The organism is Saccharothrix sp. DSM 118769 (genome assembly GCF_052936295.1).
Genome location: NZ_CP193627.1, coordinates 675,858 through 902,366 on the forward strand (window position 1 = coordinate 675,858; position 226,509 = coordinate 902,366).

The 226,509-nt window shown below is 73.5% G+C and carries 212 protein-coding genes, 2 tRNA genes and 3 pseudogenes (2 of these 217 running past the window's edge); 130 read left to right on the forward strand and 87 right to left on the reverse strand.

Going from position 1 to position 226,509, the window contains the following annotated elements:
- Positions 1 to 493: the 3' portion of an ATP-binding cassette domain-containing protein gene (locus tag ACRAKJ_RS03310; protein ID WP_438921179.1), read on the forward strand. 1,280 nt of this gene lie to the left of the window's left edge; only the last 493 of its 1,773 coding nucleotides appear in the window; the start codon falls outside the window, past its left edge; the stop codon is at positions 491 to 493.
- An 82-nt stretch (positions 494 to 575) separates the two neighbouring features.
- Here ACRAKJ_RS03310 and ACRAKJ_RS03315 read toward each other — a convergent pair whose 3' ends face one another.
- Entirely contained in the window at positions 576 to 1,958 is a 1,383-nt protein-coding gene (locus ACRAKJ_RS03315; protein ID WP_438921180.1) for a DivIVA domain-containing protein, read from the reverse strand.
- 105 nt (positions 1,959 to 2,063) lie between these two features.
- Between ACRAKJ_RS03315 and ACRAKJ_RS03320 the strand changes: the two genes are divergently transcribed.
- Positions 2,064 to 3,713, forward strand: a complete 1,650-nt coding sequence (locus tag ACRAKJ_RS03320) for a fatty acyl-AMP ligase (protein WP_438921181.1) — start codon at positions 2,064 to 2,066, stop codon at positions 3,711 to 3,713.
- Positions 3,714 to 3,769: 56 nt separating this feature from the next.
- On the forward strand, positions 3,770 to 4,609 hold the full coding sequence (locus ACRAKJ_RS03325) for a DUF3626 domain-containing protein (RefSeq protein ID WP_438921182.1): 840 nt from the start codon (positions 3,770 to 3,772) through the stop codon (positions 4,607 to 4,609).
- Positions 4,610 to 4,906: 297 nt separating this feature from the next.
- On the opposite strand, the gene pth is transcribed toward ACRAKJ_RS03325, so the two are convergent.
- From pth to ACRAKJ_RS03365, 8 genes are all read right to left on the reverse strand, one after another.
- Entirely contained in the window at positions 4,907 to 5,476 is a 570-nt protein-coding gene (gene pth, locus ACRAKJ_RS03330; protein ID WP_438921183.1) for an aminoacyl-tRNA hydrolase, read from the reverse strand.
- The gene (locus tag ACRAKJ_RS03335) at positions 5,466 to 5,981 is read right to left on the reverse strand and encodes a DivIVA domain-containing protein (RefSeq protein ID WP_438921184.1); all 516 of its coding nucleotides are present in this window, start codon (positions 5,979 to 5,981) and stop codon (positions 5,466 to 5,468) included. The genes pth and ACRAKJ_RS03335 overlap by 11 nt, the downstream gene beginning before the upstream one ends.
- Before the next feature lie 58 nt (positions 5,982 to 6,039).
- Complete coding sequence (locus tag ACRAKJ_RS03340) at positions 6,040 to 6,645, reverse strand: 50S ribosomal protein L25/general stress protein Ctc (protein ID WP_438921185.1); 606 nt, start codon at positions 6,643 to 6,645, stop codon at positions 6,040 to 6,042.
- A 398-nt stretch (positions 6,646 to 7,043) separates the two neighbouring features.
- Positions 7,044 to 8,015, reverse strand: coding sequence for a ribose-phosphate diphosphokinase (locus ACRAKJ_RS03345; protein ID WP_438921186.1), 972 nt, complete (start codon positions 8,013 to 8,015; stop codon positions 7,044 to 7,046).
- A gap of 13 nt (positions 8,016 to 8,028) precedes the next feature.
- Positions 8,029 to 9,510 (reverse strand): bifunctional UDP-N-acetylglucosamine diphosphorylase/glucosamine-1-phosphate N-acetyltransferase GlmU, encoded by a 1,482-nt coding sequence (gene glmU, locus ACRAKJ_RS03350; RefSeq protein ID WP_438921187.1) that lies wholly within the window; start codon positions 9,508 to 9,510, stop codon positions 8,029 to 8,031.
- Between the two features lie 68 nt (positions 9,511 to 9,578).
- Positions 9,579 to 11,216, reverse strand: a complete 1,638-nt coding sequence (locus tag ACRAKJ_RS03355; protein ID WP_447008868.1) for a GGDEF domain-containing protein — start codon at positions 11,214 to 11,216, stop codon at positions 9,579 to 9,581.
- Positions 11,217 to 11,318: 102 nt separating this feature from the next.
- Positions 11,319 to 11,389, reverse strand: a tRNA-Gln gene (locus tag ACRAKJ_RS03360).
- A gap of 258 nt (positions 11,390 to 11,647) precedes the next feature.
- On the reverse strand, positions 11,648 to 12,796 hold the full coding sequence (locus ACRAKJ_RS03365; protein ID WP_438921188.1) for an alpha/beta fold hydrolase: 1,149 nt from the start codon (positions 12,794 to 12,796) through the stop codon (positions 11,648 to 11,650).
- A gap of 152 nt (positions 12,797 to 12,948) precedes the next feature.
- On the opposite strand from ACRAKJ_RS03365, the gene ACRAKJ_RS03370 reads away from it, so the two are divergent.
- Positions 12,949 to 13,905: a fatty acid desaturase gene (locus ACRAKJ_RS03370; protein ID WP_438921189.1), complete on the forward strand. Its 957-nt coding sequence runs from the start codon at positions 12,949 to 12,951 to the stop codon at positions 13,903 to 13,905.
- Between the two features lie 117 nt (positions 13,906 to 14,022).
- On the forward strand, positions 14,023 to 14,616 hold the full coding sequence (locus tag ACRAKJ_RS03375) for a TetR/AcrR family transcriptional regulator (RefSeq protein ID WP_033441238.1): 594 nt from the start codon (positions 14,023 to 14,025) through the stop codon (positions 14,614 to 14,616).
- 195 nt (positions 14,617 to 14,811) lie between these two features.
- On the opposite strand, the gene ACRAKJ_RS03380 is transcribed toward ACRAKJ_RS03375, so the two are convergent.
- A complete protein-coding gene (locus ACRAKJ_RS03380) occupies positions 14,812 to 15,945 on the reverse strand; it encodes a PQQ-dependent sugar dehydrogenase (protein WP_438921190.1) in 1,134 nt (377 codons plus the stop codon).
- Positions 15,946 to 16,015: 70 nt separating this feature from the next.
- The gene (locus ACRAKJ_RS03385) at positions 16,016 to 16,540 is read right to left on the reverse strand and encodes a DUF4291 domain-containing protein (RefSeq protein ID WP_438921191.1); all 525 of its coding nucleotides are present in this window, start codon (positions 16,538 to 16,540) and stop codon (positions 16,016 to 16,018) included.
- Positions 16,541 to 16,685: 145 nt separating this feature from the next.
- On the opposite strand from ACRAKJ_RS03385, the gene mfd reads away from it, so the two are divergent.
- Genes mfd through ACRAKJ_RS03400 form a run of 3 tightly spaced genes read left to right on the forward strand, consistent with a single transcriptional unit; the run spans position 16,686 to position 22,118 of the window.
- Positions 16,686 to 20,240 (forward strand): transcription-repair coupling factor, encoded by a 3,555-nt coding sequence (gene mfd / locus ACRAKJ_RS03390; RefSeq protein WP_438921192.1) that lies wholly within the window; start codon positions 16,686 to 16,688, stop codon positions 20,238 to 20,240.
- A gap of 25 nt (positions 20,241 to 20,265) precedes the next feature.
- Positions 20,266 to 21,204, forward strand: coding sequence for a hypothetical protein (locus ACRAKJ_RS03395; RefSeq protein ID WP_438921193.1), 939 nt, complete (start codon positions 20,266 to 20,268; stop codon positions 21,202 to 21,204).
- Positions 21,201 to 22,118 carry a MazG family protein gene (locus ACRAKJ_RS03400; protein ID WP_447008869.1) on the forward strand — a complete coding sequence of 306 codons (918 nt, stop codon included), beginning with the start codon at positions 21,201 to 21,203 and terminating at the stop codon, positions 22,116 to 22,118. Before ACRAKJ_RS03395 ends, ACRAKJ_RS03400 begins: the two co-directional genes overlap by 4 nt.
- 41 nt (positions 22,119 to 22,159) lie before the next feature.
- Here ACRAKJ_RS03400 and ACRAKJ_RS03405 read toward each other — a convergent pair whose 3' ends face one another.
- Entirely contained in the window at positions 22,160 to 22,720 is a 561-nt protein-coding gene (locus tag ACRAKJ_RS03405) for a hypothetical protein (RefSeq protein ID WP_438924835.1), read from the reverse strand.
- A gap of 143 nt (positions 22,721 to 22,863) precedes the next feature.
- Here ACRAKJ_RS03405 and ACRAKJ_RS03410 point away from each other — a divergent pair, with 143 nt between their 5' ends.
- The 4 genes from ACRAKJ_RS03410 (at position 22,864) to ACRAKJ_RS03425 (ending at position 28,903) form a co-directional block, all read left to right on the forward strand.
- Positions 22,864 to 26,034 carry a PDZ domain-containing protein gene (locus tag ACRAKJ_RS03410; protein ID WP_438924836.1) on the forward strand — a complete coding sequence of 1,057 codons (3,171 nt, stop codon included), beginning with the start codon at positions 22,864 to 22,866 and terminating at the stop codon, positions 26,032 to 26,034.
- Between the two features lie 93 nt (positions 26,035 to 26,127).
- A complete protein-coding gene (locus ACRAKJ_RS03415) occupies positions 26,128 to 26,829 on the forward strand; it encodes a hypothetical protein (protein ID WP_438924837.1) in 702 nt (233 codons plus the stop codon).
- 13 nt (positions 26,830 to 26,842) lie between these two features.
- Entirely contained in the window at positions 26,843 to 27,739 is an 897-nt protein-coding gene (locus ACRAKJ_RS03420; protein WP_438924838.1) for a LysR family transcriptional regulator, read from the forward strand.
- A 309-nt stretch (positions 27,740 to 28,048) separates the two neighbouring features.
- Positions 28,049 to 28,903: a lytic murein transglycosylase gene (locus ACRAKJ_RS03425; protein ID WP_438924839.1), complete on the forward strand. Its 855-nt coding sequence runs from the start codon at positions 28,049 to 28,051 to the stop codon at positions 28,901 to 28,903.
- Between the two features lie 36 nt (positions 28,904 to 28,939).
- On the opposite strand, the gene ACRAKJ_RS03430 is transcribed toward ACRAKJ_RS03425, so the two are convergent.
- Both ACRAKJ_RS03430 and ACRAKJ_RS03435 read right to left on the reverse strand, forming a co-directional pair.
- Positions 28,940 to 29,317 (reverse strand): tetratricopeptide repeat protein, encoded by a 378-nt coding sequence (locus ACRAKJ_RS03430; RefSeq protein ID WP_438924840.1) that lies wholly within the window; start codon positions 29,315 to 29,317, stop codon positions 28,940 to 28,942.
- Positions 29,318 to 29,385: 68 nt separating this feature from the next.
- Positions 29,386 to 30,099, reverse strand: a complete 714-nt coding sequence (locus ACRAKJ_RS03435) for an alpha/beta fold hydrolase (protein WP_438924841.1) — start codon at positions 30,097 to 30,099, stop codon at positions 29,386 to 29,388.
- A 109-nt stretch (positions 30,100 to 30,208) separates the two neighbouring features.
- On the opposite strand from ACRAKJ_RS03435, the gene eno reads away from it, so the two are divergent.
- The 10 genes from eno to ACRAKJ_RS03485 all read left to right on the forward strand — a co-directional run bounded on the left by eno (position 30,209) and on the right by ACRAKJ_RS03485 (position 41,061).
- Complete coding sequence (gene eno / locus ACRAKJ_RS03440; RefSeq protein ID WP_438924842.1) at positions 30,209 to 31,495, forward strand: phosphopyruvate hydratase; 1,287 nt, start codon at positions 30,209 to 30,211, stop codon at positions 31,493 to 31,495.
- The gene (locus ACRAKJ_RS03445; protein WP_447008870.1) at positions 31,495 to 32,205 is read left to right on the forward strand and encodes an FtsB family cell division protein; all 711 of its coding nucleotides are present in this window, start codon (positions 31,495 to 31,497) and stop codon (positions 32,203 to 32,205) included. The genes eno and ACRAKJ_RS03445 overlap by 1 nt, the downstream gene beginning before the upstream one ends.
- Positions 32,202 to 32,699: a DUF501 domain-containing protein gene (locus ACRAKJ_RS03450; RefSeq protein ID WP_438924860.1), complete on the forward strand. Its 498-nt coding sequence runs from the start codon at positions 32,202 to 32,204 to the stop codon at positions 32,697 to 32,699. The genes ACRAKJ_RS03445 and ACRAKJ_RS03450 overlap by 4 nt, the downstream gene beginning before the upstream one ends.
- Before the next feature lie 205 nt (positions 32,700 to 32,904).
- Entirely contained in the window at positions 32,905 to 34,194 is a 1,290-nt protein-coding gene (locus tag ACRAKJ_RS03455; protein ID WP_438924845.1) for a lytic murein transglycosylase, read from the forward strand.
- Positions 34,195 to 34,294: 100 nt separating this feature from the next.
- Positions 34,295 to 35,245, forward strand: coding sequence for a Ppx/GppA phosphatase family protein (locus ACRAKJ_RS03460; RefSeq protein ID WP_438924846.1), 951 nt, complete (start codon positions 34,295 to 34,297; stop codon positions 35,243 to 35,245).
- 324 nt (positions 35,246 to 35,569) lie between these two features.
- Positions 35,570 to 37,195, forward strand: coding sequence for an ABC transporter substrate-binding protein (locus ACRAKJ_RS03465; protein WP_438924847.1), 1,626 nt, complete (start codon positions 35,570 to 35,572; stop codon positions 37,193 to 37,195).
- Between the two features lie 79 nt (positions 37,196 to 37,274).
- Complete coding sequence (locus ACRAKJ_RS03470; protein WP_438924848.1) at positions 37,275 to 38,198, forward strand: ABC transporter permease subunit; 924 nt, start codon at positions 37,275 to 37,277, stop codon at positions 38,196 to 38,198.
- Complete coding sequence (locus tag ACRAKJ_RS03475) at positions 38,191 to 39,090, forward strand: ABC transporter permease subunit (RefSeq protein WP_438924849.1); 900 nt, start codon at positions 38,191 to 38,193, stop codon at positions 39,088 to 39,090. Before ACRAKJ_RS03470 ends, ACRAKJ_RS03475 begins: the two co-directional genes overlap by 8 nt.
- An 8-nt stretch (positions 39,091 to 39,098) precedes the next feature.
- Positions 39,099 to 40,073 (forward strand): oligopeptide/dipeptide ABC transporter ATP-binding protein, encoded by a 975-nt coding sequence (locus tag ACRAKJ_RS03480; RefSeq protein WP_438924850.1) that lies wholly within the window; start codon positions 39,099 to 39,101, stop codon positions 40,071 to 40,073.
- Entirely contained in the window at positions 40,066 to 41,061 is a 996-nt protein-coding gene (locus tag ACRAKJ_RS03485) for a dipeptide ABC transporter ATP-binding protein (protein WP_438924851.1), read from the forward strand. Before ACRAKJ_RS03480 ends, ACRAKJ_RS03485 begins: the two co-directional genes overlap by 8 nt.
- 113 nt (positions 41,062 to 41,174) lie before the next feature.
- Here ACRAKJ_RS03485 and ACRAKJ_RS03490 read toward each other — a convergent pair whose 3' ends face one another.
- Positions 41,175 to 42,659: a S10 family serine carboxypeptidase-like protein gene (locus ACRAKJ_RS03490; RefSeq protein WP_438924852.1), complete on the reverse strand. Its 1,485-nt coding sequence runs from the start codon at positions 42,657 to 42,659 to the stop codon at positions 41,175 to 41,177.
- A 117-nt stretch (positions 42,660 to 42,776) separates the two neighbouring features.
- Between ACRAKJ_RS03490 and ACRAKJ_RS03495 the strand changes: the two genes are divergently transcribed.
- From ACRAKJ_RS03495 to ACRAKJ_RS03535, 9 genes are all read left to right on the forward strand, one after another.
- A complete protein-coding gene (locus tag ACRAKJ_RS03495; protein WP_438924853.1) occupies positions 42,777 to 43,439 on the forward strand; it encodes a DUF4129 domain-containing protein in 663 nt (220 codons plus the stop codon).
- Entirely contained in the window at positions 43,436 to 43,900 is a 465-nt protein-coding gene (locus tag ACRAKJ_RS03500; RefSeq protein WP_438924854.1) for a hypothetical protein, read from the forward strand. Before ACRAKJ_RS03495 ends, ACRAKJ_RS03500 begins: the two co-directional genes overlap by 4 nt.
- The gene (locus tag ACRAKJ_RS03505; RefSeq protein WP_438924855.1) at positions 43,897 to 44,874 is read left to right on the forward strand and encodes an AAA family ATPase; all 978 of its coding nucleotides are present in this window, start codon (positions 43,897 to 43,899) and stop codon (positions 44,872 to 44,874) included. The genes ACRAKJ_RS03500 and ACRAKJ_RS03505 overlap by 4 nt, the downstream gene beginning before the upstream one ends.
- Positions 44,871 to 46,232: a DUF58 domain-containing protein gene (locus tag ACRAKJ_RS03510; RefSeq protein ID WP_438924856.1), complete on the forward strand. Its 1,362-nt coding sequence runs from the start codon at positions 44,871 to 44,873 to the stop codon at positions 46,230 to 46,232. The genes ACRAKJ_RS03505 and ACRAKJ_RS03510 overlap by 4 nt, the downstream gene beginning before the upstream one ends.
- Positions 46,229 to 46,822, forward strand: a complete 594-nt coding sequence (locus tag ACRAKJ_RS03515; RefSeq protein WP_438924857.1) for a hypothetical protein — start codon at positions 46,229 to 46,231, stop codon at positions 46,820 to 46,822. The genes ACRAKJ_RS03510 and ACRAKJ_RS03515 overlap by 4 nt, the downstream gene beginning before the upstream one ends.
- Positions 46,823 to 46,992: 170 nt before the next feature.
- On the forward strand, positions 46,993 to 48,318 hold the full coding sequence (locus ACRAKJ_RS03520; protein WP_438924858.1) for an FAD-dependent oxidoreductase: 1,326 nt from the start codon (positions 46,993 to 46,995) through the stop codon (positions 48,316 to 48,318).
- A gap of 195 nt (positions 48,319 to 48,513) precedes the next feature.
- Positions 48,514 to 48,636, forward strand: a complete 123-nt coding sequence (locus tag ACRAKJ_RS03525; protein WP_438924859.1) for a hypothetical protein — start codon at positions 48,514 to 48,516, stop codon at positions 48,634 to 48,636.
- A gap of 2 nt (positions 48,637 to 48,638) precedes the next feature.
- On the forward strand, positions 48,639 to 49,766 hold the full coding sequence (locus ACRAKJ_RS03530) for an ATP-grasp domain-containing protein (protein ID WP_447008871.1): 1,128 nt from the start codon (positions 48,639 to 48,641) through the stop codon (positions 49,764 to 49,766).
- A gap of 441 nt (positions 49,767 to 50,207) precedes the next feature.
- A tRNA-Leu gene (locus ACRAKJ_RS03535) sits at positions 50,208 to 50,281 on the forward strand.
- Positions 50,282 to 50,418: 137 nt separating this feature from the next.
- Here the strand turns inward: ACRAKJ_RS03535 and ACRAKJ_RS03540 are convergent.
- From ACRAKJ_RS03540 to ACRAKJ_RS03565, 6 genes are all read right to left on the reverse strand, one after another.
- A complete protein-coding gene (locus ACRAKJ_RS03540; RefSeq protein WP_438924704.1) occupies positions 50,419 to 52,050 on the reverse strand; it encodes a DUF885 domain-containing protein in 1,632 nt (543 codons plus the stop codon).
- Positions 52,051 to 52,121: 71 nt separating this feature from the next.
- Entirely contained in the window at positions 52,122 to 52,769 is a 648-nt protein-coding gene (locus tag ACRAKJ_RS03545; RefSeq protein WP_438924705.1) for a LuxR C-terminal-related transcriptional regulator, read from the reverse strand.
- Positions 52,721 to 54,001 (reverse strand): sensor domain-containing protein, encoded by a 1,281-nt coding sequence (locus ACRAKJ_RS03550; protein WP_438924706.1) that lies wholly within the window; start codon positions 53,999 to 54,001, stop codon positions 52,721 to 52,723. The genes ACRAKJ_RS03545 and ACRAKJ_RS03550 overlap by 49 nt, the downstream gene beginning before the upstream one ends.
- A 76-nt stretch (positions 54,002 to 54,077) precedes the next feature.
- Positions 54,078 to 55,244, reverse strand: a complete 1,167-nt coding sequence (locus tag ACRAKJ_RS03555; RefSeq protein WP_438924707.1) for a polysaccharide deacetylase — start codon at positions 55,242 to 55,244, stop codon at positions 54,078 to 54,080.
- A 46-nt stretch (positions 55,245 to 55,290) separates the two neighbouring features.
- Positions 55,291 to 56,016 (reverse strand): sortase domain-containing protein, encoded by a 726-nt coding sequence (locus ACRAKJ_RS03560; protein ID WP_438924708.1) that lies wholly within the window; start codon positions 56,014 to 56,016, stop codon positions 55,291 to 55,293.
- 19 nt (positions 56,017 to 56,035) lie between these two features.
- Complete coding sequence (locus ACRAKJ_RS03565; RefSeq protein WP_438924709.1) at positions 56,036 to 57,463, reverse strand: SpaA isopeptide-forming pilin-related protein; 1,428 nt, start codon at positions 57,461 to 57,463, stop codon at positions 56,036 to 56,038.
- A gap of 231 nt (positions 57,464 to 57,694) precedes the next feature.
- On the opposite strand from ACRAKJ_RS03565, the gene ACRAKJ_RS03570 reads away from it, so the two are divergent.
- A complete protein-coding gene (locus tag ACRAKJ_RS03570; protein ID WP_438924710.1) occupies positions 57,695 to 58,519 on the forward strand; it encodes a Bax inhibitor-1/YccA family membrane protein in 825 nt (274 codons plus the stop codon).
- A gap of 196 nt (positions 58,520 to 58,715) precedes the next feature.
- Here ACRAKJ_RS03570 and ACRAKJ_RS03575 read toward each other — a convergent pair whose 3' ends face one another.
- On the reverse strand, positions 58,716 to 59,936 hold the full coding sequence (locus tag ACRAKJ_RS03575) for an acetyl-CoA C-acetyltransferase (protein WP_438924711.1): 1,221 nt from the start codon (positions 59,934 to 59,936) through the stop codon (positions 58,716 to 58,718).
- Between the two features lie 164 nt (positions 59,937 to 60,100).
- Here ACRAKJ_RS03575 and ACRAKJ_RS03580 point away from each other — a divergent pair, with 164 nt between their 5' ends.
- The 3 genes from ACRAKJ_RS03580 (at position 60,101) to ACRAKJ_RS03590 (ending at position 64,022) form a co-directional block, all read left to right on the forward strand.
- Positions 60,101 to 61,471, forward strand: coding sequence for a cystathionine beta-synthase (locus tag ACRAKJ_RS03580; protein ID WP_438924712.1), 1,371 nt, complete (start codon positions 60,101 to 60,103; stop codon positions 61,469 to 61,471).
- A 116-nt stretch (positions 61,472 to 61,587) separates the two neighbouring features.
- The gene (locus tag ACRAKJ_RS03585) at positions 61,588 to 62,790 is read left to right on the forward strand and encodes an RDD family protein (RefSeq protein WP_438924713.1); all 1,203 of its coding nucleotides are present in this window, start codon (positions 61,588 to 61,590) and stop codon (positions 62,788 to 62,790) included.
- Between the two features lie 80 nt (positions 62,791 to 62,870).
- Positions 62,871 to 64,022: a cystathionine gamma-synthase gene (locus tag ACRAKJ_RS03590; protein WP_438924714.1), complete on the forward strand. Its 1,152-nt coding sequence runs from the start codon at positions 62,871 to 62,873 to the stop codon at positions 64,020 to 64,022.
- Positions 64,023 to 64,273: 251 nt separating this feature from the next.
- On the opposite strand, the gene ACRAKJ_RS03595 is transcribed toward ACRAKJ_RS03590, so the two are convergent.
- From ACRAKJ_RS03595 to hppD, 3 genes are all read right to left on the reverse strand, one after another.
- Entirely contained in the window at positions 64,274 to 64,546 is a 273-nt protein-coding gene (locus ACRAKJ_RS03595) for a DUF2277 domain-containing protein (RefSeq protein WP_438924715.1), read from the reverse strand.
- 529 nt (positions 64,547 to 65,075) lie between these two features.
- Positions 65,076 to 65,309 (reverse strand): hypothetical protein, encoded by a 234-nt coding sequence (locus ACRAKJ_RS03600; RefSeq protein ID WP_438924716.1) that lies wholly within the window; start codon positions 65,307 to 65,309, stop codon positions 65,076 to 65,078.
- Between the two features lie 168 nt (positions 65,310 to 65,477).
- On the reverse strand, positions 65,478 to 66,659 hold the full coding sequence (gene hppD / locus ACRAKJ_RS03605) for a 4-hydroxyphenylpyruvate dioxygenase (RefSeq protein ID WP_438924717.1): 1,182 nt from the start codon (positions 66,657 to 66,659) through the stop codon (positions 65,478 to 65,480).
- A 74-nt stretch (positions 66,660 to 66,733) separates the two neighbouring features.
- Between hppD and ACRAKJ_RS03610 the strand changes: the two genes are divergently transcribed.
- Positions 66,734 to 67,228, forward strand: coding sequence for an Lrp/AsnC ligand binding domain-containing protein (locus ACRAKJ_RS03610; protein WP_438924718.1), 495 nt, complete (start codon positions 66,734 to 66,736; stop codon positions 67,226 to 67,228).
- 115 nt (positions 67,229 to 67,343) lie between these two features.
- On the opposite strand, the gene greA is transcribed toward ACRAKJ_RS03610, so the two are convergent.
- Positions 67,344 to 67,838 (reverse strand): transcription elongation factor GreA, encoded by a 495-nt coding sequence (greA, locus tag ACRAKJ_RS03615; protein WP_438924719.1) that lies wholly within the window; start codon positions 67,836 to 67,838, stop codon positions 67,344 to 67,346.
- A 185-nt stretch (positions 67,839 to 68,023) separates the two neighbouring features.
- On the reverse strand, positions 68,024 to 68,434 hold the full coding sequence (locus ACRAKJ_RS03620) for a DUF4307 domain-containing protein (protein WP_438924720.1): 411 nt from the start codon (positions 68,432 to 68,434) through the stop codon (positions 68,024 to 68,026).
- 127 nt (positions 68,435 to 68,561) lie between these two features.
- On the opposite strand from ACRAKJ_RS03620, the gene mca reads away from it, so the two are divergent.
- Complete coding sequence (mca, locus tag ACRAKJ_RS03625; RefSeq protein WP_438924721.1) at positions 68,562 to 69,443, forward strand: mycothiol conjugate amidase Mca; 882 nt, start codon at positions 68,562 to 68,564, stop codon at positions 69,441 to 69,443.
- Complete coding sequence (locus ACRAKJ_RS03630) at positions 69,440 to 69,748, forward strand: hypothetical protein (protein ID WP_438924722.1); 309 nt, start codon at positions 69,440 to 69,442, stop codon at positions 69,746 to 69,748. Before mca ends, ACRAKJ_RS03630 begins: the two co-directional genes overlap by 4 nt.
- 10 nt (positions 69,749 to 69,758) lie before the next feature.
- Here the strand turns inward: ACRAKJ_RS03630 and ACRAKJ_RS03635 are convergent.
- Positions 69,759 to 70,511, reverse strand: a pseudogene (locus ACRAKJ_RS03635) (metallophosphoesterase); the annotation flags it as partial.
- Positions 70,512 to 70,564: 53 nt separating this feature from the next.
- On the opposite strand from ACRAKJ_RS03635, the gene ACRAKJ_RS03640 reads away from it, so the two are divergent.
- The 4 genes from ACRAKJ_RS03640 to ACRAKJ_RS03655 all read left to right on the forward strand — a co-directional run bounded on the left by ACRAKJ_RS03640 (position 70,565) and on the right by ACRAKJ_RS03655 (position 75,319).
- Positions 70,565 to 72,529 carry a thioredoxin domain-containing protein gene (locus ACRAKJ_RS03640; RefSeq protein ID WP_438924723.1) on the forward strand — a complete coding sequence of 655 codons (1,965 nt, stop codon included), beginning with the start codon at positions 70,565 to 70,567 and terminating at the stop codon, positions 72,527 to 72,529.
- A 147-nt stretch (positions 72,530 to 72,676) separates the two neighbouring features.
- Positions 72,677 to 73,234: a hypothetical protein gene (locus tag ACRAKJ_RS03645; protein ID WP_438924724.1), complete on the forward strand. Its 558-nt coding sequence runs from the start codon at positions 72,677 to 72,679 to the stop codon at positions 73,232 to 73,234.
- 46 nt (positions 73,235 to 73,280) lie between these two features.
- Positions 73,281 to 74,327 (forward strand): M1 family aminopeptidase, encoded by a 1,047-nt coding sequence (locus ACRAKJ_RS03650; RefSeq protein ID WP_438924725.1) that lies wholly within the window; start codon positions 73,281 to 73,283, stop codon positions 74,325 to 74,327.
- A complete protein-coding gene (locus tag ACRAKJ_RS03655; RefSeq protein WP_438924726.1) occupies positions 74,324 to 75,319 on the forward strand; it encodes a hypothetical protein in 996 nt (331 codons plus the stop codon). Before ACRAKJ_RS03650 ends, ACRAKJ_RS03655 begins: the two co-directional genes overlap by 4 nt.
- Here ACRAKJ_RS03655 and ACRAKJ_RS03660 read toward each other — a convergent pair.
- Together ACRAKJ_RS03660 and trhA are read right to left on the reverse strand one after the other, a co-directional pair.
- A complete protein-coding gene (locus tag ACRAKJ_RS03660; RefSeq protein ID WP_438924727.1) occupies positions 75,297 to 75,593 on the reverse strand; it encodes a hypothetical protein in 297 nt (98 codons plus the stop codon). The two genes, ACRAKJ_RS03655 and ACRAKJ_RS03660, sit on opposite strands and share 23 nt — an antisense overlap.
- Positions 75,594 to 75,641: 48 nt before the next feature.
- Positions 75,642 to 76,319 (reverse strand): PAQR family membrane homeostasis protein TrhA, encoded by a 678-nt coding sequence (gene trhA / locus ACRAKJ_RS03665; protein ID WP_438924728.1) that lies wholly within the window; start codon positions 76,317 to 76,319, stop codon positions 75,642 to 75,644.
- A gap of 81 nt (positions 76,320 to 76,400) precedes the next feature.
- Here trhA and ACRAKJ_RS03670 point away from each other — a divergent pair, with 81 nt between their 5' ends.
- On the forward strand, positions 76,401 to 77,183 hold the full coding sequence (locus ACRAKJ_RS03670) for an isoprenyl transferase (protein WP_438924729.1): 783 nt from the start codon (positions 76,401 to 76,403) through the stop codon (positions 77,181 to 77,183).
- Positions 77,184 to 77,266: 83 nt separating this feature from the next.
- Here ACRAKJ_RS03670 and ACRAKJ_RS03675 read toward each other — a convergent pair whose 3' ends face one another.
- Positions 77,267 to 77,605 (reverse strand): hypothetical protein, encoded by a 339-nt coding sequence (locus tag ACRAKJ_RS03675; RefSeq protein WP_438926990.1) that lies wholly within the window; start codon positions 77,603 to 77,605, stop codon positions 77,267 to 77,269.
- Between the two features lie 558 nt (positions 77,606 to 78,163).
- Positions 78,164 to 78,517, reverse strand: a complete 354-nt coding sequence (locus ACRAKJ_RS03680) for a hypothetical protein (protein WP_438926989.1) — start codon at positions 78,515 to 78,517, stop codon at positions 78,164 to 78,166.
- A 231-nt stretch (positions 78,518 to 78,748) separates the two neighbouring features.
- On the opposite strand from ACRAKJ_RS03680, the gene ACRAKJ_RS03685 reads away from it, so the two are divergent.
- Positions 78,749 to 79,987, forward strand: a complete 1,239-nt coding sequence (locus ACRAKJ_RS03685; protein WP_438926988.1) for a DUF885 domain-containing protein — start codon at positions 78,749 to 78,751, stop codon at positions 79,985 to 79,987.
- 459 nt (positions 79,988 to 80,446) lie between these two features.
- The gene (locus ACRAKJ_RS03690; RefSeq protein WP_447008872.1) at positions 80,447 to 81,751 is read left to right on the forward strand and encodes a PhoH family protein; all 1,305 of its coding nucleotides are present in this window, start codon (positions 80,447 to 80,449) and stop codon (positions 81,749 to 81,751) included.
- 170 nt (positions 81,752 to 81,921) lie between these two features.
- On the opposite strand, the gene ACRAKJ_RS03695 is transcribed toward ACRAKJ_RS03690, so the two are convergent.
- The 3 genes from ACRAKJ_RS03695 to ACRAKJ_RS03705 form a co-directional block, all read right to left on the reverse strand.
- A complete protein-coding gene (locus ACRAKJ_RS03695; protein WP_438925116.1) occupies positions 81,922 to 83,361 on the reverse strand; it encodes a GuaB1 family IMP dehydrogenase-related protein in 1,440 nt (479 codons plus the stop codon).
- Between the two features lie 103 nt (positions 83,362 to 83,464).
- Positions 83,465 to 84,988, reverse strand: coding sequence for an ATP-dependent DNA ligase (locus ACRAKJ_RS03700; protein WP_438925115.1), 1,524 nt, complete (start codon positions 84,986 to 84,988; stop codon positions 83,465 to 83,467).
- Positions 84,989 to 85,214: 226 nt separating this feature from the next.
- Entirely contained in the window at positions 85,215 to 86,609 is a 1,395-nt protein-coding gene (locus tag ACRAKJ_RS03705; protein WP_438925114.1) for an aspartate ammonia-lyase, read from the reverse strand.
- A 65-nt stretch (positions 86,610 to 86,674) separates the two neighbouring features.
- Here ACRAKJ_RS03705 and ACRAKJ_RS03710 point away from each other — a divergent pair, with 65 nt between their 5' ends.
- Positions 86,675 to 87,643: an FAD-dependent oxidoreductase gene (locus tag ACRAKJ_RS03710; protein ID WP_438925113.1), complete on the forward strand. Its 969-nt coding sequence runs from the start codon at positions 86,675 to 86,677 to the stop codon at positions 87,641 to 87,643.
- Positions 87,644 to 87,694: 51 nt separating this feature from the next.
- On the opposite strand, the gene ACRAKJ_RS03715 is transcribed toward ACRAKJ_RS03710, so the two are convergent.
- The 8 genes from ACRAKJ_RS03715 to ACRAKJ_RS03750 all read right to left on the reverse strand — a co-directional run bounded on the left by ACRAKJ_RS03715 (position 87,695) and on the right by ACRAKJ_RS03750 (position 93,414).
- Positions 87,695 to 88,126 (reverse strand): L,D-transpeptidase family protein, encoded by a 432-nt coding sequence (locus tag ACRAKJ_RS03715; protein ID WP_438925112.1) that lies wholly within the window; start codon positions 88,124 to 88,126, stop codon positions 87,695 to 87,697.
- Between the two features lie 67 nt (positions 88,127 to 88,193).
- Positions 88,194 to 88,760 (reverse strand): L,D-transpeptidase, encoded by a 567-nt coding sequence (locus tag ACRAKJ_RS03720; RefSeq protein ID WP_447008873.1) that lies wholly within the window; start codon positions 88,758 to 88,760, stop codon positions 88,194 to 88,196.
- Between the two features lie 189 nt (positions 88,761 to 88,949).
- Positions 88,950 to 89,717: a trypsin-like serine protease gene (locus ACRAKJ_RS03725; RefSeq protein WP_438925109.1), complete on the reverse strand. Its 768-nt coding sequence runs from the start codon at positions 89,715 to 89,717 to the stop codon at positions 88,950 to 88,952.
- A 133-nt stretch (positions 89,718 to 89,850) separates the two neighbouring features.
- Positions 89,851 to 90,900 (reverse strand): class II fructose-bisphosphatase, encoded by a 1,050-nt coding sequence (gene glpX, locus ACRAKJ_RS03730; protein WP_438925108.1) that lies wholly within the window; start codon positions 90,898 to 90,900, stop codon positions 89,851 to 89,853.
- A 73-nt stretch (positions 90,901 to 90,973) separates the two neighbouring features.
- On the reverse strand, positions 90,974 to 91,183 hold the full coding sequence (locus tag ACRAKJ_RS03735) for an exodeoxyribonuclease VII small subunit (RefSeq protein ID WP_438925107.1): 210 nt from the start codon (positions 91,181 to 91,183) through the stop codon (positions 90,974 to 90,976).
- A complete protein-coding gene (locus tag ACRAKJ_RS03740) occupies positions 91,180 to 91,587 on the reverse strand; it encodes a sugar ABC transporter substrate-binding protein (protein ID WP_438925106.1) in 408 nt (135 codons plus the stop codon). Before ACRAKJ_RS03740 ends, ACRAKJ_RS03735 begins: the two co-directional genes overlap by 4 nt.
- Positions 91,568 to 92,881, reverse strand: coding sequence for an exodeoxyribonuclease VII large subunit (gene xseA, locus ACRAKJ_RS03745; RefSeq protein ID WP_438925105.1), 1,314 nt, complete (start codon positions 92,879 to 92,881; stop codon positions 91,568 to 91,570). Before xseA ends, ACRAKJ_RS03740 begins: the two co-directional genes overlap by 20 nt.
- Entirely contained in the window at positions 92,878 to 93,414 is a 537-nt protein-coding gene (locus tag ACRAKJ_RS03750; protein WP_438925104.1) for a lipid droplet-associated protein, read from the reverse strand. The genes xseA and ACRAKJ_RS03750 overlap by 4 nt, the downstream gene beginning before the upstream one ends.
- 64 nt (positions 93,415 to 93,478) lie before the next feature.
- Here ACRAKJ_RS03750 and ACRAKJ_RS03755 point away from each other — a divergent pair, with 64 nt between their 5' ends.
- Positions 93,479 to 94,423 carry a 4-hydroxy-3-methylbut-2-enyl diphosphate reductase gene (locus tag ACRAKJ_RS03755; protein ID WP_438925103.1) on the forward strand — a complete coding sequence of 315 codons (945 nt, stop codon included), beginning with the start codon at positions 93,479 to 93,481 and terminating at the stop codon, positions 94,421 to 94,423.
- Between the two features lie 33 nt (positions 94,424 to 94,456).
- Here ACRAKJ_RS03755 and ACRAKJ_RS03760 read toward each other — a convergent pair whose 3' ends face one another.
- A complete protein-coding gene (locus ACRAKJ_RS03760) occupies positions 94,457 to 95,023 on the reverse strand; it encodes a DUF1062 domain-containing protein (RefSeq protein ID WP_438925102.1) in 567 nt (188 codons plus the stop codon).
- 422 nt (positions 95,024 to 95,445) lie between these two features.
- Here ACRAKJ_RS03760 and ACRAKJ_RS03765 point away from each other — a divergent pair, with 422 nt between their 5' ends.
- Positions 95,446 to 97,368, forward strand: coding sequence for an ATP-binding cassette domain-containing protein (locus tag ACRAKJ_RS03765; protein WP_438925101.1), 1,923 nt, complete (start codon positions 95,446 to 95,448; stop codon positions 97,366 to 97,368).
- 40 nt (positions 97,369 to 97,408) lie between these two features.
- On the opposite strand, the gene ACRAKJ_RS03770 is transcribed toward ACRAKJ_RS03765, so the two are convergent.
- From ACRAKJ_RS03770 to ACRAKJ_RS03785, 4 genes are all read right to left on the reverse strand, one after another.
- Complete coding sequence (locus tag ACRAKJ_RS03770) at positions 97,409 to 97,807, reverse strand: glyoxalase superfamily protein (protein ID WP_438925100.1); 399 nt, start codon at positions 97,805 to 97,807, stop codon at positions 97,409 to 97,411.
- Positions 97,808 to 97,820: 13 nt separating this feature from the next.
- Entirely contained in the window at positions 97,821 to 98,084 is a 264-nt protein-coding gene (locus tag ACRAKJ_RS03775) for a hypothetical protein (protein WP_438925099.1), read from the reverse strand.
- Positions 98,085 to 98,245: 161 nt separating this feature from the next.
- On the reverse strand, positions 98,246 to 101,122 hold the full coding sequence (locus ACRAKJ_RS03780) for an AAA family ATPase (RefSeq protein ID WP_438925098.1): 2,877 nt from the start codon (positions 101,120 to 101,122) through the stop codon (positions 98,246 to 98,248).
- Positions 101,123 to 102,265: an exonuclease SbcCD subunit D C-terminal domain-containing protein gene (locus ACRAKJ_RS03785; protein WP_438925097.1), complete on the reverse strand. Its 1,143-nt coding sequence runs from the start codon at positions 102,263 to 102,265 to the stop codon at positions 101,123 to 101,125.
- A gap of 97 nt (positions 102,266 to 102,362) precedes the next feature.
- Here ACRAKJ_RS03785 and ACRAKJ_RS03790 point away from each other — a divergent pair, with 97 nt between their 5' ends.
- Both ACRAKJ_RS03790 and ACRAKJ_RS03795 read left to right on the forward strand, forming a co-directional pair.
- On the forward strand, positions 102,363 to 103,298 hold the full coding sequence (locus ACRAKJ_RS03790; protein WP_438925096.1) for a DNA recombination protein RmuC: 936 nt from the start codon (positions 102,363 to 102,365) through the stop codon (positions 103,296 to 103,298).
- 38 nt (positions 103,299 to 103,336) lie between these two features.
- Entirely contained in the window at positions 103,337 to 104,191 is an 855-nt protein-coding gene (locus tag ACRAKJ_RS03795; protein WP_438925095.1) for a DUF6542 domain-containing protein, read from the forward strand.
- Positions 104,192 to 104,202: 11 nt separating this feature from the next.
- Here the strand turns inward: ACRAKJ_RS03795 and ACRAKJ_RS03800 are convergent, their stop codons facing one another.
- Positions 104,203 to 104,709, reverse strand: a complete 507-nt coding sequence (locus tag ACRAKJ_RS03800; RefSeq protein WP_438925094.1) for a methylated-DNA--[protein]-cysteine S-methyltransferase — start codon at positions 104,707 to 104,709, stop codon at positions 104,203 to 104,205.
- Positions 104,706 to 105,974, reverse strand: a complete 1,269-nt coding sequence (locus ACRAKJ_RS03805; RefSeq protein ID WP_438925093.1) for a DNA-3-methyladenine glycosylase 2 family protein — start codon at positions 105,972 to 105,974, stop codon at positions 104,706 to 104,708. Before ACRAKJ_RS03805 ends, ACRAKJ_RS03800 begins: the two co-directional genes overlap by 4 nt.
- 79 nt (positions 105,975 to 106,053) lie before the next feature.
- Here ACRAKJ_RS03805 and ychF point away from each other — a divergent pair, with 79 nt between their 5' ends.
- Positions 106,054 to 107,133, forward strand: coding sequence for a redox-regulated ATPase YchF (ychF, locus tag ACRAKJ_RS03810; RefSeq protein WP_438925092.1), 1,080 nt, complete (start codon positions 106,054 to 106,056; stop codon positions 107,131 to 107,133).
- A gap of 41 nt (positions 107,134 to 107,174) precedes the next feature.
- On the opposite strand, the gene ACRAKJ_RS03815 is transcribed toward ychF, so the two are convergent.
- Complete coding sequence (locus tag ACRAKJ_RS03815) at positions 107,175 to 107,741, reverse strand: Uma2 family endonuclease (protein ID WP_447008874.1); 567 nt, start codon at positions 107,739 to 107,741, stop codon at positions 107,175 to 107,177.
- Positions 107,742 to 108,039: 298 nt separating this feature from the next.
- On the opposite strand from ACRAKJ_RS03815, the gene ACRAKJ_RS03820 reads away from it, so the two are divergent.
- The 3 genes from ACRAKJ_RS03820 (at position 108,040) to ACRAKJ_RS03830 (ending at position 110,081) form a co-directional block, all read left to right on the forward strand.
- On the forward strand, positions 108,040 to 108,321 hold the full coding sequence (locus tag ACRAKJ_RS03820) for a type II toxin-antitoxin system Phd/YefM family antitoxin (RefSeq protein WP_447008875.1): 282 nt from the start codon (positions 108,040 to 108,042) through the stop codon (positions 108,319 to 108,321).
- Positions 108,318 to 108,572, forward strand: coding sequence for a Txe/YoeB family addiction module toxin (locus ACRAKJ_RS03825; protein ID WP_438926034.1), 255 nt, complete (start codon positions 108,318 to 108,320; stop codon positions 108,570 to 108,572). The genes ACRAKJ_RS03820 and ACRAKJ_RS03825 overlap by 4 nt, the downstream gene beginning before the upstream one ends.
- Positions 108,573 to 108,878: 306 nt before the next feature.
- Entirely contained in the window at positions 108,879 to 110,081 is a 1,203-nt protein-coding gene (locus ACRAKJ_RS03830; RefSeq protein WP_438926033.1) for a mannosyltransferase, read from the forward strand.
- Here ACRAKJ_RS03830 and ACRAKJ_RS03835 read toward each other — a convergent pair.
- Positions 110,037 to 110,330 (reverse strand): 4a-hydroxytetrahydrobiopterin dehydratase, encoded by a 294-nt coding sequence (locus tag ACRAKJ_RS03835; protein ID WP_438926032.1) that lies wholly within the window; start codon positions 110,328 to 110,330, stop codon positions 110,037 to 110,039. The two genes, ACRAKJ_RS03830 and ACRAKJ_RS03835, sit on opposite strands and share 45 nt — an antisense overlap.
- Before the next feature lie 137 nt (positions 110,331 to 110,467).
- On the opposite strand from ACRAKJ_RS03835, the gene ACRAKJ_RS03840 reads away from it, so the two are divergent.
- The 3 genes from ACRAKJ_RS03840 (at position 110,468) to ACRAKJ_RS03850 (ending at position 114,125) form a co-directional block, all read left to right on the forward strand.
- Complete coding sequence (locus ACRAKJ_RS03840; RefSeq protein ID WP_438926031.1) at positions 110,468 to 111,502, forward strand: thiamine ABC transporter substrate-binding protein; 1,035 nt, start codon at positions 110,468 to 110,470, stop codon at positions 111,500 to 111,502.
- 104 nt (positions 111,503 to 111,606) lie between these two features.
- Entirely contained in the window at positions 111,607 to 113,154 is a 1,548-nt protein-coding gene (locus ACRAKJ_RS03845) for an ABC transporter permease subunit (protein WP_438926035.1), read from the forward strand.
- Complete coding sequence (locus ACRAKJ_RS03850) at positions 113,154 to 114,125, forward strand: ATP-binding cassette domain-containing protein (RefSeq protein ID WP_438926030.1); 972 nt, start codon at positions 113,154 to 113,156, stop codon at positions 114,123 to 114,125. Before ACRAKJ_RS03845 ends, ACRAKJ_RS03850 begins: the two co-directional genes overlap by 1 nt.
- Here ACRAKJ_RS03850 and ACRAKJ_RS03855 read toward each other — a convergent pair.
- Genes ACRAKJ_RS03855 through ACRAKJ_RS03870 form a run of 4 tightly spaced genes read right to left on the reverse strand, consistent with a single transcriptional unit; the run spans position 114,115 to position 117,580 of the window.
- Positions 114,115 to 114,609, reverse strand: a complete 495-nt coding sequence (locus ACRAKJ_RS03855) for a GNAT family N-acetyltransferase (RefSeq protein WP_438926029.1) — start codon at positions 114,607 to 114,609, stop codon at positions 114,115 to 114,117. The two genes, ACRAKJ_RS03850 and ACRAKJ_RS03855, sit on opposite strands and share 11 nt — an antisense overlap.
- A 15-nt stretch (positions 114,610 to 114,624) precedes the next feature.
- Positions 114,625 to 115,458 carry an ABC transporter permease gene (locus ACRAKJ_RS03860; RefSeq protein ID WP_438926028.1) on the reverse strand — a complete coding sequence of 278 codons (834 nt, stop codon included), beginning with the start codon at positions 115,456 to 115,458 and terminating at the stop codon, positions 114,625 to 114,627.
- Positions 115,455 to 116,468: an ATP-binding cassette domain-containing protein gene (locus ACRAKJ_RS03865; protein ID WP_438926027.1), complete on the reverse strand. Its 1,014-nt coding sequence runs from the start codon at positions 116,466 to 116,468 to the stop codon at positions 115,455 to 115,457. The genes ACRAKJ_RS03860 and ACRAKJ_RS03865 overlap by 4 nt, the downstream gene beginning before the upstream one ends.
- Positions 116,465 to 117,580 carry a LolA family protein gene (locus ACRAKJ_RS03870; RefSeq protein ID WP_438926026.1) on the reverse strand — a complete coding sequence of 372 codons (1,116 nt, stop codon included), beginning with the start codon at positions 117,578 to 117,580 and terminating at the stop codon, positions 116,465 to 116,467. The genes ACRAKJ_RS03865 and ACRAKJ_RS03870 overlap by 4 nt, the downstream gene beginning before the upstream one ends.
- Before the next feature lie 141 nt (positions 117,581 to 117,721).
- Between ACRAKJ_RS03870 and ACRAKJ_RS03875 the strand changes: the two genes are divergently transcribed.
- The 3 genes from ACRAKJ_RS03875 to ACRAKJ_RS03885 are packed head-to-tail and all read left to right on the forward strand — an operon-like array spanning position 117,722 to position 120,565.
- Complete coding sequence (locus ACRAKJ_RS03875) at positions 117,722 to 118,444, forward strand: response regulator (RefSeq protein WP_438926025.1); 723 nt, start codon at positions 117,722 to 117,724, stop codon at positions 118,442 to 118,444.
- Complete coding sequence (locus ACRAKJ_RS03880; protein WP_438926024.1) at positions 118,441 to 119,724, forward strand: ATP-binding protein; 1,284 nt, start codon at positions 118,441 to 118,443, stop codon at positions 119,722 to 119,724. Before ACRAKJ_RS03875 ends, ACRAKJ_RS03880 begins: the two co-directional genes overlap by 4 nt.
- Positions 119,725 to 119,740: 16 nt before the next feature.
- Positions 119,741 to 120,565, forward strand: a complete 825-nt coding sequence (locus ACRAKJ_RS03885; RefSeq protein ID WP_438926023.1) for an NUDIX domain-containing protein — start codon at positions 119,741 to 119,743, stop codon at positions 120,563 to 120,565.
- A gap of 128 nt (positions 120,566 to 120,693) precedes the next feature.
- Here the strand turns inward: ACRAKJ_RS03885 and trpS are convergent, their stop codons facing one another.
- Entirely contained in the window at positions 120,694 to 121,659 is a 966-nt protein-coding gene (gene trpS / locus ACRAKJ_RS03890) for a tryptophan--tRNA ligase (RefSeq protein WP_438926022.1), read from the reverse strand.
- Between the two features lie 193 nt (positions 121,660 to 121,852).
- On the opposite strand from trpS, the gene ACRAKJ_RS03895 reads away from it, so the two are divergent.
- From ACRAKJ_RS03895 to ACRAKJ_RS03945, 11 genes are all read left to right on the forward strand, one after another.
- Entirely contained in the window at positions 121,853 to 122,146 is a 294-nt protein-coding gene (locus ACRAKJ_RS03895) for a YciI family protein (protein ID WP_438926021.1), read from the forward strand.
- Positions 122,147 to 122,483: 337 nt separating this feature from the next.
- Positions 122,484 to 124,385: a translational GTPase TypA gene (typA, locus tag ACRAKJ_RS03900; RefSeq protein ID WP_438926020.1), complete on the forward strand. Its 1,902-nt coding sequence runs from the start codon at positions 122,484 to 122,486 to the stop codon at positions 124,383 to 124,385.
- Between the two features lie 329 nt (positions 124,386 to 124,714).
- Positions 124,715 to 126,382: an ABC transporter substrate-binding protein gene (locus tag ACRAKJ_RS03905; protein WP_438927016.1), complete on the forward strand. Its 1,668-nt coding sequence runs from the start codon at positions 124,715 to 124,717 to the stop codon at positions 126,380 to 126,382.
- Between the two features lie 291 nt (positions 126,383 to 126,673).
- Positions 126,674 to 128,497 carry an ABC transporter substrate-binding protein gene (locus tag ACRAKJ_RS03910; RefSeq protein ID WP_438927015.1) on the forward strand — a complete coding sequence of 608 codons (1,824 nt, stop codon included), beginning with the start codon at positions 126,674 to 126,676 and terminating at the stop codon, positions 128,495 to 128,497.
- Positions 128,498 to 128,663: 166 nt separating this feature from the next.
- The gene (locus ACRAKJ_RS03915) at positions 128,664 to 129,662 is read left to right on the forward strand and encodes an ABC transporter permease subunit (protein ID WP_438921468.1); all 999 of its coding nucleotides are present in this window, start codon (positions 128,664 to 128,666) and stop codon (positions 129,660 to 129,662) included.
- A 1-nt stretch (position 129,663) separates the two neighbouring features.
- Entirely contained in the window at positions 129,664 to 130,608 is a 945-nt protein-coding gene (locus ACRAKJ_RS03920) for an ABC transporter permease subunit (RefSeq protein WP_438921529.1), read from the forward strand.
- Positions 130,605 to 131,789: an oligopeptide/dipeptide ABC transporter ATP-binding protein gene (locus ACRAKJ_RS03925; RefSeq protein ID WP_438921469.1), complete on the forward strand. Its 1,185-nt coding sequence runs from the start codon at positions 130,605 to 130,607 to the stop codon at positions 131,787 to 131,789. Before ACRAKJ_RS03920 ends, ACRAKJ_RS03925 begins: the two co-directional genes overlap by 4 nt.
- The gene (locus ACRAKJ_RS03930; RefSeq protein WP_438921470.1) at positions 131,786 to 132,853 is read left to right on the forward strand and encodes an oligopeptide/dipeptide ABC transporter ATP-binding protein; all 1,068 of its coding nucleotides are present in this window, start codon (positions 131,786 to 131,788) and stop codon (positions 132,851 to 132,853) included. Before ACRAKJ_RS03925 ends, ACRAKJ_RS03930 begins: the two co-directional genes overlap by 4 nt.
- A gap of 81 nt (positions 132,854 to 132,934) precedes the next feature.
- A complete protein-coding gene (gene mshB / locus ACRAKJ_RS03935) occupies positions 132,935 to 133,774 on the forward strand; it encodes an N-acetyl-1-D-myo-inositol-2-amino-2-deoxy-alpha-D-glucopyranoside deacetylase (protein WP_438921471.1) in 840 nt (279 codons plus the stop codon).
- Entirely contained in the window at positions 133,771 to 134,166 is a 396-nt protein-coding gene (locus ACRAKJ_RS03940; protein WP_438921472.1) for a hypothetical protein, read from the forward strand. The genes mshB and ACRAKJ_RS03940 overlap by 4 nt, the downstream gene beginning before the upstream one ends.
- A complete protein-coding gene (locus ACRAKJ_RS03945; RefSeq protein ID WP_438921473.1) occupies positions 134,144 to 134,908 on the forward strand; it encodes a hypothetical protein in 765 nt (254 codons plus the stop codon). Before ACRAKJ_RS03940 ends, ACRAKJ_RS03945 begins: the two co-directional genes overlap by 23 nt.
- Here the strand turns inward: ACRAKJ_RS03945 and ACRAKJ_RS03950 are convergent.
- The gene (locus ACRAKJ_RS03950; protein ID WP_438921474.1) at positions 134,878 to 135,633 is read right to left on the reverse strand and encodes a GNAT family N-acetyltransferase; all 756 of its coding nucleotides are present in this window, start codon (positions 135,631 to 135,633) and stop codon (positions 134,878 to 134,880) included. The genes ACRAKJ_RS03945 and ACRAKJ_RS03950 overlap by 31 nt on opposite strands.
- Before the next feature lie 156 nt (positions 135,634 to 135,789).
- Here ACRAKJ_RS03950 and fdxA point away from each other — a divergent pair, with 156 nt between their 5' ends.
- The 4 genes from fdxA (at position 135,790) to ACRAKJ_RS03970 (ending at position 139,732) form a co-directional block, all read left to right on the forward strand.
- The gene (gene fdxA, locus ACRAKJ_RS03955; protein ID WP_033430540.1) at positions 135,790 to 136,116 is read left to right on the forward strand and encodes a ferredoxin; all 327 of its coding nucleotides are present in this window, start codon (positions 135,790 to 135,792) and stop codon (positions 136,114 to 136,116) included.
- Positions 136,113 to 137,204, forward strand: coding sequence for a succinyldiaminopimelate transaminase (dapC, locus tag ACRAKJ_RS03960; protein WP_438921475.1), 1,092 nt, complete (start codon positions 136,113 to 136,115; stop codon positions 137,202 to 137,204). Before fdxA ends, dapC begins: the two co-directional genes overlap by 4 nt.
- Before the next feature lie 235 nt (positions 137,205 to 137,439).
- Positions 137,440 to 138,543: a hypothetical protein gene (locus tag ACRAKJ_RS03965; protein ID WP_438921476.1), complete on the forward strand. Its 1,104-nt coding sequence runs from the start codon at positions 137,440 to 137,442 to the stop codon at positions 138,541 to 138,543.
- Between the two features lie 19 nt (positions 138,544 to 138,562).
- Positions 138,563 to 139,732 (forward strand): hypothetical protein, encoded by a 1,170-nt coding sequence (locus tag ACRAKJ_RS03970; RefSeq protein WP_438921477.1) that lies wholly within the window; start codon positions 138,563 to 138,565, stop codon positions 139,730 to 139,732.
- 42 nt (positions 139,733 to 139,774) lie between these two features.
- Here ACRAKJ_RS03970 and dapD read toward each other — a convergent pair whose 3' ends face one another.
- Entirely contained in the window at positions 139,775 to 140,752 is a 978-nt protein-coding gene (gene dapD, locus ACRAKJ_RS03975) for a 2,3,4,5-tetrahydropyridine-2,6-dicarboxylate N-succinyltransferase (RefSeq protein ID WP_438921478.1), read from the reverse strand.
- 25 nt (positions 140,753 to 140,777) lie between these two features.
- Here dapD and dapE point away from each other — a divergent pair, with 25 nt between their 5' ends.
- From dapE to ACRAKJ_RS03990, 3 genes are read left to right on the forward strand one after another with little or no spacing between them, the layout of a single operon-like run.
- A complete protein-coding gene (dapE, locus tag ACRAKJ_RS03980) occupies positions 140,778 to 141,839 on the forward strand; it encodes a succinyl-diaminopimelate desuccinylase (RefSeq protein ID WP_438921479.1) in 1,062 nt (353 codons plus the stop codon).
- Positions 141,840 to 141,866: 27 nt separating this feature from the next.
- Positions 141,867 to 142,634, forward strand: coding sequence for a TIGR00730 family Rossman fold protein (locus tag ACRAKJ_RS03985; RefSeq protein WP_438921480.1), 768 nt, complete (start codon positions 141,867 to 141,869; stop codon positions 142,632 to 142,634).
- The gene (locus ACRAKJ_RS03990; protein WP_438921481.1) at positions 142,631 to 143,167 is read left to right on the forward strand and encodes a TIGR00730 family Rossman fold protein; all 537 of its coding nucleotides are present in this window, start codon (positions 142,631 to 142,633) and stop codon (positions 143,165 to 143,167) included. Before ACRAKJ_RS03985 ends, ACRAKJ_RS03990 begins: the two co-directional genes overlap by 4 nt.
- A 201-nt stretch (positions 143,168 to 143,368) precedes the next feature.
- Here ACRAKJ_RS03990 and ACRAKJ_RS03995 read toward each other — a convergent pair whose 3' ends face one another.
- Positions 143,369 to 144,430, reverse strand: a complete 1,062-nt coding sequence (locus tag ACRAKJ_RS03995; protein WP_438921482.1) for a DNA glycosylase AlkZ-like family protein — start codon at positions 144,428 to 144,430, stop codon at positions 143,369 to 143,371.
- A 183-nt stretch (positions 144,431 to 144,613) separates the two neighbouring features.
- Complete coding sequence (locus ACRAKJ_RS04000) at positions 144,614 to 146,104, reverse strand: CocE/NonD family hydrolase (RefSeq protein ID WP_438921483.1); 1,491 nt, start codon at positions 146,102 to 146,104, stop codon at positions 144,614 to 144,616.
- Positions 146,105 to 146,230: 126 nt separating this feature from the next.
- Between ACRAKJ_RS04000 and folP the strand changes: the two genes are divergently transcribed.
- From folP to ACRAKJ_RS04030, 6 genes and pseudogenes are all read left to right on the forward strand, one after another.
- The gene (folP, locus tag ACRAKJ_RS04005) at positions 146,231 to 147,094 is read left to right on the forward strand and encodes a dihydropteroate synthase (protein WP_438921484.1); all 864 of its coding nucleotides are present in this window, start codon (positions 146,231 to 146,233) and stop codon (positions 147,092 to 147,094) included.
- Between the two features lie 48 nt (positions 147,095 to 147,142).
- Positions 147,143 to 147,481, forward strand: coding sequence for a helix-turn-helix transcriptional regulator (locus tag ACRAKJ_RS04010; RefSeq protein WP_438921485.1), 339 nt, complete (start codon positions 147,143 to 147,145; stop codon positions 147,479 to 147,481).
- Positions 147,463 to 148,140 carry a permease prefix domain 1-containing protein gene (locus tag ACRAKJ_RS04015; RefSeq protein ID WP_438921486.1) on the forward strand — a complete coding sequence of 226 codons (678 nt, stop codon included), beginning with the start codon at positions 147,463 to 147,465 and terminating at the stop codon, positions 148,138 to 148,140. The genes ACRAKJ_RS04010 and ACRAKJ_RS04015 overlap by 19 nt, the downstream gene beginning before the upstream one ends.
- A 27-nt stretch (positions 148,141 to 148,167) precedes the next feature.
- Positions 148,168 to 148,452: pseudogene (locus tag ACRAKJ_RS04020) on the forward strand (DivIVA domain-containing protein); the annotation flags it as partial.
- A gap of 100 nt (positions 148,453 to 148,552) precedes the next feature.
- Complete coding sequence (locus ACRAKJ_RS04025) at positions 148,553 to 148,963, forward strand: SRPBCC family protein (protein WP_438921487.1); 411 nt, start codon at positions 148,553 to 148,555, stop codon at positions 148,961 to 148,963.
- Positions 148,960 to 149,556 carry a DNA-3-methyladenine glycosylase I gene (locus ACRAKJ_RS04030; RefSeq protein ID WP_438921488.1) on the forward strand — a complete coding sequence of 199 codons (597 nt, stop codon included), beginning with the start codon at positions 148,960 to 148,962 and terminating at the stop codon, positions 149,554 to 149,556. The genes ACRAKJ_RS04025 and ACRAKJ_RS04030 overlap by 4 nt, the downstream gene beginning before the upstream one ends.
- On the opposite strand, the gene ACRAKJ_RS04035 is transcribed toward ACRAKJ_RS04030, so the two are convergent.
- Together ACRAKJ_RS04035 and ACRAKJ_RS04040 are read right to left on the reverse strand one after the other, a co-directional pair.
- Positions 149,543 to 150,322: an enoyl-CoA hydratase-related protein gene (locus tag ACRAKJ_RS04035; protein ID WP_438921489.1), complete on the reverse strand. Its 780-nt coding sequence runs from the start codon at positions 150,320 to 150,322 to the stop codon at positions 149,543 to 149,545. The genes ACRAKJ_RS04030 and ACRAKJ_RS04035 overlap by 14 nt on opposite strands.
- Before the next feature lie 90 nt (positions 150,323 to 150,412).
- Positions 150,413 to 151,192 carry a PaaX family transcriptional regulator C-terminal domain-containing protein gene (locus ACRAKJ_RS04040; protein WP_438921490.1) on the reverse strand — a complete coding sequence of 260 codons (780 nt, stop codon included), beginning with the start codon at positions 151,190 to 151,192 and terminating at the stop codon, positions 150,413 to 150,415.
- A gap of 261 nt (positions 151,193 to 151,453) precedes the next feature.
- Here ACRAKJ_RS04040 and ACRAKJ_RS04045 point away from each other — a divergent pair, with 261 nt between their 5' ends.
- Positions 151,454 to 151,621, forward strand: coding sequence for a DUF3117 domain-containing protein (locus tag ACRAKJ_RS04045; protein ID WP_012783412.1), 168 nt, complete (start codon positions 151,454 to 151,456; stop codon positions 151,619 to 151,621).
- 133 nt (positions 151,622 to 151,754) lie between these two features.
- Positions 151,755 to 153,197: a leucyl aminopeptidase family protein gene (locus ACRAKJ_RS04050; protein ID WP_438921491.1), complete on the forward strand. Its 1,443-nt coding sequence runs from the start codon at positions 151,755 to 151,757 to the stop codon at positions 153,195 to 153,197.
- Positions 153,198 to 153,970: 773 nt separating this feature from the next.
- Here the strand turns inward: ACRAKJ_RS04050 and ACRAKJ_RS04055 are convergent.
- Both ACRAKJ_RS04055 and glgA read right to left on the reverse strand, forming a co-directional pair.
- Positions 153,971 to 155,323 carry a hypothetical protein gene (locus tag ACRAKJ_RS04055; protein WP_438921492.1) on the reverse strand — a complete coding sequence of 451 codons (1,353 nt, stop codon included), beginning with the start codon at positions 155,321 to 155,323 and terminating at the stop codon, positions 153,971 to 153,973.
- Between the two features lie 110 nt (positions 155,324 to 155,433).
- Positions 155,434 to 156,597: a glycogen synthase gene (gene glgA / locus ACRAKJ_RS04060; protein ID WP_438921493.1), complete on the reverse strand. Its 1,164-nt coding sequence runs from the start codon at positions 156,595 to 156,597 to the stop codon at positions 155,434 to 155,436.
- Positions 156,598 to 156,721: 124 nt separating this feature from the next.
- On the opposite strand from glgA, the gene glgC reads away from it, so the two are divergent.
- On the forward strand, positions 156,722 to 157,948 hold the full coding sequence (glgC, locus tag ACRAKJ_RS04065) for a glucose-1-phosphate adenylyltransferase (protein WP_438921494.1): 1,227 nt from the start codon (positions 156,722 to 156,724) through the stop codon (positions 157,946 to 157,948).
- A gap of 341 nt (positions 157,949 to 158,289) precedes the next feature.
- On the opposite strand, the gene ACRAKJ_RS04070 is transcribed toward glgC, so the two are convergent.
- Entirely contained in the window at positions 158,290 to 158,916 is a 627-nt protein-coding gene (locus ACRAKJ_RS04070; protein ID WP_438921495.1) for a class I SAM-dependent methyltransferase, read from the reverse strand.
- Between the two features lie 209 nt (positions 158,917 to 159,125).
- On the opposite strand from ACRAKJ_RS04070, the gene sigE reads away from it, so the two are divergent.
- The 4 genes from sigE to ACRAKJ_RS04090 all read left to right on the forward strand — a co-directional run bounded on the left by sigE (position 159,126) and on the right by ACRAKJ_RS04090 (position 162,395).
- Complete coding sequence (sigE, locus tag ACRAKJ_RS04075) at positions 159,126 to 159,704, forward strand: RNA polymerase sigma factor SigE (RefSeq protein WP_438921496.1); 579 nt, start codon at positions 159,126 to 159,128, stop codon at positions 159,702 to 159,704.
- The gene (locus tag ACRAKJ_RS04080) at positions 159,701 to 160,333 is read left to right on the forward strand and encodes an anti-sigma factor family protein (protein WP_438921497.1); all 633 of its coding nucleotides are present in this window, start codon (positions 159,701 to 159,703) and stop codon (positions 160,331 to 160,333) included. The genes sigE and ACRAKJ_RS04080 overlap by 4 nt, the downstream gene beginning before the upstream one ends.
- A 90-nt stretch (positions 160,334 to 160,423) precedes the next feature.
- A complete protein-coding gene (locus ACRAKJ_RS04085; RefSeq protein ID WP_438921498.1) occupies positions 160,424 to 161,953 on the forward strand; it encodes a trypsin-like peptidase domain-containing protein in 1,530 nt (509 codons plus the stop codon).
- Between the two features lie 58 nt (positions 161,954 to 162,011).
- The gene (locus tag ACRAKJ_RS04090; protein ID WP_438921499.1) at positions 162,012 to 162,395 is read left to right on the forward strand and encodes a sec-independent translocase; all 384 of its coding nucleotides are present in this window, start codon (positions 162,012 to 162,014) and stop codon (positions 162,393 to 162,395) included.
- Positions 162,396 to 162,461: 66 nt separating this feature from the next.
- On the opposite strand, the gene ACRAKJ_RS04095 is transcribed toward ACRAKJ_RS04090, so the two are convergent.
- Together ACRAKJ_RS04095 and ACRAKJ_RS04100 are read right to left on the reverse strand one after the other, a co-directional pair.
- The gene (locus ACRAKJ_RS04095; protein WP_438921500.1) at positions 162,462 to 166,121 is read right to left on the reverse strand and encodes a CARDB domain-containing protein; all 3,660 of its coding nucleotides are present in this window, start codon (positions 166,119 to 166,121) and stop codon (positions 162,462 to 162,464) included.
- Positions 166,122 to 166,362: 241 nt separating this feature from the next.
- Positions 166,363 to 167,496 (reverse strand): P-loop NTPase, encoded by a 1,134-nt coding sequence (locus tag ACRAKJ_RS04100; protein WP_438921501.1) that lies wholly within the window; start codon positions 167,494 to 167,496, stop codon positions 166,363 to 166,365.
- A gap of 111 nt (positions 167,497 to 167,607) precedes the next feature.
- Here ACRAKJ_RS04100 and ACRAKJ_RS04105 point away from each other — a divergent pair, with 111 nt between their 5' ends.
- Positions 167,608 to 168,093, forward strand: coding sequence for a MarR family transcriptional regulator (locus ACRAKJ_RS04105; protein WP_438921502.1), 486 nt, complete (start codon positions 167,608 to 167,610; stop codon positions 168,091 to 168,093).
- Positions 168,094 to 168,323: 230 nt separating this feature from the next.
- Here the strand turns inward: ACRAKJ_RS04105 and ACRAKJ_RS04110 are convergent.
- The 4 genes and pseudogenes from ACRAKJ_RS04110 to ACRAKJ_RS04125 all read right to left on the reverse strand — a co-directional run.
- Positions 168,324 to 168,770: pseudogene (locus ACRAKJ_RS04110) on the reverse strand (DUF1003 domain-containing protein); the annotation flags it as partial.
- On the reverse strand, positions 168,763 to 170,007 hold the full coding sequence (locus ACRAKJ_RS04115) for a magnesium transporter MgtE N-terminal domain-containing protein (RefSeq protein ID WP_438921503.1): 1,245 nt from the start codon (positions 170,005 to 170,007) through the stop codon (positions 168,763 to 168,765). The gene ACRAKJ_RS04115 and the pseudogene ACRAKJ_RS04110, both read right to left, overlap by 8 nt.
- Before the next feature lie 4 nt (positions 170,008 to 170,011).
- Entirely contained in the window at positions 170,012 to 170,908 is an 897-nt protein-coding gene (locus tag ACRAKJ_RS04120; RefSeq protein ID WP_438921504.1) for an aminoglycoside phosphotransferase family protein, read from the reverse strand.
- Positions 170,905 to 171,240: a hypothetical protein gene (locus ACRAKJ_RS04125; RefSeq protein ID WP_438921505.1), complete on the reverse strand. Its 336-nt coding sequence runs from the start codon at positions 171,238 to 171,240 to the stop codon at positions 170,905 to 170,907. Before ACRAKJ_RS04125 ends, ACRAKJ_RS04120 begins: the two co-directional genes overlap by 4 nt.
- A gap of 112 nt (positions 171,241 to 171,352) precedes the next feature.
- Here ACRAKJ_RS04125 and ACRAKJ_RS04130 point away from each other — a divergent pair, with 112 nt between their 5' ends.
- From ACRAKJ_RS04130 to ACRAKJ_RS04175, 10 genes are all read left to right on the forward strand, one after another.
- The gene (locus ACRAKJ_RS04130) at positions 171,353 to 172,312 is read left to right on the forward strand and encodes an aldolase/citrate lyase family protein (protein WP_438921506.1); all 960 of its coding nucleotides are present in this window, start codon (positions 171,353 to 171,355) and stop codon (positions 172,310 to 172,312) included.
- Positions 172,313 to 172,435: 123 nt separating this feature from the next.
- Complete coding sequence (locus tag ACRAKJ_RS04135) at positions 172,436 to 172,597, forward strand: hypothetical protein (RefSeq protein ID WP_438921507.1); 162 nt, start codon at positions 172,436 to 172,438, stop codon at positions 172,595 to 172,597.
- A gap of 129 nt (positions 172,598 to 172,726) precedes the next feature.
- Positions 172,727 to 173,923 carry an acyl-CoA dehydrogenase family protein gene (locus tag ACRAKJ_RS04140; protein WP_438921508.1) on the forward strand — a complete coding sequence of 399 codons (1,197 nt, stop codon included), beginning with the start codon at positions 172,727 to 172,729 and terminating at the stop codon, positions 173,921 to 173,923.
- Positions 173,924 to 174,061: 138 nt separating this feature from the next.
- Positions 174,062 to 174,598 (forward strand): general stress protein, encoded by a 537-nt coding sequence (locus ACRAKJ_RS04145; protein ID WP_438921530.1) that lies wholly within the window; start codon positions 174,062 to 174,064, stop codon positions 174,596 to 174,598.
- A 171-nt stretch (positions 174,599 to 174,769) separates the two neighbouring features.
- On the forward strand, positions 174,770 to 176,017 hold the full coding sequence (locus tag ACRAKJ_RS04150) for an ABC transporter substrate-binding protein (RefSeq protein ID WP_438921509.1): 1,248 nt from the start codon (positions 174,770 to 174,772) through the stop codon (positions 176,015 to 176,017).
- A gap of 8 nt (positions 176,018 to 176,025) precedes the next feature.
- On the forward strand, positions 176,026 to 176,976 hold the full coding sequence (locus ACRAKJ_RS04155) for an ABC transporter permease subunit (RefSeq protein ID WP_438921531.1): 951 nt from the start codon (positions 176,026 to 176,028) through the stop codon (positions 176,974 to 176,976).
- Positions 176,976 to 177,821 carry an ABC transporter permease subunit gene (locus ACRAKJ_RS04160; RefSeq protein ID WP_438921510.1) on the forward strand — a complete coding sequence of 282 codons (846 nt, stop codon included), beginning with the start codon at positions 176,976 to 176,978 and terminating at the stop codon, positions 177,819 to 177,821. The genes ACRAKJ_RS04155 and ACRAKJ_RS04160 overlap by 1 nt, the downstream gene beginning before the upstream one ends.
- A 4-nt stretch (positions 177,822 to 177,825) precedes the next feature.
- Complete coding sequence (locus ACRAKJ_RS04165) at positions 177,826 to 179,007, forward strand: sn-glycerol-3-phosphate ABC transporter ATP-binding protein UgpC (RefSeq protein WP_438921511.1); 1,182 nt, start codon at positions 177,826 to 177,828, stop codon at positions 179,005 to 179,007.
- A 265-nt stretch (positions 179,008 to 179,272) separates the two neighbouring features.
- The gene (locus ACRAKJ_RS04170) at positions 179,273 to 180,160 is read left to right on the forward strand and encodes an SDR family NAD(P)-dependent oxidoreductase (RefSeq protein ID WP_438921512.1); all 888 of its coding nucleotides are present in this window, start codon (positions 179,273 to 179,275) and stop codon (positions 180,158 to 180,160) included.
- A gap of 78 nt (positions 180,161 to 180,238) precedes the next feature.
- Complete coding sequence (locus ACRAKJ_RS04175) at positions 180,239 to 181,219, forward strand: hypothetical protein (RefSeq protein WP_438921513.1); 981 nt, start codon at positions 180,239 to 180,241, stop codon at positions 181,217 to 181,219.
- Positions 181,220 to 181,628: 409 nt separating this feature from the next.
- On the opposite strand, the gene ACRAKJ_RS04180 is transcribed toward ACRAKJ_RS04175, so the two are convergent.
- Positions 181,629 to 182,468, reverse strand: coding sequence for a chromosome partitioning protein ParB (locus ACRAKJ_RS04180; protein WP_438921514.1), 840 nt, complete (start codon positions 182,466 to 182,468; stop codon positions 181,629 to 181,631).
- On the reverse strand, positions 182,458 to 183,135 hold the full coding sequence (locus tag ACRAKJ_RS04185; RefSeq protein WP_438921515.1) for a metallophosphoesterase: 678 nt from the start codon (positions 183,133 to 183,135) through the stop codon (positions 182,458 to 182,460). The genes ACRAKJ_RS04180 and ACRAKJ_RS04185 overlap by 11 nt, the downstream gene beginning before the upstream one ends.
- 99 nt (positions 183,136 to 183,234) lie before the next feature.
- Between ACRAKJ_RS04185 and ACRAKJ_RS04190 the strand changes: the two genes are divergently transcribed.
- A complete protein-coding gene (locus tag ACRAKJ_RS04190; RefSeq protein ID WP_447008876.1) occupies positions 183,235 to 184,329 on the forward strand; it encodes a DUF2332 domain-containing protein in 1,095 nt (364 codons plus the stop codon).
- 229 nt (positions 184,330 to 184,558) lie between these two features.
- Here ACRAKJ_RS04190 and corA read toward each other — a convergent pair whose 3' ends face one another.
- A complete protein-coding gene (gene corA, locus ACRAKJ_RS04195) occupies positions 184,559 to 185,635 on the reverse strand; it encodes a magnesium/cobalt transporter CorA (protein ID WP_438921517.1) in 1,077 nt (358 codons plus the stop codon).
- Positions 185,636 to 185,931: 296 nt separating this feature from the next.
- Between corA and ACRAKJ_RS04200 the strand changes: the two genes are divergently transcribed.
- Together ACRAKJ_RS04200 and ACRAKJ_RS04205 are read left to right on the forward strand one after the other, a co-directional pair.
- Positions 185,932 to 186,435 (forward strand): MaoC/PaaZ C-terminal domain-containing protein, encoded by a 504-nt coding sequence (locus ACRAKJ_RS04200; protein ID WP_438921518.1) that lies wholly within the window; start codon positions 185,932 to 185,934, stop codon positions 186,433 to 186,435.
- A 14-nt stretch (positions 186,436 to 186,449) separates the two neighbouring features.
- On the forward strand, positions 186,450 to 187,535 hold the full coding sequence (locus ACRAKJ_RS04205) for a DUF2332 domain-containing protein (RefSeq protein ID WP_438921519.1): 1,086 nt from the start codon (positions 186,450 to 186,452) through the stop codon (positions 187,533 to 187,535).
- Positions 187,536 to 187,549: 14 nt separating this feature from the next.
- Here ACRAKJ_RS04205 and ACRAKJ_RS04210 read toward each other — a convergent pair whose 3' ends face one another.
- A complete protein-coding gene (locus tag ACRAKJ_RS04210; RefSeq protein ID WP_438921520.1) occupies positions 187,550 to 187,963 on the reverse strand; it encodes an NUDIX domain-containing protein in 414 nt (137 codons plus the stop codon).
- Positions 187,964 to 188,106: 143 nt separating this feature from the next.
- Between ACRAKJ_RS04210 and ACRAKJ_RS04215 the strand changes: the two genes are divergently transcribed.
- From ACRAKJ_RS04215 to ACRAKJ_RS04235, 5 genes are read left to right on the forward strand one after another with little or no spacing between them, the layout of a single operon-like run.
- The gene (locus ACRAKJ_RS04215; RefSeq protein WP_170185132.1) at positions 188,107 to 188,265 is read left to right on the forward strand and encodes a hypothetical protein; all 159 of its coding nucleotides are present in this window, start codon (positions 188,107 to 188,109) and stop codon (positions 188,263 to 188,265) included.
- Between the two features lie 40 nt (positions 188,266 to 188,305).
- Positions 188,306 to 188,866, forward strand: coding sequence for a PH domain-containing protein (locus ACRAKJ_RS04220; protein WP_438921521.1), 561 nt, complete (start codon positions 188,306 to 188,308; stop codon positions 188,864 to 188,866).
- Between the two features lie 14 nt (positions 188,867 to 188,880).
- On the forward strand, positions 188,881 to 189,738 hold the full coding sequence (locus tag ACRAKJ_RS04225) for a PHP domain-containing protein (protein ID WP_438921522.1): 858 nt from the start codon (positions 188,881 to 188,883) through the stop codon (positions 189,736 to 189,738).
- A 46-nt stretch (positions 189,739 to 189,784) separates the two neighbouring features.
- Positions 189,785 to 190,624: a PD-(D/E)XK nuclease family protein gene (locus ACRAKJ_RS04230; protein WP_438921523.1), complete on the forward strand. Its 840-nt coding sequence runs from the start codon at positions 189,785 to 189,787 to the stop codon at positions 190,622 to 190,624.
- A 10-nt stretch (positions 190,625 to 190,634) separates the two neighbouring features.
- Positions 190,635 to 190,937, forward strand: coding sequence for a hypothetical protein (locus ACRAKJ_RS04235; RefSeq protein WP_438921524.1), 303 nt, complete (start codon positions 190,635 to 190,637; stop codon positions 190,935 to 190,937).
- A gap of 66 nt (positions 190,938 to 191,003) precedes the next feature.
- Here the strand turns inward: ACRAKJ_RS04235 and ACRAKJ_RS04240 are convergent, their stop codons facing one another.
- The 4 genes from ACRAKJ_RS04240 to ACRAKJ_RS04255 all read right to left on the reverse strand — a co-directional run bounded on the left by ACRAKJ_RS04240 (position 191,004) and on the right by ACRAKJ_RS04255 (position 196,734).
- Positions 191,004 to 191,477, reverse strand: coding sequence for a ricin-type beta-trefoil lectin domain protein (locus ACRAKJ_RS04240; protein ID WP_438921525.1), 474 nt, complete (start codon positions 191,475 to 191,477; stop codon positions 191,004 to 191,006).
- Between the two features lie 234 nt (positions 191,478 to 191,711).
- Positions 191,712 to 192,584 (reverse strand): alpha/beta fold hydrolase, encoded by an 873-nt coding sequence (locus tag ACRAKJ_RS04245; RefSeq protein ID WP_438921526.1) that lies wholly within the window; start codon positions 192,582 to 192,584, stop codon positions 191,712 to 191,714.
- Positions 192,585 to 192,674: 90 nt separating this feature from the next.
- A complete protein-coding gene (locus ACRAKJ_RS04250; RefSeq protein ID WP_438921527.1) occupies positions 192,675 to 194,042 on the reverse strand; it encodes an Rv3212 family protein in 1,368 nt (455 codons plus the stop codon).
- Positions 194,043 to 195,060: 1,018 nt separating this feature from the next.
- Complete coding sequence (locus ACRAKJ_RS04255; RefSeq protein ID WP_438921532.1) at positions 195,061 to 196,734, reverse strand: DEAD/DEAH box helicase; 1,674 nt, start codon at positions 196,732 to 196,734, stop codon at positions 195,061 to 195,063.
- 350 nt (positions 196,735 to 197,084) lie between these two features.
- Here ACRAKJ_RS04255 and ACRAKJ_RS04260 point away from each other — a divergent pair, with 350 nt between their 5' ends.
- A complete protein-coding gene (locus tag ACRAKJ_RS04260) occupies positions 197,085 to 197,762 on the forward strand; it encodes a ferritin-like fold-containing protein (protein ID WP_438921528.1) in 678 nt (225 codons plus the stop codon).
- Positions 197,763 to 197,805: 43 nt separating this feature from the next.
- A complete protein-coding gene (locus tag ACRAKJ_RS04265; RefSeq protein ID WP_184927778.1) occupies positions 197,806 to 198,036 on the forward strand; it encodes a DUF3107 domain-containing protein in 231 nt (76 codons plus the stop codon).
- 85 nt (positions 198,037 to 198,121) lie between these two features.
- Here ACRAKJ_RS04265 and ACRAKJ_RS04270 read toward each other — a convergent pair whose 3' ends face one another.
- Together ACRAKJ_RS04270 and ACRAKJ_RS04275 are read right to left on the reverse strand one after the other, a co-directional pair.
- Positions 198,122 to 198,466, reverse strand: coding sequence for a DUF4873 domain-containing protein (locus tag ACRAKJ_RS04270; protein ID WP_447008877.1), 345 nt, complete (start codon positions 198,464 to 198,466; stop codon positions 198,122 to 198,124).
- The gene (locus ACRAKJ_RS04275) at positions 198,466 to 199,188 is read right to left on the reverse strand and encodes a TetR family transcriptional regulator (protein WP_438927060.1); all 723 of its coding nucleotides are present in this window, start codon (positions 199,186 to 199,188) and stop codon (positions 198,466 to 198,468) included. Before ACRAKJ_RS04275 ends, ACRAKJ_RS04270 begins: the two co-directional genes overlap by 1 nt.
- Before the next feature lie 75 nt (positions 199,189 to 199,263).
- Between ACRAKJ_RS04275 and ACRAKJ_RS04280 the strand changes: the two genes are divergently transcribed.
- Entirely contained in the window at positions 199,264 to 200,163 is a 900-nt protein-coding gene (locus tag ACRAKJ_RS04280; RefSeq protein WP_438927059.1) for a diiron oxygenase, read from the forward strand.
- Positions 200,160 to 201,014 carry an alpha/beta fold hydrolase gene (locus ACRAKJ_RS04285; protein WP_447008878.1) on the forward strand — a complete coding sequence of 285 codons (855 nt, stop codon included), beginning with the start codon at positions 200,160 to 200,162 and terminating at the stop codon, positions 201,012 to 201,014. The genes ACRAKJ_RS04280 and ACRAKJ_RS04285 overlap by 4 nt, the downstream gene beginning before the upstream one ends.
- 66 nt (positions 201,015 to 201,080) lie before the next feature.
- Here ACRAKJ_RS04285 and ACRAKJ_RS04290 read toward each other — a convergent pair whose 3' ends face one another.
- The gene (locus ACRAKJ_RS04290; protein ID WP_447008879.1) at positions 201,081 to 201,728 is read right to left on the reverse strand and encodes a TetR/AcrR family transcriptional regulator; all 648 of its coding nucleotides are present in this window, start codon (positions 201,726 to 201,728) and stop codon (positions 201,081 to 201,083) included.
- A gap of 137 nt (positions 201,729 to 201,865) precedes the next feature.
- Between ACRAKJ_RS04290 and ACRAKJ_RS04295 the strand changes: the two genes are divergently transcribed.
- The 11 genes from ACRAKJ_RS04295 (at position 201,866) to ACRAKJ_RS04345 (ending at position 216,071) form a co-directional block, all read left to right on the forward strand.
- Positions 201,866 to 202,849 (forward strand): alpha/beta fold hydrolase, encoded by a 984-nt coding sequence (locus ACRAKJ_RS04295; RefSeq protein ID WP_447008880.1) that lies wholly within the window; start codon positions 201,866 to 201,868, stop codon positions 202,847 to 202,849.
- A 70-nt stretch (positions 202,850 to 202,919) separates the two neighbouring features.
- Positions 202,920 to 203,945 (forward strand): DUF3152 domain-containing protein, encoded by a 1,026-nt coding sequence (locus ACRAKJ_RS04300; protein WP_447008881.1) that lies wholly within the window; start codon positions 202,920 to 202,922, stop codon positions 203,943 to 203,945.
- A gap of 116 nt (positions 203,946 to 204,061) precedes the next feature.
- Positions 204,062 to 205,234, forward strand: coding sequence for an adenylyltransferase/sulfurtransferase MoeZ (moeZ, locus tag ACRAKJ_RS04305; protein ID WP_438920238.1), 1,173 nt, complete (start codon positions 204,062 to 204,064; stop codon positions 205,232 to 205,234).
- Positions 205,235 to 205,461: 227 nt separating this feature from the next.
- Complete coding sequence (locus ACRAKJ_RS04310; protein WP_438920239.1) at positions 205,462 to 206,265, forward strand: TIGR02569 family protein; 804 nt, start codon at positions 205,462 to 205,464, stop codon at positions 206,263 to 206,265.
- Positions 206,266 to 206,502: 237 nt separating this feature from the next.
- A complete protein-coding gene (locus ACRAKJ_RS04315; RefSeq protein ID WP_438920308.1) occupies positions 206,503 to 208,476 on the forward strand; it encodes a molybdopterin-dependent oxidoreductase in 1,974 nt (657 codons plus the stop codon).
- Positions 208,473 to 209,918: an FAD-dependent oxidoreductase gene (locus ACRAKJ_RS04320; protein WP_438920240.1), complete on the forward strand. Its 1,446-nt coding sequence runs from the start codon at positions 208,473 to 208,475 to the stop codon at positions 209,916 to 209,918. Before ACRAKJ_RS04315 ends, ACRAKJ_RS04320 begins: the two co-directional genes overlap by 4 nt.
- Before the next feature lie 100 nt (positions 209,919 to 210,018).
- Positions 210,019 to 211,371 (forward strand): MFS transporter, encoded by a 1,353-nt coding sequence (locus ACRAKJ_RS04325; RefSeq protein WP_438920241.1) that lies wholly within the window; start codon positions 210,019 to 210,021, stop codon positions 211,369 to 211,371.
- A gap of 116 nt (positions 211,372 to 211,487) precedes the next feature.
- A complete protein-coding gene (gene nirB / locus ACRAKJ_RS04330) occupies positions 211,488 to 213,980 on the forward strand; it encodes a nitrite reductase large subunit NirB (protein ID WP_438920242.1) in 2,493 nt (830 codons plus the stop codon).
- Positions 213,977 to 214,297 (forward strand): nitrite reductase small subunit NirD, encoded by a 321-nt coding sequence (nirD, locus tag ACRAKJ_RS04335; RefSeq protein ID WP_438920243.1) that lies wholly within the window; start codon positions 213,977 to 213,979, stop codon positions 214,295 to 214,297. The genes nirB and nirD overlap by 4 nt, the downstream gene beginning before the upstream one ends.
- On the forward strand, positions 214,294 to 215,409 hold the full coding sequence (locus tag ACRAKJ_RS04340; protein ID WP_438920244.1) for a uroporphyrinogen-III synthase: 1,116 nt from the start codon (positions 214,294 to 214,296) through the stop codon (positions 215,407 to 215,409). Before nirD ends, ACRAKJ_RS04340 begins: the two co-directional genes overlap by 4 nt.
- Positions 215,406 to 216,071 carry a CbiX/SirB N-terminal domain-containing protein gene (locus ACRAKJ_RS04345; protein ID WP_438920245.1) on the forward strand — a complete coding sequence of 222 codons (666 nt, stop codon included), beginning with the start codon at positions 215,406 to 215,408 and terminating at the stop codon, positions 216,069 to 216,071. Before ACRAKJ_RS04340 ends, ACRAKJ_RS04345 begins: the two co-directional genes overlap by 4 nt.
- 54 nt (positions 216,072 to 216,125) lie before the next feature.
- Here the strand turns inward: ACRAKJ_RS04345 and ACRAKJ_RS04350 are convergent, their stop codons facing one another.
- Entirely contained in the window at positions 216,126 to 216,659 is a 534-nt protein-coding gene (locus ACRAKJ_RS04350) for an HAAS signaling domain-containing protein (RefSeq protein ID WP_438920246.1), read from the reverse strand.
- A gap of 173 nt (positions 216,660 to 216,832) precedes the next feature.
- Here ACRAKJ_RS04350 and ACRAKJ_RS04355 point away from each other — a divergent pair, with 173 nt between their 5' ends.
- Positions 216,833 to 217,804, forward strand: a complete 972-nt coding sequence (locus tag ACRAKJ_RS04355) for a pirin family protein (RefSeq protein WP_438920247.1) — start codon at positions 216,833 to 216,835, stop codon at positions 217,802 to 217,804.
- Positions 217,801 to 218,157 (forward strand): tetratricopeptide repeat protein, encoded by a 357-nt coding sequence (locus ACRAKJ_RS04360; RefSeq protein WP_438920248.1) that lies wholly within the window; start codon positions 217,801 to 217,803, stop codon positions 218,155 to 218,157. The genes ACRAKJ_RS04355 and ACRAKJ_RS04360 overlap by 4 nt, the downstream gene beginning before the upstream one ends.
- A gap of 1 nt (position 218,158) precedes the next feature.
- Here ACRAKJ_RS04360 and ACRAKJ_RS04365 read toward each other — a convergent pair whose 3' ends face one another.
- Positions 218,159 to 218,488: an MGMT family protein gene (locus ACRAKJ_RS04365; protein ID WP_438920249.1), complete on the reverse strand. Its 330-nt coding sequence runs from the start codon at positions 218,486 to 218,488 to the stop codon at positions 218,159 to 218,161.
- Positions 218,489 to 218,559: 71 nt separating this feature from the next.
- Here ACRAKJ_RS04365 and ACRAKJ_RS04370 point away from each other — a divergent pair, with 71 nt between their 5' ends.
- Positions 218,560 to 221,775 (forward strand): PD-(D/E)XK nuclease family protein, encoded by a 3,216-nt coding sequence (locus ACRAKJ_RS04370; protein ID WP_438920250.1) that lies wholly within the window; start codon positions 218,560 to 218,562, stop codon positions 221,773 to 221,775.
- A 79-nt stretch (positions 221,776 to 221,854) separates the two neighbouring features.
- Positions 221,855 to 225,430 carry a UvrD-helicase domain-containing protein gene (locus ACRAKJ_RS04375; RefSeq protein WP_438920309.1) on the forward strand — a complete coding sequence of 1,192 codons (3,576 nt, stop codon included), beginning with the start codon at positions 221,855 to 221,857 and terminating at the stop codon, positions 225,428 to 225,430.
- Here ACRAKJ_RS04375 and ACRAKJ_RS04380 read toward each other — a convergent pair whose 3' ends face one another.
- Complete coding sequence (locus tag ACRAKJ_RS04380; RefSeq protein WP_438920251.1) at positions 225,431 to 225,967, reverse strand: hypothetical protein; 537 nt, start codon at positions 225,965 to 225,967, stop codon at positions 225,431 to 225,433.
- Between the two features lie 79 nt (positions 225,968 to 226,046).
- The gene (locus tag ACRAKJ_RS04385) at positions 226,047 to 226,427 is read right to left on the reverse strand and encodes a DoxX family protein (protein ID WP_438920252.1); all 381 of its coding nucleotides are present in this window, start codon (positions 226,425 to 226,427) and stop codon (positions 226,047 to 226,049) included.
- 59 nt (positions 226,428 to 226,486) lie between these two features.
- Between ACRAKJ_RS04385 and ACRAKJ_RS04390 the strand changes: the two genes are divergently transcribed.
- Positions 226,487 to 226,509, forward strand: the 5' end (the start) of a protein-coding gene (locus tag ACRAKJ_RS04390) for a M20/M25/M40 family metallo-hydrolase (RefSeq protein ID WP_438920253.1). 1,390 nt of this gene lie beyond the right edge of the window; only the first 23 of its 1,413 coding nucleotides appear in the window; it begins with the start codon at positions 226,487 to 226,489; its stop codon lies beyond the right edge, outside the window.

Here is a 226,509-nt window from a genome sequence, read left to right on the forward strand (position 1 = left end):
GAACGTGCTGCTGCTCGACGAGCCCACCAACGACCTGGACATCGACACCCTCCAGCAGCTGGAGGACCTGCTCGACTCGTGGCCGGGCACGCTCGTGGTCATCTCCCACGACCGGTACCTCGTGGAGCGCGTGTGCGACCACGTGGTGGCCCTGTTCGGCGACGGCGGGCTGACCGACCTGCCGGGCGGCATCGAGGAGTACCTGAAGCGGCGCGACCGGCAGAAGGAGGCGGCGGCCCCGGTCGCGGCGCCGAAGGCCGCGTCGACGTCGAACGCGGCCGACCAGCGCGCGGCGCGCAAGGAGCTGGCCCGGCTGGAGCGGCGGCTGGAGGTGCTCCAGAAGAAGGAGGCCGAGCTGCACGCGAAGCTCGCCGAGGCCGCCACCGACCCGGAGCGGCTGCTGGCCCTGGACGCCGAGCTGCGCGCCGTGCTGGCGGAGGCGGGGGACGTCGAGGCGCAGTGGCTGGAGGCCGCCGAGAGCGCCGAGGGCTGACCGGGGCCCGCCCGGCGGCGGGCGGGTCCCGCGTCCCGCGTCCCGGGCCCGGGGTCCCTGGTCGCGGGTCCGGGGTCCGGGGTCAGACGCCCCGGCGGCGGAGTTCGGCGACCAGCAGCGGCATCAGCTCGTCGACGAACGCGGTGTCGTAGCCCTGGCCCGCCATGATCGACTGGGTGAACCTGGTCTTCGCGATCTCGGCCGAGGTCGCGCCGACCATGCCGTCCAGCGCGATGCCGACCTCCTCCAGCACCCGGTCCACTTGGGACGTGCGGTAACCGCGCGCGGCGGGACCGGCCAGGGGGATCTTCAGCCTGCGCAGCTGCTTCCACGACGTGATCGGGGGCAGCGCGTCGGGCGGCAGCGGGCCGTCGCCGAGCTGCTTCTCCACCCGCGTCAGGAAGGCGTCGACCTCGGTCTCGTCGTAGCCGCGCCGGCCGAACATGGGCCGGCTGAAGCGGACCTCGCGGACCTCGCGGGCGGTCAGGTCGTCCTGGCCGAGGAGGGTGTTCTCGATGCGGTCCAGGAACCGGTCCACCTGCGACTCCTGGTAGCCGCGCCGGCCGCGGGGCGGTTTGCCGAACGCGGCGGTGCGCACGTCGCGCGCGGTGAGCGGGCGGGTGCCGGGGCCCTGGCGGGGGCGGGCGGGCAGCGGGGGCGGCGGGGTGGTCGCCGTGGTCGGGCTCGTCGGCGGCGGGACGAGCGGCGCGGCGAGCGACGGGGTGGTCGGCGGGGTGGTCGGGGGGACGACCGGTCGTGAGGCGGGCGGCGGGATGCGGCCCGAGGGGGTGCGGTCCGAGGGGGTGCGGGGCGGGGTGCCGCGCGGCGGGGTCGTGCGGCCCGGCTGGGGCGGGGTGCGCTCCAGGGTGACGACGACCAGGTCCAGGAACGTGTCCACGTCGTCCTCGTCGTACCCGACCTGGCCGGGCGGGGCGTAGCGGAACTCCTGCTCCTGCACCTCCAGCGCGGTCAGCGTGTCGCGGCCCGCCAGGGTGTTCTCGATCCGGTCGAGGAACGCGTCGATCTGGCCCTCGTGGTAGCCGCGGTTGCCCGGTCTGGGCTTGTGGAACCGCACGCCGCGCACGTCCTGAGGGGTCAGCCGCGGTGCCGCCGGGCGCATCCCCGTCGACGTGGCGTGCGCGCCCTGCGCGGGCGCGGTGGCCTGCCGCCGCTGCGGGGTCGAGCCGAGGGTGTCCGCGACGAGGTCCATGAACGCGTCGACCTCGGCCGCGTGGTAACCCGGCCGCGCGGGTCTGAACCTCGCTCTCCGCACGTCGTCCTCGGTCACGTCGTCCCGGCCCAGCAGCGTGTGCTCGACGCGGTCGAGGAAGGCGTCCACCTGGGCCTCGTCGTACCCCGGTTGGCCGGGGGGCGGGCGGTGGAAGGCGACCTGCCGCAGATCCTGCGCGTTCAACAGCGGCGCCGGATGTGCCGGCATGTGCTGGCGCGCGTCGAACCCGGCCACCCATTACCTCCTTCGTGCGGTGTACCGGGGAGTATCGCCGGATGGTGGCGTCGTTGTTTCGCCCTATCGGCTCAATGCTGGGCGGATCGCTCTACTCTGGCCCCCATGAGCCGGTTCGTGGACACGATGGTGGCAACCGCTGCGGGTGCCGGGGGACGGTCGCGGGGAATGACCACGGGGGAGCCGGGCGCGCCGGTCCGCCGGACGTGGGCCGAGGTGCACGAGCGGGCGACGCGGGTGGCCGGCGCCCTGGTGGCCGGCGGTGTCCGCCCCGGCGCGTCCGTCGCCGTCCTCGCGGGCGACCCTGCGTCCATCGCCCCCGCCGTGCAGGCGGTGTGGCTGGCGGGCGGCAGCACGACGATGCTGCACCAGCCGACGCCCCGCACCGACCTCGCCGAGTGGGCCGACGACACCCTGCGCGTGCTCCGCATGATCGACGCCGAGCTGGTGCTGCTCGGCGCGCCGTTCGACGCCCTGGCCCCGGTGCTCGACCAGCACGGCGTGACCCACCGCCGGCTCGACGACCTGGACGGCGAGCCCCTGGCCGCGCCCGTCGAGGTCGACGAGGGCATGACCGCCCTGCTCCAGCTCACCAGCGGCTCCACCGCCGACCCGAAGGCCGTCCGGATCACCCACGCGAACCTGTGGTCGAACGCCGAGGGGATGCGGGTCGCCGCAGCCCTCGACCCGGGCCGCGACGTCATGGTGTCGTGGCTGCCGCTGTTCCACGACATGGGGATGGTCGGCTTCCTGACCGTGCCGATGCTGCTCGGCATCGAGCTGGTCAAGGTCACCCCGGCCGACTTCCTCGCCCGGCCCACGCTGTGGCCGGACCTGATCTCCCGCCACGGCGGCACCATCACCGCCGCGCCGAACTTCGCCTACGCCATCGTCGCCCGCCGCATGAAGGGCGTGGACGACGGCGCGTTCGACCTGTCCACGCTGCGCCTCGCGCTCAACGGCGCCGAACCGATCGACCCGGCCGCGGTGAAGGCGTTCACCGACGCGGGCGAGCGGTTCGGGATGCCCCCCGAGTGCGTGCTGTGCGCGTACGGCATGGCGGAGACGACGCTGGGCGTGGCGTTCGCGCCGCTGTTCTCCGGCCTCTCCGTCGACTGGGTGGACCCCGAGGAGCTGGAGGCCGGCAAGCGGGCCGTGCCGGTCCCCCCGGACACCCCGAACGCGCGGGCGTTCCCGCTGAACGGCCCGCCGCTGCCGGGCCTGGAGGTGCGGGTCGTCGACGAGTCGGGCGCGGTGCGCGGCGAGCGCGAGGTCGGGCAGCTGCGGGTGCGCGGCGAGGCGGTGACGCCCGGCTACCTGACCGTGGACGGACCGCTGGCCACCCAGGACGCCGACGGCTGGCTCGACACCGGCGACGAGGGGTACCTGGTGGACGGCCAGGTCGTCGTGTGCGGGCGGCGCAAGGACGTGATCATCATGGGCGGCCGCAACATCTACCCCACCGACATCGAGCGGGCCGCGCTGTCCGTGGACGGGGTGCGCGCGGGCAACGCGATCGCCGTGCGGCTGGACGCGGGCACCCGGCGCGAGCGGTTCGCCGTGGTCGTCGAGTCGGCGCTGGCCGGTGAGGACGAGGCGGTGAAGGCCCTGACCAAGGAGATCAGCGCGCGGGTGGTGGACGCGGTCGGGCTGCGGCCGTTCTCGGTGGTCGTGCTGAAGCCCGGCAGCCTGCCCAAGACGCCGTCCGGCAAGCTGCGCCGCTCCTCGGCGGCCTCGCTGGTGCCGCTGCCCTGATGCCCGCCGGGGCGGCGTCGGGCGGGGCGGCGGGTACTGGGCCGCCGCCTGCCGGGGTGGCGCCTGCCGGGGTGGTGTCGGGCGGGGTGGTGTCGGGCGGGGCGGTGGCCCGCGCGCTGGCCTTCGTGGCGGCGCGGTCCGGCGGTCCGCCGCTCGACCGCGCGCTGCGCGTCACCCTGAACTTCCACCCCGAACGAGTGGTTCCCGCGCTGGCGGACGGCGACGCGTACCTGTCGCAGTTCGTCACCGGGACCGGCAACGGCGGCCTGACCGCGTTCGAGGGCGGCGCCCGGTGGCGCTGGGAGAGCCGCATGTTCGGCGGCGCGTACAACTCGGCCCCGCCCCGCGACCGGCCGGTGTACGGCGGGCTGGACCTCCGGCGCGACCCGTACGGCGCGTCACCGCGCTTCGGCTCGTCACACCTGCGGCTGAAACCGCACGTCCTGCCGCGCACCACGTTCTGCTACCCGGACAGCGTGCTGGAGCCGGAGCACTTCGGCGTCGCCGACCGGGTGGGGCTGGTGGTCGCGGCCCTGGCCGACGCACGGGACCCGCTGGACGACTACGTCGAGGCGCACGTGCACGGCGGGGTGTCCGTCGCGGCCGACGCGGAGGCCCTCGTGCTCGACCCGAGCTACCGCGGCACGCCCGTCGAGGAGGCCGCGTCGCGCCTGCCCTGCGCGGTCGAGTGGCACCCCGGTTTTCACCTGCACGTGGACGAACTGCGCCGCCACCCGGACTTCCGCGGGCCGCGGTCCACGGCGCTGGGGGAGGAGATCGCCGTGGACGGCGTGCTGACGCCGGCGGTCGTCGGCGGCACCGCGGGCCGCCACGACCCGCAGGACCTCAAGAAGGTGTGGCACCTGCTGGCCCGCTTCGGCCGCCGCGACCGCTGACCCGGGCACGATGGTCGGGTGACGACCGAGATCCGCCCCGCCCGCCCCGAGGACCTGCCGATCGTGGCCGAGCTGCGCTCCCGGTGGGAGCACGAGAGCCGGGTCCGCGCCCCCGGAGGGGTTCGCGGCCCGCTTCACGGCGTGGGCCCGCGAGCACGCGGCCACCCACCGGTGCGCGGTCGCCGTCGTGGACGGCCGGGTCGTCGGCATGGCGTGGCTCGCGGTCCGGCCCAGGGTGCCCGGCAGCGCCGCGTTCCACTCGTGCTCAGCGGAACCCGTGCTCAGTGGAACTTGTGCTCAGTGAAACTTGTTCTGGGCCGCTTCCAGCCCCAGTTCCAGCAGGGCCTCCACGGCGTCCGCCGCCCGGTCCAGCTCGAAGGCCAGCTCCTTGCGCTCCGCCGGCGAGAAGTCCCGCAGCACGTAGTCGGCCGGGTCCATCCGGCCCGGCGGGCGGTCCACGCCGAAGCGCACCCGGTGGTAGTCCTTGGTGCCCAGCGACTTCGTGATCGAGCGCAGGCCGTTGTGGCCGTTCTCGCCGCCGCCCAGCTTCAGCCGCACGGTGGCGAACGGCAGGTCCAGCTCGTCGTGCACGACGACGATCGACGCGGGCGGCACCTTGTAGAAGTTCGCCGTGCCCGCCACCGGGCCACCCGAGAGGTTCATGTAGCCGCGCGGCTTCGCCAGCACGACGCGGCGGCCGGCCAGGCGGCCCTCCAGCACCTCGGCGCCACCCTTGTGCGCCTTGAACTTCCCACCAACGCGTGAAGCCAGCTCGTCGAGGACCAGGAAACCGACGTTGTGCCGGTTGCCCTCGTACTTGGGGCCGGGGTTGCCCAGCCCGACGACCAGGGCCACGTCATCGACCACGGAACCGCAACTCCTGCTCCAGCTCGTCCAACAGGGTGTCCACCGCCCGCACCTGGTAGCCGCGCCGCAGACCCGACGTGGTGCTGAACCTGGTGTGGCGGACCTCGCCCGCGGTCATCCGCCCCCGGCCGTCCAGCGCGGCGGCGGCGCGCCCGAGGAACGCGTCGACCTCGCCGCGATCGTAGCCGCTGGACGCCTTCGGCAGCTTCACCGCCAGCAGCGCGTCACCGGTCTGGAGGGTCGTCGGCGGCACGTGGCCGGAGCGCAGCTGGTGCTCCGCGGCGGCCAGGAACTCGTCCACGGCGCGCTGCTCGTAGCCGCCCGCGATCTCGGTGAACGCGATCGACCGCACCTGCTCGGGCCGCAGCGCGAACCGCCCGGCGAGGGCGTCGGCGATCTGCCGCGCGAACGCGTCGACCTGCGCCGGGTCGTACCCCTTGCCGTTCTTGCGGCGCGGGAACCGCAGCGCCCTCACCTGTGCCGGGCTCAGGTACGGGAACGGCACGCCACCCCAGCCGTGAGGCGGGGGAGGCGTGCCGTTCGAGTCGCCCGACGTGATGGGCTCAGCCTTCTTCGTTGGCCTCGGGCTCGGTGCCCTCGCCCGTGTCGCCCTCCATGGCGGCGGCGCTCGGGGCCTCGTTCACCGCGAGCACCATCGCCTCGGCGTCGGTGATCAGGGTGGAACCCGAGGGCAGCGACAGGTCGGAGGCGTGCACCTGGGTGCCGGCCGCCAGGCCCTCGATGGAGAACTCGATCTGCTCCGGGAGGCTCAGGGCGTCGGCCTCGATCTGGACCGTGGTGAGGTCCTGGGTGAGCAGGGTCCCCGAGGCGGTCTCGCCGGTGAGGACGATGGGCACCTCGACGGTGACCTTCTCGCCCCGCTGCACGAGCAGCAGGTCGACGTGCTCGATGTAGTTCTTGATGGGGTGGGTGGTGACGGTCTTGGTCAGCGCAAGCTCGCTGGACGAGTCGATGTCCAGGGCGATGACAGCGTTGTGACCGTGCTCGCGGACAACACGGGCGAACTCGAGCGCCGGCAGGGCCAGGTGCTTCGGGTCGGAACCGTGGCCGTAGAGCACCGCGGGGATCTTGCCGGCGCGGCGGGTGCGGCGGGCGGCGCCCTTGCCGAACTCGGTGCGCTGCTCTGCGGCGAGACGGACCTCGGACACGGTGGGGCTCTCCTAACGGTCTGGCCTGGTACGTCGGGCGGGGCGTAAGCGGGGTGGTGAGCCTGCGGCGGCCGGGCGGCGCGGAAGGTGAACACGCGCGGCATCACAACCGCCGCGTCGATCACGCCGAGCGTGATGCTCGCCCTCGCCGAGGCAACCCGACCAGTGTAGGCCGACTGACGGGAAGGGGCCTAATCGGGGGTTCGTTCCCCGCCCCACCCCGCCCGAAACCCGAGAGTCCAACGCCCAGGTCCCGAGAGTCCAACGCCCAGGTCGGGTGAGTTCTACGCCCGGGACCCCTGAGTTCCGCGCCTGAACGCAGAACTCAGGGGTCCCGGGCGTTGGACTCTCGAGTCCTGAGCGTTGGACTCTCGGGGCTGGGCGTTGGACTCCCGGGGTCAGGCGTTGCCGTCGAACAGGGAGGTCACCGAGCCGTCCTCGAAGACCTCCTGGATGACGCGGGCCAGCAGGGGGGCGATCGGCAGCACGGTCATCGCCTCGAAGCGCTTCTCGGCCGGGATCGGGAGGGTGTCGGTGAACACGACCTCGCGGGCGCCGCAGTCGCGCAGGCGCTCCACGGCCGGGCCGGACAGGACCGGGTGGGTGGCGGCGATGACGACGTCCGACGCGCCCTCGGCCAGGAGCTGCTCCACGGCCTTGGTGATGGTGCCGCCGGTGTCGATCATGTCGTCGATGACCACGCACAGGCGGCCCTGGACCTGGCCGACCACCCGGTTGGCGACGACCTCGTTCGGGCGCAGCGGGTCGCGCGTCTTGTGGATGAACGCGATGGGCGTGCCGCCCAGCGTGTCGGCCCACTTCTCGGCCAGCTTGGTGCGGCCCGCGTCCGGGGACACGACGGTGATGTCGTGGCCCGCGTACTTGTCGCGGATGTGCTCCGCGAGCAGCGGCATGGCCCACAGGTGGTCCACCGGGCCGTCGAAGAAGCCCTGGATCTGGGCGGTGTGCAGGTCGACCGCGACGAGGCGGTCGGCCCCGGCGGTCTTGAACAGGTCGGCGACCAGGCGCGCGGAGATCGGCTCGCGGCCCCGGTGCTTCTTGTCCTGCCGGGCGTACGGGTAGAACGGCATGATCACGGTGATGCGCTTGGCCGAGGCCCGCTTGAGCGCGTCGACCATGATCAGCTGCTCCATCAGCCACTGGTTGATGGGCGCGCAGTGCGACTGCACGACGAACGCGTCGCAGCCGCGCACGCTCTCCTCGAACCGCACGAAGATCTCGCCGTTGGCGAAGTCGTAGGCGGACTGCGGCGTGACGGACACGTTCAGGTGCTTGGCGACCTGCTCGGTCAGCTCCGGGTAGGCGCGACCGCCGAAGAGCATCAGGTTCTTCTTGGGTGTCCCGGCCATCGTGGGGTTCACGTCAGCGCCCTTCATCGGTTGTGCCATTCCCATTCTCGGACGCGCGCGCCCGCTCCGCCGCCTGTGCGGACGCCGTGCCGGCGCGGCGGGACAGGACCCAGCCGTCCAGGTTGCGCTGCGGCCCGCCGGACACGGCCAGCGCCCCCGGCGGGACGTCGCGCCGCACCACGGTCCCGGCACCGGTGTAGGCGCCGTCACCGACGGTTACCGGCGCCACGAACATGTTGTCCGAACCGGTGCGGCAGTAGGACCCGATCGTGGTCCGGTGCTTGTTCACGCCGTCGTAGTTGACCGTGACGCTCGCCGCGCCGATGTTCGAGTGCTCCCCGACCGTGGTGTCGCCGAGGTAGCTCAGGTGGGGGACCTTCGAACCGGTGCCGATGTCGGAGTTCTTGACCTCGACGAACGTGCCGATCTTGCCGTTCTCGCCGAGGCGCGTGCCCGGCCGCAGGTAGGCGAACGGGCCGACGGACGCGCCCTCGCCGATCTCCGCGCCGCTGCCGTGCGTGCGCACCACCGACGCGCCCGCGCCGACCGTGCAGCCGCTCAGCGTGGTGTCCGGTCCCACGACCGCCCCCTCGCCGACGACCGTCCCGGCGCGCAGCTGCACGCCCGGCTCGATCAGCGCGTCCCGCCCGAGCCGCACGTCCGCGTCCAGCCACGTGGTGGCCGGGTCGACCACGGTCACGCCCGAGCGCATGGCTCGTTCAACGATCCGACGATTCAACTCCGCGCCCAGCCGGGCCAGCTGCACGCGGTCGTTCACGCCCTCCACGAGCCAGGCGTCGGAGGTCACCAGCGCGCCCACGCGCCGGCCGTCCGACCGCGCGATGGTGAGCACGTCGGTCAGGTACAGCTCGCCCTGCGCGTTGTCCGTGGACAGCCGCGAGAGCCCGTCGCGCAGCACCGCCGCGTCGAACGCGTACACACCCGAGTTGATCTCGGTGATGGCGCGCTGCTCCGCGGAGGCGTCCTTTTGTTCAACGATCCCCTCGACCTCGCCCGAGGCCGAGCGCACGATCCGCCCGTACCCGGTGGGGTCGTCCACCACCGACGTCAGCACGGTCACCGCGTTGCCCCGGGCGCCGTGCTCGACCAGCAGCGCGCGCAGGGTGTCGGCGTCCAGCAGGGGCACGTCGCCGTAGGTCACCACGACCGTGCCGCCCAGGTCCGCGGGCAGTTCGGCGAGGCCGCAGCCCACCGCGTGCCCGGTGCCCTTCTGCTCGTCCTGCACCGCCACGGTGACCTTGCGGTCCAGCGCGGTCGACAGGCCGTCGAGGTGTTCGGCGACCGCCGCGCGGCCGTGGCCGACCACGACGGCCAGGTGGTCCGGATCGGTCCCCGCGGCCGCGCGCACCGCGTGCTCCACGAGGGAACGGCCGGCGATGCGGTGCAGGACCTTGGGGGTGGCGGAGCGCATGCGGGTGCCTTCACCCGCTGCGAGGACGATCGTGCTGACTGGGGTGGGGACACCCTCGAGCATCAGCGCTCTCCCTAGCTCGGTGCGTGCCTTGCAGCGGGAGGGGCCTGGCTTCCCGCCAGGTGCTGATACTAAGCCTCCGGACCGGGCTCGACCTCCACCGCGGCAACCTGGCAGCCACCTCTGCGCTTCGCCACGTACATCGCCGAGTCGGCTCGCGAGAGGGCCGCGTGGGAGGTCTCGCGGGGCCGCACGGAGATCACCCCGACGGACAGCGTGACCCCGCGCGAGAGGTCGGAAGGCAAGGCGGCGACGGCATCCACGGCCCGCGCGAGCGCCGCCTCGGCCGCGTGCAGCGGCGCGCCCGGCAGCAGCACCACGAACTCGTCGCCGCCGTACCGGGCCACCAGGTCGTCACCGCGCAGGGCCTGCCGCAGTGTGCTGGCAATCACGCGCAGGACGTCGTCGCCCTCGGCGTGCGAGTGCTTGTCGTTGACCACCTTGAACCCGTCCAGGTCCACCAGCGCGATGGACATGGGGTGGACCTGGGCGTTGATCAGCGCGCCCAGTCGGTCGTCGAGCGCGCGGCGGTTCGGCAGGCCCGTCAGCGGGTCCTGCAACGCCTGCTGCGCGATGGCGCCGTGCGCGCGGGTCAGCCGTTCGTGGTCGCGGCGGGTGAGCAGGGTCGCGGTGCGGGCCTCCTGCATCAGCCACAGCTCGGTCTCCAGCGCCGTGGCGTACGTCTCCAGCGCGCTGATCGTGCGCTCGTGCTTCGGGCCGGACAGGCGGGCGAACTCGCGCGTCAGGCACAGCATCAGGGTCGGCTCGGACGTGTCGCGCTCCAGCCGCTCGCGGGCGTCGTGCAGCACCTGGAGCGCCTGCTGCGGCAGCTCCTCCATCTCCAGGCACCGGGCCAGCGCGATCGACACGATGATCAGCTCCCGGGCGTACATGGACAGCTCGCGCAGCGACCACAGCCGCGAGATGTGCTCCGCGCCCGGCTTGGCCAGCGCGTGCGCGGCCCCTATCACCGGCACCTGCTCGGCGGCGGTGCGGTCGCGCCGGCCGGGGTGCAGGGACTCGCGGAACGCGCCCTCGACGGCGGTGGCGATGGCGGAGGCGGTGGCGAACCGCTCGGCGGCCTCCTCGAAGTTGTCCACCCGCTCCAGCCGCAGGCCCCAGCCGATGAGCATCCGGGCCCGGTTCACCAGGTGCACGTAGATCAGGTGCGGGTTGGCGCTCTCCCGGATCGCGTTGTGCGCGCGGGCCAGCACCTCGTCCGCCATCTCGTAGACGCCCAGCTGGGTGAGCACGAGCCCGGTCGACTGGAGCGCGGACGCCAGCAGGCGGTCCCACGTGCGCTTGTCGAGCATCGGGTCCGGGGCGAGGTCCTCCTCCAGCATCGCCAGGCCGCTCGCGACCTCGGTCAGCGCCTTGTCCTCGAACCCGCCGAGCAGGTAGCGGCGGCCCCGCAGCGCGTGCGCCTCGGCCTCCAGCACCAGCAGGCCGTGCCGCCGGCAGTGGACGAGCATCTCGTCGAGCACGGAGTCGGAGAGGTCGACCAGGCCGGGGGTGACGATCCGCACCACGGCGGCGGCGCGCAGCAGCTGGCCGACGATCCGCGGCTCACCGCGGCCCTGGGCCTCGGCGAGGATCAGGTCGACCTCGTCCGCCGCGTCGAGCTGCGCGGACAGGTGGCTGCTCTGCGCGATGGCCACGAGTTCGCTCGCGCGGCCGACCAGCCACGCGTCCGACATCTCGGGGGGCACCGGCGCCACGTTGCCCTGCTCGTCGACCGCTTCCTCGCGCAGCGACTCACACCCCCATGCGGACGCAGGGCGACCGGGCCCCGGACGGGCCCGACCAGCTCGCTCCGCCACCAGGATTCGAACCTGGACCATCGGAACCAAAATCCGAGGTGCTGCCTTTACACCATGGCGGAACGGTCGGGGTTCGCCCCGACCGCGCGAACACATGTTGTCACGACTGCCCCCCGAAGGTCAGCACCACCACTCAAGTGGCGGCAACCCGTCGGTAACCCGATCATGACCCACCGTGTTGTGGCTGGTCAGCACGGGGTCACGGCCGAGGTGCGCGAGGCGCCCGACGTGTCGCCGGGTCCCGAAGACAATCATGTAAAAAACTACCGTCGGTAGTTAATCCGGTACGGCGGGCCCGTCGCCGGGGCGTCGTCGGGCCGTCACCGCGCGGTCCCCACCGAGTCCAGGAACCCGACCAACGCCTCCTCGTACGCGTCCGGGTCGACGTTCCACGACGCGGTGTGCTCGGCGGCGGGCACCTCGACGTAGCGCACCGGCCAGTCCAGCCGGGGCGCCGCGGTGGCCAGCTCGCGCGACGACCCCACGGGCACGGTGCCGTCCGCGCCGCCGTGGAACAGCAGCGTCGGCGGCCGGTGCGCGGGCGGGTGGTCGGCCAGGTCGAAGCGGTCGAAGTCCAGGTCGGCGCGCCAGTCCGAGACCAGCTCCGCGACCGGCACGAGCTGCTCGGGCACGCCCCGGTTGCGCGACTGGAGCTCCAGGGTGTCCGTCCAGCTCACCACGGGCGCGTCCAGCACGACCGCCGCGACCAGCGGCGCGTCCGCCGACCGGGTCAGGAACTGGCCGACGATCGCCCCGCCCATCGACCACCCGTAGAGCACGACGTCGCGCGCGCCCCGGTCCCGGGCGAACCGCACGGCCGCCTCCACGTCGCGCCACTCCGTGTCGCCCAGGTGGTACAGCCCGTCGGGCGAACGGGGGGCTCCCTCGTCGTTGCGGTAGGTCACGGCCAGAACGGGTAGCCCCAGGTCGTGCAGAGCCGGCACGACCCGCAACGCCTCCGCCCGGGTGCCGCCCCGGCCGTGCACCGCGATCACCCACGTGGACGACGTCGCGGGCACGAGCCAGGCCGGCGCGTCACCCAGCTCGGTGGGCACGCGCACGTCCTCGTGCTCCAGGTCGAGCGCGGTGCGCGGGTCCGTCGTCCACACCGACGTCTCCAGCCGCACGCGCGTGCCGTCCGGGGGCGCCTGGCCGGTCAGCAGCTCGCGCACCACCGAGCCCTGCGACCGCCGCGTCACCGGGCCGACCTCGGCCCCGCCACCCGGCCACACCAGGCCCCACCGGCCGGGCAGGGCGCTCACCCGGGACTCCGCCAGCGTGACGGTCCCCACCGCCGACGAGGTGACGGTGTCGCGGTAGCCGGGACGGGAGTTCTCCGGCTCCAGCAGCTGCCCGCTGTAGTACCAGCCGAAGCCGGTCAGACCGGCGGTGAGCAGCACGAACACCGTGATGAGGGCGATGAGCGCGGTGCGCGGGCGACGCCTGCCGCGAACGTTCGGGGACGACACCTCCGAATGATGCACCGGCGGTGATCGACACGCCCGGCTTCCTGAGAACACGCCGTGATTTGCGCCGTGACCCTGGCGGCGCCGAGCGGGCTAACCTACGGTGTCGTAAGTTACGGTTCCGTAGGTAGTCCCCTAGCAACGAGGTATTACGTATGACCAGCACCCTGGAGAGCAGGTCCACGCCGCAAGGTCCCGACAAGGGACCGAAGCCGATCATCGAGGGGCGGCGCGGCCACGTCGAGCAGCTCGGCGTGTACGTGTTCGTCATCGTGCCGTTCCTGGCTCTGCTCGCGGCCGTTCCGCTCGCCTGGGGATGGGGTCTCGGCTGGGTCGACGTCGCGCTGTTCGTCGCCTTCTACTACCTGGCCGGCATGGGCGTGACCGTCGGCTACCACCGGTACTTCACGCACGGCTCGTTCAAGGCGAACCGGGCGCTCAAGATCGGCCTCGCCATCGCCGGCAGCATGGCGCTGCAGGGCCCGGTCATCGTGTGGGTCGCCGACCACCGGCGCCACCACGCGTTCTCCGACCGCGAGGGCGACCCGCACTCGCCGTGGCTGTTCGGCTCCGGCCCCGTCGCCCTGGCCAAGGGCTTCTGGCACGCCCACATGGGCTGGCTGTTCGAGCGCGACCAGACCAACGCGCAGCGCTTCGCCCCCGACCTGCTCGCCGACAAGGACCTCGTCCGGGTCGACAAGCTGTTCCCGCTGTGGACGGCCATCAGCCTGCTCGCCCCGGCCCTGCTCGGCGGCCTGATCACCATGTCGTGGTCCGGCGCGCTCAGCGCGTTCTTCTGGGCGGGCCTCGTGCGGGTGGCGTTCCTGCACCACGTGACCTGGTCGGTCAACTCGATCTGCCACATGGTCGGCGACCGCCCGTTCGCCGCCCGCGACCGCTCCGCCAACGTGTGGGCGCTCGCGATCCTCAGCTTCGGCGAGTCGTGGCACAACCTGCACCACGCCGACCCGACGTGCGCGCGGCACGGCGTGAAGCGCGGCCAGATCGACACCTCCGCGCGGATGATCTGGCTGTTCGAGAAGTTCGGCTGGGCGACCAACGTGCGCTGGCCGAACGAGCAGCGCCTCGCCAGGATCAGCGCCAAGAAGTGACCTGATGGTGACCTGCCCACCCGCCCCCCTCGCAGCTCGCGAGGGGGGCGGGTGTTTAGGGTGGCTGGGATGGCGGGGAGACGGCGCGACGACGAGACACCGGTGCCGCGCGTGCGGATGACGGGCAAGGAGCGGCGCGAGCAGCTGCTCGACGTGGCCAGGGCGCTGTTCGCCGAGAAGGGCTTCGAGGTCACCTCGGTCGAGGAGATCGCGCACCGGGCGGGCGTGTCGAAGCCGGTGGTCTACGAGCACTTCGGCGGCAAGGAAGGCATCTACGCGGTCGTGGTGGACCGCGAGATGCAGTACCTGATGGACCACATCGTCAACGCGCTGTCCGGCGGGCACCCGCGTGAGCTGCTCGAACAGGCCGCGTGCGCGTTGCTCGACTACATCGAGGGCTCGACCGACGGGTTCCGCATCCTGGTGCGCGACTCGCCCGTGGCGTCGTCGACCGGCACGTTCTCGTCGTTGTTGAACGACATAGCGTCCCAGGTGGAGTCGATCCTGGGGCTGCACTTCTCGCGGCAGGGCTACGACCGGAAGCTGGCGGCGCTGTACTCGCAGGCCCTGGTCGGCATGGTCGCGTTGACCGGCCAGTGGTGGCTGGAGGTGCGCAAGCCGAAGAAGGACGAGGTGGCCGCGCACCTGGTCAACCTGGCCTGGAAGGGCCTGTCCCACATGGACCACAAACCCCGCCTCCGCACCCGCTGACCCGCGAGAGTCCAACGCTCAGGCCCCGAGAGTCCAACCTCCGGGTCGCGAGAGTCCAACGCCCAGGACCTCTGAGTTCTGCATTCGTGCCGACCGGTCGGTATGCCTGAATGTAGAACTCACGGGTCCTGAGCGTTGGACTCTCGGGTCCTGAGCGTTGGACTCTCGGGGCCTGGAGGTTGGACTCTCGCGGGGTCAGGTGTTGCGGGTGATTTTGAGGACCTTGTCGTCCTCGCCGTTCGACGTCGTCACGTAGAGGGCGTTGTCGGGGCCCAGCTCGGCGCCGCGCAGGCGGCCGTGGGTGCTGTCCAGCTCGACCGGGATCGAGACCGAGTGCACGCCGCCCTCCGGGGTGATGGTGAACAGCAGCACCTTGGCGCCCTTGAGCGCGGTCACCGCGAGCACGCCCTCCATGCCGCCCCACTGCTCGCCGGACAGGAACGCGGCGTCGCAGATCGCCTCGGTCGGGTCGCCGGAGGACCACACGGCCTCGACGGCGTCCGGGAACCGCTCCAGGTCCGTCATCGGCACGCCCTCGTCGTAGCCGCCGACCGAACCGCCCTGCGACGGGTCCCAGCCGTAGTTGCCGCCGGGCCGGAGCAGGTTGACCTCGTCGTCCACGTCCGGCCCGTGCTCGGCGCTGAACACCAGCCCGTCCCGCCGCACGGCGAGGCCCTGCACGTTGCGGTGCCCGTAGGTGTAGACCCGGTCGCCGAACGGGTTGCCCCCGACGCCCTCGCCGGTCGCCAGGTCGACGCGCAGCACCTTGCCGCCGAGGCTCGCCCGGTCCTGCGGCACGGTGCCCACCGCCGTGTCACCGGTGCCGACGAGCAGGTGGCCGTCGCCGTCGAGCGCCATCCGGCACCCCGAGTGCCGCCCGCTGGGGTTGTTCGGCAGCCCGGCCAGCAGCGGGTCCTTCACCCGGGTCGCCCGGGTCCCCTCCAGCCGCCACGTGACGAGCCGCACGTCCTCGGCGGTGTTGGAGCAGGTCGTGAACAGGTTCGACGACTCGAAGTCCGGGTGCACGACCAGGCTCATCAGCCCGCCCTCGCCGCGCACGGCCACGTCACCGAGGTCGGCCTCCACGTCGGTGGCCTTCCCGTCCTCGACCAGCGCGATCCTCCCGGGCCGCTGCGGCACGAGCATCCGCCCGTCGGGCAGGAACCCCACGTCCCACGGGTGGCTCAGCCCGCCGACCACGACCTCGACCTTCAGCCCGTCGGGCTCCGTGGTCGTGGGCGCGTTGCCGCCCGGCTCGGCGGACGAGCACCCCGCCACCGAACTCCCGGCCAGCAGGGCAACGGCGGCAAACCCGGCGATCCGACGCATACCGCTCAGCATCCCAAGCGGGGTGTGTGGTCGGGATCAACCCCCCCGGGTCAGATGGGGGCAGACCGGGTCAGGCCGGGTCGTACGGGCGCTCGACGGGCAGCAGGGCGCGGGCGGCGTCCAGGTCGCCGGCGCCGACCAGGGCGTGCACCTCGTGCGCGAGCGGCGTCACGTCGGTGATCGACGCGGTCCACTCCTCGACGTAGCGGCGCGACGCCTCGCCCGCCAGGCCGAGCTGGAGCGAGCGGTGCGGGAGGGCCTCCAGGTGCAGGCCGCGCTCCGGGTCCCACTGGACGCGGACGTCCGGCTTCGAGCCGATGCCGGCGTCGCTGGGGACGGCGCGCCCCAGGGCCCAGTCGAATCCCGATCGGGTGATCCTGATGGCGAGGACGCGCTCCTGGTCCGGCTTCGTGGCCCACCCGGAGCGGTACATCATCCACAGGAACGAGGGCTTGACCCACGTCATCCGGCCGGGTCTGAACGGCGGCACGAACCGGCCGGCGGCCAGCGCCGGGCGCGCGACGGCGGGTGAGTACGCCTGGTACACCGTGACGTGCCGATCGTCGTAGTCGGCCCTGATCTGCCTGTGCTCCACCCCTGAAGGGTGATCCACCGGTCAACCGGAATCCGCGCGCGGCCCCCGTCCGCTGCACGTAGGCTTGACGGTGAGAACCCCTCCCGAGGCCGTTCCGAGGTCCCGGGCAGGGGTCTGTCCTCGTCTCTCCCCGGGAGCCATCGCAATGCCCCAGTCCGGCCCGCTCTCCGGCCTGCTCACCGCAGTCCTGCCCGACAAGGCGCTGCGCGCCCTCGTGGACTCCGTCGGCGTCCCCGACCTGGAGCTGGAGGGCCCGCCCGCCGCCCGGCCGCTGGTGGCCGCGGCCCTGGCGAGCAGCGCGCCCGTGCTGGCGGTGACGGCCACCGGGCGCGAGGCGGACGACCTCAAGAACGTGCTGTGCGACCTCATCGGGCACGGCTCGGTGGCGATCTTCCCGTCCTGGGAGACGCTGCCGCACGAGCGCCTGTCGCCGCGCGCGGACACCGTGGGCGCCCGCCTACAGGTGCTGCGCCGCCTCGCCCACCCCGGCGACGACCCGCTCAAGGTGGTCGTCACCACGGTCCGCAGCCTGATCCAGCCGATGGCCCCCGGCCTGGGCGACCTGAAGCCGGTCGACCTGGCGGTCGGCTCCGAGCACGACTTCGAGCAGCTGCCGGTCGACCTCACCGGCCTGGCGTACACGCGCGTCGACATGGTGGAGAAGCGCGGCGAGTTCGCCGTGCGCGGCGGCATCCTGGACGTGTTCCCGCCGACCGCGGAGCACCCGCTGCGCGTCGAGTTCTGGGGCGACGAGGTCACCGAGATCCGCCCGTTCTCGGTCGCCGACCAGCGGTCGCTGCCCGACCAGGTGACCGCGTTCACCGCGACGCCGTGCCGGGAGCTGCTGCTCACCGACGACGTGCGCGGGCGCGCCGCGGCGCTGGCCGCCGAGCACGAGGCCGACGCCCAGCTGCACGAGATGCTGGAGAAGCTCGCCAACGGCATCCCGTCCGAGGGCATGGAGGCGCTGATCCCGGCGCTGTGCGAGGGGCGGCTCCAGCTCCTCACCGACGTCGTCCCGGCCGGCACGCACGTCGTGCTCAACGACCCGGAGAAGATCCGCGCCCGCGCCCACGACCTCGTGCGCACCGGCCAGGAGTTCCTGGAGGCGTCCTGGATGGCCGCCGCGGGCGGCGGGAAGGCCCCGATCGACCTGGGCGCGAGCGCCTACCGCAACCTCGGCGACGTGGCCGACGCCGCGCGCGCCGCGGGCCGGCCGTGGTGGACGCTCAGCCAGCTCACCACCGAGGGCGCGGACGTCCTGCGGCTGGAGCTCAAGCACGTCGAGGCGTACGGCGGCGACGTCGAGCGCGCGTTCGCCGACCTGCGCGCGCACACCGCGTCCGGCGGCACGGCCGTGCTCGTCGTGCCGGGCGCGGGCACGGCGCAGCGCGCCACCGAGCAGCTGCGCGACGCCGGCGTGGGCGCGACCTGCGCGGACGCGTTGACCGACAAGCCCGAGCCTGGTCTCGTCACGGTCGTGCGCGGCGCCTTGGAGGACGGGTTCGCGCTGCCCGGCCTGGCGCTGGTCGTGCTCACCGAGACCGACCTGACCGGCGGCCGGCACGGCACGTCCACCAAGGACATGCGCCGGATGCCGAGCAAGCGGCGCAACGCCGTCGACCCGCTCGCGCTGCGGCCCGGCGACTTCGTCGTGCACGAGCAGCACGGCATCGGCAAGTACGTGGAGATGGTGCAGCGCACGGTGGCGGGCGCGACCCGCGAGTACCTGGTGCTGGAGTACGGCTCGTCCAAGCGCGGCCAGCCCGGCGACCGGCTGTTCGTGCCGACCGACCAGCTCGACGAGGTGTCCCGCTACGTCGGCGGCGAGCTGCCCACGCTCAACAAGCTCGGCGGCAGCGACTGGAAGAACACCAAGGCGAAGGCGAAGAAGGCGGTCAAGCAGATCGCCGCCGAGCTGGTGCAGCTCTACGCCGCCCGCCAGTCCGCGCCCGGCCACGCGTTCGCGCCCGACAGCCCGTGGCAGCGGGAGCTGGAGGACGCGTTCCCGTTCACCGAGACCGTCGACCAGATGGCCGCGATCGACGAGGTCAAGGCCGACATGGAGCGCACCGTCCCGATGGACCGCGTGATCTGCGGCGACGTCGGCTACGGCAAGACCGAGATCGCGGTGCGCGCGGCGTTCAAGGCGGTGCAGGACGGCAAGCAGGTCGTGGTGCTGGTGCCGACGACGCTGCTCGCCCAGCAGCACCTGAACACGTTCGTCGGGCGGATGCGCGCGTTCCCGGTGAACGTCAAGGGCCTGTCCCGGTTCACCGACCCGCAGGAGGCCGAGCAGACGATCGCGGGCCTCGCCGACGGCGAGGTGGACATCGTCATCGGCACGCACCGCCTGCTCCAGAAGGGCCTGCGCTACAAGGACCTCGGCCTGGTCATCGTGGACGAGGAGCAGCGGTTCGGCGTCGAGCACAAGGAGCACATCAAGGCGCTGCGCACGAACGTCGACGTGCTCACGATGTCCGCGACGCCGATCCCGCGCACCCTGGAGATGTCGCTGGCGGGCATCCGCGAGATGTCCACCATCCTCACCCCGCCCGAGGAGCGGCACCCGATCCTCACCTACGTCGGCGCGTACGACGACAAGCAGGTCGCCGCCGCCATCCGCCGCGAGCTGCTGCGCGACGGCCAGGTGTTCTACGTGCACAACCGCGTGTCCACCATCGAGAAGTCGGCGCGGCGCATCCGCGAGCTGGTCCCCGAGGCCCGCGTGGTCACCGCGCACGGCCAGATGAACGAGGACAAGCTGGAGAAGATCATCCAGGGCTTCTGGGAGAACGAGTACGACGTGCTCGTCTGCACGACGATCGTGGAGACCGGCCTGGACATCTCCAACGCCAACACCCTCGTCGTGGAGCGCGGCGACCTGCTCGGCCTGTCCCAGCTGCACCAGCTGCGCGGGCGCGTCGGCCGCGGCCGGGACCGGGGCTACGCCTACTTCCTGTACCCGCCGGAGTCGCCGCTGACCGAGCTGGCGCACGACCGGCTGGCGACCATCGCGCAGAACACCGAGCTGGGCGCGGGCATGGCGGTGGCCATGAAGGACCTGGAGATCCGCGGCGCGGGCAACATCCTGGGCGCGGAGCAGTCCGGCCACATCGCGGGCGTCGGCTTCGACCTGTACCTGCGGCTGGTCGGCGAGGCCGTGGACGCGTTCCGCCGGCACGCGGGCGCGGAGGTCGACGGGGACGAGGAGCTGGCCGAGGTCCGGGTCGACCTGCCGGTCGACGCGCACATCCCGCACGACTACGTGCCGGGCGAGCGGCTGCGCCTGGAGGCGTACCGCAAGATCGCGGCGGCCGGCGACGAGGAGGCGCTCCAGTCCGTGCTGGACGAGCTGAAGGACCGCTACGGCACGCCGCCGCTGCCCGTGGAGCGGCTGCTGGCGGTGGCCCGGTTCCGGCAGAGGTGCCGCGCGCACGGCGTGACCGAGGTCGTGGTGATGGGGCAGGCGATCCGGTTCGCGCCGCTGGACCTGAAGGACAGCCAGTTGGTGCGGCTGAAGCGGCTGTTCCCCAAGGCGGTCCACAAGCCCGCGACCAACTCGGTGAGCGTGCCTCGCCCGACCGAGGGCGCGGCCGGCGGCCGGATGGGCGCACCCCAGTTGCGCGACCAGGAGCTGCTCGACTGGTGCGCCCACTTCCTGGAGACCCTGTCCGTGAGCCCCGTCACCCGCGGCTGACGCGGCTCGTGAGAAGGTACCGTTCGTGAGGACTGTGCAGAGGCGTTCCACCCTGATCGTCGCGGCCGTCGCACTGCTGGTCGCGGGCTGCGGGACCGGCCCCGCCAAGGTCGGCTCGGCCGCGATCGTCGGCGACACCGTGCTGCCGCTGGAGACGGTGCAGCAGCGGCTGGAGATCGTGCTCGACAAGGAGCCCGAGGCTCGGAAGCTGCACGACCAGCGCAAGCTCGACCAGGTCGCCCGCCAGCTGGTGACGCTCGGCGTGCAGCACGAGCTGATCGGGCTGGCCGCGCAGCGCGAGGGCATCACGGTGTCCGAGGAGGACGTCGCCGAGTCCGTCGAGCAGGCGGGCGGCGCCGACGTGGCCTCGCAGAACACCGTGTACGACGCGACCACGTTCCGGGAGCGCGCCAAGGACCAGCTGCTGCTGGTGGAGCTGGCGCGCAAGTACGTCGACCGGATGGAAGTCACGTTCGACTACTTCTTCACCAAGGACAACGCCGACGCGATCGAGAAGGCCGAGCAGGTCGCGGCCGACCCGTCGAAGATGGCGGAGTTCATCGCCGCCGCGCCGCGCAGCGAGCAGGGCCAGTCCCTCGGCCGCGAGGGCCAGGTCGTGCGCTCGGCCGAGTCGCCGCAGTCGGCCCAGTCGCCGCTGTTCGGCGTCGAGCCCGGCACGGTCGTGGCGTTCCCGCCGGACCCGGGCAGCGCCCAGTGGATCGTCGCGCACGTCAAGGAGCGGCGCACCGACGTGCGGCCGTCGTCCGAGGAGTCGTCGACCGAGCAGCTCACGCCGCAGCTGCTGGAGCAGATCGGCCTGCGCCTCGTGCAGTCGCTGGCCGGCGACCCGTCGATCCAGGTCAACCCGCGCTACGGCGTGTGGGACACGACCGCGATCTCGCTCGCCCCGAGCGAGGGGGAGCTGACGGGCTACCAGGCCACCGCCCGCCGGACCGCCCCGTGACGGTCGTCCACCTCGGTCCGGACCCGGTCCTGCCCGCCGCCGCGCTGCCCGCCCTGCGGAGCGCGGCGGCGGTGTACGCGGGGGTCGGCGTGGACGCCGAGCTGTGGGGCGCGGTGCCGGTGCCCGAGGTCCTGAAGCCCGGTGCCGTGCTGCTGACCACAGACCCGTCCGAACCGGCCGCGCTGTGGATGACGACCACGGGGTCGCGGGTGATCGGCCCCCCGCCGTCGTCGCCGCTGCGGGACGCGGTCGCGGTGATGGACCGGCTGCGCTCGCCCGGCGGGTGCCCGTGGGACGCCGAGCAGGACCACAAGTCGTTGCGCCAGTACCTCGTGGAGGAGACCTACGAGCTGCTGGAGGCCATCGAGGACGGTGACCGGGCGGCGCTGCGCGAGGAGCTGGGCGACGTGCTGCTCCAGGTCCTCTTCCACGCCCGGATCGCGGCCGAGGACCCGGCCGAGCCGTTCGGCATCGACGAGGTGGCCGGCGACCTGGTGGCCAAGCTCGTCGGACGTCACCCGCACGTGTTCTCCGGCGGTGACCCGGCGGTGACCGACGCGTCCTCCCAGCAGCACCGGTGGGAGGAGCTGAAGCAGGTCGAGAAGCAGCGGACGTCCAGCCTGGACGGCGTGGCGACCGGTCAGCCCGCGGTGGCGCTGGCCGGGAAGCTGGCGCAGCGGGTGGCGCGGGCCGGGTTCCCGGTGGACCTGCTGCCCGAGGGCGACGACACCGGGACGACGCTGTTCGCGGTGGCGGCCCTGGCCAAGCTGGCCGGCGAGGACCCGGAGACGGAGCTGCGCGCGGTGGCGCGGCGGTTCGCGGCGTCGGTGCGGGCGGCCGAGGGGTCGGCGCGCGCGGCGGGCGTGACGGGGACCCTGACGGCCGAGGACTGGCGCGCCCACTGGCCCGGGTGAGCCGGCCCGACCCGCCCGACCCGCCCGACCCGCTCGGCCGGCTACCTGAGGACGAGGCCGAAGCGCTCGTGCAGGGCCCGGGCCTGCTCGGGCGTGGCGAGGGCGATGACGGTCTCGTAGACGCGGTTCGGGTCGCGTTCGAAGCCGACCTCGTGGAACCGGCGCGGGTCGTCGGGGGAGAGGTGGCCGATCGCCTCGCCGGCCGCCAGGTGGTCGAGGTACTCGTCCGAGAAGTGCTCGGCGTGGACGGTCACGACTTCGCCGTCGCGCTTGAACTCCAGCACGTCGTCGCGCCCGTCGTCGTCGGGCTCGCCCTGGTGCAGCCGGACGTCGGTGACGGTGACCGCGCCGCCGGTCAGCCCGGCCGCCTGCACCAGCAGGTGCTCGTAGGACTCCTCCAGGAAGTCGACGTCGTCGGCGTGGACGGTGACCGCCAGGTCGAACGACTGGAGGGCCGCCGCGACGCCGTACCGGTCCAGCGGGTCCCGCGCGTAGTCGGCGAACTGGTCCAGGACGGCCCGCGCCTTGTCCGCGGAGATCATGCCGATCTCCAGCAGGGCGGCTGCCACGTCCTCGTAGGTGAACGGGGGATTGTTCAACACGGGGACGATCCTGTCAGGCCGGCGGGGCGCGGTGGTGCTGTTCGGGAAAGCCCCGGTTCGGCGGGCGGTCCCCGGCGGAGGCCGATCGGCGGGCTTCGTGGGCTGGATCGAGGGGACGGGGTCGGCGCGCTAACGTCGGGGGGGTGACCGAACCGGCCTACCTCCGCTTCCCGCACCTGCACGGCGACCTCGTCACGTTCGTGGCCGAGGACGACGTGTGGCTGGCACCCCTCGCCGGGGGCCGGGCCTGGCGGGTGACCGCCGACCAGGTCCCGGTGTCCTCCCCGCGCTTCGACCCGACCGGCACGCACCTGGCCTGGGCCAGCCGCCGCGACGGCGCGCCCGAGGTGCACCTGGCCCCGGTCGAGGGCGGCGCGGCGACGCGCCTGACCCACTGGGGCGACTACTCGACCGGCGTGCGCGGGTGGACCCCGGACGGCGAGGTCGTCGCCGTCACGTCCGCCGGCCAGGCGTCGGGCAACCGGAAGTGGGCGCACGCCCTGCCGACCGACGGCGGGCCGGGCCGGCGGCTGCCGTTCGGGTGGGTGGGCGACGTGTCGTTCGGCCCGGCCGGGCAGGTGGTGGTGACCTCCGTCTACGGCCATGACCCCGCGTGGTGGAAGCGGTACCGGGGCGGGGCGGCGGGCAAGCTGTGGGTCGACGCGGACGGCGACGGCGGGTTCCGCCGCATCCTGCCCGAGCTGACGTCGTCGCTCACCTCGCCCGCGTGGGTCGGGGACCGCATCGCGTTCCTGTCCGACCACGAGGGCGTGGGCAGCCTGTACTCGGTGCTGCCGGACGGCTCCGACCTGCGCCGGCACACCGAGCAGGAGTTCTACGCGCGCCTCGCGACGAGCGACGGCCGCCGGGTCGTGTGGCAGCACGCGGGCGAGCTGTGGCTCCTCGACGGCCTGGACGCCGAGCCCCGCCGGATCGACATCGCCCTGGGCGGCCCCCGCACCGCGCGCAGGCCCCGGCCGGTCGGCTCGCGCCCCGACGACTTCGACGCGGACCGGACGGGCCGGGCGAGCGTCGTCGAGGTGCGCGGCACCGTGCACTGGGTGACGCACAAGGACGGCCCGGTGCGGGCGCTGGCCGAGCAGCCGGGCGTGCGGGCGCGCCTGCCCCGGGTGGTCGGCGACGCCGTGGTGTGGGTGACCGACGCGGACGGCGAGGAGGGCCTGGAGTTCTCGCCGGTCGGCGGCGTCGAGCCGGGCAACGAGCCGCGCCGGCTCGCGGTCGGCCGGTTGGGCCGGGTGCTGGAGCTGGTCGCCTCGCCGGACGGCCGGCGGCTCGCGGTGGCCACGCACGACGGCCGGCTGCTGCTCGTGGACGTCGAGTCGGGCGAGGTCCGCGAGGTGCTGGCCGGGGCGAACCCGCACGTCGACGACCTGGCGTTCTCGCCGGACTCGAACTGGCTGGCCTGGTCGCACCCCGGCCCGCGCCCGCTCCAGCACATCCGGATGACGAACACCACCGACCTGTCCGTGGTGGACGTGACGCCGCTGCGGTTCTCCGACTACTCGCCGACGTTCACCGAGGACGGCCGCTACCTGGCGTTCCTGTCGGTGCGCAGCTTCGACCCGGTGTACGACGCGCACGTGTTCGACCTGTCGTTCCCCACCGGCTGCCGCCCGTACCTGGTGCCGCTGGCGGCGACCACGCCCTCGCCGTTCGACCCGATGCGGCTGGGCCGGCCGGTCGGCGACGACCCGTCCGACAAGGACGACAAGGACAAGGACGAGAACCCGATCACCGTCGTCGACCTGGAGGGCCTGGCCGACCGGGTGGTCCCGGTGCCGGTCGGCGCGGCCGGCTACGCGGGGCTGACCGCCGCGAAGGGCGGCCTGCTGTGGCTGCGCTCGTCGCTGCGCGGCGTCCTCGGCGACAACCTGCCGAGCGGCGCCCGCCCGCCCCGGGCGGTGCTGGAGCGGTTCGACCTGGCCAAGTCGCGCGCCGAGGTGCTGGTGGACGGCCTGGACGCGTTCGACGTGACCGGTGACGGGCAGCGGGTGGTCGTGCAGGACGGCGGCGACCTGCGGGTGGTGCCCGCCGACCGCAAGGTCGACCCGGACGACGGCGACTCCGTCGAGGTGGACCTGTCCCGGGTGCGGGTCGTGGTGGACCGGGCCGCCGAGTGGCGGCAGGCGTACGCCGAGGCGGGCCGGTTGATGCGCGACCACTTCTGGCGCACCGACATGGGCGGCGTGGACTGGGCGGGCGTGCTGGAGCGCTACCGGCCCCTGGTGGACCGGCTGGGCAGCTACGGCGACCTGGTGGACCTGCTGTGGGAGGTGCAGGGCGAGCTGGGCACGTCGCACGCCTACGTGATCCCGGCGCACGGCGCGCGGGGCCGCGCGGTGGGGCTGCTCGGCGCGGACCTGGAGCGCGACGAGTCGGGCGCGTGGCGGGTGACCAGGGTGATCCCGGGGGAGACCTCGGACCCGGCGGCCCGGTCGCCGCTCGCCGCGCCCGGTGTCGCGGTGCGGGCCGGTGACGCGGTCGTCGCCGTGGACGGGCGGCAGGTGGACCCGAGGACCGGTCCCGCGCCGCTGCTCGTGGGCACGGCGGGCAAGCCGGTGGAGCTGACCGTGCGGCCCGGTGGCGGCGGCGAGCCGCGCCGGGTCGTGGTGGTGCCGCTGGAGGACGAGGAGCCGCTGCGCTACCACGCGTGGGTCGCCGACCGGCGGGCCCGCGTGCGGGAGCTGTCCGACGGGCGCGTGGGCTACCTGCACGTGCCGGACATGACGGGCGCGGGCTGGGCGCAGCTGCACCGCGACCTGCGGGTCGAGCTGGCGCGCGAGGCCGTGGTGCTCGACGTGCGGGAGAACGGCGGCGGGCACACGTCCGAGCTGGTCGTGGAGAAGCTCGGGCGCAGGATCATCGGCTGGTCGGTGGCGCGCGGCTACACCACGGCCGACAGCTACCCCGGCGACGCGCCGCGCGGGCCGGTGGTGGCCATCGCGGACGAGTTCGCCGGGTCCGACGGCGACATCGTCAACGTGGCCATCAAGGAGATGGGCATCGGCCCGGTCGTCGGCACCCGCACGTGGGGCGGCGTGATCGGCATCGACATGCGGTACCACCTGGTCGACGGGACGCTGGTGACGCAGCCGCGCTACGCCACCTGGTTCGCCGGGCCCGGCTGGGGCGTGGAGAACCACGGCGTGGACCCGGACGTGGAGGTCGTGATCACGCCGCAGGACCGGGTGGCCGGCCGCGACCCGCAGCTCGACACGGCCGTGCGGCTGGCGCTGGAGGCGCTGGAGACCCGGCCGGCGGCCACTCCGCCGCAGCTCCCGCCCCTCACCTGATCGGGACCACCCGGGCGCGTGACCCCGTGGTGGTTGCGGCCGGTGGTCCCGAACCGACCAATGGACAGCACGAGAGTTCGGGTCGGGGGTCGGGTGAGTCATCGGTTGTTGCCGCGCTCGGGGCGCGGGTGCTTCTCGGCGGTGGTGCTGCTGCCGCTGGCGGCGGCGGGCGGGTTGGCGGCGCTGCTGCTGGCCGTCGACCGGCCCGCGCCGCCGCCGGGCGCGGTCGGGTCGGTGTGGGTGTCCGGGCGGCAGGCGCCGGCGAGCGCGCGGGCCGGCGTGCCGGCGCCTCAGGTCGCGACCACCGGCACGACCGCGTCCACCGGGCGGCGGGAGGTGCAGCGGGGCGGCCTGGAGCCGACGTCCGCGCGGCGCGGCCCCGGCGTGCCGGTGCGCACGGACGTGCCGCGGCCGGGTCGGCCGCCGGACCGGTCGGGACCGTGGACGGTGGTGCTGCCGCCGTTCCCGCCGTTCCCGTCGTCGCCGGACCCGGTCACCGGCACGACCACCGCGCCGGTGCCGCCGAGGACGCCGACGTCGGAGCCGGGCCTGTCGCCGGACCACCCGACGAGCGCGCCGGCGACCACCGCGCCCCCGGCGACGACCCCGCCGGCGACGACCCCGCCCGCCACCACCCCGCCGGCGACCACGCCCCCGGCCACCACGCCACCCGCGACCGCGCCGCCGGGCACGAGCGCGCCGGGCACGGGGTCGCCGACCCCCGAACCGGGCCCGGCGGACCCCGGCACGACGGACCCCGCGGTCCCGCCGGGCGCCGGGAGGCGGGTCGGGTGACGCGGCCGACCCGGTGACCGCGCTCGGCGACCTGGACCTGAACCTGCTGGTGGCGCTGCACGCCCTGCTGGAGGAGCGGCACGTCACCCGCGCCGCCCGGCGGCTGGGGCTCAGCCAACCCGCCACCAGCGCGTGCCTGGCCCGGCTGCGCCGGCACTTCGACGACCCGCTGCTGACCAGGGTCGGCGGCGGCTACGAGCTGACGCCGCTGGCGTCGTCGCTGGTCGCGCCCACGGCGGCGGCCGTCGGCGCGGTGCGGCGGGTGTTCTCCGGGCAGCCCGACTTCGACCCGGCGCGCACCGACCGCGAGTTCACCCTGGTCCTGTCGGACTACGCGCTCGCCGTGGTCGGCGGCGAGCTGGTCCGGGCGGCGCGGGACCGCGCGCCGGGTGCGCGGTTCCGGTTCACCCAGGTCGCGCCCGCCGTGCTGGACGACGTCGGGGGCACCCTGCGCCGCGTCGACGGGCTGCTCATGCCGCGCGGCCTCGTGCGCGGCCACCACCCGTCGGTCGACCTGTTCGAGGACCGCTGGGTGCTGATCGCCGCCGAGGGCGGCGCGGCGACCCGGCAGCCGGTCACGACCGAGCTGCTGGCCTCGCTGCCGTGGGTCGTCGCCTACCGGGGCGCGAACCAGCACCCGCTCCCACCCGGCGTCGAGCCGGAGGTGGCGGTGGAGAACTTCCAGTCGCTGCCGCTGCTGGTCGCCGGCACCGACCGGGTCGCGATGATCCAGCGGCGGCTCGCCCGGCTCCTGCGCGGCGTCGCCGACCTGCGCGTGCTCGACCACCCGTGGCCCGCGCCGCCGTTCGTCCAGTCGTTCTGGTTCCACCCGCGGCACGTCGACGACGCCGGCCACCGGTGGCTGCGCGGGCTCCTGACCGAGGTGGGCCGGGGGCTGCCGGAGCGGTGACGAAGGCCACGGTGGGCGGCGGGGCGCCGCCGGCGAACGCCGCCCGCCGCCCGGACGTCCTGATCAGGGGCGGGCGGGACCGACCGCCGCCCCGGACACGACCGGCAGCAGGAAGGCCACCAGGATGCCCACGACCACAGCCGCCCCCGGTCCCCCGCGGCGGGACGACGCCGATCTCCCCGGCTTAGCCGGGCCCGCGCCGTCCCGACCGCCGGGTGAACGGGCCCTGACCAGGGTTTCCGGTCATTCCCCGCAGACCGCCGCGTGATGTTCCCCGAAGAGGGCGAACGAGCACGTAGCCTGGGTGGCGTGGTCGTCCCGCCGCCGTCGAAGCCGAAGCCCGAGCCGCGCCCGCGCGGCCACGTCGGCAACCTCGTCGGGCGCCTGTCCCTCGTGCTCCTGCTGATCGCCGTCGTGGCGGGCGGCGCGTGGGCGCTGGGCACGCTCAACCGCTCCGCGCCCCGAGCCGCCGACCCGCCGTTCCCCGTGCCGTTCCTGGAGGTGCGGCCCGGTGAGGCCGCGCCGGGGTCGGGCGGCCCGGTGCCCGAGGGCGGCGCCACCGGTCAGGCGTCGCCCGCCGTGACCGGCACCGCCGAACCGCTCGCCGCGTGGGCGTCGTCGCTGTCGGACAAGATCGACGTCCCGGCCCGCGCCCTGCGCGCCTACGCCGTCGCCGACCTGCTGATGCGCGCCCAGGACCCGTCGTGCCGCGTCTCGTGGGCGACCCTGGCGGGCATCGGCCGCATCGAGTCCCACCACGGCACCATCGGCGGTCTGAAGCTGGGTGAGGACGGCCGGCCGTCCGAGCCGATCATCGGCATCCCCCTCGACGGCTCGCCGGGCCTCAAGGCCATCGCGGACTCCGACGGCGGGGCGCTCGACGGCGACACCAGGTGGGACCGCGCGGTCGGCCCGATGCAGTTCATCCCCACCACGTGGGCCCGCTACGCGGTGCGGGCGAACGGCGACGGCGCCCGGCCCGACCCGCAGGACATCGACGACGCCGCCCTCGCCGCCGCCCGCTACCTGTGCTCCGGGGGCCGCGACCTGGGCACGGGGTCGGGCTGGTGGGCGGCCGTGCTGGACTACAACAACTCGACCGAGTACGGGCAGAACGTGTTCAGCGGGGCCGAGGCGTACGCCCGGGCCAGCACCGGGGCCTGAACCGGCCCCGGGGCCTGAACCGGCACGGGGCCGGCGTCAGCGGTCGCGCTCGACGGCCAGGCGGGCGCTGACCTCGCCCAGCGCCTCCTGGTACTCCGGCGTCGGGTTCATCGCCGCCGCGATGCGCAGCTGCGTCAGCGCCTCCGGCAGGCGGCTCTGGCGTTGCAGGGTGCGGCCCAGGGCGAAGCGGGCGAAGTGGTCGCTCGGGTCCATCTCGACGACCTTGCGGAACGCCTCCTCGGCGCGCTTGAGCTGGGCCGACCCGAGGTAGGCCCGCCCCGCGAGCAGTTGCACGCCCGCCTGGTCCGGTGCTGCTTCGAGCACGATGCGGAGCTCGCGCAGCGCTTCCAGCGGTCGGCGCTCCGCGAGCAGCGCCTCGGCTCGGCGGAACGCCTCGAAGGTGCTGTCCGTCATGGTCCGATCAACGCTACCCGCGCATCCGGTCGCAGTACGACAGCCGACCGGATGACGGGACGGGCGTGTCACGTGAGCAGAGCGTCGTGCAGCCACGAGAGCACCGGGGTGATCGACGCGGGTTGCTCCACGTGGGCGTTGTGCCCGACGCCGGGCAGCACCACCCCGCCCGGCTGGGCCGCGCGCAGGTGCTCCGGCGGGCACATCGGGTCGTCCTCGCCGGCCGCCAGCAGCACCGGGCAGCGGGCCGCGGCGAGCAGGCCGTCGACGTCCGGCGCACCCACCCCGAACGCGGCCGGGTCCAGCGCCGCGCGCCACCCGCCGGGCACCTCCGCGACCCCGTCGTCCAGCGGCACGCCCGCGAGCCTCGCCGCCCAGCCGGCCGCCTCCTCGCGGGTGGGGAGCACGCGCGGCGGCTTCGCGGCCAGGGCGGCGGCGCGGGCCAGCTCGTCGTCGGTCCAGCGGAGCTTGACCCCGAGCCCGGCGGCGGCCCGCACGTCCACCCCGAACCACCCGCTGGCCAGCGCCAGCGCCACCACCCCGCCGAGCGAGTGGCCCAGCACGGCGACCGGGCCGGCCGGGACGGCGGACGCCACCGCCGCGGCGAACGAGCCGAACGAGCACCGCTCCAGCGGCTCCGACCGGCCGTGGCCCGGCAGGTCCACCGCCAGCCACGACCCCGGCCACCTTTCCGCAGCTGAGCGCCACACCGACCCCGTCGCGCCCAGGCCGTGCAGCAGCACCAGCAGCGGTCCTGAACCGCCCCGCGAAAGGTGAACCAAGACGTAACCTCCCGTGAACGCGAACGCCACGGCGGAGCCGGCGTTCTCCCACACCTTGCACCAACTAGGCTCGGCACCGATACAGAGATGGTCTGACGAGGGAGCGCACGTGGCGGTCATCGAGCAGGTCGGCGCCCGCGAGATCCTGGACTCGCGAGGCAACCCGACCGTCGAGGTAGAGGTGGCGCTGGACGACGGCACGCTGGAGCGCGCCGCGGTTCCGTCCGGCGCGTCGACCGGCGAGCACGAGGCGGTCGAGCTGAGGGACGGCGACGCCAAGCGCTACCTGGGCAAGGGCGTCGAGCGCGCGGTCACCGCGGTGCTCGACGAGATCGGCCCCGAGCTGGTCGGCATCGAGGCCGTGGAGCAGCGCGTGGTCGACCAGAAGCTGGTCGACCTGGACGGCACGCCGGACAAGTCCCGCCTGGGCGCGAACGCCATCCTGGGCGTGTCGCTGGCCGTGGCGAAGGCGGCGGCGGCGTCGAGCGGCCTGGAGCTGTTCCGCTACGTCGGCGGCCCGAACGCGCACGTCCTGCCGGTGCCGATGCTGAACATCCTCAACGGTGGCGCGCACGCCGACACCGACGTGGACATCCAGGAGTTCATGATCGCGCCGATCGGCGCGGAGAGCTTCCGCGAGGCCCTGCGCTGGGGCGCGGAGACCTACCACGCGCTCAAGTCGGTGCTGAAGTCCAAGGGCCTCGGCACGGGCCTGGGCGACGAGGGCGGCTTCGCGCCGTCCCTGTCCAGCAACCGCGACGCGCTGGACCTGATCCTGGTCGCGATCGAGAAGGCCGGGTTCACCCCGGGCCGCGACATCGCGCTGGCCCTCGACGTGGCCGCCACCGAGTTCTACTCCGACGGCGCCTACACGTTCGAGAAGACCAAGCGCAGCGCCGAGCAGATGACCGGCTACTACACCGAGCTGGTCAACGCCTACCCGATGGTGTCGATCGAGGACCCGCTGTCCGAGGACGACTGGGACGGCTGGGTGCAGATGACCGCCGAGCTGGGCGAGCGCGTCCAGATCGTCGGCGACGACCTGTTCGTCACCAACCCGGAGCGGCTGGAGGAGGGCATCTCCCGCCGCGCGGCCAACGCGCTGCTGGTGAAGGTCAACCAGATCGGCACGCTGTCCGAGACGCTGGACGCGGTCGCGCTGGCCACGTCGTACGGCTACAAGTCGATGATGTCCCACCGGTCGGGCGAGACCGAGGACACCACGATCGCGGACCTCGCGGTGGCCGTCGGCGCGGGCCAGATCAAGACCGGCGCCCCGGCGCGCGGTGAGCGCACCGCGAAGTACAACCAGCTCCTGCGCATCGAGGAGGCGCTGGGCGACGCCGCGCGCTACGCCGGTGACCTGGCCTTCCCGCGGTACACGCCGGAGGGCTGATGTCGGCACGGGAGCGCGACCCCCGACGCGGCCGTGACGCCGCGCGGGGGGCGCGCCCTGCCCGCGGCCGCCGCGCGACGGACGGCAAGGGCGCGTCCGGCAAGGGCACGGGCGGCGCGTCCGGCAAGGCCGCGACCGGCAAGAACGGGTCCGGCAAGGGTTCGACGGGCAAGGGTTTGACGGGCAAGGGGTCGACGGGCAAGGCCGCGAGCGGCGCGTCCGGCGGGAACGCCGGACGGGCGGGCGCACCGCGCGCCCGCGCCGCCGAGGGCAGGCCGTCGGCCCGCCGCCCGCAGTCGAGGGCGCGCAGCCGGGCGGGCGCGGGCACCGGTGGCGCGTTCGGCATGACCGGCACCCGCCGGGCCGCCCTGCTCGCCATGGTGGTGTGCGCGCTCGCGCTGAGCATCGCGGTGCCCCTGCGCACCTACCTGGCCCAGCGCGAGGAGCTGCGCGAGGTCACCGCCTCGCACGAGACCCTGCGCGCCGAGGTGGCCGAGCTGGAGCGGCGCAAGCAGGAGCTGGCCGACCCCGCGCACGTGGAGGCGGAGGCGCGGCGGCGGCTGCACTACGTGCGACCGGGGGAGACGCCCTACGTCGTGCAGCTCCCCGGTGACGCGGAGCGCGAGAGGGAAGAACGGCGCCCGGCGACCGAGCCGGCCGAGGACAAGGCGTGGTACGAGCAGTTGTGGGATTCGGCGGCGGCACGATGACGGTGAGCGACGAGGACCGGGAAGCGGTCGCGGCCCAGCTGGGGCGCGCCCCGCGCGGCATGAGGGAGATCGCCGCGCGCTGCCCGAGCGGGCACCCGGCGGTCGTGCAGACCAGCCCGCGGCTGGAGGACGGCACGCCGTTCCCCACGCTGTACTACCTGACCTGCTCCCGGTTGAACTCCTACGTCAGCAGGCTCGAAGGGGCCGGCCTGATGAAGGAGATGACCGACCGGCTGGCGGAGGACGCGGAGCTGGCGGCGCGCTACCGCCGGGCGCACGAGCTGTACCTGGCCGAGCGCGACGCCATCGAGCCGCTGGGCACGACCGTCACGGCGGGCGGGATGCCGGACCGCGTGAAGTGCCTGCACGTGCACGTCGCGCACGCGCTGGCCGCCGGACCGGGCGTCAACCCGTTCGGCGACGAGGCGCTGGAGCGGCTGGCCGAGTGGTGGCCGAGCGGGGAATGCTCGTCAACGGTGAAAAACTGTCCCTAAGGGCAGTTCTCCGGACACAAAGCACGTGCTCGGCCGTGACACCGCCGTTCGGATCAGGCAGTCTGGGTCGTGAGCCGGGTGACGAGGCGATGGGGAGTTCGTGGTTGTGCCGAAGTCGAAGCGACGCGCGCGAAAGCGGACGAAGGTCCACCAGGGCACGCTGACGCCACGTCAGTGGGGCTTCGCTTCGGCAGCGGTGGGGGCGATGCTCGTGCCCACGCTGCTGCACGGGATGAACCCGGTGGACTGGGTGACCCTGTCCGGCAGGTCCGACATCGAGGCCGTCCCGCCCGGCGCGGGTGACGTGCTGGGCACGCTCGCCCTGGACCGGGGGTCGCTGGGCGCCGGCGGACGCCTGCCGGAGGCCGACGAGCTGTCCGCGTCGCTGCTCGCCGACGCCGACGACCCGTCCGGGTTCGAGGACGACCTGCCCCCGCTGGAGGGCGGTTTCCTCCGCGAGGGCCAGCACGGCATCCCGGGCGTCGTGCTCGACGCGTACATGCGCGCCGCCGACCGCGTCGCCGAGACCACGCCGAACTGCAACCTGGACTGGCCGCTGCTGGCGAGCATCGGCCGCATCGAGTCGGGCCACGCCCGCGGCGGCCGGGTGAACGAGAACGGCGACACGGTCAACCCGATCCTCGGCCCCGTGCTCAACGGCGGCCCCGGCATGGCGGCGATCCGCGACACCGACGGCGGCAGGTTCGACGGCGACCGCACGTGGGACCGGGCCGTCGGCCCGATGCAGTTCATCCCGTCCACGTGGGCGGGGTACGCCGCCGACGGCAACGAGGACGGCGAGAGCAACCCGAACAACATCTACGACGCCACCATCGGTGCGGGCAACTACCTGTGCGCGAACGGCGCGGACGTGGCCGACCCGGAGCAGCGGGCCCGGTCCGTGTTCCGCTACAACCACTCCAACGAGTACGTCGCCACGGTGCTGTACTGGGCGGACCTGTACGCGAACGGCGTGACCCCGCTGCCCGACCTGGTCGGGTCGGACGAGGACTTCGTCGACGACAACGACGGCAGCTCCTCCACCAGCCCCGGCGGCGGCTCGACCCCGCCCCCCGGCACGTCGAACCCGCCGGCCACCTCCACGACCGCGCCGGGCACGACCACGGGCAACCCGGGCACCACGATCACGCTGACCCCGACGGCGCCGTCGAGCACGACCACGACGCCGACCTGCCCGACCGCGCCGACCAGCACCACCACCGGCACGACGACGTCGACCACCCCGACCACGACCACCACGGTCCCGCCGGGCTGCGAGCCGACGACGACGACCACCACGACGACGACGACCACCACCGCCGGGAGCACGCAGGGCACCACCCCGGCGGCCACGACCGGTCCGGCCGCCACGTCGGACTCGCCGGCGGGGTCCTCGCCGGCCGGTTCCTCCTCGGCGGGGTCGTCCTCGGCGGGCTCCTCGTCGGTCGGCTCGAACTCCGCGCCGTCGGTGACCTCGTCGATGAAGCCCGCCTGACGGGTTCCCCGCACCGCCGCGACCCCCGAGGGGTCGCGCACCGGGACGGGGCGCGCACTAGGCTTGTCGGCCGAGCACCCAGTGCGTGGAGGTAACCGGCATGGCGCGTGTGGCCGCGATCGACTGCGGGACGAACTCGATCCGGCTGCTGGTGGCCGACGTGACCGCCTCGGGCGGTGGCGGGTGGTCGTTGCGGGACGTGCACCGGGAGATGCGGGTCGTCCGGCTCGGCCAGGGGGTCGACGCCACCGGCGAGCTGCACCCGGACGCGGTCGAGCGCACCAGGGCCGCGCTGGTGGAGTACACGAACGTGTTGCGCCGCAAGGGGACCGAGCGGGTCCGGATGGTGGCCACGTCCGCGACCCGGGACGCGCGCAACCGCGACGCGTTCTTCGACATGGTGCGCGCGGTGCTGGGCGCCGAGGCCGAGGTCATCACCGGTGACGAGGAGGCGCGGCTGTCGTTCACCGGCGCCGTGTCCGACCTCGACCCCGACGAGGGGCCGTTCCTCGTCTCCGACGTCGGCGGCGGCTCGACGGAGCTGGTGCTCGGCACGTGGGACGGGGTGCGCGGCACGGTCGCGGCGGCCCGGTCGGTCGACATCGGGTGCGTCCGGCTCACCGAGCGGTGCCTGCGCGACGACCCGCCCACCGAGCGGCAGGTCGAGGAGGCCGTGCGGGTGGCGCGGGACGTGCTGGGCGAGGCGTTCGACGCCGTGCCCACCGGGGAGGCCCGCACGTGGATCGGCGTCGCGGGCACCGTCACCACGCTCGTGGCGCTCGCCCGGGGGCTGCCCGAGTACGACTCCGACGCGATCCACCTGGCCCGCCTCGGCGTCGACCAGATCCGGGAGACGACGGCCCGGCTGCTCGCCATGCGGCACGACGAGCGCGCCGCGCTCGGGCCGGTGCACCCCGGCCGGGTGGACGTCATCTGCGGCGGCGCGCTGATCGTGCGGGCGCTCGCCGACCACCTCGCGGAGCGCGGCGTGACCGAGCTGGTGGCGAGCGAGCACGACATCCTCGACGGCATCGCCTTCTCGCTGGCGTGACCCGGCTCACCCCCGGCACTTCGGCCGGCGGCGTTGTCCGGCGGCCCGCGACCGGTGCCCGACGTTGTCCGGGGTCGGCGCGGCCCGCTGGACGGTGACGGTGTCCGCCCTGGTCACGGGCTCGCCGGGCACGTCGGTCCGGCCGGCCGGAGGGCTCCGCTGATCGACTTCGGGGCCGCGGTGGGCAACTGTCAACTGGGATCAGTCGTGACCAGGTCGTAATGGCCGCATCCGTGTGGCCCCGCCCACACCACGAATACCGTCCCTCCCACGCTGCGGAAGCGGTCGACTCTGCTCGGTCACACCGAACAGGTGGGAGGACCCATGTCACGTGCACGCTTAGTCCCGGCAGCACTCGCGGTCGTCGTCGTGGCGGCCGGGTGCGGCTCCGCCGAGGACACCTCGACGGGCTCGGACACCGAGGCTGCCATCACCATCTTCAACACCGAGCCGGAGAACCCGCTCGTGCCCGGCAACACCACCGAGGTGGGCGGCAGCCGGGTGCTGGACCCGCTGTTCACCGGCCTCGTCGAGTACCGCTCCGAGGACGCGCAGCCCGCCAACGCGATGGCCGAGTCCATCGAGACCACCGATTCCAGGGTCTTCACCGTGAAGATCAAGCAGGGGTGGACCTTCCACGACGGGACGCCGGTCACCGCCAAGAGCTTCGTGGACGCCTGGAACTGGACGGCCTACGGCCCCAACGCCACCCAGGGCGCCAGCTTCTTCTCCCAGGTCGAGGGCTACGCCGAGGTCCACCCGAAGGACCCGGACGGCGCCGACGGGCCGCAGGAGGCCCCCACCCCCGCCGTCAAGGAGATGTCCGGCCTCAAGGTCGACGGCGACCACCAGTTCACGATCACCCTGTCCGAGCCGTTCGCCGTCTTCCCGGTGACCATCGGCTACGAGGTGTTCGCGCCGCTGCCCGAGGCGTTCTTCAAGGACCAGAAGGCGTTCGAGGCCAACCCGATCGGCAACGGCCCGTTCAAGTTCGTCTCGCGCGCGGTCGGCACCGACATCAAGCTGACCCGCAACGACGACTACAAGGGCGACGACAGGCCGAAGTTCAAGGACCTGACGCTGAAGGTCTACCAGAGCCGCGAGTCGGCCTACGCGGACCTCGTGTCGAACAACCTGGACTTCATGGAGGAACTGCCGCCGAACGCCCTGGCGGGCAAGAAGTACGAGACGGACCTCGGCGACCGGGTCGTGCAGCGCGAGACGCTGAACATGCAGACCATCGCCTTCCCGTTCTACCTGCCGCCCTACGACAACGCGGACCTGCGGCGCGCGATCTCCATGGCCATCAACCGCGAGGAGATCACGCAGCGGATCTTCGAGGGCACCCGCAAGCCGGCCGACGGCTGGGTGCACCCGTTGATGAAGGGTTACAAGCCCGGCCAGTGCGGCGACTACTGCACGTTCGACCCGGAGAAGGCGAAGGAGGCGTTCGCCAAGTCCGGCTACACCGGCGAGATCGTCCTGCTGTCCAACACGGACGGCGGCCACCAGGAGTGGGCCGAGGCCGTGGCGAACAGCATCAAGAACACCCTCGGCGTCGAGGCGCGGTTCGTGCCGTCGACGAGCTTCGGCGAGTTCCGGCAGAAGGTCAACGCGCACGAGATGACCGGCATGTACCGGGCGGGCTGGATCGCCGACTACCCGTCGATCGAGAACTGGCTGACGCCGCTGTACCGCACCGGCTCGTCCTCCAACGACGGGCTCTACAGCAACCCGGCGTTCGACGCGAAGCTCGCCGAGGCCGACAAGGCGACCAGCGAGGACGAGGCCATCGACCTCTACCTGGAGGCCGAGCGGATCATGGCGCCCGACGTGCCGACCGTGCCGCTGTGGACGCAGTTCACCGTCGGCGGCAAGTCCGACCGGCTCAAGGTCGCGAACCTCGACCCGTTCCGCACCCTCGACCTGTACTCCGTGGAAGTGGCATAGCGCTCTGGGGTGACGGGTCGGTCCGGGTCCGCCCCCGCCGGGGCGGGACCGGGCCGACCCCCGGCGGTGGGAGGCTCCGTTGGGGCGTTACGTGCTGCGCAGGCTGTTGCAGATGGTCCCGGTGTTCCTCGGGACGACGTTCCTGATCTACGTGATGGTGTGGGCCGTCCCCGGCGACCCGTTCGAGGGCAAGTGCGGCGAGCGCGACTGCCCCGCGTCGTACGTGTCGGCGATGCGGGACCGGTTCAACCTCGACGACCCGCTGCTCGTGCAGTACGGCAAGTACCTGCTGAACCTGCTCCAGGGGGACTTCGGGCTGACCTCGTCGGGGCTCCAGGTCGCCGACCGGATCGCGGCGACGTTCCCCGTCACGCTCAAGCTCGCCCTGGTGGCGCTGGTCGTCGAGGCGGTCATCGGCATCACCGCCGGCGTGGTGTCCGGCCTGCGCAACCGCGGGTTCCTGGACAGCCTGGTGCTGGTGTCGACGCTGTTCCTGATCTCCATCCCGGTGTTCGTCACCGGGTACGTGGTGCAGCTCGTGTTCGGGCTCCAGCTCGGCTGGATACCGCCGACCGTGACGTCGCCGACCATCGGCAACCTGGTCGTGCCCGGATTCGTGCTGGCGTCGCTGTCCATGGCGTACGTGGCGCGGCTGTCGCGGGCGAGCATCTCGGAGAACCGGCGCGCGGACTACGTGCGCACCGCGCTGGCCAAGGGCCTGCCGCCGCGCCGGGTGGTGGGCGTGCACCTGCTGCGCAACTCGCTCATCCCGGTGATCACGTTCCTGGGCACGGACCTGGGCGCGTTCCTCGGCGGCGCGATCGTCACCGAGGGCATCTTCAACGTGCCCGGCGTCGGCGGCCTGGTGTTCCGGTCGATCCTCACCAAGGACGGCGCGATGGTGACCGGCGTGGTCACCGTCCTGGTGCTCGTGTACCTGCTGATGACGCTGCTGGTGGACCTCCTCTACGCCGTCCTGGACCCGAGGATTCGCTATGACTGAGCAGATCGCCTCCCTGGTCGAGGAACGCCCCCGCGGCCTGTTCGGCGACGCCTGGCACACCCTGCGCCGCCGCACCCTGTTCTGGGTGGCCGTGTCGCTGATCCTGCTGGTCGTGCTGATGGCGGCGTTCCCGGGGCTGTTCGCGCCCGGCGACCCGAACCTCGCGCAGCTGTCCCGCTCGCGCGGCGCGCCGTCGTCCGAGGCGTGGTTCGGCTACGACAACCAGGGCTACGACATCTACACCCGGGTCGTGCACGGCGCGCGGGCGTCCATCGTGGTCGGCCTGCTGTCCACGGTGGGCGTGGTGCTCCTCGGCGCGTCGGTCGGGATGCTGGCCGGGTTCTACGGCGGGTGGCCGGACGCGCTGGTGTCGCGGGTCGCCGACGTGTTCGTGGGCGTGCCGTTCGTGCTCGGCGCGATCGTCATCCTCACCACGCTGAACGCGGGCGGCGGCGCCGGGCCGGTGCGGATCGTCGCCCAGGTCGTGCTGTCCATCACGGTGCTGTCCTGGCCGGTGGCCATGCGGATCATGCGGTCCACCGCCGTCGCGGCCAAGCAGCAGGACTACGTGAAGGCGGCGCGGGCGCTCGGCGCGCCGGCGTCGCGGATCATCGGCAAGCACATGCTGCCCAACTGCGTGGCGCCCGTGCTCGTGTACTCGACCATCGCGCTCGGCGCGTTCATCGGGGCCGAGGCGACCCTGTCCTACCTGGGCATCGGGCTGCGCCCGCCGGTCGTGTCGTGGGGCGTGATGATCAGCGGCGCCAAGGACTACCTGCGGGTGGCGCCGCACGCCCTGCTGTTCCCGGCGGGGTTCCTGACCGCCACCGTGCTGGCGTTCGTGATGCTGGGCGACGCCGTGCGCGAAGCCCTCGACCCCAAGTTGCGGTGAGGTGGGCTGTGCTGGAAGTCGAAGACCTGCACGTCGAGTTCCGCACCCGCGACGGCGTGGCGCGGGTGCTCAACGGCGTGACCTACCGCGTGGACGCGGGGGAGACGCTGGCCGTGCTCGGCGAGTCCGGGTCGGGCAAGAGCGTCACCGCGCAGGCCGTCATGGGCATCCTGGACACGCCGCCCGCGTTCGTCACCCGCGGTTCCGTGCGGTTCCGCGGCGAGGAGCTGCTGACCGCCTCACCGGAACGGCGTCGCGCGGTGCGGGCGTCCGGCGTGGCGATGATCTTCCAGGACGCGCTGTCCGCGCTGAACCCCGTGTTCACGGTCGGGTTCCAGATCGAGGAGCAGCTGCGGCTGCGGCGCGGGATGAGCCGGTCCCAGGCGCGGGCGCGGGCGATCGAGCTGCTCGACCTGGTGCGCATCCCGTCGGCGGCGCAGCGGGTGCGCGAGTACCCGCACCAGTTCTCCGGCGGCATGCGGCAGCGGGCGATGATCGCGATGGCGCTGGCGCTGGACCCGGAGGTGCTGATCGCCGACGAGCCCACGACGGCGCTCGACGTGACCGTGCAGGCGCAGGTCATGGACCTGCTCAAGGAGATCCAGCGCGAGCGGTCCATGGGGCTGGTGCTGATCACGCACGACCTGGGCGTGGTCGCCGAGGTCGCCGACCGGATCGCGGTGATGTACGCGGGGCGGATCGTGGAGGAGGCCGACGCGCTGTCGCTGTTCCGCTCGCCCGGCCACCCGTACACGGCGGCGCTGATGCGGTCGCTGCCGCGGCTGGACTCGTCGAAGCACTCGGCGCTGGAGACCATCCGGGGGCTGCCGCCGAGCCTGCTGCGCATCCCGCCGGGGTGCCCGTTCCACCCGCGGTGCCCGCGCGCCGAGGCCGTGTGCGCGGTGGACGTGCCCGCGTTCGTGCCGCTGGGTGCGGGGCGGGGCAGTGCGTGCCACTTCGCGGAGGAGGTCGTCCGTGGCTGAGCTGCTGGAGGTCCGGGGGCTGGTCAAGCACTTCCCGGTGACGCGCGGGGTGCTGTTCCGGCGCACGATCGGGCAAGTGCGCGCCGTCGACGACGTGTCGTTCTCGCTGCGCGCGGGGGAGACCCTGGGCGTGGTGGGCGAGTCGGGCTGCGGCAAGTCCACGCTCGCGCAGGTGCTGATGCGCCTGGAACCGCCCACGGCCGGGACGGCGCTGTTCGAGGGCGCGCCGATGTTCTCGCTGCGCGGGGCCGCGCTGAAGGCGTGGCGGCGCGACATGCAGATCGTGCTCCAGGACCCGTACACCTCGCTGAACCCGCGGATGACCGTGGGCGACATCATCGGCGAGCCGTTCGACATCCACCCCGAGGTCGCGCCGCGCGGGTCGCGGGCCGGGCGGGTGCGCGAGCTGCTCGACGTGGTCGGGTTGAACCCGGAGCACGTCAACCGCTACCCGCACCAGTTCTCCGGCGGGCAGCGGCAGCGGGTCGGCATCGCGCGGGCGCTGGCGCTGCGGCCGAAGGTGATCGTGTGCGACGAGCCGGTGTCCGCGCTGGACGTGTCCATCCAGGCGCAGGTGATGAACCTGCTGGCGTCGTTGCAGTCGGGGTTCGGGCTGTCGTACGTGTTCATCGCGCACGACCTGTCCGTGGTGCGGCACCTGTCCGACCGGGTGGCCGTGATGTACCTCGGGAAGATCGTGGAGATCGGCACCGAGCGGGAGATCTACGAGCACCCCACGCACCCGTACACGCAGGCCCTGCTGTCGGCCGTGCCGGTGCCCGACCCGTCGTTGCGCGGGCGGCGGGACGTGATCCGGCTGACCGGCGACGTGCCGTCCCCGATCGACCCGCCGTCGGGCTGCCGCTTCCGCACCCGGTGCTGGAAGGCGCAGGACGTCTGCGCCGTCGAGGAACCCGCCCTGGTCACCCGCGTGGGCGACCACCCGAGCGCCTGCCACTTCGCCGAAGAACGCCACGTCGTCCCGTGAGCGCATGACACGAGGGTCGTGAGCGCATGACACGCCGGCTGTGAGCGCATGACACGCGGTGTGCTCGGCGTGTCATGCGCTCACGACCTGTGTGTCATGCGCTCATGACCGGGTCAGCGGTTGGAGGCTGACTGGACGAAGGCGGCCAGGTCCTTCGACTGCTGCACGCGGGACGGCTCGTGGACGTACATCATGTGGCCCGCGGGGTAGTAGGCGTGCTCGATGTTGGCGTGCAGCTCGGCCGGGACGCGCAGGTGCGCCACCACGTGCTCGGCCGCGTAGTACGGGGTCGCCCCGTCCAGGTGGCCGTACGCGACGTGCACCTTCAGGTGCGGGTTGGCGCGCATCGCCGCCGCCAGCCGGTCGGCCACCGTCACGTGCACCCCCTCGAACTCCTTGTACGACCACGGCCGCACGTTGCCGGTCAGGATCTCGTACGGCAGGTCGTTCTCGTAGCCCAGCTCGGCGCGCACGTAGTGGTTCAGCGCCGCCGTGTACGGCCCGAGGATCGCCGAGTACGACGGGTCCTGGCTGAAGTGCTCCCGCCCGTGGTCGACCTCCGGGCCGGTGAAGCGCGAGTCCAGCCGGCCGACGACGAGCCGCCGGTCGCGCAGCAGCTCGGTGAAGAACCGGACGTGCTCGATCCTCAGGTCCACCCGGTCCACGTAGTCGGTGGACAGGCCGGTCAGCCCCGCGAGGCGGGTCACGGCGGCCTCGCGCTCCTCGGCGGTCAGCCGGTTGCCGCGCGCCAGCGCCCACGGGTAGTCGCGGGAGGCGAAGTCCTCGGCGTCGGCCAGCACGTCCTCCAACGACCGGTCGCCGTGCAGGCCGTGGTAGTGCGCGATCGCCGCGTACGTGGGCAGGAACAGGGTGTGCGGCAGGTCGTTGCCCTCGCTGAAGTCCAGCGTGGCGAAGTCCAGGACGGACGAGATGAGCATCAGCCCGTTGAGGTACATGCCGTAGCGGGTCTGGAGGTGGTCGGCGAGGCCGGCCGCGCGGGTCGTGCCGTACGACTCGCCCGCGAGGAACTTCGGCGACATCCACCGGCCGTTGCGGGACGTCCACAGCCGGACGACCTCGCCGACGGACTCCAGGTCGCCCTGGAACCCGTGGTACTGGCCGGGCTTCTCGCCCTTCACGGCCCGCGAGTACCCGGTGGACACGGGGTCGATGAACACCAGGTCGCTGTGCGCGAGCAGCGTCTCGGCGTTGTCGACCAGGTCGTACGGCGGCGGCGCCAGGTCGCCCACGTCGCCGGAGACCACGCGGCGCGGCCCGAGCAGCCCCAGGTGCAGCCACACGCTGGAGGAGCCCGGACCGCCGTTGAACGCGAACGTCACCGGCCGCCGGGCCGGGTCCGCGCCGTCCAGGGTGTAGGCGGTGACGAAGACCTCGGCCTTCGGCTGGTGCCCGTCGAACTTGCCGTCGGTCAGCACCTCCTGGCGCAGCACCACCCGACCGGTGGTCGTGGTGTAGTTCAGCTTGCGCCGCTTGACGGTGATGCTGTGCTGGGTGGTGACCAGGTCGTCGGTCGGGAGGTCCTCCGCGGTGCCCTTCCCGGCGTCCTCGGGCTGTTCTTCGGTGGTCTTGTCCGTCATGGTCGAACTCTACGATCGGAGTCGCGGTCCGTGCTCGTGCCGACGGGTCCGGTCGGCGGCGCGCCCGCTTCCGCCGAAGCCCGGCGGGGTCGCGGGACCGCAGGGCATCCTGGTGCCATGAAGCCCCGGCTCGCGCTCGTCCTCCTCACGGGGTCCGCGCTCGTCCTGGTGGCGTTCGCCGCGCGCGGCGCGTCGCCGGTGGTGTACGCGCCGCGGGCCGCGGGCGACGAGGACGCGCCCACGACGACGGTCACCGCCGCCACCGAGGTGCTGGACACCGGTGTGGGCGGGTCGGTGGTGGGCGGGTCGTTCGCCGCGCTGCTGATCGTGCTGGTCGCGGTGGCGCTGATCGTGGTGGTGGGGCTGCTCGTCGCGCTCGGCGCGCACCGCCGCCGCCGTCGCCGGGGGAGGGGCGGCGCGGTCGACGCGCCGGTGCTCGACCCGGGCCACGCGGACGCGCCCGCGATCCTGCTGCGCCGCGCCACCGAGGCGCTGGCCGAGCTGCGGGCCGACCGGGGCGGGCCGCCGGGTGACGCGGTCGTCGCCGCCTGGCTCGCGCTCGAACGCGCCGCCGAGGACAGCGGCGTGCCGCGGCGGGGGCACCAGACGCCCACCGAGTTCACCGGCGACCTGCTCGCCCGCCACCGGGTCGACGAGGAGGCCACCGGCGCGCTGCGCCGCGCCTACCAGCGGGCGCGGTTCGGGGTCGCCGAGGTGACCGAGGAGGACGCCCGCACGGCCGCCGAGGCCCTGGAGCGCGTCGTGCGGGACCTGCGGTGACGCCGCTCGCCGGGATGGGCCGGGCCGTGGCGCTGGCCGTCGTGGCCGCGGTGGTCACCGCGTTCCTGCTGGTCAGGTACGGCGCGCCGGTGCACTGGGCGGTGCTGTGCGCGCTGCCCGCGGCCGGGTTGGCGCTGCTCGTGGCACGCCTGCCGCGCGCCACCGACGTCGTCTGGGCGCCGCCGCCCGCGCACGTCGCCGGGGCCACCAGCACGCAGGCCGACGCGCTCGCCGGGCGGCTCGCCGAGGCCGCGGTCGACCAGGACCGCTTCAGGACCCGCGTCCAACCGCGCCTGCGCCGCCTCGCCGACGCCCGGCTGCGGCAGCGGCACGGCATCCCCGACGTGCACGACCCGAGGGCGCGCGACGTCCTCGGGCCCGAGCTGCACCGCCTGCTCACCGACCCGACCGCGCCGCTGCCCGAGCCCGCGAGGCTCGTCGACCTCCTGGAGAAGCTGTGACCACCCCGCCCCCGCCACCCCCGCCCAGCGCCGTCGCGACCGAGGCCAAGGCCGTGCTGGCCGCCGTCGGCACCGTCGTCGTGGGCCGGGAGCGGTCGTTGAGGCTCGCGCTCGCGGCCGTCCTCGCCGGCGGGCACGTGCTGCTGGAGGACGTGCCCGGCCTGGGCAAGACGCTGATGGCGCGCAGCCTCGCGCAGGCGCTCCGGCTGGAGTTCACCCGCCTCCAGTGCACGCCCGACCTGCTGCCCGCCGACGTCACCGGCTCGTTCCTCTACAACCCGGCCGACCAGGGCTTCACCTTCCGCGAGGGCCCGCTGTTCACCGGCCTGCTGCTGGCCGACGAGATCAACCGCACGCCGCCCAAGACGCAGTCCGCGCTGCTGGAGGCCATGCAGGAGCGGCAGGTCACGGTCGAGGGCCGCACGTTCCCGCTGCCGCGCCCCTTCCACGTGCTGGCCACCGCGAACCCGGTCGAGTACGAGGGCACCTACCCGCTGCCCGAGGCCCAGCTCGACCGGTTCCTGCTGCGCCTGGACATCGGCTACCCGCCGCCCGCCGAGGAGGTCGAGGTGCTGCGCCGCAGGCTGGCCCGGCGGCGCGAGGAGACCGAGGTCGAACCGGTGCTCGACACCGAGCGGCTGCGGCTGCTCCAGTGGGGCGTCGAGCAGGTCGCGGTGGACGACGACGTGCTGCGCTACTGCGTGGACCTGGCCGCCGCGACCCGCGCGCACCCCGCCGTCGAGGTCGGCGCGTCGCCGCGCGGCGCGCAGGCGCTGGTGCTCGTGGCCCGCGCGCTGGCCGTGCTGGACGGCCGGGACTTCGTGCTGCCCGAGGACGTGAAGGAGTGCGCGGTGCCCGCGCTGGCGCACCGCCTGACCCTGCGCCCGGAGACGTGGACGTCCGGCACCACGGGCGTGGAGGTCGTCACCGAGCTGCTGGGCCGGGTCGCGGGCCCCGCGAGCAGCCGGTCGTGAGCGCCGACGCGCCGGACGGCCGGGCGCGGCGGCTGCGGGAGGCGCTCACCGGCGGCCGGGGCGCGCACTGGCACCCCACCGACGCGCTGGTGCGCGGCCTCGCGCTGGGCGTGGGCCCGGTCGTGCTCGGCGTGCTGCTGCACCGGGTCGAGCTGGTGCTGATCGGCGCGCCCCTGCTGGTGTCGACGCTGCTCGCGCTCACCGCGCCGGTCGGCGGCACCCCGGCGGTGCGGGTCCGCGACCTGCCCCGCACGGGCGAGGTCGGCGCGGCGACGTCCGCGGTCGACGTCGACCCGGGCCGGGGCGCGGAGCTGCTGGCGGTCCGGCTGCCCGCCGGGGACGGGGGCGTCGGCCCGGTGCACCTGCTGCCCGCCACCTCCCGGCGGATCGAGGTGGTGCTGCGCCGCGACGCGTGGGGCGAGGGCGTCGACCTGCGGCCCGACCACCTGGTGGCCGGGCCGGACGCGCTGCTCGTGCACGGCCCCGTCACGGCCGGCGAGCGCGGCCGGGTGATCCTGCCGCCGGTCGAGCCGCTGCCCGCCGGCCTGCTGCCCGCGCGGGCGGTGGGCCTGGTCGGCGCGCACCGGTCGCGGCGGCCGGGCGACTCGGTGGAGCTGCGCGACATCCGGGCGTTCCAGCCGGGGGACCGGCTGCGCCGCGTCGACTGGCGGGTGTCGCTGCGCAGCGGCGCGATGGCCGGGTCGCCGGCGGGGACGAGCCTGCACGTGCGCGAGCACCACGCGGAGGCCGACGCGGACGTCGTGCTCGCCCTGGACACCCGCCTGGACGTGGGCGCGGACCTGGGGGAGTGGTCGGCGGCGGTGCGCGACGCCACGGTGCGGCCCGGCGGCAGCCTCGACCTCGCGGTGCGGGCGGCGGCGTCGCTGGCCGCCGGCTACCTGCGGCAGGGCGACCGGGTGGCCCTGGTGGACCTGGCCCGGCCGCGGCTCGGCGTGCGGCCGGGCGCGGGACGGCGGCAGCTGCTGCGGCTGCGCACCCAGCTCGTGGTGTGCGCGCGGTCCGCGGGGTGGGCGCAGCGGCCCGTGCTGCGGCCCGAGCAGGTGCCGCACGGCGCGCTGGTGGTCGTGCTGTCGACGTTCCTCGACGCGGACGTGGTGGAGCTGGCCGTGCACGCCGCGCGGCGCGGCAACGTCGTGCTGGCGGTGGACGTGCTGCCCTCGCCGCTGAGCGCCGACCGGGACGCGCCGTGGGGCGAGGTCGCGGCGGCGGTGATCCGGGCGGAGCACGACGTGCGGCTGGAGGCGATGCGGCGGCACGGCGTGGCCGTCGTCGGGTGGGGCGAGCCGATCGCGGGCGTGCTGCGCCGGGCGCGCGGTGGACGGGGGGTGACGCGGTGAGCACCGGGGACGGCACGGGCGCGCGGCGGGCGTCGGGCGATTCGGGGAGTGACCCGGCGGGCACGGGGGACGGCACGGGCGCGGCGGGCGCGCGGCTGGGCCGGGGGCTGCCCGGCTGGACGCTGCGGGCGGCCATCGCGGCGGACTGCGCGGCGGTGGCCGCGGTGCTCGCCCTCAACGGCGTGGAGGGGCTCGCACTCGCCCTCTACCTGGTGCTGGCCGCCGCCGCGGCGGCGATCCCGGCGTCCGCGGCGGTCGCGCTGCTCATCGGCTACCCGGCGGCGGCGATCGTGCTCGCGTCCGGCGGACCGCGCTGGCCGGCCGTCTTCGCGCTGGTCGTGCTGCTGCACCTGCTGCACGTGCTGGCCGCCTACGCGGCCCTCGTCCCGGTCCGCTCCCGCATTCACCCGGAGGTGTTAAGGGCACCGGCGAGGAGGTTCGCCGGTGTTCAACTGGGCGTGTTCGCGCTCGGCGGGCTCGTCATCCTGTTGCCGGACGGCCGAACGGACGCACCGGTGGAGGTCGTGGCCCTGCTGTGCGCCCTCGGGCTGGCCGTCGCGGCGGTCCTCCTGCTGCGCCGGCGGGGCTGAGGGAACGGGCCCCGCGGCTCAGCGCGAGCTGAACATCTGGATCGTTCCTCTCAGCGGCTTCACCCCCCGTTGCTGGTCAGCGGCCGAGTGTCGACCGTCACCCGGCGACAGTGGTCACAACGGGCCCCGTCGATGCGCGCTAATGCCCTCCTCGGTGCGACCATGTGTGTATGGCTGCTGTGAAGTCGCAACCCACACGGATCGTGATCGTCGGCGGTGGGTACGTCGGCATGTACACCGCGCTGGGCTTGCAGAAGAAGCTGCGTTCCGGCGAGGCGTCCGTCACGGTGATCGACCCCCAGCCGCACATGACCTACCAGCCGTTCCTCCCCGAGGCGGCGGCCGGTTCCATCGAGCCGCGCCACGTCGTGGTGCCGCTGCGCAAGGTGCTCAACCGCTGCCACGTCGTCACGGGCCGCGCCACGAAGATCGAGCACTCGCGCAAGACCGTCACGGTCTCGCTCGCCGACGGCCACGTCGAGGAGTTCGAGTACGACGTGCTGGTCTCGGCGCTGGGCGCCATCTCGCGCACCCTGCCGATCCCCGGCCTGCCCGAGGTCGGCATCGGCATGAAGACCATCGGCGAGGCCATCTACCTGCGCAACCACGTGCTGTCGCGGCTGGACCAGGCGGCCAGCACGAACGACCCGGAGCTGCGCAAGCGCCTGCTGAGCTTCGTCGTCATCGGCGGCGGCTTCGCCGGCATCGAGACGCTGGCGGAGCTGGAGGACATGGCCCGCTACGCCCTGCGCTACTACGAGGGCCTCACGGCGGCGGACATGCACTGGGTGCTGGTCGAGGCGACCAACCGGATCATGCCCGAGGTGAGCGCCCGGCTCGGCGTCTACACGGTCGAGCAGCTGGAGAAGCGCGGCATCACGTGCTACCTCGACACCCGCGTGAAGACGATGGAGGGCGGCCACGTCGTCCTCGACGACGGCACCGAGTTCGACTCGGACACCATCATCTGGACGGCCGGCATGAAGGCCAACCCGATGCTGCGCGACACCGACCTGCCGCTGGACCCGCGCGGTCGCGTGCAGTGCACGGCCGCCATGCAGGTCGTGGGCCTGCCGGGCGTGTGGGCGGCGGGCGACTGCTCGGCGGTGCCGGACCTGTCGCGCACCGAGGAGGACCCGACGGCGACCTGCGTGCCCAACGCGCAGCACGCCATCCGCCAGTCGAAGCTGCTCGCGAAGAACATCGTGGCGAGCCTGCGCGGCGGCAAGCCGAAGGACTACCATCACAAGTACGTGGGCTCGGTGGCCGGCCTCGGCCTCTACAAGGGCGTCGCGGACGTGTACGGCATCCGCCTCAAGGGCGTCCTCGCCTGGTTCATGCACCGCAGCTACCACGTGATGTTCATGCCCACGGTCAACCGGAAGTTCCGGGTTTTCGTGGACTGGACGCAGGCGCTGTTCTCGGGCCGCGAGGTCGTGGCCCTCGGGCAGATCCACGAGCCGAAGGCCGAGTTCGACCGGGCGACCAGGAGCTGAAACGCGAACGGCCCTCGTGACGCACCGCCGTTCAGGCGTGGTCGAGCGGGGGCCGTCTGGCTCAGTGTCTCAACTTGATCCCCCAATCGGACCAACGTTCACGCAGTTGCCTTGACATTGCGTAACGTGAACCCGAGAATACGGCTGGTGTATCGCCTGAATGCGTGATGCATCAGTGGGAGAGAGGTGACCGCGATGTCTCTCGAGGAGCTGGCCGCACAGCTTCGCCGCGGTGAGATCGAGGATCGCGCGCTGGCAGAGTACTCCGCCGAGTACGCCACCGCGGAAAAGCGTTACAACAGCAAGAAAGACGACTGAGCATGACCGCTGCCGGCCGGGGGGACGAACTCGTCCCCCCGGCCGACGCCGTGAGAGCCGTCCCGCCGGTCCCGCCCACCCCGCTGCTGCTGCAAGGCCAGGACTACCTCTTCCGCTCCCAGCCGAAGAACCTGGACTTCCAGGAGCAGGTGCACAAGCTCGGGATGGTCGACGAGGGCGACGGCAGCCCGGTGCCGTGCGTGCTGGTCCTGGCCCGCGCGGCCGACATGGAGATGAACGAGCTCTCCATCGCGCTCGCCGAGCGGGGCATCCGGATGGCCCGCATCGACGCCGACCGCTCGACGGACCTCCCCCTCACCGTCTACACCGACCAGCCCCTGCTGGAGCTGGACCGCTGGCTGCTGCGCCCGCTGCTGGTGTGGCGCAGGCACTTCGAGCTGGCGTCCATCCCGGTCGAGCCCGGCACGCTCGCCGGCGCCTACGCCGTGGACCAGTGGGGCGCGGTGGCGAACTGGCTGTCCAGCCGCGGCGACTGGGCGCACGTCAACCCCAGCCGCGCGACTGCCCACCTCGACCGGCTCACCCAGCTGTCCGACGCCGCCGCGTTCGGCCTGCGGGTGCCGCGCACCGCGGTGACCACCCGGCCCGGCCGCACCCGCCCCGGCGGCGCGCGGTGCATCGTCAAGACCTCCGGCCGCCACCTGCTCGAACCCCGCCCGGGGATGCAGCACGGCCTGTTCCCGCGCCCGCTGGAGACCAGCCGCGCCGGTGACGTGCCCGAGTCCGCGCCGGTGATCGTGCAGGAGTACGTGCCGTCCGAGACCGAGCTGCGGGTGTTCGTGGTCGGCGAGGAGTGCCTGGCCTTCCAGGTGGACAAGCTGGACCCGGCGCAGCTGTGGGTGGACCCCGGCGCGGTCCGGGTGAGCCCGGTCGACGTGCCGCGCGGGCTGACCGACCGGCTGCTGGCGCTGGCGCGGCACTGGCGGCTCCAGGTGGCCGCGTTCGACCTGCTCGTCTCGGGCGGCGACCACGTGTTCCTGGAGGTCAACGTCAACTGCGACTGGCGCTGGTTCGAGCACCGGGCGGGGGACGACCAGGTGTCCCGCGCGGTGCACGGGTGGGTGGCGGCGCGCTTCAAGGAGCTCCTGGGTGCGGGCAGAGGTCGCTGAGCGCGCGACGCCGTCCCACCGGGGCGGCGCCGCGGTCCGGGGCGACCACCCCCACCACCGCCGGTCCGCGCTCCGCGGGACCGCGGAGCCGCCGGCCCTCTCGTGCACCGGTGTCCCCGAACGGACGAGGTGGCGCCGCGACACGCCGTGCGCGCAGCGCGTTGTCCGAATGCGTGCGACCCGCGTGGATGCGGGTCACTTGTCGCGCACCGCATATCTGGTTGCTCCGACTCCCCGTTTTGGTATCGGCTTCTCCGCACCATTGCGGTATGGATCGGCAGAACGCACTCTTGGCTGTGACGCTTATCACGAAGTCGTACTTGGGATGAGCGCGCCGGGTCCATTACCCGAATGAGCGCATAGCGGAACGCATTGAGCCGTGCGGGCGACTTGTTGTGAACCTGCCCCACGAACGCTGGGTAACGGCTTAAGCTCCCCGCTGCCCCCGTAGCCCAATAGGTAGAGGCAGGCTCCTTAAAAGAGTCACAGTACGGGTTCGAATCCCGTCGGGGGCACGTCGCGCTTCAGGTCGGGTTCACCCTTCTGCCGGGTGATCGGTCACCGCATCGAGACGCGGGGACTCCGTCGCCGGAGTCCCCCGTCACCCGTTCGGAGCAATTCAGGTATCACTCCCGCGTATCACGGCGGGGTATCAGCCCTGGGCGCGCACCCATTCCGCGACGACCTCGTCGAGCACGGACAGCGGCAGCGCGCCGCCGCCCAGCACCACGTCGTGGAACGCCCGCACGTCGAACCGGTCGCCCAGCGCCCGCTCGGCACCGTCGCGGACCCGGAGGATCTCCAGCCGGCCCACCATGTACGCCAGCGCCTGGCCGGGCGCGGCGAGGTAGCGGTCGACCTCGTTCTCGATCTCGACGAGCGCCAGCGGCGTGTTCTCCCGCAGGTAGTCCACGCCCCGCTGCCGGCTCCAGCCGTGCGCGTGCAGGCCGGTGTCCACGACCAGCCGCCCGGCGCGCATCGAGTCGAGCGCCAGCATCCCCAGCCGCGCCACGTCCGACGAGTACAGGCCCATCTCGTCGGCCAGCCGCTCGGTGTAGAGGCCCCAGCCCTCCGCGTAGGCGGTGAAGCCGGTGACCCGGCGCAGCAGCGGCAGGTCGGCGAGCCGCTGGGCGAGCGCGATCTGGAAGTGGTGCCCCGGCACGGCCTCGTGGAACGCGATGGCCTCGGCCTGGTAGCGGAACCGCTCGGTCACGCGGTGGGTGTTCGCGAAGTAGGTGCCCTGCCGCGTCCCGTCCAGCGACGGCGGCATGTAGTAGGCGGTGGGCGCGCCCGGCGCGTCGGCGGCGGGCACCGCCTCGACCAGGCACCGCGTCTGCGGCAGCCGGCCGAACCAGCGCGGCGCGGCCTCCTCCGCCCTGGTCACGGCCTCGCGGGCGGCGTCGAGCAGCTCGTCCTCGGACGTCCAGCGCAGCTCCGGGTCGGTGCGCATCCGCTCGAACACCTCGGCCGGGTCGGTCGTGCCGAACACCCGCCCGCCCAGCTCGGCGTACTCGTCGCGGAGCTTCGCCATCAGGTCCAGGCCGGTGCGGTGCAGCTCCTCCGGCGTGCGGTCGGTCGTGGTCTGCACGCGGGCCAGCGCCGCGTACGTCGCGTCGCCGCCGGGCAGCCAGGTCAGGCCCGCCCGGTCCTCGGGCCGGCCCTCGATGCCCGCGATCGCGTCGCGGTAGGCGGCGAACGCGGGCCGCACGACCTCGGCCAGCAGGCGGTCCCGCTCGGCGCTGAACGCCTCGCCGCCCCGGGGGCGGGCCAGCGGGTCCTCGTCGGCGGCCAGGTAGCGGTCCAGGTGCGCCACGGCCGCCTCGACCAGGTGCCGCACGGGCGTGCGGCCGGCCGCCGCGCCGTCCAGGTGCCGCCGCGCCACCCGGCGCAGGAACTCCGGCAGCGCGGCCAGCCGGTCCAGGTAGGCCCGCTCGGCCTCCTCGTCCGGCAGCGCGGTCGTCGGCATCACCGCCAGCACCTCGCCGGCGGGCGCGAAGAACGAGTCGGTGATCGTGTACTCGACGCCGCGCGCGTCGACCAGGTCGACCACCGCCTCGGCCTGCCGCACGACGACCGAGCGGGTCACCGGGTCGTCGTCGGCGGGCAGCGCGCGGGCCCGCGCGACGATGTCCAGGGCGCGTGCCCGGACCGCCTGCTCGGTGTCCGCGCGGTGGTCGGGCAGGAGGTGGTCGTACCCCGGCACGCCGTTCGCCGTCGCGCCCAGCGGCGACTGCGACAAGACCAGGTCGAGCAGTTCGCCGGCCAACTCCGCGGTGGTGCCCATGTGCTCCCCTTGTCCGTGGTGGAACCTTGTCCGTGGTGGGAACCGGAATGGTACTTAGCCTAAGAAACGATTTAGACGCGGTCCAAATACGCGAGGACCGCGAGCACCCGCCGGTTGTCGTCCCCGGACATCGGCAGCCCGAGCTTCCCGAAGATGTTCGTGATGTGTTTGCCCACCGCTTTCTCCGTCACGAACAGCCGGGACGCGATCGCGCCGTTGGAACGGCCCTCCGCCATCAGCGAGAGCACTTCCCGCTCGCGCGGCGTCAACGTCGTCAGCGGTCGGTCGCGCGCACCCCGCGCGAGCAGTTGCGTGACGACTTCCGGGTCCATCGCGGTACCGCCCGCGGCGACCCGGCGGATCGCGTCGACGAACTGCCGCACGTCCGACACCCGGTCCTTGAGCAGGTAGCCGACCGCGCCGCCCCGGTCGGAGAGCAGTTCCCGCGCGTACAGCTGCTCGACGTACTGGGAGAGCACCAGCACGGGCAGGCCGGGCACCCGCTTGCGCGCCTCGATCGCCGCGCGCAGCCCCTCGTCGGTGAACGTCGGCGGCAGGCGCACGTCGACCACCGCCACGTCCGGGCGGTGGTCGAGGAGGGCGTCGAGGAGCGCGGGACCGGAGTCGACCGCCTCGACGACGTCGAAGTCGTACGCCCGGAGCAGCCGGATCAGGCCGTCCCGGAGGAGGACGAGGTCTTCACCGAGGACAACCCGCACGGCAGCTCCATGGTCACGACGGTCGGCCCGCCCACCGGGCTCGCGATCCCGAGTCTGCCGTCGAACGCGGCCAGCCGTCGCTCGATCCCCCGCAACCCGCCGCCCTCGGCGGGCTCCGCGCCGCCGCGCCCGTTGTCGCCGATCACCAGGACCAGCCGGCCGCCCTCGTGCCGGACGCGGACCCACGCGCCGGTCGCGCCGCTGTGCTTGGCCGAGTTCGTCAGGGTCTCCGCGACCGCGAAGTAGGCGGCCGACTCGACCGGGGCCTCGGGGCGGCCGTCCAGCTCCAGGTCCACCTCCACCGGCAGCGGGTGCGCCAGGGCCAGGGCGCGCAGCGCGCCGTCGAGGCCGCGGTCGGCGAGCACCGGCGGGTGGATGCCGCGCACGAGGCCGCGCAGCTCGGCCAGCGCCTGCGACGACGACTGCCGGGCCTCGGCGAGCAGCCCGCGGGCCGCGTCCGGGTCGCGGGCCAGCAGCTCCTCCGCCATGCCCAGGCTCATGCCGAGCGCCACCAGCCGGGCCTGCGCGCCGTCGTGCAGGTCGCGCTCGATGCGGCGCAGCTCGGCGGCCTGGGCGTCGACCGTGTCGGCGCGCGAGTCGGCCAGGACCCGGACCCGGTCGGTGAGCGCGGCCGTCGCGCCGGGCGCGAGCAGCCACCGGGTGACGCGGGCGTGCAGCAGGGCGGCGCGCGGGGTGGCCCACCAGGCCGCCGCCAGGTAGCCGGCGCCCATCAGCGGGGCCAGCACGAAACCCCCCGGCGTGCGGCCGTCGACGAGGCTGAAGTCCACCTGCTCCTCGCCGAGCAGCCACAGCACGGGTGTCAGCACGCCGAGCGGCCCGCCCAGCCACAGCACCGCCGGCAGCACGCCGCAGAGCACGCCGAGGACCGCGTTCACCGGCAGGAACGCCAGGTCGCGCCACGTCGCCGGGTCGGTGGCGACCGTGCGGACCCGGGTCATCGGCCCCCGGTTCGCGGGCCGCCGGTAGGGCGACGGGACCTCCTCCCCGAGCACGCCCCCGGCCCAGCGGCGGGCGTGCCCCGCGTAGCCGCGGGCCGCGGCGGTCGCCAGCAGCAGCAGCGGCACGCCGACGGTCACCAGGATCAGCGGGTAGGTGACGAGCTGGAGCGGCACGAGCAGCAGCCCGACCAGGCACAGCGGCGTCCGCGCGAGCCCCCGCGCGGCCTGGGTCAGCCGGGCGCGGGCGCCGCGCACGAGGTCGTGGTCCGTCATGGCCGGGATTCTCCCGGCCGGCCCGCGCGGACGCGGTGGGGCTAACCCCCCGATCCCGGCGCGGCCCCGCCGGGCGTCAGTTGCGCGCGGCCGGGTTGCGGCGCAGCTGGTCCAGCACCACCGGGTCCTGCAACTGCATCCACTGCACGACCTCGGTGTAGGTGGCGCACACCGTCTCCGGCTTCGCGCACACCTCGCCCAGGAACCCCTCCACCGCGCCGCTGAACGCGCCGCCCGCCCACTCGTTGAAGTGGTTGCCGATCACGACCGGCGCGCGGTTGCCGTTGAACGCCTCCTGGTACACCGAGCGGTAGGTGTCCAGCACGATCCGCGTGAAGTCCGCGGCCCGGTGCGGCTCCTCCCGCGCGCCGTTGAGCGCGTACCAGAGGTTGTAGTCCATCATCACGACCTGCTTGCCCAGGGCGGGCACGCGGACCTCGGGCATCGGGAACTCCCACACGCCGTCCCGCACGAAGGGCCACACCACGCCCAGGCTCACGTGGCTGGTGTCGTAGACCAGGCCGTGCTGCCGCATCGCCGGGAACGCCTCGTCCCAGTTCCCCTCCAGGCACGGGGTGCGCCCGCCGCGCACGGTCGCCGGGTCGAGCGCGAAGCCCTGCCGCCGGGCCTTCTCCACGATGGCGAAGAACTGGTCCAGCTCGCGGTTCCACTGCTCGGTGTTCCAGCTCCCCACGTTCGGCTTGTCCGCCTCGCAGTAGTGGCCGTTGTAGTGGGTGCCGATCTCGTGGCCGGCGGCGATCGCGGCGTTGAGGTAGTCGATCCGCAGCGCCACGTCGGCGGGCGACCCGCCGAAGCCGATCGACGAGTAGCCCGGCTCGTGGCCGGGGCCGGTGTAGGTCCCGGCGTCCTGGTCCGCGACCAGGTACACGCCGGACAGCAGACCGGTGACGTGCGCGTCCACGCTCGCGGCCAGCGGCATGATCCGGTCCCAGTGCTCCTTCGACGCCGCGCCGTCGAAGGAGAACAGCACGAACTGGGGCGGCCTCTCGCCGGGCTGCATCCGCCGCATCCAGGACGGCGGGGCGGCGGGCATCGGCACCGTCGGCGGGGCGGCCGAGGGGGTGGTGCCGCCGGTGGCGCGCGGCGCCATCGGCAGCGGGGCGGCGAGGTCGCCGACGTCGGTGGTCGGTCCCGGCTCGCGGGCGCCCAGCACGGCGAGCACCACGAGCGTGAGCGCCAGCGCGACGCCCGTCGAGACCCAGCCCCATCGCTTCACAACCACAGGACGACGTGGAGTGGCCGCAGGTTGCCTCCGCGTCACGACGCGGTCACGCCGGGGTCGCGACCACCACGCGGTTCTCCTCGTAGCCGGTGCCGCCGCCGACCCACCGGCCGCCGCACGTGACGAGCACCAGCCGGTGCGGCCCGCGCGGCCCGAACAGCTCGACCGCCCGGTTCGGCAGGTCGTCCTTGCGCACCGCCTCGACCTGCGTGACGGTGAAGGTGTAGGACTTCCCGGCGGTGTCGACGACGGTGACCCGCTGGCCCGCGGCCGAGCGCCACAGCTCGTCGAACGGGCCGGTCATGCCCTTCCAGTTCACGTGCCCGGCCAGGACGGTGGCGCCCTCGGCCGCGCCGAGGTCCACGCCCCACCACGTCGCCTCGCCCACGCCCTCGGGCACCGGCAGGACGCCGTCGGCGGTGACCTCCTCGCGGACCAGCGTCGCCAGGCCGCCCTGCGGGAGCCGGACCGTGCCCGGCCGCTGGGCGGCCGGCTGTTGTTGCTGTTGTTGCGGCGGCTGGTCGGGCTGCGGCGCGGCCGTGGGCGTCCGGTCCGGGGCCGGGGGCGGCGAGGCGGGCGCGTTCGCCCCGACGGGCATCCCGGCCAGGTCCACGCCCCGGCCGGAGCGGGAGCTGTCACCCAGCGGGTGCGGCACGACGGCGTCCGCCGGGGCGGGCGCGCCCAGGAGCACGACGTCGCCGGAACGGGTGGCGACGAGCGCGGCGGAGGCGACCAGGGCCGCCACCGCCACGCCGGTCAGCAGTGCCTTCACGCGGTGTCCCGGTTCCCGCTCAGGACCGCCGCGCGATCCGCCGCCGGGCCAGCAGGCCCACCAGCGCGACACCGAGCAGCAGCACGCCGCCGGAGCCGACCAGGGCGCCGGTGCGGACCTCGGTGGTGAACGACGCCGTGGCCACGACCCCGGAGCCGTCCGCGCCGGCCGGGATGGTGATGGGCACGATGGGCTTGTCGGGCTTGTTCTTCATGGACACGGCCAGGGTCTGCCCGGGTTCCACCCGCCCGCACGCCTTCGGCGGCGCGTTCGGGTCGAAGTGCTCCTGGTAGCCCTTGGCCGCCGCGACCTCGATCACGCAGATCTCCTGCGGGGTGCGCAGGTCCGGCACGGTCGCCAGGCCGTCCGCGCCCGTCTGGAGCACGACCGGCTGGCCCTCGGGACCGGTCAGGTCGGTGTCGTCCTGCCGCTTCGCCGGGGACCTGCCGTCGGCGGCGGTGATCTTCAGCGCCGTGCCCGCGACGGCCTTGCCGGTCTCCTCGTCGGTCTTGGCGACCTGCACCGCGCCGGGCGCGGTCTTCGCCGTGGTCGTCGCGTTCGCGGCCAGCGGCTGCTCGCCGCCCGTCGTGACGATCCGCTGCATCGAGACGTTGTTCGCGGGCACCCGCACGCGCGGCCGCTCGGCCGGGCCGTTGAGCGAGACGCTGAACGACGGGTTCGGGCCGGTCGGCACGACCTTCACGGCGAGCGCCTTGCCGTCGGTCGGCGTGGTGAGCTGCCCGGAGGCCGAGCCGTCCTCCAGCGTGGCGTCCGTCAGCTGCACGGTCACCGGCAGGCCGGTGACGTGACCGCCCGCGGTCTTGGTGATGTCCACCACCCACGTGTCGGGGCTGCCGATGACCTGCTCGCCCTCGGGGGCGCTCACCCTGGCCGCCCACGGCCCGCGGTTGGCCTCGGCGTCGGCGCGCAGCCGGTCCACGGCCGCCTGCGCCTGCCCGAACGCGGGCTTGCCCAGCTCGTCGTAGTGGAACCGCTCGTTGTAGGCGATGTGCCGGAAGTCGCTGTTCCCGTCGAGCGAGATGCCCCGGGCGGGGTCCTCGAACGCGGTCCACGAGTGCAGCAGGTGCGCCAGCGCGGCGGCCTCGTCGTACGACTCGGTGTTCGCGTACCGGAGCAGCAGGTAGGAGATGTTCGCGGCGACCTCGGGGGACAGCGGCGCGCCGCCCTTGGACAGGAGTTCGTCGCCGTCCTTGTACTCGACGTCGCTGTCGGGTGCGAGCAGCGAGTACTGCACGCACCAGACGCGCTGCCCGTTCCACTCGTAGGAACCGAGCCAGTCGCCCTCGCCTGCGGGCTTGCCGTTGTAGCCCTGAGCGGCGACCTCGTACCCGATGCCCTCCTCGGGGGCGGCGTTCGCGGCGGCGGGCAGGGTGAGCAGGGCCACGCCGGCGGCCAACGCGGCACCGGCGAGTCGTCTCCGCCTCATGATCGTCAATTACCCCTCGGGCGCGTCGTAAGAGCTGCCGCAGGCAGCCTTACGGGTGGGTGATCGCCAGGACAAGCCTCCAGCGGGGTGGAACGCCGACTACGCTCCGCCACGCGGGGTGTGGATGAGAGATCGACAGCCCGAGTAAAGTCACTTTTACCCGACGGGAACGAATCGACTCGTGTGGTCGTTGGACCCCGTGACGGCGTAAGAACGCCACAGGAGGACGAGGTGCGCACCACCAGCAACCCCGCGTTCCGCAACCTGCCGACAGGCGGCGGACAGCAGGCAGCAGGATTCGGCCAGCCCTACGGACAGCCGTACGGCCAGCAGTACGGCACCGAGCAGTACGGCGGCTACCAGGGCGCGCCGCCGGTCGCCGGCGAGCGCCCGATCACCATCGACGACGTGGTGACCAAGACCGCGATGACGCTCGCGGTCACCCTGGTCACCGGCTTCATCTCGGCGTGGCTGGTGCTGTCCGGCCAGGTCGCGCCGTTCGCGCTGATGCTGCCGGGTCTCATCATCGGCCTGGTCGTGTCGCTGGTCATCATCTTCAAGCGGAAGCCGAGCGCTCCGCTGGTGCTGACCTACGCGGCGGCCGAGGGCGTGTTCCTCGGTGGCATCACCGGCGTGTTCGAGAGCTTCTTCCCGGGCATCGCCCTGCAGGCCATCCTCGGCACGTTCGGCGTCTTCGGCGCGATGCTCGTGGTCTACAAGACCGGTGCGATCCGCGTCACGCCGCGCCTGACCAAGTGGATCATCGGCGCGGTCGTGGGCGTCGCCGTGCTGATGCTCGGCAACCTGGTGCTCAGCCTGTTCGGCGTGAACTCGGGCCTGCGCGACGGCAGCCCGCTCGCCATCGGCTTCTCGCTCCTGGTGATCGGCATCGCCGCGTTCAGCTTCCTGCTCGACTTCGAGTCGGCGAACGAGATGATCCGCTCGGGCGTGCCGGCCAAGTGGGCGTGGTGGGCGGCGTTCGGCCTGATGACCACCCTCGTGTGGCTCTACCTGGAGATCCTGCGCCTGCTGTCCTACCTCCAGAGCAGCGACTGACCTCCCGCTCCTGAACGACCGAGGGCGCCCCGGCCACCAGCCGGGGCGCCCTCCGCTTTCCCGAGAGTCCAACGCCCAGACCCCGAGAGTCCTACGCCCAGACCCCGAGAGTCCTACGCTCGCGACCCGAGAGTCCTACGCTCGCGACCCGAGAGTCCAACGCTCAGGACCCCTGAGTTCTGCGTTCGTGACCAGGTCAGCTGAGGCGCTCGATGACCATGGCCATGCCCTGCCCGCCGCCGACGCACATGGTCTCCAGGCCGAACTGCTTGTCGTGGAACCGCAGCGAGTTGATCAACGTCGTGGTGATCCGCGCGCCGGTCATGCCGAACGGGTGGCCCACCGCGATCGCGCCGCCGTTGACGTTCAGCCGGTCCAGGTCGATGCCCAGGTCCCGGTACGACGGGATGACCTGCGCGGCGAACGCCTCGTTGATCTCGACCAGGTCGATGTCGCCGATGGTGAGCCCGGCGAGCGCGAGCGCCCGCTTGGACGCCTCCACCGGCCCCAGGCCCATGATCTCCGGCGACAGCCCCGACACGCCGGTGGACACGATCCGCGCCAGCGGCGTGATGCCCAGCTCCTTCGCCCTGGTGTCGCTCATGATCACCAACGCCGCCGCGCCGTCGTTGAGCGGGCAGCAGTTGCCCGCGGTGACCCGGCCGTCGGGGCGGAACACCGGCTTGAGCCCGGACACGCCCTCCAGGGTGACGCCGGCGCGGGGGCCGTCGTCGGCGGACACCGTGCTGCCGTCGGGCAGGGTGACGGGGGTGATCTCGCGGGCCCAGAAGCCGTTGGCGATGGCCTTCTCGGCGAGGTTCTGCGAGCGGACGCCGAACTCGTCCATCTCCTCGCGGGACACGCCCTTGACGCGGGCGAGGTTCTCCGCGGTCTGGCCCATGGCGATGTAGACGTCGGGCAGCGAGCCGTTCGCGCGCGGGTCGACCCACTCGTCCGCGCCGGTCTGCGCGGTGGCGGCGGTGCGGCCCTCGGCCTCGGCGAACAGCGGGTTGTGCGTGTCCGGCCACGAGTCCGAGGAGCCGCGGGCGAAGCTGGAGACGGTCTCGACGCCCGCGCTGACGAACACGTCGCCCTCGCCGGCCTTGATGGCGTGCAGCGCCATGCGGGTCGTCTGCACGCTGGACGCGCAGTAGCGGGTGACGGTGGTGCCGGGCAGGGTGTCGTACCCGGCGAGCACGGCGACGACGCGGGCCATGTTGAAGCCCTGCTCACCGCCGGGCAGGCCGCAGCCGAGCATGAGGTCGTCGATGTCGGCGGGGTCCAGCTCCGGGACCTTCGCCAGCGCGGCCTTGAGGACCTGCACGGTGAGGTCGTCGGCGCGCACATCCTTGAGCGATCCCTTGCCCGCGCGCCCGATGGGCGACCGGGCGGCGGAGACGATCACGGCTTCCGGCATTACGGAACTCCTTTGTTTCGCCGCGGCGTGTGACGTGCAGCCTAGTTAACGCTTGTTCAGCGCGGCCACCACTCGTGACGAACGACGCCGCGCCGCTGCACCGGCCGTCCACCGCCTCCGCGATATACGCTCAGCACGTCATCTCAAGAAGTGGAAGGGCCGTCGTGGAGTACGTCGAGAGCGTCGTCGACCTGGTCGGCAACACCCCGCTGGTGAAGCTGAACGCGGTGGCCGAGGGGCTCCGGCCGCTCGTCCTGGCCAAGATCGAGTACCTCAACCCCGGTGGCAGCGTGAAGGACCGCATCGCGCTGCGCATGGTCGAGGCCGCCGAGCGCAGCGGCGAGCTGAAGCCCGGCGGCACGATCGTCGAGCCCACCTCGGGCAACACCGGCGTCGGCCTGGCGCTCGTGGCCCAGCAGAAGGGCTACAAGTGCGTCTTCGTCTGCCCCGACAAGGTGTCGGTGGACAAGCGCAACGTGCTCAAGGCGTACGGCGCCGAGGTCGTCGTGTGCCCCACGGCCGTCCCGCCCGAGCACCCCGACTCCTACTACAACGTCTCCGACCGGCTCGTCGCCGAGATCCCCGGCGCCTGGAAGCCCAACCAGTACGCCAACCCGGAGAACCCCGCCAGCCACTACCACGGCACCGGACCCGAGCTGTGGCGGCAGACCGAGGGCCGCATCACCCACTTCGTCGCGGGCGTCGGCACCGGCGGCACCATCTCCGGCACCGGCCGCTACCTCAAGGAAGCCTCCGGCGGCCGGGTCAAGGTCATCGGCGCCGACCCCGAGGGCTCCGTCTACTCCGGCGGCACCGGCCGCCCCTACCTCGTCGAGGGCGTCGGCGAGGACTTCTGGCCCGACGCCTACGACCGCACCGTGTGCGACGACATCGTCGCCGTGTCCGACGCCGACTCCTTCGAGCTGACCCGCCGCCTCGCCCGCGAGGAGGGCCTCCTCGTCGGCGGCTCCTGCGGCATGGCCGTCGCCGCCGCCCTGCGCGTCGCCGAGGACGCCGGCCCCGACGACGTCATCGTCGTCCTGCTGCCCGACGGCGGCCGCGGCTACCTGTCGAGCGTCTTCAACGACAAGTGGATGGCCCAGTACGGCTTCCTGTCGCCCGACACCTCCGGCGCCACCGTCGGCGACGTGCTGCGCCGCAAGGACGGCACCGTGCCCGACCTCGTGCACGGCCACCCCAACGAGACGGTCGCCGAGGCCGTCGCGATCATGCGCGAGTACGGCGTGTCCCAGATGCCCGTCGTCAACGCCGAACCGCCCGTCATGGCCGCCGAGGTCGCGGGCGCCGTCAACGAGCGCGACCTCCTCGACGCGCTGTTCACCGGCAAGGCGCAGCTGACCGACCGGCTCGACCGGCACATGTCGCCCAAGCTGCCCACCCTCGGCGCGGGCGAGCCGATCAGCTCCGCGATGACCGCACTGTCCTCAGCGGACGGTGCCCTCGTGCTGGAGGACGGCAAGCCCGCCGGCGTCGTCACCCGGCAGGACATCCTGGGTTTCCTCGCAGGTCGCTGAACCGCCGCGGTGCGGACGCGTTGCCCGGTTGCCCGTGGCACGGGCAGCGCGATCCGCTAGCGTTGGGCACCGACTCACTACACCTACGGCCCGTGCCAAGGGGGTTGGAAACTCCGATGAACGCTCCGCAGCCGCCGGGGAACCAGCAGTTCGGCGGTCACAACCAGCAGGAGCAGGGGCAGGGTGCCCAGCCCTCGAACGCCGACGCGACCCAGGTCGTGCCGAGCGGCGGGCAGCCCCCTGCGTTCCCGCCCCCGGAGGCCACCCAGGTGGTCCCCACCACCGGCCAGCAGCCCGCGGGCAACGCCGACACCACGCAGGTCGTGTCGTCCGGTGCCCAGCAGCCGCCCACCCCCGGCTTCGGCCAGCAGCAGCAGCCCGGCTCCGGCGGCTTCCCGGCGCAGCCCGCGTCGGCGTCCGGCGGCTTCCCCGCGCAGCAGCCGCCCCCCTACGGCCAGCCGCCCGCCCAGTACGGCCAGCAGCCCTACGGCCAGCAGCCCGCGCAGTACGGTCAGCAGCAGCCTTACGGCCAGCAGCCCGCGCAGTACGGCCAGCAGCCCGGGTACGGCCAGCAGCAGCAGTGGGGCGCGCAGCCCGGCTACGGCCAGCCCGCCGGGTACGGCCAGCCCGCCGGCTACCCGGCGCCCGCCGGCGGCTACGCCGAGTGGGGTTCCCGCGTCATGGGCTTCCTCGTCGACGGCCTGGCGCCCGGTGTCGTCGTCGCCGCCCTGGTCCTCATCACCCTCGCCGTCGGCGACCCGACGCTGACGCTGATCGTCGGCGGCATCGGGTACCTGGCGGTCATCGCCTTCGTCATCTACAACACGCTGTACCTCCAGGGCACCACCGGCCAGTCGTACGGCAAGAAGATCGCGAAGATCAAGCTGGTCAGCGAGGAGACCGGCCAGCCCGTCGGCTTCGGCAACGTGTTCGTGCGCCAGCTCTGCCACATCGTCGACGGCATCCCCTGCTACGCGGGCTACTTCGCGCCGCTGTGGGAGCCGAAGAAGCAGACGTGGGCCGACAAGATCATGAAGACGGTCGTGGTGAACGCGCCGGAGTCGGCGTCGGCGTCGGCGTCGCCCGGCGGTTACGGCCAACCGGGCCAGCCGGGTCAGCAGCAGGGGCAGCAGCCGCAGCAGTCCGGGCAGTACGGCCAGTACGGCCAGCCGGGCCAGCAGCCCGGTCAGCCCGGCCAGCAGGCGTACGGCCAGCAGCCCTACGGCCAGCCGGGGCAGTACGGCCAGCAGCAGCCGGGCCAGTACGGCCAGCCGGGGCAGCAGCCCGGTCAGTACGGCCAGCAGCCGCCGCAGTGGTGAGCTGATCGCCCTTTCACCCAACCGCCCGTCGGCCACCAGCCGACGGGCGGTTGCTTTTCGCGCGGCCGTACCCTAAGTGCATGACGGACACCGGTCACCACGGTTTCGCGACCAGGGCCATCCACGCCGGGCAGGCACCTGACCCGACGACGGGCTCGGTCATCGTGCCGATCCACGCCACCTCGACCTACGCGCAGGACGGCGTCGGCGGGCTGCGCGGCGGCTTCGAGTACTCCCGCACGGGCAACCCCACGCGGGCCGCCCTGGAGGAGTGCCTGGCCGCGCTGGAGGGTGGGCGGCACGGCCGCGCGTTCGCCTCCGGCATGGGCGCGACCGACACGGCGCTGCGCGCCCTGTGCCGGCCCGGTGACCACGTCGTCATCCCCAACGACGCCTACGGCGGCACGTTCCGGCTCATCGACAAGGTGCTGTCCCAGTGGGGCGTCGAGCACACGCCCGTCGCGCTGTCCGACGTCGACGCCGTGCGCGCCGCCGTGCGGCCCAACACCAAGGTCATCTGGGTCGAGACCCCCACCAACCCGCTGCTCAACATCGCCGACATCGCCGTGCTGGCGCAGGTCGCGCACTCGGCGGACGCGAAGCTCGTGGTCGACAACACGTTCGCCTCGCCGTACCTCCAGAGCCCGCTCGCGCTCGGCGCGGACGTCGTGCTGCACTCCACGACCAAGTACGTGGGCGGGCACTCCGACGTGGTCGGCGGTGCGCTCGTGACGTCGGACGACGAGCTGGACGCGGCGTTCGGCTTCCTCCAGAACGGGGCCGGTGCGGTGCCCGGGCCGTTCGACGCGTGGCTGACGCTGCGCGGCATCAAGACGCTCGAAGTGCGCATGGAGAAGCACTCGGACAACGCCGAGAAGGTCGCCGAGGCGCTCCTGCGGCACCCGAAGGTGACCCGCGTCCTCTACCCGGGCCTGCCCGAGCACCCCGGTCACGAGGTGGCGGCGAAGCAGATGCGCCGGTTCGGCGGCATGATCTCGTTCACCGTCGAGGGCGGCGAGGAGGCGGCGCTGCGCGTGTGCTCGCGCACGAAGCTCTTCACGCTCGCCGAATCACTCGGAGGTGTCGAGTCCCTGATCGAGCACCCGGGCCGGATGACCCACGCCAGCACCGCCGGCTCGCTGCTCCAGGTACCCGCCGACCTGATCCGCATCTCGGTCGGCATCGAGTCGGCCGACGACCTGGTGGCCGACCTGGTCACCGCCCTCGACTGACCCGCACCACCACCCGCGCCTGAACCACCCGCGCCTGAACCACCCGCGCCTGAACCACCCGCGCCTGAACCACCCGCGCCTGAACCACCCGCGCCTGAACCACCCGCGCCCGAACCACCCGCGCCACGGCCGACCGGGCCAAGCCCCATGCCCGGTCGGCCGTCGCACGCCGTCCTGCTGCTCACCGCCGCCCTACCGCCTGTTGCCCACCGCTCATCGCCCAGCCAGCTGCCGCCCAGCCGGCTGCCGCCTCACCGCGATCCGTAGCGAACCGCGGCGCGCTCCTTGGCCTTCGCCGCCTCCACCTCGCGATCACGCGGCGGGGCCTTCGTCACCAGCGACGCCAACAACGCGCGAGTGGCCTCCGCGACCGCCTCGACGGCCGCGTCGAACGCCTCCTGGTTGACCGCCGACGGGTGCGTCGACCCGCTGACCTTGCGCACGTACTGCACCGCCGCCGCGTGGACCTCGTCATCCGTGGCGGGCGGCTCGAAGTTGTGGAGCACCCTGATGTTGCGACACATGCCCCCACTATCGCCCAAATCCCCCCGGCACACGCCCAACCGCCGACATCCCCACGCGCCGCCCCGCCCTCGCCTGCCGACCGCGCCGCGCCGACCTCGACTCCACCCGTTGCCGGCTCGCCGCACCGATCGCGCGGGCCGAGGGCAGACGGCGGGCAGCGGGCGGCGGGCGGTGATCCGCGCGGGCGGCGCGAGGCGCGTGCGTGCGGCGCGGGTGGCGCGGGTGGGCGGCGCGAGGCGTGCGCGGGTGGGCGGCGCGGCGGCAGGTGCGTGAGGCGAGTGGGTGGGCGGCGGGGGTGGTGCGGGTTGCCGCCGTCAGGGCCGGGGCCGGGACCGCCGTCACGGCCGGGACCGCCGTCACGGCCGGGGTCGGGGCACGGGCCGGGGTCGGGGGCGGCGTGGGGGTGGGTTCGGGTCGGGTGGTGGTGCCGGGTTCCTCATGTCTTCACCGAGTGGCGTAACGGCGTTTCCGTACATGTTCGGCCCCATGATCACCCGATCGTGCAGCCCGAAAACGCATAACCCCAGGTCACGGCTGGACGGGGTACCGCGCGTTCTCCACCCTGGGCGGCACGGCGGGCAGGTCCTCGCCGTCCACGCAACCACCGACGAACTCGACCACGCCCCCGCGGTCCACGAACCGCCCCGTGTCCGCGCACCCCGCGTGGGCCACGGAGAAGAAGGCCGCACCGGTCAGCGCCGCGGCCGTGGCGACCGCTCCGACGAGCGGGAGCACCGCGGTGACCCGAGCCGCGAGCGCCATGCCACCCTCCAGGTGAATGCTGTGTGAGATACACCGAGGGTACCGGTCCCGGGGCACCCGTCAGGGCATCGTCAGCTTTCCGACAGGAAGGGCCGGCCCGGGGGTGCCCGGACCGGCCCGTTGCCGACCACAACGTCGGAAACCCCCGCGGAGTTCCTGGACTGCGCGTCAGAGGTTGCCGCGGCGCTCCTGCTCGCGCTCGATCGCCTCGAACAGCGCCTTGAAGTTGCCCTTGCCGAAGCCCAGCGACCCGTGCCGCTCGATCAGCTCGTAGAACACGGTCGGCCGGTCGCCGATCGGCTTGGTGAAGATCTGGAGCAGGTACCCGTCCTCGTCCCGGTCGACCAGGATGCGGTGCTCCTTGAGCACCTCGATCGGCACCCGCACCTCACCGATGCGCGCCCGCAGCTCCGGGTCGTCGTAGTACGAGTCGGGCGTCTCCAGGAACTCCACGCCCGCCGCGCGCATGGCCTTCAGCGTCGTCACGATGTCGTTCGTGGCGAGCGCGATGTGCTGCACGCCGGCGCCCTCGTAGAACTCCAGGTACTCGTCAATCTGCGACTTCTTCTGCGCGACCGCGGGCTCGTTGAGCGGGAACTTGACCCGGTGGTTGCCGTTCGACACGACCTTCGACATCAGCGCCGAGTAGTCCGTCGCGATGTCGTCGCCGATGAACTCCGCCATGTTCACGAAGCCCATGACGCGGTTGTACCACTCGACCCAGTAGTCCATCCGGCCCAGCTCGACGTTGCCCACGCAGTGGTCGACCGCCTGGAACAACCGCTTCGGCGCGCCCTCGGGCCGGACGACCGTGCTCTCCCTCGCCACATATCCGGGCAGGTACGGGCCGGTGTACTCGGACCGGTCGACGAGGGTGTGCCGGGTCTCGCCGTACGTCGCGATGGACGCCACCCGCACGGTGCCGTGCTCGTCGGACAGGTCGTGCGGCTCCACGAGCACGGTGGCGCCCTGCGACCGCGCGTGCTCGACGCACCGGTCGACGTCGGCGACCTCCAGGGCGAGGTCGACGACGCCGTCGCCGTGCCGCCGGTGGTGGTCGAGCAGCGGGCTGTCGGGCGAGACGCCACCGTTGATCACGAACCGCGCGGACCCGGACTTGAGCACGAAGGACTTGTGGTCCCGCTGCCCGGTCTCGGGGCCGGCGTAGGCGACGAGCTGCATCCCGAAGGCCACCTGGTAGAACCACGCGGTCTGGGTCGCGTTGCCGACCACGAAGACCACGGCGTCCATGGAGCGGACGGGGAACGGGTCCCGCGTCCCGTCGTAGTCGACCAGGCCCACGAGTTGGCGGAGCTGGTCGTAGCTCACGTCGTCAAGCTGCTGCGTCATGCACCCAGGATGTGCGCGCCTGGTCAGGGTGAGCAACAGTTGGTTGTTTCGCTGGTCGATTTGTACAGTGAGCCATGCCCGAACCCCAGCAGGTTGAACACTCTGACCAGGTCGTGGACGCGCTCGACGCGCGGCTGTTGCTGCTGCTCACCGACGAGCCGCGGCTGGGCGTGCTGGAGTGCTCGCGGCGGCTGGGGGTGGCGCGCGGCACGGTGCAGGCGCGGCTGGACCGGCTGGTGGCGCGGGGCGTGCTGACCGGCTTCCCGCCGGCGCTCGACCTGGCCGCGATGGGCTACGGCCTCACCGCGTTCGCCGTGCTGGAGATCGCCCAGGGCAGGCGGCAGGAGGTGTGCGACGGCCTGGCCGCCATCAACGAGGTGTGCGAGGTGCACGCGACCACCGGCCAGGGCGACCTGTTCGCGCGCCTGGTGGCCCGCTCGAACGCCGACCTGCAACGGGTGATCGACTCGATCGTCGACGTGCCGGGCGTGCAGCGGCTCTCGACCTCGATCGCCCTGTCCACGCCCGTCCCGCCGCGCGTGCGCCCCCTGCTGGAGCGCATCCGCTGAACACCTGCCCGACGAGCAGCCCGGCAAGCAGCCCGGCGACCCTCGGCAAGCAGCCCGACAAGCAGGAGGGGCGGCCACCTCCGCGTGGTGGCCGCCCCTCCCGGTGTCTGTGGGGCTAGCCCGCGTAGGGCACCGCCTTGATGAGCGTCACCTTCATCGTGCTGCCGTTGGGCAGTTCGTACTGCCGGGTCTCGCCGTCCTTCGCGCCGAGCAACGCCTTGCCCAGGGGGGACGAGGGGGAGTAGACCTCCAGCGCGCCGTGCGCGCCCTCCTCACGGGTGGCGAGCAGGAACTCCTCGGTCTCGTCGTCCCCGGCGTAACGCACCGTGAGCACCATGCCGGGTGCGGCGATGCCCGCGACCGTCGGCGCCTCGCCGACCTTCGCGACCCGCAGCAGCTCCTGCAACTGGCGGATGCGGGCCTCCTGCTTGCCCTGCTCCTCACGGGCGGCGTGGTAACCGCCGTTCTCGCGGAGGTCACCCTCTTCCCGACGCGCGTTGATCTCCGCGGCGATGACCGGGCGGTTCTCGATCATCTCGTCCAGCTCTCCCTTGAGCCGGTCGTAGGCCTCCTGGGTCAACCAGGTCACCTCAGTGTCGCTCACGGTCACCAACTCCTCGTCTTGCGCCGGCCCACGGCGTGGGCTGGCTGTTCCCGGGCGCACCAACCCGGAACGGAAAAACACGGCCCGCGTCGGGGCCGTGCTGAAAGGCCAGAGTAACACGCGCACAACGTTCGGCGACGGCGTTTTGTTCCCGGATCGGCCGCTGAAAGCGCAGATCACCCGCTTGGCCGCTACCTCGTGGACAGGTAAGCCGGTACCTGGTACGAGCAGCCGAAAACCTCTCCGGTAACAGGCGGTTTCGACGTCTTCAGCACGGTCGTCTGCCGGACCGTGCCGGGCCCCGGCGGCACGAGCACCTCGCGGCGCCCGCTCTCGTCGCCGTCCTCGGAACGCGCGCGCACGATGCACACGACGGCGTCCTCGGGCGTCTCCCGGACGACCTCGAAGGTGACCTCCACCGTGCTGTCGTCCCGGACGGTGAACGCGGTCTGCTTCGCCTCCACGGGCATGGTGCCGAGGTTGCGGTAGCCCACCCAGGCGATAACCCCGCCGATGAGCACCGCGATCACGGGGAGTGACCAACGGGCCCACTTCGGGAGGGGGCGGCGTCGGGTGCCGTACCGACCTTCGGGCAGTGCCACCTGCGAACGCCCTCCTGCCCGTGGGGAACAATGACCGCCAGCGATCGGTTGAGTGTCGCAGGGGGCCGTTCGGCCCCGTCCGCCAGGCCCCCGCGGGGCCGGGTACCGGAGGAGGAGCACCACCGTCATGGTTGAGAAGCTGCGCCTGATGGCGGTGCACGCGCACCCCGACGACGAGTCGAGCAAGGGCGCCGCCACGATGGCCCGCTACGTCGCCGAGGGCCACGAGGTCATGGTCGTCACCTGCACCGGCGGCGAGGCGGGCAGCATCCTGAACCCCGCCATGGACCGCCCCGAGGTGCTCGCCGACATGGCCGGCATCCGCCGCGCCGAGATGGCGCGCGCCGCCGAGATCCTCGGCGTGCAGCACCGCTGGCTGGGTTTCGTCGACTCGGGCCTGCCCGAGGGCGACCCGCTGCCGCCGCTGCCCGAGGGCTGCTTCGCCCTCGTGCCGCTGGAGGAGTCCACCCCGCCGCTGGTGGAGGTCATCCGCGAGTTCCGCCCGCACGTGATCGTCACCTACGACGAGAACGGCGGCTACCCGCACCCCGACCACATCCGCTGCCACGAGGTGTCCGTCGCCGCGTTCGACGCCGCGGGCGACCCGGACCGCTACCCCGAGCTGGGCGAGCCGTGGCAGCCGCTGAAGCTCTACTACAGCCACGGCTTCTCGCGCGCGAAGCTGATGGCGTTCCACGAGGCCCTGCTCGCGGCCGGCCAGGAGTCGCCGTACGCCGAGTGGCTGGCCGGGTGGGGCGAGGACCGGCCCGACGTCATGGAGCGGGTCACCACGCAGGTCGAGTGCGCGGACTGGTTCCCGGTCCGCGACGAGGCGCTGAAGGCCCACGCCACCCAGATCGACCCGACGAGCCGCTGGTTCGCCGTGCCGCTGGAGACGCAGCGCGAGGTGTGGCCGACCGAGGAGTACGAGCTGGCGAGGTCGCTGGTCGACAGCACCGTGCCGGAGGACGACCTGTTCGCGGGCGTCCGGGAGAAGGTGACCGCGTGACGGCGCTCCCGACCCCGGTCCCGCTGGAGCTGACCACGGCGGTGGTGCTCGCGCAGCAGCCGTCGACCGACAAGGACCCCGGTGGCCAGCAGGAGGACTTCGGCAAGTCCTCCCCGCTGGGCCTGCTGCTCCTGGTGCTGTTCTTCATCGCGGTGTTCTTCCTGGTGCGGTCGATGAACAAGCACCTGAAGAAGCTGCCCGCGTCCTTCGACGAGCCCGCCGGGACCGACGGCGAGCCCGCGAAGACCGGCACCGCGAAGACAGGCAAGACCGCGAAGGCCGACGGGGCCGTCGAGGAGGGCTAGGGGCCGCCTAGGGCCGCGCCTGCTCGTACCAGGCGCGGCGGGCGGGCACGGAGACGATCTCGCGCTCCGGGTAGCGCAGCGCGGTCAGCCGGCCGCCGAACACGCAGCCGGTGTCCAGGCACAGCGTCCCGTTCACCCACTCCGGCGCCTCGACGGGCGTGTGCCCGTAGAGGACCGTCGCCGCGCCCGAGTACTCGTCCGCCCACGGGTGGCGGACGGGGAAGCCGCGCTCGTCGTGCCGGCCCGTGGACTGCCCCCACAGGGCCAGGGCGCGCATCTTCGGCGACTGCACGCCGTGGTAGCGCTCGGGCAGGCCCGCGTGGGCGATGACGAGCCGGCCGCCGTCGAGGACGTAGTGCGGCACCAGGGAGTCGCAGAACTCCAGCGCGCGGGCCCGGAACCCCGGCGTCTCGCGCGCGAGCTGGTCGAGCGACTCGCGCAGGCCGTGCGCCACCTGCACGGCGCGGCCCCGCAGGGCGCGCACCAGCTTCTCCTCGTGGTTGCCGCGCACCGCGATGGCGTTGCCCGCCGCCACCATGCCCATGGCCAGCCGCAGCACGCCCGGCGTGTCCGGGCCGCGGTCGACGAGGTCGCCGAGGAACGCGACCGTGCGGCCCTCGGGGTGCTCGCCGTCGGGGGAGTAGCCCAGCTCGCGCAGCAGGTGGTCCAGCTCGACGCGGCAGCCGTGCACGTCGCCGACCACGTCGAACGGTCCGGTCAGGTGGCTCAGGTCGTGCGGCTGGCGCGCCGGTTCGTCGATCACCGGCACATTCTCGCCGAGCGGTCCGGTCGGCGGCGGGGATTTACCGTGGGGCCATGACGAACCGGCTCGCGTCCTCGACCAGCCCGTACCTGCTCCAGCACGCGGAGAACCCGGTCGACTGGTGGGAGTGGTCGCCCGCGGCGTTCGCCGAGGCGCGCGAGCGGGGCGTGCCGGTGCTGCTCAGCGTCGGCTACGCGGCCTGCCACTGGTGCCACGTGATGGCGCACGAGTCGTTCGAGGACGACGCGACGGCCGCGTACATGAACGAGCACTTCGTCAACGTCAAGGTCGACCGCGAGGAGCGGCCGGACGTGGACGCCGTCTACATGGCCGTCACGCAGGCGCTGAGCGGGCACGGCGGGTGGCCCATGACGGTCTTCCTCACGCCCGGCGGCGAGCCGTTCTACGCGGGCACCTACTACCCGCCGTCGCCCCGGCCGGGGACGCCGTCGTTCGGGCAGGTGCTGGAGGCCATCGCGCACGCGTGGCGCGAGCAGGGCGACGAGGTGCGCGAGTCCGCCGCCGGGATCGCCTCCCAGCTGGCGTTCACCCCGCTGCCCCGGTCCACTGTGGACGAAGACGTGCTGGCGGGCGCGGTGGTGTCGCTGCTCGGGCACTTCGACCGGGCCAACGCCGGGTTCGGCGGCGCGCCCAAGTTCCCGCCGTCGACGGTGCTGGAGTTCCTGCTGCGCCACCACGAGCGCACCGGGTCGGTCGAGGCGCTGTCGATGGCCCGCGCCACGTGCGCCGCGATGGCGTCCGGCGGCATCCACGACCAGCTCGCCGGCGGGTTCGCGCGCTACTCCGTGGACGCCGCGTGGGTCGTGCCGCACTTCGAGAAGATGCTCTACGACAACGCCCTGCTGCTGCGCGCCTACGCGCACCTGGCCCGCCGCGACGACGACCCGGCGCACGCGCGGGTGGCGCGGGCGACCGCCGAGTTCCTGCTCCGCGACCTGGGCACGCCCGAGGGCGGGTTCGCCGCGTCGCTGGACGCCGACACGGACGGGGTCGAGGGCGCCACCTACGTGTGGACGCCCGCGCAGCTCGTCGAGGTGCTCGGCCTCGCCGGGGGTTCCCGCGCCGCGGCCCTGTACGGCGTCACCGACGAGGGCACGTTCGAGCACGGCACGTCCACGCTGCGGCTGCTCGGCGACGCCGACCCGGACCTGGCCGCCAGGCTGCTGGAGGCGCGTTCGCGCAGGCCGCAGCCGGGGCGCGACGACAAGGTCGTGACCGCGTGGAACGGCCTGGCCGTCGCGGCCCTCGCCGAGGCGGGCGCGGTGCTCGGCGAACCCCGCTGGGTGGCGGCGGCCGTGCGCGCCGCCGAACTCCTCCTGGGCACCCACGTCGTCGACGGGCGGCTGCGCCGCACCTCCCGCCACGGCGTCGCGGGCACGGCTGCGGGTGTGCTGGAGGACCACGGCTGCCTCGCCGACGGCCTGCTCGCGCTGCACCAGGCGACCGGCGACGCGCGGTGGTTCACCGAGGCGTGCGGCCTGCTCGACACCGCGCTGGCGCGGTTCGCGGGGGAGGAGCCGGGCGTCTACTACGACACCGCCGACGACGCCGAGGCGCTCGTGCAGCGGCCGTCGGACCCGTCGGACAACGCCACGCCGTCCGGCGCGTCGTCGCTGGCGTCCGCGCTGGTCACGGCCTCGGCACTGGGCGGTCCGGCGCGCTACCGCGAGGCCGCGGAGGCCGCCCTGGAGCGGGCCGGGCTGCTCGTCGCGCGGGAACCGCGCTTCGCCGGGCACTGGCTCGGCGTCGCCGAGGCGCTCGCCCTGGGACCGGTGCAGGTGGCCGTCGTCGGCGGTGACGACGACCTCGTCCGGGCGGCGTGGGCCGGGGTGCACGGCGGCGGCGTGGTGGTCTCCGGCGACCCCGGCGGCGCGCCGCTGCTGGAGGACCGCCCGCTGGTCGACGGCCGCGCGGCGGCCTACGTGTGCCGCGGCTACGTGTGCGACCGGCCCGTCACCACGACCGCCGAGCTGACCGAGGCCCTGGCCGCCCGCTGACCTGGCCGCTGACCTGGCCGCCCCGGACCTGGCTGCCCGCTGACCTGGCCGCCCCGGACCTGTCCACCGTCAGCGAACCCCCTGGACCTCACCCGGTGCGCGCGTAGCGTCGGTTACGACGTAATCGTGTAATCGAGGTGGTGCGAGATGCGACGCGGATGGGGAAGCAGGGGCGGGTGGCCGCAGGCCGAGCAGCCCCCGGCCGACGACGCGGGGGCCTGGTTCGCGGGCCGCCTGCCCGACGGGTGGTTCGCCGAGGCGCCCTCGGTGAGCGTCGACCGCGAGGAGATCGTGGTGGTGGGCGTCCTGCCGCCGCTGGAGGGCGCGTTCGCCGACGACGCCGAGCGGGCCGCCGCCGAGTCCGGCCGGATCAGCCGGTTCCGGGAGCAGACCCGCGACGAGCGGATCGAGATCGCCCGCCAGGCCGAGCACCGCTACCGGCGCAAGGTCGCCTGGGGCGCCCGGCTCGGCGGCACCGAGGAGCTGTTCACCACGCTGTCCGCGCCCGTGATGACGCGGTTGCGGCAGCCCGAGCGCAAGGTGCTGGACACCCTCGTCGCGGCCGGCGTCGCCCGGTCCCGCTCCGAGGCGCTGGCCTGGGCCGTGCGCCTGGTCGGCGAGCACGCCGACACGTGGCTCGCCGAGCTGCGCGACGCCATGACCAAGGTCGACGACCTGCGGCGCCAAGGGCCCGACCTCGCGTGACGGGACCCCCGTTCCCCGACTAGCCTCGGAGGACGGGGGGATCACCGTGTTCTCAGTAGACTCCTACGCGCTCACCTGGCACCTCGACCCGGTCGAACCGGAGGTGCGGGGCCGCACCGCGGTCCGCTTCCGCGGCGGTCGCGACTACGTCGACCTGGCCGCCGCCGAGGTGCTCAGCGCCACGCTGAACGGGCGCCCGATCAGGTGCGAGGCCCCGCTGACCGACCTCGGCCCGGTCAACCTGCTGGAGGTCGACGCGCTGTTCGCGTTCTCCGACCGCGGGTTCCGCCGCGTCACCGACCCCGTCGACGGGCACGTCTACCTCTACGCCACCAACTACCCCAACGCCGCGCCGCGCACCATGTGCTGCTTCGACGACCAGCGGCTGCGCGCGCCCGTGACGCTGACCGTCACCGCGCCGCCGTCGTGGACGTGCCTGGCCAACGCCCCGCTGCGCGCCCGCTCCGGCGGGGTGCGGGAGTTCGCGCCGACGCACCCCATCCCGCCGATCGTGGTCGCCGCGGCGGCCGGCCCGTTCGCCGCCGTCACGCCCTCCGTGCACGTGCCCGCCTCGCGCTCGGCGGTCGACGGCGGCGTCGTCGCCGAACTGCTGACCAGGTCCGTCCTGTTCTTCGAGGACCTGCTCGGGCCCTACCCGTACCCGAAGTGCGAGGCCGTGTTCGTGCACGAGTTCCCGTCGCTGGCGCTGTCCTCGCCGGGACTGGTGCTGTTCGACCAGGTCGTGCTCGACCGGCTCGGCGCGCCGCGCTACGCGATGACCGTGATCAGCCACGAGGTCGCGCACGCCTGGGTCGGCAACCTGGTGAGCACCGCGTCCTGGCTGGTCGAGGGCCTCGCGGTGTACCTGAGCAGGTTGTTCGTCGAGCGGTTCCTGCCCGGCGGGCGACCGTGGGACGACCTGCCCGGCGACCCGCTGCCCGACCGCCCCTACGCACCGCACCTGGCCCGCGTGCTGGAGGTCGAGGCGCGCGTCGGCCGCCCCGCCCTGCTGCGCGGCCTGAAATCCCTGCTGGGCGAGTTCGCGCACGGCCACGCCACGGTGGCGGACTTCGGGGCACGCTGGGCGGCGTGACGGCGCTGCTGGTGCGGTGGCACGGGTTCACCGCCTACTGGTTCCCGCCCGCCGGGCGGTACGCCCTGGACGACGACCTCCACGCCGCCCTGGGCGCGCCCCCGGTCGCCGGGGTCGAGCTCGCCGCCGACCCGGCCGAGGTCGAGGCGTGGAACGCGGCGGCCCACCGGTTCCTCACCGAGGTCGTCGAGGCGCTGGAGCGGCGCGACCGCTCGTTCCGGGTCGCCGCCCGCCTCCGCCGCGCCGCCGCCGAGCGCGAGTTCGCCGCCCGGGTCGCCGCCGCCGACGCCCGCTACGCCCCCGTCCGCGCCGAGGTCGAGGCCCGCGCGGCCCGCGCGGAGGCGGAACGCGCGGCGGCCCGCGCCCGCGCGGAAGAAGGGGCCCGACGCGTGCAGCGGGAGGCCGAGGAGCGCTTCGCCGCCTGGCGGCGCGCCCACGCCGCCGCCCTCGCCGACCCGGGCAGCCCGGTCGCGCGCGCCACCGCCCTCAACCGGCGCGCCCTGGCCGAGGGCGTCGCGCAGGTGCTGGCCGCCGTCCGCGGCACCACCGCCGCCCTCGACGCCGCCGGGCGCCCCGGCCTCGCCTGGGTCACCGCATCACCACCGGACCCGCTGCCCGGCTGGTGGGTGGTGTTCGACTGGCGCGACCTGCCCGGCACCGGTGGCCTGCGCCGCCCGCCCGCCGTCCCGGTCGCGCACCTCTGGACGGGCGAGTGGGACCACGACCTGACCCCGCCGGGCGCCGCCCTGCTCACCCCGCGCCGGGACGACCACGCCGTCGCGGTCCCCGGCCCCCGCTGGTGGGTGCGCGACGTCGCGGACTTCGCCGAGTCCCTCTTCCCGACCCGACTCACCCACCGGGGCCGCCACCGCGACGACAACCGGCTCACCCTGCCGCTGGTGGAGCACGCCGACCCGGCCCACTACGAGCCCCACGTGCGGGCCGCGGCGACCCGCGCGGCGGCCGCGTTCACCGCCCTGCGGCCTCGTTGACCTGGTCGACGTCCACCAGGAACTCGGTCCGCCCGTCGACCGCCTCGATCCCCAGCGGGAGCCGCGTCGACACCGTCACCACCTCCGTGCCGTCCGCCAGGCTGCCGCGCCCGACCACCTCGCACGCCACCTCGACCTCGACGGGGTACGCGGTGTTGCCCCGCAGCCGCCCCTCGTCGTCGAACGCGGTGGGCTTGTCGAACAGGCTCCACTCCACCCCGTGCGCGTCGGTGAGCCGCACCTCGACCCACCCGGGGAAGGGCTCGTCGCTCACCCACCGCACCGCACGACCGGTCACGAACGCCACGGCAGACAGCCCCCGTCAGGAGTAGATCGCGAACCAGATGGCGATGTAGTGGCAGATCGCCGCCAGCACCGTGGCCGCGTGGAAGAACTCGTGGTAGCCGAAGACCTGCGGCCAGGGGTTGGGCCAGCGGGTGGCGTAGAAGATCGCGCCCACCGTGTAGAGGAGGCCGCCCGCGATGATGAGCGCCAGGGCCGCCACGCCCGCGTGGTGCAGGAGGTCGGGCAGGACGAACACCGCCACCCAGCCCAGGGCGATGTAGATGGGCACGCCGAGCCAGCGCGGGGCGTGCGGCCAGGCCAGCTTCAGCGCCACGCCGGCCAGGGCGCCGATCCACACCACGGCCAGCACGACGTTGCCCGTGGCCGGCGGCATGGCCAGCAGCGCGAACGGGGTGTAGGTGCCCGCGATGAACACGAAGATCATCGAGTGGTCCAGGCGCTTCATCCAGGTGCGCGCCCGCACGCTCACCCAGTTGACCCGGTGGTAGAGGGCGCTCACCCCGAACAGGCCGAGCACCGTCACCCCGTACACGGACGTGGCGAGGGCGGCCTTGGCGGACACGGTGGCGGCGGCCAGCGCGATCAGCACGGCCCCCGTCGCCACCGAGACGACGAACGACCAGAGGTGCAGCCAGCCGCGCAAGCGGGGCCGCAGGGAGGGCGCCGGGAGGTGGGACTGCGTCGACGTGGTCACCCGCCCGAGGTTACGGGACCGTAGGTGCGCCGGCAGCACGTGTCGCGGTGACCAGCCCCACGCGGCGTACGCTCTGCCAGCGTGGGTCTTCGCGAGCGCATCAAGGACCGGTTCCTCCTCCCGATCTACGAGTACCGGCTCACCCGGTGGCTGGACGGCAGGCAACGGCCGCGCCACGTCGGCGTCGTGCTCGACGGCAACCGCCGCTGGGCCAAGGAGGCCGGCTTCACCGACGTCGCGCACGGCCACCGCGCGGGTGCCCGCAAGATCCTGGAGCTGCTGACCTGGTGCCGCGAGTCCGGCGTCGAGGTGGTGACCCTGTGGATGCTGTCCACGGACAACCTCAACCGCCCGGACGACGAGCTGGGGCCGCTGCTCGACATCATCGCCGACATCGTCGACGAGCTGGCCGAACCCGGTAACCCGTGGCGCGTGCGGCACGTCGGCGCGCTCGACATGCTGCCCACCGAGACCGCGGCCCGGCTGTCCGCCGCGTCCCTGCGCACGCGCTCCCGCACCGGCCTGGAGGTCAACGTCGCGGTCGGCTACGGCGGCCGGCAGGAGATCGCCGACGCCGTGCGCAAGCTGCTCCAGAAGCACGCCGAGAGCGGCGGCACGATCGAGGAGCTGGCCGAGGTCCTCGACGTCGACCACATCGCCGAGCACCTTTACACCTCCGGCCAGCCCGACCCCGACCTGCTGATCCGCACCTCGGGCGAGCAGCGGCTGTCCGGGTTCATGCTGTGGCAGTCGGCGCACTCGGAGTTCTGGTTCTGCGAGGCGTACTGGCCGGAGTTCCGCCGCACCGACTTCCTGCGCGCCCTGCGCGACTACGCCATCCGGCACCGCCGCTTCGGGTCCTGACGCCCCTCGGGAACGCCGAGGGGCGGCACTCCCGGTGGGAGTGCCGCCCCTCGCGACCTCAACGCGGTTCGGTGCCCGTCGGCTCACTCGCCGTCGTGCGCGACCTCGGTGTCGTTGTCGTCGTTGTCGGTGTTGATGCACAGGTTCTCGTCGTTGTGCGAGAGGATCGGCACCGCGATGACGTTGACCTCGGTGTTGCAGACGTTGAGGTTGCTCAGCAGGTCGGAGTCGTTGCCGAAGTTGACGAGGCCGATCTGGTCAACCTCGTCGCCCTCCTCGCCCTCCTCGTAGTAGGCCTCGACCTCGCCGATGGCGTAGTTGCCGCCCCAGTGGTCCTCGTGGCCCGGCGACGCGAAGGCCGGGGAGCCCAGCATCACGAGACCCGCAGCGGCCATGGCGACGACGCCTGCCTTCTTCAACATGTGGAACACACTCCTCTGATGAGAATTTGTGATGACCCCCGCGTCCCCGTTCAAGCATTCGGTCCGGGGGAATCCGGCGGCTCAGGCGGTGATGCCCTCGGAGCGATAATTTACCGCCTGACAGCGGCGGAGTCAGCTCTCTGACACTATCGTGTGAATTATTTTTCTGTTCGTTTGTGGGCTATGTCGCACTGGGTATCGATCATGCCTTCCGGCACGCTTCGCCCTTCGGTATTTAATCCGACTGGGACTTTCTCGGCGGCGTTACCACGGAAGAGTGATGGAGTGCATTCCCGGCACTCTCCGTGGTGAACGTGTGGAGTGCCCGGTGCATTTCCCCTGGTGCCCGGAATTCGTTCACCGGGAAGTGTGGGACCGGTGTTTTCCGCGGGGCGGATTCGCGCGCGTCAGCCGCTCGCGCGAGGCGGCCGGTATCGCCGGGCCGGTATCGCCGGGTCCGTGCCGCCGGGCCGGTCACGCGGTCCGCGAACGCGAAGAGCGGTGGTCCGCGCTGTGCGGACCACCGCTCCGGGGGCGGTGACGTCGGGTTCGACCGACTTACTCGCCGGCGACCACGGTGTCGTTGTCGTCGTCGTCGGTGTTGACGCACAGGTTCGGGTGGTCGTTGTGCGACAGCACCGGCACGGCGATGACGTTGACCTCGGTGTTGCAGACGTTGAGCTGGCTCAGCAGGTCCGAGTCGTTGCCGAAGTTGATGGCGCCGAACTGGTCGGAAACGTCGCCGTTCTCGCCCTCCAGGTACGCGAGGTCCGCCTCGCCGATCGCGAAGTTGCCGCCGTCGACCGGGTGGAAGCCGTGCTCGTCCGGCTCGCCGCTCAGGGCGAACGCGGGGGAGCCGAGCATCATGAGCCCGGCCACGACTGCGGCAACGGTGCTTGCCTTCTTCAGCACTTGCACTCTCCTCTTCATGGGTTTCCCCGTTTTGTCAGCGCTGTGAGAAGCCCGCAAGCGGGTTCGTCGCGGGCAAACTACCGAACCCGGACCCCCGCTCGAAGGCTGATAACCCTATTGTGTGACGCCGGGCGGTCTGTCATCCCACGAAAAGGTGTTCTTCTTCGGGTGATTCGCGGTGCCCGTGGCCCTGTGGTAAATCGCGCGGTCCTCTCGTATCGTCTCCGACCTGTGGACGGCGACGGGATCGTGCGGGAGTACCAGGTGCTCGGGCTGGGGCTCGGGAAACTGGTGCCTGGACTGGTCGACTCGTTCACCGGGGACCGGGCGCTGCTCCGGGCCGTGGACGACGCGCCCCGCCCGCACCCCGCCACGCTCGCCGAGCGCGCCGCCCTGCTGCGCCGCGAGCTGCCGGGCACCGACCTGGAACCGGAGCGCAAGCGGTTCCTGGAGGCGCACCTGGTGGCCGCCGAGACCACCGCGCGCCGGCTCGCGGGCGTGCGCGTGCCGTTCGTGGAGGAGGTCCGGTCGTACTTCCAGGTCGACGTGCGCCCCGGCCACCCCGACACCTACCGCCGCGCCCACGTCGAGCTGGACGCCCTGCTGCCCGGCGGCGGGTCGCTGGCCGAGCGGCTCGCCGACCACCGCGCCCTGGACGAGGTGCCGCCGCGCAAGCTCGGGCCCGTCGTGCACGCCCTGTCCAGCGCGCTGCGCGACCGCGTCCGGCAGCGCTACGAGCTGCCCGCGCACGAGGTCGTCGAGTACGAGGTGGTCACCGACAAGCCGTGGAGCGGGTTCAACTACTACCTGGGCGGCTTCCGCTCGCGGGTCGCGATCAACGCCGACCTGGGCCACCGCACGTCCAACCTGCCGCACCTGGTCGCGCACGAGTCCTACCCCGGCCACCACACCGAGCACTGCCGCAAGGAGGTCGGCCTGGTCGGCAAGCGCGGCCACGCCGAGCAGTCGATCTTCCTGATCAACTCGCCGCAGTGCCTGATGGCCGAGGGCATGGCCGAGCTGGGCCTGCACGCCGTGGTCGGCGCGGGCTGGGGCCGCTGGACCGAGGACGTCGTCGGCGACCTGGGCCTGCGGATGGACGGCGAGCTGGCCGAGCGCGTCGAGGGGGCGCTGTCCGGGCTGCTCACCGTGCGCCAGGACGCCGCGCTGATGCTGCACGACCGGCGCGCCCACCCCGACGAGGTGGTCGAGTTCCTGCGCCGCTGGCTGCTCGTGCCCGAGCGGCGGGCCCGGCACATGCTGCGCTTCCTCGCCGACCCGCTGTGGCGGGCCTACACCACCACCTACGTCGAGGGCGTGCGGCTGCTGCGGGCGTGGCTCGACCTCCGCGCCCCGGCGGACACCCTCGGTGACCGCTATTTGAGACTCCTCGACGAGCCGCTGGTGCCGCGGACCCTCCGGCAGGAGATCGACGAGGGCGTGCCCTGGCTGCCCCGCGACCCTGGGTGACCGGATCACCGGGACGGCCGTCAGGCCGCTGAGCTGCGCGGACGAGGGCGCGTTGCGCCGGTGTGACGGCCGGTGGCGCCGCGCAAGCACCCGTTGTGGCCATCTTTCCCGCGTTTTGCGACCAGGTGACGAATTGACGAATCACCTGTGTGGCTGCCTGCATAAGAGGGACTGCGGAGGTAACTTCCGGTTGGCGGGACGCGTCCACTGCGGACCGCGCAGGGAGGCCCTGATCGTGGCGGTGAGCACGAGGGGGCCGGCACCCGGCCCTCGTGGTCGGTGCGCCAGAGCGTGACGGCGTACCGGTCGATCGGGGTGGTGCCTGGCCCAGCGAGGAGCGGACGCGGGTGCCGCGTTCGTGAGGGAGTTGCCGTGAACGCACGACGACCCGCGAGCCGTTCCTCAGGCTCATCGCGCAGCACTTCTCGGCGCCGTGGCGCGCCCACGACCAACACGTACGTGGTGGACACGTCCGTGCTGCTCTCCGACCCGATGGCCACCACGCGGTTCGCGGAGCACGAGGTCGTGCTGCCGCTCGTGGTGATCAGCGAGCTGGAGGGCAAGCGGCACCACCCCGAGCTGGGCTGGTTCGCGCGGGAGGCGCTGAGGCTGCTCGACGACCTGCGGCTGAAGCACGGCCGCCTGGACAACCCGGTGCCGATCGGCGAGCACGGGGGCGTCCTGCGCGTCGAGCTCAACCACTCCGACCCGGAGGTGCTGCCCGCGGGTTTCCGCACGGACTCCAACGACGCCCGCATCCTGGCCTGCGCGCTCAACCTCGCGGCCGAGGGCAACGCCGTCACGCTGGTCACGAAGGACATGCCCCTGCGCGTCAAGGCCGGTGCCGTCGGCCTCGCCGCGGAGGAGTACCGGGCGCACGACGTCACCCTGTCGGGCTTCTCGGGGATGTCCGACGTGGACGTCGACCAGTCCGTCGTGGACGCCCTGTACCGGGACGGCGTGATCGACCCGGCGACGTTCGACCCCGGCGCGCCCGACCTCGCCCGCGTGGCCGAGCTGCCGTGCCACAGCGGCCTGCGGCTGCTCGCGGGCACGTCGAGCGCCCTGGGCCGGGTCACCGCGGACAAGCAGGTCAGGCTGGTGCGCGGCGACCGCGAGGCGTTCGGCGTGCACGGCCGGTCCGCGGAGCAGCGCGTGGCGCTGGACCTGCTGCTCGACACCGAGGTCGGCATCGTCTCGCTGGGCGGGCGGGCCGGCACCGGCAAGTCGGCGCTCGCGCTGTGCGCGGGCCTGGAGGCGGTCATGGAGCGCCGCCAGCACCGCAAGGTCGTCGTGTTCCGCCCGCTGTACGCGGTGGGCGGGCAGGAGCTGGGCTACCTGCCGGGCTCCGAGAGCGAGAAGATGCAGCCGTGGGCGCAGGCGGTGTTCGACACCCTCGGCGCGCTGGTCAGCCAGGACGTGGTCGAGGAGGTCATGGACCGCGGCATGCTGGAGGTGCTGCCGCTGACCCACATCCGGGGCCGGTCGCTGCACGACTCGTTCGTCATCGTCGACGAGGCGCAGTCGCTGGAGCGCAACGTCCTGCTCACCGTGCTGTCGCGGCTGGGCACCAACTCGCGGGTCGTGCTCACGCACGACGTGGCGCAGCGCGACAACCTGCGCGTCGGGCGGCACGACGGCGTGGCGGCGGTCATCGAGAAGCTGAAGGGCCACCCGCTGTTCGCGCACGTCACCCTGACCCGGTCGGAGCGCTCGCCGATCGCGGCGCTGGTGACCGAGATGCTGGAGGACTACGCGTCCTGACGGCCGGGGCCCGCTCCCGCCGGGGGCGGGCCCCGCCGCGGCACGCCCGCCGGAGCGGCGTGCCGGTGGCCGTGCCGACGGTCGGCCCGGTGGTCGGCCCGGTGGTCGGGCCGGTCCGGCGAGCCCGGTGCTCGGGCCCGCCGGTCGTCCGCCGGTCGTCCGGCGGGTTCCTACCAGCCGGCGGGCAGCGGCCGTCCCTCGGCGAAGCCCGCGGCGCTCTGGACACCCAGCACGGCCCGCTCGTGGAACTCCTCCACGGTCTGCGCGCCCGCGTACGTGCAGGCCGAGCGGACACCCGCGGTGATCGAGTCCAGCAGGTCCTCCACACCGGGGCGGAGCGGGTCGAGCCGCATCCGCGACGTGGAGATGCCCTCCTCGAACAGGCCCTTCTTCGCCCGGTCGAACGCGCCGTCCGTGCGGGTCCGTGCGCTGACGGCGCGCTTCGACGCCATGCCGAACGACTCCTTGTAGAGCCGGCCCTGCTCGTCGCGCTGGAGGTCGCCGGGCGACTCGTAGGTGCCCGCGAACCAGGACCCGACCATGACGCTCGCCGCGCCCGCCGCCAGCGCGAGGGCCACGTCCCGGGGGTGCCGCACGCCGCCGTCGGCCCACACGTGCCTGCCGAGCCGGCGCGCCTCGGCCGCGCACTCCGCGACCGCCGAGAACTGCGGCCGGCCCACGCCGGTCATCATCCGCGTCGTGCACATCGCGCCCGGCCCGACACCGACCTTCACGATGTCCGCGCCCGCCTCGACCAGGTCGCGCACGCCCTCCGCGGTCACCACGTTGCCCGCCACCACCGGCACCTCGGGCCCGGCCTCGCGGACCGCCTTCAGCGCGGCGACCATCTTCTCCTGGTGGCCGTGCGCGGTGTCGACGACCAGCACGTCCACGCCCGCCGCCAGCAGCCGCTCGGCCTTGGCCGTCACGTCGCCGTTCACGCCGACCGCCGCGGCCACCCGCAGCCTGCCGCCCGCGTCCAGCGCCGGCGCGTACACCTCGGCGCGCAGCGCGCCCAGGCCCGTCATGACGCCCGCCAGCCGGCCGTCGCCGTCCACGCCGAGCGCGACGCGCTGCGTGCCGCCGTCGAGCCGGGCGAAGACCTCGCGCGGCGGGGTGTCCAGCGGCAGGGTGACGACCCGCTCGTCGGCCACGTCCCGCAGCCGGGTGAACCGGTCGACGCCGGCGCAGCCCGCCTCGTCCACGACGCCCACCGGCCGCCCGTCGCCGTCCACGACGACCACCGCGCCGTGGGCGCGCTTGTGCAGCAGGTTGACCGCGTCGGCGACGGAGTCGTCGGGGCCGAGCGTGAGCGGCGTGTCCCACACCGCGTGCCGCTCCTTGACCCACCCGACGATCTCGGCGACCGCCTGCGGCTCCACGTCCTGCGGGAGCACGACCAGACCGCCGCGCCGGGCGACCGTCTCCGCCATCCGCCGTCCCGCCACCGCGGTCATGTTCGCGACCACGATCGGGATGGTCGCCCCCGTGCCGTCGGGGGTCGACAGGTCGACGCCGAACCTGGAGTCCACGGCCGATCGGCCGGGCACGAGGAAGACGTCGTCGTAGGTCAGGTCGTAGCTGGGCCGATGCCCTTCGATGAATCGCACGAGAGCTTGACGATACCCGTCGCGGGGCGAATCCGCCCTGGTGACGAGCACGAGCCGGGCACCGGCTTCGGGGCTCCGACCCGCGCCCCCCGGCGGGTCCGCACTACTGCGGCGGCCCGGCGGCCGGTGCCGCGCCGGGGAGCAGCGCGCGCACCGCGTCGATCGTGTCGGCCTCGCCCGCGTCCTTGTCCGGCCGGTAGCGCAGCACGCGGGCGAACCGCAGCGCCACGCCGCCCGGGTAGCGGGGGCTGACCTGCACGCCGTCCAGCTCGATCTCGACGACCAGGTCCGGCCGGACGGTGACGACCCACTCGTCCCGGTCGACCGCCCGGTCGAGCAGCTCCCGCGTCTGCCAGGCCAGCAGCTCGTCGGTGAGGCCCTTGAACGTCTTGCCGACCATGACCGGCGGGCCGCCGTCGGGGTCCCGCGCGCCCAGGTGCAGGTTGGACAGGAAGCCCTTGCGCCGGCCGCTGCCCCACTCGACGCCGACGACCACCAGGTCGAGCGTGTGCACCGGCTTGACCTTCTGCCACGCCCGGCCCCGGCGGCCGGCGGCGTAGGGCGAGTCGAGGGACTTGACCACGACGCCCTCGTGCCCGGCGGCCAGCGCCCGCTCCTGCACCTCGGCGGCGGCGGCCTCGTCCGGTTCGACCGCGCCGGGGACGACGTGGGCGCCCGCGACCCGCGCCAGCGCCTCCCGCCGGTCGCGCAGCGGGCGGTCGAGCAGGTCGACGCCGTCGAGGTGCAGGCAGTCGAAGAAGAACGGGCTGAGGAGCAGCTCGCGCACGTCCTGGGCCCCGAACCGGCTCATCGTCTCCTGGAACGGGCGGGGCTTGCCCTCGTCGGTCAGGGCCAGCGTCTCGCCGTCGAGCACGACCGACGAGCAGGGCAGGCCGCGGACCAGCTCGACCAGCTCCGGCACCGTGCGGGTGATCTCGCGCAGGGTGCGGGTGAAGACCCGCACGTCGTCGCCGTCGCGGTGCACCTGGATGCGCGCGCCGTCGAGCTTGTGCTCGACCGCGCACGCGCCCAGCTCGGCCAGCGCGGCGGGCAGCGACTCGGCGGGGGAGGCGAGCATCGGGCGGACCGGGCGGCCCACCTCCAGCCGGAACGCGGTCAGCGCCTCCTCGCCGGTCAGCGCCGCCACCGCCGTCTCCGGCAGCCGGCCGGACAGCATGAACGCGCGCCGCACCACCTCGCCCGGCACCCCGGCGGCCTTGGCGATGGCGTCCAGCATCACGCCCTCCAGCGCGCCCTGCCGCAGCTCGCCCGTCAGCAGCCGCTTGAGGAAGTCCTGCTCGGCGGCCGTGGCGCGGGCGAACAGCGAGCGCAGCGCCTCGACCCGCCGTGCCGCCGCCCCCTTGCCCGCGACGGCCGCGTAGGCGCCCAGCGCGTCGTCCACGTCGGGCACCGTGAGCACCGGCGCGTCGGCCGGCGGCACGTCGAGGTCGAGCACCGTGCGCCAGCCCGCGCCGATGCGGCCCTGGCTGGGCACCCCGACGAGGAACGACACGACGGCGGGCGTGGTCATCCGGCGCACCAGCCCGGCCAGGGCCTCGACCTTGGCCAACCGCGACCGCGTGGCCCCGACGGCGGCGGACGTCTCGACGACTTCGCTGAACAACACCCCCACATGGTGCCCCGCCCCACCCACCCCAACCACCGAGAGTCCAACCCCCAGACCCCGAGAGTCCAACGCTCAGGTCCCGAGAGTCCAACCTCCAGGCCCCCTGAGTTTCGCGTTTCGGCCTAACGCCGTGAGGCGCGAATGAAGAACTCAGAGGGCCTGAGCGTTGGACTCTCGGGACCCGGAGGTTGGACTCTCGGGGCCTGGAGGTTGGACTCTCGCGGGGTCAGGGGGTGGGGTTGGCCATGCGGAGGACGTCCAGGGCCTCGTCGAGTTGGGGCTCGGTCAGCTTGGTGGGGACGTGGCCGCGTTCCAGGACCACCTCGCGGATGGTCTTGCGCTCCTTCAGCGACTGCTTCGCGATCGACGCCGCCTCCTCGTAGCCCAGGTAGCGGTTGAGCGGCGTCACGATGGAGGGCGACGACTCGGCGTACTCGCGCATCCGGTCCACCTGCGGCTCGGTGCCCACCAGGACCTTGTCGGCCAGCAGGCGGGCCACGGCGGCCAGCAGGCGGGACGACTCCAGGACGTTGCGCGCGATCACCGGCAGCATCACGTTGAGCTGGAAGTTGCCCTGCGACCCGGCGAACGCCACCGCCGCGTCGTTGCCGATGACCTGGGCCACCGCCATCATCGTGGCCTCGGGGATCACCGGGTTGACCTTGCCGGGCATGATCGACGACCCGGGCTGGAGGTCGGGCAGCGCCAGCTCGCCGAGGCCGGTGCGGGGGCCGGAACCCAGCCAGCGCAGGTCGTTCGCGATCTTGAACAGGCCCACGGCGGTGGCGCGGAGCTGGCCGGAGATCTCCACGACGCCGTCCTGCGTCGCCTGCGCCTCGAAGTGGTCGCGCGCCTCGGTCAGCGGCAGCCCGGTCACGGCCGCCAGCTCCGCCGACACGGCCGCGCCGAAGCCCGCGGGCGCGTTCAGGCCGCTGCCCACGGCCGTGCCGCCGATCGGCAGCTCCGCCAGGCGGGGGAGCGACGAGTTCAGGCGCTCGACGCCGTTGCGGACCTGCGTCGCCCACGCGCCGACCTCCTGGCCGAGCGTCACGGGCACCGCGTCCATCAGGTGCGTGCGACCGGACTTGACCAGCGACGTCCAGTCCGCCGCCCGCGCCTCCAGCACGCCCGCCAGGTGTTCGAGCGCCGGGACCACGTCGGTCGCCACGGCCTCGGTCGCCGCCACGCGCAACGTCGTCGGGAACGTGTCGTTGGACGACTGCGAGGCGTTGACGTGGTCGTTCGGGTGCACGTCGCGCCCCAGCGCCCGGCTGGCCAGGGTGGCGATCACCTCGTTGGCGTTCATGTTCGACGACGTGCCGGACCCGGTCTGGAACACGTCCACCGGGAAGTGCTCGTCGTGCTCGCCCGCGGCCACCGAGTCGGCGGCCGTCGCGATGGCCGCGGCGACTTCGGGTTCCAGCACCCCCAACCGCTCGTTGACCCGCGCCGCGGCGGCCTTCAGCAGGCCCAGCGCGCGGATCTGCGCGCGCTCCAGGCCGCGCCCGGAGATCGGGAAGTTCTCCACCGCGCGCTGCGTCTGCGCACGCCACAGCGCGTCGACCGGCACCCGGACCTCGCCCATCGTGTCGTGCTCGACGCGGTACTCCTGTTCACCCATACCACCGAGTTTGGACCGCCTTACCTTCCTGGGCACGGTGGCGCGGAACACCTATGGTCGAGGTCATGGACCTTGAGGTCGACCTGCTCATCGTCGGTGCGGGCCCCACGGGGTTGTTCGCCGCCTACTACGCGGGGTTCCGGGACCTGTCGGTGGCGCTGGTGGACGCGCTGCCGGAGGCGGGCGGTCAGATCACCGCCATGTACCCGGAAAAGATGATCTTCGACGTGGCCGGCTTCCCGGCGGTGCGCGGGCGGGAGCTGGTGACCGCGCTGGTGCAGCAGGCCGACCAGTGGAAACCGACCTACCTGCTGGGCCGCCAGGCCCGCACGCTGTCCACTGTGGACGAACGCCTGCGCGTGGGCCTCGCGGACGGCGCGGTGGTCAGCGCGGGCGCCGTGCTCATCACGGCCGGCATGGGCGAGTTCAGGCCCCGCCCGCTGCCCGCCGGCGACGGCTGGCTCGGCCGGGGCGTGGTGCACTTCGTGCCCGCGCTCGCCGCGCACACCGGCCAGGACGTCGTGGTCGTCGGCGGCGGCGACTCGGCGTTCGACTGGGCCCTCGCGCTGGCCCCGCTCGCCTCCAGCGTCACGGTCGTGCACCGCCGGGCGACCTTCCGCGCCCACCCGCCGACCGTGCGGCAGGTCCGCGACCTCGGCGTGCCGATCATCACCGACGCCGAGGTGCTGGAGCTGCGCGGCGACCCGGACCTGGCCGAGGTCGAGCTGGGGCTCAAGGGCGGCGACCGCGAGGTGCTGCCCGCGCAGGCCGTCGTGGCCGCCCTGGGCTTCACCGCCGACCTCGGGCCGATCGAGTCGTGGGGCCTGCGGCTGGACCACCGGGCGGTGCTCGTGGACACCACCATGCGCACCGCGCGGGACCGGGTCTACGCGGCGGGCGACGTCGCCCAGTACCCCGGCAAGGTCAAGCTGATCGCCACCGGCTTCGGCGAGGCCGCCACCGCGGTCAACAACATCGCCGTCCTGCTGAACCCGGACGCGCACCTGTTCCCCGGGCACTCCAGCAACGCGTGACGGCCGGGGCCCCCGCCGCCCGGGTCCGGGAGGGGGCCCCGTCGGGCCGGGTCACGCCACCACCTGCACCTGCTCGCCCGGGAACAGGTTGTCGTAGAACACCAGGGAATCCTGTGCGCCCAGCCGGACGCAGCCGTGCGACTGGGTGTTCGTGTCGCCCTGGTGGAACGCGACGCCGGTCGTGGTGAAGTACACCGAGTTCGGCATCGGTCCGTTGTAGGGGACGCTCCAGTCGTCCTTCACCTTGCGCAGCACGGGGAAGGTGCCCACCGGGGTCTCGTATCCGGGCATCCCCTGGGAGACCCGGACGGGACCGTAGCTGGCGTTCCCGTCGTAGACCAACCACGCCTGGTTGGTGGAGAGCTGCACGCACGCGCCGTTCCGCACGGAGCACGGGGTGCCGGTCGCCGCGGAAGCGGGACTCGCGAGGCCGAAGGTCAGGGCCGCCGCGGCTATCGCCGTCGTGCCTATCGTCTTCTTCATCTCGAATCACTCCTCGTGGTTCGGCTACCCGGCCCCGCGCCGGCTCAACCGCCCCGGGCTCGACCGCTCAGGCGGTGACCTGCACCCGGTCGCCGACCGCGAGGGTCTCGAAGTACCTCGCCGCGGCCTCGCGCGACAGGTGGACGCAGCCGTGCGACGGGTCGGTCAGGCTGCCCTCGTGGAACGCGATTCCGTTGCCCACGAAGTAGGTCGAGAACGGCATGGCCGCGTTGTAGGGGCGGCTCCAGTCGTCGCGGACCTTCCACAGCACGGAGTGCGTGCCCACGGGCGTCTCGTACCCGGGTCGGCCGGAGGTGATCGGCACCGGGCCGTAGCTCACCTGACCGCCGCTGATCAGCCACGACTCGTTCGTGGACAGCCGCACGCACGCGCCGTCGGAGATGTCGCACGGCGTGCCGGGCACGGTCACCGGCGGGGCGGGCGCGGGCTGCGGCTCCGGCGACGCGGACGCCGGGGAGGACGGGGAAGCCGCGGAGGACGAAGAAGTCGGGGACGCCGACGCGGCCGGCGTGGAGGTGTCCGAAGTGGACGGGGACGTGGAGTCCCGGGCCGCGGACGAGGTGGGCGACGGCCCCGAGGCCGCCGGACCGGACGTGCCGCAGGCGGTCGTCACCGCGGCCAGGAAAGCGATTGCCGTTGCTGCCAGAGTCTTCGCGCGCATCGCGCACCCCCCATGTGTCACTGCTGGTTCTGCCCTGATGACGCCCCTCTCGGGTGGTTCGTTGCAGCCCGTTCGGTAACGAATCGGCGAGGGCCGCCCCACCGTGCGGCGGGACGGCCCTCGGACACCGGTGCTAGCGGGTCACACCGCGCCCGCGTACTGGCCGATCCACGAGCGGAACGCCGGCACGTCCACGTAGATCGACGGTGCGGTGGCGCACGTGGAGCTGTTGTTGCCGGCGCGGCTGGTGGCGCCGATCAGCTGCCAGGTGCCGCCCACGGACTTGATCTGCGGACCGCCCGAGTCGCCGTAGCAGGCGCCCGCGCGACCACCGGGGTTGTTCGTGCAGATCTCGTAGGCGCCGTAGATGCCCAGGCAGTTGCCGTCCGCCACGATGGACGTGTTCAGCTCCTGGAGCGTCACCGGCGCGCCGCAGCCGCCGGCGGGGGCGCAGGTCTGGCCCCAGCCGATGATGCGGGTGGCGGTGCCCGTGGCGCCCGAGGTGGACGCCACCGAGATCGGCGCCTGGCCCACCGAGGTGGCCAGGCGCACCAGCGCGATGTCGTAGCTCGGGTGGTTCACGATCTGGGCGCCCGAGGCGACGGTGCCGCCGCTGGTGCGGTTGGTCGTGCCGACGCGGGCCCGGATCGAGGACGCCGAACGGCCCTGGACGCAGTGCTTGGCCGTGACGACCCAGTTGGCCTTGATCAGCGAACCGCCGCAGAAGTGGCTGCCCGAGGTGCTCTGCAGGGAGACCATGAACGAGTAGGTCTGCGTGGCGTTGCCGCCGCCGACGATGAACGGGGTGACCTCGCCGTCCGGAGCCGGGGCCGCCGCCGCCCCGGCCGCACTGGCGAGAGCCGCGCCGATCGCCACCGCGAACGCGGTGAACAGGGTGCGAACCTTCATCACTTCCTCTCCGTCCCCGGCGCAGGGTGCTCGGGGACGAATCGGAAACTAGGGATGCACGGCGTGTGATCACCACAGCCGATCGGCCGGTACCGGTTGGTTGACCGTTGACATCCCGTTCATGAAAGGTCACTCAGGGCAGCGGCGGGAGCGCGTTCTCGCCCGTGCGGGGGAGGTCGAAGTCCACCGAGGCGTACTCGCGCAGCTTCTCCAACCGGTGGAAGCCGTCGATCATCCGGACCGTGCCCGACTTCGACCGCATCACGATCGACTGGGTCGTGCAGCCGCCCGCCCGGTAGTGCACGCCGCGCACCAGGTCGCCGTCGGTGACGCCGGTCGCGCAGAAGAACACGTTGTCGCCGCGCACCAGGTCGTCCGTGGTCAGCACCCGGTCCAGGTCGTGCCCCGCGTCCAGCGCGCGCTGCCGCTCCGCGTCGTCCTTCGGCCACAGCTTCGCCTGGATCGCGCCGCCCATGCACTTGAGCGCCGCCGCCGCGATGATGCCCTCCGGCGTGCCGCCGATGCCCACCAGCAGGTCGATACCGGTGTTCGGCCGGGCCGCCGAGATCGCGCCCGCCACGTCGCCGTCGGAGATGAAGTGGATGCGCGCGCCCGCCTCCCGCACCTCCCGCACGATCCGGTCGTGCCGCGGCCGGTCCAGGATGCACACCACCACGTCGGACACGTCGACGTGCTTGGCCTTCGCCACCCGCCGGACGTTCTCCGCGATCGGCGCGCTGATGTCGAGGACGTCCGCCGCCTCCGGCCCGGTCGCCAGCTTCTCCATGTAGAACACCGCGGACGGGTCGAACATCGCGCCGCGCTCGGCCACCGCCAGCACCGCCAGCGCGTTCGGCATGCCCTTGGCCATCAGCGTCGTGCCGTCGATCGGGTCCACGGCCACGTCGCAGTCGGGACCGTCGCCGTTGCCGACCTCCTCGCCGTTGAACAGCATGGGCGCCTCGTCCTTCTCGCCCTCGCCGATCACCACGACGCCCCGCATCGACACGGTGCCGATCAGCTTGCGCATCGCGTCCACCGCCGCGCCGTCGCCGGCGTTCTTGTCACCGCGGCCCACCCAGCGCCCGGCCGCCATGGCCGCCGCCTCGGTGACCCGGACGAGCTCCATCGCGAGGTTCCGGTCCGGTGCTTCGCGGCGGCGCTCGGTCGGGCTGCTGCTCATGGGGCACTCCCTCGTGCGGTCGATCGTGGGCTACCGGTCGGTAGACCAATCCTCGCACGTGGCGGGGGCCGCGTCAGGGCCGAGCGACGTCCTCCTCGGTCACACCCAGCGCTTGATCGATCCGCTCGCGGGCGCCCGCCAACCGCTGTTCGCAGGTCTTCGCCAGGGCCTCGCCGCGTTCCCACAGCGCCAGCGACTCCTCCAGCGACAGGCCGCCCGCCTCCAACCGGCGGACCACCTCCACCAGCTCGTCCCTGGCCTGCTCGTAGCCCTGCTCGCTCACGTGACTGACTTCCCCAATCGGTTCCGGACGTGCACCACGACGGTGGCCACGGCCTGGTCGTAGCCGACGAACGCCTCGGCGAACTCCGCGCCGTCGCCCTCGCGCACCGCGTCGTCGATGCGGTGCTCCGCGTCGGACACGCGCCGGCGGTGCACCGAGCCGTGCCCGAGCCACCAGCGCATCCCCGCGTAGCCGCAGGTCGCCTCGGACAGGTCGTGCAGCCGGGTGATCAGCGCCTGGCGACCCGACGTGCAGCCGGCCACCAGCGACAGCCAGCAGTCGGCGGCGGCCCGGTCGGCCGACTCCGCCCGGTCCCGGACCTCCCGGGCGCCCTCGTCGCCGGGCTCGCCCGCGGCGGCCATCGTCAAGGGCAGGAACGTGGGCTCACGTGCCGGGTTCGGCACCGCCGCCTCCTTCCTCCGCCTGACCGCCGGCCGCCGACCGGCCGTCCTCGCCGGTCGCCGACCGGTCACCGCCCCCGTCGGGGGTCACCACCGCGTGCACGGCCCCGTCCGCGACCCGCACCCGCAGGTGCGTCCCGACCGGCGCCTGGCCCGTCGAGCGGAGCACCCCGTCCACGCCCGCGGGCGTGACGAGCTGCACCACCGCGTAGCCCCGCGCCAGCGTGGCGGCAGGTCCGAGGGCCGTCAAGCGCGCCGCGGTCGCCACCAGGCCCGCGGCCTCCGAGTCGAGGCGGTTCCGGATGGCCCGGCGGGCCCGCTCGCGCAGCTGGTCCACCTCCTGGGCGCGCCGGTCCAGCGGCCCGTGCGGGTCCGACAGCGCGGGCCGGGTGCGCAGCGCGGCCAGCAGCTTGCGCTCCCGGTCCACCCACCCGTGCAGGGCGCGGCGGCTGCGGTCGCGCATCTGCCGGACGCGCTCCGCCTCCTCCGCGACGTCCGGCACGACCCGCTTGCCCGCGTCGGTCGGCGTCGAGCAGCGCACGTCCGCCACGTGGTCCACCAGCGGCGTGTCCGGCTCGTGCCCGATCGCCGACAGCACCGGCGTGCGGCACTGCGACACCGCCCGGCACAGCGCCTCGTCGGAGAACGGCAGCAGGTCCTCCACGCTGCCGCCGCCGCGCGCCAGCACCACCACGTCCACCTCGGGGTCGCGGTCCAGCGTCGCCAGCGCGGTCAGGATCTCCGGCACCGCCGACGCGCCCTGCACCGCCACGTTCACCACCCGGAACCGGGCGCCCGGCCAGCGCGCGTGCGCGTTCGTCAGCACGTCCCGCTCGGCCGCCGACGCCCTGCCGGTGATCAGCCCGATCCTGTTCGGCAGGAACGGCGGCCTGCGCTTGCGCCGCGGGTCGAACAGGCCCTCCGCGGCCAGCAGCTTGCGCAGCCGCTCGACGCGGGCCAGCAGCTCGCCGACGCCGACCTGCCTGATCTCGTCCACGCGCAGGCTCAGCGTGCCCCGGTTGGGGAAGAAGTTGGGCTTGCCGTGCACCACCACCCGGCTGCCCTCGGTCAGCCCCAGCTCCCTGACCAGCCCCACCTGCGCGGTGAGCTGCATCGACATGTCCACCGACGGGTCGCGCAGGGTCAGGAACGCGGTCGCCGTGCCCGGCCGCGCGCTCAGCTGCGTGACCTGGCCCTCCACCCACACGTCGCCGAGCCGGTTGATCCAGTCGAAGATCTTGCGCGCGACCGTCCGCACCGGCCACGGGTTCTCGGGACTGGACTTCTCCTCGCTCACCGGTCCTTCAGGTTCGCGAGGCGCCGGGTCAGCATCCCGGTGAACTCCGGCCGCGCCGCGTGCGTCCGCTCGTGCTCCAGCAGCTGCTCCAGGTCCTCGGCGGACAGCGGGCGCAGCTTCGCCCGCAGCTGCGGCAGCGTCAGCCCGTCGTAGTCCGGCAGCGCCGCGGGCGGCTCGGCGGCCAGCGCCCGCTCCTCCTGCGACCACGGGTCGCCGGCGTCGTAGCCGGCGTCGTCGTCCCCGGCGTCGACGTCGAAGGCGGTCGCGGCGGCCGGGCGGGGCACGTCCGGCTCGTCCTCGTCGAACGTCGCCCACTCCGGCTCGGTCTCCGCAGGTCGCAGCAGGGACAGGGCGTCGTCGCCCTTGATTGCGAGTTCCGTCACCGTCTGCTGGACCCGCATGGACAGCTGGAGCGCCTCGCTGACCACGGTGACCGGCAGCCCCACGAGTTGCTGCGGCAGCTTCCTGGCCTGCTCGACGGCGGTGACCGCCAGTCCCGCGGCGAGGCGGACGGGCAACGGCAGTGGCTTCATGCCGTACAGCCTGCCGCAGTCGGGCGGCGGATGCCCACATCCGGCACGCCGTACCCTGGAGGTCATGGACAAGCGAGTGCTCCTGGCCAAGCCGCGCGGCTACTGCGCCGGCGTGGACCGCGCCGTCGTGACCGTCGAGAAGGCGCTGGAGCAGTACGGCGCCCCGGTCTACGTGCGCAAGGAGATCGTCCACAACAAGCACGTCGTGGAGACGCTCTCCGCGCGCGGCGCGGTCTTCGTCGACGAGACCGACCAGGTGCCCGAGGGCGCCCTGGTGGTGTTCTCCGCGCACGGCGTGTCGCCGGCCGTGCACGAGGAGGCGGCCGAGCGCTCGCTGCGCACCATCGACGCCACGTGCCCGCTGGTCACGAAGGTCCACAACGAGGCCAAGCGGTTCGCGCGCGAGGACTACGACATCCTCCTCATCGGCCACGAGGGCCACGAGGAGGTCGAGGGCACCTACGGCGAGGCGCCGTCCCACATCCAGCTCGTCGACACGGCCGAGGACGTCGACAAGGTCGTGGTGCGCGACCCGTCCAAGGTGGTCTGGCTGTCCCAGACCACCCTGTCCGTCGACGAGACCATGGTGCGCGTGCGGCAGCTCCAGGACCGGTTCCCGGACCTCCAGGAGCCCCCGTCGGACGACATCTGCTACGCCACGTCCAACCGGCAGACCGCGGTCAAGACGATGGCGCCCGAGTGCGACCTGGTGCTGGTGGTCGGCTCGAAGAACTCGTCCAACTCGGTCCGCCTGGTCGAGGTCGCGCTCCAGGCGGGCGCGAAGGCGTCCTACCTGGTCGACTACGCCCGCGAGGTCGACCCGGCGTGGCTGGAGGGCGTGACCACGGTGGGCGTGACCTCGGGGGCGTCCGTGCCGGACATCCTGGTCATGGACGTGCTCAAGTTCCTCGCCGAGCACGGCTACGGCGAGGTCGAGGAGATCACGACGGCGAACGAGAAGATCGCCTTCGCCCTTCCCCGGGAGCTGCGCAAGGACATGGTGCGCTGACGTCGGGCCGCGTGTTCACGTCGGGCCGGGCGTTCACGTCGGCCGGGCGCCGACGGCGAAGGTGAAGTCGTCGCGGACCTTCGCGCCGAGGGCCACCGGCAGGGTGACGCGCCCGGAGTCGACCATGTCCCGCACGGCCGGACGGCTCAGGCCGAACCCGGCCGTGAGCAGCCTCTCCACTCGGATGGGCGCGGGCAGCTCGAACCGGACCACCACGACGAACGGGGTCGGGTCCGCCGGGTCGCGGAACGGCGCGTCGGTCTCCAGCCGCCACGTGCCGGTCCAGTCGAGCCGGTAGCCGGACCGGCCCGCCAGGGCCGCGTCCACGGCCAGCCGCCGCACCAGCGCCGGGTCGTTGCGCTCGAACCGCACCAGCCGGTCGTGGTCGAGCGCGTTCACGTGCACGCGCTCGTGGACGGGGACCTTCGACGTGCGACCGCACCGGTCGCAGCCGACCAGCAACCAGACGTCGAGCAGCTTGCCGCTCGCGTTGACCCGGAACTTGCCGGTGGGGTGGTGGCGCCCGGACCCGCACGACGGGCAGGCGCGGACCACGGCCGGGAGGGCCAGCTCCCGGACGACCCACAGCGTTTTCACCATCAGGTGGACTCCATGACGTGCGGAGGCGCGGGGCGGCGCTTCCGCGCGCCCCGGACCGCCTCTCGGGCTCGGTGGTGTGGGCCGGCCGCCCTCGGGCGCGCCGGCCTGCGCGACGGCGCGGGGCGCGTCGCGGTGGGGAACCCCGCGCCGGTCGGGGGCGCGGGGCTCGGGAAGGCGCGCCGGAGGGGAGGGGAGCGACTCCGCCCGTCCTCGTCCGCGCACGTGCCACCGGGGTCACAGGTCCATGCGCGTCATGGTGTTCACCGGCGGACCGCCGGGCAACGGGTTTTCCGGTGTCGTGGTCGCGGAATCCCCCGCCCAGGCTCCCAGACCGGTCCGACAGTCCCGGGCCCCGAAGCCGGTGAGCTGCGCCGACGGCGAAAGCGTTTGGCGGACGGCCCGGGATCGCGTTCCCTGGTGGGATGGGTCCTGCTGGGTCGAACACCGCTCCGGGCACCACGCTGATCGGCGTGGAGAACGTCGCCACGCCCCGGTGGGCGCGCCGCCGCTCCGGTGAGACGTCCGTGAGCCTCGGCAAGGCGCTGCGCAGCCTGCCCGCGGCGGTGGCGATGGTGTCGCGCGTCGCGTGGCGCACCTCCCCCCGGCTCACGGTGCTCGCGGCCGTCGTGCACGTCCTGTCCGGCTGCGTGACCGCGTTCGGGCTGCTCGCCACGGCCGACGTGTTCTCCGCCCTGCTGCGCGACGGACCCACCCCCGACCGGCTGGTGCAGGCGCTGCCCGCGCTCGCCGTCGTGGTCGGGTCGTTCGTGGTGCGCGCCCTGCTGGACACCGCCGTGTCCGCGGTCGAGAGCAGCCTGCGGCCGAGGGTGACGCGCTCCGCGAACGACGAGGTCACCGCGGTCCTCGTGCGGGCGGAGCTGCTGGCGTTCGAGGACGCCGACTTCCGCGAGCTGGCCCGCCAGGGCGGGCGCCGGGGCGTGCGGTCGCTGGAGAGCAGCCTCCGCTACCTGGCCGCGCTGCTGTCCGGCTGCATCTCGCTGGTCGCCGCCGTGGTGACGGTCGCGGTGCTCGACCCGTGGCTGGCGCCCGCGCTGCTGCTCGCCGCGGTCGCGAACGCCTGGGCCGCGGCGCGCGCGTCGAAGCTGCGCTACGAGCACTTCCTCGACTCGGTCACCCGCAACACCCGCAAGGGCGTCGTCGAGGAGGTCGCCACCGACCGGGACTTCGCGCTCGAACGGCACGCGCTGACCCTCCAGGACCAGCTGCTGGCCGAGCACCGGCGGATCTCCGACAGCCTCGTCGTGGACGAGATCCGGATGGCGCACCGCACGAACCTCGTCGGCCTCACCGGGCGGGCGCTGGCGGGCGTCGGCACGGGCGCCGCGTACGCCGTGCTGGGCCTGCTGCTGCACACCGGGCAGCTCGACCTGGCCCTCGCCGGCACGGCGGTGCTGGCGATGCGCACCGGCTTCTCGTCGCTGGCCAGCACGACGCGTGCGGTGAACAGCCTGTACGAGGACTCGTTCTACATCGACTTCTACAACAAGCTGCTGGTCGAGGGCGCGGAGCGGGCGCAGGGCAGCAGGCCGGTCCACGCGCCGCCCGACCCGGCCGAGATCACCCTCGACAAGGTCTCGTTCACCTACCCGGGGGCGGCGAAGCCCGCGCTGCGGGACGTGGACCTGACCGTGGCGCGCGGCGAGGTCGTCGCGCTGGTCGGCGAGAACGGGTCCGGCAAGACGACCCTCGGCAAGGTGCTGACCGGCCTGTACCCGGCGACGTCGGGCGCGGTGCGGTGGGACGGCGTCGACCTCGCGGTGGCCGACCCGACGTCCGTGCACTCGTCGATCGCGGTGATCGCGCAGGACCCGGCGCAGTGGCCGATGACCGCGCGGAACAACGTGACCGTCGGGCGGCTCGGGCGCGACGACGAGCGCGCCTACGAGGAGGCCGTGGTCAAGTCCGGGGCCGACGAGGTGCTCGCCACCCTGCCCGCCGGGCCGGACACCGTCCTGTCGCGGCAGTTCAACGAGGGCCAGGACCTGTCCGGCGGCCAGTGGCAGCGCATGGGCATCGCCCGGGGCATGTTCCGCGACGCCGCCGTGCTGGTGGCCGACGAACCCACGGCCGCCCTGGACGCCAAGGCCGAGTCCCGCGTCTTCGAGGGCCTGCGGGAGGCGACGGCGAGCCGCACGACGATCCTCGTCACCCACCGCCTGGCGAACATCCGCAACGCCGACCGCATCGTCGTCCTCGACCAGGGCCGCGTGGTCGAGCAGGGCACGCACGACGAGCTGATGGCCCTGCGCGGCCAGTACCACGAGCTGTTCGAGCTCCAGGCCGCCGCGTACCGGGGCGGCCTGCTGGCCCCGGCGGCCGACTGACCCCGCCGGTGGGCGCCCGACCCCGACCGGGCCGGGCCGGTCAGCCCGGTTCGGTCGCCAGCATCACCGGGTTGCCGTCCGGGTCCGCCACGAACGCCACCCGCTCGCCCCACGGCGTGTCGGCCGGCTCCTGGAGCACCCGGTACCCGAGGCGGGCCAGGTCCTCCACGGCCGCGTCCACGTCGTCGTGGTAGACGCACATCTCGAACGAGTGCCCGCTCGCGGGCCGCTGCGCGCCGCCGTGCGCGCCCCGGCCGTCCGGGGCGACCTCGCCGAGCCCGATCCGCGACCCGTCCGGCAGTTCCACGGTCACGAACGCGGGCGGGCCGTCCTCGGGGAACCGGTAGGTCATCGTGAAACCCAGGGCGTCGACGTAGAACGCGAGCGCCGCGGCCAGGTCGCCGCACACCAGCATCGGGAACGCGGACCGGTAACCCATTCCCCGAGCGTAGTCAGGACGCGGCGAAGTCCGAGCCGAACCCGGCCACGAAGGCGACGAACGCGAACGCAGCCGCACGACGACCCGCGGCGGCGTCGTGGGGTACCCCGGCCTCGACGCCCCCGTCAGGGAGGACACCCCCCGCGAACAGCGGGGCGGACAGGACCGGCCCCGGCGCCGTGAAGAAGTTCTCCCGGGTGTCCGGGGCGCCCCGACCCGCGCCGCTCGGCTCCTCCCACCGCGCGGGGCCGAGCCGGTCCCGCGGGAACTCCGCCACCGCGGCGCGCGTTCCCGGCGGTCGTGCCACCACGCGCCGGCCGGCCGACCCGGCGACCCGGTGCCCGGCGACCCGGTGCCCGGCGACAGCGCGACCACCGCGGCGAGGACGGGGGCCCGCACCACCGGCCGGCGGAGCCGCGTTCCCGCGTCAGGCCCGGCTCACGCGGTCAGTTCGAGCGTCGACCCCGCACGCGCCTTGCGCACGCGCAGCCGGGTCGGGATGCGTTGCCGCAGCTCCTCCACGTGCGACACCAGCCCGACCACGCGACCGCCCGCGCGCAGCTCGTCCAGCGTCGCCATGACCAGCTCCAGGGTCTCCGCGTCGAGCGTGCCGAAGCCCTCGTCGATGAACAGCGTGTCGAGCACCGCACCCGCCGCCACCACGTCCGACAGGCCCAGCGCCAGCGCCAGCGACGCCAGGAACGACTCGCCGCCGGACAGGGTCTTGGCCGGTCGGCGCTGCCCCGAGTAGTCGTCCAGCACGTCGAGGCCCAGCCCGCCGCGGGTGCCGCGCGGCCCCGCCTCCACCGAGTGCACGAACCGGTAGCGGCCCTGGCTCATGCGCTCCAGGCGGGTGCTCGCGGCCGCCGCGACCTCCTCCAGCCGCGCCGCCAGCACGTAGGTGCGCAACGTCATGCTCCGCGAGTTCTGGCCCCGGCCGTTGATCACGTCGGTCAGCGCGTCCAGCTCGTCGTACTCGGCCCGCACCGGCTCCAGCCGCGCCCACGCCGCGCGCAGCTGCCCGGCCAGCTCCTCGGCCCGCGCCGCGCGCCGCCGCGCCTCCTCCCACGCGCCCGACGCCCGCGTCGCCACGTCGGTGACCTCGCGGAACCGCCGCTCCGCGCCCGCCACGTCCACCTCGGCGGAGGCGTCGACGTCCGGCAGCTCGGCCAGCGTGCCCTCGGCCGCCGCACGGGTCCTCTCCGCGTCGCGGACCCTCGCCTCCAGCGCGGCCACCACGTCGTCCGGGCGGGCCGCCGCCAGCGCCTCGGCGACGTCGGCGAACCCGGCGGACGCCGCCAGCCGCGACACCTCGACCCGCTGCTCGGCCAGGCGCTCCGCGTGCTCGGCCACGGCCACGCGCCGCTCGTGCAGGTGGGTGAGGGCGTCGGCCAAGTCGCCGAGGTGCGCCTGGCGGGCCACCACGTCCGGGAAGTCGCCGCGCGCCTCCTCCAGCCGCTGCTCGCGCTCCTCGACCGCCGCGACCAGCTCCTCGCGCTGCGCCCGGTCCCGCTCGCGGTCGCGCTCCAGCCGGTTGCGCCGGTCCTGCGCGCCCTCGACCTGCCGCTCCAGCGCGGCCAGCTCCGCGCCCCGCTCCTCGACCGCCCCGGCCAGCGCCGACACGGCCCGGTGCTCGCGCTCCAGCTCGTCGGGGGAGCGGTCGCCGAGCTGCTCGCGCAGGTACGTCACCCGCGCGCCCAGCTCCTGCGCGTCCCGCTCGGCCCGCGCCCGCCGCTCGGCGGCCCGCTGCTCCACGCCGGCCGCCGCGTCCTCGTCCGCCGCCGTCACCGTGCCCGGCACGAGCCGCGCCGGCGCCGGGTGCTCGGCCGACCCGCACACCGGGCACGCCTCGCCGGACCGCAGCCCGTCCGCCAGCTCGACGGCCATGCCCTCCAGCCGCTCCTGCCGCACCCGCAGCAGCGCGTCCCGGGCCCGCTGGTGCTCGTCCACGGCGGCCCGCCGCGCCTCGTCCGCCCGGCGGAACGACGCCTCGACGCCCGGCAGCTCCCCGGCCGCCGCGGCGAGGCCCGCGACCTGGGTGAGCCGCGCCGCCGCCTCCTTCGCCGCGTCGAGCGCCGACCGCTTCGCGGCCAGCCGGGCCGGCACCTCGTCGAGCTGCGCCAGCAGGTCCGCCAGCTCGCGGGAGGTGGCCGCGATCGACTGGTCGAGGTGCGCGACGCGCCGCCGGTCGTCCTCCTGCCGGCGCGCCTCGGCGGCCAGGCCGGTCAGCGCCCCGGACTCCTCGCGGTGCCGCTCGGCGTCGCCGCGCAGGTCGTCACCGGCGTAGCCGAGCGCGGCCACCGCGTCCGCCGCCGCCCGCTCCTGCGCCTCGGCGGCGTCCAGCGCGCGCCCCAACCGCTCCGCGGCGGCCTGCGCGGGCACCACGACGGCCGCCTGCCGCGCCGCGTCGCGCTCCGCCGCCCACGCCCGCAGGCTCGGCTCCACCTCGGCGTACCGGTCGAGGGACCGCCGCGCCTCGCGCACCCGCCGGACCCGCTCGTCCAGGGCCCGCGCGTCCTGCCACACCCGTTCGGCCGCGTCCCGGTCCGCCAGCGCCGCGGCGGCCCGCTGCCCGGCCTCCCGGGCGTCCTCGCCCAGCCGCTTGAGCAGCGAGCTGAGCCACTCCGGGTCGCCCTCCTCGGGCGGCTCCTCGGCGGCGGCCTCCGCGACGCGCTGCACGAGGCCCCGGTTGAGCCCGCCCAGCCGCTCGACCTCCTGGCCCGCCTCCCGCCGCCGCTCCCGGAACCACCGCTCCACGTCCAGGAACCGCTCCGTGCCGAACAGCTTCTCCAGCAGCTTCTCCCGCTCGGCGGTCTCGGCCCGCAGGAACCGCGCGAACTCGCCCTGCGGCAGCAGCACCACCTGGAAGAACTGCTCGGCGGTCATCCCGAGCAGGCCGTCGACCTCGCGGGCCACGTCGTCGATGCGGGTGTGGCCCTCGCCCTCCCACCCGCTGACCCACGTCAGCGACACCTGCGCCTGCTGGCGCGTCACGCCGCCGCCGCGCTTCTTGGGCCGGTCGTACTCGGGGGCGCGCCGCAGCCGCAGCCGCCGGCCGCGCACGGTCAGCTCCAGCTCCACGAACGTCGCCGTGTCGGCGTGCGCGTAGTCGCAGCGCAGCCGCTTCACCTCGCCGCGGGCCCCCGGCACCTTCCCGAACAGCGCGAACGCCACCGCGTCGAGCAGCGTCGTCTTGCCCGCGCCGGTGTCGCCGTGCAGCAGGAACAGCCCGTCGCCGCCGAGCCGGTCGAAGTCGACCTCCTCCTGCCCGGCGTACGGCCCGAACCCGCTGACCAGCAGCCGGTGCAGCTTCACCTACGCCTCCTCACGGGCCGCCGCGGCGAACGCCTCGCGCAGCAGCAGCAGTTCCCGGTCGCCGGGCCGGTCGCCGCGCACGTCCTCCAGGAAGCAGCACGCGACCTCCTCGTCGGTGCGGCCCCGCACGCGCTCGGCGAACCGCAGCTCGCCGGTCCGCCCGCCCTCCGGCCGCCACTCCACGTGCACCGCGTGCGGGAACCGCGCCTGCAACCGCCGCAGCGCGTCCAGCGGGCGCACCCGGTCGGTCAGGGTCACCGACAGGAAGTGGTCGGCGACCGCCTCGTGCGCGGCGTCCACCAGCAGGTCCTCCAGCTCGCCGCCGAGCAGCGACAGCTCCCGGGGCACCGGCAGCACCAGCTCCTGCACGCCCGCCAGGCCCTCGGGCCCCAGCTCGGCCAGCCACACCTGCTTGGTGTGCCGGGCCTCGGAGAACGAGTACGCCACCGGGCTGCCCGAGTAGCGCAGGTGGTCGGCCAGGGTCTGCCGCCCGTGCAGGTGGCCCAGCGCCGCGTAGTCGACCCCGGCGAACACCGAGCCCGGCACGTCCTGCACGCCGCCGACCGCGATGGTCCGCTCCGACTCGCACGGCTCGCCGCCCGTGACGAAGGCGTGCGCCAGCACCACCGACCGCGTGCCCGGCCGGTCCGCGAGGTCCTCGCGGACCCGCCGCATGGCCTCGGTCAGCACGCCGCCGTGGCCCTTCGCGTCCGGCACGCCCAGCGCGTGCCGCGCCGTCTCCGGCTCCAGGAACGGGATGCCGTACACCGCGACCGGGCCGTGCTCGTCGGCGAGCAGCACCGGCTCGGCCAGGTCCACGATCCGCGTCCGCAGGTGCAGGCCGCCCGCCTCGGCGAACGCGCCGAGGAAGCCCAGCCGGGCCGCCGAGTCGTGGTTGCCGGGCGTGACGACGATCCGCGCCCCCGCGTTCCTGATCCGCTTGAGGACGCGCGAGCACACCGCGACCGCCTCGGCGTTCGGCACCGCCCGGTCGAACAGGTCACCGGAGACCACGACCAGGTCGACCCGCTCGTCCGACACCGCGTCCGCCAGCCCCCCGAGCACCGATTCCTGCTCTTTCAGCAGGTCACGGCCGTGGAAGGTGCGCCCCACGTGCCAGTCGGACGTGTGCAGGATCTTCACGCCGGCCACGGTAGGCGCGCGCGGGCGACACGCCCGGAACCCGACTCGGCGTGTCGCTCGAACGTGTGATCGGACACGGGTGCGCGATGATCGTGGGGTGACAGCGGTCCTCAGCACGGCGGCGGTGGTCGTGGCGCTCCTGCTCGCCGGCGCCCTCCTGTTCCTCTACCGGCTCTACCAGGACAGCGTGCGGCGCACCGACGCCGCGCTCGCCGCGGTGGCCGCCGAACGCGAGCGCGGCGACGCCCAGTGGGCGGCCCTCCAGCGCTACGAGGTGGCGTTCTCGTCCGTCAGCGGGCGCGGCGAGCTGGGCGAGCAGGTCCTCGTGGAGACGGCGCGGGCGCTCGGCCTGCGCGAGGGCGTCCACTTCAGCGTGCAGGTCGACGTGGCCGGCGGCGGCTCGGTGCGGCCCGACCTCGTGCTCGACGTCGGCGGCGGCCGGCGGGTGCCGGTGGACGCGAAGATGAGCATGGCCACCTGGGCCGAGGCGGTGGAGACCGACGACCCGCGCGAACGCGCCGACGCGCTGCGCGTGCACGTGCGCAACATCCGGTCGCGGGCCGCCGAGCTGGCCGGCAAGGGCTACCAGCGGTGGGCCGACGCGATCTACGGGACGATCATGTTCGTGCCCAACGACGGCGCGGTCGTCGCCGCCCTGGACACCGACCCGGAGCTGCTGCGCTGGCTGCTGGACCGGCGCGTGTTCCTGTGCGGGCCGACCGGGTTCGCGGTCATCGCGTCGGCGGCGATGTTCGCGGTGACCGACCGCGCGCTGGCCGACGACGTGGAGCGGGTGCGGGAGGCGGCCGGGCGCGCGCACCGGGCGGCCGACGGCGCGATCGACGCCGTCAACCTGTCGAGCACGCACCTCCAGCGGTTCCTGTCGGCGCGGCGGCGCGAGCTGGAGGCCCTGGAGGGCTTCCGGGCGGCGGTGGAGCCGCTGAGCAACGCGTCGTCGGACGTCACCCCGCTGCCGCTCGTGCGCAGGAACGACGAGTCCCTCGGTGCACCCTTGGACGCCCGCGAGGCGTAATAGAGTGTGTCGGGGGTTCCGCCGGACGAGGAGTGTTGGTGACCGCTGCAACGCGCGACGACTCGCGCAGCGATCCGGAGGACGACGACTTCGAGGACGTCGTCCGCTGGAACGACCGCGCCATGTTCGGCAGCTTCCGGGGCCTGCCCTGGTGGGCGGCGGTGGCGATCGCGTTCGTGGTCGCGATCATCGGGGCGTACGTGGACCTGAGCTCGTCGGCGGGGACCGTCGGCTGGGCGTTCGCGGGCGCGTTCTTCGCGGGCTGCGTCGGCGCGGTGGTGTTCGTGGAGCGCCGGTCGATGTTCGGCCCGGTCGTGCAGCCGCCGCTGGTCCTGGCGATCGTGGTGCCGCTCCTGGTCGTGTTCACCTCGGGCCTGCCGTCCGGCGGCCTGGCCTCGGTGGGCCTCGGCCTGGGCAAACCGCTGATCGACGGGTTCCCGGCGATGGCGGTGACCACGGCGGTGACCGTGCTGCTCGGCATCTACCGGGTGTCCACCCAGAAGGACCCGAACCGGCTCACGAAGGACGAGAAGCGCGAGGCCAGGCGCTCGCCGTCCGTCGCCGCCGACAAGCCGGCCCGGGAGAAGCCCGCCCGCGAGAAGCCGGTGCGCGAGAAGCCCGTGCGCGAGAAGCCGGTCCGGGAGAAGGCCGCCCGCGAGAAGCCGGCCCCCGAGGACCGCCCCAAGCGCCCCCGCCCCTCCGACGACTCCCCGGCGCCCCGCCGCCGACCGGCCGCCGGGTCGTCCGCCGCTTCCGCCTCCGCCTCCGACGAGGACCGGCCGAAGCGCCCCCGTCCCCGCGACGGCGCCGCCCCCGCCGACCGCCCGCGCCGCCCGGCGTCCCGCGAGGGCCGCCCGCCGCAGCGCAAGCCCCGCCCGCGCGACGAGGACTGAGCGGCCGGTCCTCAGGCCGCGCGCGCCTCGTGCGCGAGCAGCCACGCCTTGACCACCGGCCCCCAGCGGAAGCCGCCCGGGCCGTTCGCCGCCACCACCCGGTGGCAGGGGACGAACAGGGTCGCCGGGTTCTTCGCGCACGCCCCCGCCGCCGCCCGCACCGCCGACGGGCGCCCCGCGAGCAGGGCGAAGTCGGTGTAGGTGATCGGCTTGCCCGCCGGGACGCCGCGCAGCGCCCGCCACGCCGCCGCCGTGAACGCGCCGCCCTCCTGGCGGACCGGGACGTCGTCGATGGCCGCCGGGTCGCCGTCGTGGTAGGCGCGCACGGCCCTGGTGACCCCGCCCAGGTCGGTGCGCGCGACGAGCGCCGCGGGCCGCAGGCGCGGGGCGACCCTGGCCAGCAGGTCGGCCACGTCGGTGGTCCAGCCGCTCGCCAGGACCTCGCCGTCCGGGGTGACGACGGTGGTGAACGGGCCGATCGGCGTGTCGGTCGTGCCGGTGTGCGCGGTGGTGGTCACGCGGTCCTCCTCAGGTGCATCGCCGCGTACGAGCGCCACGGGCGCAACGCGGGGTCTTCGCCGGTCAAGGGGATGTCGGGGGCGCCGAGGACGCGCATCACGACGTACGAGGCGATCTCCGGCCCGACGCCGGGGAACGCGGACAGCTCGGCGTGCAGCTCGTCGGCGTCCCGGCCCACGTCGACGCGCAGCGCGCCGTCGGCGAGGGCCCGCGCCACGGGGGAGTCGACGTCCTCCGGCCTCGGGTACAGGTGGGTCACCGGGCCCTCGGGGTGCTCCAGCGGTTCGCCCGGCGCGGTGTGGCCGAGCGCCCTGAGCAGGGTCTCCGCGCCGTCGACGCTGCCCGGCACGCGGATGCCCGGCCTCGACAGCACGCGCGGGCGCAGCGCCGGGTCGCCCGCCAGGACGCCGTCCACGGCCACCGGGTCGGCGTCCAGGTCCAGCAGCCGCCGTACCCGGCTGACCGCGCTGCCCAGGTCGCGCAGGTCGGTCAGCCCCAGCGTGCACGCCACGTGCCCGTCCGCCGGTTCCAGCAGCACGGTCGCGACCCCGTGCGGGAGCCTCAGCGAACGTGCGTAGGCGTCTTCCGTGACGTGCTCCACGCCCGCTACGGCGGATGCCGCGAAGTACGCGAGCAGCCCGGCGGCGTCGAACGGCGACCGGTAGGGCAGGCGCAGCGTGATGCGGCCCGCGTTGCCGGTCGGCCCGCGCCGGGCGCGCATCGCGGACGGGGTGGCGGCGAACACGGCGCGGATCGTGTCGTTGAACTGGCGCACGGACGCGAACCCCGACGCGAACGCGACGTCGGCGAACGACAGGTCCGTCGTCTCGATCAGCAGCCGCGCCGAGTGCGCGCGGTGCGCGCGGGCCAGGGCCAGCGGACCGGCCCCCAGCTCGGCGGTGAGCACCCGGGTCAGGTGCCGCTCCGAGTACCCCAGCCGGGCGGCCAGGCCGGGCACGCCCTCGCGCTCCACCAGCCCGTCGGAGATCAACCGCACCGCGCGGGCCGCGAGGTCGGCGCGCAGGTCCCACTCCGGCGAGCCGGGCACGGCGTCGGGCAGGCACCGGCGGCACGCCCGGTAGCCGGCGGACTGGGCGGCGGCGGCGGTCGGGTAGAACTCGGCGTTGCGGCGCTTGGGCGTCACCGCGGGGCAGGAGGGCCGGCAGTAGATGCGGGTCGTGCGCACCGCGAGGATGAAGCAGCCGTCGAACCGGGCGTCGCGGGCGGTGACCGCCCGGTAGGCGCGTTCGTCGTCGAGGAGCATGTGGCCCACCCTGCCAGCGCTTTCCCGTTCGGTCTCGCGGGAATCGGACACGGCCCTGGTGCGCGTAGACTCACCCCCCGTGAGTTTGACCCTCGGTATCGTCGGCCTGCCCAACGTCGGCAAGTCCACCCTGTTCAACGCCCTCACGCGCAACGACGTGCTGGCGGCGAACTACCCGTTCGCGACCATCGAGCCGAACGTCGGCGTGGTGCCGCTGCCGGACGCCCGCCTCGGCAGGCTCGCCGAGATCTTCGGGTCCGAGCGCGAGGTGCCCGCCGTGGTGTCGTTCGTCGACATCGCCGGCATCGTGAAGGGCGCGTCGGAGGGCGCCGGGCTCGGCAACAAGTTCCTCGCGAACATCCGCGAGGCCAACGCGATCTGCCAGGTCATCCGCGTGTTCGACGACTCGGACGTGATCCACGTCGACGGCCGCGTCGACCCGGGCGCCGACATCGAGACGATCAACACCGAGCTGATCCTCGCCGACCTCCAGACCCTGGAGAAGGCCGTCCCGCGCCTGGAGAAGGAAGCGCGGATGCAGAAGGACCGGCGGGCGGTGCTGGAGGCCGCCGTGAAGGCGCGCGAGATCCTCGACTCCGGCCGCACCCTGTTCTCCGCGCAGTCCGAAGTGGACGGTGTGCTGCTGCGCGAGCTGAGCCTGCTCACCACCAAGCCGTTCCTGTACGTGTTCAACGCCGACGAGGCGATCCTGACCGACGAGGCGAAGCTCAAGGAGCTGCGCGAGCTGGTCGCGCCGGCCGACGCCGTGTTCCTGGACGCCAAGGTCGAGGCGGAGCTGCTGGAGCTGGACGAGGAGTCCGCGCGCGAACTGCTGGAGTCGATCGGCCAGCACGAGCCGGGCCTGTACTCGCTGGCGAGGGCCGGTTTCCACACCCTGGGCCTCCAGACCTACCTGACGGCGGGTCCCAAGGAGTCGAGGGCCTGGACCATCCCGAAGGGCGCGACCGCCCCGCAGGCGGCGGGCGTGATCCACACCGACTTCGAGCGGGGTTTCATCAAGGCCGAGGTGGTGTCGTTCGACGACCTCGTGGAAGCCGGCTCCATGGCCGCGGCGAAGGCGGCGGGCAAGGTGCGCATGGAGGGCAAGGACTACGTGATGGCGGACGGCGACGTCGTGGAGTTCCGCTTCAACGTGTGACGGCGGAGCGTGCCGCCGTCGGACCTCGCCGCCCTGGACCGTCAGGTCAGGGCGGCGAGGTCGATCTTGATGTCGAACGGCGCCGAGCACTGCAACGTGTCGTGGAAGATGCCGACCAGTGCATAGCGGCTTGTCGTCGTGTCCAGTTCGTAGACGTGGACGACGGGCTTTCCCGCTTCTTCCTCGATGCGCCAGTGGTGGGCGATGCCCGCCTCGGCGTACTTGCGCAACTTGACCGTGCGGTCGCGGTACTCGGACTCGGGTGAGACGACCTCGACCGCCAGCACGACCTCGGCCGGGGTGAACCAGGTCCGCTCCTCCGGGTAGGGGACCGTCGTCACGACGACGTCCGCCTCGGGACGGTTGTGCTTGTCCAGGCGGATGGTCATCTCGTGGTCGACGACCAGGTTCGCCGGTACCCGGGCTTCGAGCGCGTTGGTGAGCTTGCGGATGATGCGGCCGTGGGTCCGGCGCTGTGCGTTCATCATGAGAACGAGCGCTCCGTCGATCAGTTCGGTGTGCCGGGGCGCCTCGGGCAGTCGATCCAGGTCCTCCGCGAACCAACCCTCTTCACGCGGTGGACGCATCCAGTCGGGCAGGCCGGTCATGGCCCCACCGTAACTCGGGCCGGCGGCGTGGGCTGTGCTCACGGGTGTGCCTCCTGGATCTCGGGGCGCCGTGGTGATCAGTGAAGCAGCACGCATCGACGCAGGTCCATTGCCTGATCAGGTGGCCTGGGCCGCGGTTCGTACCGGTGGTACGAGGGTGGGGGCGGGCTGGGGCCTCGTCCTGCCGGACCGGGTGATGGCGGACGGCGACGTCGCGGAGTTCCGCCTCACCGTGTGACGGTCCGGCGACATCGCCCTCCAGTGGTACGATATCCGGTACCACCGGAGGGGGTGCGGCATGTCCATCACCGCCAGCGAGGCGCGCAAGGAACTGTTCCCGCTGATCAAGCAGGTCAACGACGACCACGACGTCGTCGAGATCGTCTCCAAGCACGGGAACGCCGTCCTGATGTCCGCCGACGACTACGCCGCCCTGCGCGAGGGCTCCTACCTGCTGCGTTCGCCGGCGAACGCCCGACGCCTGCTCAAGGCGTACGAGAACGCCCTCGGCGGTGTCGGCCTGTCGACCCGTGGGCTGATCGACCCGGACGCGGCGGACGCGGGAGAGGGAGCCGGGTGAGGCTCGTTTTCGAGGAGCACGGCCGGGAGGACTACACGTCCTGGCTGAAGAACGACCGCAAGGTGCTCGCCCGGATCAACAAGCTCATCGAGGACGTCCTGCGCGACCCCTTCACCGGTATCGGGAAGCCCGAGCCGTTGAAGTACCACCTGGCCGGGGCCTGGTCCAGGCGGATCGACGACGAGCACCGCCTCGTCTACCTGGTCGCGGAGCAGGAGGTCGTCATCCTCGCCGCTCGCTACCACTACTGACCGACCCGACCGACCCGACCGGACGGCCGGACGGCCGGTGGACGACCTCGGGCCGGCCCACCCGACGGTGGACCGGCCCGAGGTACTGTCTGGTGTCGTCAGCGCACCTGGTTGCGGCTGTGGCGCGCGAGGGCGAAGACGCCCCCGGCCGTGGCCAGCATGCCCAGGGCGGAGACGGTGAACACGACGATGTCGGCGGTCATTGCTAATCCCCTTGCGGTATTGATCTCCCACTCGTCTTGACGTCCGGGTACCCCGGTTCGTGGCCCGTCAGTCGTGCAATTCACACGATCGTGGAGGTAGAGGGTGGGACTGCGTGCACTGGAGGGCCGTGTGCTCGCCTTCGCGTCGTGGGTGTTCGGGCTGTCCGTCCTCGGCCACCTGGCCATGGTCGCCCTCCAGGCGAAGATGACCATGGTCGACCTCATGGTCTACCGCAACGCCTCGCCCGAGCTGTTCACCGGCCGGCTCTACGAGTGGCGGCTGGAGGAGTTCTCCGACCAGTTCGCCCTGCCGTTCACCTACCCGCCGTTCTCGGCGATCGTGTTCGTGCCGCTGTCCTGGGTCTCCTGGGGCGCGGCCCGCTGGTCCTGGCAGCTCCTCTGCCTGGCCTGCCTCTGGTACCTGACCAAGAAGTCGCTGCACCTGGCCGGCAGCAACGACCCGCGCCGCGCGCTGCTGTGGACCGGCCTGTTCGTCTGGGTCGAGCCGGTGCGCACGACGCTGAACTACGGGCAGGTCAACCTGGTGCTGGCCGCCCTGCTGATCGGGACGCTGGTCAGCGCCCGCGCCTGGAAGCAGGGCGCGGGCGTCGGGATCGCGGCCGGGTTGAAGCTCACGCCCGCCATCTCCGGGCTCTACTTCCTCGTCACGAAGCAGTACAAGGCGGCGGTCTGGTCGGTGGTGGCGTTCGCGGGCACGGTCGGCCTCGCGTGGGTCGTCTCGCCCCGCCTGTCGGCCGAGTACTGGTTCCACCTGCTCGGCGACGCCACGCGCGTCGGCCCGGTCGGGTCGGCGATCAACCAGTCGCTGCGCGGTGCGCTGAGCCGCACGCTCGGGTACGACATCCAGACCGGCCCGGTCTTCCTCGCGGCCGTGGCGGTGTCGGCGGTGCTGGCCGGGTTCGCGCTGCACGCCGCCGTGAAGGCGAAGGACACCCTGGCGATGGTCGTCGCGGTGCAGTTCCTCGGCCTGCTGGTGTCGCCGATCTCGTGGAGCCACCACTGGGTGTGGGCGGTGCCCGCCCTGATGTGGCTGGTGTACCGGGCGCACCACGTGCTGGCGAGCGTGACGGCGGTCGCCTGGGTGCTGGCGATCGGCAGCTACCTGATCTCGTTCCTGCTCAACGCCCAGCCGTCGATCTGGGTGATCCCGCGCCCCTGGTACTACTCGGCGCTGGGCTGGGTGTACCCGGCGGTGGGCGTGCTGACGCTGGTCACGATCGCCGTGGTGCTCCGGGAGCGGTCACCCGAGCGCGTCGAGGACCCCGTCGATCTCCTCCGCCAGTGACACGTCGCGGGCGGTGATCCCGTCGCGCACGTGCGTCCAGCAGCGGAACGTGAGCGTGCGCCAGTGGATCTCCACGTCCGGGTGGTGGTCCACCCGCTCGGCGACCTCCGCCACCCGGTTCACCGCCTCGATCGCCCGGGGGAAGCTCTCCAGCTCCACGACCCGCACCAGCGCCTTGTCCCGCGCACTCCACGAGGGCAGCGAGACCAGCGCGGCGGTCACCTGGTCGTCGGTCAGCAGTTCGGCCATGCACCCGATCGTGCCACCGCTCGGGGTAGGCTGCGCGTTCGCCACGGGAGTCCGGTGCTGCGCCGGGCTGAGAGGAAGGCGCGCGAGCCTTCGACCGTCCACACCTGATCCGGGTCATGCCGGTGTAGGGAGAGATGATGTTCCGACGCGCACTGTCCGCCGCGACCGCGTTCGCGCTGCTCACCGGCTGTTCGGTGACCACCAGCCAGTCGCCCGCCGACCAGGACCGGTCGGTGACCCTGGTCACGCACGACTCGTTCGCGCTGTCGCAGGAGCTGCTGGACAGGTTCAAGACGGACACCGGCATCACCATCAAGCCGTTGGCCAGCGGTGACGCCGGCGAGGTCACCAACAAGCTGGTGCTCACCAAGGGCAACCCGATCGGCGACGTCGCGTTCGGCGTCGACTCGACCTTCGCGTCCCGCGCGCTGCGCGAGGGCGTCTTCGCCGAGTACGCGAGCCCCGAGGCCGACAAGGGCGCCCAGCGCTACCAGCTCGACCCGCCGAACCGGCTGCACGCCGTGGACGTCGGCGACGTGTGCCTCAACGTCGACGTCGCCGCGCTCAAGGACGTCGGCGAGCCCACCCAGCTCGCCCAGCTGGCCGACCCGAAGTACCGGGACATGCTGGTCGTGGAGGACCCGGCCACCTCGTCGCCGGGGCTCGCGTTCCTGCTGGGCACGATCGCCACGTTCGGCGAGGGCAACTGGCAGAACTACTGGGCCCAGCTCAAGGCCAACGGCGTCAAGGTGGTCAGCGGCTGGGAGGAGGCGTACACGCAGGACTTCTCCGGCTCCAGCGGCAAGGGCCCCCGGCCGATCGTGGTGTCCTACGCGTCCTCGCCGTCGGCGGAGGTCGGCGACGACGGGCAGCCGCGCACCAGGGCGCTGCTCGACACCTGCTACCGGCAGGTGGAGTACGCGGGTGTGCTCGACGGCGCGGAGAACCCGGCCGACGCGGCGCGGGTCGTCGACTTCCTGCTGTCCGAGGCCGTGCAGGCCGACGTGCCGGGCCAGATGTACGTGTACCCGTCGCGCGAGGGCGTGGCGCTGCCCGAGGCGTGGGCGAAGGCCGCCCCGCTGCCGGCGTCGTCGCGCTCGCTGCCCGCCGACGAGGTGGACGCCAACCGGGAGCGGTGGGTGCAGGAGTGGCGCACCATCGTGCAGGGCTGAGGCCCCCCGCACCCGGCAGGCCCCCCGCACCCGGCAGGTCCCCGGTCCCCGGCAGTCCCTCGGCGCCCGGCAGGTCCCCGGTCCTCGGCTGGTCGCTGGCCGCGCTGGTGCCGCTGGCGTTCCTGGGCGTGTTCTTCGCCTGGCCGGTCGCGGCGATCGTGGGCCTCGGTTTCGGCGAGGGCGGCGTCCCGCGGGTCCTCGGTGCCGGCGCGACGTGGGAACTGGTCGGGTTCACCCTCGGCCAGGCCGCCGCCGCGACGGTGTTCGCGCTGGTCGCGGGCCTGCCGGTGGCGTTCGTGCTGGCCCGCTGCCGGGTGCGCGGCACGGGGGTGGTGCGGGCGGCGGTGATGGTGCCGTTCGTGCTGCCGACCGTGGTGGTCGGCCTGGCGTTCCGGGCGCTGTGGCCGGACGGCGGCGTGCTGCCGATCGTGCTGGCCAACGCGTTCTTCAACGTCGCCGTGGTCGCCCGCACGGTCGGCGGCCTGTGGGCGCGGCTGGACCGGCGGGCGGAGGACGCGGCACGGGCGCTCGGCGCGTCGCGCGCCCGCGCCTTCACCGCCGTGGTGCTGCCCGCCCTGGCCCCGGCGGTCGGGTCGGCCGCGTCGGTGGTGTTCCTGTTCTGCGCCACCAGCTTCGGCGTCGTGCTGGTGCTCGGCGGCGCGCGCCACCGCACCCTGGAGACCGAGATCTACCTGCGCACGGTCGAGCTGTTCGACCTGTCCGGCGCGGCGGCGCTGTCGCTGCTCCAGTTCGCCGCCGTGGTCGCGGTCCTGCTGCTGGGCGGCGCGGCCCGGCGCCGCCGGGAACGGGGGATGCCGCTGCGCGTCGAACCGCCGCGCCGCCCCACCGGCGGCGAGTGGGGCGTGGTCGCGGCGGCGTGGCTGGTGGTGGCGCTGCTGCTGACGCCCGTCGTGGGCCTGCTGGTGCGGTCGCTGGCCACCCGCGACGGCTGGAGCCTCGCCGGGTACCGGGCGCTGGCGGGCACGGGGGAGCGGGGCACGCTCGCCGTCACCGGCCTCGACGCGGCGCTGAACTCGGTGCGCGTGGCGACCGACGCGACGCTGGTGGCGCTGGCCGTGGGCGTGCTGTCGGCGGTGGTCCTGGTGGGGCTGCGGCGGCACGGGTCGTGGTTCGCCGAGACCCTGGACACGGCGCTGATGCTGCCGCTGGGCGTGTCCGCGGTGACCGTCGGCTTCGGCTACCTGATCACGATAGACGCCCTGCCGGGCGACTTCCGCACCTCGCCGCTGCTCGTGCCGCTCGCGCAGGCGCTGGTGGTGACGCCGCTGGTGGTGCGGATCGTGCTGCCCGTGCTGCGGGCGGTGGACGAGCGGCTGCGGCAGGCGGCGGCGACGCTGGGCGCGAGCCCGTGGCGGGTGTGGCGCGAGGTGGACCTGCCGCTGGCGTCGCGGTCGCTGGTCGCGGCGGCCGGCTTCGGGTTCGTGGTGGCGCTGGGCGAGTTCGGCGCGACGAGCTTCCTGGCCCGCCCGGACGCGCCGACGCTGCCCGTGGTCATCGCGCGGCTGATGTCGCGGCCGGGGCAGCTCAACAGCCAGATGGCGTACGCGGCGTGCGCGCTGCTGATGGTGGTGACCGCGCTGGCCGTGCTCGCGATCGAACGGCTGCGCGTGCCGAGCGGTGGGGAGTTCTGATGGCGTTGCGGGTGGCCGGCCTGACCGTGCGGTACGGGGACGTGACCGCGGTGTCCGGGGTGGACCTGGACGTCGCCGACGGCGAGGTGGTGGCGCTGCTCGGGCCGTCCGGGTGCGGCAAGTCGACGCTGCTGCGGACCGTGGCCGGGCTGGAGCCGCCGAGCGGCGGCACCGTGTCGTGGGACGGCGCGGACCTGGCCGGCACGCCCGTGCACCGGCGCGGCTTCGGCCTGGTGTTCCAGGACGGCCAGCTGTTCCCGCACCGGGACGTGGCGGGCAACGTGGGGTTCGGGCTCCGCGTGCGCGGCGTGGCGCGGGGCGCGCGGGACGAGCGGGTCGACGCGCTGCTGGAGCTGGTCGGCCTGGCCGGCTACCGGCGGCGGCGGGTCACCGAGCTGTCCGGCGGCGAGCAGCAGCGGGTCGCCCTGGCGCGGGCGCTGGCGCCCCGGCCCAGGCTGCTGCTGCTCGACGAGCCGCTGTCCGCGCTGGACCGGGCGCTGCGCGAGCAGCTGGCGGTGGACCTGGCGCGGCTGCTGCGGGAGGCCGGCGCGACCGCGCTGGTCGTGACGCACGACCACGACGAGGCGTTCACCCTGGCCGACCGGGTCGCGGTGATGCGGGCGGGCCGGATCACGCAGGTGGGTGCCCCGGCCGAGGTGTGGCGGCACCCCGCCGACGTCGACACGGCCCGCTTCCTGGGCTGCGGGAAGGTGCTGGACCCGGGGGCCGCGCGCGAGCTGGTGGGCGTGGACGCGCGGGTCGGGCTGCGGTCCACCGCGCTGCGCGTCACCCCGGACGGGCCGCTGGCCGCCGACGTGCTGGAGCGCGTGCACCGGCGCGACCACGTGCGGCTGCTGGTCTCCGTGCGCGGGGAGGAGTTCGAGGCGGTCGCCCCGGTCGCCGGGCCCCCGTCGCCCGGCGACCGGGTGCGCCTCGCCGTGGACCACGACGGGATCGCCCTCATCGGGTGAGCTCGTACTCCACGTCGCCGTGCTCCGAGCCCTCGATCGGGACGGGCCACACCTCGTGGAACGTCCGCACGTACCGCAGCCCGGCCTTCTCCAGCACCCGCCGCGACCCGGTGTTGACCGCCATCGCGGTCGCGGTGATCCGGCGCAGCCCGGACGCGAGGCCGTGCGCCACCAGCGCCCGCGCGCCCTCGGTGGCGTACCCGCGGCCCCAGTGGTCGGGGTGCAGCCGGTAGCCCAGCTCCGCCACGCCGTCGCCCGCCGGGCTCAGCTCGAACCAGCCGACGAACCCGCCGGTCGCCTTCAGGTGCGCCGCCCACCAGCCCCCGGCGAGCAGCCTCGGCATGACCTCGGCCTCCACGCGCGGGCGCGGCACCGGCCTGCCGTCCTCGACGTACCGCATGACGCGCGGCTCGCCGAGCAGCCGGGACACGTCGTCCACATCGGACCCGACGAACGCGCGCAACGCCAACCGCTCCGTCTCCACGGGCGCCAGTAGAACCTAGTTGTCCTTCGTCGCCAACCGCATTGCCGCCAGCGACAGGCCGATCAGGACGAAGCACCCGGCCAGCGCCGTGCTGTGCCACAGCCCCTCGGTCGGCAGCGGGTCGCGCACGACGTCCACCAGGCCGTCCCACGCCGACGTGAGCAGGTACGGCTGCAACCAGTCCAGCGAGTCGAACACGCCCAGCACCGCGGACACGATGACGCCCGCCATGGTCGCGGCCATCACCACCAGCGGGTGCTCGGTGCACGCCGAGATCGCCAGCGCGATCGCCGCCACCCCCCACACCTGCACGGTGACCAGCAGCACGGTCAGCGCGATCCGCCCGAGCGCCGCGCCGAACGACAGCGTCGACCCGGACAGCGTCAGCATCCCGCCGCCGCCGAACAGGACCACGCCCACCACCGCACCGACCACCGCGATCAGGGTGACCGCGACCAGCGTCATGGTGGCCACGCCGAACGCCTTGACCCCCAGCAGCCGCATCCGGCCCACCGGCGAGATCATCAGGCCGCGCAGCGTGCCGTGCTGGGCCTCGCCGGCCAGGCCGTCGGCCGCCCAGATCGCGCCCACCAGCGGCAGCAGCAGCGGCAGCGCCAGGAACAGCGTGAACACCGGCAGCACCAGGCCGTTGCCGGCGATGATCGCGGCCAGGCCCGGCCCGGCGGGACCCTCGCCGTCGACGGCGAACCACAGGCCGACACCCGCCAGCACCGGCACCAGGCACAGGCACGCCAACCCGATCAGGGTGCGGGGCCTGCGGACGATCCAGCGCAGCTCCGAGCGCAGCTGCCTGCCCAGCGGCGCGCGCGTGACGACCAGCGCGCTCATCGCGCACCCTCCTCGATCGTGTCCACCGCGGACAGGTTGTGCTCGGACTCCTCGGCCTCGGTCAGCCGCGCGAACAGGTCTTCCAACCCCGTCCGGTGCCGCCGCGCCTCGTGCACCGCCACACCGGCCTTGACCAGCGCCTCCAGCACCGCGGGCGCGGTCGTGCCGATCAGCTCCACCCGCACGCCGTCGTCCGCGGGCCGGGCCGAGATGCGGCCGTTGCGCAGCGCGTTCAGCGCCGCGTCCACGTCCGGCGTGGTCACCAGCAGCGCGTTGCCGTCCGCCCGCAGCAGCTCGCCCAGCTCGCCCTGCGCCACCACCGCGCCGCGGTGCAGCACGGCGACGTGCGTGCAGATCGCCTCGATCTCCGACAGCAGGTGCGACGACACCACGACCGTGCTGCCCGCCCCGTGCAGGTCGGCGATCACCCGGCGCACCTCGCGGGTGCCCGCCGGGTCCAGGCCGTTCGTCGGCTCGTCCAGCACGATCAGCTGCCGCTTCACCAGCAGCGCCCCGGCCAGGCCCAGGCGCTGCTTCATGCCCAGCGAGTAGCCGCGGTAGCGGCGGTGCGCGGCGGCGGCCAGGCCCACCCGCTCCAGCGCGTCCTCCACGGCCCGCTTCACGTCGCCCGTCGCGAGCAGCGGCTCGAAGGCCGCCGCCCGCAGCAGGTTCTCCCGCCCCGACAGGAACGGGTGGAACCCCGGACCCTCGACCAGCGCGCCGACGTGCGGCAGCGCCGCCGCCGCCCCGTCCGGCAGCGCCTCGCCCAGCAGCTCGACCTCCCCCTCGGTCGGCCGCACCAGCCCGAGCATCATGCGGATCGTGGTGGTCTTGCCCGACCCGTTCGGGCCGAGCATCCCGAGCACCGCCCCCCGCGGCACGTCGAGGTCCACCCGGTCCACCGCGACGGTCCGGCCGTACACCTTGCGCAGCCCCCGCGTCCGGGCCGCGAGGACCGGGGTGGAGCCGGCCGTGGCCGACTCCACCCGCGCGCTGGTCGAGGTGGTCACTTGACCTGGCCGATCGCGTCCAGCAGCACCTGCTCGGGCACCGCGCCCGCCGCCACCCGGCCGTCGTCGGCGATCAGCACGCCGCCCACCCGGGTGGTGATCAGCGTGCCGGACCCCCACGTGCCGCCGACCTCCTTGCCCAGCTGCTCCAGCAGGCCCTGCACGTCGACGTCCCCGGCACCGGGCCGGCCCTCGAAGCCGCGGTCGCGCCGGTCACCGGACGGCTCCTGCCGCTCGAACGCCGCCAGCGCCCCCCCGGGCACCCGCGCGCCCAGCACGACGTCCCAGCCCTCGCCGATCACCTGCGGGTTCGCCTCGGCGAGCGCCTGCTCGGCCGCCGCCCGGTCGTGCCCGGACGGCCCCTCGGGCTTCGCCTCGGTCACCGTCGCCCCGGCGGGCGGCGTGAACGAGAACAGCGCCGCGTCCTGCGGGCCGACGTTCAGCTCGGAGAACCCGATCTGCACGGCGGGCGCGTTCGTGCCGTTCGTCAGCACGGCCACCCGCAGCGGCACCCGCAGCTCCGAGTCCACCGCCACGCGGACCTCGCGCAGGACCGTCTTCTCCGTCGGCTTCGGCGACAGCACCAGCTCGTACACCGGGCGGTTCGCCACCCGGGCGGTGCCGTCGACGGTGACGTCGCTGAACTCCCGCAGCCGCGTCACGACCTCGCGCGCCACCGCCACCGGGTCGGCCGCCGCGGCCTCCTGCGGCGGCGCCGCGCCGTGCGGGAACTTGTTCACCGCCTGCTCGGCCGAGTTCCACAGCCACCCGGTCGTGCCGTCGTCGACGAACGTCCGCTCCGAGTTCCCGGCGGGCAGCTGGGCCCGCACCCGGCCCGCGCCGTCGCTCCACAGCCGCACCGCGCTGTCGCCGTCGGACAGCTGCGGCACACCCGGGACGGCCGGGACGCCCAGGTCGTTGGAGACCTCCACGGTGCCGCCGAACGCGGCGGGCCCCGCCGTGACCACGGACTCGACGAGCGCCTCGGCGCCCACCTCCGGCAGCACCGGGGCCTGACCGGCGCCGGCGGGCATCGCCAGCACCCCCAACCCGGCGACGCCGGCGACCACGCCGACCGCCGCGGCGACGACCGTCACCCTCCTGCGGTTCATGTGATCCCTCCTCCTGCCGGGCAGCCCCTTGCGGCCCGACACCCCGGACACTCCTCCGACCGTCCTGAGACGGCGCTGAGAGGCTGAGACGGTGCTGAGAGCCGCACGACGATCGTCCCACCGAACGGGCATGCTGTGGGCGTGAGACCACGGGTGCTGGTAGTGGACGACGAGGTCGGCGTGCGGCGCGCGCTGGAGCGCGGCCTGTCCGCGGAGGGCATGGAGGTCGTCACCGCCGCCGACGGCCCCAACGCGCTGCGGGTCGCGCTGACCGGCGCGTTCGACGTGGTGCTGCTCGACATCATGCTGCCCGGCCTGTCCGGCTACCGGGTGCTCCAGCGGATGCGCGCCGAGGGCGTGCGCACCCCCGTGCTGATGGTGTCGGCGAAGGACGGCGAGGTCGACCAGGCCGACGGCCTCGACCTCGGCGCCGACGGCTACCTGGTCAAACCGTTCTCGTTCGTGGTGCTCGTCGCCCAGGTCCGGGCGCTGCTGCGGCGCAACGACGCCGACCTGGCGCGGCGCCGGCTCACGCTCGGCGACCTCGTCGTGGACCGCGCCGTGCGCGAGGTCCGGTGGGCCGGCGAGCACGTCGCCCTGTCGCCGCGCGAGTACGCCGTGCTCGACGTGCTCGCCGGCCGCGCCGGGTCCGTCGTCACCAAGGACGAGCTGCTGCGCACCGTGTGGGGCGACGAGCAGGCCGCCACCCGCAACGCCGTCGAGGTCTACGTCGGCTACCTGCGGCGCAAGCTCGACGCGATGGGCGCGGGCGAGGTCGTGCGCACCGTGCGCGGCCACGGCTACCTGGCGTCCACGCCCGACCTGGACGCCGCCCTCGGCTCGGCGGCCAGCAGGCGCAGGTGAGCCCGCGCCGCTGGTGGCCGCGCCGGTGGTGGCTGCGGCGCACGCTGCGGTTCCGGATCACCGTCGTCGCCACCGGCGTCGCCCTGCTGTGCCTGCTCGCGTTCACCCTCCTCGCCCCGCGCCTCATCGGGATGGTGCAGGTCAGCGCGGTCGACGCGGAGCTGGCGAAGACGGCGCACGTGCGCGTGCTCGACACCGCCGGCAACCCGCTCGACGGCGGGCCGCCCACCGGCCTCACCCCGGCCGACGTCCGCCTGCTCAAGTCCGGCGAACCCGTGCTGCGGCTCGACGGCGCCGGCGCCCACCGCTGGGTCGGGCGCGTCGAGTTCGCCCCCGACGGCACGCCCCGCCTGCACGTCGCGGGCGACACGCTCGTCGGCTACCAGGCCGCCAACCGGCTCGGCACCCGCTGGCTGCTGCTCGCCGCCGTCCTCGTCGCCGGGCTCGTCGGCATCGCCACGTGGTTCGCCGTGCGCTCCTCCCTGCGGCCCGTCGAGCGGATGAGGACCGCCGCCGGCGAGCTGCCGCGCGGCCAGCGCCTGCCCGTGCCCGCCGCCCGCGACGAGCTGCAGGCGCTCGCCGTGGCCCTCAACGGGCTCCTCGCCCGCCGCGACGAGGCCACCGAACGGCTGCGCCGGTTCACCGGCGACGCCGCCCACGAGCTGCGCTCCCCGGTCACGTCCGTGCGCGCCCAGGCCGAGGTCGCCGTCGCCCACCCCGACCCGGACTTCTCCATCGAGGTCCTCGAATCCGTCGTCGAGGAGTCCATCCGGCTGTCCGAGCTGGTCGACGCCCTGCTCATCCTCGCCCGCGCGGACACCGGCGAACTGCCCCGCGCCGAACCCGTCGACCTCGTGCTCCAGGTCCAGGCCGCCGTCGACCGCCTCGGCGACACCGACCTGCTGGTGCAGGTCGCGGCGCCCATGAGCGCCTGCATGATCCCCGCCGCCCGCACCGAGGTCGAGCTGGTCGTCGACAACCTGCTGCGCAACGCCGCCCGGCACGCCCGCACGTTCATCCGCCTGTCCGTGCTGCCCGCCGCCCGCGACGTCCGCCTCGTCGTGGACGACGACGGCCAGGGCATCCCCGAGGAGCACCGCGAGAAGGTCTTCGACCGGTTCTACCGCGTCGAGTCCGACCGGGGCCGCGCCACCGGCGGCTTCGGCCTCGGCCTGGCCCTGGTCGCCCACCTCGTGCGCCGCCGCCGCGGCACCGTCCGGGCCGGCGAGTCGCCCGAGGGCGGCGCCCGCCTGGAGGTGCGCTGGCCGGCCTACCGGTGATGGCAGGATCTCGCCCGTGCCCGAGCTGAGGACCACCACGCTGGTCGACGCGCCCCCGCGCACGGTGGCCGCGGCCCTGCTGGACGCCGGGGTGCTGACCCGCGCCGTCCGCGGCCTCGGCGTGCGCGTCACCGCGCCGTCCCCCCTGTACGAGGGCGCCACCCTCACCGCCGCCGTCGGCCGCCTCACCGGCACCCTGCGCGTCACCCGCGCCGACACCACCGGCCTGTCCGCCGAACTCGTCGGCGGCCCCCTGCCCCGCCTCGCCCTCGCCACCGACCTGCGCCACACCGGCGGCGGCACCGTCGTCGTCGACCGCGTCGAGTGGACCAGCCCCGGCGGCGCCGTCGGGCGGCTCGCCGACGTCGTGGTCGGCCGCGGCCTGGCCCTGAAGGTCCTCGAAGCCCGCGCCGGCGCCGTGACCCGCCGTTCCCGCGAACTGCTCGCCGCCCGCGTGGTCGTCGCCGCCGCCGTCGTCCACGACGGCCTCCTGCTCGCCCAGCAGCGCGCCTACCCGGCCGACGCCGCGGGCCGCTGGGAGCTGCCCGGCGGGCGCGTCGAACCCGGCGAACCCGACCGCGCCGCCGTCGCCCGCGAGTGCGCCGAGGAACTGGGCGTCACCGTCGAGGCCGCCGACCAGGTGGGCCCCGACGTGCCGCTGCGCGCCGACCTCGTCCTCCGCGCCTACGCCGCCCGCCTCGTCACCGGCACCCCGCACCCGGTGGAGCACCGCGCCGTCCGCTGGCTGGCCCCCGCCGACCTGGCCACCCTCGACTGGCTCCCCGCCGACCGAGCCCTCCTCCCCGCCCTCCACCCCCTCCTCCCGCGAGTCATGCGCTAGCGACCCGCGAGTCATGCGCTCACGACCCCTGTGTCATGCGCTCGTGCCTGACGGTGTTCGGCATGAGCGTCGGACACGAGGGTCGCGAGCGCATGACTCGCGGGTCGTGAACGTAGGACTCGCGGGGGTCAGCCGAGGCCGGAGACGCGCAGGGCGGCGTCCAGGCGGTGGCGGGAGCGCTCACGGGAGCGCTCCGCGCCGTGCTGCCGCACCCGGTCCAGCTCGGCCGGGTCGTCCAGCAGCTCCCGCGTCCGCTCCCGCACCGGCCGCAGCTCCTCCACCACGGCCTCCGCAGTGACCTCCTTCAGCTCGGCGTAGTCCTTGATCGACCCCGCCAGCTCCTCCGGCTCCTTGCGCGTGCACGCCGCCAGGACCTCCAGCAGGTTCGCCACGCCCGGCTGCTCCTCCGGCGCGTAGCGCACCTCGGCCAGGTCGTCCGTCACCGCCCGCCGCACCTTCCGGCGCACCAGGTCCGGGGAGTCCAGCAGGAACACCGTGCCCGCCGCGTCCTGCGCCGACTTCGCCATCTTCCGCGTCGGGTCGGCCAGGTCGCGCACCCGCGCCGCGGTCGGCGGCACGACCGCCTTCGGCATCACGAACACCTCGCCGTACGTGCCGTTGAACCGCCGCGCCAACGCCCGCGCCAGCTCCACGTGCTGCCGCTGGTCGTCACCCACCGGCACCTCCCGCGCGCCCTGGAGCAGGATGTCCGCCGCCATCAGCACCGGGTACGTGAGCAGGCTCAACCGCACCGACGACCGGCCCTTCGACTTCTCCTTGAACTGGACCATCCGCGCCGCCTCGCCGTACGTGCAGGTGCACTCCAGCACCCACGTCAGCGCGCCCAGCTCGCGCACCAGGTCCGACTGCACCGACACCGAGCGCGGGTCCACCCCGGCGGCGACCAGCACCGCCAGTTGCTCCCTGGTCAGCGAGCGCAATCGCGACGGGTTGTGCGACGTCGTCATCGCGTGCAGGTCGCTGATGAAGTACACGTCCTCGTCGGTGCCCTCGGCGGCCCACCGGCGGATGGCGCCCAGGTAGTTGCCCAGCTGGACGGGACCGGACGGGGTGATCGCGGACATCCTGGTCATCGTTCTTCCCTTCGGGTGGGCCCACCGCGAGAGACCCCCCGAACGCGCGAAGGCCGCCCCAGCGGGCGGCCTGCGTTCGTGTGACGCGCAGTTCTCAGGGCCGCCGGAAGGCGGACCACCAGAACGTGTGAGAAGCGCGCATGCCGCGATCGTAGCGTGTTGCCCCCACGTCTCGCGGGTCTACATTTCTCCTATGTACGTCGTGCTGCTGGAGTACACCGCACCGGTCGACGAGGTCGACCTCGCCCTCCCGGACCACGTCAAGTGGGTGGAGGAGCAGTACGAGGCCGGGCACTTCCTGGCTTCGGGGCGCCAGGTGCCCCGCGTCGGCGGCGTGGTCCTCGTCCGGCCGATGCCCCGCGAGGACCTCGACGCCCTGCTCGCGACGGACCCGTTCGCGACCCGTGAACTCGTCGCCTACCGGGTCGTCGAGTTCGTGGCCACCCGCACCGCGCCCGAGTTGGCGGCGCTCACCGAGACGGCCTGACCGGGACCGGGGCCAGGACCGGGACCGGGGCGGCCGGGACGCACCGGGGGGTGGGGCGGTCAGCCGCCCTTGCCCTTGTTCTTCTTCATCGCCAGGACCGGGCACCGCTTGCAGCGGGGCGTGGACCGGCAGCACTTCTTCTTCACCTTCTTGCCCACGTCGGCGCCACCTCCTGTCGATCAGGCTAGGCGACACGACCGGGTGAGGCTGACCTCACCAACGGCCCTGTGTGGTAATGACGCCGGGACCGGTAGACTGATGGAGGCTGCGCGCGTGCTCCTGCTAACTGTCCGGCGCCCGGCCCTCCCTCGCTCTACCTCAGCTCTAGGAGTTCCGCGTGCCCACGGCCACCGCGTCGATCAAGGAAACGCTGGTCCGCAACGACCTGCGCAACGTGGCGATCGTCGCGCACGTTGACCACGGCAAGACCACCCTGGTCGACGCCATGCTCCGCCAGTCAGGTGCCTTCTCCGCACGCGCCGAGCTCGTCGACCGGGTCATGGACTCGGGCGAGCTGGAGCGCGAGAAGGGCATCACCATCCTCGCCAAGAACACGGCCGTCCGCCGGCACACGCCCGACGGGGACGTCACCATCAACGTGGTCGACACCCCCGGTCACGCCGACTTCGGCGGCGAGGTCGAGCGCGGCCTGTCCATGGTCGACGGCGTCGTGCTGCTGGTCGACGCCTCCGAGGGCCCGCTGCCGCAGACCCGGTTCGTGCTGCGCAAGACGCTGGCCGCCGGCCTGCCCGTCATCCTCGTGGTGAACAAGGTCGACCGCCCCGACGCCCGCATCTCCGAGGTCGTCGAGGAAGCCCACGACCTGCTGCTCGACCTGGCCACCGAGGTCGGCGCCGACGACTCCGTGCTCGACCTGCCGGTCGTCTACGCCTCCGCCCGCGCCGGTCGCGCCTCCCTCACCCAGCCCGCCGACGGCGGCCTGCCGGAGGAGGAGAACCTCGACTCGCTGTTCGAGGTCCTGCTCAACCACATCCCCGCGCCCACCGGCGACGCCGACGCCCCGCTGCGCGCCCTGGTCACGAACCTCGACGCGTCGACGTTCCTCGGCCGCATCGCGCTGTGCCGCATCGCCGCCGGCCGCATCCGCAAGGGCGAGACCGTCTCGTGGTGCCGCGAGGACGGCACCGTGCAGAAGGTCCGCATCACCGAGCTGCTGATCACGGAGGCGCTCGACCGCGTCCCCGCCGAGGAGGCCCGCGCCGGCGACCTGGTCGCCATCGCCGGCATCCCGGAGATCACCATCGGCGACACCCTCGCCGACGTCGAGAACCCGGAGCCGCTGCCCCGGATCACCGTCGACGAGCCCGCCATCTCCATGACCATCGGCGTCAACACCTCGCCGCTGGCCGGCCGCAACGGCGGCACCAAGCTCACCGCCCGCGTGCTCAAGGCCCGCCTCGACTCGGAGCTGGTCGGCAACGTGTCCGTCCGCGTGCTGCCGACCGAGCGCCCCGACACCTGGGAGGTCCAGGGCCGCGGCGAGCTGGCGCTGGCCATCCTGGTCGAGCAGATGAAGCGCGAGGGCTTCGAGCTGACCGTCGGCAAGCCGCAGGTGGTGACCAAGACGGTCGACGGCAAGCTGCACGAGCCGTTCGAGCGCCTCACCATCGACGCGCCGGAGGAGCACCTGGGCGCCATCACCCAGCTGCTCGCCAACCGCAAGGGCCGGATGGAGAACATGTCCGGCCACGGCAGCGGGCGCATCAAGCTCGACTACGTCGTCCCGTCGCGCGGCCTCATCGGCTTCCGCACGGAGTTCCTGACCGAGACGCGCGGCACCGGCATCGCCAACGCGGTGTCCGAGGGCTACGGCCCGTGGGCCGGCGAGATCCGGACCAGGCACAACGGCTCCCTGGTCGCCGACCGGTCCGGGTCCATCACGGCGTACGCGATGATCCAGCTGGCCGACCGGGGCACGTTCTTCGTCGAGCCGGGCGCCGACGCGTACGAGGGCATGGTCGTCGGCGAGAACCCGCGCGCCGAGGACCTCGACGTCAACGTGTGCCGCGAGAAGAAGCTGACGAACATGCGCACGTCGACGGCGGACGTGATGGAGACCCTCGCCCGGCCGCGCAAGCTGTCGCTGGAGGAGGCGCTGGAGTTCTGCGCGGCGGACGAGTGCGTCGAGGTCGCGCCGGAGGTCGTGCGGGTCCGCAAGGTGATCCTGGACGCCAACCAGCGCGGTCGCGAGCGCAACCGCGCCAAGCTGCGCGGCTGACCGACCCTCTCCTTATATACAGGGTGTGCTGACGGCCGCCCCCGGACCGCGGTCCGGGGGCGGCCGTCCGGCTTGAGGGGGTCCCTCACCCGATGGGGTGAACATGGGCCTCGACATGTACGGAAACGTCGTTACCGTTCTCGGTTGAAAACAAGAGGTGCCACCTCAACCCCGGAGCCGCGCAACCACCCAACGCCACGGACCGCACACGGGGCGGTGCCCGGCCCGGTCGGGCGGCAGTGGACGGGGAGAGCGGGCCGGGAGAGCGGGCGGGGGTTGGCGGGACCTGGGCGTCAACTGTCATCGCCGCGTCTGGCACGCTCGTACCCATGGGGAAGCGAACGGTTGTCGCGGTGGTGGCCGCGCTGGCTCTGTCGGCTTGCACGGCGACGCCACCGCCGCCCCTGGTGCCCTCCACGCCCGGGATGACGGTGGTCCCCAAGGAGAAGGTCAACGAGGTCGTCGTCGGCGTCGACGACGTCAAGGGCGGCTACAACCCGCACACCCTGGCGTCGCGGTCCGCGGTCACCACGGCCCTGTCCTCGCTGCTCCTGCCCTCGACCTTCCGCACGGCCGGCGACGGCAGCCCCCGCATGGACCTCGACCTGCTGGTCAGCGCCGAGGTGACGAGCGCCGAACCGTACACGGTGACCTACACGATCCGGCGGGACGCGAGCTGGTCCGACTCGGCGCCCATCGCGGCCGAGGACTTCGTCTACCTGTGGCAGCGGATGCGGGCCGAGCCCGGGGTGGTGGACCCGGCCGGGTACCGGCTCATCGAGGACATCGCCAGCCGGGAGGGCGGCAAGGTCGTCGAGGTCGTGTTCGCCAAGCCCTACCCCGGGTGGCGGAGCCTGTTCCACGACCTGCTGCCCGCCCACCTGCTCAAGGACGCCCCCGGCGGCTGGGCGGCGGCCCTCGCCGACAGCTTCCCGGCCACGGCCGGCCCGTTCGCGGTCCGCACGCTCGACCAGCCGCGCGGCGAGATCATCCTGGAGCGCAGCGACCGCTTCTGGGAGCAACCGCCGGTTCTCGACCGGGTGACCCTCAGGCGGGCGAGCCAGCACGACACGATCGAGGCGCTCAACGCCGGTGACGCCCAGGTCGCCCTCATCCGCGCCGACGCCATCGCGCTCAAGGACGTCGAGGAGCTGGTGACGACCAAGGCGGTCACCACGACCGTGGTCCCCCGGCCGGAGGTGGTGCACCTCCTCCTGCGCCCGGCGTCGCCGAGGATGGAGGACGTCCGCGTCCGCACCGCCGTCATGAGGTCGCTCAACCGTGACGAGCTGATCGCCCTCGGTAGTCGGAACGGTCCCAGTGCCGCCCTCCGCGCCGACGCCCTCGTCATCCCGCCGTCTTCCGCCGGTTACACGCCGACCCTGCCGGCCCTCGCCGGCGACCCCGCGCAACTGCTCACCGAGGCGGGTTACACCCGGACGGGAACCCTCTGGGAACGGGACGGGAAGCCGCTGGAGTTGACCATCGCCGCACCGGCCGGCGTGGAGCCGTACGTGGCCGTCGCGAACCAGGTCCAGCGCCAGTTGTCATTGTCCGGAATCGCCGCCCGCGTCCTGACAACGCAGCCCAATGCGTTGTTCGGCCAAGATCTGTCGGATACCGGCACATCCGACAACGCTGTCGACATTGCCGTCGTACCGCGGCCGGACACGGGCGATTCGGCCGCCGTTCTGGCTTCCTCATTCGGCTGCCGGACGTCACCGGACGACGGGGGTACACCCATTCCGGCGAATCTGTCGGGTTTCTGCGACCAGGCGGTCCAACCGGTGGTCGAACAGGCCCTCTCGGGCGAGGTGCTGCTCTCCGACGCCCTCCGGAGCATCGAGCCGGTGCTCTGGCAGCAGGCCGTCGCGATGCCGTTGTTCCAGGTAGCGGACGTTCTGGTGGCCCTGCCGGAGGTCGGCGGGGTCACCGCGGGCGCCCCCCTCGCGGGTCCGCTGAGCGAGGCTCGCACCTGGCGCCGGGAAGATCGTTGACCGTTGACCCGTACGAAACACTGGCTTCAAGATGCGTTCGCGGTGCAGTATTGACAGTATTCCACTCGTCCGGTTAACAACCGCTCCCACCCGGTAACGACGGAGTCGCGTGCTGCTACCAGCGTGTCACCCTTTGGTCACGATCGGCCGATGGGCAGTGACCGTGCCGCGCACTGCTTCTTATCGTGCTGCAACGGTGTGTCGGTTCGGGGCGCGTTTGGCACATCACGGTTATGGGTGGAAGTCGGCCTGAACGGTCGCTCCAACCCAGTGCTAGGAGGGCACGTGTCGATGAGGAGATCAAAGGCTGTCTCGGCGCTCGCGCTGGTGACCACGGCCGCACTCGCGTTGAGCGCGTGCAGTGGTGGCGGCTCGAGCGGTGGCGACCAGGGTGGCGCGCAGGACGCGAACCCGGGCGCGATCGGCGGTCAGGACGAGCTGTTCAAGCGTCCGAAGGTGGAGGACATCGGCGAGATCTCGGTCGCCGTTGAAGAGGCGGCCCACAACTACAACAACAACATCGGCGCGACCAACAACTTCTCCAGCACCATCGCGCTGTCGAACGTCCAGCCGTCGCCGTTCATCACCGACCTGGTCGACGGCAAGGTCGTCATCAAGATCGACGGCGACCTGATGGACTCCATCAAGGTCACGTCGACCGACCCGCAGACCATCGAGTGGAAGGTCAACAAGGCCGCCGTCTGGTCCGACGACCAGCCGATCGACTGCGACGACTTCCACCTGAAGTGGCTGGCCGCGACGAGCAAGGCCACCGTCAAGGGTGAGGACGGCTCCGAGGCCTCGATCTTCGACTCGACCCCCACGGGCTACGAGAACATCGAGAAGCTCGAGTGCTCGGACAACGACAAGACGATCACCACGACGTTCTTCAAGGACAAGCCGTTCGCGGACTACCGCGCGCTGTTCTCGCAGCCGGGCAGCGACAGCCTGCTCCCGGCGCACGTCCTGGAGCAGAAGACCGGCGTCGCGGACATCACCAAGGTCCTGCCCGCGCAGAACGACGACACGGTCAAGAAGGTCGCCGAGTTCTACACGAAGGGCTGGCTGGGCTTCGACCTGAGCGTCGCCCTCTCGGGTGGCCCGTTCGCCGTCGAGTCCGCCGACCTGACCGACCAGACGGTCCTGGTCCGCAACCCGAAGTACTGGGGCAACCCGGCCGGTCCCGCCAAGGTGATCCTCAAGACGAACACCGACGCGCAGTCCGCCGCGCAGCAGCTCCAGAACAAGGAGGTCTCGGTCATCGCGCCGCAGGCCGACCCGGCCGTCGCGGCGCAGCTCCGCGGTGACTCGGCGTTCGAGGTCTACGCGGCCGGTGGCCAGACCTACGAGCACGTCGACTTCAACATGGCGCGCCCCCTGTTCGCCCAGAACAAGGACCTGCGCCAGGCGATCGCCCAGTGCTTCGACCGCGACGCGCTGGTCGAGAAGCTGGTCGCGGACGTCGACCCGAACGCCAAGCCGCTCGGCAGCCTGGTGTTCATGCCGAACGAGGTCGGCTACGAGGACCACTACAGCGACACCGGCAAGGGTGACGTCGCGGCCGCCAAGAAGACCCTCGAGGACGGCGGCTGGGTCCAGGGTGCCGACGGCATCTACACCAAGGGCGAGTTCCGCGCGTCGTTCAAGATCGGCCACAAGATCGTGACCCGCCGCGCGGACACGGTGCGCATCCTCCAGGACAAGTGCAAGCAGGCCGGCATCGAGATCGTCGCCGACCAGGCCGCCGACTTCAACGACAAGCGCCTCCCGGCGTCCGAGTTCGACGCGGCCCTGTTCGCGTGGGTCGGCCAGCCGCTGAAGGCCGGCGCGTACGGCAACTACGCCCAGAAGGCCAAGGGCGGTTCGGGCAACTACAACAACTACGACTCGGCCGAGATGACCGAGAAGTGGGCTGCCGCGAACGGCGAGCTGGACTACCAGAAGCGCATCACGATGATGAACGACGTCGACAAGATCATGCGGGACGACCTGCACAGCATCCCGCTGTTCCAGCTGTCCGACTTCGCCGCGTCGAGCGCGGACATCGGCCCGATCTCCTACATCGGCGTCGGTGGCGGTGTCACCTGGAACCTGTACGCCTGGCAGAAGAAGTAACACCGCCCGGCCGCCCGTGATCCTCGCGGGTCAGGTTCTCGACAGGTAAAGCACGACCTTCCGCCGGGGGGCCGGTGCCACAAGCACCGGCCCCCCGGACGGTGTCCGCGTCCGGTAGGCTCCCACGCTCGCACGCGGGGGTGCCTAGGGAGACTAGAGACTCGTCATGTTCCGTTACATAATCCGGCGGTTGTTGATCTCGATTCCGCTGTTGATCGTCGCTTCATTCCTCTGCTTCGGTCTGGTCAACGCCATGGGCGACCCCCTCGGCGAGTGGAAGCTCCAGAAGCCCCGGACAGAGGCGGAGATCTCCGCCGCCTACGAGCGGACCGGTTACAACAAGCCGTTCGTCGAGCGCTACGTCGACTGGGCGGGCGACTTCGTGACCGGCGACTGGGGCGAGTCCGTCGTCCCCGGCAACGCGGGCCGTCCGGTGAAGGACGAGCTGCTCAGGGCGTTCGGCGTGACGCTGCGGCTGATCCTCGCCGCCGAGCTCATCGCGCTGATACTCGGTATCGCGGTCGGTGTCATCGGCGCGGTCAGACAGTACTCGCTGTTCGACTACGCGGCGACCGGAATATCGTTCGCGATGTTCTCGATGCCGTTGTTCTGCGTGGCGCTCGTGCTGAAAGCCGGCGGTATCGAGCTGAACAACTGGTTGGAGTCCCTGGGCGCGGACCGGTGGATCATCACGGCCGGACCGCCGGGCGAGGGCTTCAGCGGCGGCTTCGGGCAGCAGGTCTTCCAGTACAGCGGCGCCTACATCCTGCCGACCATCTCGCTGGTGGTCATCCAGTTCGCCCTCTACAGCCGGTTCCAGCGCGCCTCGATGCTGGAGACGCTGAACGCCGACTACGTGCGCACCGCGCAGGCGAAGGGCGTCTCGGAGAGCCGGGCGATCTTCAAGCACGCGTTCCGCAACGCGCTGATCCCGATCATCACGGTGTCGTCGCTGAACATCGGCGCCGGTTTCGGCGGCGCGGTGATCACCGAGACCGTGTTCGGCTGGTCCGGCATGGGGCGGTTCATCGTCCAGGCCATCGAGAAGATCGAGCCCTTCCAGGTGCTCGGCTTCATGATGCTGACGGCCGTCTTCATCATCGCGTTCAACCTGATCGCGGACATCTTGTACGCCTTCCTGGACCCGAGGATTCGCCTTGACTGAGATGGGTTCCCCGCTGGCGCAGGCGCCCGCGCCCGAAAAGGCCGAGGCGAGCCAGTTCGACACGACGACCGCCCGCAAGCAGTGGCAGGTCATCCTCCGCCGGTTCACCCGGCACCGGGCCGCGCTGTTCGGCCTGATCCTGTTCGTCGTGCTGGTGCTGGTCGCCTTCCTCGGCGGCCTGTTCTGGAAGTACCCGTACACGGACCTGGGCTTCAAGCGGTACCTGCCGCCCAGCGGCGACCACCCGTTCGGCACGGACCGGTTGGGCGGCGACATGGTCGCCCAGATCATCCGCGGCACGCAGTTCTCGCTCCAGATCGCGATCGTGGTGGCGTTCCTGTCCACCTTCATCGGCGTCATCCTGGGCGCGCTCGCCGGGTACATGAGGGGCTGGGTCGACACCTTCATCAGCCGCTTCATCGACCTGCTGCTGGTGATCCCCAGCCTGGTCATCGCGGCCGTGCTGGTGCGCAACAGCTTCGTCGTGTCCGTCGCCGGCGGCGGCAACTCGAACTGGCTGATCGTCGCCCTGTACCTGGGCCTGATCGGCTGGCTGTCCATCGCCCGGGTCATCCGCGGCATGGTGCTGTCGCTGCGCGAGAAGGAGTTCGTGGAGGCCGCCCGCGCGCTGGGCGCGTCCACGTTCCGCATCGTGTTCCGGCACATCCTGCCGAACACGATCGACGTGATCATCGTCAACGCCACGCTCGCCATCGCGCAGGCGGTGCTGCTGGAGGCCGCGCTGTCGTTCATCGGCCTGGGCGTGCAGAGCCCGGACACCTCGCTGGGCCTGATGATCAGCCAGAACAAGAACGAGCTGACGCTGCACCCGTGGCTGTTCTTCCTGCCGTTCGCGTTCATCGTGCTGATCTCGCTGGCGGTCAACTTCATCGGTGACGGTCTCCGGGACGCCTTCGACCCGAGGCAGAGGAGGGTGAAGGCATGAGCGAGGTGGACGTGATGAACGCACCCGAGTCCTCGTGGGGCAGCTCGGCCGCGAGCGGCGAGAAGCTGCTGCGCGTCGAGAACCTGTCGGTGGACTTCCCGACCGACGACGGCACCGTGCACGCGGTGCGCGACGTGTCGTTCACGCTCGGCCCCGGCGAGGTGCTGGGCGTCGTGGGCGAGTCCGGCTCCGGCAAGTCGGTGTCGTCGATGGCCGTCATGGGCCTGCTGCCCAAGACGGCCCGGATCGGCGGGTCGATCAAGTTCAAGGACCGCGAGCTCGTGGGCCTGAGCTACAAGCAGATGCAGCCCGTCCGCGGCAACGGCATCTCGATGATCTTCCAGGACCCGATGACGTCGCTGAACCCGGTCTACACGGTGGGCTGGCAGCTCGCCGAGGCGCACCGGGCGCACCACGACGTGTCGAAGAAGGCGGCGTTCGCGAAGGCCGTCGAGGTGCTGGAGCTCGTCGGCATCCCGCAGCCCGACCGGCGCGCCACGCAGTACCCGCACGAGTTCTCGGGCGGCATGAGGCAGCGCGTGATGATCGCCATGGCGATCATCAACGACCCCGACGTGATCATCGCCGACGAGCCGACCACGGCCCTCGACGTGACCGTGCAGGCGCAGATCCTGGACACGCTGCTGCGCATCCGGGACGAGACGAGCGCGGGCATCGTGATCATCACCCACGACCTCGGCGTCGTGGCGGGCATGGTGGACCGCGTCCAGGTCATGTACGGCGGCACGGTCGTCGAGCAGGGCACCGTGGACGAGGTCTTCGAGGCCCAGCGGATGCCGTACACGGTGGGGCTGCTCGGCTCCATCCCGAACCCGCAGATGCTCGGCAAGCGGCTCACGCCCATCAAGGGCGCGCCCCCGTCGCTGATGAACCTGCCGCGCGGCTGCTCGTTCTCGCCGCGCTGCCCGCTGGCCATCGACGAGTGCCGCGAGGTCGAGCCGGCGCTGCTGGAGACCGACCGGGCCGGCCACTTCGCGCGGTGCCACCGCTCCGCGCACCTGGCGACCCTGGAGAACCCGCAGCGGCTGTTCGCCCACGACGAGATCGGCGTGGTGGAGAACCCCGCGTCGCTGACCACGGCGAACCCGGACATCCCGGTCGCCGAGGACCTCGCCGTGGTGGAAGCGCGGCTGCACGAAGAGGAGAAGCCGACCTCATGACGACCCCGACCGATGTGAACCCCCAGGCGGGGGGCGCCGACTCGGGCCCGACCGACCGGGCGCCGCTGCTGGAGGTCAAGGACCTCGTCAAGTCGTTCCCGGTGCGCGGCGGCGGCATCATCCCGCGCACGGTCGGCCAGGTGCAGGCCGTGTCGGGCCTGACCTTCGACCTGTACCCCGGCGAGACGCTGGGCCTGGTCGGCGAGTCCGGTTGCGGCAAGTCCACGACCGGCCGCGCGATCCTCCAGCTGCACAAGCCGACGTCCGGCTCGGTGAAGTTCGAGGGCCGCGAGCTGACCAAGCTCAAGGGCCGGGGCCTGCGGTCGGTCCGCAAGGACATGCAGATCGTCTTCCAGGACCCGTACGCCTCGCTCAACCCGCGCTGGCAGATCAACGAGCTCATCTCCGAGCCGTTCAAGATCCACGGCGAGGGCGGCGGCGACGGCCGGTCGGTGCAGTCCCGGGTCAACGAGCTGATGGAGCTCGTGGGCCTCAACCCGGAGCACCGCAACCGGTACGCGCACGAGTTCTCCGGCGGCCAGCGCCAGCGCATCGGCATCGCCCGCGCGCTCGCGCTCAACCCGAAGCTCGTCGTGCTCGACGAGCCGGTGTCCGCGCTGGACGTGTCGGTGCAGGCGGGCGTGGTGAACCTGCTGGAGGAGCTCCAGGAGCGCCTCGGGCTGGCCTACCTGTTCGTGGCGCACGACCTGTCGGTGGTGCGGCACATCTCCGACCGGGTGGCCGTGATGTACCTCGGCAAGATCGTCGAGATCGGCGACCGCGAGGACATCTACGCCCGGCCGATGCACCCGTACACGCAGGCCCTGCTGTCCGCGGTGCCCGTGCCGAACCCGAAGCTGGAGCGGCAGCGCCAGCGGGTCGTGCTCACCGGTGACGTGCCGTCGCCGGTGAACCCGCCGTCGGGCTGCCGGTTCCGCACCCGCTGCTGGAAGGCGCAGGACATCTGCGCCACCGAGGAGCCCAGGCTGGAGCGCCGCGGCGACGGCGACGGCACGCTGTCGGCGTGCCACTTCGCCGAGGTCAAGCCGCTGCTCGTCGGCTGACCCGCGTGCCGTCGGGGCCACCTGCCCGCATTGGTGGCCCTGACGGCACGGGGCCCGGCACCCCACATCTACCCTGATCCGGTGACGCTCACTGCTCCACCACGGTTGATGCTGGTCCACGCGCACCCCGACGACGAGAGCCTGTGGACGGGCGGCACGATCGCCCGCTACGCGGCGATGGGCGTGCACGTCACCGTGGTCACCTGCACCCTCGGCGAGGAGGGCGAGATCATCCCGCCCGCGCTGCGCGAACTCGCCGCGGACGCCGCCGACCAGCTCGGCGGGTACCGCGTCGCCGAACTGCGCTCCGCCTGCGCCGCCCTCGGCGTGACCGACCACCGGTTCCTCGGCGGCATCGGCCGCTGGCGCGACTCGGGCATGGCGGGCGTCGCCGCCAACTCCCACCCGCGCGCGTTCGCGCAGGGCTCGCCCGACGAGCAGGTCGAGGCGCTGGGCGAGATCATCGCCTCGGTGAAGCCGCAGGTCGTCGTCACCTACGACGCGTTCGGCGGCTACGGCCACCCCGACCACGTCCGGGCGCACGAGATCACCACGGCCGCCGCGGTCGACGTGGACCGCGTGTTCCACGCCGTCACGTCCCGCGCGGCCGTCACGGAGGGCATCGCGAAGCTCGCCGGGTTCGCCGACCTGCCGTGGCGGCTGCCCGAGGAGGGCGAGCTGCCGACCACCGACGACGCCGAGATCACCACCGTCGTCGACGTCTCCGAGCACCTGGTGGCGAAGCTGCGCGCGCTGCGCGCCCACTCCACGCAGGTCGGCGTGTGGCAGGACGGGGCGGGCGGCGCGTCGTACGCGCTGTCCAACGGCATCGCGCAGCCCGTCGTGTCCGCCGAGTACTACGTGCTGGCCAAGGGCTCGGCCGCGGGGGCGGAGACGGACCTGTTCGGGGGGCTGGATTGACCGACCGCCTCGCGCTCGCCGGCATCGCGGCGGCCTCGTTCGCCCTGGCCGTGCTGGAGCTGTTCTTCCTGCCCGTGCGGTGGGACGGCACGCTCCTGCCGCGCTGGGGCGACTGGCCGTTCCCGGTGACCGCGGCGCTGGCGGCGGTGGCCACGCCCGCGCTGGTGATGCTGGCCTCCCGGTACGCCCACCGCACCCTGGCCGCCGCCTCGCCGCTGCTGGTGTGGGCGGGGACGCTGCTGCTGTTCGCCGTCCTCGGGCCGGGCGGCGACGCCGTGCTGCTCAACGACTGGCGCACCCTGCTGCTGTTCGCCGGGGGCGCGCTGCCCGGTGCCGTCGCGGTGGGGTCTTACGCGGGAGGACGGACGGGTGTCGGAAGCGATCACCGATAGGGACGTGGTCCGCGCGCTGCGGCCGTTCGTGCGGGCCACCGGCCCGCTGCTGGACACGCTGCGCGAGGCGAACCTCCTCGGCCTGCGCGACCGCGAGGCCGAGCACGGCGCCGACCGCAAGCTCGTCGACCGGCTGTGGGACGGGCTGGCGAAGGTCAAGGTGCCCGGCACGGCCGCGTGGGCGCGCATGGACGTGCACCAGCGCGACGAGTGGTGGCTCAACCGGCTGGGCCGGTTCGTGTCGCTGCTCTCGGCGCTGCCCGGCATCGGCGGGGTGCTCGCCGACCGGCTGCCGATCCAGGCGGCGCTCGGCGCGGCCGGCCAGGGGCTGCTGCTGTCGGCGGTGGCCGGCGAGCACGGGTTCACCTCCACCGAGGACCGGGTGCGGCTGCTCGCGCACGTGCTGTTCCAGCGCGAGGTGGACGGGCTGCCGGTGGACCGCGACGACGAGGACCGGGCCGCCGAGGACCGCGCCGCGGAGGACCGGGCCACCGAGGAGCTGACCTCCGAGCTGGGGGAGCGGTCCACGTTCCGGGCCATCGGGGCCACCGTGTGGAAGCTCGCCAAGGTGCTGTGGCGGCTGGAGGACGAGCTGGACAAGCGCCCGCAGGGCCGGTTCTACCACCAGGCCCTCGGGATGCTGCCCGTCGTGGGCGTCGTCGGCGACTACTTCGGGGAGCGGTCGGCGCTCAAGCGGGTCCGCGCCGCCGCCTACGCCTGGTTCGGCACCCAGTACCGGTAGCGGTGGTGCTCGGCGCAGCCCAGCGACTCGTACAGCGAGATCGCGGGCTTGTTGTGCTCGGCCACCTGCAACGCGCACGTCGTCGCCCCGCGCGCCCGGCCCCAGTCGGCCAGGGCGCCCATCAGCTCGCGCGCCAGACCGGTCCGCCGGGCCTCCGGCCGCACCGCCAGCCGCGCCACGTGCAGCAGGTCGCCCACCACGGCGCCGCGCACCGCGGCCACCACCACCCCGTCGCGGACGGCGGTGCCGAACCCGACGGCGTCGCCGGTGGTCAGCACGTGCCGCTGCGCCCGCGTCGGCTCCCGCTGGGCCGCCAGTTCCCACCAGGCGGGAGGTGGGACGTCCGTCACGCGCGCGTCGCCGCCCCCGCGGCCCGGGTGGGGCTTCGGGGAGGCGAACCCGCTCAGCGGACCCGTCATGACGAGCGACTCCGCCCCTCCGGGGTGATCTTCGTCGACCCGCCACCCGGCCGCCCCGATCCCCGCCTCGCAGCGCGAGCCGACGACGACGTGCGCGGTCGGCCGGATCGCGTTCCCCCGCGCGAAGGCGACCACCCGGTCCAGCGCCTCGGCGACCGGCAGGCCCGGGTCGCCGGTGGTCAGCGCGCTGTTCGCGCGGCCGGTGAACCCGCCCGCCGCGCGCAGCCGCCACCGGCCCAGGGGCACGTCCACCAGGGCCGGCCAGGCGTCGGCGCAGCGTTGCTCCAATGAGGTGATGTCGTCCACGCACGCATGGTCACCCGACCGGGCGACCGGTGGGCTGTGAGCTGGCGCACGGTGCGGGCGAGCGCGGATAAGGCGAGCCTCACCGGGGGACAATCGACTCCGCCGCGTACTCTCCGGCTTGCGCGGTGTGGACCAGGACAAGAGCAGGAGAGCGCAGTGACCTATGTGATCGCCCAGCCGTGCGTGGACGTGCTCGACAAGGCGTGCATCGAAGAGTGCCCCGTCGACTGCATCTACGAAGGCGACCGGATGCTCTACATCCACCCGGATGAGTGCGTCGACTGTGGTGCTTGCGAGCCGGTGTGCCCCGTCGAGGCCATCTACTACGAGGACGACGTGCCGGACGAGTGGAAGGAGTACACGAAGGCCAACGTGGACTTCTTCGACGAACTGGGGTCCCCCGGTGGCGCGTCCAAGGTCGGCAAGGTCAGCGCGGACCCCGCGTTCGTGAAGGCTCTCCCCCCGCAGGCGTCGCACGAGTGACGACCGGCAGGAGGCTCCCGGACTTCCCCTGGGACGCGCTGGCCGACCACGCCGCCAAGGCGCGCACGCACCCCGGCGGCGTGGTCGACCTGTCCATCGGCACCCCGGTCGACCCGGTGCCCGAGGTGATCCGGCGGGCGCTGTCCTCGGTGGCCGACGAGCCCGGCTACCCGACCACCCACGGCACGCCCGCGCTGCGCGAGGCCGTCGTGGGCTCCCTGGCCAGGCGGTACGGGGTCGACGGCCTCGACCCGGCCGCCGTGCTGCCCACCATCGGCTCCAAGGAGCTGGTGGCGTGGCTGCCGACGCTGCTCGGCCTGGGGCCGGGCGACGTGGTCGCCATCCCGGAGCTGGCCTACCCGACCTACGAGGTGGGCGCCCGGCTGGCGGGCGCGACGCCCGTGCGGCTGGCCGACGGCGAACCCGCGCCCGCCGGGGCCCGGCTCGTGTGGCTGAACTCCCCGTCCAACCCGACCGGGCGCGTGCAGTCGGCGGAGGCGCTGGCCCGGGCCGTGGCCGACGCGCGCGCGGTGGGCGCGGTGGTGGCGTCGGACGAGTGCTACCTGGCGCTGCCGTGGACCGCGTCACCGGTGTCCGCGCTGCGGCCCGAGGTCAACGGCGGGTCCCTCGACGGCCTGCTGGCCGTGCACTCGCTGTCGAAGTCCTCCAGCCTCGCGGGCTACCGGGCCGGGTTCGTCACCGGCGACCCGGCGCTGGTCGCGTCGCTGCTGGAGGTGCGCAAGCACGCGGGCATGATCGTGCCGCGGCCGGTGCAGGCGGCGATGACGGCGGCGTTGGCCGACGACGAGCACGTGGCGGCCCAGCGCGCCCGGTACGGGGCGCGGCGCGCGGCGCTGCTGCCGGCGCTGGAGGCGGCCGGGTTCACCGTGGACCACTCGGAGGCCGGGCTGTACCTGTGGTCGACGCGCGGCGAGTCGGCGTGGGACACCGTGTCGTGGCTGGCCGACCGGGGCCTCCTGGCCGCGCCGGGCACGTTCTACGGGCCCACCGGCGACCGGCACGTGCGGATCGCGCTGACCGCGTCGGACGAGCGCGTCGCGGCGGCCGTGGAGCGCCTCACCACCTGAGTCCACCTTTACCCGGCGCCGCCCGGGAAATCGGAGGCCGTCGATCCCGCGCGGGAACGGCGGCCTTTTTCATCCATTCCGCATGAATGCGGCCGATTCACCCTTTCCCGGGCCGTCGACGTGTAACGGCGTCGGAGGGCGTCGCGATCTGGCAGGACAACAGTGTCCCGCGCGGTCGATTTCCGCTCACGGCCGCCGACCGCGCCGAGTGCCGACAGATTGCGTGGTTCGGGAGTTGATCGACGAACGGCTCGTGCTCGCCGTGCTGCACCGGGTCCTGGAGGCCGAACCGGACAGCACGCCGTGGTTCTTCAGCAACGAGGTCATCGGCGCCAGCATCGGCGCCGTGCTGGCCGCCGCCCTCACCTTCGCCATCACCCGCCGCACGACCGGCAACGCGGTCGGACAGCAGAACACCCTGCTCGCGGCGGAACTGCGCGAGGCGACGGGCGAACTCGACCGGCGCGCCGCGGAGCTGACCGAGGCCGGGGCCAGGATCACGGCCCTCACCGCGGTCCAGGCCCACTACCACGAGGTCCGCGACCGGCTCGCCAGGTCGAGCGTCGTGCAGGAGTTCCACCAGCCGGTGCTGCTGCTGGGACCGCGGTTCGTGGGCAAGTCCTCGCTGCTGGCGCAGTGGCACACGCCCTGGGACCACGCGCCCCTGGCCGCCACCCGCAGGCACCGGCAGGCCGCCGTGCCGGTGCACGACTTCCGCAGGCCCGACGCGGTGCCGCACTTCGCCGACCCCGACGTGCGGACCGCGGTGGACGTGCACGTCAAGCTCCGCGTGCACGACTTCCCGGGTGAACTGGCCGCCCAGGCGGGCGCGGTGGAGACCGCTCGCCGGGAAACCGCGGAACTGCGCGAGAAGACCGGCCGCAACCTCGGTGTCGTGCTGGTGTGCATGTTCGACGCCGAAGAAGCGGTGAGCGGTCCGAAGGAGGGGACGATCCGCTATTACAACGGCGACCTGTTCGCGAACATCCGCACGCTCGTGTCGCACCGCGACGTGGACGTCCAGCGGCTCGTCGTCGTGTTCAACAAGTTCGACGTGCTGCAGGCGAGAAAGCCCGGGGAATCGACCGAGGCGCTGCTCGAACTGTGCGTCGACGTGTTCGGCCCGACCCTCCGGCCGCTGTACGGCGCCTGCAACCAGGAGCGGGTGTGCGAGGCCGTCACCGTGCTCGACCGGGACAACCTGCTGCGCAGCCAGGGCGCGAACGTGGTGTTCGGGGAGGTGGCCCGGGGGATCGTCGAGTCGCTGTCCGGTCGGGACGTCGCGGAGCGGCTCGTGGGCGAGCAGCGGGCCACCAGCTTCATGGCGCGGAACTTCTAGCGGTCACGGGGTGAGTCCGATGCGTCATGTGTTCCGCGTCAACGTCGCCGGTCAAGGGCACGCGCTGTACCTCTGCGACGGCGACCGCGCGCCCCTGGAGCTGCCGCTCGACGTGCGCTCCGACGTGCTGCCGCCGGACTTCACGGACGCCCAGGGCGTCGTCGACGACCTGCTGTCCGAGCAGCCGGGCGGTCCCTACCTGTACGCCTCGGGCACCCCCGGCGGCGGGTCCTTCGTGCTGTACGGGCTGCTGGTCGACGGGCACGACGAGTACGGGCGGGAGGGCATCACGCTGCTGCACGGCCTGATCGACGACGAGGTCGACGTGGTGGACCTCGTGCAGCGGGTCGCGGGCGTGGTGTCGGTCGGCTCCCTGGGGCGGGTGGCGCGGGTGGTGCGGCGGATGGCCGAGCGCGGCGCGGACGTCCGAGAGCTGCTCGACGCCGTGGAGGGAGCGGAGGGGAAGGGGTCCTGGCGCCTCCCGACCCGTCACGGCGCGCCGCCGTCCCCGGTCGCGGCGCTGGTGCACGACTGCAGCGGGTCGGCCGTCGCCTGGCTCGCGATGGCGCGGTCCAACCAGGGCACCGACCGCCCGTGGGCGATCTGGGACGCGGTCGCGGAGCGGGGGAGGGTGGCGACGCTGTCCAGCCGGGGCGGGCCGGTCCTGCTGCTGTCGGACTACCTGCGCGCCGCGGTGCTCGCGGTGGACGACTCGCTCGGCGTGGCCGCCCTGCTCGCGCGGACCGCGTCGCCGGCCCTCCCGCCGCCGGGGGAGGTGGACGCCGACCGGGGCGCGGGCACCCGGGGCGCGACCGCCCGGACCACGACCGCCTCGACCGCGGTCGAGCGGACCGGGGGGACGAGCGGTTCGGCCACGTCGTCGAAGGGCGCGCGCCGGCCGGCCGCGACGGTCGCCGAGCCCGACCCGAGGGTCGCGCGAGCCCTGGTCGTGAGGGTGGTGTGGCTGGACACCGAGCCCGGTCGGCTCGTGCTCTACGGCGGCGACCGGTGGTACGTGGTCAGGCCCCGGGAGCTGAAGGCGGTGGTCAGGCTGGAGGACCGCTGCCTGCTGGAGGCGGAGCAGCCGTTCCCGCTGCGGCTGTTCCTCAAGCGGACGAGGGCGTTCCTCGTCCTCACCGAGGGCGGGGAGGCCCGGGCCCTGGCGGAGTGGATCGACTCCCGCCGGTGACGCGGACGCCCGGTCGGTCCCGACCGGGCGTCCGGCACGACGTCAGTCGTTCGCGTGCAGCGCGGCGTTCAGCTCGACGCCCGTGCCCGTGCGGGCCTTCACGCGGACCGCGCCCGTCGTGGAGTCGCGGAGGAGCAGCAGGCCCGACATGCCGGACAGCTGGGCCGCCTTCACCACCGCGCCGTCCTCGCCGGTGACCTTGGTGCCCGCCGTGACGTACAGGCCGGCCTCGACGACGCAGTCGTCGCCCAGCGAGATGCCGAGACCCGCGTTCGCGCCGATCAGGCACCGCTCGCCCACCGAGATGACCTGCTTGCCGCCGCCGGACAGGGTGCCCATGATCGACGCGCCGCCGCCCACGTCGGAGCCGTCGCCGACCACGACGCCGGCCGAGATCCGGCCCTCCACCATGGACGCGCCGAGCGTGCCCGCGTTGAAGTTCACGAAGCCCTCGTGCATGACGGTCGTGCCGGGCGCCAGGTGCGCGCCGAGGCGCACCCGGTCGGCGTCGGCGACCCGCACGCCGCTCGGCAGCACGTAGTCGACCATCCGGGGGAACTTGTCGACGCCGTACACGGTGACCGGGCCGCGGGCGCGCAGCCGCAGCCGCGTCTCCTCGAAGCCGTCCACGGCGCACGGGCCGAAGTTCGTCCACACCACGTTCGCCAGCAGCCCGAACACGCCGTCGAGGTTCGCGCCGTGCGGCTTCACCAGGCGCGCGGACAGCAGGTGCAGGCGCAGCCACACGTCGTAGGCCGAGACGGGGGCGTCGTCGAGCGAGGCGATGGCGACGCGGACGCCGACGACCTCCACGTCCCGGTCGGCGTCGGCGCCGAGCTGCTTGGCGGCGGCCTCGCCCAGCGCGCCGGCGACCTCGGCGGAGGACAGCAGCGCCACGCCCGGCGCGCCGTCGTCCGAGCCGAGGGACGGCGACGGGAACCAGGTGTCGAGCACGGTGCCGGAAGGGGTGACGGTGGCCAGGCCGACGCCGTACGCGCCGGTGGGGTTCGCGGTGCTCACGAGCGCCAACGGTAACGTGCCGCAGGTGGCCGACACCCTGCACCTCTCCGCCGACCCCGTCGAACTGGCCGTCGCGCTCGTGGACGTCCCGAGCGTCTCCGGCGACGAAGAGCGCCTCGCGGACCTCGTCGAGCGCTCGCTGCGGGAGCAGACCCCGCTGGAGGTGGTGCGCTCCGGCAACGCCGTGCTGGCCCGCACGAACCTGGGCCGCCCGTCGCGGGTCGTGTTCGCCGGGCACCTCGACACCGTGCCGGTGAACGACAACCTGCCCTCGCGCCTGGAGGACGGCGTCCTGCACGGCCTCGGCTCGGTCGACATGAAGGGCGGCGACGCGGTGATGCTGCACCTCGCCGCGACCGTGACCGACCCGCGCCACGACCTGACGTTCGTGTTCTACGACTGCGAGGAGGTCGACGCGGTCCGCAACGGCCTGGGCCGCGTCGAGCGCGAGCTGCCGGAGTGGCTGGCGGGCGACCTGGCGATCGTGTGCGAGCCGTCGAACGGCGTGGTCGAGGCCGGCTGCCAGGGCACCATGCGGATCGAGGTGCGCACGGCGGGCGCGCGGGCGCACACCGCGCGCGGCTGGATGGGCCGCAACGCGATCCACGCCCTCGGCGAGGCCCTGCGCCGGCTGGAGTCCTACGAGCCGCGGCAGCCCGAGATCGACGGCTGCCGGTACCACGAGGGCCTCCAAGCGGTGAAGGTCGAGGGCGGCGTCGCGGGCAACGTCGTGCCCGACGCGGCCGTGCTGACGGTGAACCACCGGTTCGCGCCCGACCGCGGCCCCGAGGAGGCCGAGCGGCACCTGCGCGAGGTGTTCGAGGGCTACGACGTCACGGTCACCGACGTGTCCCCGGGCGCCCTGCCCGGCCTGGGCGCGCCGGTCACCCGGGAGCTGGTCGAGGCGGCCGGCGGGGAGCCGGTGGCGAAGCTCGGCTGGACCGACGTGGCGCGGTTCGCGGCGCTGGGGATGCCCGCGGTGAACTTCGGGCCGGGCGACCCGACGCTGGCGCACACGCGGCAGGAGAACGTCCCGGTGAACCAGGTGCGGCGGTGCGCGGAAGTGTTGCGCCGCTTCCTGAGCTGACCGCGTCCCGCGTCTACACTCCGGTTGATGAGCGAGAACGGCGTGGACGAGCACCCGAAGGAGAAGCAGCGCGGACCGGTGGTCCTGCGCCGCGGTCGCCGGGAGGAGCTGACCACCACCGACCAACGGCTGCTGGACTCGCGCGGCCACACCGACTGGGTGCACACCGACCCGTGGCGGGTGCTGCGCATCCAGGCCGAGTTCGTGGAGGGCTTCGGCGCGCTGGCCGAGGTGCCGAGCGCGGTGACCGTGTTCGGATCGGCCCGCACCGGCCGCGACCACCCCGAGTACGAGACCGGCCGCAAGCTGGGCGCCGCGCTCGCCGAGGCCGGGTTCGCCTGCATCACCGGCGGCGGTCCGGGCGCGATGGAGGCGGTGAACCGGGGCTGCTCGGAGGCGGGCGGCTTCTCCATCGGGCTGGGCATCGAACTGCCGTTCGAGCAGGGCCTGAACCCGTGGGTCGACCTGGGCGTGAACTTCCGCTACTTCTTCGTGCGCAAGACCATGTTCATCAAGTACTCGCAGGCGTTCATCTGCCTGCCGGGCGGGTTCGGCACGCTGGACGAGCTGTTCGAGGCGCTGACCCTGGTGCAGACGAAGAAGGTCACCAAGTTCCCCGTCGTGCTGTTCGGCAAGCAGTACTGGCAGGGCCTGTACGACTGGGTGAAGTCCTCGGTGCTCGACGGCGGCAAGGTCGGCGAGAAGGACCTGGAGCTGCTGTACCTGACCGACGACATCGACGACGCGGTGCGCGTGGTGAACGAGGCGCACAAGGCGTGGGCGGACGCGCATTGACCACCGTCACCGTGTACTGCGGGTCGCTGCGGACGGTGCCGGGGAGCTACCTGGAGCTGGCCGCGCGGGTGGGCGCGGGGATCGCGGCGCGCGGCTGGTCGCTGACGTGGGGCGGTGGCCGCACGTCGATGATGGGCGCGGTGGCGGCGGCGGCCCGGGAGGGCGGTGCCCGCACGACCGGCGTGATCCCGCGCGGCCTGGTGGACCGGGAGATCGCCGACGCCGACGCCGACGACCTGCTCGTGGTCGACACGATGCGGGAGCGCAAGGCGTTGATGGAGGCGCACGGCGACGCGTTCCTGGCGCTGCCCGGCGGGATCGGCACGCTGGAGGAGCTGTTCGAGGTGTGGACCTCGAAGGTGCTGGCCGCGCACGCCAAGCCGGTGGTCGTGCTGGACGTGGACGGCCACTACCGGGGCCTGCTGGAGTGGCTGGCCGAGCTGCACGGGCGCGGGTTCGTGTCCCGGTCGGCCCTCGACTCCCTGGTCGTCACGGACGACGTGACGGCCGCCCTGGACGCCTGCGCCCCCTGACCCGGCATCCCCCACCCCACCCGGCGAGTCCAACGCTCCCGCCGCGCGAGTCCAACGCTCAAGTCGCGTGAGTCCAACGCTCAGGACCCCTGTGTTCTTCACTCGCGAGTAAAGAACACAGGGGTCGCGAACGCAGGACTCTCGGGTCCTGGGCGTTGGACTCTCGGGTCCTGGGCGTTGGACTCTCGGGTGGGGTGGGGGTCAGGTGACGGTGGCCTCGGGGAGGCCGCGGGCGCGGGCCAGGTGGGTGGCCTCCTCGGCGAACATGCCCACGTCCAGGGGGACGAACGGGTGCGCCTTCACGGTCAGGCGGGTCGGGGTGGCCTTGGCGGTCCAGGTGCCGAGGACCTCGCCGTCGACGAGCAGCGCGCCGCGCCGGCCCAGGACGCGCCACACCTCCTTCTGGTGCGCCTTGTCCGGCACGAGCAGGTCCCGGTCGCGGGCGTTGAGGTAGGGGTCCAGCGGCGGCAGCAGGCGCACCACCTCGGGCTCGGGCGGGTTCTCGAACGCGTCGAGGCGGTCGGCCGGGAGCCACGCCTTCCGGGAGACGGGCACGAGGTCGTCGGGCCACGCGGCCTTGACGTCGCGGACCGGCGCGCCGAAGTAGGCCGCCACCTCGGCGTACCCGGCGGGGCCGTGCAGCCGCAGGTAGCGCGTGACCAGCTCGCTGAAGCCGGCGGACGCCGTCGGCACGGGCCCGCGCCCCTCCAGCGGCACGAACGTGACGGTCTTCTCCGCCGGGTCGAACCGCAGGCCGGCGGGCAGCACGGCGGCCCGGAACACGGCGTCCCGCACGTGCGTCGCCCCGCACGAGCTGCACCAGGCGGTGACGGCGGCCGGGACCAGCGGGGTGACGAGCGCGGACGCCTCGCCCTTGGTCATCGGCCGGTCGACGACCCCGCGCAGGGCGTCGGCGACCCGGTGCAGCACCGCCGCGCCGTCCTCCACGGCCGGCCGGTCCATCCGGGCCAGCGCGTCGGCGTCGCTCAGCGGCCACAGGCGGGCGGCCAGCGCGGGCACCTCGGCCGTGCGGTGCCAGTGCGGCGCGCCCCGGACCGTCCACGTGAGGGTGAACTCCCCGGACGGGTCGGGCACGTCGGCCAGGCGGGCGGCCAGCGCGGGCACGGCGGACCGCTCGGAGTCCTGCACCCCCAGGTCGAGCACGCGCAGGGCGGCCGGGTCGGTGGCGGACCGGTCGAACTGGTGGGCGGCGACCCGGTAGGCGATCACCCGCTCCCTCGTGATCTGCCGCGGGTCAGCCACGGCGGACGCCCTGCTCGGGGCCCGGCACGACGACGCCGTGCCGGGCCCGCGGGGTGGTCGTGAACTGCGATTCCATGCCGGTGATCCTGGCAGGCGGTCCCGCCACCCGCCGTGGGCCGCCCCCGCGGGCCACCCGCCGTGGACCACCGCCGCGGGTCACCCGCCGTGGACCACCGCTGCGGGCTACCCGCGCGGGACCGCGAGCCAGGAGTCCGCGCCGAACGCCACCGACGACCCCGGCGCGCTGGACCCCTGGTAGCGGGCGTCCACGGTGTCGACGACGAGCACGAGCCGGTTGCCCGCGCCGACGTTCCACACGGTCGGCTCCAGGTCCAGGTCGACCGCGCGGGTGTGCGTGCCGGTGAGCGTGACGGGCTTGTGCGTGATCAGCGCGCCCAGGCCGAGGGCGTTCACCTCGTACAGGTAGGCGTAGAGGGTGGTTTTCGGCGCGGACGGGGTGACGGTGAGGTGCGCGCGGGGCGTGCCGCTGACGGTGGTGGCGCTCCACTGCGCCGGGCCGCGCCACACGGCCGCCGCGCCCCGGTCGACCAGGGGCGTGGACACGCCGACGGGCAGTTGCAGGAAGCCCTGCAACGCGCCGGTGACGAGCACGGTGCCGCTCTCCGCGATGGTGGGCCGGCCGGCCCCGATGCGGTCGGCGGCCAGCGGCACGGTGTCGGTGCGCGCGGTGGCCGCGGCCCACGTCGGGAACGAGCGCCAGCCGCCGCCGTTGTTGGGCTTGACCTGCACGGGGTGCTCCCGGTCGATGCCGTTGGCGACGCCCTTGAGGTGGTGGTCGAACCAGCGGCCGACGGAGTCCCAGATCTCGTTGGGCAGCCCGGCCGCGCCGAACAGCTCGGCGGTGGCGTGGTCGCCGGGGGACAGCATGAGCCGCTTCGGCGTGCCGAGGGCGGTGAAGAAGTCGGTGACCTGGCTCGGCGGGAACAGCCCGTCGTTCCACGCGTTGCCGATCATCACGGCGGCCCTGATCGACGACACGTGCGAGGCGGGGGAGCGGGGCGGCGAGATCGGCAGCACGTCCTCGAACCGCTTCTCCCGGTAGGCGGCCTCGGCCTCGCGCAGCACGGGACCGGGGCGGCCGGTGAGCTTCCCGGCGGTGAGCAGCAGGTCCACGGCCTGCCCGCTGACCGTCTCGTTCGGGTAGAGCGAGCGGGCCAGGTCGGTCCACGTGGACAGCGCGGCGACGGCCTTCACCCGCGGGTCGGCCGCGGCGGCGAGCAGGGACTGGCCGGCGCCGTAGGAGATGCCGCCGACGCCGACCCTCGACGCGTCGCCGCGGGCCTGGGCGATGCCCCAGTCGATGACGCGGCTGACGTCGGCCACGGTGTCCGGCCCGGCGACGTCGATCTCGCCCGCCGAGTCGTGGAAGCCGCGGCTGGTGTAGCTGATCACCACGTAGCCGGACTCGTAGGCGAGGCGGGCGGCGGCGCCGACGTACTCGATGTTGTTGACGCCCCAGCTGGAGGGCAGCACGAGCAGCGGGAACGGCCCGCTGCCGCGCCCGGTGGGTTCGACGACGAACGCCTTGAGCGGGGTGCCGCCCTGGCCGGGGATGGTCCGGTAGCCCACCGCGAAGCCGGGCGCGGCCTGCGCGGGTGGCGCGAGCACGAGCGCCACGAGGGCGGCGAGCAGCAGGGGGAGTGATCGGCGCACAGGGTCCTCCTTGACCGTGACCGGGATCACGCAGAGTGTTACCGGTGAGTAAAGCGATGCGTACTCGGCGGTAGCAATGGCCTGTGACGCGGGTCACGTGAAGCTGTGACGTGGCACGATGCCGTCATGCTGCGGTTCGGTGCACGGCAGGTCGCGAACGATCGCGCGCTGGTCATGGCGATCGTGAACCGCACCCGCGACTCCTTCTACGACCGCGGGGCGACGTTCTCCGACGACGCCGCGATGGCCGCCGTGGACCGCGCGGTCGCCGACGGCGCGGACATCGTCGACATCGGCGGCGTGAAGGCCGGCGCCAAGGGCGAGGTCGTCGACGCGGCCGAGGAGGCGCGGCGGGTCGTGCCGTTCGTCGCGGCCGTCCGCGAACGTCACCCGGACGTGGTGATCAGCGTCGACACGTGGCGGCACGAGGTGGGCCGCGCGGTGTGCGCGGAGGGCGCGGACCTGATCAACGACACGTGGGCGGGCGCGGACCCGAGGCTCGCCGAGGTGGCGGCCGAGTTCGGCGCGGGCATCGTCTGCTCGCACACCGGCGGCCTGCCGCCGCGCACCGACCCGCACCGCGTGCGCTACCCCGACGTGGTGGCGGCGGTGGTCGGCGAGCTGGTCGCGCGGGCCGAGCGGATGGTGGCGCTGGGCGTGCCCCGCGAGGGCGTGCTGGTCGACCCGACGCACGACTTCGGCAAGAACACGTGGCACGGGCTGGAACTGCTGAGGCGGCTGGACGAGCTGGTCGCCACCGGGTGGCCGGTGCTGATGGCGCTGTCCAACAAGGACTTCGTGGGCGAGACGCTGGGCGCGGACGTGGAGGACCGGGTGGACGGCACGCTCGCCGCGACCTCGGTGGCGGCGTGGACGGGCGCGAAGGTGTTCCGCGCGCACCAGGTGCGGCAGACGCGGCGCGTGGTGGAGATGGTGGCGAGCATCGCGGGCACCCGCCCCCCGGCGCGCGCGCTCCGCGCCCTGGCCTGACGCGAGAACCGGGGTTCCCCCCGGTCCCGACCAGTAGACTGCCTACCCGTGAAGCCCGACGCGTTGCGAGGACACCTCGACGCGCTGCTGCTGGCCGTCCTCGACGGCGGCCGGCTGCACGGCTACGCCATCATCGAGGCGTTGCAGCGGCGCAGCGGCGGCGTGCTGGACCTGCCCACCGGCACCGTCTACCCGGCCCTGCGCAGGCTGGAGACCGCCGGCCTGGTGAGCAGCGAGTGGAGCACCGTCGGCGGCCGGCAGCGCCGCACCTACCGGCTCACCAAAGCGGGTGAACGCGCACTGGTCGCCGAGCGCGGCGCGTGGCGCGAGTTCACCACCGCCGTCGACGGCGTCCTCGGAGGTGGCCCGTGGCCCGCGCGAGCCTGATCGACGACTACGTCACCGCCCTCGACCGCCGCCTGCGCGGCCCCGCCGCCCTCAAGGACGACCTGGTCGCCGAGGCCCGCGACAGCCTCGCCGACGCCGCCGACGCCCACCGCTCCCGCGGCCTGCCCGACCACGACGCCGAGCACCGCGCCGTCACCGAGTTCGGTCCCGTCGCCACCGTCGCCCGCGACTACCAGAGCGTCCTCGGCCTCGCCCACGGCGCCCGCACCCTGCGCACCGTCGTGCTCGTGCTGCCCACCGCGCACGTCCTGTGGGAGCTCAACCGCCGGTTCTGGATCGGCGCCTGGGGCGCCTTCCCCGCCCCGCCGCCCGACTGGTACCTGCTCGTCGCCCGCGCCAACGACTCCGCCTCCTGGGTCGTCGCCGGCGCCGCCCTGCTCGCGCTGCTCACCGGCCGCGCCCTGGCCCGCCGCGGCGTCGCCGCCACCACCCTCGCCCGGCTCGCCGGCGCGGTCGCCGCCGTCGCCGTCACGACCGCCGCCGGCGGCAACGTCGCCATCGTGCTCGCCACCGCCCACCTGGACGCGTCACGCCTGCTCACCTCGCCGCCCGTGCTGGCCGCGTCGCTGGTCAGCCTGCTGGTCCTGGCCCGGCTCGCCGTCCTCGCCCGCAGGTCCGTGGTGTTCTCGTCGGTCTGACCGGCGGCGGTGTGCCACGATCGTGACGTGACCTCAGCGCTCCTCTACATCGTCGTCATGGCGCTCGTCGCGGCCGTGGTGTTCCTCCTCGCCGCGCTGGTGTTCGGTCGCGGCGAGGAGCTCGCGCCGCTGCCGCCCGGTGCGTCGCCCACCCGGCTGCCCGCCGACGACGTGACCCCCGACGACGTGCGCGACCTCAAGTTCCAGCAGGTCCTGCGCGGCTACAAGATGACCGAGGTGGACTGGGCGCTCGACCGCCTGGCCGGCGAGCTGGAGCAGCTGCGCGCCCGCGTCGCCGAGCTGGAGGCCGACCTCGGCATCGAGCCCTCCCGACCCGACGCGGACGCCGTGGACTCCGCGGACGCCCTGGACGCCGGGGAGCGCGACCGGGAACCGGCACGGGAGCCCGAACGTGACCCGGCTTGAGCTGCGCGTCGACGTCGACGCACCCGCCGAGCGCACCTGGGCCGCCCTCACCGACTGGGACCGGCAGGGCGAGTGGATGCTGCTCACCCGCGTCCGCGTCACCGCCGGCGACGGCGCGGGCCCCGGCAGCGAGCTGTCCGCGTTCACCGGCCTCGGCCCCCTCGGGTTCACCGACACCATGCGCATCACCGCCTGGGAACCGCCCCTGCGCTGCGCCGTCGACCACACCGGCCGCCTCGTGCGCGGCACCGGCGAGTTCCTCGTCGTCCCCCGCGGCGAGCGCAGCGAGTTCCGCTGGGCCGAGGACGTGAACCCGCTGCTCAACCTGGCCTTCCTGCCCGGCGTGAAGCTCTCCCTGCGCCGGTTCGCCACCTTCGCCCGGGAGTACACCGCGTGACCCAGCCACCCGTCCGCTGCCCGTGGGGCGACAGCACCCCCGACTACGCCGACTACCACGACACCGAGTGGGGCGTCGAGCTGCACGGCGACAACGCCCTGTTCGAGCGCATGTGCCTGGAGTCGTTCCAGTCCGGCCTGTCCTGGATCACCATCCTGCGCAAGCGCGAGAACTTCCGCGCCGCGTTCGCGCACTTCGTCCCCGAGGTCGTCGCCGAGTACGGCGACGCCGACTTCGACCGCCTCATGGCCGACGCCGGCATCGTCCGCAACCGCGCCAAGATCACCGCGACCATCGCCAACGCCCGCGCCGTCGCCGACCTCGACGTGCCGCTCGACGACCTGCTCTGGTCGTTCGCCCCCGAGCACCACGAACGGCCCGCCACCACCCACGACGTGCCCGCCGTCACCCCCGAGTCGAAGGCGATGGCCAAGGAGCTCAAGCGCCGCGGCTTCACGTTCCTCGGCCCCACCACCTGCTACGCGCTGATGCAGGCCACCGGCATGGTCGACGACCACATCGCGGCCTGCTTCCGCGCCGGCGCCCCCACCACCGCGGGCACCCCGGCCGGCGCTCCCGCTACCGCCCGGTGAACACCGGCTTCCGCTTCGCCACGAACGCGGCCACCGCCTCCCGGTGGTCCGCCGTGGCACCCGCCTCCGCCTGCGTCCGGGCCTCCACGTCCAGCGCCGCCGCCAGCTCCCCGGAGAACGCCATCGCCTCCTTGATCTTCGCGTAGGCCGTCGTCGGACCCGCCGCCAACCGCGCCGCCAGCTCCTGCGCCGCCCCCAGCGCCTCCCCGTCCGGCACCACCCGGTTCACCATGCCGACCCGCAGCGCCTCCTCCGCGCCCACCGGCTGCGCCAGCAGCATCATCTCCATCGCCCGGCCGTACCCGATCAGCCGCGGCAACGTCCACGACGCGCCCGAGTCCGCCGTCAACCCCACGTTCGCGAACGCCATCAGGAACTTCGCGCCCGCCGCCGCGATCCGCAGGTCGCTCGCGTACGCCAGCGACGCCCCCGCGCCCGCCGCCGTCCCGTTCACCGCCGCGACCACCGGCTTCGGCATCCCCACGATCGCCTTGACCAGCGGGTTGTAGTGCCGCTCCACCGTGTGCAGCGGCGCCGGGTCACCCGCCTCCAGCAGCGCGACGTGCTCCTTGAGGTCCTGGCCCGCGCAGAACGCCTTCCCCGCGCCGGTCAGCACCACCGCGCGCACCGAGTCGTCCGCCGCGGTCTCCACCACCGCCTCCAGCAGCCGCTCCTTCAACGCGACCGTGAACGCGTTGAACGCCTCCGGCCGGTTCAGCGTGAACGTGCGAACGCCCTCGGCGTCGTCGATGAGGAGTTCGGACATGGGGTGAACCTCCGAGCTGGTCGTGTCGTGGGCCGGCCGTCTCGTCCGACCGGTCTTCCGGGCCGTCTTCCGGGGCCGTCTTCCGGGGGCTCAGTCGCCGCCCAGGCTGTCGTCGACGAACTTGGCCACCGCGGGCGCCAACCGCGCCGTGTGCCGGTCGAAGAACTCCGCCGCCCCCGCACCCGGCCAGTCCGCGGGCAGCAGCTCACGGGGCAGCCCCGGGTCCCGGAACAGGAACTTCCGCCACGCGTGCAGGAACCGCTGCGACGCCGCGAACGCCGTCGCCGGCGACGTGCCGTCCACAGCGGACACCACCGGCTCCCACTCCGCCACGAACCGCGCGTAGTCCTCGCCCAGCGCGCCCAGGTCCCACGCCCGCGCCGCCAGCTCCGCGTCACCGCCCTCGTGCGCGCCCCGGAACCTGCTCGCCCGCACGCCCTCCGCCGCCAGCACGTCCCCCAGCTCCGGCGACGGCCGCGGCGCGACCCACGTCACCGGCCCCAGCGCCCCGTAGCCCAGCAGCTGCAACGACGACGCCAACCGCTCCCGCGACTCCCGCGCCGGCAGCTCCTCCAGCACCACCACGTGCCACCGACCGTCCCACGTGGACGGCCGGGTGCGGTAGATGCGCGCCGCCGCCTCGTCCAGCCGCCGCTCCGCCCGCGGCGTCATCGCGTACCCCGGGCCACCGGGCAGGCGCACCGGCGCCAACCACCCCTGCCGGACCGTCCGCGACACCGCCGTGCGCACCGCGGGCGCGGCGAAGTCCAACGGCTCCAGCAACCGGACCAGCGCGGCGATGGTCGCCGCGCCACCCCGCTCGCGCAGGTGGCCGCCGTAGACGTCGAAGAGGGCCGAACGGGCTCGCACGAGAGCCGAGTCTGTCAGGGCCGGCCCGCGACACGCCACAACACCCGGAACGGTCACGACCAGGTGACGCTTCACCCGGTGGGCGAAAATCGTTGCGACACGCCGATCCTGGCCCTGATCAGCCCTTCCGCCAAGATCGCCGGCGAACCACCCCCGAGCCGGAAAGATCGGTTCGGTTTCGCAGGTGAGTCCGCATAGGGGAGAATGGGCCCGTATCCGGCCCTGGTCGGACGGGGAAGATGTTGACGGAGGGAGCACGCGATGGCGGCCATGAAGCCCCGGACCGGCGACGGTCCCCTCGAGGTGACCAAGGAGGGGCGCGGCATCGTGATGCGCGTTCCGCTCGAGGGTGGTGGCCGCCTAGTCGTCGAGATGTCGGCGGACGAGGCCAACGCCCTGGGCGACGCCCTCAAGGCAGCCGCCGGCTGACCTGACCGGCCGGATCGAGACAGCGTTCGGCGTGCCCCGGTTCCACAGTGGAACCGGGGCGTCGCCGCATCGTGACCCCCCCGCGCCCTCAAGGCTCTGACCAGCCCCTTTCCCGATCACCAGGAGTACTGACGTGCGTGCGCCGCTGCCCACCCCGCTGGTCGCCGTCGAGGTGGCCGACACCGTCCGGCGAGGCGTGCCCGCGGTGGTCGTGGCGTTCGCGGGCGACCCGGTGCGCCTCGGCCCCGGCGCACCCGGCGACCTGGACACCACCGACCTGCCCACCGACGTCGGCGGCGTCGGCGGAGTCGTGAAGAAGGGCGCCACCTGGGTCGTCGGCGTCGGCGAGGCGTCGGTCCGCGACTGGCGCCGCGCGGGCGCGTCCCTGGTCCGGGCCCTGCACGGCGAGGCCGACCGCACCGGCGCGGCCGGCTACGACGTCCACGTGCCCGACGACCTCACCCCGGACGCCGCGACCGCGTTCACCCTCGGCCTGGCCCTCGGCGGCTACCGCTACCGGATCACCGGCGCGGAGGCCCCCAAGCGGGTGAAGTCGATCCGCCTGGTGCCCGCCGCTCCCGCCGGCGCCCCGCTGGTCGACGCCGTCCGCCGCGCCACCACCCTCGCCGCCGCGACGTCCCTGTCCCGCGACCTGGCCAACGCGCCGTCCAACGTCAAGGACCCCGCCTGGCTGGCCGCCGCCGCCGTCAAGTCCGCCGTCCCCGGCCTCGACGTCCGGGTCCGCGACGAGAAGTGGCTGGCCGCCGAGGGCTTCAACGGCGTCCTGGCCGTCGGCAACGGCTCCGCCCGCCCCCCGCGCCTGATCGAGCTGTCCTGGCCCGGCACGGCCGGCCACCCCCACCTGGTGCTGGTCGGCAAGGGCATCACCTTCGACACCGGCGGCATCTCCATCAAGCCCGCCGACGGCATGCACCTGATGCGCACCGACATGTCCGGCGGCGCCGCCGTCATCGCCGCCCTGGTCGCCATCGCCAAGCTCGACCTGCCCCTCCGCGTCACCGGCCTCGTGCCCGCCGCCGAGAACCACGTCTCCGGCACCGCCTACCGGCCCGGCGACGTGATCAGGCACTACGGCGGCACCACCACCGAGGTCACCAACACCGACGCCGAGGGCAGGCTCGTCCTGGCCGACGCCCTCGCCTACGCCGTGCACACCCTCGCCCCGGACCACCTCGTGGACGTCGCCACCCTGACCGGCGCGATGAAGGTCACCCTCGGCACGCGGACCGGTGGCCTGTTCGCGACCGACGACGCCCTGGCGGCGAAGATCGCGGACGCGGGCGCGCGGACCGGCGAGTCCTGGTGGCGCATGCCGCTGCTGGAGGACCTGGCCGAGGACGTGCGGAGCGACATCGCCGACGTCCGCCAGTGCCCGCCCGGACCGGGTGGCATCACGGCGGCGCTGTTCCTGCGCGAGTTCACCGGGAACGTGCCGTGGGCGCACCTGGACATCGCCGGGCCGGCGCGGGCGGACAAGCCGTACGACGAGGTCGTGCCGGGGGCGAGCGGTTTCGCGGCGAGGACGTTGATCGAGCTGGCGGAAAGCCTGGTCTGAGGGGGTGGCGGGACACGATCGGGTGATCATCGGGCCGAACATGTACGAAAACGGCCCCTCGCCACTCGGTTGAAAACATGAGGAACCAACCCGCCGACCACCCCTCGACCCACCACCCCCTCCGCCACCACCCCGCCGGCCCCCACGGCCCTCACGGCCCTGCCGGCTCTCTGCGGCCCCGCCGGCTCCCCGCAGCCCTGCCGGCTCCCGCCGCCTCGCCGACCCCAGCCCGCTGACCCGGTCCCGCCGATCCCGCTGACCCGGCCCGCTGACCCGCTGATCGGCCTGCTGCCCGCTGACGCCGCCCCACCCGGCCTGCCGCCCGCTGACCGGCCTGCTGCCCGCTGACGCCGCCCCACCCGGCCTGCCGCCCGCTGACCGGCCTGCTGCCCGCTGACGCCGCCCCACCCGGCCTGCCGCCCGCTGACCGGCCTGCTGCCCGCTGACGCCGCCCCACCCAGCCTGCTGACCCGGCCTCGCCGGCCCACCGCGCGGGTTCGCGGTCAGCCGCCTCGCGCGCACCCGCCTCGCGCGGGTGCGCGGTCACCCGGCCGCCACGAGGCCGCGCACCCCTGGGGCGAGCCCTGGGCCAGGTGGGATCGCACGTGCGGGTGATTCTCGCGGAACCCGCCGACGAGTGACGGCACCCGCAACCGTCCCAGCAGGTGCGGGAAACCGAGGGCCACTTGGCCACGTTCGGGTGACACCTGTTCGGTGGCCGCACGCACGCACGCACGCACGCACACCCGCCGGCCGAGCGCCCGGCGGGCCGGTCAGAACTCCAGGCCGATCGCGGCCGGCGCGCCGCCGGACACCGCCACCGCGCCCAGACCGGGCAGCTCGACCGTGCCCGCGCCCACGGAGAACGTCACCGACCGCACGTCCTCCGGCACCTCCACGACCACCGCCACCGGGAACGCCTCACCGCCCTGGCGCGCGCCCACCAGCGGGGCCCGCGTGCCGTCCGGCAGGGTCACCACCACCAGGTCCACCGTCACCGGCGCCCCCACCACGGCCGGCAGGTCGTGCCCCTGCAACCGCAGCTCCAGCAGCGCCTTCCCGGGCGCGGCCGTGGCCAGCTCGTACTGCTCGCCCGACGACACCGGCCGCTGCCGCCCCAGCCGCGCCCGCACCACCTCGACGGACCCGTTCACCGCGCCGAGCGCCACGGGCGTCGACGCCGACGTCGACTCCGGTCCGGGCGACCGCCGCAGCACGCCCACCGCCGGCCCCACGACCGCGCCCGACGGCACCTCGACGCGCTGCTCCAGCGACTTCGCGCCCACCGTGTCCAGCACCAGCGCCTCCGGGCCGCCGCCGACCGGCACCGTGTAGACGACGAGCACCGTCCCGTCCTCGGGCAGCCGGTCGGCGGGCAGCGGGTGCCGCCGCCCGGGCAGGTCCAGCGCCAACTCCGGCGGCTGCGGCATCCAGCCGCGCCACGGCGTCTGCCGGAACGCGGTGTCGACCTCGCCGTGCTTCACCACCCGCAGCCTCAGCACGCGCAGCGCCACGCCGTGCTCAGCGCGCAGCTCGCCCTCGGCGGTCGGCCAGGCGGGCGGCGACGCGTAGCCGGTGACCCGCACCTCCAGCTGGTCGTCGCGCACCACGGCCGACGCCGCGTCCACCGCCTGGCCCTCGTCGGGCAGCACGGCCAGGAAGTCGGGGCCGGCCTCGCCGACGCCCCGGTCGGGCGTGGTCTCCCGGCCGTCGGTGCGCACGAGCTTGCCGACCGGCGTGCTGCGCGCGCCCTGCGCGGGGACCTGCGGCGGCTCCACCTCCAGCCGCACGCCGGACGCGTCGCGCCCGACCTCCTTCATCGGCACCGGCACCCAGTCGGTCGCGACCCCCGTGCCCGGCACCTGCACCGGGCCGCACCACAGCCTGCTGTCCACGTCGAACGCCTTACCGGTGCGGGCGAACCAGCAGCTCACCGCGTCGCTGCTGGTGCGCGCCACGTACCCGAAGGACAGCGTGTAGCTCAGCTCGGCCTCGGCGCGCGCCTGCAACGCGGACGCGTCGACGACCGGGTGACCGCCGATGGTCAACCGGACCTGCTCGGCGCTGAACGCGGGCGTGGCGCACCCCGCGGTCAGCAGCGCGAGCAGGAGAACGACCCACCGCATGTTCGACCCCCACCAGTAAGCCCCCTGGCCCCTACTGGTTAAAGGCGGTCGCCACCCCGTGCGGTTGCACTCGATCGAGTGTGACAGATGTCACACAGGGGGTCAGGTCGTCACCGAACGGCGTCGAGGGCCGCCCGGTAGACGTCCACCGTCTGCTCCGCCACCGTCGTCCACGAGAACTCCTCCACCGCCCGCGCGCGCCCCGCCTCGCCGAACGCCGCCGCCCGCGCCGGGTCGCCCAGCACCTCGTTCACCGCGTCCGCCAACCCCACCCGGAACGCCTCCACGTCCCGCTCGTCGTAGTGCACCAGCAACCCCGTCCGGCCGTGGTCCACCACTTCCGGGATGCCGCCCACGTCCGACGCCACCACCGCCGTCCCGCACGCCATCGCCTCCAGGTTCACGATCCCCAGCGGCTCGTACACCGACGGGCACACGAACACCGTCGACGCCGACAGCACCTGCCGCACCTCCGCCGGCTGGAGCATCTGCTGCACCCACACCACACCCGGCCGCGACGCCGCCAGCTCCGCCACCGCCGCCCGCGTCTCCTCCGCGATCTCCGGCGTGTCCGGGGCGCCCGCGCACAGCACCACCTGCGCGTCGTGCGAGATCCGGTGCGCCGCCGCCACCAGGTGACCCACGCCCTTCTGCCGCGTGATCCGCCCGACGAACGTCACGATCGGCCGGCCCGGGTCGATCCCGTACCGCGTCAACGCGTCCGTCTCCGAGACCGGGTGGTACGCCGAGGTGTCGATCCCGTTGCGCACCACGTGCACCCGCGCCGGGTCCAACGACGGGTAGCAGTCCAGCACGTCGGCCCGCATCCCCTCGCTCACCGCGATCACCGCGTCCGCCGCCTCGTACGCCGTCCGCTCCACCCACGACGACACCCGGTACCCGCCGCCCAGCTGCTCCGCCTTCCACGGCCGCCGCGGCTCCAGCGAGTGCGCCGTCACCACGTGCGGGACGCCGTGCAGCAGTTTCGCCAGGTGACCGGCCATGTTCGCGTACCAGGTGTGGGAGTGCGCGAGCTGCACGCCACCCAGCGCGGCGGCCATCTCCAGGTCCACCGACAGCGTCGCCAGCGCCGCGTTCGCCCCCTCCAGGCCGTGCGCCGGGTTGTGCGCCCGGGCGTCCGCGCGCGGCCCGCCGAAGGCGTGCACGTCCACGTCCACCAACTCGCGCAGCCTCGGCACCAGGAAACCCACGTGCACGCCGGCGCCGCCGTAGACCTCCGGCGGGTACTCCCGTGTCAGCAGTCCAATTCGCACGGGACTCACCGTAACCCCGCGGGCGGGGCGGCAACCCCGTTGCCGGGGGCAGCCGGGTGAACAAGGCGAGTCTGCGTTACTTCGCCGTTGGTGGGCCGGTGCCGGCCCGGTTAGGGTCGTTCTCGTGAAAGGGCAACCGCACGTTCTAGGAATTGTCCTCGCCGGTGGCGAAGGCAAACGGTTGTGGCCGTTGACCGCCGACAGGGCAAAGCCCGCGGTGCCCTTCGGCGGTAACTACCGGCTCGTGGACTTCGTCCTGTCCAACCTGGTGAACGCCGGCTTCGTCAAGTTGTGCGTGCTCACCCAGTACAAATCCCATTCCCTGGACCGGCACATCTCGACCACCTGGCGGCTGTCCAATGTGCTCGGCCAGTACGTCACGCCGGTGCCGGCGCAGCAGCGCCTCGGACCCCGCTGGTACACCGGCAGCGCCGACGCGATCTTCCAGTCGCTCAACCTGGTGAACGACGAGAAGCCCGAGCACGTGATCATCTTCGGGGCCGACCACGTCTACCGGATGGACCCGGGCCAGATGGTGGACCAGCACGTGCGGAGCGGCGCGGGCGTCACGGTGGCCGGCATCCGGGTGCCGCGGGCCGAGGCCAAGGCGTTCGGGTGCATCGACTCCGACGAGTCCGGGCTGATCACGCGGTTCCTGGAGAAGCCCTCCGACCCGCCGCACGTGCCGGGCGACCCGGAGGTCACGTTCGCGTCCATGGGCAACTACGTGTTCACCACGGAGGCGCTGATCGAGGCGCTGCGGGCGGACGCGGCCAACCCCGACTCCGACCACGACATGGGCGGCGACATCATCCCGATGCTCGTCGACCAGGGCCAGGCGCACGTCTACGACTTCGCCGACAACGCCGTGCCCGGCGAGACCGACCGCGACCGCGGCTACTGGCGCGACGTGGGGACCATCGACGCCTACTACGAGGCGCACATGGACCTGGTGTCGGTGCGGCCGGTGTTCAACCTCTACAACCAGGCGTGGCCGATCCGGACCGCCACCCCGCCGCTGCCGCCGGCGAAGTTCATCGCGGGCGGCAGCGCGGAGGACTCGATGGTCGGGCCCGGCTCGATCATTTCCGGCACCGTCCACGGGTCGGTCGTGTCGTCCGACGTGGTCGTCGAGACCGGGTCCGTGGTGCAGGGCAGCGTGCTGCTGCCGGGGGTGCGGATCGGGCGGGGCGCGGTCGTGCGGCGGGCGATCCTCGACAAGAACGTCGTCGTGCCGGACGGGGCGCTGATCGGCGTCGACCCGGCGACGGACCGGCAGCGCTACACCGTGTCCGCGGGTGGGGTGACGGTGCTCGGCAAGGGCATCACCGCGGAGTCGGGGTCGTCGTGACGCACGTCGTGAGAGGCACGCCGTGAGCTGACGCCCGTGGCGGGCAGTGTGGTCGGGGACCTCCTCGTGGTGGTCCCCGGCCGGCGGTGTGGCCGACCGGCGGTGTGGCGTCAGGGGGTGTGGCGTCAGGGGGTGGGTAGGCAGGTGGTGGTTGGCCGGGCCTCCTCTTCGTTTCAACCGATGGGCGAAACAGCGTTTTCGTACATGTCGCGGCCCTGATTCACCCCATCGTGTCTCAGAGGTCCGCGCTCGATCCATTCCCCCTGATCAAGCGTGCCACGACCCCCGTCCGCTCCGCAGTCGCTCGATCGGGTGCCACCACACCCCCTCGAACCCGCAGGTCACGCGGTCTTCGCCGCCACCAGCAGGCCGTCGCCCAGGGGCAGGATCACCGGCACCAGCCGCTCGTCGTCCCGCACCGCCCGCGCCACCTCGCGCATCGCCGCCGTGTCGGGGTCGCGCCGCGACGGGTCGACCACGCGGCCGTGCCACAGCACGTTGTCGAACGCGATCACGCCGCCCGGCCGCAGCAGCCGGACGCCCTCCTCCAGGTACCTCGGGTACTCGGCCTTCGCGGCGTCCACGAACACCAGGTCGTACCCGCCGTCGGTCAGCCTCGGCAGCACGTCGAGCGCCCGCCCCATGATCAGCCGCGTCCTCGACACGGCCACGCCCGCCTCGGCGAACGCCACCCGCGCCGCCCGCTGGTGCGCCGGCTCCACGTCGATGGATGTCAGCACCCCGGCCGCCGGCATCCCGCTGAGCAGGTACAACGCCCCCACGCCGGCACCGGTGCCCACCTCGACGACGGCCCGCGCCCGCAGCGCCGCCGCGAGGAACCGCAGCGCCGCGCCGCCCCCCGCGCCGATGGGCACGCACCCCAGCTCGACACCCCGGGCCCGCGCGGCCTTCAGCACCGCGTCCTCGGGCAGGTAGCCCTCCACGTACTCGCGCGTAGGCGCATCCACGGCACGAAGGCTAACGCCGTCGGCGTCGATCCGGGTGGTCCTCCCGGCAACCAGGATTCTCAGCCTGCTCTCAGCGGACTCTAACGATGGTTATAAGCGGACCGGCGAGGCTGGTCCCACGACAGCAGGACCGCGGGAACACGTCCGGGAAGCCGAGCGTTGGACCGTGCAGCAGGGCAGCCAGCCCACTGGAGGTGCTCGAACCCCCGATGCCAACGCAGCCGACCGCCGCCGCACCGACCGCGCCGATCGACGACGCGGACTGGATCGCGCCCTCGTGGGACCAAGTGGTGCGCGACCACGCCGACCGGGTGTACCGGCTGGCCTACCGCCTGACCGGCAACCAGCACGACGCCGAGGACCTCACCCAGGAGACGTTCATCCGGGTGTTCCGCTCGCTGGCCTCGTACAAGCCCGGCACCTTCGAGGGGTGGCTGCACCGCATCACGACGAACCTGTTCCTCGACATGGCCCGGCGCCGCTCGCGCGTGCGCATGGAGGCCCTGCCGGAGGAGCAGGACCGGATCGCGGGCGACGACCCGAGCCCCGAGGAGGTCTACGACGAGACCCACCTCGACCCGGAGCTGCAGGCCGCGCTCGACGAGCTGCCGCCGGAGTTCCGGGCCGCCGTGGTGCTCTGCGACGTGGAGGGCCTCTCCTACGAGGAGATCGGCGCCACCCTGGGGATCAAACTGGGTACCGTGAGGAGCAGGATCCACCGGGGCCGCCAGGCCCTGAAGCTGTCCCTCGAACGCCGTCGGGGTCTTGTTCAGGAGGACTCTGCATGACCGAACTGCGAGGCTGGCAACTGCCCGAGCAGCACCTGCTGCCCGACGCGGTCGTCGCCTTCGTCGACGGCGAGTTGACCGCCTCCGCGCACGGCCGGGCGTCCGCGCACCTCCAGCGCTGCCCGTTCTGCGCGGCCGAGGCGTACTCGCAGCAGCAGGCGAGGTCGGCGGTCCGCGCCGCCGAGACCCCCTGCGCGCCGGCCGGCCTGCTGGCCAGGCTGGGTGCGATCCCCCAGGAGGTGGAGCTGCCCAGCGCGCCCGACGGCCTCGCGGTCACCGAGGACGGCCAGCTCGTCACCGTGCAGCGCCCGGACCGGGCCGCGTTCGGCGGCGGGCCGGTGCTCGGCCAGTCACGCCCTTTCGGCACCGGCGGCGGTAGCCGTCTCGGGGGCGGGTGGTTCGGTGGCCGGCGCGCGCGGCAGGGCGCGGGCGTCGTCGTCTCCGGTCTGATGCTCGGTGCCCTGGCGCTCGTCGCGCCCGGCGGCGAGGACTCGGCTCCCACGCCCGCCCAGGGCGGCACGCCGGAGCCCACGCCCGCGGTCGCGCCCGCCGTGGCGCCCTCGTTGACGGGTGCGGGCGAGACCGACCTGATGCGGCCGGTGGCCGTGACCACGCTCCCCGGTCGCTGAGCCGGGGCGGGGCCCGCTGACGGCGACTTCACCGGTCACCGGGCACGATTGCCCCGCGACAACCTTTGGCGTGACGACGTGCGGGGAGCGATGAGCGAGCCAGGACAGGGCAACGGGACCCCCAGGTCGGGTGTGGACGACGGGGCGCACCGCAGGCTCGCGCCGCGCCCGCTCGCCCGGCCCGCCGTGGACCCGGGACAGGCGTCCGTGTTCGGCCGGCCGACGGGCGTGGAGGGCGCGTTCGCCGCGGACCGCCCGTCCCCGAACGGCGCGAACGGGCCGGTCCACCTGTCGCCGCCCCCGCCGGAGGCGCTGTCGACGGCGTTCGGTCGCCCGTCCGGTGACGCGGGCACGCGGTTGCAGCGCCCGCCGCTGGACCTGGCGGGGGAGCCCGAGGTCGAGCCGGTGTTCTGGGAGGGGCAGCCCGCGGGTGACGCGTGGCGCGACCCGGGCGCGTCGGCCGTGATCGGCCCGCCCGCCGTCACCGAGGACCCGCGGACCGACGAGCGGTCCGACCCGGCGCCGGGGCCGCTGCTGAGCGTGCCGGAGCTGCTGTTCGGGCGGCGCGTGAAGCCGACGGCGCTGGTGCTGCTGCTGGCGGCGGCGTTGCTGGTGGGCGCGGGCGGCGGTGTGGTCGGCTGGCTGCTGGGGCGGGTGGACAACCCGCTGACGGACGGTGGCGTGACGTTGGCCGAGGTCAAGCCGGGCAAGGAGCGCCCGGTGGGGTCGGTGGCGGACATCGCGAAGCGGGTGACGCCCAGCGTGGTGTCGATCGAGTTCAAGGGCGCGAACGTGGCGGGCGTCGGCTCGGGCGTCGTCATCGACGGCGCCGGGTACGTGCTGACCAACGACCACGTGGTCGCCCCGGCGGTGCAGGACACGTCGGCGAAGCTGACCGTGGTGTTCACCGACGGCAAGCGGGCGGTGGCCGCGGTGGTGGGCCGCGACTCGAAGACGGACCTCGCGGTGATCAAGGTCGAGGTGGACAACCCGACGGTGCTGCGGTTCGGGAACTCCGACGAGCTGGCGGTGGGTGACGCGGTGTTGGCGATCGGGTCGCCGCTGTCGCTGTCGAACACGGTGACCGAGGGCATCGTCAGCGCCCTGCACCGGCCGGTGACGGCGGCGGGCGAGAACGGCGGGCCGCAGGTCACCTACGACGCGATCCAGACCGACGCGGCGATCAACCCGGGCAACTCGGGCGGCGCGCTGGTGGACTCGTCGGGTGCGCTGGTGGGCATCAACTCGTCGATCCGCACCGAGACCGGCGGGTCGGTGGGCCTGGGGTTCGCGATCTCCGGGAACTACGCGCGCAAGGTGTCGCAGGCCCTGATCCGGGACGGCGAGGTCAAGCACGCGGACATGAACGTGAACGTGCGGTCGGCGTCGGCGGAGACCGCCGAGGGCGCGCAGGTGCAGAACGTGCCGGAGGGCGGCGCGGCGGACGCGGCGGGCATCGAGGAGGGTGACGTGATCACCCGGGTCGGTGACCGCGTGGTGCGCAACGCCGCGGAGCTGACCGTCGCCGTGCGGGACCGCGAGATCGGCGAGACGGTGCCGGTGGTGCTGGCCCGGCAGGGGCGGGAGCTGACCGTGCAGGTGACCCTGCGGTCCGACTGACGGCTACGCTGGTCGTGGGGCTCATCAGGCCGGGTGGCGCGGAAGGCGGGGCACGCGGGTGTTCGAGAACATCGGTTGGGTCGAGATCCTGATCATCGTCGTCGCGGGCCTGTTCATCCTGGGGCCCGAGCGGTTGCCGTCGGCGGCGGCGTGGGTGGGGCGCACGGTCCGCCAGGTCCGCGACTACGCGACCGGCGCGCGCGAGCAGTTGAAGCAGGAGATGGGTCCCGAGTTCGAGCAGCTGCGCAAGCCGCTGGAGGACCTGCGGGAGCTGCGGAACTTCGACCCGAAGCGGGCCATCACCAAGCACCTGTGGGACGACCAGCCGGCGGACAAGCCGAACGGCTACCCGGCGGTGGGCGGCACGTCCCCGGCGACGCCGGGCCGCGACCGGCCCCTGGGGCAGGGCGAGCGCCCGCCGTACGACCCGGACGCCACCTGATCCGCCGATGACGACGGAAGAGGCCCCCCGACCGCACTGGTCGGGGGGCCTCCGCCGTGCGGGGGGCTAGCGGGTGATGGTGAACTGCGAGCCCGGTTCGACGACGACGTCGCCGGTGGCCGAGCCGGTGATGGTGACGCCGGTCAGGGTGGCGCTGCCGCGCGCGCCGCCCATGGCGAGGACGCCCGCGCCGTTGGTGGAGCGGTCGATCCGGACGTTGCTGATCACGACGTCCGGGACGTTCCCGCCGCCCGACTTGAACTGGATGCCGTCGTAGGTCGAGTCGACGATCTCGGTGTCGCGGATCGTGACGCCGGGGATGTCGCGGCCCTGCGCGAACAGGGTGATGGCGCCGAACTCCTGCGCCTCGCCCCAGAACGCGCCGCCGGTGCGGTGCAGGCCGTTGTTCGCGATCAGGGTCCGGCCCGAGAACGGCAGCGGGTCGTGGTCGGTGGCCAGCATGATGCCCGGGTAGTTCATGGTGTCGAGGACGAGGTTGTTCTCGATCAGGTTGTCGCGGCCGCCGTAGACGGCGATGCCGTTGGCGCGCCACGGCAGCTGGACGGTGTTGTTGCGGAACGCGTTGTCGTGCGCGACGTCGACGGTGCGGTCCTTGACGTACTGGTTGGCCCACACGGCGAGCGAGTCGTCGCCGGTGGTGCGGAACGACGAGTTGAACACGGTGGAGTTGCGGGTGCCGTTGCTGAAGTTGACGCCGTCGGCGTAGGTGTCGCGGATGCGCATGCCGCTGAGCTCCAGGCCGTCGGCCGGGCCCCACAGGTCGGGGATGTTGTCGTGGTCGCGGCCGACCCACACGCCGACGTTGGCGTGCTCGATCCACACGTTGCTGATCTTCGTGCCGCGGCCGAACCGGCCGTTGAGGCCCACGCCGCCCTCCGCGCCGTCGGGGCCGCCGCGGATGCGGCCGGAACCGAAGATGGCGATGTCGGAGATCTGCGTGTTGCCGTCGACGTCGAACCCGAAGTTGCCCTCGTGCGGGTGGTTGATGCCGCCCTGCGCGAGGTGCGGTTCGGTGAGCGTGTAGAGCTGCGAGTGCCACATGCCGGCGCCGCGGAGGGTGACGCCGCTGATCCCCACCTGGTTGTGCTGACCGCGGTCGAGCGGGTCGTCGGTGAGGATCTTCTTCTCCTGCCGCCACTGGCCGGCGGGGACCCAGACGCAGCCGATGACGCCGTTCTGGTCGTCGGTGACGGCCCGCTGGATGGCGGTGGTGTCGTCCAGGCCGTCGTTCGGCACGGCCCCGTACCGGGTGATGGACGTGCAGCCCGCCGGTTGGGCGGCGGGCGGCGCGACCTGTTCCAGGTCGACCAGGTCGATGACGTAGAACGCGGCGGTGTCGCCCGCGTCGCGCTGGAGCCTGAACCGGGTGCCCGGCGGGTAGGACGTGCCGAGCAGGGCGTGGGACTCGTCGAACAGCCGCCGCGCGTCGGCCTGCGGGGTGTTGGTGAGCGCCTCGGGGCCGTCGGTGTCGCCGTACAGCCAGCTGTGCCGGGACGACAGGGTCAGCTTCCGCACGAACGCGTCGTCCACGTAGAGGCTGAGGGTGAAGTCCTGGCCGCCGCCGTTCGGCGCGTCCGGCACGGAGTTGCGCACCACGATCGAGTTGGCCTGGTCGGTGGAGGTGACCTCGACGAACTGGCCCTGCGCGGTGAGCCGCACGGACCGGCGGCCGGACGACTCGGTGGCGAAGTTCGTGTGCCCGAACGTGCGCAGCCGGTCGGTCTCCAGCAGCGTGCCCCGGTAGCGGCCGGCCTCGGCCTCGTGGGACACGTAGGGCAGGGCCGCGCCCCGGCCGACCACGAGGGCCTGCGCGAACGCGTTGTTCGCCTCGTTCGTCTCGGTGACGGCACCGGTCGCGTCGGCGGTGGCGGTGACGGTCGTGCCGCCGGCCGCGGCCGTCCACGTGCCGACCTGGACGGTGACCTCGGCGCCCGCCGCGATCGGCGCGGTGTCCGCGTTCAGCGCCGTGCCGCCCGCGGTGACGCGGGTGACGGACGCGCCGGCCGCGGTGGTGCCGCGGTTGTGCACCCGCACGCCGAACGAGACCCGCTGGCCGACCGCCGGGTTCGCCGGGTCGGGCGTGACGCCGAGGACCTGGAGGTCCGGGCCGGGGGCCTGGCCGACGACGAGGCCGGTGGGCGCGGTGAACGCGTTGTTGCCGTCGTCCTGCTCCACGACCGCGTTCGCCGGGTCGACCACCGCCGACGCGGTGTAGGTGCCCTGGCCGCGCCTGCCCGCGTCGAGGGTCGCGGTCGCCGACGCGCCCGCCGCCAGCGCCGGGACGGCCGCCGTGCCGACGGCCGCGCCGCCGAGGCTGATCGCCACCGACGTCGCCGGGGACGCCGCGCCGCCCGCGTTGCGGACCGTCGCCGACAGCCGGACCGCGTCGGTCTCCACGGGGGCGGTGGGCGACCAGGTCAGGCCGGTGACGGTGAGGTCCGGGTTGGGCGCCATCGTGCCGATGACCTGGAGTTCCGCGACCTGGCCGCCGGGCGCGCCGCTGTTGGCGGACACCTGGAGGCGCAGGTCGGCGAGCCGGGCGGACACCGGGACGGTGACGGTGTTGCCGGTGGCGGGGCTGAACGCGTGGTCGGCGCGGGCCCCCAGGGTGGTGAAGGAGCCGGCGGACTGCTCGCGGCCCAGCACCTCGATCGCCTGGGTGCGCGGGCCCCACGCCTGGGCCGGGTCGAGCTTCACCACGACGGACGTGACGTCGGCGTTCGCGCCGAGCTTCACGGTGAGCGTCGACGGGAAGCCGTTCGACTCCCAGTAGGTGGCGGTGCTGCCGTCGGTGGCGTTGGCCGGGACGAACGAGAAGACCGACGACGACGCCTCGACCGGCTTGCCGCGCGCCAGGTCCGAGCCCTGCGGGCCCTGGCCGGGGCGGGTGACCCGGTTGCTGTCCGGCGAGGTGTTGCCCGCCGCGTCCCGCGCCCGCACCGAGTACTCGACCGTGGCCGACGTGGGCTGGGTGTCGGTGTGGCTGGTTCCCGCGGTGGTGGCGCGCTCGACGCCGTTGGCGATCACGACGTAGCCGGTGACGCCCACGTCGTCGGTGGCCGCGGTCCAGCTCAGGTCGATCCGGGTGCCGCTCTGCGCGAGGGTCAGGCCGGTCGGGGCGGTCGGTGCGCGCGTGTCGCCGGACGCCGGGCCGTGGACCTCCAGCTCGGAGAGCTGCCCCGCCGGCCAGCCGGTGTTCGCGGTGACGTGCACGCGGACGTGGCGGGTGGTGGCGGCGGGGAAGTCGATCGTGACCGCGTTGCCGCCGGCCGGGTCGAACGCGCGGGGCGCGGACGCGGCGAGGGTCGTGAACGAGGTGCCGGTGGTGCTGCCCTGGACGGACAGCGCCTGGCTGCGGGCGCCCCAGCCGGTCGGGAGCTTCAGGGTGACCCGGCTGACGGCGACGGCCGAGCCCAGGTCCACCTGGAGCCACTGCGGGAAGGCGGTGGTCGGGCTCTCCCAGTAGGTCTGCTGGTTGCCGTCGGTCGCGTGGGAGGCCGGGTACTCGCCGTGCGAGCCGCTCGCCGAGGCGGGCCTGCCGGCGGCGAGGTTGGCGGCGGCGAGACCGGCGTCGGCGGTGGTGGTGACGCCGGGTGCGGGTGCGAGGGCGGGGGCGGCGGCGGCCGTGGCGGGGAGGCCGGGCGCCAGCAGGCCGATCGCGAGGAGGCCGCCGAGGAGGCGGCGGGGACGCTGCGTTCTGTTCATGGTGCCCTCTTCATCGGGGACAACAGGACCGTGCAGGGCGGTGCCGCGGCAGACCGCCATGACGGCCTGCCGTGAACTTTCAGCTCATCTATTGGATTTTGAGTACTTGTTGTCAACTTATTGCGAAGTTGAGCTAGAAGGTTTCAGATGGGCGGCGGGTTCGTCAACGGTCCGGGTGGGTTCCGGTACGCGCGAAAAGGCCCCCACCGGGAGGTGGGGGCCTTCGTGGTCGGAACGGGGGTCAGCGACCGGCGGGGGAGACGTTCAGCAGGCGGCCGGCGAGGCCGCGCGAGCGGGTCGACAACGTGGCCGCCACCCGGTTGAGCACCTGGCCCGCCGCCGACTCCGGGTGCGCCAGCACGATCGGCGTGCCCACGTCGCCCTGCTCGCGCAGGCGCGGGTCGAGCGGCACCTGGCCGAGCAGCGGCACCGCCGAACCGACGGCCTGGGTCAGCGAGTCGGCCACGGCCTGGCCGCCGCCCGAGCCGAAGACGTCCATGCGGGTGCCGTCGGGCAGCTCCAGCCACGACATGTTCTCGATGACGCCCGCCACGCGCTGCCGCGTCTGCAGCGCGATCGACCCGGCCCGCTCGGCCACCTCGGCCGCCGCCTGCTGCGGCGTCGTCACGACCAGGATCTCGGCGTTCGGCACGAGCTGCGCCACCGAGATCGCCACGTCGCCGGTGCCCGGCGGCAGGTCGAGCAGCAGCACGTCCAGGTCGCCCCAGAACACGTCGGCCAGGAACTGCTGCAACGCGCGGTGCAGCATCGGGCCCCGCCACACGACGGGGGTGTTGCCGGGGGTGAACATGCCGATCGAGATCAGCTTCACGCCGTGCGCCTGCGGCGGCATGATCATCTTCTCGACCTGGGTGGGCTTGTCGTCCGTGCCCAGCATCCGGGGGATCGAGTGGCCGTAGATGTCGGCGTCCACGACGCCCACCGACAGGCCGCGCGCCGCCATCGCCACGGCCAGGTTCACCGTCACCGACGACTTGCCGACGCCGCCCTTGCCCGACGCGACGCAGTACACGCGGGTCAGCGACCCCGGCTGGGCGAACGGGATGACCGGCTCCTCGACCCCGCCGCGCAGCGATTTGCGCAGGTCGGTGCGCTGCTGGTCGCTCATCACGTCCAGCACCACGCGCACGCCGGTGACACCGGGCACGGCGGACACCGCCGCCGTGGTGTCCGCGGTGATCTTGTCGCGCAGCGGGCAGCCGGCGACGGTCAGGAAGATCGCGACGTCGACCACGCCGTCCGCGCCCACCACGACCTCTTTGACCATGCCGAGCTCGGTGATGGGGCGCTTGATCTCGGGGTCCTGGACACCGGCCAACGCCTTCTGCACGTCGTCAACGGAAGGAAGAGTCACGGGGAGCGCCTTAGGGGGTTCAGTGGTGGGAGGGCCATGCTACGACCGGCCCCGCACCTCCAAGCTACCGGCTGGTCACCTCGTAGTCGGGGGCAGCGCGAAGCCGGTCGCGTGCTTTCCGTAACATCGGTATCCGTGCCGGAAAGCGGATCTGCCCGGTTGCCCACCCGAACCGAGCTGGGGGTGTGGCGATCCTTCCTCCGGGCTCACGCACGGCTGACGCGGGTCATGGAAGCCGAGCTGATCGCCGAGCAACGCCTCTCGCTGGCCGCCTACGACGTCCTGGTGCAGCTCGCCGAGGCGCCGCAGCACCGGCTGCGGATGACGGAGCTGGCCGACGCCGTCCTGCTGTCCCGCTCCGGGGTGACCCGCCTGGTCGACCGCCTGGAGCGCGCGAACCTCGTGCTGCGGGAACGCGCCGACGGCGACGGGCGCGGCGTCGTCGCGGTGCTCACCCCCGAGGGGCTGGACCGGCTGCGCGTGGCGTCCGGCACCCACCTCACGGGCGTGGTGCGGCACTTCGCCGAGGCGTTCGGCGGGGCCGAGCTGGAGGAGTTCGGCCGGTCGTGCGACCGGCTCGGTTCCACCGACGACTGAACGGGCGCCGGCCCCGGGCGGGCGGCGGCCGACTACGGCGACGACGGCAGGTCGTCCTTCACCGCGTCCTCGTCCCTCGCACCGCCCTTCGCGTCGCGGTCCTTCCCGCTGCCCTTGCCGCCGCCGTTCTTCCCGCCGTCTTTCCCGCCGCCGCCGTCCTTGCCCCCGTCTTTCCCGCCGCCGCTGTCCTTGCCGCCGCTGTCCTTGCCGCCGCGCTTGCGCTCGCGGAACACGCGTTCCAGCTCGCTGCGCAGGTAGTCGCGGGTCGCGACCTCGCCGACGGCCAGCCGCAGCGCCGCCAGCTCCCGCGCCAGGTACTCGGTGTCGGCCTTGGTCTGCGCGGCCCGCGACCGGTCCTCCTCCAGCGACACCCGGTCCCGGTCGTCCTGCCGGTTCTGCGCGAGCAGGATCAGCGGCGCGGCGTAGGCGGCCTGCGTGGAGAACGCCAGGTTCAGCAGGATGAACGGGTACGGGTCCCACCGGAACGACACGGCGACCATGTTCACCGCGATCCACACCAGCACGAACAGCGACTGCCAGAACAGGAACTTCCCGGTGCCCATGAACCGGGCCAGCCGCTCGGAGAACCGCCCGAACGAGTCCGGGTCCAGCGGCAGCCGGAACCGCGCGGGCGTGCGCGGCTGGTCGAGCCGCCGGCGGGGCAGCAGTTCAGGCACGGCTCAGCCCCGTTTCCCGCCAGTTGTCCGGCAGCAGGTGGTCCAGCACGTCGTCCACGGTGACCGCGCCCAGCAGGTGGTCGGCCTCGTCCACCACGGGCGCGCACACCAGGTTGTAGGCGGCGAAGTAGCGGGTCACGTCGGGCAGCGACGCGTCCGGCGACAGGGTCGTCAGGTCGGTGTCGAGCACGCCCGCCACCAGCGCCGACGGCGGTTCGCGCAGCAGCCGCTGGATGTGCACGCACCCCAGGTAGCGGCCGGTCGGGGTGGCCGTCGGCGCGCGGCACACGAACACCATGCTGGCCAGCGCGGGCGTCAGGTCCGGGTTGCGCACGTGCGCCAGCGCCTCGGCGACGGTCGCGTCCGGGGCGAGCACCACCGGCTCCGGCGTCATCAGGCCGCCCGCCGTGTCGTAGCTGTACGCCAGCAGCCGCCGCACCGGCGCCGACTCCGCCGGTTCCATCAGCTCCAGCAGCCGGTCCTTCTCCCGCTCCGGCAGCTCGGCCAGCAGGTCGGCGGCGTCGTCGGGGTTCATCGCCTCCAGGATGTCCGCGGCGCGCTCGTCGTCCAGGTGCGCGATCACGTCCTTCTGGTCCTCCTCGGCCATCTCCTCGATGATGTCGGCCAGCCGCTCGTCGTCCAGCGCCTCGGCCACCTCGTAGCGGCGCTTGGCCGGCAGGCCGTGCAGGGCGAGCGCCACGTCGGCGGCGCGCATCCGCTCGAACACGGCGACCAGGTGGTGCGCGCCCTGCGGCTGGTCGGCGAGCTGCGTGGCCGAAGGGCCGGAGATCTCCTCCCAGCGCAGCACCACCACCGGTCCGCGCCTGCCCAGCCGCCCGGTGCGCTCGCGCACGGCGACCCGCGTCATCCGCCAGTCGCGGGTGCGCGACGGCTCCATCGCGGCGTCCACCAGCACCGCCGACGCGCCCTGGTCGAGGGTGACGCGGGCGTCGAGCAGCTCGCCGACCACCAGCACCTCGTTGGCGCGCTGGTGGAACTGGCGCAGGTTCACCGACCCGGTGGCCAGCGTCACCGCGTTCGGCTCGATCGAGGTGACCCGCAGCATCGGCACGAAGATCCGGCGGCGGGTGGCCAGCTCCAGCACGAGGCCGAGCACGCGCGGCGGCTGCCGGTCCACGCGCAGGCCCACGACCAGGTCGCGGACCTTGCCGATCGACTCGCCAGCGGGCCCGAACACGGGCAGGCCGGCGAGCTGGGCGGCGAAGACGCGGTTCACGGGATCAGGCTAGTTCGTCGGCGCGGGCGGTGCCGCGTTCCACTGTGGACCGACGGACGGCGGAGGTGATCGCCTCCAGGGCGGGCAGCACGTCGCGGTGGCCGTCGCGCAGCGCCCACAACCGGTTGTCGACCGCCCGGTAGAACGTCCACGCCCGCGCCCTCCCGGCGTCCAGCTCGCCGATGTCGCACAGCGCGGCGAGCCGGTCCCGCAGGCCGCGTTCGCCGGACAGCTCGTCGAACCTGTTCCACAGCAGCGGGATCACGCCGAACTCGCGGTCGCCCGACAGCGGCTTCGGGTCGATCAGCAGCCACGGCTCGCGGTCGCCGCGCAACACGTTCGCGTAGTGCAGGTCCTCGTTGACGAGGGTCGTGCCGGCGGTGCGCGCCAGCTCCAGGCCCACCTCGTGCGCCTCCCGGACCAGGGCGTCCGGGAGCGGGCGGCCCAGCTCCTCGTTCTCCGCGACCAGGTCGTCGACCCGGTGGCGGCGGAACCCCGCGCCGTCCGCCCGCAGCCGGCGCAGCAGGCCGCCCGCGACCGCCACCGCCTCCTCGGCCGGCACGTCCAGCAGCGACCGGGTGTGGTCCAGGCGCTCCAGCAGCAGCGCGCCGTGCTCGTCGTCGTGGTCGAGCAGCCGCACCACGCCGTCGCCGTCCCAGGTCAGCAGGGCCAGCGGCTCCTGCCGGGTCTCCTCGTCGAGCCAGGTCAGCTTCAGGGCGGCCGGGCGGCCGTCCGCGCGGCGCACCGGCAGCACGACGGCGACCAGGCCGTGCAGCAGCGGGCCGTCCGGGGTCAGGCCCCAGCGGGCGCAGAACCTCGTGGCCAGCCCCGGCAGGGACGCCAGCCACGCGTCGGAGCCCTCGCCGAGGTAGGTGCCGAAGCCGGCCGGGACGGTGATCACGCGGGCTCCAGGCGGTAGACGTCGGCCCAGGCGGGGGTGGTGTTGAGGCGCGCGGCGCGCAGGGCGGTCGCGGTGTCGGCGTCCGGGTCGGCGCGGCGGGCCGTCACGGGCACGTCGGCCAGGTGCGAGCGGGTCGTCGGCGACCGCACCGTGAGGGTGCAGGCGACGCCGTCGGCCAGGCCGGGCACGACCTGCTCGGACCCGCCGACCGCCACCAGCACGGCCCCGTCCCGCCACAGCGCCCACACCAGCCGCGCGTCGTGCCCGTCCGGTCTCACCCACACCGCCGCGGCCTTGCGCAGCGCGGCGTCCAGCACCCGCTCGATCTCCACCGGTCAAGCCTGCCACGACCCTGTGAGCCGGGACTCACGGAATAGCGGGCACCCGGAGGGCGTGCCAGGCTTCCCGACAGGTAGTTACCGGCCGGTACGAGGAGGTACCCCAGTGGTCGACCAGCAGCGTCCCCGTCGTTCGTGCCTGGCCGTGCCCGGGTCGAGCCAGAAGATGATCGACAAGGCCCGCACGCTGCCCGCGGACCAGGTCTTCCTCGACCTGGAGGACGCCTGCGCGCCGCTGGCGAAGCCGGGTGCCCGCAAGACCGTCGTCGCCTCCCTCAACGAGGGCGACTGGGGGTCGCGCACGCGCGTCGTCCGCGTCAACGACTGGACCACCGAGTGGACCTACCGCGACGTGACCGAGGTCGTCGAGGGCGCGGGGGCCAACCTCGACTGCATCATGCTGCCCAAGGTGCAGACGGCGGAGCAGGTGCACGCGCTGGACCTGCTGCTGACGCAGATCGAGAAGACCATGGGCTACGAGGTCGGCCGCATCGGCATCGAGGCGCAGATCGAGAACGCCCTCGGCCTGATCAACGTCAACGCCATCGCCACCGCCTCGCCGCGGGTGGAGACGATCATCTTCGGCCCGGCCGACTTCATGGCGTCGATCAACATGAAGTCGCTGGTCGTCGGCGAGCAGCCGCCCGGCTACGACGTGGGCGACGCCTACCACTACATCCTCATGCAGATCCTGATGGCGGCGCGGGCGCACGACAAGCAGGCCATCGACGGCCCGTACCTCCAGATCCGCGACGTCGGGGGCTTCACGCGCGTCGCCGGCCGCTCGGCCGCCCTCGGGTTCGACGGCAAGTGGGTGCTGCACCCCGGCCAGATCGACGCGGCGAACGAGGTGTTCAGCCCCAAGCAGGACGACTACGACCACGCCGAGAACATCCTCGACGCCTACGACTACTTCACGTCGGAGGCGGGCGGCAGGCGCGGCGCCGTGATGCTGGGCGACGAGATGATCGACGAGGCGTCCCGCAAGATGGCGCTGGTGATCTCCTCGAAGGGGCGTGCGGCCGGCATGTCCCGCACGAACGCGTGGTCGCCGCCGGAGCAGTGACCCCCGGCGCGGTGACGCGTCGTGCCGGCGGGGTCACGGACCGGTGGCCCCGCCGGTGAGCATGCCCACAGATCGGGGCGCGGAGTGGCGATCACGCCCCGTCCCCCGTGCATGGTGGAGGGCGTGTCCAGACATCGAGCCGAGCGGAAGAGGCTGTTCCGGCGCAGGCCCGCCGACGACCTGCTGGAGCGCAGCTTCCGGAACTGCCCCCGCTGCACCCGCGACGTCCACGTGTTCTTCGACGTGTGCCGCCACTGCGGGGTCGCCCTGGAGATCGGCGCGTAGCGGCCGGTCGCGGGCGCGGGGCTGCTGTTTCGGTTCAGCGCGTGGTGATGAGCACTCTCGTGGCGCGAACGAGCGTTAACCGGGCCATACTCGCCGGTAACCTCCCGTGCCTACGAAGGGAACCGTGCGATGGCGCGCCTGGCCCAGACCGCAGGACTCACCGACGTCCAGGAGGAGATCCTGTCGACGGTCCGCACGTTCGTGGACAAGGAGATCATCCCGCACGCGCAGGCGCTGGAGCACGGCGACACCTACCCGGCGGACATCGTCGAGGGCATGAAGGAGATGGGCCTGTTCGGGCTCACCATCCCCGAGGAGTTCGGCGGGCTCGGCGAGTCCCTGCTGACCTACGCGCTCGTCGTGGAGCAGGTCGCGCGCGGCTGGATGTCCGTCTCCGGCGTGATCAACACCCACTTCATCGTGGCGCACATGCTCAAGCAGCACGGCACGCCCGAGCAGAAGGAGAAGTACCTGCCGCGCATGGCCGCGGGCGAGGTGCGCGGCTCGTTCTCCATGTCCGAGCCGGAACTGGGCTCCGACGTCGCCGCCATCCGCACCAAGGCCACCCGCGACGGCGACGGCTACGCCATCAGCGGCCAGAAGATGTGGCTGACCAACGGCGGCACGTCCAACCTCACCGCCGTGCTCGTCAGGACCGACGAGGGCGAGGACAAGCCGCACCGGAACCTCACCACCTTCCTGGTGGAGAAGCCCGAGGGCTACGGCGAGGTCGCGCCCGGCCTCACCATCCCCGGCAAGATCGACAAGATGGGCTACAAGGGCGTCGACACCACCGAGATGGTGTTCGACGGCTTCCGGATCGGCGCCGAGCAGGTGCTGGGCGGCGAGACCGGCCAGGGCTTCCGGCACATGATGGACGGCGTCGAGGTCGGCCGCGTCAACGTCGCCGCCCGCGCGTGCGGCATCGCCCTGCGGGCCTTCGAGCTGGCCGTCGAGTACGCGCAGCAGCGCCGGACGTTCGGCAAGGCCATCGCCGAGCACCAGGCCATCGCGTTCAAGCTCGCCGAGATGGCCACCAAGGTCGAGGCCGCCCACCTGATGATGGTCAACGCCGCCCGCCTCAAGGACTCCGGCGCGCGCAACGACGTCGAGGCCGGCATGGCCAAGCTCATCGCCTCCGAGTACTGCGCCGAGGTCACGCAGGAGGCGTTCCGCATCCACGGCGGCTACGGCTACTCCAAGGAGTACGAGATCGAGCGCCTGATGCGCGAGGCACCGTTCCTGCTCATCGGCGAGGGCACCAGCGAGATCCAGAAGACCATCATCAGCCGCGGCCTGCTGCGCGAGTACCGGTCCCGCGGCTGACCCCCGACGCCGTCGGAGCCGGTCCCGCGCCGCGCCGCGCGGGACCGGCGCAGGTCACGTTCGCATCAGTTTCGGCTCCACCCGTTTCGCGCGGTTCGCGCGGTGTTGGCAGGATGGGGTGATCAGCACCGCGAAGAGGTGGTCACCGTGACGAGTTCCTTCTCCGGCCAGAACCGACCCGGCGTGCCCCCGCGCCTCCCGACGCCGCCCACGGGCTGGCCCATCGGTTCCTACGGCACCTACGAGGAGGCGCAGCGGGCCGTCGACTTCCTCGCCGACGGGGACTTCCCGGTGCAGGAGGTGACGATAGTGGGCGTCGACCTGATGCTCGTCGAACGCGTCACCGGCCGCCTCACCTGGGGCCGCGTCCTCGGCACCGGCGCCGCGTCGGGCGCGTGGTTCGGCCTGTTCGTCGGCGTCCTGCTCAGCCTGTTCAACACCAGCCCCGGCACGAGCCTCGGGCCGATCGTCGCCGGCCTCCTCGTCGGCGTCGCCTTCGGCCTGATCTTCGCCGCCGTCGGCTACAGCTCCACCCGCGGCAAGCGGGACTTCCAGAGCGCCAGCCAGTTGGTGGCCGGTCGCTACGACGTGCTGTGCCAGCCCCGTTCCGCCGAACGCGGCCGCGACCTGCTCGCCCAGCTCGCCCTGCGCCCCTCCGACGTGAGGAAAGACTGACGTTTGCCGTTCACGATCATGGGGTAGAGCCCGTCTGGGCTCACGTGGTTGCGGCACCTGATCACCGGGCCTAGGTTCGACCCACCGACCGGCTGCTTGCCGGGACGGGGGCACGACGAGGTGCCGGGCAGGCCGTCTGGCTCCTCCGTTGTCGGGAAGGAGGCAGGGCCGGTGAGGGGCAAGCGTCATCGGTTGGCCGCCACGGGGGCCGTCGCGCTGGTCGCGACATCCGTGCTGGCGGGGTGCGGTTCGGGGGACGGCGGGACCGTCGTCAACGTCTACAAGTACCCGCAGGAGAACTTCCAGAAGATCGTCGACAACTGCAACGCGCAGGCCGACGGCTACGAGATCGTCTACCACAAGCTGCCCCGCGAGGCCGACGGCCAGCGCGAGCAGATGGTGCGCAGGCTCGCCGCGGGGGACACCGACATGGACGTCCTCGCGCTCGACGTCACCTGGACCGCCGAGCTGGCCGAGGCGGGCTGGATCAAGGAGTTCACCGGGCGGGCGAAGGCCGAGGTCGAGGACGGCACCCTGGAGACGCCCCTGGAGACCGCCCGCTACGAGGGCAGGCTGTACGGGGCGCCGGACAACACGAACGTGCAGCTCCTCTGGTACCGCGGTGACCTCGTGCAGACCCCGCCGGAGACCTGGGACGACATGATCCGGGTCGGCTCCGAGCTGAAGGCGCAGGGCAAGCCCGGCCTGGTCGAGGCCACCGGCAAGCAGTACGAGGGCCTGGTCGTCCTCTACAACACGCTGGTCAACTCCGCGGGCGGCCGCATCATCGACGAGAGCGGCACCAAGGCCGTCGTCGACGACGGCGCGGTCGAGGCGCTGGAGGCGCTCAAGGAGTTCGCGACCTCCGACGTGGTCGACCCGTCCTTCTCCAACGCCGCCGAGGACGACGCGCGCCTGGCCATGGAGGGCGGCAAGGCCGCGTTCATGCTCAACTGGCCGTACGTGTACGCCGCCGCGCAGGCGAACCCGGAGTTCGCGAAGAACCTCAAGTGGGCGCCCTTCCCGGCGGTCGGCGGCGGCGAGTCCAAGGTGACCGTCGGCGGCATCAACTACGCGGTCAGCGCGTTCAGCGAGCACTCCGAGGAGTCGTTCGACGCGGTCACCTGCCTGCGCAACGCCGAGAACCAGAAGTTCGCGGCCATCAACGACGGCGTGCCGCCCACCATCGAGTCCGTCTACGACGACCCGGAGATGGCCGAGCCGTACCCGATGAAGGAGGCGATCCTGGAGACGCTGAAGAACGCGAGCGCGCGTCCCGCCACCCCCGCGTACCAGAACGTCTCCACGGTCATCTCCACGATCCTGTCGCCGCCCGCGGGCATCGACCCGAAGGCGACGGCCGAGCGGCTCAGGTCCGAGCTCCAGGACGCGCTCGACTCCAAGGGGGTGCTGCCGTGAGCCAGGCGATCAACGCCGAGCCCGTCCGCGACGCGCAACAGCCGGACACCCCGCCGCGCAGGGCGAAGGCCGTGCTGAGCGAGGGCAAGAAGGCCGAGCGCCGCCTGGGCCTGCTGCTGTGCGCGCCCGCGATCCTCATCATGGCCGCGGTCGCGGGCTGGCCGATCATCTACTCGGTGTGGCTGTCGCTCCAGCGCTACGACCTGAAGTTCCCGGACCGCACCGAGTTCGTCGGCCTCGACAACTACGTCACCGTCCTGACCAACCCGTACTGGTGGAACGCCATGTGGATCACGATCGTGATCACCGTGGTGTCCGTGGTCATCGAGCTGGTGCTGGGCATGGCGCTCGCGCTGATCATGCACCGCACCCTGGTGGGCCGCGGCATCGTGCGGACCGCCACGCTCATCCCGTACGGCATCGTCACCGTCGTCGCCGCGTTCTCCTGGCGGTACGCGTGGACGCCCGGCACCGGCTACCTCGCCGAGACCATCGCGGGCGGCGACCCGGTGCTCACCGAGAAGATCCCGGCGATCATGATCGTGATCCTCGCCGAGATCTGGAAGACCACGCCGTTCATGGCGCTGCTGCTCATGGCCGGCCTGGCCCTGGTGCCCGACGACCTGCTCAAGGCCGCCGCGATGGACGGCGCGGGCGGCTGGCAGCGGTTCACCAAGGTCATCGTGCCGGTGATGAAGCCCGCGATCCTGGTGGCGCTGCTGTTCCGCACGCTCGACGCGTTCCGCATCTTCGACAACCTGTTCGTGCTCACCGCCGGGTCGCAGGGCACCGCGTCCGTCTCGATGACCACCTACAACAACCTGATCAAGGGTCTCAACCTGGGCATCGGCTCCACCATGTCGGTGCTCATCTTCATCGCGGTGGCGATCATCGCGTTCATCTTCGTCAAGCTGTTCGGCACCGCTGCCCCCGGCAGCGACGGCGGGGGGAGGCGCTGATGGCGGGCATCGGCGGGGCCGAGACCACGGCGCGCAAGGCGCGCTGGACGGCCCTCAACGTCCTGGTCGTGGTGTACGCGCTGTTCCCGGTGCTGTGGATCGTGTCGCTGTCGTTCAAGACCAAGGAGACCCTGGGCGACGGCAACTTCATCCCGCGCGCCTGGACGCTCGACAACTACGCGTCGATCTTCTCCACCACCGAGTTCGTGCGGGCGCTGGTCAACTCCATCGGCATCGCGATCATCGCCACCGCGATCGCCGTGGTGTTCGGCACGATGGCCGCCTACGCCATCGCCCGGCTCGACTTCCCCGGCAAGAAGGTGCTGGTGGGCGTCTCGCTGCTGGTGTCGATGTTCCCGCAGATCTCGCTGGTGTCGCCGCTGTTCGAGATCGAGCGGACGCTGGGGCTGTTCGACACCTGGCCCGGCCTGATCCTGCCCTACATCACGTTCGCGCTGCCGCTGGCGATCTACACCCTGTCGGCGTTCTTCCGCGAGATCCCGTGGGAGCTGGAGAAGGCGGCGAAGATGGACGGCGCCACGCCCGGTCAGGCGTTCCGCCGGGTCATCGCGCCGCTGGCCGCGCCGGGGGTGTTCACCACGGCCATCCTGGTGTTCATCTTCTGCTGGAACGACTTCCTGTTCGCGATCTCGCTCACCTCGACCGAGTCGTCGCGGACCGTCCCCGTGGCGCTGTCGTTCTTCACCGGCAGCTCCCAGTTCGAGGACCCGACGGGGTCGATCGCCGCCGCCGCGGTGGTCATCACCATCCCGATCATCCTGTTCGTGTTGTTCTTCCAGCGTCGGATCGTCGCCGGGTTGACCTCCGGCGCCGTCAAGGGGTGAGGCAATGGCCGAGATCGTGCTCGACAGCGTGACCAAGCAGTACCCCGACGGCGCGGTGGCCGTGCGGGACGTGGACATCGAGATCGCCGACGGCGAGTTCGTCATCCTGGTCGGCCCGTCCGGCTGCGGGAAGTCCACGACCCTCAACATGATCGCGGGCCTGGAGGACATCACCTCCGGCGAGCTGCGCATCGGCGGCGAGCGCGTCAACGAGCGCGCGCCCAAGGACCGCGACATCGCCATGGTGTTCCAGTCCTACGCGCTGTACCCGCACATGACGGTGAAGGAGAACATGGCCTTCCCGCTGCGGCTGGCGAAGGTCGACGACACCACCGTGGAGAAGAAGGTCCGCGACGCGGCCGAGATCCTGGACCTCACCGGGCACCTCGACCGCAAGCCGTCGAACCTCTCCGGTGGGCAGCGGCAGCGCGTGGCCATGGGGCGGGCGATCGTGCGCAGCCCCAAGGCGTTCCTGATGGACGAGCCGCTGTCCAACCTCGACGCCAAGCTCCGCGTGCAGATGCGCACGTCGGTGGCGCGGCTGCAGAAGCAGCTCGGCACGACCATGGTCTACGTCACGCACGACCAGACCGAGGCGATGACCCTGGGCGACCGGGTGGTGGTGATGCGGGGCGGCGCGGTGCAGCAGATCGGCGCGCCGCAGTTCCTCTACGACAACCCGGCCAACCTGTTCGTCGCCGGGTTCATCGGCTCGCCGTCGATGAACTTCGTGCCCGCCGCCCTGGAGAACGGCTCGCTGCGGTCGCCGCTGGGCGACGTGCCGCTCACCGACCGGGTGCGCGGGCTGCTGGAGGGCGGCGACGCGCCCCGCGAGGTGATCATGGGCCTGCGCCCCGAGCACTTCGAGGACGCCCGGCTGGTGGAGGACCACGTCCGCTCGTCCGGCGTCACGTTCACCAGCCAGGTCGACGTGCTGGAGTCCATGGGCTCCGACAAGTTCGCCTACTTCAGCCTCTCCGGCGAGCAGGCGACGTCGGCGGAGCTCGCCGAGCTGGCCGCCGACGCGGGCACCGCGGACGTCCCCGGCGACGGCGTGCCGCTGGTCACCCGCATCTCCGCGGCGTCCGCGGCGACCACCGGCCAGCCGGCGGAGATCTGGTTCGACGCGGACAAGGTGCAGTTGTTCGACCCGAAGAACGGCCGCAACCTGACCTACAGCGGCTGAACCGGTCACCCGGAAGAAGGGCCGTCCCGCTTTCGGGGCGGCCCTTTTATTTGCACCGTCACAAACCTCACTGGGCGTTACTGACCTGTCGGGACCATCGGTCGGGACGAAGTGCATAGGCCATTCAGCGCATCAAACACGCACCTGGGCGCTTCGGCGGCCCCGCGCCTCCGGCCGGTCCCCACCCTGGTCGAAGGCGGGGACGACCCCGACCGATACGGAGTCGGGGCAGGGGAGTCCGCCGAGCACAGAGAAGAGTTCTGAGATGGGGATTCTTGACGGCAAAGCAGTGGTGATCACCGGAGCCGGTCGGGGGCTGGGCGAGGCGTACGCGATGCACGCGGCGCAGGCGGGCGCGGCCGTCGTGGTCAACGACGTGGACGCCGAGCTGGCGGACCAGGTCGCCGAGCACATCCGGGCGTACGGGGGACGGGCGGTGGCCAGCGCGCACACCGTGGCCGACCCCAGCGAGGCGGAGAAGATCGTGGGGATGTGCCTGACCGAGTTCGGTCGGGTCGACGGCCTGGTGAACAACGCCGGCCTGAACTACGAGACCCAGCCGTGGGAGGACGACCCGGACACGATCCGGCGCACCGTCGAGGTGAACCTCCTGGGGGTCATATTCACCGGTATGGCCGCGATGCGCGCGATGCGGGAGCAGGGCGGCGGCTCCATCGTCAACGTTTCCTCCGGCGCCTTCCTGGGGCAGCGGAAACTCGCCACGTACTCGGCGACGAAAGGCGCCGTGGCGTCGTTGAGCGCGTCGTGGGCGCTCGACCTGGAGAACGAGAACATCCGCGTCAACGCCGTGTGCCCGGTCGCGCACACCCGAATGGTGTGGAAGTCGGAACGGTCGCTGCGCGCCATCCCCGCCGACCGCACCCCGGGCAAGGTCGCGCCGCTCGTGCTGTTCCTGCTCAGCGACGACGCGGCCGGCATCACCGGGCAGGTCGTGCGGTGCAACGGGCGGCAGCTCCACCTCATCGGCCACCCGTACTTCAAGCAGCCGATCCTGGAGAGCGACACCTGGGACACCACGTCCGTCAAGCGCGCCTTCGACGGCGTCCTCCAGGCCCACCTCGAACCGTACGGCCTGGAGAAGCGCATGCCGCCGCGCCTGCGTGAGCTCGTGGAACCCGGCCGCACGGCGTGACCGGTCGGGGGGAGTGCCCGCGGGCGTTCCCCCCGATCACCCGATGAGCGGTCCGCCCAGGTCGGGGCAGGTGCCACCATGAGCGGCATGGGTGCGCGCAAGCCCCGCGTCACGGACTGGCGGCTGGTGGTCCAGTCGCGGCTGGACCGCGTGCGCGCCGACCTCGCCGCCCTCGGCCCGCCCGACCCCCTCGACCAGGAGAGCCAGCGGTGGCGCGAGGTCGCCGAGGCGGAGGCCGCCGTGGTCGAGGACATGATCACCCGCGAGGAGCCGCGCTGGCGTGCCGTGGCGTCCTGGTGGTCCGGGTGGCACATCGAACGCGCCTGGCGGTCCCTGCACGAGGCGGAGATCGCGGTCGTCGCCGCGGGCAGCGGGTTCCTCGGGCGGCTGCCCGGCCTCAAGGCGCGGGTCGCGGAGAACCTCGACGACGGCGACCCGCGGCGCACCGCGCTGGAGGAGATGCGGCCGGGGGAGTACCCGCTGTCGATCGAGCGGGAGATGGTCGTCGACGCGCTGCGGGCGTCGTTCGACAAGTCCGACTTCGCGCACGCCGGGTCGCGGGCGCTGCGCAACAAGCTCATCGCCACCTCGGTCGTGCTGTTCGTCGTCAACACCCTGCTCGGGGTGATCGGCCTGCTCAAGCCGGGTCTGGTGCCCATGTGCGTCGGTTCGGAGCGGTTGCCCACGGTGTGCCCGGCGGGCAAGGTCGCGGCGGGGGCGGACGTGTGGCTCGTGCAGGTGCTCGGCGCGTTCGGGGCGGTGCTGTCGGCGGTCGTGCTGCTGCTGCGCCGCCGGCCCAGCCTGTCGCCGTACGTGATGGTCGGCTACCAGGCGCTCATCAAGGTGCTGCTGGGCGCGGCCCTGGCGGTGGTCGGCATCCTCGCCCTCGGCGCGGGCGTGACGACCGGCCTGATCGGCGTGGCGTCCCAGGCGGCCCTGCTGCTGTGGGCCGTCATCCTCGGCTACGGCCAGCAGATCGCCACCCGCCTCCTGGACAGCTACACCGACCGCGTCATGGACCAGGCCCGCCCCCTCCCCAAGTTCGAAACCCCCCGCTGACCCGAGAGTCCAACGCTCACGCCCCGAGAGTCCAACGCTCAGCCCCCGAGAGTCCAACGCTCAGGACCCGAGAGTCCAACGCTCACGCCCCGAGAGTCCAACGCTCAGCCCCCGAGAGTCCAACGCTCAGGACCCGAGAGTCCAACGCTCAGGACCCGAGAGTCCAACGCTCAGGACCCGCGAGTCATGCGCTCGTGCCCCGCGAGTCATGCGTTCACGACCCTCGTGTCCTGCGCTCATGGCTAACGCCGTGAGTCGTGAACGCAGAACTCAGGGGTCCTGAGCGTTGGACTCGCGCGGCGTGAGCGTTGGACTCGCGCGGCGTGAGCGTTGGACTCTCGGGGCGTAAGCGCATGACTCGCGGGGCGTGAGCGCATGACTCTCGGGGCGTGAGCGCATGACTCGCGGGTCAGCGGGGGGTGCGGAGGGCGGCTATCACGTCCGGGTCCCAGCGGTGGGTGCGGATCAGGCGGTAGCGCTCGGCCGCTACCCACAGGTACGCCTCGGTCTCGGTGCGGTCGCCCACCAGGTCCGCCTGCCGCAGCATGTCGACCACCGGCACGTACTCCTCGGCGTACCAGCGGGCCGCGACGGTCGCCCGGTCCAGGAGGCGGCCCTCGTCCTGCATCAGCCGGAACCCCCACGCCTCCACGTGCTCGCCCAGCTCCGCGTAGTCCCACGGGTCCGACAGCGACACGGCCGCGCGCGCCTGCCCGCCCAGCGGCACCCGTTCCAGGAACAGCCGCCGGTAGTCCTTCACGATCAGGTCGCCCCGGTGCCGGATGCCGTGCGCCGCGACCCGCGTCACGACCTCGGTCACGTAGGCGTCGATCACCCCCAGGCCCAGCGCGTGCGCCACCGACACCCGGTGGTGCCCGTCCTGCACGAAGTGCAGGTCGCCCACCCGGTACAGCTCGACCGGCGGCACCGCCTCGCCGCGCCGCTGCGCCAGCGCCAACCGCTCCCAGCGCTCCCGCACGCGCGCCGACGTGGGCCGGAACCGCCGGTCGAAGTCCCGGGTCCGGTCCACGCTGCCCACGATCGAGTCCAACCGGACCGTGCACAGCCCCAGCCGCTTCTCGCCGACCAGCCCCAGCGCCTCCACGACCTCGTGGAACGGCAGCGTGATGTTCACGTCGTCCGGTTCCCGCCGCAGCCACGCCGCCAGCCTCGACAGCACCTGCCGCCGCCGGGCGCGCTGGAAGTCGTTCTCCGCGTCGGCGCGCGGGAACCCGGTGTCACGGCGCACGGCGCACCCCCGCCGCCGAGGGCACGTCCAGCACCTTCCAGCCCACCGCGTTCACCACCTTCGTCGCGCCCAGCTCCCGGTCCGGCCGCGGCACGCCGTGCGGGTGCACGTGCCCGTGCAGCAGCAGCGGCGGGCGCAGCAGCCGCACCGCGTCGTGCAGGCAGGCGAACCCGCGGTGCGGCGCGTCCTCCTCGTCGCCGCAGCCCAGCGGCGGCGAGTGGGTGAGCAGCACGTCCACGCCCCGCCCGTCGCGCAGCCGCCGCCACCGGGCCAGCCGCAGCACCCGCCGCAGCCGCCGCGCCTGCTGCCGCTCCGTCCACTGGTTCGGCCCGCCGTTGTACCGGATCGACCCGCCCAGCCCCGCGATCCGCAGCCCGGCCACGTCCACCACCCGTTCGTCGGCGTTCACGCCGCCCGCCGGTCCCGGCCACCGCGCCGGCAGGCCCGCCCTCGTCCACAGCCCGCGCACGGCGACGTACCCGCCCAGGTCGGCGTCGTGGTTGCCCGGCACGAACACGCACGGCCGGTCCAGCACGTCCGCCAGGTGCTCCAGGTAGTCGAACGGCAGGTCGCCGGCCGCGAGGACCAGGTCCACGCCCAGCGCGCGCACCCGGTCGGTCCACAGCCGCTCGACCACCTCGTCCGACACCGCGAGAACCTTCGGCACCCGACGAGCGTAGGCGCTGTCCGCGCAGGTGACACCTCCCCGGTGAAAGGGTGAAATGACGCGGTGGTCCTTCCGCCGCGCGGGGGGAGGCGCGCTAGCGTGCCAGGGGTGCTCGCCGAGCTGTTCCTCGACGCCTCCCGTTCCTGCCGGACGCACAGCCCCCTCACCCACGCCCTCCTCGCGGCGGCCGCCGACGACCTGGCCCGCGGCGGGGTCACCGCGCGGGTGATGGCCGGCGCCGAGTGCGACCGCCAGGGCAGCGTCCCCGGCCTGCGGTTCGCCGCGGCCCTGCACCGCCTGGTCCTGGAGGGCCGGGCGCCCGCGCTGGCCAGGCACTACCCGACCGCGGGCGGCAGCCCCGACCTCGACGCGCTGTGGGACGACGCCCTGCCCGTGCTGCACGAGCACACCGACGAGCTGCGGGCGGCGGTCACCACGACGGTCGTGCAGACCAACGAGCCGGGCCGCAGCGCGCCCCTGTTCGGCGGCCTCCAGACCGCCACCCACCTGGCCGCGGCGCAGGTCGGCAGGCGCACGCCGTTCCCGGTCCGGCTGCTGGAGGTCGGCGCGTCCGGCGGCCTGAACCTGCGCCCGCACCGCATCGCCTACCGCGTCGACGGCGTCCGCTACGGCGACCCGGGCAGCCCGCTGACGCTGGACCCGCGGTGGACCGGCAGGCCGTCGGTCGCGCTGGACCACAACCTGCGGCTGGTCCGCCGCGCGGGCTGCGACCCGCACCCCGTCGACGTGTCCACCGAGAGCGGCCGGCTGCACCTGTCGTCGTTCGTGTGGGCGGACCAGCCGGCCCGGCTGGAGCGGTTGCGGGCCGCGGTCGACCTGGCGCAGCTCGACCCGGTGCCCGTGCAGCGGGCCACCGGCCCCGAGTGGCTGGCGGAGCAGCTCGTGCGGCCGGAGCGGGACGTGCTCACCGTCGTGTGGCACTCGGTGGTCTGGCAGTACACCTCACCCGCCGACCGGGCCATGGGCCGGGCCGTGCTCGCCGAGGCCGCCGCCCGCGCCACGCCGATGGCGCCGCTCGCGCTGCTCGTGTTCGAGCCGCGCCGCACCCACCGGCCGACCAAGTACCAGTTCCAGCTGCTGCTGAAGCTGTGGCCGGCCGGCCTGTCGCTCAAGCTCGGCACCGGCGTCGGCCACGGCATCCCGTTCACCTGGGACACCAGGACCTGGGACTGACAACCCCCGGGGGCCGGCGCGGCGCGGTCCGGCGTGGACGGTCGTGGGCGGTCGGGCGCGGGTGACCGGGCGGGACGGCCGGGCGCGGGTCGGTCAGGCGCCGTTGGCGATGAGCAGCGTCACGGTGGCGAGCCAGCCCAGCAGGAAGGTCAGGATCCAGAACCGCAGGTTGGTGAGCATCCGGGTCATCGTGGGCACATCCCGTCGGGGGAGAAGGGGCGGAGGGTCCTTACAGCCACTCGTTCCGGCGGAATATTCGGTACAGGGTCAGGCAGACCGCGATGATCACCGAGATCACCATGGGGTAGCCGTAGCGCCAGTGCAGCTCCGGCATGTGGTCGAAGTTCATGCCGTACACGCCGACCACCATCGTCGGCACGGAGATGATCGCCACCCAGGAGGCGAGCTTGCGCATGTCCGAGTTCTGCTGGAGCGTGATCTTCGCCAGCACGGCGTTGACCAGCGTCGTCAGCAGCTCGTCGAAGTTGATGACGCGCTCGGACACCTCGGTGAGGTGGTCGTCGACGTCGCGGAAGTACGAGCGCACCTGCTCGGGGATCAGCGGCGTGTAGCCCTCGGCCAGCCGGCGCAGCGGCACGGCCAGCGGCATCACCGCGCGGCGCAGCTCCAGCACCTCGCGCTTCATCAGGTAGATCTGGTCGGCGCTGACCCGGCTGCGCGGCTGGAAGACCAGCGCCTCCATCGAGTCGATGTCGTCCTCGATGTGGTCGGTCACGTCCAGGTAGTTGTCGACCACGTGGTCGGCGATCGAGTACAGCACCGCGGCCGGCCCGACCTTGAGCCGGTCGGCGTCGGCCTCCAGGTCGCGGCGCACCGCGGCGAGGCCCGAGTGGTTGCCGTGCCGGACCGTGACCACGAAGTCGCGGCCGAGGAACACCATGACCTCACCCGACTCGACGATCTCGTTCGCCGTGTCCGGGGAGGCGTTCTGCACGTAGCGGACCGTCTTGAGCACCATGAACAGCGTGTTGTCGTAGCGCTCCAGCTTCGGCCGCTGGTGGGCGTGCACGGCGTCCTCGACGGCCAGCTCGTGCAGGCCGAACGTGTCCGCGACGCCCTGGATCTGCTCCTCGTCCGGCTCGTGCAGCCCGATCCAGACGAAGCCGTCGCCGCGCTTGCGGACCTCCTCCACCGCGTCGGTGTGCGACCAGCGGCCGGGCAGGCGCGCGCCGTCGACGTACACGCCGCAGTCCACGACGTAGGCCGACAGCGGGACGGGGACGGGCAGCGCGGGGCGTTCCGGCGAACGGCCTCTCAGACCGCCGAGCGAGGGCAGGCTGGGCACGGGGGACCTCCAGTGGGGGAGCGTCGACTCGGAACAACGACGACGGCACGTCCCCGACCGGTGGTGCTGGACCCGGTCCCGGTGGGGCTAACCCCGGACGACGGGTCCCCCGATGAGGACGCGCGAGGTACTCGCAGGATGGGGGTCGTTGCTCATCGGTGGTCCTCACCTCCTCGGGTTGGGCGGTCGCGGCGGTGGAGTCGCTCACAGACCAGTTGCCGAGGGTACTCCCCCGGTGCTCACACTGTCGTCCCGGTCCAACGAGAGCCGGACCACGACAGCCAACGGAGGCCGCGGTGCAGTTCGGGCGTTACTACGAGGAGTTCGAGGTCGGCGCGGTCTACAAGCACTGGCCGGGCAAGACGGTCACCGAGTACGACGACCACCTGTTCTGCCTGCTGACCATGAACCACCACCCGCTGCACATGGACGCGCACTACGCGGCGGGGACCACGGACTTCGGCAAGAACGTCGTGGTCGGCAACTACGTCTACTCGCTGCTGCTGGGCATGTCCGTGCCCGACGTGTCCGGCAAGGCCATCGCCAACCTGGAGGTCGAGTCGCTCAGGCACGTCAAGCCGACGTTCCACGGCGACACCATCTACGGTGAGACGGAGGTGCTGGACAAGACCCCGTCGAAGTCCAAGGACGACCGGGGCGTGGTCTACGTCGAGACGCGCGGGTACAAACAGGATGGCACGGTCGTGTGCGTCTTCCGGCGCAAGGTGATGGTCCCCAAGCGCTCCTACGGCGACGCGCGCGGTGGCGAGCAGCCGGGGCGGCCCGAACCGGTGCTCTGACCTGAGGGAGTGACGTGACCTCGCTGGACTTCGCGCGGCGGCGGCTGTCGGCGTTCGCCGAGCAGGAGGCGCACGGCGTCTCCCCGCTCTACGAGCACCTGGCGTCGCGCGCCGCCGGCGATCCCGGGGTCGCCGGCCTGCTGACCGCCGCCCCGGAGCGGTTCGCGCACGCGACCCTGCTCCTGGCGGCGGCGCACCGGCTGGTGCAGGCCGAGCCGTTCCACCCGCTGTCGCGGTACTACCCGTCGCTGGGCGGCACGCACGGCCCGGACGACGAGACGTGGCCGCTGTTCCGCGACTTCCTGCTCGACCGGGCCGACAAGGTGCGCGAGCTGGTGTCCACGCGCAGCACGCAGACCAACGAGGTGCGCCGGTCCGCGCTGCTCTACCCGGCGCTGGCCGGGATCAAGGGGCCGGTCGGGCTGCTGGAGGTCGGCTGCTCGGCCGGTCTGCTGCTGGGGCTCGACCTGTACGGCTTCCGCTACCAGACCCAGCAGGCGGGCCAGCTCGTCGCGGGGCCCGCGAAGGCGGCGCTCGGCCTGCACTGCTCGCTGGAGCTGGCGCCCGGCGCGGAGCTGCCGAAGATCCCCAAGTCGGTGAAGGTCGCCGCGAAGGTCGGCCTGGACCGGGCGCCCGCCGACCTGTCCGACGAGGAGACCTACGCGTGGCTCGAGGCGTGCGTGTGGGCCGACCAGCCGGAGCGGCTGCGGCTGTTCGGCGTGGCCGCGACCGTGCAGCGCAAGTCGCCGCCGGAGTTCGTGACCGGCGACGCGGTGGCGGACCTGTCCACCGCCGCCGCGCGGGTTCCCGAAGCGCTGCCGCTGGTCGTGATGACGAGCAACGTGCTGGCGTACCTGTCGGGGGCGGAGTTCGTCGAGGCGCTGCGCGCGCTGGGCCGGCCGCTGTGGTGGCTGAGCCACGAGGGCTACGCCGCGGCCCTGGAGCACGTGCTGCCGGGGCGCGAGGACCTGCGGCCGGGGCCCGGCGACGCGGCGTTCGGCGTCGTGGGGCTGGTCCGGTTCGAGGACGGCGACGTGGTCTCGGCGCGGGCGCTGGCGCGCACCGCCCCGCACGGCCAACGGCTGATCTGGCTCCCCTGAACGGGTGAACGTGATCAGCACCGGGGGAGCTGCCCCCAGGCTTCGAGGGTCTCCCGCAGCATCTCGGTGAGTGGGAGTGTGGCCAAGATCGCAGCGGTCACCCACTGTGCGTCAGCGGCGTCGTCGCCCGGTCGGAGGGCGCCGGATCGCACCTGGCAGGCGTAGTCGTGGATCTCGTAGGGGCCCTGCGGACCCGGTCGGGTGACACTGCCGACCAACGCCCCGACGGTCACGGAGAGTCCCGTCTCCTCGTTTAGTTCCCGCACAAGTGCGGTCTCGTCGGATTCGCCCTGCTCCACTCGTCCTCCGGGGAGCGACCACAGTCCCTCACCTGGGGGATTGCCGCGACGCACGAGCAGCAGTCGCCCGGTCGGGTCATGTGCGATGCCGCCGACACAGCGGATGCGATGGTCTCGTTCAGCCGTCACAGTTACTCCCAGTAGTCACCCCGGGTTGGCGGTGCAGACCACTGCCCCGAGTGCGGTACAAATCTCCCGAGGTGCCGCCGGGTGCGGTACAACGGTTTTCACTGGCGCCAAACGGGTGCGGGTAGCGAACGGGGTTGATCACCGTGAATCTGAAGAAGATTCTCACTTTCGCCGGGGTCGGCTTGGTCCTGTTCTTCCTGATCGCCGAGCCCCAGCAAGCGGCTCAGCTGGTGCAGAACATCCTGGGGACCCTCCGGGAAGCAGCTGAGGCGCTCATCACCTTCGTGAAACAATTGTTCTGAGTCGTCGCCCGGCTCCTCCACCCGGCGAGAGGTCGAAGGCATGTTCGCACCACGGGACCCCGACGAGTACCTGCTCCCGACGGAGCGTCGGGTCATCCGGGTACGCAGGCACTGGAGCTACCTGCTCTGGGATCTCCTGGAGGCCGGCGCGCTCCTCGCCGGCGCCATGATGATCTCCTACCTGCTGCCCGACAACGCAGGCATCATCCAGAACATCCTCTGGTACGCCTCGCTGTTCGTGCTGATCAGGCTGGCCTACTTCGTCATGGAGTGGTGGGTGGAGCGGATCGTCGTCACCGACAAGCGGTTCATGATCTCCTCGGGGGTCTTCGAGACCAAGGTCGCCATGATGCCGATCAGCAAGGTCACCGACCTCACCTACGAGCGGACGGTGCTCGGGCGCATGTTCGGCTTCGGCACGCTGGTCGTGGAGTCGGCGGGTCAGATCCAGGCCCTCAACCGGATCGAGTACCTGCCGAACCCCGAGGAGGTCTACGACGCGATCTCGGAGTTGACCTTCGGCGACAAGAAGGCGCAGGCGGAGCGCTTCTCGATGATCAAGGCGCAACGGGCGGCGCGCGGCAAGAAGATGGTGCCGTAGTAGACACTGGGCGGGTGCGAATCGACCTGCACACCCACTCGACCGAGTCCGACGGCACGGACACGCCCGCGCAGCTCGTGGCGGCGGCCGCCGCCACGGGCCTCGACGCGGTCGCGCTGACCGACCACGACACGGCCGCGGGCTGGGCGGAAGCGGCCAACGCGCTCCCGCCCGGCCTCAAGCTCGTGCGCGGCGCGGAGCTGTCCTGCGCGTCCGACGACGGCAGTGGGCGTCTCATCACCGTCCACCTGCTCGCCTACCTCTACGACCACACGTCGCCCGCGCTCGTCGAGGAGCAGCTGCGGCTGCGCCTCGAACGCCGGCAACGGCTCCGCCGCATGGCCGAGCGGATGGTCGACGACGGGTTCCCCATCGACCCCGACGAGCTGATGGCGGCCATGCCCGCCGACGCGCCCGCCGGGCGCCCGCACCTGGCCATGGCGCTGATCAGGGCCGGCGTCGTCACGTCGGTCGACGAGGCGTTCGCCCGCTACCTCACCGGCGGCCGGTACTACGTGCCGCGCACCGACACGTCCGTGGCCCGCGCCATCGCGATGATCGCCGACGCGGGCGGCGTGACCGTCCTCGCGCACCCCTTCGCCACCTCGCGCGGCCCCGTCGTGTCCGAGCAGGTCGTCGCCGACCTCGCCGACCTCGGCCTCGGCGGCGTCGAGGTCGACCACCCCGACCACGACCAGGCCACCCGCGACCGCCTGCGCGGCCTGGCCGGCGAACTCGGGCTGCTCACCACCGGCTCCAGCGACTACCACGGCACCAACAAGACGGTGCGGCTCGGCGCGGAGACCACGTCACCCGACGTGCTGGACGCGCTGGCCGACCGCGCGACCGGGTGCAAGGTGCTGGTCGGGTGAGGTAGCGGTGCGGTTCCTGTCGGTGGCCCTCGGTAGCGTGGGGGTCGTGCAGGAGCAGCTGGGGTTCGACTTCGGGGCGATGCCCAAGAAGCTGGTCAAGGTGACACCGGCCAAGCTGGCGACGTGGGCCGACTGCCCGCGCCGCTTCCGCATGGCCTACCTCGACCGGCCGACACCGCCGCGCGGCGGCGCGTGGGCGCACAACACCCTCGGCGCCGTCGTGCACAACGCCCTCAAGGCGCTGTTCGACCTGCCCGCCGACCGCCGCACCCCCGACCAGGCCGTCGCCCAGCTGCACCGGCAGTGGAAGAACGACGGGTTCCGCGACGCCGAGCAGGCCGCCGCCTACCGCGAGCGCGCCGAGGGCTGGCTGCGCGACTACGTCGGCGACCTCGACACGTCGGTCGACCCGATCGGCGTCGAGCGCTGGGTGTCCACGCCCACGTCGAAGATCGTCGCCGAGGGCCGCGTCGACCGCATCGACCTGCGCGACGGCGAACTGGTCGTCGTCGACTACAAGACCGGCCGCCACGCCCTCACCACCGACGACGCGCGCGGCTCCCTGGCCCTCGCCCTCTACGCCCTGGCCGCCCGCCGCACCCTGCGCAAACCGTGCCACCGGGTCGAGCTGCACCACCTGCCGACCCGGTCGGTCGCCGTGTGGGAGCACACCGACGAGAGCCTCGGCCGGCACGTGTCGCGCGCCGAGGAGTCCGCCGAGGAGATGGGCCTGGCCACCGACACCCTCAAGGCCGGCGGCGACCCCGAGGTCCTGTTCCCGCCCCGCACCGGCAGGCAGTGCACCTGGTGCGACTTCCGCCGCTCGTGCCCCGAGGGTCAGCGGGCCGCGCCGACGCTCGACCCGTGGGCGCTGCTCGCGCCGTAGAGTTGACCGCGTGACGATGGTGGAGAGCAGACCCGAACCGCGCCTCGCCAAGGTGTGGCGCGGCGTCAGCGGCGCCCTCGCCGTGGGCCTCGCCCTGCTGGCGCTGGCCCTGGTCGGCGTGCAGGTCTACGCCGGGGTCCACGACCTGCCCGGTCCCGGGGTCGACGTGGTCCTCGGGCACGTGGCCGCCGCGCTCGCCGCGGCGGTCGCCCAGGTCGTCGCCGACCGCAGGCGCGGCTGGGCGGTCACCGCGTGCGGACTGCTCGTCGTGCTGCTGGTGGCCGTGACCCTGTGGTTCTTCTGGTGGGCCTGACCCCGTGACCGGCGGGGCGGGTGCGCCGGCGGCCCGGGACCGCGCCGCCGGCGCGCCCGCGGCCGGTCAGTAGTTGAGGTACCAGCGCTGGTCGCGGTCGTACGGGTCGCAGCCGCGCAGGCGCAGCTGCCGCTCCTGGCCGTCGTAGGTGGCGCAGGTCTCGTCCGCCTCGTTCTCCAGCAGCCGGGAGTTGCCGCTGCCCCGGATCACCCACCGCTGGTCGGCGTGGCCGTCGCAGTCCCGGCCCGCGACCCGCGACCCGTCGACGGACGTGGCGCACAACCCGTTGTCGTGGTTCCGGATCGTGCCGTCGCCCCGGACGAACCAGAACTGGTTCGGCGTCGCGCGGAACGTCTCGACGATCGTCGGTTCGCCGTCCCACAGGGTCTGCTGCCACACCTCCTCGGAGCCGTTCGCGCTCTCGATCACCACCCGGTCGGCCTTGACGTCGGTGTCGGTGCGGGCGGCGTGGGCGGTGGGCGCGACGAGCAGGGCCGAGCACACCGCGGCCGCGGCGGCCAGGATCGGTCGGACAGACATTCGGGTCCCCTTCGACAGGCGGGCGGCCCCGGGAACGGTGCCGCGGTACCCAGTACAGCCCGCGTGCCGACCACCGTGAACAGCGGTAACGCCTTCGGGGAGGGAGGCGGCACGTGCCGGTGACACCGCCCGCCCACCGGTCGCGGAGGGTCGCGGGAAGCGCTGCTCCACCCCGGGGGCGTCCCCCGGGCAGAGGGATGACGGGTGCCCAGGAGGTGGCGGCGGTCGGGGACCTCAGGACAGCCAGGACCGCCACGTCGGCAGCAGCGTCGCCAGCAGCGCGTCCGGCGCCTCCGTGTTCGGGTTGTGCATCACGCCCGACAGCACGGCGAAGTCGGCGTCCAGCCGCTCGGCCATGTCCCGCTGGCTCGCAGCCGACCACGCGTCGTCCCGGTCGCCGCACACCACCAGGCACGGCGCACCCGCCGAGCGCAGCGCCCGCGCCAGCTTCGCCACCAGGTCCGGTTCGCCGCGCAGCGCCTCGCCCATGCCCAGCAGGCCCGCGGGCGACGAGCGCACGAACCGCTCCCGGTAGAAGTCCTTCAGCTCCCGCGGCATCGCCCGCCACCGCGGGTTCAGCGCCTGCCGCGTCTCGTTGACCTGCTGCGACGCCTCCACGCCCTGCTCGCGCAGCACGACCTCGCCGTAGTCCAGCGCCGTGCGGCGCTCACCCGGCGGCAGCTCCGACGGACCCGACGCGAGCAGCGTCAACCCCGACACCGGCGCGCCCGCGAGCACCGCGCCCCGCGCCACCAACCCGCCGTAGGAGTGGCCCAGCAGCAGCACCCGCCTGCCGTCGGCCGCGAACTTCGCCACCAGGTCCGCGAGGGCCGCGCCCAGCGCCGCCGGCCGGTACTCGGACTCCGCGACCGGCCCCGCCGACTCGTACTGGCCGGGCAGGTCGATCGCGACCACCTCGATGCCCGCGTCGGAGATCGGGTCCACCAGCGGCGCGAAGTCCTCCTTGGACCCGGTGTAGCCGGGCAGCAGCAGCGCCGTGGCACCCAGGTCGGGCCCCGCCGCCGGGGCGCGCAGGGCGGCGACCGGACCGTGCCGGCCGGGCAGGTCGACGCGGTGCGCGCGGTGCGGGCTGAACTGCGAGTGCACGTCGGTGAGTCTGCCGCACTCACCGCCCCCGCGCGTGGGGGCTCGCGGTGCGTTCCGGCACACCGGGTGTGACCGGCGGGTGGAGGTGGGTCAGCGGAGCGCGACGAGCGTGCCGCCCCGCTGCTCCAGCACCACCGGACCCTCGGTGGCCATCTCGACCGGCCCGGAGTGGCCCTGGCGGTCCACCGGGATCTCCGCGACCTGCTCGCCGGTGACCTGGTCGACGACCTTCAGCCCCGACGGCACCGGCAGCAGCAGGCGGCCGGCGAGCGTCGTGCCCGCGCCCAGCGTGCCGTCCACCGCCCACAGCGGGCTCAGGTCCACCGGCGACAGGGCGATCGTCCTCGACCCGGTGAACCAGTAGGTGTTCGCCGTGCTGGTGAACGTCGGCACCACCCGGCCGGGCGGGTCGCCCTCCAGCTCGGCCGCCGTCACGTCGACCCGGTGCTCCGAGACCAGGCCGCCCGTGTCCGCGTCGAACACGATGAGCCGGTTCGGCACGACCACCGCGACCCGGTTCGCCGTCACCGCGACGACCCGCGCGTTCTTCTCGCCCACGATCGAGGTGCTGATGACCTGCGGCTCGTCCGACTTCTCCGGGTTCGGCTTGAGCACCGTGATCCGGTCGGACGGGTCCTGGGTGTAGCAGCGCTCCAGCACCGCGACCTTGCCGCCGGTGACGGCGAACGAGCCGTAGGAGCAGTCGGGGCGGGGCTGCTTGCCGGCGTTCACGATCGCGCGCAGGCGGCCGTACTCCATCGAGCGGACCAGGTCGTCGCGCCGGTAGACCTCGGCGAACGACCCGCCGGTGGTGAGGACGTGCGAGCCCTCGTTCAGCAGGCGGGTGCCCGGTTCGGCGTCGCCGTTGCGCTGGGGGCCGCGCTTGCCCGACGCCGTGTCCAGCGTGGTGACCTCGGAGCAGTTCGTGTCCTTGCGGTGCACGGCGAACACCCGGCCCCAGGCCGCGGAGACCGTGCACAGCGGCCAGTCGCGGGCGTAGCGCCACCGGACCTCGCCGGTCAGCGCGTCGCGGCCGACCACCTCGCCGCCGTCGCCGGTGACGACGACCGAGTCGAGGTTGACGGGGACCGGCGTGGCGCCGCTGGGCGCGCGCCAGCTCTCGGCCAGGGAGGGCGGCATCACGGTCACCGGTTGGAGCGGGTCGAACTGCGGGGAGCCGACCTGGCTGACCGTGTTGCGGGCGTCGGAGGTGAACCAGACGACCAGCGAGGCCACCAGCACGACCGCGGTGACCAGGGCGACGCCGATGAAGTCGCCCGTCGTGCGCCACGAACGCCCGGGCAGCGGCTCGAAGTCGTCCACGACCTCGGGGGTGCTGCCCTCGGGAGCGCTGGTGCCCGGGGCGCTGGTGTCCGGGGTGCCTTCGCCGGGCTCCCGCAGCACGTCCTCGTCCAGCACGACCTGCCCGTTCGACTCCGCCTGCTCCGGCTGGCCCACTGCCCGGCTCCCCGATGGTCGGTGATCTCGTGCGACTCGTTCAGGCGACATGCTCCCACCACGGGGAAGAGGTCGGTGTGAGGCCGTGGCCGGACGTCTCGCCTGGTGGGGCGGCGGGCGGTCGGCGGGCGGTCGGCGGGCGGGGGCACGAGGCGGTGGTGGGGTCTTGACCTGCGGTTTCGCGCGCGTGGGGCGGGTTTTGGGCGCGCGGTTCGCGAGGTCGTGCGGCGACAGGGGCGAGGGTGGGGCGGACCTGCGGGTTCGCGCCCCGGACCCCACCAGGGCCGCGGTGTGCGCCGGGCCGCGTGACCTGCGGGTTCGCCGCGGACTGCGACTGCCGCCGGGGGCAAAAGGGCTGCCTCCGGAGAGGGCGAGAGGGGTTGTGGTCGGGGGCGGCGAGAAGGGCTGTTGCCGGGGGCGGCGAGAAGGGCCGCGGCCGGGCGGCGAAAGGGCGGGGGCGCGGCGAGGCCGGGCGGCAGCCCAGGACCGGCGCGGTCGGCGGCGCGGAAGGGCTGGACCGGCGCGGTCGGCGGCGCGGAAGGGCTGGGGTGGGGCGGCGGCAAGGCAGGCGCGGTGAGGTCAGCGACCAGGGGCCTTGGCGGTGGATGGTGCGCGCGGCCGGCGTGTGTGCGGATGGGCGGCGTGCGGGCGGCCAGCCGGCTTGCGGGCAGGTGGCCGGCGGGTGGTGTGCGGCCGGCTTGCGGTGCGGGCAGGCGGCGGGTGATGCGTGTGGCGGGCAGGCGCGGGGTGCGGGTGGCCGTGGCTGCGGGGTAGTGGTGGTGGGGAGGGGTGTGGTGGCCCCTCCCGTCGCCGGACCGCTGCGACTTCGCCGTGGCCGCCGTGTCCCGGCCGCGTTCGGGAGTTGCGGTACCGGGGTGGTCTCGGCGGTCCGATTCTCTCAACCGAGTGGCGAGGGGCCGATTTCGTACGTGTTCGGCCCGATGATCACCCGATCGTGTCTCCACCCCGGTTGGGCAGCGGCTGCTTGGCGGTAGCTGCTGCCCACCTCGGGGTCAGGTTACTCGGCCGCCGGGGAGTCCGCTGCTCCCGCCGCTCCGCCTGTGCGCCTGCGGCGGCGCCTGCGGGGGCGGGTGGGGTCTGCCGCGTCGTCCGGAGAGTGCGGGGTGGACGACTCGGACTCGGGGGCGGCGGTGGGGGACTGGGGTGCTGCCGGGGAGTCCGTCGCCTCCGCCGTCGCCTCGCTCGACGCCACGCCGGCTCGGCTGCGGCGACGGCGGCGGGCGCGCGGGGGCTTCTGGTCGTCCTCCGCGGGGGACTCCGACTGCGCCGGGCCGGACGGGGTGGAGGCCGGCGGGGTCTCCTCGCCGTCACCGTGCCCGCCGCGACGGCGTCGCCGGGTCTTCTTCTCGCCCTTCAGGTTCTCCTCGGGCTCCGCGTCCAGGCCGGCGCGGGTGCGCAGGCCCAGGGGGAGCCGGCCGGTCGAGCCGGAGGGGATGTCCAGGTCGGTGAACAGGTGGTCCGAGGTGGAGTAGGTCTCCACGGCCTCCGGCTTGCCGAGGCCGAGGGTGTCGCTGATCATCTTCCAGCGCGGCTCCTCGTCCCAGTCGACCAGCGTCACGGCGACGCCCGTGCGGCCCGCGCGACCGGTGCGGCCGATGCGGTGCACGTAGGTCTTCTCGTCCTCGGGGCACTGGTAGTTGATGACGTGCGTGACGCCCTCGACGTCGATGCCGCGCGCGGCCACGTCGGTCGCGACGAGCACGTCGACCTTGCCCGAGCGGAACGCGCGCAGCGCCTGCTCGCGGGCGCCCTGGCCGAGGTCGCCGTGCACGGCCGCCGCGGCGAAGCCGCGTTCGACCAGGTCGTCCGCCACCTTCTGCGCGGTGCGCTTGGTGCGGGTGAAGATCATGGACAGGCCGCGCTCGCGGGCCTGGAGCATGCGGGCCAGCAGCTCGGTCTTGTCCAGCGCGTGCGCGCGGTAGACGAACTGCTCGGTGCGCTCGTGGATGGCGCCCGCGTCGTTCTCCTCGGCCCGCACGTGCGTGGGCTGGTTGAGGAACGTCCGGGCGAGCGTGATGATCGGCCCCGGCATGGTCGCCGAGAAGAGCATGGTCTGCCGCTCGTCGGGCACCATGCGCAGGATGCGCTCGATGTCGGGCAGGAAGCCCAGGTCGAGCATCTCGTCGGCCTCGTCCAGCACCAGCCCGCGCACCTTGCCGAGCACGAGGTGCCGCTGCTCGGCGAGGTCGAGGAGCCGGCCGGGGGTGCCGACGACGACGTCCACGCCCTTGCGCAGCGCCGCGATCTGCGGCTCGTACGGCCGGCCGCCGTAGATGGCCAGCACGCGCACGCCGAGGTGCTTGGCGGCGTTGGTCAGGTCGTGGGTGACCTGGAGGCACAGCTCGCGCGTCGGCACCACGACCAGCGCCTGCGGCGTGCCGTCGCCCGGCACGGTGATCCGCTGGAGCAGGGGGATGCCGAAGCCCAGGGTCTTGCCGGTGCCGGTGCGGGCCTGGCCGATGACGTCGTCGCCGGCCAGCGCCAGCGGCAGCGTCAGCTCCTGGATGGCGAACGTGCGGTGGATGCCGGCCTCGGCCAGCGCGCGCACGATCTCGTCGCGGACGCCCAGCTCGGCGAAGGTGGGTGCGTCCGGCTTGACGGGCGCGTCGGCGACCAGCGGTCGCGAGGTGTCGTCCTCGGGGACGCCCGCCTCGCTGTGCTCCAGCTCCACCGGGTCGATGTGCGTGTCTTCGTTCGTCGCGGTCAGGGTGATCGCCTCTCTCGTACCAGCGCGCACGGCCTGTACGGGCCGCTCGACCGCGTCCACCGCCACTCGGCCTGGGGAGGCCGGGCGGGTCGCGGGAGGGCCAGCGAGGTGTGTGCGCGCACCCTCTCCTGGCGGCACGGTGCCGCCGCAGTTCAGCCTTCGGCACCGCTGCGAGCCCCCACTGGGCCGCGCCGCGCCGGGCGTCGAGGATCGAGTCTACCCGGGAGCTGGGCCGATCGGGGTGGAACGACCCCGTCGGCTGCGGGTTCGCGTGCGCGGGGTGTGGTGGACGACTCCCGACTAGGCTCGCCGTCATGAGCGACGTGGAGGCCGGTGGGGCCGTGGTGGCGGGTCAGGTGGCGGAGGGGGTCGTCGACCTGATGGGCACGCTGGCCTACGGCGAGCTGTCGGCGTTCGACCGGATGGCCGAGGACGCCAGGACGGCGCCGACGCTGGCCGGGCGCGCCGCGCTGTCCCGGATGGCCGCCGCCGAGATCGGCCACTACGTGCTGCTGGAGACCTACCTGGCGGAGCGCGGTCACTCGCTGGAGGAGGCGATGCGGCCGTTCGCGGCGGGCTTCGACGCCTTCCACGCCTCCACGGCGCCGAGGTCGTGGCCGGAGTCGCTGGTCAAGGCGTACGTCGGGGACGGCCTGGCGGCCGACTTCTACCGCGAGGTCGCGGAGTGGCTCGACGAGCCGACCAAGGAGCTGGTGCTCGCGGTGCTGGCCGACACGGGGCACTCGGCGTTCGCCGAGCGCGAAGTCCGGGCGGCCTGCGCGAGCGACCCGACGTTGCGCGACCGGCTCACGTTGTGGGGTCGCCGGCTGCTCGGCGAGGCGTTGACGCAGGCCCAGTACGTGGTGGCGGAGCGGGACGGGCTGGCCGAGCTGATCGTGCGCGGCTCGGGCGACCTGGCGGGCATCGCAACGCTGTTCCGGCGGCTCCAGCAGAGCCACACGCGGCGCATGTCGGCGCTCGGGCTCGGCTAGGGTTGGGTTTCGAAAGCCGTCAAACGCGTGCACGGAGGTCAGCGTGGAGGTCAGGGTCGGCATCGCGGACAGCCCGCGGGAGCTCGTGGTGTCCAGCGGTCTCACCCCCGAGGAGGTCGAGTCGCAGGTCGCCGACGCCCTCAAGGCGGGCACCGGGCAGCTCGTTCTGGTCGACCAGAAGGGCGCCCGCTACGTGGTGCCCGCGGCGCGCATCGCGTACGTGGAGATCGGTCCGAGCGACGCCCGTCGGGTCGGCTTCGTCTCCGGCGACTGAGGCGGGAAGGCCGGCGTCGCCGGTCAGGGACACGCGGAAGGGGCACCCGATCGGGTGCCCCTTCCGCGTTGTCGGGGGGTGGTGCTCAGCCGACCCGGAACGGCGGCGTGGAGGTGCCCGCGACGCGGTAGCGCGACCACGGGTCGGGGTCGGTCAGCGACCCGGTCGCCGAGCCGGCGGGGGTGCGCAGCAGCGCGGTCCGCGCACCGGCCCGCACCAGCGCGGTGACCTCGTCGTTCGCCGCGACCCGGCCGTACCAGTGGTAGCGGCCGTCGATGGGCTGGAAGCAGCCGCGCAGCTCGACGCTGACCGGCACCTCCCGCTGGTCGAACACGAGCACGGCGTCGCCGCGGTACCCGTCCTCGCTGTGGTCGGCGTCCTCGCTGCGGCTGTGGTCCTCGTCGTGGTCGGGGGCCTCGTCGGGTGCCATCACGCCTCCTCGGCGTCGACGAGCCGCAGCCGGGGTTCGTCGGCGGACAGGTCGGTGACCAGCGGCGCGTCCGGGTCGAGTTCGACGCCGGCGGAGCGGAGCAGGCCGTCGAGGGCGTGCCAGATGATCTCGGTGAGGTAGCCGCTGAGGCTCGCGCGGGTCATGGACTGCCGGTCGAGCCACCAGTCGCCCGCGTTCTGCACCATGCCGACCAGGGCGTGCGCCCACGGCTCGGCGCCGCCGGAGTCCATGCCGAACGCCCGCAGGTAGTCGCCGAGCAGGCGGGCGAGGGCGTTGGCGATCATGGTCTTGTCCTCGGTGACCACGTCCTGCTCGACCGGGCGGTCGGTGAACGACTTGCGCACCACGAACCGGTACAGGTTGGGGTGCTCCTCGATCACGGACAGGTAGGCGTCCACGATGCGCTTGATGCGGGTGCGGACGGGGCCGTCGAGGCCGATGGCGGGCCCGAGCCGGTCCATCAGCATCTCGGTGCCGCGCTGGCCGACCGCGAGGTACAGGTCGGACTTGTCGGCGAAGTGCCGGTAGAGCACCGGCTTGCTCACGCCCGCCTCGGCGGCGATCTCGTCCATGCCCACGTCGGGGCCGTGCTGGGCGACCGCGCGGATCGTCGCCTCGACGAACTCGGCGCGGCGTGCCTCGCGGTGCCCCTTCCACCGCTCGCGACGCGCGTCCGTCCCGCCCTTGACAGTTCGAGCCATGTGACGCACGCTACCAGAAGTAACTGTTACCTGAAGTAGCAGTAATCCAGGGTGGCACCACCGGGGAGGGGCCCGATGACGAGGACCGTGAAGGTCGCGGACCGCGAGAAGACCGCCGAACGGCTGCTCAACTCGTCGGCGGACAGGTCCTACGACCCCGAGGTGGACATCGACTGGTCCGCGCCCCCGGTGGCCGGCCTGCGCTACACCCCGGAGCACCGCTGCTCGCTGTACGGCACCGGGCTGTGGGACCGGATGAGCCCCGAGCAGCGGATCGACCTGTCCCGGCACGAGATCGCGAGCATCGCGTCCGTCGGCCTGTGGTTCGAGATCCTGCTGATGCGGATGCTGCTCAAGGAGGTCTACCGCGCCGACCCGACGAGCCGCCACGCCCAGTACGCGCTGACCGAGGTCGCCGACGAGTGCCGGCACTCCACGATGTTCGCGCGCATGGTCGAGGCCATCGGCTGCCCGCCCTACGGGCCGCGCCGGTACACGTACCACCTGGGCAAGCTGCTGCCGGTGATCGGCTACGGCCCCGCCCTGTACGGCTCGATCCTGGTGGCCGAGGAGGTCCTGGACCGGCTCCAGCGCGAGACGATGGCCGACGAGACCGTGCAGCCGCTCGTGCGCATGGTCAACCGCATCCACGTGCTCGAAGAGGCCCGGCACGTGCGGTTCGCGCGCGAGGAGGTCGTGCGCGGCATGGCCGGGCTGAGCCGCGCCGAGCTGCCCTACCAGCGGTGGCTGGTCGCGACCACGTCCCTGTTCATCACCCGCTCCCTGATTCACCCGGACGTGTACGCCGCGGTCGGCCTGGACAAGGAGGCCGCGCACCGGGCGGCCCTGGGCAACCCGCACTGGCAGGGGACGCTGCGCTGGGCGGGCGAGCGGATCATGGCGTTCCTCGACGAGGTCGGCCTCGTCGGCGCACCGGGGACGCGGGCGTGGCGCCGGTCCTTCCTGCTCCCGTGAGCGGCCCGCGCTTCACCGCGTCCGACGGCACCGCGCTGCGCGTCGTGGACACCGGTCCGCCGGACGCCGGGGTGACGACCGTGCTGCTGCACGGCTGGACGCTCGACCACACGTCGTGGGACGAGGTGGCGGCGGCGCTGCCCGGTCGGGTCCTGCGCTACGACCACCGGGGGCACGGCGGTTCGGCGCCCGCGCCGGCCGGGTCGGCCACGATCGCCCGGCTCGCCGACGACCTGGCCGAGCTGCTGGAGGACCGGGTGCCGACCGGGCGGGTCGTGCTGGCCGGGCACTCCATGGGCGGCATGACGATCATGGCGTTGGCCGAGCAGCGCCCCGACCTGCTGGAACGGGTGGCGGGGGTGGCGTTCGTCGCCACCTCGTGCGGTGAGCTGGCGGGGTCCACGCTGGGGCTGCCGGGCGCGCTCGGCCGGGCGTTCCCGGCGGGCGAGAAGGTGCTGAACCGGCGCATCGCGGCGTCCCCGCGGCCGGAGCTGCTGCGGCGGCCCGGGGCCCTGCGGCCGGGGCTGCGGTGGCTGCTGTTCGGCGAGCGGCCGTCGCGGGGGCACGTCGCGCGCACCGCGATCATGGTCGGCCGCTGCCACCCGGTGAGCATGGTCGCGTTCCGCGACTCGTTGGACGAGCACGACCGGCGCAAGGCGCTGGTCGAGCTGGCGGACGTCCCGTGCGCGGTGCTGTCCGGCGGGGCGGACCGGCTGACCCCGCCGCGCCACGCCCGCGTGCTGGCCGACGAGCTGCCGCACGCCGAGCTGGTCACGTTCCCCGGGGCGGGGCACATGCTGCCCCTGGAGCGGGCCGCCGAGGTGGCGGCCCGCATCGCGGCACTGCGGTGACGCCGGTCGGGGCCGTCCCCGCGAGGACGGCCCCGACCGGTGCGTGCTCAGTGCTCCGGTGCGTGCTCAGTGCTGGAGCGGGAAGCCGCCGCCGATGCCGCGCCACGCGAGGTTCGAGATCAGCGAGACCGCGTCCTCCTTCGGGACCTGGCGGTCGTCGGCCAGCCACGCGCGGGCGGTGACCTGGGACAGGCCGACCAGGCCCACCGCGAGCAGGCGCGCCCGGTGGGGGTCCAGGCCGGTGTCGGCGGTGATCGTCTCGGTGATCGCGTCGACGCTGTCCGTGGTGGCCCGCTCGACCGCCTGGGCCACGACCGGCTCACCGCGCAGGTCCGATTCGAACACCATCCGGAACGCCTGACCCTCGCCGTCCACGAAGTCGTAGAACGCCCCGACCGTCGCCTTCACGCGCTGCTTGTTGTCCGTGGTGGACGCGAGCGCCACGCGCACCCGGTTCACCAGCTCGTCCACGTGGGACTCCAGCAGTGCCATGTAGAGCTCGAGCTTGCCGGGGAAGTGCTGGTAGAGCACGGGCTTGCTGACGCCGGCGCGTTCGGCGATCTCGTCCATCGCGGCGGCGTGGTAGCCGTTGGTCACGAACACGTCCTGCGCCGCGGCCAGCAATTGGGCACGCCGGGCCGTGCGGGGGAGTCGAACACCCCGTCCCGCCGCGCCGCCGTGGTGCCCGACCGCAGTCTGGGCCGTCTCCGTCATGGTGCCTCCAGCCAACCAATCATCGCGGAACCGAAGGGGGGTTGCCCCGCCGGCTCGTCGGCAACACTACTCGCTGGTAGCAGCCTTGCGGGAAAGCTTCCCGTTTCACGGGACGCCCCAGCAGGCATCCTGGTGGGGTGACCGAGACGCTGGAGGCGCGCAGGCCCGCCATCACCCACGTGCCCCTGTCCAGCTCGCCGCTACCGCCGCTGGACACAACGATCGGACCGTGGCCCGGTGACTACGCCGAGGTCGCGGGCCACCGCGTGCACGTCCGCCACACCCCCGGCGGCGCCGGGGAGAAGGCCGTCTACGTGCACGGGCTCGGCGGTTCCTCGACGAACTGGACGGACCTGGCCGCCCAGCTGTCCGGTCACGTCGAGGGGCACGCGCTGGACCTGCCCGGGTTCGGCCGCTCCGAGCCGATCCACGGCTACGACTTCCGCATGCCCACCCACGCCGACGTCGTCATCGGCTACCTCGACTCGCTGGGCGGCGGTCCCGTGCACCTGCTCGGCAACTCCATGGGCGGCGCGATCACGCTCATGGTCGCCGCCAAGCGCCCCGACCTGGTGAAGACGCTGACCCTGGTCTCGCCGGCGGTGCCCGACCTGCGGCTGAGCCTGCGCCGGGTGTCCGACCGGCGGCTGCCGCTGGCGTTCCTGCCCGTGGTGGGCGCGCGGGTGCGGGCGCAGCTGGCGACCGTGACGCCCGAGGAGCGCACCCGGCAGATGCTGCGGCTGTGCTTCGCCGACCCGGACCTGGTGCCGGCGAACCGGATCGCGCAGAGCCAGGAGGAGTACGACGAGCGGTCGGCGCAGGCGTGGGCGGGCAACGCGCTCAACGCCTCCACGATCGACCTCATCCGCACCTGGCTGGTGCCCCGGTCGAGGTCGATGTGGCTGCTCCCGCCGCGGATCACCGCCCCCACCCTGGTGGTGTGGGGCACGGAGGACCGGCTGGTCAGCGTGCGCAAGGCGCCCCGGGTGGCCAGGCTGCTGCCGCGCGGCCGGCTGCTCGTGCTGCCGCGCACCGGCCACGTCGCGCAGATGGAGCGGCCGGCGTCGGTGGCGCGCGGGGTCCTCGGCATGTGGGAGTCGGTCGAACGGGGCGAGTGGTGAGGCGGATCGGCCCGGGCCGCTGGTCAACCGGCCGGCGGCGCAGGGGTGCGCTTGTGGCACCCTGGTCGCCGTGAACCGGACGACGCAGGACGCGGCGCCCTCCTCCGGCGACCGCCCGTCGCTGTCCGAAGACCGCTACCGCCGCGGCGCGCGCCGCACCGCCGGCGAGCCGCTGGCCGCCTCGTGGACGCCGACCGGCCGCCGGGCCCGGCGGCGCGGGCGCGGCCTCAAGGGCCTCGTCGCGAACTACGGGTGGCGCATCTACGCCATCCCCGTGCTGCTGGTGCTGACCGCGCTGGTCGTCCTGGACACGGCCGTGCCGACCGGGAGCGGCCCGGCGGCGGACCAGTCCGCGCAGGGTGCGCAGACGGGCGGCGCGTCGGCGGCGACCACCCCGGCGACGCCCGCGGCCAGTGAGAAGCCGCCCGCCCAGATCGACCTCAAGAACTTCCCGACCGCGGTGCTGCCGGACGGCCCGAACTTCTCCGCGCAGGGCGCCGGGACGTGGCAGGTCGTCCCCGGCGCCACGCAGCAGACGGGCAGCGGGCAGCTCTACCGGTACAACATCGCCATCGAGGACGGCGTCGAGGCGGCCGACTACGGCGGCGACCGCGAGGCTTTCGCGCGCACGGTGGACGCGTTCCTGGCCGACCCGCGCAGCTGGGTCGGCAACGGCCAGGTCGCGATGCAGCGGGTCGAGGGCGACGACGTCGACTTCACCATCAGCCTCACCACGACCAGCACCACGCACGCCATGTGCGGGTTCTCGATCCAGTTCGAGGCGTCGTGCTGGCACCCGCCGTCGGGGCGCGTGATCATCAACGCGGCCCGGTGGGTGCGCGGCGCGAAGGCGTTCGGCAACGACATCGGCGCCTACCGCACCTACGCCGTCAACCACGAGGTCGGGCACGCCCTGGGCAACGGGCACGAGGGCTGCGCGACCGACGGCGGCCCCGCCCCGGTGATGATGCAGCAGTCGTTCGGCGTGGCCAACGACTACGTCGCGCAGCTCAACTCGGTGACCGGCGGCGACCGCAACGCGGTGGCGGCCGACGGCAAGGTGTGCACGCCCAACCCGTTCCCGGTGGCCCCGTAGCGACCGGTCCCGGCGGCGCGTCCCGCGCCTTGGGACGACTTCCCATCCGGGAAGACGGACGGGCAGGCTGGTGTTGTCCCTCGGTAGAGGACATGTGTGGTCGAGGAGGACTGGAGATGGCGCTTCCGCCGCTCGTTGAGCCCGCTGCGGAGCTGACGAAGGAAGAGGTCGCGCGGTACAGCCGCCACCTGATCATCCCGGACGTCGGGGTCGACGGTCAGAAGCGGCTGAAGAACGCGAAGGTCCTGGTCGTCGGCGCGGGCGGCCTGGGCAGCCCGGCACTGCTCTACCTGGCGGCCGCGGGCGTGGGCACGCTCGGCGTCGTCGACTTCGACGTCGTCGACGAGTCGAACCTCCAGCGGCAGGTGATCCACGGCCAGTCGGACGTGGGCCGGCCGAAGGCGGAGTCGGCGCGCGACTCGGTCGCCGAGATCAACCCGTTCGTGAAGGTGGTGCTGCACCAGGTCCACCTGAACTCGGAGAACGCGCTCGACATCTTCCGCGACTACGACCTGATCCTGGACGGCACGGACAACTTCGCCACCCGGTACCTGGTCAACGACGCCGCCGTGCTGCTGGGCAAGCCGTACGTGTGGGGTTCGATCTTCCGGTTCGAGGGCCAGGTCAGCGTCTTCTGGGAGGACGCGCCGAACGGCCAGGGCCTGAACTACCGCGACCTCTACCCGGAGCCGCCGCCGCCCGGCATGGTGCCGTCGTGCGCGGAGGGCGGTGTCCTGGGCGTGCTGTGCGCGTCGATCGGCTCGATCATGGTGACCGAGGCGATCAAGCTGCTGACCGGCATCGGCGACCCGCTGCTGGGCCGGCTCATGGTGTACGACGCCCTGGAGATGTCCTACCGGACGATCAAGATCCGCAAGGACCCGGAGAGCGTCAAGATCACCGAGCTGATCGACTACGAGGCGTTCTGCGGCGTCGTGTCCGACGACGCGCAGCAGGCCGCGGCGGGCAACACCATCACGCCGCTGGAGCTGAAGCAGAAGCAGGACGCGGGCGAGGACTTCCTGCTCGTGGACGTCCGCGAGCCGCACGAGTACGAGATCGTGAAGATCCCGGGCTCGGTGCTCATCCCGAAGGACCGCATCCTGTCCGGCGAGGCGTTCGCCGAGCTGCCGCAGGACAAGCAGGTCGTGCTGCACTGCAAGTCGGGCGCCCGCTCGGCCGAGGCGCTGGCCGCGCTGCACCGGGCCGGCTTCAAGGACGCGGTGCACGTCGGCGGCGGCGTCCTGGCGTGGGCCCGTGAGGTCGACCCCTCGCTGCCCACCTACTGACCACCTCCGGAACGACGCCGGGGTCCGCCGCGAGCGGGCCCCGGCGTCGTGCTGTCGGCGGCCCGCCGGTTCGGGTCGAGGGCGACGTCGCGCCGGGTGATGCCGGTCACGTCGGTCGATCTCCCTACTGAGACCGCAATAATGCGGTTAGCCCGAATGCGCGGACACCACGCGTACGAGGTCCGAGGTCCACCAACCGGAGGCCCGGTGCAGGTAGCGTGCCGGCCGTGAACCCGTCGCCGTCACCGGAGCCGCCACCGTCGCACGTGCGCGCCGCGTTCGGCGCGCGCGACGCCGAACCGGAGCTGATCGACGGCGGACCGGTGTGGCGGTGCGGCGACGCGGCCATCCGCCCGGCGGGCAAGCCCGCCGAGGCCACCTGGGTCGCCAAGACCCTCGACGCCCTCGACGTGGACAACCTCCGCGTGGCCAGGCCCCTGCGCTCCACCGACGGCCGCTACGTCGTCGGCGGCTGGGCGGCGACCAAGTACCTGTCCGGTCAGGCCGAGCCGCGCCACGACGAGGTCGTCGAGGTCGCCGTGAAGCTGCACCAGGCCACCGCCGGGCTCACCAGGCCCCGGTTCCTCGACACGCGGACCGACCTGTTCGCCACCGCCGACCGCTGCGCGTGGGACGAGGAGAAGGCCGAACTGGACCCGGACCTCGGCGGCCGGCTGTTCGAGCTCTACGCCGCCCACCGCAAGCCGGTGACGGCGAAACCGCAGGTCGTGCACGGCGACCTGTTCGGCAACGTGCTGTTCGCGGGCGACGCGGCCCCGGCCATCATCGACTTCACCGCCTACTGGCGGCCGGGCTCCTACGGCGCCGCGGTCGTCGTGGTCGACGCGCTGGCCTGGGGCGGCGCGGACCACGGCATCCTCGGGCGGTGGGCGCACCTGGAGGAGTGGTCCCAGGTCGTGCTGCGGGCGCTGCTGTTCCGGCTCGCCGTGCACGCCCTGCACCCGCGCTCGGGCCGGCAGTCGCTGGCGGGCCTGGAGCGCGCCGCGTCCAGGGTCGCCGAACTGCTCTGAGCCCCGCGCCCGCGGCCCCGCGGCTGTGACCCGCGGCACTGTCGTGACGGCCGTGCTGCGACGACCTCACCCGCCCGGCGGGGGCGCTGAGCAGTCAAGTTCGCGTGGACGAAACATCACGCGGTCCGCCGTTAACAGCCCGTTCCTACCGTCGGCTGCGTGACCCCAACCGACTCCCCGAGCACGACCGCGTCCGGGACGGACACGCACTGCCCGTACTGCGCGCTCCAGTGCGCCATGTCCATCACGGACGGCGTGGTGTCGCCGCGGGAGTTCCCGACCAACCGCGGCGGGCTGTGCCAGAAGGGCTGGACGTCGGCCGAGCTGCTGACCTCGCCCGCCCGCCTGACCACGCCGCTGGTCCGCCGCGACGGCGAGCTGCGCCCGGCCGGCTGGGACGAGGCGCTCGACCTGGTCGCCGGGACACTGCGCCGGCTGCGGGAGGCCCACGGGCCGGACTCGGTGGGCGTCTTCGGCGGCGGCGGGCTCACCAACGAGAAGTCCTACCTGCTGGGCAAGTTCGCCCGGGTCGCCCTGGGCACCTCGCAGATCGACTACAACGGCCGGTTCTGCATGTCCAGCGCCGCCGCGGCGGGCACCAGGGCGTTCGGCCTGGACCGGGGGATGCCGTTCCCGGTCACCGACCTGGACCGGGCGGACGCCGTGCTGCTGGTCGGCGGCAACCCGGCGGAGACCATGCCGCCGTTCGTGCAGCACCTCAGGGGCGCCGAGCTGATCGTGGTCGACCCGCGCCGCACGGCCACCGCCGAGCTGGCCACGCTGCACCTCCAGCCCGCGCCCGGCACCGACCTGGCGCTCGCGCTGGGCCTGCTGCACACCGCCGTCGCCGACGGGTACCTCGACAAGGAGTACCTGGCGGAGCGCACCACGGGCTTCGACGAGGCGTGGCGCATCGCGGCGACGTGGTGGCCGGAACGGGTGGAGCGGGTCACCGGCGTGCCGGTGGCCGACCAGCGCGCCGCCGTGCGCATCCTGGCCGAGGCGGACAACGCCTTCGTGCTCACCGGCCGCGGCACCGAGCAGCACGCCAGCGGCTCGGACACCGTGTCGGCGTGGATCAACCTCGCCCTGTCCCTGGGGCTGCCCGGCCGGAAGTACTCCGGCTACGGCTGCCTCACCGGCCAGGGCAACGGCCAGGGCGGTCGCGAGCACGGCCAGAAGGCCGACCAGCTGCCCGGCTACCGCAAGATCACCGACCCCGCGGCCCGCGCGCACGTCATGGACGTGTGGGGCGTCGACGACCTGCCCGGCCCCGGCCGGTCGGCCTACGAGCTGCTCGACGCCCTCGGGCAGCCCGGCGGGCCCAAGGCGCTGCTGGTGTTCGGCAGCAACGTCATCGTCTCCGCGCCCCGCTCGCAGCACGTCGCCGACCGGCTCGCCGCCCTGGACCTGCTGGTCGTGGCCGACCTCGTGCTGTCCGAGACGGCCGCCGTCGCCGACGTCGTGCTGCCGGTCACGCAGTGGGCCGAGGAGAGCGGCACCATGACCAACCTCGAAGGCCGCGTGCTGCTGCGGCAGGTGGCGGTGGCCCCGCCCGAGGGGGTGCGCAGCGACCTCGACGTGCTCCAGGGCCTCGCCACCCGCCTCGGCCAGCCCGCCGACCGGTTCCCGACCGAACCCGAGGTGGTGTTCGAGGAGCTGCGCAGGGCGTCCGCGGGCGGCCCCGCCGACTACTCCGGCGTCACCTACCAGCGGCTGCGCGACGGCGAGGCGCTGCACTGGCCCGTGGTGCGCGACAGCACGCCCCGCGTGTTCCTCGACCGGTTCGCCCACCCCGACGGCCTGGCCCGGTTCGCCCCGGTCGAGCACCGGGGACCGGACGAGCCGCCGGACGCCGAGTACCCGCTCCAGGCCACCACGGGCCGGGTGCTCCAGCACTACCAGTCGGGCGCGCAGACCCGGCTGGTCGCCGAGCTGAACGCGGCCGAGCCCGAGGCGTACGTCGAGGTCCACCCGGACACCGCGACCCGCGCGGGCCTGGCGCACGGCGACCTCGCGGCCGTCGTGTCGCGGCGCGGCCGGACCGCGGCGCGGGTGCGCTGCGTGCCGTCCATGCGCATCGACGTGGTGTTCCTGCCCTTCCACTTCCCGGGCGAGGGTCGCGCCAACCTGCTGACCAACCCGGCGCTGGACCCGACCAGCCGGATGCCCGAGTTCAAGGTGTGCGCGGTCCGATTGGAGACGGTATGAGGAACGTTGTGGTGGTGGGCTACGGCATGGCCGGCGCCCGCCTGGCCGACGAGGTCCGCCGTCGCGACCCGAAGGGGGAGCGGGTCGCGCTGACCGTGCTGGGCGACGAGCGGCACCCGGCCTACAACCGGGTGCTGCTGTCCAGCGTGGTGGCGGGCTCCCTGACCCCGGACGCGGTCCGCCTGCACGGCCCCGACTGGGCCGCCGAGCACCACGTGGACCTGCGGCTCGGCGGGACCGTCACCAAGGTCGACCGCACCCGCCGCGTCGTGCACGTCGACGACACCGAGGTGCCCTACGACGCGCTGGTGCTGGCCACGGGCGCGCGCTCGTGGGTGCCGCCGACGCCCGGCCTGCTCGACGGCAACGGCGACCTCGCGCCCGGCGTGGTGGCGTTCCGCTCGCTGGACGACTGCGCGCGGATCGTGGAGAAGGCGTCGCCGGGCGCGCCGGTCGCCGTCCTCGGCGGCGGGCTGCTCGGCCTGGAGGCCGCCCGCGGCCTGGCCGGGCGCGGCTGCCTGGTGACCGTGGTGCACCCGGTCGGGCACCTGATGGAGCGCCAGCTCGACGCGGGCGCGGGCCGGGTGCTCGCCAAGACCCTCCAGGGCCTCGGCATCGAGTTCCGGCTCGGCTCGCTCGCCTCCCGGTACGTGCCGGGCGAGGGGCTGGAGCTGACCGACGGCACGCACGTCCCCGCCGACCTGGTCGTCGTCTCGGCGGGCGTGCGGGCGGAGACGGCGCTGGCCGAGCAGGCGGGCATCGACGTCGACCGGGGCGTCCTGGTGGACGACGCGCTGCGCACCAGCGACCCGCGCGTGCACGCCATCGGCGACTGCGCCCAGCACGTGGGCACGGTGTCCGGCCTGGTCCAGCCCGCGTGGGAGCAGGCAGCCGTGCTCGCCGACCGGCTCACCGGCGCCGCGCCCGCCGCCCGCTACTCCGGCACCACCGTCGTGACCAGGCTCAAGGCCCGCGACGTGGACCTCGCCGCGCTCGGCGACGTGCACGCGGAGGTCGACTCGCCCGACGACGAGGTGCTGTGCTTCCAGGACCCGGCGCGCGGCCGGTACGCCAAGCTGGTGCTGCGCGACGACCGGGTGACCGGCGCGATCGTGCTCGGCGCGCCGGACGCGGCGGCGGCCATCACCCAGCTCTACGACCGCGGCCTGCCCGCGCCCACCGACCGGCTGGCGCTGCTGCTGGGCCGGGCCCTGCCCGCGGGCGCGACCGAGGCGAGCCCCGCCGACCTGCCCGCGTCCGCCGTGGTGTGCCGCTGCAACACGGTCAGCAAGGCGCAGCTGGTCGGCGCGTGGCGCGCGGGCGCCACCTCGCTGTCGGCCATCGCCGACGCCACCCGGGCGAGCACCGGCTGCGGCGGCTGCAAGGACGCCGTGTGCGGCATCGTCGACTGGCTCGCGGCCTCACAGCCCCAGTCCGCGTGATGTGCGGGGGAGTTGCCGGCGGCGACACCTGCCCGCACGTCTCGGTAACCGGCCGTTCCTACCGTTGGTGCGCAACGGGAACCGCTGTCCGGGAGGTCCGATGAGCACGGTCGTGGAGACGAGGGGCGTTGCGCCGCGGGCGAAGCGCCGCGGTCGGTGGATCGAGGACTGGGAGCCGGAGGACCCGGCGTTCTGGGAGACCACCGGCAAGCGGGTCGCCCGCAAGAACCTCGTGTTCTCGATCCTGGCGGAGAACCTGGGCTTCACCGTGTGGAGCCTGATGTCCATCGTCGTGGTGAGCCTCGGCTCGATCGGCTTCGCGTTCAGCGTCGGCCAGGTGTTCTGGCTGCTGATCGTGCCGAACCTGGTCGGCGCGGTGCTGCGCATCCCGTACACGTTCGCCGTGCCGCGCTTCGGCGGTCGGGCGTGGACGACGATCAGCGCGGGCCTGCTGCTGGTGCCGTGCACGATGCTGGTGATCGCGGTCACCGACCCGGGCACGCCCTACTGGTTCTTCCTGCTCACCTCGGCCGCGATGGGCTTCGGCGGCGGCAACTTCTCGTCCTCCATGGCGAACATCTCGTTCTTCTACCCGGAGGGCAGGAAGGGCCTCGCGCTCGGCCTCAACGCCGCGGGCGGCAACCTGGGCGTGGCGATGGTGCAGCTCGTCGTGCCGATCGTCATCTCGATCGGCACGGGCGTGAACCTGGCCTACGCGGCGCTGTTCTGGATGCCGTTCATCGTGGTGGCCACCGCGTGCGCCTGGTTCTTCATGGACAGCCTCACCCAGGCCAAGCCGGACGGCACCTCCTACCGGCGGGCGCTGTCGAACAAGCACACCTGGGTGATGTCGTTCCTCTACATCGGCACGTTCGGCTCGTTCATCGGCTTCTCGTTCGCGTTCCCGTCGCTCATCAAGATCAGCTTCGTGGACCACAAGGGCTTCGTCGCGCTCGCCTTCATCGGGGCGCTCATCGGCTCGGTGAGCCGGCCGTTCGGCGGCTGGCTGTCCGACCGGTTCGGCGGCGCGCGGATCACCGTGGCCACGTTCTGCGGCCTCGCCGTCGGCACGGTCGGGCTGCTCGTCAGCATCGAGGTCGGCAGCTTCGCGCTCTTCTTCGGCTCGTTCATCGCCCTGTTCGTGCTGGCGGGCGTCGGCAACGGCTCGACCTACCGGATGATCCCGGCCATCTTCGCCACGCAGAGCGACGACGTGGCGTCCGCCAAGCGGCAGGCGGCGGCGGTGGTCGGCATCGCGGGCGCGATCGGCGCGTTCGGCGGGGTGCTCGTCAACCTGGTGTTCAAGTTCTCCCTGGAGGGCAGCAGGACGCTCGCCCCCGCGCTCACCGCGTTCCTGGTGTTCTACGGGCTGTGCGTGGCCACCACGTGGTGGTTCTACCTGCGGCGCCGCGTCTTCGTGCGCGTCCCGAGCCTCGCCCACGCGGGCGTGTGACGCACATGCCCGCCACGTGCGGCGTGAGTGTCCTTTAACACCTGCGAAACATTCGCGACCTTGGCACGACACGGTGCCCGGTGAGCATAACCGGGCAGGAGGAAGGGATTGGTCCCATGACGCGAACGCTCGTAGTAGTGGGTCACGGCATGGTCGGGCACCGCCTCGTGGAGGCCCTCCGCGAGAAGGACGCGACCGGCCAGTGGCGGGTCGTCGTGTTCGCCGAGGAGCCCCGTCCCGCCTACGACCGCGTCGCGCTGTCGTCCTACGTGGACGCCTGGGACGCCTCGGCGCTGGCGCTCGCCCCGCACGACGACGACGGGGTCGAGCTGGTCCTCGACGACCGGGTCGTGGAGCTGGACCGGGCCGCGAAGGCGGTCCGCACGGCGAGCGGCCGCACGCAGACCTACGACGCGCTGGTCCTGGCCACCGGCTCGGTGCCGTTCGTGCCGCCCGTCCCGGGCCGCGACCTGCCCGGCTGCCACGTCTACCGCACCATCGACGACCTGGACGCCATCCGCGCCACCGTCGAGGGCGCCCGGTCCAGCGGCCGGCACGCGGGCATGGTGCTCGGCGGCGGCCTGCTCGGCCTGGAGGCCGCCAACGCGCTGCGCGGCATGGGCGTCTCCCCGCACGTCGTCGAGCTGGGCCCGCGGCTGATGCCGCTGCAGGTCGACGAGGGCGGCGCGGGCCTGCTCAAGCGCCTGGTGGAGAAGCTCGACCTCACCGTGCACACCGGCACCTCGGCCTCCTCCATCGAGCGCGACCACCGCGACCGGCTCGTGGCGAAGCTGTCCAACGGCGTCGAGCTGGACCTCGACGTCGTCGTGTTCTCCGCGGGCATCCGGCCGCGCGACGAGCTGGCCCGCTCCTCCGGCCTGACCGTCGGCGAGCGCGGCGGGATCGTCGTGGACGGCGGCTGCCGCACCTCCGACCCGGACGTGTACGCGATCGGCGAGTGCGCCAACCTCGACGGGGTGGTGTACGGACTGGTGGCCCCGGGGTACTCCATGGCGGAGGTCGTCGCGGACCGGCTGCTCGGCGGCACCGCCGCGTTCCCCGGTGCGGACATGTCCACCAAGCTCAAGCTCCTCGGCGTGGACGTGGCCTCGTTCGGCGACGCGCACGCGAAGGAGGAGGGCGCCCTGGAGGTCGTGGTCAACGACGCCGTCGCGGGCACCTACGCCAAGGTCGTGGTGTCCGACGACGCCAAGACCCTGCTCGGGGGCATCCTCGTCGGCGACGCCTCCAAGTACCCGGTGCTGCGGCCCCTGGTCGGCCGCGCGCTGCCCGGCGACCCGGTGGCGCTGATCGGCCCGGAGGGCGGCGTCGAGCTGTCCCTGCCGCACGACGCGCAGGTGTGCTCCTGCCACGCGGTCACCAAGCAGCACATCGTGGACGCGGTGAACTCCGGCGACGCGGTCGACGTGCCGGGCATCAAGGCGTGCACCAAGGCGGGCACGGGCTGCGGCTCCTGCGTGCCGATGCTGAAGAAGCTGCTGGCCGAGTGCGGCGTCGAGCAGTCCAAGGCGCTGTGCGAGCACTTCGACCAGTCCCGCGCCGAGCTGTTCGAGGTCGTCCGGTCCACCGGCGTCACCACGTTCACCGAGCTGGTGGCCCGCTTCGGCCGGGGCCGCGGCTGCGACATCTGCAAGCCCGCCGTCGCCTCGATCCTCGCCTCGCTGGACAACGGGCACATCCTCGGCGGCGAGCAGGCCGCGCTCCAGGACACCAACGACCACTTCCTGGCCAACATCCAGCGCAACGGCACCTACTCGGTGGTGCCGCGCATCCCCGGCGGCGAGATCACCCCGGAGAAGCTCATCGTCATCGGCGAGGTCGCCCGCGACTTCGGCCTCTACACCAAGATCACCGGCGGCCAGCGGATCGACCTGTTCGGCGCGACCGTGGACCAGCTCCCGCAGATCTGGAAGCGGCTGGTGGACGCGGGCTTCGAGTCCGGCCACGCCTACGGCAAGTCGCTGCGCACGGTGAAGTCGTGCGTCGGCACCACGTGGTGCCGGTTCGGCGTGCAGGACTCGGTGGGGCTGGCCATCGAGCTGGAGCTGCGCTACCGGGGCCTGCGCTCGCCGCACAAGCTCAAGTCCGCCGTGTCCGGGTGCGCCCGCGAGTGCGCCGAGGCCCGCGGCAAGGACTTCGGCGTCATCGCCACCGAGAACGGCTGGAACCTGTACGTGGGCGGCAACGGCGGCTTCACCCCGCGCCACGCCGACCTCATCGCGTCCGACGTGGACACGGAGACGCTGATCAGGCTCATCGACCGGTTCCTGATGTTCTACATCCGCACCGCGGACCGGTTGCAGCGCACCTCGACGTGGATCGAGGGCCTGGAGGGCGGGCTCGACCACCTGCGGGCGGTCATCGTCGACGACAGCCTCGGCATCTGCGCCGACCTGGAGGCCGCGATGGCCAAGCACGTGGACAACTACGCGGACGAGTGGCGCGGCGTGCTGGAGGACCCGGAGAAGCTGTCCCGGTTCACCTCCTTCGTCAACGCGCCGGGCACGCCCGACCCCACGATCTCCTTCCGCGAGGAGCGCGGCCAGAAGGTGCCGGTCCTACTGGGAATCCCGGAGGTTGCACGATGACACCCGTGTGCGAGTTGAGCGTCCTGCTGCCCGATCGCGGGGTGGCCGCCCTGCTGCCGGACGGTTCGCAGGTGGCGGTGTTCCTCACCTCGGCGGGCACCGTGCACGCCCTGGGCAACATCGACCCGTTCAGCGGCGCGGCCGTGCTGTCGCGGGGCATCGTGGGCGACCGCGGCGGCGTGCCCGTCGTGGTGTCCCCGGTCTACAAGCAGGCGTTCGAGCTGAGCACCGGCAAGTGCCTCGACGACCCGTCCACGGGCGTGCCCGTGCACCCGGTGGTCGTGACCGACGGCGTCGTCCAGGTCGGGTCGCCGTGATCGCCGACCCGCTGGCCGGGTACACGGTCGGTGTGACCGCTGCCCGGCGGGCCGACGAGCTGGGCGCCCTGCTGGAGCGCAAGGGCGCCACCGTGCTGCACGGCCCGGCCATCCGGATCGTGCCGCTGCCCGACGACGCGGAGCTGCTCGCCGCCACCCGGACCGTGGTGGAGGAGCCGGTGGACATCGCCGTGGCGACCACCGGCATCGGCTTCCGCGGCTGGTTCGAGGCCGCCGAGGGCTGGGGCCTGGCCGCGCGGCTGCTGGGGACGCTGTCGAACGCCCGGGTCCTGCCGCGCGGCCCGAAGGCCAAGGGCGCGGTGCGCGCGGCGGGCCTGGTCGAGTCGTGGTCGCCGGACGGGGAGAGCAACGCCGAGCTGCTCGACCACCTGCTGCGCGGCGGCGTGGCGGGCAAGCGCATCGCGGTGCAGCTGCACGGCGAGCCGCTGCCCGACTTCACCTCCACCCTGCGCGAGGCGGGCGCCACCGTCGTCGAGGTCCCGGTCTACCGGTGGACCGGCCCGGCCGACCCGGGCCCGCTGGAGCGGCTGCTCGACGCGGTCCTCGCGGGCCAGGTCGACGCCCTGACCTTCACCAGCGCCCCCGCCGCGGCGTCCGTGCTGCGGACCGCCCGCGCCTCCGGCCGGTACGACGAGCTGGTCGCCCTGCTGCGCCGCGACGTGCTGGTCGTGGGCGTCGGCGCGATCACCGCCGGGCCGCTGGTGGCCGCCGGCGTGCCCGTCGTCCAGCCGGCCCGCGCCCGCATCGGCGCGCTGGCCCGCGAGCTGGTGCTGGCGCTGCCGGCCCGCGCGACCCGCCTGCGCATCGCGGGCCGGGACGTCGAGCTGCGCGGCCAGGCGGTCGTCGTGGACGGCGAGCTGCGGCCCGTGGCGCCCGCCCCGATGGCCGTGCTGCGCGCGCTGGCGGCGGCGCGGGGCGCGGTCGTGTCGCGGCGCGACCTGCTCGCCGCCCTGCCCGGCGGCGGCGAGGAGCACGCCGTGGAGACCGCCATCGGCCGGCTGCGCACCGCCCTCGGCGAACCGCGCATGGTCGCCACCGTCGTCAAGCGCGGCTACCGCCTCGCCATGGACCCCGCCGGAGTGGCCGTATGACCCTCGTCCTCGTCGCCCACGGCACGCGCGACCCCGCCGGGGCCGTGGTGGTGGAGGAGATCGCGTCGCTGGTGCGCGCCCGGCTGGGCGGGGTGCCGGTGCGGGTCGCCTACGCCGACGTGCGGCAACCCGACGTGACCTCGGTGCTGTCGTCCGTGCGGGGGCCGGCCGTCGTGGTCCCCGCGTTCCTCGCGGCCGGCTACCACGTGCGGGTGGACGTCCCGGCGCAGGTCGAGGCGTCCGGGCACCGCGACGCGGTGATCACCGACCCGATCGGGCCCGCGCTGGTCCCGGCCCTGCTGTCCCGCCTGCGCGAGGCCGGCTACCGGCCGGGGGACTCGGTCGTGCTCGCGGCGGCCGGGTCGTCGGACCCGCGGGCGCTGGCGGACGTGCGCGCCGTCGCCGACACCCTGGCGCGTCGGGTCGGGCCGGTGGTCGTCGGGTACGCCGCCACGGCCTCGCCGCGCGTCGCGGAGGTCGTGGCCCGCGCCCCGGGACGGGTCGCGGTGGCCTCCTGGCTGCTGGCGCCCGGCCTGTTCCACCGCGTCGTGGCGGAGTCCGGCGCGGACGTGGTCGCGGCCCCGATCGGCGCGCACCCGCGGGTCGTGGACGCCGTGCTGCTGCGCTACTACGAGGCCCGGTGCTTCCGGGGCGTGGCCTGACCCACCACCCGCCCGACCCGCCCGATCCGTCCCGACCCGCCCGATCCCGCCCCGCTACCCGCGTTCCGCGCGGGAGAAGAAGTACCAGGTGGCGATCAGCGCGGCGACCTGCGTCGCGGTGAACGGCAGCACGAGCAGCCCGGAGTACCAGTCGTCCGCGACGAGCGCGAGCAGCACGTGCAGCACGGCGGGCACGCCGACGAGCAGCACCCGCACCGGGATCGACCACCGCCGGGAGACGCCGACCAGCACCGCGCCCGCCAGGTGGCCGAAGGGCACCAGCACCGCGCCGACCAGCAGCAGCGCCAGGCCCAGGACGTCGAGGACGCGCAGCGGCTCGCGGGCGTCGTCCGCCTCGGCGCGCCGGGCGTTCTCGGGCACCTCCTCCACCGCCGTGGCCACGACCTCGCCCGGCGCGCCGAGCTCGTCCAGCACGGCGTCGACGTCGTCGTCCGAGGCGTCCTCCGGCAGGGTGGCCTCGATGTGCGAGCGGACCGCCTCGTCCAGTTCGGCGCGGCGCGCCTCGGGCAGCACCGCGGCCTCCTCCCGCAGGGCGGTCAGGTAAGCGGCGACCAACGGGTGTTCCACGACCGGGCTGTTCACGGGACGGCCCCCCTTCCTGTCCATGATCCTGGTGGGCCAGGTACCCGCGAACCAACTCGGTATCACCCCGCCGTCCCGCCCTCCGGAATAGTTGAGATCTCAACTAGGTTCTACGGGACGAGCCACCGCACCGGGTGGCCGGCCCGAAGGAGGCAGCCGTGCCCGCCGTCACCGCCGACACCCTCACCCTTCCCCGCCTCCCCCGACTGCCCGAGGCCACCACCGCGTGGCGTCCGGTGAAGCAGGTCGTCCAGGCGCGCACGTCGCTGGAGGGCGAGGGCTTCCAGGTCCGCCGCCCCTTCCCGGGCGTCGACCTCGCGCTCGCCGACCCGTTCCTGCTCCTCGACCACATGGGCGCCGTCGAGTACGGCCCCGGCGAGGCCAAGGGCGCGCCGTGGCACCCGCACCGCGGGTTCGAGACCGTCACCTACGTCATCGACGGCGCCTTCGAGCACAAGGACTCCGCGGGCGGCGGTGGGCTGATCACCAACGGCGGCACGCAGTGGATGACGGCCGGGTCCGGCGTCCTGCACTCGGAGCTGCCGCCGCAGGAACTGGTCGCCAAGGGCGGCCTGTTCCACGGCGTGCAGCTGTGGGTCAACCTGCCGAAGGCCGAGAAGTGGACCGCGCCGCGCTACCAGGACATCAAGCCCACCGACGCGGCGCTGCTCTCCAGCGACGACGGCGGCGCGCTGGTCCGCGTCATCGCCGGTGACGTCGCGGGCTTCCGCGGCCCCGGCTCCACCCGCACGCCGATCACCTACCTGCACGCCACGCTCGGCGCCGGCGCGCGCCTGCGGCTCCCGTGGCCGGAGGAGTTCAACGCCATGGTCTACGTGCTCAACGGGCGCGGCACCGTCGGGCGCGAGCAGCGGCCGCTGGAGGAGGGGCAGCTCGCGGTGCTCGACCGCGGGCAGGCGATCACCCTGCGCGCGGGCACCGACCAGGACGTGCTGGTCCTGGGCGGGCTGCCGCTGAACGAGCCCGTCGCGCGCTACGGCCCGTTCGTGATGAACACGCGCGCCGAGATCATCGAGGCCATCGAGGACTTCCAGGCCGGGCGGCTCGGCGGGACCCAGGTCCCGCACGTCACCGCGGCGGACACCAGGCTCGACGAGGAGGAGAAGTGATCCGGGAACTGCTGCACAAGGGGCGGGTGTTCCTCGCCGCGGGCGACCCGAGCGGCGCCGCCCGCTACCTCGCGGAGGCCGCCGAGCACGCCCCGACCGACCGCACCGTGCTGACCGAGCTGGCGCTGGCGCACTTCCGGTCCGCCGCGCTGGGCAGGGCCGAGGCGGTCCTGACCAGGCTCGTCGAGCTGGACCCGGCGGACGGCTACGCCCGGCTGCTGCTCGGCCGCACGCTGAGCAGGCAGAGCCGGCACGCCGAGGCGCTGCCGCAGCTCAAGCTCGCGGCCGCGCTGACGCGGGACCCCGGGGTGCGCGACGAGGTGGCCCGCGTCCAGGCGCGCGTCACCCCGTGAGTCACCAGAGGCCGGGAGGCTCCGCCGCCTCCTCCGCCTTGACGGCGTCCTCCCAGCGGTAGGTGCGCAGGTCCACCTTGCCGTCGAGCGACGGCACCCCCTCCTCGCGGAGCAGCTGGAGCTGCTCGTCGGCGAGGTGGGGGGCGCACGTGCCGTTGGCCTTGAGCACCCGGTGCCACGGCAGGTCGCGCCCGTCCTGGTTGAGGACCGTGCCGACCATCCGCAGCGACGGGGCGCGGGCGATGTCGGCGACGTCGCCGTAGGTGGCGACGCGTCCGCGGGGGATCGAGCGCACCACCTCGCGGACCATCTCGTGCAGCTGTTCGTCCACCCCGACAGCTTTCCACGCGGTGCCGGCGCGCCGGCTGTCGGTGGGACGTGGTTGCATCTACCGCCGTGGTGGTGAACAGGGCTCCGCTGTTGGTGCGCCCGGAGCGGCGGGAGGAGCCCCGGCACGACTGGGAGCCGGCCGCGCGCCGGGTGTTCGAGCACCGGGGCGGCCCGCTGCGCGTGCTCGGCGGACCCGGCACGGGCAAGACGACGCTGCTCGCCGAGGTCGTGGCCGACCGCGTGCTGCGGCGCGGCGCGCACCCCGAGCAGGTGCTGGTGCTCACCGCCGACCGCCGCGCCGCCGAGGCGATGCGCGCCCGGATCACCCGCCTGCTCACCGACCGCCGCGCGGACGGCGGCTCGTCGGACGGTGACGCGCAGCCCTCGGCCGCGCCGCCGCCCACCCCCTCGGGCCTGCTGCCCACCACGCGGGAACCGCTGGTCCGCACGGTCCACTCCTACGCGTTCGCGGTGCTGCGCAACCAGGCCGCGCTGACCGGCGAGGAGCCGCCCCGGCTGCTGGCCGGCCCCGAGCAGGACGCCGTGGTGCGCGAGCTGCTGGCGGGCGACGTGGCGATGGGCGCGCCGAAGTGGCCGGACCGCCTGCGCCCCGCCCTCACCCTGCCCGGGTTCGCCGCCGAGCTGCGCGACCTCATGCTGCGCGCCACCGAACGCGGCCTCGCCCCCGAGGACCTCACCGACCTGGGCCGCCGGCACGGCCGCGAGGAGTGGGTGGCCGCCGGGCTGTTCGCCACCCAGTACGAGCAGGTCAACCTGCTGGCCAGCAGCGGCCAGGGGCACGCGCCGTCCTACGACGCCGCCGAGCTGATCGGCAACGCGCTGCTCGCGTTCGAGGTGGACCCCGGCGTGCTCGACGGCGAGCGCAAGCGCGTCCGCCACCTGTTCGTCGACGACGCCCAGCACCTCGACCCGCTCCAGCTCGCGTTCCTGGCGAGCCTCGGGTCGACCGCCGACGAGTTCGTCCTGGTCGGCGACCCGGACCAGGCGATCTTCTCGTTCCGCGGCGCCGACCCGTCCCTGCTGGCCGCGACCGACGCGCCGACCGCCGTGCTGCGCGAGGGCCACCGGATGGCCCCGGAGGTCCGCGCCGCCGTCGGCCGCCTCGCGCTGCGCCTGCCCGGCGCGTCGCCGACCCGCGAGGTGAGCCCGGTGGACGCCGAGGGCCACGTCCGGGTGCGGCTGTTCGCGTCCGCCGCGCAGGAGGCCGCGTGGGTGGCCGACCAGCTGCGCCGCGCCCACCTGATCGACGGCGTGCCCTGGTCGCGGATGGCCGTCGTCGCGCGGTCCGCGACCCGCGTCCTGCCCGTGCTGCAACGCGCCCTGCTCGCGGCGGGCGTGCCCGTCGCCGTGCCGCACGACGAGCTGCCGCCCGCCCAGCAGCCCGCCGTCGTCCCGTTCCTGGCGCTGCTGCGCGCCGCCGCCGTGCCCGGCAGCCTCGACGAGGACACCGCCGCGATGCTGCTGTCCTCCCCGCTGGGCGGCGCCGACCCGCTGGCGCTGCGCCGGCTCCGCCGCGGCCTGCGCCGGCTGGAGCTGGCCGCCGGCGGGGACCGCGCCAGCGGCGAGCTGCTCGTCGAGGTGATCGAGACCGCCGACAAGCTGGCCGCCCTGGAGGACGCCGAGGCGCAGCCCGCGCGGCGCGTCGGCGGGCTGCTGCGCAAGGCGCGCCGGGCGATCGACGACGGGCTCACCGTCGAGCAGGTGCTGTGGGAGCTGTGGCAGGCCACCGGGCTGGAGAACCGCTGGGTCGCCCAGTCCGCCCGGCACGGCACCACCGGCATGCAGGCCGACCGCGACCTCGACGCGGTCGTCGCCCTGTTCGAGGCCGCCGCGAAGTACGTCGACCGGCTGCCCGGCTCCGGCGCGGAGAGCTTCGTCGACTACCTCGCCTCCCAGCGGTTCGCGGGCGACACGATGGCCGCGTCCGCCCCCGTCGGCGAGGCCGTGGCCGTGCTCACCGCGCACGCCGCCGCCGGTCGGGGGTGGACGGTCGTGGCGGTGCCCGGCGTGCAGGAGGGCGCGTGGCCCGACCTGCGGCTGCGCGGTTCCCTGCTCGGCGTGGAACGGCTCGTCGACCTCGTCGCGGGCGTGCCGGCGGACACCGTGTCGGCCATCGCGCCGCTGCTGGCCGAGGAACGGCGGCTGCTGCTCGTCGCCGCCAGCCGCGCCGAGCGGACGTTGCTGGTCAGCGCGGTGCGCGGCGAGGACGAGCAGCCGTCGCGGTTCCTCGACGAGATCGAGGAGCTGTCCACCGGCGACCTCGAACGGCCCACGCACACCCCCGAGCGCGGCCTCGTGCTCGCCGAGCTGGTGGGCGAGCTGCGCCGCGTCGTGTGCGACGACGACGAGCCCGCCGGGCGGCGGGAGCGCGCCGCGGCGCAACTGGCCCGCCTCGCCGCCGCGGGCGTGCCCGGCGCGCACCCCGACTCCTGGTACGGCCTGGCGGACGTGACGACCGACGACCCGCTGTGGACGGAGGAGCACACGGTCAGCGTGTCGCCGTCCACGGTGGAGACGCTCGCCACGTGCCCGCTGCGGTGGGTCGTCGAACGGCACGGCGGCCAGGACCCGGCCGAGCTGGCGTCGATCACCGGCACCCTCGTGCACGCCCTCGCCCAGGCCGCCGCCACCGGCGCGGACGAGAAGGAGCTGCGGGCGAGGCTCGACGAGGCGTGGGCCGCGGTCGACGCCGGTGCGCCCTGGTTCTCCCGCCGCGAACGGCAGCGCGTGGAGCGGATGCTCGACACGTTCCTGGCCTGGCTCGCCTCCAGCCGCGACCAGCTCACCCAGGTCGCGGTCGAGGAGGAGATCTCCGTCGACGTGCCCAAGCAGGACGGCGGCCCGTGGCTGCGCGTGCGGGGCCGCGTCGACCGGCTGGAGACCGACCGCGAGGGCCGCCCGGTCGTGGTCGACGTCAAGACCGGCCGCAACCCCGTCACGAAGCAGGAGGCGCAGGACCACCCGCAGCTCGCCGTCTACCAGCTCGCCTCCGCGCTCGGCGGCTTCACCCACCTCGGCCTCGGCACCGACCCGGGCGGCGCGCGCCTGCTGTACGTGGCCAAGGAGAACAAGAAGACCGGCGCCACCGAGCTGGAGCAGTCGCCGCTGGACGAGCAGGGCGTCCGGGTCTGGCTGGAGGCCGTGCAGATCGCCGCCGGGTCCTCCGTCGGCCCGGAGTACCGGGCCGCCGAGAACGTCGACTGCGACCGCTGCCCGGCGCGCACCACCTGCCCGGTGCACGCCTCGGGCCGCCAGGTGGGTCAATGACCTGACCTGCGACTTCCGCACGAGCCTGCGGGTCGCCGAAGCGCCCGCCGGCCGACGACGGAGAATGCCCGGTGTGGTGATGCCGGACGAGGTCGAACGGGTGGGTGGGCCGGGGGCCCTCGCCAGCCCGTTCGAGGTCGCCGAGGCCCTTGGCCTGCCCAGGCCCACCCCGGAGCAGGCCGCCGTCGTCGCGGCGCCCACCGCGCCCGCCCTCGTCGTGGCCGGCGCGGGCGCGGGCAAGACCGAGACGATGGCCGCCCGCGTCGTCTACCTCGTCGCCAACGGCTTCGTCACGCCCGACCGCGTCCTCGGCCTCACGTTCACCCGCAAGGCCGCCCGCCAGCTGTCCGACCGCGTCCGGGCCCGCCTGCGCCGCCTCGGCGGCTCCCCGCTGCTCGACCGGCTCGACCCGGGCGGCGAACGCCGGGCCGCCGTCCTCACCGGCGAACCGGTGATCCTCACCTACCACGCCTACGCGGGCAGGCTCGTCGCCGAGCACGGCCTGCGGCTGCCCGTGGAACCCGGCGTGCGGCTGCTCACCGAGACCGCGGCGTGGCAGCTCGCGCACCGCGTCGTCTCCACCTGGGCGGAGGACATCGACACGGACAAGGTGCCCGCGACCGTCACCGGCTACCTCGTCGCGCTCGCCGGCGAGCTGGGGGAGCACCTCGTGGCGCCGGAGGTGCTGCGCGAGCACGCCGAGCGGCTGTGCGCGCTCATCGAGTCCGCGCCGAGGACCAAGCGGCAGGGCGACGCCCTGCCGCAGTCGTTGCAGGCCGTCGTCGACGCCCAGCGGCTGCGGATGAACCTGCTGCCGCTGCTGGAGGCGTACCAGGCGCGCAAGCGGCGCGAGGCGGCCATGGACTTCGCCGACCAGATGTCGCTGGCCGCCCGGCTGGCCGCCGACTACCCGGAGGTGGCGCGCGGCGAGCGCGAGCGGTACGGCGCCGTGCTGCTCGACGAGTACCAGGACACCGGCCACGCCCAGCGCGTGCTGCTGCGGTCGCTGTTCGGGCGGGGCGAGCCGATGCCCGTGACGTCGGTGGGCGACCCGGCGCAGGCCATCTACGGCTGGCGCGGCGCGTCCGCGGCGAACCTCCCGAGGTTCGTCCACGACTTCCCGCCCGCCCGCAAGTACGGCCTGCTCACCAGCTTCCGCAACCCGCCGGAGGTGCTGGAGCTGGCCAACGCGGTGTCCGCGCCGCTGCGCGCGACGGGCCTGGACGTGGACCCGCTGCGCGCCCGCGACGGCGCGGGACCGGGGGACGTGCGCCTGGCGCTGTTCGACGACGTCCGCCAGGAGCTGGACTGGCTCGCCGACACCCTCGCCGCCCAGTGGGAGCAGCACCTCGACAGCAGCGACGAGCCGCCGACCGCCGCCGTCCTGGTCCGCCGCCGCTCCGACATGGCCGCCATCTCCGCCGTCCTGCGCGACCGCGGCCTGCCCGTCGAGGTCGTCGGCCTGGGCGGGCTGCTCGACGAACCCGAGGTGCGCGACCTCACCAGCGCCCTGCGCGTCCTGGTCGACCCGCTCGCGGGCACGGCCGCCGCCCGCCTGCTCACCGGTTCGCGCTGGCGCCTCGCCGCCTACGACCTGGCCGCCCTGTGGAACCGGGCGCGCGACCTGGCCGGGGCGCCGAGCCGCCAGGCCGTCGTGGACGACCCGCTCGCCGTCCTGGCCGACGCCCTGCCCGGCGAGCACGCCGAGCAGGCGGGCCTGGCCGACGCCCTGGACGACCCGGGCGACCCCACCGCGTACTCGGCCGAGGGCTACCGCCGCGTCCGCCGGCTGGGCGCCGAGCTGTCCGCGCTGCGCCGCCGCCTCGACCAGCCGCTGCCCGAGCTGGTCGCCGACGTCGAGCGCACCCTGCTGCTCGACATCGAGGCCATGGCCCGGCCGGGCGGCGTGGGCCGGGCGCACCTGGACGCGTTCGCCGACGTGGTCGGCGACTTCGCCGCCGCCAGCCCGTCCGCGACGCTGCCCGCCCTGCTCGACTACCTGCACACCGCCGAACAGGCGGAGGACGGCCTGGAACCCGGCGAGGTGGAGGTCGCGCCGAACCGCGTGCAGGTGCTGACCATGCACTCCGCGAAGGGCCTGGAGTGGCACGTCGTCGCCGTGCCGCACGTGGTCAAGGACGTCTTCCCCGGCCGCAAGAAGTCGTCGAGCTGGCTGCGCTCGGTCACCGGGCTGCCCGCCGACCTGCGCGGCGACGCCGAGGACCTGCCGGTGCTGCGCGTGCCGCCCGGCGCCGACCGCAAGGAGGTCGAGGAGGCCCTCGCCCGGCACGAGGAGGACTTCGACGCCCGCCGCCTCGTGGAGGAGCGCCGGCTGCTGTACGTGGCGCTCACCCGGGCCGAGCACAGCCTGCTCGTGTCCGGCCACTGGTGGGGCGGGACGGGGTCGAAGCCCAAGGGGCCGTCCGCGTTCCTCACCGAGCTGCGCGACGCCGTGCTGGCCGCCGACCACCCGCCCGCCGACATCGCCCACTGGGCGCCGCCCCCGGAGGAGGGCGCCCCGAACCCGCTCGCGTCGCGGACGAAGACCGCGCAGTGGCCCGCCGACCCGCTGGGCAGGCGGCGCGCGGCCGTGGCCGAGGGGGCGGAGCTGGTGCTGGCGGCGCTGGAGCGCCACCTCGCCCAGCCCGGTCCCGGTGAGCCCGGCTCCGGTGACCCCGGTCCCGAGCCCGTCGAGCCCGAGTCCGTCGAGCCCGATCCCGGTCCCGAGCCCGCCGAACCGGTGGACGCCGAGCGGTTCGACCTCGAACCGCCCCCGGACTTCGACTACGCACCGCCCGAGGAGCCGGACGACGACGAGCCGCCGCCCGACCTCGACCACCCGGACCCGGACCACCCGGACCTGGACCACCCCGTCCTCGACCCCGACCCCGACCCCGACCGGCCGGAGCCGGAGGCCGAGCCTGAGCCCGGGACCGAACCCGAGCCGGTCGAGCCGGCCGCGACCGACGAGGACCCGGACGACCCCGAGGGCTGGGCCCGCGACGTCGACGTGCTCCTCGCCGAGCGCGCCGCGGCGGCCGACCGGCGCGAACGCGTCGTCCTGCCCGACCACCTCTCGGTCAGCCAGCTCGTCCAGCTCGCCGCCGACCCCGACCAGCTCGCCCGCCGCCTGCGCCGCCCCCTGCCGTTCCCGCCGAACCCGTCGGCCCGCCGCGGCACGGCGTTCCACACGTGGCTGGAGCAGCGGTTCGGCGTGCGGCGGCTGTTCGACCTGGACGAGCTGCCCGGCGCGGCCGACGAGGACGCCTCGCCCGACGCGGACCTGAACCGCCTCCAGGAGGCGTTCCTGGCCAGCGAGTGGGCCGACCGGGCCCCGCACGACGTCGAGGTGCCGTTCGAGGCGGAGGTCGACGGCCTGTCCGTGCGCGGGCGCATGGACGCGGTGTTCGCCGACGAGGACGGCGGCTGGACCGTCGTGGACTGGAAGACCGGCTCGGTGCCGGAGGACGGGCGGCTGCCCGCGCTGTCCGTGCAGCTCGCGGCGTACCGGCTGGCCTGGGCGTCGTTGACCGGCACGCCGGTGGAGAAGGTGCGGGCGGCGTTCCACTACGTGCGGCACGGCCGCACGCTGCGCCCGGCCGACCTGCTGGACGCGGACGGCCTGCGCGACCTGGTCCGCTCGATCCCGGCCTAGCTAGGTGGTGACCCGCGCCTCGGCGGGCACTTCCTTCAGCACGCGGTCGTAGAGGACCTCCAGCAGCCACCGCCCGAACAGCGACGGCCCGAACTCGGTCGACCGGTCCTCCGGCGGCACCAGCAGCTCCGCCGCGCCCGCCTCGTCGACCGAGACGACGCCGATGCCGTAGTAGTCCAGCTCCATCAGCGGCCACGACCGGTCGCCCTGCGGCGGCGGCAGCACCACCGAGCACGGTGCGAGCGTCATCAGCGTGCCGCACGACTGGAGGGCGTGGTCCACGGTGGACTCGCCCACCAGGACGCCGACCAGCTCGACCGCGGGCACCGGCAGCCGGTCGTGCGCGGCCGGCTCGAACCACGAGCGGAACCACGAGGGGTCGGGCTGCGGGGGCCAGCCGTTCGCGCTGCGCCACTCGTGCACGTCGGCGCGGACCCGCACGACCGCGGACACCTGGTGACCCAGCACGGCGACGTCGGGGACCACGACGCCGCGCCAACCCAGGGCCTGAGCGGCGTGGTGGAGGAGCGGTTGCACTCGGGCATCCTAGAACTGGTTGCGGTTTCAATGACAGACCCTCCGCCGCGCTGGGTGTCGAACCCCGCACGGAGAGTGGTCAACGGGATGAGCGTGCCACGCGCAAGGCCCACAGGACCAGCGGGACCTGCAACGGGAGGCGCCCGTAGGCGATGGCGCGCGCCCGGGGCGACTTCGCCCGGTAGTCGTAAGCCATCTTCACGTTCGCCGGGAACACGGCGGCGAAGAACACCGCGGCGAGCTTCGCGGCCGTACCGCGCGTGCGGGGCGCGGCCACCGCCGCGGCCAGCGCCACCTCCGCGGCGCCGGACGCGTACGTCCAGGCCCGCGGCGCACCCGGCAGCCGCCGGGGGACGATCGAGTCGTACGGCTTCGGCTTGGCGAAGTGCGTGACACCGGCCGTGCCCAGCAACCCGGCCAGCGCCAGCGCCGACCAGGAACGGGAACGAGTGGCTTCCATGGGACCCACCCTGTCATGCCGGACGCCGACCGGCGTCCCCAGGGTTATCCTCCGGCACCGTGAGCGGTGATCCCGAAGAACC

Excerpts from the sequence above, each read along its gene's own strand:
- ACRAKJ_RS03320 (WP_438921181.1), top strand. The coding sequence starts at position 2,064 with ATGAGCCGGTTCGTGGACACGATGGTGGCAACCGCTGCGGGTGCCGGG.
- ACRAKJ_RS03345 (WP_438921186.1), bottom strand. The coding sequence starts at position 8,015 with ATGGCCGGGACACCCAAGAAGAACCTGATGCTCTTCGGCGGTCGCGCC.
- glmU (WP_438921187.1), bottom strand. The coding sequence starts at position 9,510 with ATGCTCGAGGGTGTCCCCACCCCAGTCAGCACGATCGTCCTCGCAGCG.
- ACRAKJ_RS03370 (WP_438921189.1), top strand. The coding sequence starts at position 12,949 with ATGACCAGCACCCTGGAGAGCAGGTCCACGCCGCAAGGTCCCGACAAG.
- ACRAKJ_RS03375 (WP_033441238.1), top strand. The coding sequence starts at position 14,023 with ATGACGGGCAAGGAGCGGCGCGAGCAGCTGCTCGACGTGGCCAGGGCG.
- ACRAKJ_RS03380 (WP_438921190.1), bottom strand. The coding sequence starts at position 15,945 with ATGCGTCGGATCGCCGGGTTTGCCGCCGTTGCCCTGCTGGCCGGGAGT.
- mfd (WP_438921192.1), top strand. The coding sequence starts at position 16,686 with ATGCCCCAGTCCGGCCCGCTCTCCGGCCTGCTCACCGCAGTCCTGCCC.
- ACRAKJ_RS03430 (WP_438924840.1), bottom strand. The coding sequence starts at position 29,317 with ATGACGGACAGCACCTTCGAGGCGTTCCGCCGAGCCGAGGCGCTGCTC.
- ACRAKJ_RS03445 (WP_447008870.1), top strand. The coding sequence starts at position 31,495 with ATGTCGGCACGGGAGCGCGACCCCCGACGCGGCCGTGACGCCGCGCGG.
- ACRAKJ_RS03450 (WP_438924860.1), top strand. The coding sequence starts at position 32,202 with ATGACGGTGAGCGACGAGGACCGGGAAGCGGTCGCGGCCCAGCTGGGG.
- ACRAKJ_RS03455 (WP_438924845.1), top strand. The coding sequence starts at position 32,905 with ATGCTCGTGCCCACGCTGCTGCACGGGATGAACCCGGTGGACTGGGTG.
- ACRAKJ_RS03460 (WP_438924846.1), top strand. The coding sequence starts at position 34,295 with ATGGCGCGTGTGGCCGCGATCGACTGCGGGACGAACTCGATCCGGCTG.
- ACRAKJ_RS03465 (WP_438924847.1), top strand. The coding sequence starts at position 35,570 with ATGTCACGTGCACGCTTAGTCCCGGCAGCACTCGCGGTCGTCGTCGTG.
- ACRAKJ_RS03475 (WP_438924849.1), top strand. The coding sequence starts at position 38,191 with ATGACTGAGCAGATCGCCTCCCTGGTCGAGGAACGCCCCCGCGGCCTG.
- ACRAKJ_RS03490 (WP_438924852.1), bottom strand. The coding sequence starts at position 42,659 with ATGACGGACAAGACCACCGAAGAACAGCCCGAGGACGCCGGGAAGGGC.
- ACRAKJ_RS03495 (WP_438924853.1), top strand. The coding sequence starts at position 42,777 with ATGAAGCCCCGGCTCGCGCTCGTCCTCCTCACGGGGTCCGCGCTCGTC.
- ACRAKJ_RS03520 (WP_438924858.1), top strand. The coding sequence starts at position 46,993 with ATGGCTGCTGTGAAGTCGCAACCCACACGGATCGTGATCGTCGGCGGT.
- ACRAKJ_RS03525 (WP_438924859.1), top strand. The coding sequence starts at position 48,514 with ATGTCTCTCGAGGAGCTGGCCGCACAGCTTCGCCGCGGTGAGATCGAG.
- ACRAKJ_RS03530 (WP_447008871.1), top strand. The coding sequence starts at position 48,639 with ATGACCGCTGCCGGCCGGGGGGACGAACTCGTCCCCCCGGCCGACGCC.
- ACRAKJ_RS03540 (WP_438924704.1), bottom strand. The coding sequence starts at position 52,050 with ATGGGCACCACCGCGGAGTTGGCCGGCGAACTGCTCGACCTGGTCTTG.
- ACRAKJ_RS03550 (WP_438924706.1), bottom strand. The coding sequence starts at position 54,001 with ATGACGGACCACGACCTCGTGCGCGGCGCCCGCGCCCGGCTGACCCAG.
- ACRAKJ_RS03565 (WP_438924709.1), bottom strand. The coding sequence starts at position 57,463 with ATGAGGCGGAGACGACTCGCCGGTGCCGCGTTGGCCGCCGGCGTGGCC.
- ACRAKJ_RS03575 (WP_438924711.1), bottom strand. The coding sequence starts at position 59,936 with ATGCCGGAAGCCGTGATCGTCTCCGCCGCCCGGTCGCCCATCGGGCGC.
- ACRAKJ_RS03585 (WP_438924713.1), top strand. The coding sequence starts at position 61,588 with ATGAACGCTCCGCAGCCGCCGGGGAACCAGCAGTTCGGCGGTCACAAC.
- ACRAKJ_RS03590 (WP_438924714.1), top strand. The coding sequence starts at position 62,871 with ATGACGGACACCGGTCACCACGGTTTCGCGACCAGGGCCATCCACGCC.
- ACRAKJ_RS03595 (WP_438924715.1), bottom strand. The coding sequence starts at position 64,546 with ATGTGTCGCAACATCAGGGTGCTCCACAACTTCGAGCCGCCCGCCACG.
- ACRAKJ_RS03600 (WP_438924716.1), bottom strand. The coding sequence starts at position 65,309 with ATGGCGCTCGCGGCTCGGGTCACCGCGGTGCTCCCGCTCGTCGGAGCG.
- hppD (WP_438924717.1), bottom strand. The coding sequence starts at position 66,659 with ATGACGCAGCAGCTTGACGACGTGAGCTACGACCAGCTCCGCCAACTC.
- ACRAKJ_RS03610 (WP_438924718.1), top strand. The coding sequence starts at position 66,734 with ATGCCCGAACCCCAGCAGGTTGAACACTCTGACCAGGTCGTGGACGCG.
- mca (WP_438924721.1), top strand. The coding sequence starts at position 68,562 with ATGGTTGAGAAGCTGCGCCTGATGGCGGTGCACGCGCACCCCGACGAC.
- ACRAKJ_RS03640 (WP_438924723.1), top strand. The coding sequence starts at position 70,565 with ATGACGAACCGGCTCGCGTCCTCGACCAGCCCGTACCTGCTCCAGCAC.
- ACRAKJ_RS03645 (WP_438924724.1), top strand. The coding sequence starts at position 72,677 with ATGCGACGCGGATGGGGAAGCAGGGGCGGGTGGCCGCAGGCCGAGCAG.
- ACRAKJ_RS03675 (WP_438926990.1), bottom strand. The coding sequence starts at position 77,605 with ATGTTGAAGAAGGCAGGCGTCGTCGCCATGGCCGCTGCGGGTCTCGTG.
- ACRAKJ_RS03705 (WP_438925114.1), bottom strand. The coding sequence starts at position 86,609 with ATGGGTGAACAGGAGTACCGCGTCGAGCACGACACGATGGGCGAGGTC.
- ACRAKJ_RS03710 (WP_438925113.1), top strand. The coding sequence starts at position 86,675 with ATGGACCTTGAGGTCGACCTGCTCATCGTCGGTGCGGGCCCCACGGGG.
- ACRAKJ_RS03715 (WP_438925112.1), bottom strand. The coding sequence starts at position 88,126 with ATGAAGAAGACGATAGGCACGACGGCGATAGCCGCGGCGGCCCTGACC.
- ACRAKJ_RS03725 (WP_438925109.1), bottom strand. The coding sequence starts at position 89,717 with ATGAAGGTTCGCACCCTGTTCACCGCGTTCGCGGTGGCGATCGGCGCG.
- glpX (WP_438925108.1), bottom strand. The coding sequence starts at position 90,900 with ATGAGCAGCAGCCCGACCGAGCGCCGCCGCGAAGCACCGGACCGGAAC.
- ACRAKJ_RS03750 (WP_438925104.1), bottom strand. The coding sequence starts at position 93,414 with ATGAAGCCACTGCCGTTGCCCGTCCGCCTCGCCGCGGGACTGGCGGTC.
- ACRAKJ_RS03755 (WP_438925103.1), top strand. The coding sequence starts at position 93,479 with ATGGACAAGCGAGTGCTCCTGGCCAAGCCGCGCGGCTACTGCGCCGGC.
- ACRAKJ_RS03760 (WP_438925102.1), bottom strand. The coding sequence starts at position 95,023 with ATGGTGAAAACGCTGTGGGTCGTCCGGGAGCTGGCCCTCCCGGCCGTG.
- ACRAKJ_RS03765 (WP_438925101.1), top strand. The coding sequence starts at position 95,446 with ATGGGTCCTGCTGGGTCGAACACCGCTCCGGGCACCACGCTGATCGGC.
- ACRAKJ_RS03770 (WP_438925100.1), bottom strand. The coding sequence starts at position 97,807 with ATGGGTTACCGGTCCGCGTTCCCGATGCTGGTGTGCGGCGACCTGGCC.
- ACRAKJ_RS03805 (WP_438925093.1), bottom strand. The coding sequence starts at position 105,974 with ATGCTCCTCGACGACGAACGCGCCTACCGGGCGGTCACCGCCCGCGAC.
- ACRAKJ_RS03815 (WP_447008874.1), bottom strand. The coding sequence starts at position 107,741 with ATGACCGGCCTGCCCGACTGGATGCGTCCACCGCGTGAAGAGGGTTGG.
- ACRAKJ_RS03820 (WP_447008875.1), top strand. The coding sequence starts at position 108,040 with ATGTCCATCACCGCCAGCGAGGCGCGCAAGGAACTGTTCCCGCTGATC.
- ACRAKJ_RS03835 (WP_438926032.1), bottom strand. The coding sequence starts at position 110,330 with ATGGCCGAACTGCTGACCGACGACCAGGTGACCGCCGCGCTGGTCTCG.
- ACRAKJ_RS03840 (WP_438926031.1), top strand. The coding sequence starts at position 110,468 with ATGTTCCGACGCGCACTGTCCGCCGCGACCGCGTTCGCGCTGCTCACC.
- ACRAKJ_RS03850 (WP_438926030.1), top strand. The coding sequence starts at position 113,154 with ATGGCGTTGCGGGTGGCCGGCCTGACCGTGCGGTACGGGGACGTGACC.
- ACRAKJ_RS03860 (WP_438926028.1), bottom strand. The coding sequence starts at position 115,458 with ATGAGCGCGCTGGTCGTCACGCGCGCGCCGCTGGGCAGGCAGCTGCGC.
- ACRAKJ_RS03870 (WP_438926026.1), bottom strand. The coding sequence starts at position 117,580 with ATGAACCGCAGGAGGGTGACGGTCGTCGCCGCGGCGGTCGGCGTGGTC.
- trpS (WP_438926022.1), bottom strand. The coding sequence starts at position 121,659 with ATGACCAGGATGTCCGCGATCACCCCGTCCGGTCCCGTCCAGCTGGGC.
- ACRAKJ_RS03895 (WP_438926021.1), top strand. The coding sequence starts at position 121,853 with ATGTACGTCGTGCTGCTGGAGTACACCGCACCGGTCGACGAGGTCGAC.
- ACRAKJ_RS03905 (WP_438927016.1), top strand. The coding sequence starts at position 124,715 with ATGGGGAAGCGAACGGTTGTCGCGGTGGTGGCCGCGCTGGCTCTGTCG.
- ACRAKJ_RS03910 (WP_438927015.1), top strand. The coding sequence starts at position 126,674 with ATGAGGAGATCAAAGGCTGTCTCGGCGCTCGCGCTGGTGACCACGGCC.
- ACRAKJ_RS03915 (WP_438921468.1), top strand. The coding sequence starts at position 128,664 with ATGTTCCGTTACATAATCCGGCGGTTGTTGATCTCGATTCCGCTGTTG.
- ACRAKJ_RS03920 (WP_438921529.1), top strand. The coding sequence starts at position 129,664 with ATGGGTTCCCCGCTGGCGCAGGCGCCCGCGCCCGAAAAGGCCGAGGCG.
- ACRAKJ_RS03925 (WP_438921469.1), top strand. The coding sequence starts at position 130,605 with ATGAGCGAGGTGGACGTGATGAACGCACCCGAGTCCTCGTGGGGCAGC.
- ACRAKJ_RS03930 (WP_438921470.1), top strand. The coding sequence starts at position 131,786 with ATGACGACCCCGACCGATGTGAACCCCCAGGCGGGGGGCGCCGACTCG.
- ACRAKJ_RS03970 (WP_438921477.1), top strand. The coding sequence starts at position 138,563 with ATGCGTCATGTGTTCCGCGTCAACGTCGCCGGTCAAGGGCACGCGCTG.
- ACRAKJ_RS03985 (WP_438921480.1), top strand. The coding sequence starts at position 141,867 with ATGAGCGAGAACGGCGTGGACGAGCACCCGAAGGAGAAGCAGCGCGGA.
- folP (WP_438921484.1), top strand. The coding sequence starts at position 146,231 with ATGCTGCGGTTCGGTGCACGGCAGGTCGCGAACGATCGCGCGCTGGTC.
- ACRAKJ_RS04035 (WP_438921489.1), bottom strand. The coding sequence starts at position 150,322 with ATGTCCGAACTCCTCATCGACGACGCCGAGGGCGTTCGCACGTTCACG.
- ACRAKJ_RS04045 (WP_012783412.1), top strand. The coding sequence starts at position 151,454 with ATGGCGGCCATGAAGCCCCGGACCGGCGACGGTCCCCTCGAGGTGACC.
- ACRAKJ_RS04055 (WP_438921492.1), bottom strand. The coding sequence starts at position 155,323 with ATGCGGTGGGTCGTTCTCCTGCTCGCGCTGCTGACCGCGGGGTGCGCC.
- sigE (WP_438921496.1), top strand. The coding sequence starts at position 159,126 with ATGCCAACGCAGCCGACCGCCGCCGCACCGACCGCGCCGATCGACGAC.
- ACRAKJ_RS04080 (WP_438921497.1), top strand. The coding sequence starts at position 159,701 with ATGACCGAACTGCGAGGCTGGCAACTGCCCGAGCAGCACCTGCTGCCC.
- ACRAKJ_RS04085 (WP_438921498.1), top strand. The coding sequence starts at position 160,424 with ATGAGCGAGCCAGGACAGGGCAACGGGACCCCCAGGTCGGGTGTGGAC.
- ACRAKJ_RS04095 (WP_438921500.1), bottom strand. The coding sequence starts at position 166,121 with ATGAACAGAACGCAGCGTCCCCGCCGCCTCCTCGGCGGCCTCCTCGCG.
- ACRAKJ_RS04140 (WP_438921508.1), top strand. The coding sequence starts at position 172,727 with ATGGCGCGCCTGGCCCAGACCGCAGGACTCACCGACGTCCAGGAGGAG.
- ACRAKJ_RS04160 (WP_438921510.1), top strand. The coding sequence starts at position 176,976 with ATGGCGGGCATCGGCGGGGCCGAGACCACGGCGCGCAAGGCGCGCTGG.
- ACRAKJ_RS04165 (WP_438921511.1), top strand. The coding sequence starts at position 177,826 with ATGGCCGAGATCGTGCTCGACAGCGTGACCAAGCAGTACCCCGACGGC.
- ACRAKJ_RS04170 (WP_438921512.1), top strand. The coding sequence starts at position 179,273 with ATGGGGATTCTTGACGGCAAAGCAGTGGTGATCACCGGAGCCGGTCGG.
- ACRAKJ_RS04175 (WP_438921513.1), top strand. The coding sequence starts at position 180,239 with ATGAGCGGCATGGGTGCGCGCAAGCCCCGCGTCACGGACTGGCGGCTG.
- ACRAKJ_RS04220 (WP_438921521.1), top strand. The coding sequence starts at position 188,306 with ATGTTCGCACCACGGGACCCCGACGAGTACCTGCTCCCGACGGAGCGT.
- ACRAKJ_RS04240 (WP_438921525.1), bottom strand. The coding sequence starts at position 191,477 with ATGTCTGTCCGACCGATCCTGGCCGCCGCGGCCGCGGTGTGCTCGGCC.
- ACRAKJ_RS04260 (WP_438921528.1), top strand. The coding sequence starts at position 197,085 with ATGAGCGACGTGGAGGCCGGTGGGGCCGTGGTGGCGGGTCAGGTGGCG.
- ACRAKJ_RS04270 (WP_447008877.1), bottom strand. The coding sequence starts at position 198,466 with ATGGCACCCGACGAGGCCCCCGACCACGACGAGGACCACAGCCGCAGC.
- ACRAKJ_RS04275 (WP_438927060.1), bottom strand. The coding sequence starts at position 199,188 with ATGGCTCGAACTGTCAAGGGCGGGACGGACGCGCGTCGCGAGCGGTGG.
- ACRAKJ_RS04280 (WP_438927059.1), top strand. The coding sequence starts at position 199,264 with ATGACGAGGACCGTGAAGGTCGCGGACCGCGAGAAGACCGCCGAACGG.
- ACRAKJ_RS04290 (WP_447008879.1), bottom strand. The coding sequence starts at position 201,728 with ATGACGGAGACGGCCCAGACTGCGGTCGGGCACCACGGCGGCGCGGCG.
- moeZ (WP_438920238.1), top strand. The coding sequence starts at position 204,062 with ATGGCGCTTCCGCCGCTCGTTGAGCCCGCTGCGGAGCTGACGAAGGAA.
- ACRAKJ_RS04315 (WP_438920308.1), top strand. The coding sequence starts at position 206,503 with ATGTCCATCACGGACGGCGTGGTGTCGCCGCGGGAGTTCCCGACCAAC.
- ACRAKJ_RS04320 (WP_438920240.1), top strand. The coding sequence starts at position 208,473 with ATGAGGAACGTTGTGGTGGTGGGCTACGGCATGGCCGGCGCCCGCCTG.
- ACRAKJ_RS04325 (WP_438920241.1), top strand. The coding sequence starts at position 210,019 with ATGAGCACGGTCGTGGAGACGAGGGGCGTTGCGCCGCGGGCGAAGCGC.
- nirB (WP_438920242.1), top strand. The coding sequence starts at position 211,488 with ATGACGCGAACGCTCGTAGTAGTGGGTCACGGCATGGTCGGGCACCGC.
- nirD (WP_438920243.1), top strand. The coding sequence starts at position 213,977 with ATGACACCCGTGTGCGAGTTGAGCGTCCTGCTGCCCGATCGCGGGGTG.
- ACRAKJ_RS04345 (WP_438920245.1), top strand. The coding sequence starts at position 215,406 with ATGACCCTCGTCCTCGTCGCCCACGGCACGCGCGACCCCGCCGGGGCC.
- ACRAKJ_RS04375 (WP_438920309.1), top strand. The coding sequence starts at position 221,855 with ATGCCGGACGAGGTCGAACGGGTGGGTGGGCCGGGGGCCCTCGCCAGC.
- ACRAKJ_RS04385 (WP_438920252.1), bottom strand. The coding sequence starts at position 226,427 with ATGGAAGCCACTCGTTCCCGTTCCTGGTCGGCGCTGGCGCTGGCCGGG.